This window comes from Pseudomonas sp. SL4(2022) (assembly GCF_026625725.1).
GTDB lineage: Bacteria > Pseudomonadota > Gammaproteobacteria > Pseudomonadales > Pseudomonadaceae > Aquipseudomonas.
Genome location: NZ_CP113060.1, coordinates 110235 through 338182, shown reverse-complemented (window position 1 = coordinate 338182; position 227948 = coordinate 110235). Strand labels below are relative to the sequence as shown.

Genomic DNA, 227948 nt, shown 5'->3' with positions numbered 1-227948 from the left:
AAAGAAGCGCCGGAGTTTGACGTCGATGATGAAGTGCTCCTGATGGAGCCCGCTATAGTCCTTGACGATGATTCAGACGAAGAAGCGCAACCGCCACTTCCCCGCAACAAAACAAAAGCATCCGCGACCAGCAGTAAGCAGCATAAGTATATCGATTACACCCGCGCGCTCGACGCCACTCAGCTGTACCTCAACGAAATCGGCTTTTCCCCTCTCCTGACCCCTGAAGAAGAAGTGTTCTTCGCGCGCCTGGCACAGAAAGGCGACCCTGCTGGCCGCAAGCGCATGATTGAAAGCAACCTGCGCTTGGTGGTGAAGATTGCGCGTCGTTACGTCAATCGAGGCTTGTCTCTGCTCGATCTGATTGAAGAAGGCAACCTCGGTTTGATCCGCGCGGTAGAGAAATTCGATCCTGAGCGCGGTTTCCGTTTTTCGACTTATGCCACCTGGTGGATCCGCCAGACCATCGAACGGGCGATCATGAATCAGACCCGCACAATTCGTTTACCCATACATGTGGTAAAGGAGCTAAACGTATACCTGCGTGCTGCTCGCGAATTGACCCAGAAGCTCGATCATGAGCCTTCTGCAGAGGAAATTGCCAACCTGCTGGAAAAACCGGTGGGTGAAGTCAAACGCATGCTCGGCTTGAATGAGCGGGTTTCCTCGGTCGATGTTTCACTGGGCCAGGATTCAGACAAAACCCTGCTCGATACCCTGACCGATGAGCGTCCGACCGATCCCTGCGAGTTGTTGCAGGATGACGATCTATCGCAGAGCATCGATCAATGGTTGTCTGAACTGACTGACAAGCAGCGTGAAGTGGTGATTCGCCGCTTCGGCTTGCGCGGCCATGAAAGCTGCACGTTGGAAGAAGTTGGCCAGGAAATCGGTCTGACCCGTGAGCGTGTACGGCAGATTCAGGTTGAAGCCCTCAAGCGTTTGCGGGAAATTCTGGAAAAGAACGGCCTGTCGAGCGACTCACTGTTCCAGTGAGCTTGATCTATTAACACTCAACCCGGCCTTGGCCGGGTTTTTGTGCTTGAGTTCCATGCTAGCCACTCTGGTGAGTTTCACATATTGCGCCAAAAGGTGTTCCCGGCGGGTTTTATGAGCGTTTATGTAAGTCATTGCTTACAAGGTGCGTAAGCCGTTGGTGCGTAGAGTGACCGGATAATCGCCCTGATTTGTTTTAAACCATTGTTTTTAAACAAGATTTAAATATTCTTGTGAGAGTTTGATGGCACTCGACTGGAGTTTTCATCGCTTGTTCAGAGGGTGGGAATCGCTAATATTGCATCTGTGCTCAGGGACAAGCACAGGTTGTCAGGATGACAATCAGGACATCGTAGGACGTGATTCATCAGGATGATGAGCTGGGAAATACAGGGACTAGGGACAAAAGAGTGGGCGACGTGAGTCGCCCCTTTTTTTGTCTGCGTTTTATGTGACTGATGTTTGCTTATGGCTCTGTAGGCCTAGCACCGGGGAGTTCTGGCTCCGCAGAAAAGGAAAAACCCGCGGCAAGGCGGGTTTTTGTGCAGTCAGTGACGCTAAGTACTAGCGCTCTAGGTACTGAAGCTTGTCTTTTACGCCATCCCACTCTTCAGCGTCCGGTAGGGACTCTTTTTTCTCGGTGATATTTGGCCAGACTTCAGCCAGATCGGCGTTCAGTTCGATGTATTCCTGCTGATCTTCCGGCACTTCATCTTCGGAGAAGATGGCTTGTGCAGGGCACTCAGGCTCGCAGAGTGCACAGTCGATGCACTCGTCCGGGTGAATCACCAGGAAGTTCGGGCCTTCGTAGAAGCAGTCCACCGGGCAGACTTCTACGCAGTCGGTGTATTTGCATTTGACGCAATTGTCGGTAACGACGAAGGTCATCTCTGATTCTCTCCTCGGGCGCCAGCCTGCCCCGTTCTGTGTGGGTTTCAGTAGGCTAGGGGTAATGGCCACGGCTCAGGCTTGAAGTCGGGCAGTCGTAAAAATGCGCGCGATTCTAACAGTTTGCGCGCAATAACGTTAGAAGCGTGTTTTCCATGTGTATAACAGCTCTAGCGCTTTGCGCGGAGTCAAATCATCAGGATTGATCTTCTGCAATTCCTCCAGTAGCGGGTGCGGCAGGCTGGCGAACATGTCGCTTTGCATTGGCGCAGCTGTCTGGCCAGGCTGTGTCGGTGGCAGTTCGTGGGGCAGGCTGGTGGTTTCCAGGCGCGCCAGGTGCTCGCGGGCGCGTAGGATAACCTCATTTGGCACCCCTGCCAGTTGCGCGACGGCCAGGCCATAACTCTGGCTGGCAGGACCAGGCAGCACGTGGTGGAGGAACACGATGCGCTCATTATGTTCAGTGGCATTGAGGTGCACGTTGGCTACGATCGGCTGGCTTTCCGGCAGCACGGTCAGCTCGAAATAGTGGGTGGCAAACAGGGTGTAGGCACGCAGCTTAGCCAGCTGTTCAGCGGCGGCCCAGGCCAGCGACAGGCCATCGAAGGTACTGGTGCCGCGACCCACTTCGTCCATCAGCACCAGGCTGCGTTCGCTGGCGTTGTGCAGGATATTGGCGGTCTCGCTCATCTCCACCATAAAGGTCGAGCGACCACCGGCCAGGTCGTCACTTGAGCCTATACGGGTGAAGATGCGATCAACCAGTGACAGCTCACAGCTTTTCGCTGGCACGAAGCTGCCGATATGGGCCAGCAGCACAATCAAGGCTGTTTGCCGCATATAGGTGGATTTACCGCCCATGTTCGGTCCGGTGATGATCAGCATGCGCGTGTCATCATCCAAGTTCAGATCGTTGGCCACGAACGGTGTAGTCAGCACCTGCTCAACTACCGGGTGACGGCCTTGGTCGATGCGCATGCAGGGTTCGTCAACAAAACGCGGGCGATTGAGATCCAGGTTCAGCGCGCGCTCAACCAGGTTGCTCAGTACATCCAGTTCGGCCAAGGCGGCGGCGCTGTCCTGCAGCGGGCCGAGGTGACTGATCAGGCGCTCCAGCAGTTCGTCATAGAGCATCTTTTCGCGGGCCAAGGCGCGGCTCTTGGCAGACAGCGCCTTGTCCTCAAACTCTTTGAGCTCTGGGGTGATAAAGCGCTCGGCACCTTTCAGAGTCTGACGGCGGATATAGTCGGCTGGGGCCGATTCAGCCTGCTTGCTTGGCAACTCGATAAAGTAGCCGTGCACGCGGTTATAGCCGACTTTGAGGTTGGCCAGGCCGGTGCGTGCTTTTTCGCGGGTTTCCAGATCCATCAGATACTGACCGGCGTTTTCGCTGAGCGATTGCAGCTCATCCAGTTCAGCGTCGTAACCGGTTTTCAGCACGCCGCCATCGCGGATTACGGCAGGCGGATTGTCGATAATGGCACGGGTCAGCAGCTCGGCCAGTTCCGGGTAGGTGCTTACCACGCTCGCCAGCTCAGCTAGGTGCGGCGCTTCCAGGTTGGTCATGGCCATCTGCAGCGTGGGCAGGGCGGCGAGGGCGTCGCGCAGGCGTGCCAGATCGCGCGGGCGTGCATTGCGCAGGCCGATACGGGCGAGGATGCGCTCTAGGTCGCCGATTTCTTTCAACTGCGGCTGTAGCGTCTCGAAGCGGTAGCGTTCCAGCAGGCAGGCAATCGACTCTTGGCGTGCTTCCAGAACGGCCCGATCACGCAGTGGGCGATTCAGCCAACGACTGAGCAAGCGGCTGCCCATGGCGGTCTGGCAGCGGTCTACCACCGATTGCAGGGTGTTCTCGCGCCCGCCGGCCAGGTTGATATCCAGTTCCAGATTGCGTCGGCTGGCACCGTCGAGAATGACCGTGTCGTCCAAGCGCTCATGGCGCAGGCTGCGCAGGTGGGGCAGGGCCGTGCGCTGAGTTTCCTTGGCGTAGGTGAGCAGGCAACCCGCCGCGCCGATGGCCAGGGTCAGGCTCTCGCAGCCAAAGCCTTTGAGGTCCTGAGTGCCGAACTGTTGGCACAGGCTTTTGTGTGCCGTGTCGCGTTCGAAGTCCCAGGGCGCACGACGACGCGAGCCGCGACGTTTCTCGGCGGGCAGGTCCTGCGGCCAATCATCGGGAATCAGCAGTTCAACCGGATTCAGGCGCTCAAGTTCGGCCAGCAGGTTTTCCCAGCCCTTGATCTCCAGCACGCTGAAGCGGCCGCTGGTGATGTCCAGCACGGCCAACCCAAACAGGCGTTCATCGCCCAGTACCGCAGCCAACAGGTTGTCGCGGCGCTCGTCGAGCAGCGCTTCGTCGCTGATGGTGCCGGGTGTGATGATGCGCACCACCTGACGCTCAACAGGGCCCTTGCTGGTGGCCGGGTCGCCGATCTGCTCGCAGATCACCACCGACTCGCCCAGTTTGACCAGCTTGGCCAGATACCCTTCCAGCGAGTGGAATGGAATGCCGCACATGGGGATGGCTTGGCCTGCGGACTGGCCGCGCGCAGTCAGGGTGATGTCGAGCAGTTTGGCGGCTTTTTTCGCGTCCTCGTAGAAGATCTCGTAGAAATCGCCCATGCGGTAAAACATCAGCTGCTCTGGATGCTGATTTTTCAGCTTCCAATACTGCTGCATCATGGGCGTGTGAGAACTGAGGTCGCTTTGGCTCATCGTTTTAACTGTCCGGCTGAATCGCAAAAGCGCCTAGTGTACGGTATCGGCCTGGCTGGCTTTAACCCCGGAGTGCAGATGACTGCCAATGAATATGCCCTGACCCAACTGGCGGCCGACTTGGGCGCGCAACTGCTTGCCGCCAAGGTTCAGGTGACCACCGCTGAATCCTGCACCGGTGGCGGCATTGCCGAAGCGATTACTCGAATTCCTGGCAGTTCGGCTTGGTTTGAAGCCGGCTATGTCACCTACTCCAATGCGCAGAAGACTAAGCAGCTCGATGTGCCGGCGACGTTGTTCGGTACGGTTGGTGCCGTCAGCCAGGAAGTGGTTGAGGCCATGGTGTGTGGCGCTCAGACCAATAGCGGTGCGCGTTATGCGGTAGCGGTCAGCGGTGTCGCGGGGCCGGATGGTGGTTCGGCGGAGAAACCGGTGGGCACGGTCTGGCTGGCCTGGGGCGATGGTAAACGCCTATTCAGCGTGCGCCGGCAGTTTGCCGGCGATCGCAGTGAAGTTCGCCGACAAACGGTTGAGGCCGCATTGGCTGGGCTGTTGCGCCTACTTGCGCAAGAAAATCCAAGCGCGGGGTAGGCGGACGACTTGCCCTGTGGAATAATACTGTCTACTTATACAGTTGTTGGTGGCCGCTAGCTGGCCCTTCTTGATTACGTGAGGACTTAAATGGACGAGAATAAGAAGCGCGCCTTGGCGGCAGCCCTGGGCCAGATTGAAAAGCAATTCGGCAAAGGTGCAGTGATGCGCATGGGCGATCATGATCGTCAGGCGATTCCGGCCATCTCCACCGGCTCGCTGGGTCTGGACATCGCGCTGGGCATTGGCGGTCTACCGAAAGGCCGAATCGTGGAAATCTACGGTCCTGAGTCCTCCGGTAAAACTACTCTGACCCTGTCGGTGATTGCCGAAGCGCAGAAGCTCGGCGCCACCTGCGCCTTCGTCGACGCCGAACATGCGCTCGACCCGGACTATGCCGGCAAACTCGGCGTTAATGTCGATGACCTGCTGGTGTCGCAACCGGACACCGGCGAACAGGCCCTGGAAATCACCGACATGCTGGTGCGTTCCAATGCTGTTGACGTGATCATCGTCGACTCGGTGGCTGCCCTGGTGCCTAAGGCGGAGATTGAAGGTGAGATGGGTGACATGCACGTTGGCCTCCAGGCGCGTCTGATGAGCCAGGCACTGCGCAAGATCACCGGCAACATCAAGAACGCCAACTGCTTGGTGATCTTCATCAACCAGATTCGCATGAAAATCGGTGTGATGTTCGGCAGTCCGGAAACCACCACGGGTGGTAACGCCCTGAAATTTTACGCCTCGGTGCGTCTGGATATCCGTCGCACTGGCGCGGTGAAGGAAGGCGACGAAGTGGTCGGCAGCGAAACCCGCGTCAAGGTGGTGAAGAATAAGGTGGCTCCGCCATTCCGCCAGGCCGAGTTCCAGATTCTTTACGGCAAGGGTATCTATCGCAACGGCGAGGTTATCGACCTTGGCGTGCAACTCGGCCTGTTGGAGAAATCCGGTGCCTGGTATAGCTATCAGGGCAACAAAATCGGTCAGGGCAAAGCTAACTCGGCCAAGTACCTGGAGGACAACCCGGAAGTGGCCCGCGCCATCGAAGCGTTGATCCGCGAGAAGCTGCTTGTCGCCAGCCCAACGGTCAAGGCTAACTCCACGGCTGATGATCTGGCTGACGCCGACGTCTGATCGACTGAGCTATGTCCATCGCTCTGGATAACCCCGTCGCGGTGCGGCGTGCCGCCATGGATCTGTTGGCACGGCGTGAGCATGGCCGGGTCGAGCTGACCCGCAAGCTACGCAACCGGGGTGCCAGTGATGAGCTGATCGACGGTGCCCTCGACCGCCTGGCGGAAGAGGGCTTGCTGTCGGAGGCGCGTTATCTCGAAGCGTTCGTCAGCTACCGCGCGCGTGCGGGCTATGGCCCGTTGCGCATTCGTGAGGAGTTGACCCTGCGTGGGCTGGCGCGCGGCGATGTCGAGCAGGCCTTGCGTGACAGCGGTATCGACTGGCGTGAACAGCTGCAGGAAACCTGGCAACGCAAGTTTGCGGGTGCGCTGCCCCGTGATGCCCGTGAGCGGGCTCAGCAAGGGCGCTTTCTTAGTTATCGGGGGTATCCCGCTGACCTGATTGGCCGATTGTTACGCGGCGGGATGGACGACTAACCCGCTTGTGGTTGCAGCACCGAGGCGCTCGCCAGCCTGCTCCATCGTTCACCGCCCCTCTATTTATTAAGCTCACACGCCGATACTGCAGCAGCATTGGTGTGTACTGTTGTCTGCCCAAGCACTGCCCGTAACGCGGCGCCACGCCCAGCCGTGAGCGGGCGAGCGAGATTGGCAGGCCAGTTCAGGCACCTTGTGCCCAATGCTGCGGTTGGTTGGTGAAGTCGAGCAGTTCGCGTAAGCGGCCATGGCTACGGCCGTTGAAGGCAAAGGCCAGGCGCGTCATGTGGCACAACTCGGGTTCATCCCGCTCGGAGTCACAATGCCCTTGCTGCTGGTAGTCGCCGTGTTTGCACAGGTCACGGAACTCACGGTTGAGCTGTTGTAGGGCTTCTTCACTCAGCGCATGGTTGAGGCGGATCACGTAGCGCTCGTTGAGCCAGCGGCTGGAGTGATAGTTGCGGTAGAACTGGGCAATTTCCTCGGCGGCTTCTTCGGCGCTGTGCACCAGACGCATCAGGCGCATGTCGCTGGGCAGGATATAGCCATTGTCCCGTAGCTGTTCCTGGAGGAAGGTCAGGGCGCTGGTCCAGAAGGTGCCGCCGGGCTGGTCGAGCAGTACCACCGGTACCATCGGGCTTTTGCCGGTCTGGATCAGGGTCAGCACTTCCAGCGCTTCATCCAGTGTACCGAAGCCGCCAGGGCAGAGCACCAGGCCGTCCGCTTCCTTGACGAAGAACAGCTTGCGCAGAAAGAAGAAGTGGAATGACAGCAGGTTATTGCTGCCTTGCATGGTGGCGTTGGCACTCTGTTCGAACGGTAGGGTGATGTTGAAGCCCAGGCTGTTTTCCAGACCAGCACCGGCATGGGCGGCCGCCATGATGCCGCCGCCTGCGCCCGTGATGACCATCAGGTTGTGTTTGGCCAGGGTAGCGCCAAGGTCACGGGCTAATTGGTAGACCGGATGATCGCCCGGGGTGCGGGCCGAGCCGAAGACCGTGACCTTGCGCCGCCGTTTGAACTGCCCCAACGTGCTGAAGGCATGCTCCATCTCACGCAGGGTTTGCAGCATGATCTTGGCATCCCAGCGGCTGCGGTCCGCTTGTGCCATGCGGATCACGGTGCTCAGCATTTCTTGGTAAAGCTTGAGGTTGGGGCTGCCTGGCGGGGTGACCAGGTTACTCAGTTCTTCCACTTTGCTGTTCAGATCGATGCTACTGATCTGAAAATGCCGGGACAGGTAATCGTCCGTTTCATAGGGCATACAACTTCTCCTTCTGGTTGCGGGCCGGACAGCTTGTGGCTGCGGTGGCCATGTCCTGAGTATGGCCGGCAGCAGCAGGTTTGTGCTGTTAGGCCGGCTACAGGCTCACTTGCTGTCTGGCTCAGGTCTGCATCAGAGGGCAATTTGCTCGCCAGGTTCAGGGATGTTGGCGATCCAGTTCAGGCGCCCGCGCAGGCCAGTGCAGGGTCTGCATTTTCTCCAGTTCTGCATGCGCCAGGTACAGTTCGGGGTGGTGCTCGAAGTGGCTGACCCAGTTGATCAGCAGCGATTGTCCCGCGTGTGCGGAAAAGCCGCCTAGGGTGTGAGTCTTGGGGTTCACGGCCATGCGCTGATGGAGAAGCTTAACGTGCTCGGCGCCGTCCGCCATGGCGCGACCGAGGGTGCCTTTAGCCTGGAAGCCAGGGTAGATCAGGTGGCAGTCATCACGCCACAGGTTGTGCTTGAAGTGAGGGACGATGCGTCCGTCGGTGCACATGCCGCTGCCCGCGATCATGATTGCGCCACTTTTTATCCGGGTGGTGGTCATCGACTCCTCGGCTGTTGCTGTGCAACGCAGGATCGGTAGCCAGTCCTCGATGCGCGTGCTGCCGCAGGCTTGAAACGCAGTACGGTCTTCAGCGGCAAACTGGTCCTGATAGTGGCAGTAGATAACGTTGGCGCGGATGGCCATGGGACTGTCGAGAAACACGCTCTGCTGTGGCAGACGCCCTGCGTGGTAGAAACGACTGAAGTAGTAGATCAGGTTCTGAGTGCGGCCGTTGCGATGGGGCTGTTGCAGAGTCTCCGCCAGTTCGTCCAGGGTGTCCTCACTGCAGCGGTGATCGCGATCACCATAGCTGGACTCGAGCAGCACCACATCGGCTCGCTTGAGGATGGCCGGATCATGCATGAGCGGCGAGCAGGTATTGCCTAGGTCGCCGGAGAACATCAGGCGGCGGGTCAGGTGATGGTCCGGCACTTCGATTTCGACAATCGCCGAGCCGAGGATATGCCCGGCATCGTGAAAGGTAACGTGGACGCCCTTGGCCGCTTCGCGGCTTTCGCCATACAGCAGCGGTCAGCGTTGGCTCAGCGCCTGCTCTGCGTCGGCGGTGGTGTACTGCGGGCTGATGGGCCGCTTGCCCATACGCGCGCGCCATTTGTTTTCCACTCGGCGTCTTTCTCTTGAAGAAACGCGGCGTCGAGCAGCATCAACTCCATTAGCTAACAGGTCGCATCGGTGGCAAAGATTGGCCCGCGATAGCCCGCAGCCGTGAGTTTTGGCAGCAGGCCGGTGTGGTCAATATGCGCATGAGAAATCACCGCGGCGCCCAGACTGTGCGGGTCAAAGGCAAATGGCGCGCGGTTGCCGTCTTCCTCTCGGCGGTGGCCCTGACGGATGCCGCAGTCGAACAATCCCCGCGCGTCGTCGCGGCTTTCGATCAGGTAGCAGGGACTGGTGACTTGTTGAATTGCGCCGAGGAAGTTGAGCAGGGCCTTGGCTAATCCTTGAGCAAGTTGAATGGGTGGCGCTTAAGGCTGTCCCATCAGGTAACCGGGGGGTGATTCAGGTCAGCATCTGCCTGTATCTCGCGCTCTAAGCTGAACAAAACTATCGGAGCCGCATATGACTCAGCTATTTCCCAGTGCCAGCGAGTTGGCTGAACATGCCCGGATGCAGCCGGACTTTGCGGCCTGGCAGCGCGGCTATGGCCCGTTACAGCATAGTCCGCAGACCTGTGCGGCGGTTTACCGGCTGGCCCATCAACTGGTGCAGGCGGGCCAGCAGGCCGATCTGGCGACGGTCTATCGACACTTTCATGCACTCGATCGGCTGACCGCTGCCGGCCTGTGGCTGGTGGTGCACATGACCTATGCCCTGCGTGTGCGCCTTGACGGTGAAGAGCTGGCGGCTGGGGATTTCAAGATCACCCCCGAAGGCCATACCGGGGGTGCGTTGAACATGGTGCCGGCCTACGCCGGCTATCTGGCGCTGAATAACCTGACCGGGGAAACCCGCGGCTGGTTGATGGGGCAGGGCCACTGTGTGGCGGCCATCGAGGCGCTCAATCTGCTGACAGCCAATCAGCATCCGGAGCAGGCCGCGCGTTACCCCTGTGACGAGGCGGGGATGAGTCAGCTGGTGGCGGACTTCTACAGTTATGTGCAGAACTCGGCCGGTCAGGTCAGCGCGCCGCTGGGCAGCCACGTCAACCCGCATACGGCGGGCGGAATCGCCGAAGGTGGTTACCTGGGGTTTGCCGAGTTGCAATACGCCCATCTGCCACTGCCAGGTGAGAAGCTGGTGGCTTTTCTCTCCGATGGAGCCGCTGAGGAGCAGCGTGGCAGTGACTGGATGCCGCGCTGGTGGCGGGCCGAGGATTGTGGCGTGGCCTTGCCGGTGATGATTGCCAACGGCCGGCGCATCGAGCAGCGCACGGAGCTGGCGACGCCGGCGGGACTCGACAATTTCCGCGAGCGCCTGCGCCATTGTGGGTTTGACCCGTTGAGCTTCGATGGCCGCGACCCGGCGGCGTTTGTCTGTGCCCTATGGGACATGGAACAGCGCCTGGGGCGGCGGGTACAAGAGCTGCACGATGGCGTGCTGAACTACCCACTGCCGATGCCTTACGGCATTGCCGAGACCGTCAAGGGCTTCGGCTTCTACGGGGCCGGTAGCAATGCGGCGCATAACCTGCCCTTGCCGGCCAGCCCTCACTGTGATGCCGTGGCCCGCGCACTGTTCAATCAGCATGCAGCGCAGCTGTGGGTTGCCCCGCATGAGCTCCGCGCGGCCTGCGCGCTGTTTGCTGCCCGAGGCACGCGTGCACTGGAGCGGGATAGCCCCTTGGCACAGCGCCACCCACCGTTGCCACATTTGCCAATCCTGCACTATCAGGAGCACGCCTGCTCGCCGATGCTGGCGCTGGATCGTTTCTTTGTCGATCTGGTGCAGGCCAATCCGCACTTGCGCCCCCGGGTTGGTAATCCCGATGAGTTGGCCAGCAACCGCCTGGGCGGCGTGCTCAACGCGCTCAAGCATCGTGTCACCGCGCCGGAAAGTGCTTTGGAGGCTGTGGATGGCGCGATTATCACGGCGCTCAATGAGGAGGCGGTGGTATCCGCCTGCCTGGCTAATCAGGGCGGCTTGAATCTGGTGGCCAGTTACGAAGCCTTCTGCGTGAAGATGCTCGGTGCCGTGCGCCAACGCATCATCTTTGCCCGTCAGCAGAAGGAAGTGGGGCGGCCTGCCGGCTGGCTAGGCTGGCCGCTGGTGGCGACATCGCACACCTGGGAGAACGGCAAGAATCAGCAGTCGCATCAGGACACCACGTTCTGCGAGGCCCTGCTTGGCGAGATGGGTGACATGCTGCGGGTATTGTTACCGGCTGATCACAACTCGGTACTGGCGTTGTTGCCGGGCATCTATCAGGCGCGCGGCCAGTTGGCCTGCTTGGTGATTGCCAAGCGTGAGCAGCCTTGCGTATTTAGCCCCGCACAAGCCGAACAGCTGGCCCGCGACGGAGCCCTGGTGCTGGCTGAGCACGCGGGCGAACAGCCGCTGCTGCTGATTGCCAGTGGCAGTTACCAGCTGACGGCCATGCAGCGCGCGGCTGTTCGTTTGAGCACGGCCGGTTATCCCTGGCGTCTGATTTACGTGCAGGAGCCCGGTCGTTTTCGCGCGCCGCGCGATGCCTGGGAAGAGGCCTCGGTTGCTACCGCCGCGCAGGTTGAACAGCTGTTCCCCGGCACCTGCGTGCGGCGCGTGTTGCTGACCCATATGCGCCCGGAAGTGGCGCGTGGGCACCTCTGGCCAATCCTCGGTGATGCGCGCAATAGCCGCGTGCTGGGCTACCGTAATCGGGGGGGCACGCTGGATGAGGCCGGCATGCTGTTCGCCAATCAGGCGAGTTGGGCGCATGTGCTGCAGGCTGCCTCCGCGCTGTTGGACACGCCCGTTACGGCGCTGCTCAGCACTGAGGAGCTGGCGGCTGTGCAGGGACGGGGAGATCCGCGCTGTCTGCGTTAGCCGCCGGCCATGCATGCTGGAAGGGAGGGACAGGTATGCCTGGGTTGACTCTGGATCTTGAGGTGGAGCTTTACCTCCTACTGCAACAGGCGGCTCAGAACAACCCGCTGAGCCTGGACGAGGAGTGCTTGCGTCGGTTGGAAGGGGCGGCAAGGCGTTGAGAGTACATGCACACTTTGCTTGCTGATTTGCGCGCCGATGAAGCGCCGCGCAGATCAGGAGGTTGGCTGAGGGGCGGCTTACAGGCCGCAATCAGCCTTGCTGAAGCGTTCCGTGGTGACCGGGCGATTGCTCTTGTACTCGCTGAATTCGTAACGCAGTGCTGCGCCACGGGCGAGCAACTGACGATAGCCAGGGTTGCGGCAAACGCTATTGGCCAATTGCACCCTTACCGCGTCCGGATTGCCGCGCATCTGGGCGGCATGCTCGCTGCGCACGCTGAGGTGGTTGACCAGCTCACTTCCATCCACGGTGTAGCCCTGATCGAGGATGTCTTCGTTGATGGCCCGTGGTGTGCCGACGCTGCTTTCGCGGGCAACCTTTTCCAGCATCTTGTTCAGTTCGAAGTCTTTCAGCGTGGCAGCATCGGCCAACAGGGGCAGGCTCAGCGCCAGGGTCAGGCTTATGAAGCGCAGCATGGGGTTCTCCAAAGTCGATTCGCTCCTCTGACCGGCAAGCCCTGGCAGAGGTTCAATGGCGCTATCTTACTCGCCTGCCGCTACTTGCGGCAGCTGGTCTGGGGACGCACGGTTGAATAACCGGATGCGGGCTTTGCTAGACTGCCGCGCCTGCTGACCCCTGGATGACCCATGCCTTACGTTCGTTACCCTCAGGTGAACGCCTGATGAGCCATGCTGTCGCACGTTTGCGCGCCGAGCGGATTGCTCGTAGCGCCAAACCCTTTCTTGCCCGTGGCAGCCGTGCCATACGTTGCACTGACTGCCGCCTGGCCTTGAGCCACTGCCTATGTGCCTGGCGCCCACGGCTTGAGACTCGGTCGGCCATGTGCCTGCTGATGCATGATGTCGAAGCACTCAAACCGAGTAACACCGGCTGGTTGATTGCCGATGTGGTGGCTGACACCTCGGCGTTTGGCTGGTCGCGGGTAACGGTTGACCCTGGTTTGCCAGCCTTGCTCAAAGATCCGCGGTGGCAGCCGTATCTGGTATTTCCCGGCGAATATGTGGCGGCTGAGCGCGTGGTCAGTGAGGTGATGCCGGCTGCCGGCAAACGGCCATTGTTCGTGCTGCTGGATGCGACCTGGAGCGAGGCGCGCAAGATGTTTCGCAAAAGCCCGTACCTCGACAGTCTGCCGGTGCTCAGCCTGCAGGCCGAACAGCTGTCGCGCTATAAGCTGCGCCGTTCCAAGCGCGATGATCATTTCTGCACCGCAGAAGTCGCCGCGCTGTGCCTGGAGCTGGCTGGTGATCAACGGGCCGCTGATGGGCTGAATGCCTATCTGGACGTTTTCAGTCAGCACTACCTGGCCGCCAAGGCACCGCGCGCCGTGGCCCTGGATGATCCATTGCATCAGCGGCTGCGCGAGTTTCTCTAGGCGCAAGCAGGCTGTTGAACAACGGCCTAGCTTGCAGGCGCGTCGTTAGAAGCAGGCGCAACATGCTCATTTGTAGGTTTTTTGCCTGCCTCGGCTGCGTGTTTAACAGCTTGCTAGGTGACCTTTTTGGGCCATAGCTGCGCCAGCAGCATGCCGACGAACATCAGCGCGCAGCCGAAGTAGCCGCGTAGCTCCAGTGATTCCCCCAGCAGCCAAGCCCCTGCGATGGCGGCGAATACCGCTTCCAGCGAGAGAATGATGGCCGCGTGAGAGGCGATGGCATCCTTCTGCGCCACCACCTGCAGGGTAAAGCCGACAGCCACACCAAAGATTCCGCCGTAGAGAATTGCCGGGCCAGCGGCAATAATCGAGTGCAGCTGAATCTCTTCGAAGATCACTGCCAGCACCAGACTGATGACTGCGCAGGTGATGAACTGCACCAGAGCCAGGCGCAGTGGGTCATGGCGACTGGCAAAGAATCCCACTAGCAGCACATGCACGCCCCAGACAAAAGCCCCAGCCAGCTGCAGCCAGTCGCCAGACGCCACGGTGAAGCCTTCACCGACACTCAGCAGGAACATGCCCACCACGGCCAGGCAAGCGCCTAACCAGATGCCCAGGCCGGTCTTGTGGCCGATAAACAGGCCCAGCAGCGGCACGATGATCACGTACAGCCCCGTGATAAAGCCGGAATTGGTCACGCTGGTAAACAGCAGACCGACCTGTTGCAGGTTGATCCCCAGGGCCAGAGCCAGGCCCATCAGCACGCCACCGCGCACTAGTTGTCGGTTCAATGGTGCCACCGGCGCGCTGCTGCTGCGGCCCTGCAGTAAATGCAGCACCGGCAGTAGAATCAGCGCCGCCAGGCCGAAGCGTAATCCGCTATAAAGAAAGGGACCGATGGCATCCATGCCCAGGCGCTGTGCGACAAACGCCGAGCCCCAGATCATGGCGGTCAATAGCATCAACAGATCGGCGCGCAGGGCGTGGCTTCGCATTTCTAGCTCTCGTCGGCAAAGGTGCGAACTGTGCCGCAAAGCATCGTGCTTGACCACCCCGTCAGCGCTCGGCATGCTGAGGCGCTTTTCGGCGTGGTCAGGGGTGTTGGCATGCCATTACGGCTACCGCATGCGGTGCATTACCGTGCCCTGGACACTGCCCTTTGCGGGCATCCATATAACAAAAACAGGATTCACCATGGCCGCATTTGAAATCCTCATTGCTGATGATCACCCCTTGTTTCGCAGTGCCTTGCAACAGGCGCTGACGCTTGGTCTGGGGCCGGATGTACGGCTGGTTGAGGCGGCCAGCATCGCCGAGCTGGAAGCCCGCCTGGCCGAGAAAACCGATTGGGATCTGGTCCTGCTCGACCTCAATATGCCGGGTGCCTACGGATTTTCCGGATTGGTGCTGTTGCGTGGGCAATACCCGCACGTGCCTGTAGTAATGATCTCGGCTCAGGAAGAGGCGTCCATCGTTGCCCGCTCGCGTGAGTTTGGTGCCAGTGGGTTTATCCCCAAATCCAGTGCGTTGGAAACCATTCAGCAAGCCGTGCGTCAGGTACTGGACGGTGATGTCTGGTGGCCGCAGCAGAGTCAGGAGGCGATTGCCCTGTCTGCTGAAGCCAAGGCCGCCAGTGCCGGACTGGCCAGTCTGACGCCACAGCAGTTCCGGGTGCTGACGATGGTCTGTGATGGCTTGCTGAATAAACAGATCGCCTACGAGCTGAGTGTTTCCGAGGCCACAGTAAAAGCCCATGTGACGGCAATCTTCCGTAAACTTGGCGTGCGCACTCGCACGCAGGCGGCCTTGTTGCTGCAGCAGTTGGAGTCGATTCCTGCGCCGGCGGATGTTTAAGCCGCTGGTAATTTTTGCTCGGCAGACTTGCTGCGCTGTGTTCCCCTTTCGCTGTGATGATTTTCAATGTCTCCATTCAAGGGTCAGACCGGCCTGAAGCGTATTCTCAATGCTACGGGCTATTCGCTGGCCGGCCTGCGCGCCGCTTTCGTCGGTGAGGCAGCCTTTCGCCAGCTACTGTTGATCAACGTGGTGCTGATTCCATTGGCATTCTTTCTGGACGTTAGCCGCGGCGAGCGCGCGTTGATGGTGGCGGTGTGTTTGCTGGCGCTGATCGTCGAGTTGCTCAACTCGGCGGTTGAGGCGGCGATTGACCGTATCTCTCTTGAGTTGCATCCACTGTCGAAGAACGCCAAGGATATGGGCAGTGCCGCGCAGTTCACCGCCTTGACACTGATTGCCTTGGTATGGGCGGTGATTTTGCTGGGTTAACGCTGCGAATCAGGCAATTGCCGGCAGGACGATCTGGTCGCTGCGTGTTACGCCCGCGGTGAGGGCGCGACACAGTTCGATGAACTCGCGCATGGCGGCGGTCTGGTATTTCTGTTTGTGCCAGATGAAGTAGAACTGCCGGCGCAGGTCCAGCTGCGGCGTTTCCACCGCCACCAGGCTGCCCCGGCGAAATGCATCGCGTAGCGCCAGGCGGGAAATGCAGCCAATGCCCAATCCGGACTCCACTGCGCGTTTGATCGCCTCGGTGTGCTCCAGCTCCAGGCGCACATTGAGGCTGCTGGGGTGATGGCGCATGGCCTGATCGAAGGTCAGGCGGGTTCCGGAGCCTTGCTCACGTAGAATCCAGGCCTCTCGGGTCAACTCTTCCAGGCTTGCCTCGCCGCGTTGTGCCAGCGCATGCTGTGGCGCGCAGAACACCACCAGCTCATCCTCGACCCAGGGTTGTACCTCGATATCCGGGTGCTGGCAGTCGCCCTCAATCATGCCCATGTCCAGTTCATAGTGGGCGACTTGCTGCACCACATGGGCGGTGTTGTGCACCTGCAGTTTCACCCGGCACTCCGGGTGGCGCTGCATGAAACTGCCAATCAGCAGGGTCGCCAGGTAGTTGCCCACCGTCAGCGTGGCGCCGACATTCAGCGAGCCGTAGCCGCTCTTACCACCGAGCAGGCGTTCGATTTCTTTGGCTTGGTCGAGCAGTGCTACGGCCTGCGGCAGCAGTTGCAGGCCGAGGGCGTTGAGGCTCAGGCGCTTGCCGGCACGGTCGAACAGTTGGCAATCGGATTGCCGCTCAAGTTCGCTCAGTGAGGTGCTGGTCGCCGATTGCGACAAGGCCAGGGAATCAGCTGCGCGGGAGACACTTTCCTGCTGGGCCACGGCAACAAACACCTGCAGTTGTCTAAGTGTAAATCGCATATCTATATAACCGATAACCCATATCTTGATATTCAAGTTAACAGATATTATTCAGTTCTTTACAATACCGTTCGATTGCGCGCGCCCGCGCACAGGACTTTACATTCGTCGGAGCCCCCGAGCACATGAGCAACCTCAATTCCGAGCGCATCCTCAGCGTCCATCACTGGAACGATACCCTGTTCAGTTTCAAGTGCACCCGCGACCCTGGTTTGCGCTTTGAGAATGGCCAGTTCGTGATGATCGGCCTGCAGCAGGACAACGGTCGTCCACTGATGCGTGCGTATTCGATTGCCAGCCCGAACTGGGAAGAGCACCTGGAGTTCTTCAGCATTAAGGTGCCAGATGGCCCGCTGACGTCGCAGCTGCAGCATCTCAAGGAGGGCGACGAGATCATCATCAGCAAGAAGCCCACCGGCACCCTGGTGCTGGATGACCTTAATCCGGGCAAGCATCTGTATCTGCTCAGTACGGGCACTGGTCTGGCGCCGTTCATGAGCGTGATCCAGGACCCGGAAACCTATGAGCGTTTTGAAAAGGTGATCCTGGTACACGGCGTGCGTTACGTGAACGAAGTGGCTTACCGTGAATTCATCACCGAGCATCTGCCAAAAAATGAATTCTTTGGCGATGCGTTGAAGAACAAGCTGATCTACTACCCGACCGTTACTCGCGAGCCGTTTGAGAACCAGGGCCGTCTGACCGATCTGATGCGCAGTGGCAAGCTGTTCCAGGATATCGGCCTGCCGCCGATCAACCCGCAAGATGACCGCGCGATGATCTGCGGCAGCCCGAGCATGCTCGATGAAACCAGTGAGGTGCTCAACGAGTTCGGCCTGAAAATCTCCCCGCGCATGCGTGAGCCGGGTGACTACCTGATCGAGCGCGCTTTCGTTGAGAAATAAGCGTGGCTGAATAACCAAGCCCGCTTCTGGCGGGCTTTTTCATGCCGGTCTAGTTCTGTTCAATGGCCTGCAGAAGCGTTTGCCGCCGCTCTGCCTGGTCGTGTGCAGGTGATAGCGCAGCAGCTCACCGAGGATCAGGTGTCCCTGCTGGAACAGCCTGGACAGCTCTCTGGCCGAATGTGTGGCTTCGTATATGTCGTACAACGCTGCCTGCAGGGCGTCACTGCGTTTGCGCTCGCTGACGTTGTGGGCCACGGCAATGCGCACCTGGTCATCCGCTGACCAGAAAATATGCTCGGTCTGGCCATCCTTACGCGGGTAGCGGTTCTCGAGAGTGCGGGTTGTGCTAACCAGCCTGACTGAAGCGTTGCCCGGAAACAGCGGGGTGGTAGATCGGCTGCACCTTGTTGCCGGCTGGGTCGAGCAGGTGGAAGCTGTGTGCGCCGTCACCGTGGGCAAAGGGGCGGTCAAGCAGGGGGACGCCTTGTTCCTTGAAGTAGGCATACCAGGCGTGCAGCTCATCGATGCTGTCGACGATAAAACCGTAGTGATCCACCGCCTGCTCACCGCTGCTGGGCATACAGGCGCGGCCCAGAGAGAGGTTGTCGTTGCCACAGGTCAGGTAGACCAGGTCTTCATTGGCGCGGTGTAGTACCTGCATGCCGAGAATGTCCACGTAGAAGCGTTCGCAGGCTTCCAGGTTAGGCACCAGCAGGGCGATATGGCGTAAGCCGTTAAGGTGACCGGGACGCTCGAGCATAACTTGAAGCCTATTTTGTATACATTTAGTCTTTAAATATAAAACAAAATACGTGTTCAGCCTATGCGGGCGAACGGCGCTTCAGATCAATCGGCCGGCACGACCTCCAGCACGCAGATGCTGCCAGGCTGTGGGTAGTGCCAGCGCACTTCGACATCCCAGAAGCGCACACCGTAACGGCGCTCGGGACTGGGCTGCTGATAGGCCGGGCGCGGGTCCTGGGCCAGGCACTGCTCGATCAGCTCGACCAGCGGTTCATCCAGGCGTTGTCCATGCGCATGGGCTTGGGTCAGCGCGCTGTTCTGCCAGCTGACGTCGATCAGCGCCGGCGCACTGTCGGCGATGCGGTTGTAGGCCCCGGCGACACTGTCGGCATAGGGCACGTAGGGTTTGATATCCAGCACCGGGGTACCGTCGAGCAGGTCGATGCCGGACAGCCACAGTTTGCCGGCGTCGACCCGCTCCAGCTTGACCACCGACTGGCCGATGCCGTTCGGTCGGTGGGTGGCGCGAGTGCTGAACACACCGGCCGATTGATTGCCGCCCAGGCGCGGTGGGCGCACCTTGAGCCGCGGCTTGTCTTCCAGCGCCTGGTGGAACAGAAACAGCAACCAGACATGGCTGACCTGCTCCAGCCCTTGTACGGCATCGCCGTTATCAAACGGGGCGACCAACTCCAGCACGCCACGGGCCGCCGGGGCCAGTTGCGGCTGACGGGGAATGGCGAACTTCTCCTTGAAGCAGGAGTGGACAAAACCGATGGGCGAAACCGAGTAGGACATGGCAGCGTGATCGAGTGAAGACGCGGCCATAGTACGCGATTACAGGTGGAAACCGCCGTCGATCGGGATGATCGCACCGGTTATATAAGCCCCGGCGGTGCTCGCCAGGCTGATGGCCAGAGCGGCCATTTCTTCTTCGCGGCCCCAGCGCTGCATGGGGATCAGCGCGCAGTCTTCCGCCATGGCCGCCTCATCCTGGGCAATGAACTGGGTCATCTTGCTCGGGAAGCGCCCCGGAGCGATGACGTTGACGTTGATAAATTGGCCGACCAGTTCGCGGGCGAGCATGCGTGAAAGCTGATGCAGCGCGGCCTTGCTCGGGCCGTAGGCATAGGCGTCTTCACCGTGCGAGGTGATCCCGGCCACCGAACCGATATTGATCACCCGTGCCGGATTCGCCGTACTGCCGGCCTTGCGCAGCAGCGGCAGCAATTGCTGGATGCAGCTGAACACCGAGGTCACATTGAGCTGCATGACCTTCTCCCAGCCCTTGGCCGGGTAGCTCTCCAGCGGTGCGCCCCAGGTGGTGCCGGCGTTATTCACCAGAATATCCAGGCTGCCGATTTGCCCAGCCAGTTGCTCGGCCAGCACCTGTACACCTTCCTCGCTGGCCAGGTTGGCGGCAATGCCATGACAGCTGCCGAAGGCCGACAGTTCGGCAGCGGTTTGTGCGCAGGCTTCGCCATCACGGGCGCAGACGTAGACCGTGGCGCCAGCTTCGACAAAAGCTTTGGCGATCATCTTGCCGATGCCGCGGGTGCCACCGGTAACCAGGGCGGTGCGGCCTTGCAGGCTGAAGTAGGGGTGCATGACTAATCCTTGTGGGAGGGAAGGCCATTACCCTAACGCGATGCTTGCTCGGCGGCAGGCACTATTGCCCGTGGAAATACGCGGCCATGCGGGCTGGCATGGCCGCGAGAGGACGCGACTCAGCCGCGAACGCGCAGGGTCAACCCCTTAAGGAAGTTACGCAGGAACTGATCACCGCAGGTGCGGTAGTTGCTGTGGCCGAACTTGCGAAACAGGGCGCTCATTTCCGGCTTGGACACCGGGAAGTCAACGCTCTGCATGATCGCGTGCATATCGTCTTCCTTCAGCTCGAAGGCCACCCGTAGCTTTTTCAGCACCATATTGTTGGTGATCGGCAGCTCAAACGGTTGCGCCGGGCGGCTGTCATCCTTGCCGCGCTTGAAGTACACCAGGCCATCGAGGAAGTGCGCCATCAGTTCGTCGTCGCAAGGGGTAAAGCCGTCTTCATCCTCTTTCTTGAGCATCGCTGCGAGGTCGTCGAGGGCGGTCTGCTTGCCGCTGAGCTGGATGATCTCGACCAGTTCTGCGTCGCTGATGTCGAGGGTGTAGCGCAGGCTGCGCAGGATGTCGTTGTTGAGCATGGAGATGTCCTGAAGTGCGCAGCAGCTAAGGGCTGCCGCTGGAAAAATCGTTAGAAGCGCTCTTTCGCGGCCAGGTAGCGCCACTGTCCCGGCTGGACCTTGGCCATCGGCACGCCACCGATACGGATACGCTTCATGCCCAGCACCTTGAGGTCGACGCTGTTGCACATAAAGACGATCTGGCCGGGAAGCGGGTTCTTCAAGGCGAAGCGCAAGCGGGTTTCGTTCTGCCAGCTGACTTTGCAGGGCGGCAAGGCTACGCCGTTGAAGGTCAGGCCGTGAGCCAGGCGCTTGAGTTGGCTGGCGCTCAAGGTGCCGATGACTTCGACCACGTACTCCTGTTCGAGCTTACTCAGGTCTTCCTTGAGCTTGCGCTCAATGCGCCAGTCCTGGGTCAGCACATGCAGGCCATCGGCACCGGCTTGCAGTGGAATGCAGGGCGTAAGTCGATTGAAGTGGCTTTTCAGCACGCGGACGGCTGAACCATCGTCAGCCCAGTGAGTAGCTGGGCTGATGCTTTCGGCGGCTCGCTCTGGGTTGTGTCCGCTGGGCACATGCAGCAGCAGGGTGACGGGTTCAACTGGCGTTAGAACTGCATCAGGCAGCAACTCGACACGCTGCTCGGTTACCTTGAATTGCGGTTCTTCCACCACCACGCCATCCACCGTGACCCAGCCGCCTTCGATATACAGCTCCGCCTCGCGGCGAGAGCAGCCGATCACTTCGATCAGGCGTTTGGACAGGCGAATGGGGTCGGTCATGAAAGCAGTCATCGGTAAAAAAGGGCGGCCATTGTAACTGCCCCGGGCTGGCATGCACGGAACATCGGGCGAGCGGTGCAGATAAAAGTAGCCGGGCAGGCGAGGAGGCGAGTGGCAATGAGGGGCTTGAATGAAAAAACCGCTCCGAAGAGCGGTTTTTCTCAGCCGACGATACGGATCAGCCGCCCAGGTAGGCGTCGCGCACCTTGGGGTCATTGAGCAGCTGTTCGCCGCTGCCCTGCATGACGATCCGGCCGTTTTCCAGTACGTAGCCGCGATCCGCCAGCTTGAGCGCCTGGTTGGCGTTCTGCTCGACCAGGAACACCGTCACGCCATCCTTACGCAGCTGTTCGATGATGTCGAAGATCTGCTGAATGATGATCGGTGCCAGGCCCAGCGACGGCTCGTCGAGCAGCAGCAGGGTTGGCTTGCTCATCAGTGCACGGCCGATGGCGAGCATCTGCTGTTCACCGCCGGACATGGTCCCGGCGCGTTGGGCAAAGCGTTCCTTCAGGCGCGGGAACAGGTGTAGAACCTTGTCCATCTGCTCCTGATTGTCGGCCTTGCTGCCGAAGAAGCCGCCCATCACCAGGTTTTCTTCCACGGTCAGGCGGGAGAACACCCGGCGGCCTTCCGGCACCACGGCGATGCTTTTACGCATGATTTGCGGCGTATCCAGACCGACCAGTTCTTCACCCTGGTAACGGATGCTGCCGCTGGCCGCCTGTGGGTTGCCGCACAGGGTCATCAACAGCGTCGATTTACCGGCACCGTTGGCGCCGATCAGGGTGACGATCTCGCCCTGACGGACTTCGACGTTGACGTTATGCAGCGCCTGGATCTTGCCGTAGAAGGTGGAAACGTTCTCGAAATACAGCATCACGCTTCCCCCAGGTAGGCTTTGATCACGTCCGGATTTTCGCGGATCTGCTCCGCTGTCCCGTCCGCCAGAGGCGTGCCTTGGTTAATGACGTAGATGTGGTCAGAAATGCTCATGACCAGCTTCATGTCGTGTTCAATTAGCAGCACGGTGACGTTGTGCTGATCGCGCAATACGCCAATCAGCGCCTTGAGGTCGTCGGTTTCGCGCGGGTTGAGGCCAGCGGCGGGTTCGTCGAGCATCAGGATGCGTGGCCGGGTCATCATGCAACGGGCGATTTCCAGGCGGCGCTGCTGACCATAGGCCAGGGTACCTGCCGGGCGGTTGGCGAATTCAGTCAGGTTGACCTGATCCAGCCAGTGCGCGGCATAGTCCATGGCTTCACGTTCGCTGCGGCGGAACGCCGGTGTCTTCAGCAGGCCGGAAATGAAGTTGGTGTTGAGGTGACGGTGTTGCGCCACCAGCAGGTTTTCCACCGCAGTCATGTCCTTGAACAGGCGCACGTTCTGGAAGGTGCGCACCACGCCTTTGCGGGCAATCTTGTGGCCGGGCAGGCCTTCGATACGCTCGCCATCCAGGCTGATACTGCCCGAGGTCGGCTGGTAGAAGCCGGTCAGGCAGTTGAACACGGTGGTTTTGCCGGCTCCGTTTGGGCCGATCATTGACACCACTTGTTTCTCATTGACCGACAGACCCACCCCGTTGACGGCCAGCAGGCCGCCGAAGCGCATGGACAGGCCGCTTACTTCTAAAATCGGGCGGCTCATTGTTTAAGCTCCAGGTGCGGGCGCTGCATGGGCAACAAGCCCTGCGGACGCCAAATCATCATCAGAACCATCAGGGCACCGAACATCAACATGCGGTACTCGCTGAATTCACGCATCAGCTCCGGCAGCAGAATCATCACGATGGCCGCGAGGATGATGCCCAGCTGAGAGCCCATGCCGCCGAGCACGACGATGGCGAGGATGATCGCCGACTCGATAAAGGTGAATGACTCTGGTGTGACCAGGCCCTGGCGTGCGGCGAAGAAGCTGCCGGCAAAACCGGCAAAGGCAGCGCCCAGGGTGAAAGCCGAGAGCTTGATCACGGTGGGGTTCATGCCCAGCGCACGGCAGGCGATCTCGTCTTCGCGCAGGGCTTCCCACGCGCGGCCGATCGGCATGCGCAGCAGGCGGTTGATCACGAACAGGGTCAGTAGAACCAGTAGCAGGGCGATCAGGTAGAGGAAAATCACCTTGTTGATCGAGTTGTAGGCAATGCCGAAGTACTCGTGAAAGGTCTGCATACCTTCAGCTGCGCGGCGTTCGAAGGACAAGCCAAACAGGCTGGGCTTTTCGATGTTGCTGATGCCGTTGGGGCCGCCAGTGAGTTCAGTCATGTTGCGCAGCAGGATGCGGATAATCTCGCCGAATCCCAAGGTCACAATGGCCAGGTAGTCACCGCGCAGGCGCAGCACCGGGAAACCGAGGATAAAGCCGAAAAACGCCGCCATCAGGCCGGCAATTGGCAGGCACACCCAAAAGCCCAGGCCGTAGTAGTGCGACAGCAGCGCGTAGCTGTAGGCGCCTACGGCATAGAAGCCGACATAACCCAGGTCAAGCAGTCCTGCCAGGCCCACCACGATGTTCAGGCCGAGGCCGAGCATTACGTAGATCAGGATCAGCGTGGCGATGTCTACGGCGCCGCGGCTGCCGAAGAATGGCCAGGCCAACGCGATCATGATCAGGCCGAGAATGACCCAGCGCTGTGTGGAAGGCAGGGTCAGGAAGTTACTGGCCTTGCTCGGTACGCTCGGCAGCTTGGGGGCATGCTCCCAAGCGGCGCTCAGCTGGCTGCGGAACAGCTGCCAGAAGAACATGGCGATGGCACAGCCGGCGATGGTCCACAGGATGGCCGGGCTGGCCCCGTGCACTTCGAGCTGAATGCCGACGGTGGTGAGCTTCAGGCCCAGCACCGGGTAAGCCACGGCCAGCACCAATAGGGCGCTGAAGAACGCGGTCTTGAGATTTTTTGTGATGGCAGTACTCATACTTTTTCAACCTCCGGACGGCCAAGGATGCCGGTCGGACGGAACAACAGCACCAGAATCAACAGGCTGAAGGCCACGACGTCCTTGTATTGGTCGCCGAAGATGTCGGCACCGAAGGCTTCGGCCAGGCCCAGCAGCAGACCACCCAGAACGGCGCCTGGGATGCTGCCAATGCCGCCCAGTACTGCGGCGGTAAAGGCCTTGATCCCGGCAAGGAAGCCCAGGTGCGGGTTGATCACGCCGTATTGCATGCCCAGCAATACCGCTGCAACGCCTGCAAGGGCGGCACCGATGACAAAGGTCAGGGCAATGATGTTGTTAGTGTTGATTCCCAGCAGGTTGGCCATTTTGATGTCTTCGGCACAGGCGCGGCAGGCGCGGCCCAGACGCGAGCGCGAGATAAACGCAGTCAGCGCCAGCATCACCACAAAGGTGACAACGAAGATCAGCACCTGCATGTAGGAGATCACCACGCCATTCATCGCGCTTTCGCCCAACACAAAGTTGCCAGGCAGCAGATTAGGAATGGCCTTGTCTTTCGAGTCTTGGGACAACAGGACTTCGTTTTGCAGAAAGATCGACATGCCGATTGCTGAGATCAGCGGGATCAGACGATTACCGCCGCGCAAAGGGCGGTAGGCCACCCGTTCGATACTGTAACCGTAGGCACTGGCAATAATAATGCTGCCGGCAAACGCCGCGATCATCACCAGTGGCAAGCTGTCCAGACCCATCAGGGTCAGGCCGGCGATAACGATAAAGGCTACGTATGAGCCAATCATGTAAACCTCGCCGTGGGCGAAGTTGATCATGCCGATGATGCCGTAGACCATGGTGTAGCCGATGGCAATCAAGGCATATGTACTGCCAACAGTCAGACCGTTGATCAGCTGTTGCAGGTAGTGATAAAGATCAGGCATTGCCTAACTCCTGGGTTGGCACGCAAGGCAGCGCTTGTGGCGCAGCATGCAACCGGAATTCTTCTAATAAACAAAGCCCACTGCGCAGGCAGTGGGCTTTGGGTTCAGGCGGGGAGCTTACTTGGCTTCGGTTTTGGTACCGTCCTGGTGCCAGTTGTACACCACGAAGCTGAAGTCTTTCAGGTCACCCTTGGCATCGAATGCCAGGTTGCCGGTCGGCGTATCGAAGCTGTTGGCACGCAGGGCAGCCGCCACTTTGGCAGTGTCAGTGTCGCCAGCTTTGGTGATGCCTTCAGCAATCACTTGTACTGCCGCGTATGCCGGGAATACAAACGGACCGCTCGGGTCTTCGTTCTTGGCTTTGAACGCATCAACCAGCGCCTGGTTGCGTGGGTCCTGGTCGAAGGACTTCGGCAGGGTGACCAGCAGACCTTCGGACGCCGGGCCGGCAATGGCCGAGATTTCCTTGTTGCCCACACCTTCAGGTCCCATGAACTTGACGCTCAGGCCTTTTTCCGACGTTTGGCGCAGCAGCAGACCCAGCTCTGGGTGGTAGCCGCCGTAGTAGACGAAGTCCACACCGGCTTGCTTGAGCTTGGCGATCATGGCCGAGAAGTCCTTGTCGCCAGCGTTGATGCCTTCGAACAGGACAACTTTAGTGCCTTTGCTTTCCAGGGTCTGCTTGACCGCGGTAGCAATGCCTTCACCGTACTGCTGCTTATCGTGGATCACGGCAACCGCTTTCGGTTTGACCTTGTCAGCGATGAAGTTGCCAGCGGTTGGACCTTGCAGGCTGTCCAGACCAATGGTGCGGAACACCAACTCGTAGCCGCGTGCGGTGATGTCTGGGCTGGTGGAAGCCGCGGTGATCATCAGAATGCCTTCGTCTTCGTAGATGTCGGACGCCGGCTGGGTGGAGCTGGAGCAGAGGTGACCAACAACAAACTTGACTTCGTCGTTGACGATTTTGTTGGCAACGGCAACGGCTTGCTTTGGATCACAGGCGTCGTCATAGACCACACCTTCGAGTTGTGCGCCGTTTACCCCGCCGGCCTTGTTGATCTGCTCGATGGCCATTTTGGCCCCGATGAATTGCATTTCACCGTACTGCGCGACTGCGCCGGTGACTGGGCCTGCCAGGCCAATCTTGATGGTGTCTGCCGCTACCGAGTAGCTGGCAACGCCAGCCATGGCCATGGCGGCAAACAGTTTGGACATCTGCTTAGTAGCCTTGTTCATAGTGCTCCACTCTTATTGGTTTTGATTGTTGTAGTTCTGGCGGCCAAAGCTGCAGAACCGGGATGTTCCCCCGGTCGTTCCCCCGGCAACTGTACCGGTGCAGTGTAGAGCGCGGCTTTACGGCTTGAAAAGCGGCTTGCTGGGGGCAAAACCTGAGGGTGTCGCTTTAACGCAATAAATGTATAGAAAAACGGCGTGTCTTGGTTGGCTCGGCCAGCGTCGCGAATTTGCCTGCTGGCAGCTCGACGTTATCATGCGCGTCTATCTGCTCAGTGGCCTTTTGTGACAGGACAATCCATGACTGAACAACCTAGCACCCTCTATGCCAAGCTGCTTGGAGAAACTGCGGCGATTAGTTGGCAAGAGCTGCAGCCTTTCTTTGCTCGCGGTGCCTTGTTGCTGGTCGATGGCGCTCAGGATCTGATCGAGGTGGCGCAGGCTGTGGCGCAGAATGATCAGGCGAAAGTGGCTGACTGGCTGGCCGCAGGGATCTTGAGTAAGGCCGACGACAGTCGTGCCGAAGACCTGTTAAAGCGCGATCCAGAATTGTGGGCGGTGGTGGTTGCCCCCTGGGTGCTGGCGCAGGAGCGCTGCGAGCGTCCTGCGCTGCACTGATTTAGCCCGTTTTTAGCGTCCACCATCAGCGACTATGCTGGCAGCAACATGGATCAATTCAGGAGGTTGCCAGCATGTTTGAGCCCGGTCATCTACACCGCACCAATCACGTGGCTTCGGCGGACACGCCGTTGTTCAGTGCCGATCTCTACTACGAAGTGCGTCAGGATCCCATCGAAGGCCCGATGCTGCATATGCGCCTGCAAGGCCAGGTCGGTGGCCAGGCGTTCAGCGAGGCGTTTGAACTGCACCGCGACACCGCGTTCAACTTCGCCAGTGTGGTCAGTCGTGTAGCACACAAGTATGGCCTGCCGACCAATACCAGCCTGATCATGCGTGGTCATGCTGAATATGACCTGATGTTCGAGGATATACGGCGCAAACTCGGTGCTCATAGTGGTGAGCCGGTCAATCTCGATCACCTTGAAAAAGACGGTCTGTAAACCTGCTGCATGAGTGTTGACTGGCGGGGCAGGTTTGCGCAGCGCTAGGTTAAGATGGCGGCTATCACTGCGCCGGAGTCTATCTATGTCCACCTCTCTTCCAGCCTTGGCATTTGCCGGAATCGGCCTGATGGGCCTGCCCATGAGCCAGCGCCTGCTGGCTGCCGATTATCCTCTGACGGTCTGGAATCGCTCGCCTGAAAAATGTGCGTCTTTGCAATATCAGGGCGCGCAGTTGGCTGCCAACCCATCACGGCTGTGTATGGCAGCGGATATCGTCATGCTCTGTTTGGCGAACACTGAGGTGGTGCGTGAGGTGGTGTTCGGGCCAGGCGGTATTGTGGAAACGGCAAAGCCCGGACAGTTGCTGGTGGATTTTTCCAGCCTGGAGCCTGCGGCCACCCGCCAGATGGCTGCTGAGTTGCACGCCCGTTGCGGCATGCACTGGATCGATGCCCCCGTCTCAGGCGGTACGCCGGGGGCGGTCAACGGTTCGTTGGCGATCATGGCGGGTGGCCGTAGCGAAGATATTGAGCGGGTTAGACCGATTCTCGCGCATCTGGGGCAGCGGCTGACGCGCATGGGCGACGTTGGCGCAGGCCAGGTGACCAAGGTGTGCAATCAGATGATCGTCGCCTGCAATGCGCTGGTGATCGCCGAAGTGGTGGCTCTGGCCGAGCAGGCTGGGGTTGATGCCCGCCTGATTGCGCCAGCGCTGGCCGGCGGTTTCGCCGATTCCAAACCGCTGCAGATTCTCGCGCCGCAGATGGCTGAGAGTCAGTTCGAGCCGATCAAGTGGCATGTACGAACCCTGCTCAAGGATCTCGATACGGCCGTGAAACTGTCGCAGCAGATCGGTTCGGCCACGCCCCTCAGTGGCCTGGCCGCGCAGTTGATGCGGCAACATGGCAGTCAGGGCAATCTGGAGCGTGATCCCGCCACCCTTGTGCAGTTGTACCGGGATTCTCAATCATGAAGGTTGCGGCCAATCTGTCGTTACTGTTTAACGAACTGCCGTTGATTGACCGCGTGGTGGCGGCGGCTGCGGCGGGCTTTGATGGCGTGGAAATTCAGTTCCCCTATGAGCTGCCGGCCATTCGCCTGAAAGAGGCGCTGGATGCGGCGGCCATGCCGCTGCGCCTGATCAACCTGCCGGCAGGTGATTTGATGAGCGGTGGTGCCGGTCTGGCGGCTGTGCCCATGCGTCAGGCTGAGTATGAGGTCGCTTTGCAGGCGGCGCTGAATTATGCGGCCATGGCACGGCCGGCGCTGGTCAACGTGCTGCCGGGTCGCCTGGCTGAGGGCGTTGAGCCTGAGCAGGCGTTGGTCTGCCTGATCGCCAATCTGCGCAAGACCGCCGAAGCTTTTCAGGTGTTGGGCATTGGCGTGGTGGTGGAAGCGATCAATCCGCTGGATATGCCGGGCTTTCTGATCAACACGCCGGCGCAGCTGGATGAATTGCTCAATGCTGTGGGCCACCCCAACCTGGCGGCGCAGTACGACCTCTACCACATGGCACGGCAGGGCCTGGATGTGCCGGCCGGTATCGCCTTGCTGGCAGGGCGTATCGGCCATGTGCAGTTTGCCGACTACCCTGGCCGTGGCGCGCCTGGCACCGGCGAGCTGCAGTTTGCGATGTTGCTCAAGGCGCTACGTGACAGTGGTTATCGGGGTTGGCTGGCGGCGGAATACCGACCGGGAGAGGCAGGTACCCAAGCCAGCCTGAGCTGGCTGCGTGAATGGCAAACGAGCTGGTTTGAGTATCGGCAACCCGAGTGGCCCGGGTTGCCGGTTGTGGTGCGTCAGTCGGGCTTATCGTCAGCGTACTTGTTAAGCGAGATGACCCGGGTCTTGCCGATGCGATGGCGATAGATCTCGCGCAGGTACTTGATTGCCTTCTTCACGCTTTCACGCGAGAGGCGGATATCGTTGATCGACACAAACTTGTCCTGGTCATGGATCAGTTCGCGGTACTTTTTCTCATACATCGGTTTGATCGCATACCAGTTGGTGTCGAGAATTTTTGCCGGGTTCTCAAACTCGTTAAGCATGGCGTCAACCCGAACTTCGTCGAACTCCTCGCTCATGATGAAGTCAAGAATGGCGTTGTCCAGGCTGTCGTCGAAACGGTGTGGGTCGCGCGCGAAGCAGCGTTTGATAAAGGCCACGATCAGGGTTAGGAAGTCGTCCGACAGGCACGGACTCTTGACGATCAACGTGGTCAACGACAAGTTGGCCGACGCGCCAATTACCAAGGCGTAACGTTTCAGGGTGGTGTTGGGGAACAGGCTGTTGAGGTGGGTCTTGAGCCGGTTCAGATCCATATAGGAGAGTTTGTAGTCCTTTGGCAGCGAGACGATTGACACAACCGAAGAGCAATTTTTGAAAAAGTGCAGGTCACTGAGTTTTGCTGCATCGAAATTGGACTTCTTGTACTCATCCAGCGCCGCACGGTAGCGTTTGGATTCGATGGGTAGCAGGCTGATACCCTCGATGGCCTGGGTGACCTTGTTGAAGTGTGGCAGGTCGATGGAGCGGAAAAACAGGTCATCGATATTCAGGCGCGACGGTTCTTTATCCAGCACGCGGAACTTGTCCAGTGCCGCAGTGCTTTGCTCGGGTACCACTGATTCGGCATAGGCCACTGCCACAGGGCCGGCCAGACTCATGAACAGGTCATTGGCATCCAGGCGGATGGTTTCACCGATGTCGATGCCGGCGCGACGGAAGTAGTTCTGGTCGTAGTCAGTGGTGACCGCCTGGGCGGTAAGGATGTTGAAAATCTGCTGCGAGATGTATTGGTTGGCGTGACGTTCCATGGCATTGACATCAATATTCTGGATATTGCCATCATCACTTTCTTCGGCGTAACGCATGATGTCGTTGGAAATCAGCATCATCGCGTTCCACGGGCGGATGCGGCGCATCACGCTTTCTTCGCTGTTTTCTTCATTATCGAAGTTGTAGGAAAAATCCCATTCTTCAGCGAGGTATTTGCACAAGAGTCGCCCGGCGTTGATATGCAGGGCCTCGGACATCTCGCTGCGCTGGTCGGAGATGTTCGGCAGGATACAGATGCCGCTGGTGAAAATTGGCTCGAAGACGAAGCTGTGGTCGCGATTCTCCGGGCTGTCATCAAAAATTTTGGTGTCGAAGGTCTTGCTCATGTAGGCAAATTGCTGAGCCAGGCCAAACTCCGATGCCATGCCTGAACCGGTACCGCCGCCGGCACTGAAGATGTAGAAGTAAAGCCGGGACTGGTTGGCCTTGATGCCGCAGGAGTCGATCAGATAACTGTGGATAAATTTCCAGTCTTCATTGGTGAAGCGCTGGGTATCCTTATTGAGGATGATCTTGGCCAGGTACTGGCCGAGGATCGGCGCGTTACCGGCACCGCCCGCATGGACTTCGGAGAGGTCCATGATCTTCATCTTGCTGTAGTCGCTGAGGAAGCCGCTGGTTTCACCCTTGCGTGAAAAACGGATGCGGCCCTCAATGTCCTTGTCCAGGTCGCCGAGCATCACCAGCGGCTCGATCAGAAAGACCGGCTTGCTGTCCTTGCTCGGTGCACGCAGCAAATTGCTGCGGATCCAGCGGGTAGGGCGGAAATCCTGCTCGGTGACAGTCTTCTCTTCATTATTGAATTCGCTCAGGTAGAACTGTCGCGCGTTGTAGACCAGAGAGGCGACATCCAGCGCGATGTTCGAGCCACAGCGGCCCAGACCAATCAGGCATACCGACGGGAAGTGCTGCACCCGGCGGTCGTGTTCCTCATCGTGCGGCACCGGTGGAAACACCAGGCTGCGCAAACCGTCGAGGTTGTCGAGAATGCGATCAATGTCGCGCTCGGTGAAATACATGTACTGCTCGCCGCTGTTGTCGATGCTGACCGGCACCCGTGGCGCGCTAGAAGGGCGCGGCTCAAGAGGAGGAAGTAAGGTATCTGCCAGGTCAGCCAGAGTGGCTTCGGTCGCGGGGGAGGTCACAGCGTCTTTTTTTGTTTTCATTTGGAGACAGTCCGGCGGCTAACAGGGTTAGAGGGGCAAATGGCCACATTGCGCTCGCTAGGCTTGTTTGTAGCATGAAAAATGGAAATTCTCGCGCTCTTGCATGGTTTTACTTGGTGTTCCATCGAGTTTTTACAAACACGCTGTGACGCCGCTGTCGGCGGGTGTGTCGATTACCCTGCATACACGCCACAAATAGTCACAGACAGCCCTAGCGGGAGGCTCTAGATTGCCCCCGCAGGTGCTGGATGCGGTACCGGCTTATAGCCGCTGACGTGTTTCGATAAAAACAATTAGAGATGGATCCCATGCAGCAGTCTCAACAAGCAGCGAATGCCTGGCGCATTCTGTTTCTGCTCTTTCTGGCCAATTTGTTCAATTTCTTTGATCGCACCATTCCAGCGATCATCATCGAGCCGATCCGCATGGAATGGCATCTCAGTGACCTGCAGCTGGGCTTGATCGGTACCGCCTTTACCATTGTCTATGCGATTGCCGGTGTTCCGCTGGGGCGGATGGCGGACACTGGTGCGCGGCGCAAAATCATGGGCTGGGGACTGGCGGTATGGAGTGGGTTGACGGCTGTGAATGGCCTGGCCTGGAACTTCTGGAGTTTTCTGCTGATTCGCATGGGGGTTGGCATCGGTGAGGCCAGCTATGCGCCTGCTGCCAACTCGCTGATCGGCGATCTGTTTCCGGCGCACAAGCGTGCGCGGGCTATGGGCATCTTTATGCTCGGCCTGCCGATTGGCCTGCTGCTGGCGTTCTTCACCATCGGTGCGATGGTCAAGGTGTTCGACAGCTGGCGCGCGCCCTTCTTTATTGCGGCGGTGCCGGGGCTGATCCTGGCGCTGTTTATGTTCTTTATCAAAGAGCCCAAGCGCGGTGCGGCGGAGCTGGTGCAGTCGCGCACCACGCCGGTGGAAAAACCCCTGCGTAAGGTGCTGGCGATTCGCACATTCTGGTGGTTGGTGATGGCCGGCCTGGCCTTCAACTTCGCCACCTATGCCTGCAATTCGTTCATGGTGCCGATGCTGCAACGCTACTTCCTGATGCCGCTGGAGCAGGCGGCGATGGCCACTGGGGTTATCGTCGGCTTGACGGGGCTGGTTGGTTTGACACTGGGCGGCTGGTTGGCGGACAAGATCCACCAGCGCTGGCAGGCCGGCCGCTTGCTGTTTGCGGCCCTGAGTATGCTGGTTGCAGCACTGGCTACAGGGTATGCGCTGGTGGCGGGGCGGATTGAAATTGCCTTGTTTGTTGCACTGTTCAGCATTGGCTGGCTGTTTGCCTATAACTTTTACACCTGTGTCTATACCGCGATTCAGGACGTGATTGAACCGCGTCTGCGGGCAACGGCCATGGCCTTGTTCTTCGCGGGTCTGTATCTACTTGGTGGTGGTCTGGGGCCCGTGGTCGTGGGCATGCTGTCGGACCATTACTCGCAGGCTGCAATGCTTGCCGCTGGCGCCAGTGAGATGAATGAAACCTTCAAGGCTGTAGGCCTGCACAATGCCATGTACCTGATCCCGGTGGCCTTGATGCTGACCATGCTGGCGTTGCTACAAGCCTCGCGCTGCTTTGTGGCCGATGCCGTCAGAATGCAGCAAAGCATGCAGCTGCAGCCCGCTACTTAAGTCGTTTTACCTGGCCGTTCGGCATGCGCCGGACGGCCAGGCAACGGCTAAACCCTGTGCAATACTCAGTCGCACTGCTGTCACGCAACTGCGACTGAGGACAACCATCATGGGCACTTCCCGCCTTGTGCTGGGCCACAGCAATGCGCTTGGCGAACACCCCCTGTATAACCTCCTGGTTCAGTGCCCACTGAGCTTGCAGCCGATTGATGCACCTGACCTGTTGCCGGATGAACTGGCGCTGGTGCTGCTTGACGAGCGGCTATTGGCACTCCGGCCGCTGGCCGATTGGCTGGATTGTGGCGCGATTTTGGTAGGCTGCATGGACCAGCCTGGCGTATTGCCGTTGCCGCCGCACGCCAGTGTCGAGGCGCTGGCAGCACTGCTGCGTTTTGCCGGCGAGCAGTACAGCCTGCGTCATCAGACCGAGCAGTTGGCCGCCGCCTTGGCGGGCAAACATGATGACTTGAGCAAGTTGGTCGACGTCGGCCTGGCGCTATCAGCCGAACGTGACCTGGACCGCCTGCTGGAAAAAATCCTGATTGAAGGGCGCCGCTTGTCCAACAGCGACGCCGCTTCGCTGTTTCTGGTCAGCCGCCGGCCGGATGCGCCGGCGCAGTTGATCTTCAAGCTAACGCAGAACGGCACGCTCAGCCAGAGCAGCTTTCAGGACCAGCGCATGCCGCTGAGCAAAGCCTCGATTGCCGGGTACGTTGCGCTGACCAGCACCGAGCTGAATATCGAGGACGTGTACGCGATTGCCGCCGATGCGCCGTACCGCTTCAACCGCTCTTTCGACCTGCAGATGGGCTACCGCACCATGTCGATCCTGGCGATCCCCATGCGTAACCATCGCCATGAAGTGGTCGGTGTGCTGGAGTTTATCAACCGCCAGCGTAAGGGCAGCGAGCAGCTTGAGCCTGAGCTGATTGCCTTTGATCAAGAAACCGCTGTGTCTTTGCGTGCATTGGCCAGCCAGGCGGCGGTGGCTATTGAGAATCGTCAATTGCTGGATGACATCAGCCGATTGTTCGATGGCTTTGTGCAGGCTTCGGTGTTTGCCATCGAACAGCGTGACCCGACCACCAGTGGCCATTCCTTCCGAGTGGCCGAACTGTGCCTGGCCTTGGCCAACCAGTTGCCCCACGCCCCAGATTCGCGTTTGCGCGAACAGACGCTAAGCGTCGATGGTTTGCGCGAGCTGCGTTACGCCGCCTTGCTGCATGACTTCGGCAAGGTCGGGGTGCGCGAACATGTGCTGGTAAAAGCCAAGAAGCTCGCCGAGCCGGTGCTGGAAAACCTGCGTTATCGCGTCGCCCTGGCCCAGGAAAACCTGCGCAACCAGACCCTGCGCAAGATGCTGCATGCCTACCGCCATCAGGGTGGCCTGAGCGATGAGCGGCGCCTGCAAATGGAAGCCGAGCTGGCCTATGAATGCGAGCGGCTGGAGCGTTACCTGAACAACATCATTCAGGCGAACGAGCCGAGCATGCTCAGTGAGGGAGATTTTCAGCACCTGCAGGAAGTACAGGGCGAATTAGTCAAGGCGCCCGGTAATTGCCTGGTCAGCCTGCTCAGCGAGGGCGAGTTCAATGCCCTGGCGGTGCGCAAGGGCAGCCTGACTAAGGCCGAGCGTGAAGAAATTGAGCGGCATGTGGTGCACACCCAGCAGTTTCTCAGCCTGATTCCCTGGACGCCGGATCTACAGGGTGTACCGCACATTGCCGGGGCGCATCATGAGAAGCTGGATGGCAGTGGCTATCCCAAAGGTCTGATCGGCGATGCGATTCCCTGTGCTTCACGGATCATGACCATCTGCGATATCTATGACGCCCTGACGGCTGCTGATCGGCCCTACAAACCGGCGATGCCACTCGAGCGGGCGTTGGATATTCTTAAGAGCGAAGCGCAGAGCGGTTTGCTCGACGCCGAGCTGGTGCAGCTGTTCATCAACAACCGCTGCTTTCAGGTCACGGGGCCGCCGGGTTCACATACCACAGCGCCGTTCAGTCACCATGTGTGTGATTACGAGCCTTCGTGTACCCGCGAACATCCTCACACTCACTGAGAACCTGCCTTGTCTCGCTTTAGCTCGCGAGATCCAAAACAGGTTCTGAAATGGCTACTTGCCTTTACCGCTTGCTTTTGAGCGCTTGCTGATAGCGGGTGTCGAGGCTCTGCGTCGGACCGCTGGCGGTTGTTTCGATGTACAGATACACCGGCTGCAGGCGTTGCAGGCGGTCATCAATGCCTGGATGCACCTTGAGGAAGCTGCTCAGCGCCGCATCATCCTGGCGTGTCGTGCCCAGTGTCTGCAGCACCCCAGCCAAGCCATAGGCGTCATAGCCGGCGCGGGTGGCGATCACCGCGCCCATGGCATCGGCTTCGTATTCATCACCACGGTCTAAACCGCGGCTGTAGAGGTCGCTGACGCTGCGGGTAAAACGGTCGGTCAGCTCGCCGGCCTGGCTGCCGCCCTTGTCGGCGGCGCTGGCTTGCACGGCCAGGGTGGCCAGGTCGGCCAGCAAGCCGGTTTGCGCCTGTTGCTGAATGGCCTTGAGGTGATGTTGCTGCACCACATGTGCCACTTCGTGGGCCAGTACGCCGGCCAGTTCGGCCTCGCTGTTCATCCGGGTAAGCATGCCGCTGGTGATGAATACGTAACCGCCGGGTGCTGCATAGGCGGCTACTTGTGGGCTGTCGAGCACGACGAAGCGCCAGGGCAGGTCGGGGCGTTCGCTGTGCTGGGCGACCCACAGGCCGACGCGGTTGACGTAGGCCTGTAGCGGCGGATTGTTCAGCACTGCAGCTTTGCTCAGCAGGATGGTGGCGGTGTTCTGCCCGATCACCCGCTCTTCATCGACGCTTTTCTGACCCATGTTGGTCAGGTGCTGGCCGGCGCTGGCCAATTTGCCCAGGTCGACGCCCTGAATCTGCACACCCTCCAGACCTTGGCAGGCGCTGAGGCTGACGATCAGGCCGAGCAGGCTGGCGCACTTGAGTAATGTGGCAGTTTGCATATCGCTCTCCTCGCGGCGTGCTAGCGGGCGTAGGGCAGGTTCTGGCTGCGCAGGCCGCCTTGCTGGGCGAAGCTGCGCGCTTCACTCGGGCTGGCGGCGAAGGCATCCAGGCTCTGCACGCTGGCCGAGGTCTCGGCACTGCCGCTGCGCAATTCCTCGTCGCTGATGCCGCGAATTCCGGTGGCTACGCCGCTGGCGGGGGAGGCCTGGTTGCCGAGTTTGAGCAGGCTGCCCAGGTCATTGCTGCGGCTGGCTTGCGCATCCTTGGCAAAGCGCAGGCTGAGCAATGGCAGCCAACCGCGTTGACCGCTTGGGGTTTCCACCTGATACCAACCGCCCTGGCGTTCCAGTACCAATACCTGCGCCTGCTTGCCGACCTGGCCGACACTGGCTGCCGAGGCGCTGGGGTCGGCGCGCAGGGTATTGTCCTGCAAGGTCTGCGCCTGGCGTACTTCGGCCAGCGCCGAGAATCCGTAGAAACTGAATATCAGCGCCGCAAGGGCACTGCAGAGGCCTTTATTCATCATGTCTCCTTCGCGGCTCAAAGAGCATTACGGCTTCGGCGCGACCTTTTACCTGGTGTTCGCCCCGGGGCACGAAGTCCAGATCAAGTGTGCAGGCCTCACGGGTGGCGGCAGAAATCAGCAGATGGGCGCGGCCCTTGGTCAGCCCTTCGATGCGGCTGGCCAAGTTCACCGTGTCGCCTATTGCAGTGTAGTCATAGCGCTGCTTGGCGCCGACCAGGCCGACGACCGCTGGTCCCGTGTGCAGGCCAATGCCGATGTCGAAATCCGGGCAGTTGTAGTCGCGGCGAAAGGCGTCGAGGTTATCCAGCATTTTCATCGCCGCGAGGATGGCTTGATCGGCTTGCTGCGGGTTGTCCAGCGGTGCGCCCCAGAATGCCATGATGGCGTCGCCGATAAACTTGTCGAGGGTCGCCTGGTGTTTGAACAGCACCTCGACCTGGCTGCTGAAATAGCCTTCGAGCAGGTGCACGATTTCGCTTGGCGTGTGCTGCTCGGAGAGGGTGGTAAAGCTGCGGATATCGGAAAACAGCACGGTTAGCTGGCACTCCTTGCTCGCCAGCAAGGCTTCCGGGTCGTCGCGCGATACCAGTTGGTTGACGACCACCGGGTCCATAAAGCGGCTGAACAGGCGAATGGTGTCCTGCAATTGCTGACGCCGGCGTAGGTAGAACAACGCGAGCGCGGTCGCCAGCAGCAGCCACAGACAGATCAGCCCGGGCACTACGCCGAGCAGCGTGCCCTGCAAGGCCAGCCAGTAGCTGCAGGCAACCAGTGTCAGGCTGCCTAACAGGCTCAGGGCAAAGGCCGCCGGTAGCTGCTCGCGCAGCAGCAATGCACTCAGACTGAGCAATAGCAGCAGCGGGCCGAGCACTTCCAGCCAGCTGTCGGCTTCGTGCAACTGGCTGTTGTTGAGCAGGTTGTCGATGGCTGTCATCAGGATAAATGGCGCGGGATAGAGAGTGTCCAGCGGGGTCGGGCGCAGGTCATGCAGGCCGGCGGCGGTGGTGCCGATAACGATGATGCGGTCCTTGAACTGTTCGGCTGCCAGCGGTTCGCCCTGATTGCGCGCGGCAGCCAGCACGGCGGCATAGGGCAGCCGTGGGTAGGGCAAGCGGCTGGTGCCGGGCCAGTCCAGCAGCAGGTTTTGTTGCGTCGGCAAGGCACCGGTCAGGTCATACACGATGCGTGCAGGCAGGCTGGGCAGACGCCAGTCGGCAAAATTGCGGTACAGCTCATAGCGCCGTCCGATGCCGTCGGCATCCGGGCGAAAGTTGATGCTGCCCAGGCGCCACAGCTCGCTGGGGACGGCGTTAGGCAGCAGGAGTAGGCCGCGTTGATCGTCTGCGCCGCGTTGCCCGGGTGCTTGCCAGGTGGGGGCAGGGTAGTCGCGCAGCAGTGGCGGCTGGCTGCCTGCGTCGGCTTGCTGGACCAGAGCGGCGAGGTAGACGTTGGAGCTGCGTTGCAGCACTTCGGCAAAGTAGCTGTCGGCGTCCGGGTTGAACTGGTCGGGTTCGCTGAACAGAATGTCGAAGGCTACGGCCTTGGGCTGTTGTCTGAGCAGGTATTCCAGCAGTTCGCCGTGCAGCGAGCGCGGCCAAGGCCATTTACCGGCTTCACCGGCCAGCACTTGCAGGCTCAGATCGTCGATATCTATCAGCAGCAGGCGTGGGTCGGGCGTCTGTTCGGCGGCGCGCTGGCGGATCAGCCAGTCGAGGTGGGCGTTGTTCAACCCGTTCAGGGCGGGCCACAGATGCAGCAGTGGAAGTAGGAGCAGCGCCAGCAGGCAAAGCCCGCCGAGGCTATGACGAAATCGTCGCGAGGCGGCGCGTGCAGGCACTGTGAGCTCCTGTGGGCTGGAGTGACAGAAGTAGTGTTTCTGACTCTAGCAGCCCGTGTGGAGTGCACCTCGGCGTAGGTTGGGTTGAGGAGCAGTGCGACGAAGCCCAACGACACCAGTCAAGGCCTGTTGGGCTTCGCTGCGCTCAGCGCCAACCTACCTGCGGGCGCCGGATGCTCATTTGCAACGCTTAGCCAGCAACCAAGACGCGAATGGCCTCCAGGCGCAGTGCCGCTTTGTCGAGCATGGCCAGGCCTTGCTCGCGCAGCTGGCGCAGGGCGTTGAGTTCGCTGTCGCGCACGCTCGGGTTGACCGCTTGCAGGGCGATCAGGCGGGCCAGCTCTTCGTCGGTTTCTGCAGCCAGGCGGCGCTTGGCTTCGTCGACACGGTCGCTATGGCGTGGCGCCACCTTGCTTTCGCCGGCGTTGATCAACGGGTTAAGGCTGTCGCGTTGCGCCTGGACAAACTTGTTGGCGCTGCCCCGGGGCACTGGCTCCAGCTGTTCGTTGAGTTTCTCGAAGGACACCTTGCTGGCCAGGTCATTGCCGTTGGCATCAAGCAGGCAACGCAGCGCGATGGGCGGCAAATAGCGGCCCAGTTGCAGGGCGCGCGGGGCCACCACTTCACTCACGTAGAGCAACTCCAGCAGCACGGTACCGGGTTTCAAAGCCTTGTTCTTGATCAGCGCCACGCCGGTGTTGCCCATCGAGCCGGAACGCACCAGGTCCATGCCGCCTTGCACCATGGGGTGTTCCCAGGTGAGGAACTGCATGTCCTCACGGGCCAGGGCCAGGTCGCGGTCGTAGGTGATGGTCACGCCTTCGTCGTCACCCAGGGGGAAGCTGGCATCCAGCATTTTTTCGCTGGGGCGCAGGATCAGGGCGTTGTCGGAGTGGTCTTCACTGTCAATGCCGAAGGCGTCGAACAGCTGCTCCATATAGATTGGCAAGGCGAATTGGTCGTCCTGCTCGAGAATCGCCGCGACCAACGCTTCCCCCTCACCCGCGCCGCCGGAGTTGAGCTCCAGCAGGCGATCGCGACCGGCGTGCAGTTCACCTTCCAGGTGAATGCGTTCGGCTTTGGCTTCATCCACCAGGGCTTGCCATTCTCCGTCGTCGCCACTTTCCAGCAGCGGTAGCAGGCGGCTGCCGAACTTGTGCTGCAGGGCGTTACCGGTTGGGCAGGTGGCGAGGAAGGCATTCAGCGCCTGGTGGTACCACTGGAACAGGCGTTCCTGCGGGCTGTTCTCCAGGTAGGGCACGTGCAGCTGGATACGGTGCTTCTGACCGATACGGTCGAGGCGGCCGATACGCTGTTCGAGCAGATCCGGGTGGGCCGGCAGGTCGAACAGCACCAGATGGTGGGCAAACTGGAAGTTACGACCTTCCGAGCCGATTTCCGAGCAAATCAGTACCTGGGCACCGAACTCTTCGTCGGCGAAGTAGGCGGCGGCGCGGTCGCGTTCCAGGATGCTCATGCCTTCATGGAACACTGTAGCTGGGATGCCTTTGCGTACGCGCAGGGCGTCTTCCAAATCCATGGCGGTTTCGGCGTGGGCGCAGATCACCAGTACCTTGAATTTTTTGAGCATCTTCAGGGTGTCGATCAGCCACTCGACGCGCGGGTCAAACTTCCACCAGCGCTGCTCTTCATCGACATCCGGCTGCGCCTGGTAGCTGACTTCGGGGTACAGGTCGGCATGCTCGCCCAGCGGCAGCTCCATGTATTCGTCAGGGCTGGTCAGCGGGTAGGGGTGCAGTTCGCGATCGGGGAAGCCTTTGACGGCTGCACGGGTGTTACGGAACAGCAGGCGGCCGGTGCCGTGGCGGTCGAGCAATTCACGCACCAAGCGCGCCGAGGCCTCGCTGTCACCGGCGTTGACGGCTGCCAGCAGCTCTTCACCGCCGGCGCCGAGGAAATCGTGAATGGTCTTGTGTGCCGCATCCGACAGGCGGCCCTGGTCGAGCAGTTCCTGCACGGCCTCGGCAATTGGCTTGTAATGCTCGCTTTCCGCGCGGAAGGCGGCCAGGTCATGGAAACGGTTGGGGTCGAGCAGGCGCAAACGGGCGAAGTGGCTGTCTTGGCCGAGCTGTTCCGGGGTGGCGGTGAGCAGCAGGACGCCGGGAATCACCCCAGCCAGTTGTTCAACCAGTGCGTATTCCGGGCTGGCGTGTTCCGGGTGCCAGACCAGGTGGTGCGCTTCATCGACCACCATCAGGTCCCAGTCCGCGGCAAACAGCGCGTCCTGGGCTTTTTCGTCTTCACACAGCCATTCCAGGGCCACGAGGGCCAACTGGCAGTCTTCAAACGGATTGCTGGCATCGCTTTCGATAAAGCGTTCTTCGTCGAACAGCGCGACATCCAGGTTGAAGCGCCGGCGCATTTCCACCAGCCATTGGTGCTGGAGGTTTTCTGGAACCAGAATCAGCACGCGGCTGGCACGCCCGGAGAGCAGCTGGCGATGGATCACCAGACCGGCTTCGATGGTTTTACCCAGGCCCACTTCGTCGGCCAGCAGTACGCGCGGGGCGATGCGGTCGGCGACTTCGCGGGCGATATGCAGCTGGTGCGCAATCGGTTGCGCACGCACGCCGCCCAGGCCCCAGAGGTTGGATTGCAACTGGCGGCTGGTATAGTCGAGGGTGTGGTAGCGCAGGGCGAACCAGGGCAGCGGGTCGATCTGCCCGGCGAACAGGCGATCACTGGCCAGGCGGAACTGGATAAAGTTCGACAGCTGGGTTTCCGGCAGGCTAACGCTTTCATGCTGGGCATTGAGGCCGTGATAGACCAGTAGACCGTCGATATCGTCGACTTCCTGAACGGTCAGCTTCCAGCCTTCGAAATGGGTGATTTCATCACCCGGCGAGAAGCGCACACGCGTCAAGGGTGCATTGCGCAGGGCGTACTGGCGAGTTTCGCCAGTGGCCGGGTAGAGCATGGTGAGCATGCGGCCGTCCTGCATCAGAACAGTTCCCAAACCCAGTTCTGCTTCGCTGTCACTGATCCAGCGTTGCCCCGGTTCATACTGCGCCATGCTTGTCTCCCGCGTGAAAAAGCCGACTATGTTAACGCAGCGTCGGGCCATGGCCAAAGGCGCATTGCTACGCATCGGGCACTTTGTGTAATCAGGTCGATCAAAAGTGTAGTGAGGCGAGGCTCAAGTCGCGGCTTGGCTCGCCGACAGTCTGACCAAAGGAGGACTACGAGATGCTGCCGCCGATCCCCCACAGTCTGGTTCCCGTCACCGTCCAGCAGGATGTGGTCAAGCCTCGTCCGGAAATCCCGCCGGTTACAGCGTCTGCGGAAAGCGCCAAGGAAAGTGGTGTGAGCCTGGATAAACGCCACCCTCAGGAAGCCGAAATGCTCCTGCGCGAAGAGCAGCGCCGTCGCCAGCGCCGCCACGGCTACTCCCCGGAAGAACTGGCCGAAGGTGAAGTGGCCAAGGCCGATGAGGCTGTGGTCAGTGAACTGCCTCGTCAGGGCTTGTGGGTGGATGTGGAGGTCTGATCTGGGCACACTAGGTGCTTCGCCTGTTCGAGTCTGGTTCCGTGGATCTATTTGCCGACAGCCCTTTGCATCTGGCCAACGCTGACTTGCAGCTGCATGCGCAGTGGCTGAATGCCGCAACGGCTGACCGCTGGTTGGCTGAGCTGACGGCGCAGACCCCTTGGCAGCAGCCGCAGGTGCAACTTTACGGTCGGCAACTGCCGGTGCCGCGTCTGGTGGCCTGGTATGGCGATGCCGAGGCCAGCTACCGCTACTCCGGATTGACCCATCAACCGCTGCCCTGGACGCCGCTGTTGGCGCTGATTCGCGCGCAGGTGGAGCAGGCAGTGAGGCAACCGCTGAATGGCGTGTTACTCAACTACTACCGTGATGGGCAGGACTCCATGGGCTGGCACAGCGACGATGAAGCCGAACTGGGCGCCAATCCGTTGATCGCCTCGCTGAATCTGGGCGGCACGCGGCGCTTTGATCTGCGCCGAAAAGGGCAGAGCCGCATCGAGCACTCATTGCCGCTGCAGCATGGTTCGCTGCTGGTCATGCGTGGGCCAACCCAGCATTATTGGCAGCATCAAGTGGCGAAGACGCGCAGCGCCTGCGCGCCACGCCTGAACCTGACCTTTCGTTTGATCAAGCCGAGACCATGAGCAAAGACGACAAACTGATTGATTTCGCCGCCGAGCGCGACAAGCGCATTCATGACCTGCGCGACAAAAAACTCAATGAAATGCGCGATGCCTTCGAGCAGGCCTTACCACTGCCCAAGGGTAAGAAAAAGCCCAAGGGCAAACCGAAAAAGCCTTGAAATCGCTCTGTCATGAGCCGTTTTTTTGATCTGGATCAGCTAATCAAAGCCTCATCCTGACAGCGCCCGCCGCTTGTTGACCTGGATCAATGGCGTCCCTGCTGCCCCTGCTAATTTGAAGCCATACCCACACAGGCTTCACGCAGGAGGCAATCATGTTTATTGATGTCGTAGTTCTCGCCGGTATTGGCACCGTCGGACTGATGGTCGCGTTCTGTGCCGGGGTTGGTTATTTCATCTGGAAAGACGCGCAGAAGTCCAAGCTGGGCTGAGTCTCCAGTAGCAGAGCACGCAAGGCAATTTGGGCGACTTCGGTCGCCCTTTTTTATGCCTCAATCGATAGATCGGCTTTAAGGATTTCAGGCTCTACGCTGCGTGCGCATCTTCCGGGTTGCGCGGTGATTCGATGCGCAGGTAACTGTCCAGCTTGGCTTGCTGCGCCGGGGTGGTGAACAAGCCGAGCTTGCTGCGGCGCCAGAGAATATCGTCCGCCTGCATGGCCCATTCTTCCTGGCACAGGTAGTCGACTTCACGGGTGTAGAGGCCGCCGCCCAGGTGTTCGCCCAGATCGCTGAGGTTGCTCACGCCGTTGAGCATTACCCAGCTGCGGCTGCCGTAACTGCTGGCCCAGCGCCGTGCCAGTGAGGTGGGTAGCCAGCCGAAGTGCGCGCACAGAGCTTCCACCAGCGCGCTCTGGCTGTCGAGTTGCTCAGCGCCCGGCAGCAGGCTGCTGGCCGTCCAGCTAGGACCCATTTTGGGAAAGAAGGGCGCCAGTTGTGCCAGCGCCGATTCGGCGAGCTTGCGGTAGGTGGTCAGCTTGCCGCCGAACACCGAGAGCAACGGGGCTTCTCCGGGATGAGCGGATAGCGACAGGGTGTAGTCGCGGGTGACTGCCGACGGATCATCCGACTCGTCATCACACAGCGGCCGCACGCCGGCATAGGTGTGCAGGATGTCGCTGCGCTGCAGCTGCTTCTTGAAGTGGGCGTTGACCACATTCAGCAGGTAGTTGGTTTCTTCCTCGCTGATCGCTACCTTGGCCGGGTCACCCTGGTATTCGCGGTCCGTGGTGCCGATCAGGGTGAAGCGCTCCTGATAGGGGATGGCGAAGACGATGCGGCGGTCTTCGTTCTGCAGAATGTAAGCCTGCTCGCCATCGAACAGGCGCGGCACGACGATATGGCTGCCCTGGATCAGGCGAATGCCGTAGGGCGATTCCTGTTTCAGGTCTTCGCGAATAAACCGCGCCACCCAAGGGCCGGCAGCATTCACCAGAGCGCGGGCGCGAATCGAGAACAGGCTGCCGTCGTGGCGTTCCAGGTGGATATGCCACAGGCCCTTGCTGCGTCGTGCGCTGACGCAACGGGTGCGGCTGTGCACGTGGGCGCCATGCTCGCGGGCAGCCATGGCATTGAGTACCACCAGGCGGGCGTCATCGACCCAGCAATCGGAATACTCGAAACCGCGGCTGATCTCGGCCTGCAGCGGGCTGCCGGCACCGAAGCGCAGGCCGCGTGAGCCGGCCAGCTTCTCGCGCTTGCCCAGGTGATCATAGAGAAACAGCCCGGCACGGATCATCCAGGCCGGGCGCAGGTGCGGGCGGTGCGGCAGGATAAAGCGCATGGGTTTGACAATATGCGGGGCTTTGCTCAGCAACACCTCGCGCTCGGCCAGGGCCTCACGTACCAGGCGGAATTCGTAGTGTTCCAGGTAGCGCAGGCCACCGTGGATCAGTTTGCTGCTGGCCGACGATGTGTGTTGCGCCAGATCGTCCTTTTCGCAAAGGAACACGGATAAACCGCGCCCGGCGGCATCGGCGGCAATCCCGACACCATTGATACCGCCGCCGATCACGGCAAGGTCATAGACTTCAGCGAGTGGATTGTTGCTGGCGGGACGAGTAGGCATGGCGGCACCGAAAGTCAGTATTGAACTTTGAATGTTCACTTTCGAAAATATGCTAGTCGAATATCCACGGATTCGCCACCCCGAAGTGCGCTTTCGCGCCCAGCGGTTGTGAGGAATCAGTAGCGGGATATTGGTTAAGCCGGTGCCAGGCCAGTGGTGGCGGTCTTACACCAGGTCGAGGTGTACTTTGTGCTCGGCGAGCAGGCGGTTGATGGCAGCGGACGGCGCGGCATCGGTGAACACCCGATCGACCAGGGCGACCGAGCCCAGGCGCACTACGGCGTTGCGGCCGAACTTGCTGGAGTCGACGGCCAGAAACACCTGGCGCGCATTGCTGATAATCGCCTGGGAGACCCGTACTTCCTGGTAATCGAAGTCGAGCAGGCTGCCGTCTTCATCGATGCCGCTGATGCCGACCAGGGCGAAGTCGACCTTGAACTGCTGGATAAAATCCACCGCCGCCTGGCCGACGATGCCGCCATCGCTGCGCACCGTACCGCCGGCCAGCAACACTTCGAAGTCGGCCTTGGCGCTGAGCTGGGTCGCCACATGCAGGTTGTTGGTGATGATCTTCAGGCCCTTGTGGCCAAGCAGCTCACGGGCAATGGCTTCGGTGGTGGTACCAATGTTGATGAAGAGCGAGGCGTGGTTGGGAATCTGTGCGGCAATGGCGGCAGCGATGCGCTGCTTCTCTTCACGCATCTGTCCAGCGCGCATGCTGTAGGCGGTGTTCTGCGTGCTGGAACTCTCATTGGCCGCACCGCCATGCGTGCGACGCAGCAGACCTTGTTCAGCAAGCTGATTGATGTCGCGGCGAATGGTCTGTGGGGTGACGGCAAACGCCTGAGCCAACTCGTCGATGCTGACATAGCCGCGTTCGCGGGCGAGTTCGAGAATGTCGTGTTGGCGGGGCGGCAGGGTCATGAAAACTCCTCAGAGGTGCGCGCCATTATAGGCTGTGGTCGCAGATTTTATGGTCTGCAATTTGAGCGGCCACCTTGCGGCCGCAGCCACGCGACGTTAAAGACTGCTCCCAACAGTTTTTTCGGCTAAGGTACGCCAACTTTGTCAGATTGTTTTCACATTCGAACATGACGCCTGCCATTGATCTGCTGAAAAAGGTTAAAGCTGCGCACCAGGTGCACAGTTATCACCATGACCCCAAAGCCGCTTCTTATGGCCTGGAAGCGGCGGAAAAGCTCAACCTTGAGCCGGCCCAGGTATTCAAGACGCTGCTGGCCGCCAGTGAAAAGGGCGAGTTGCTGGTGGCGGTGGTGCCAGTAGCCGGTACGCTTGACCTGAAAGCCCTGGCGCAGGCCGCCGGGGTGAAGAAAGCCGATATGGCCGACCCCGCAGCAGCACAGCGCGCTACCGGTTACCTGCTCGGCGGTATCAGTCCCCTGGGGCAGAAGAAGCGCCTGCGTACCTTTATTGACGAATCGGCGCAGCACTTCCCGAATATCTATGTCAGCGCCGGACGGCGCGGCCTGGAGGTGCAGCTGGAGGCCAGCGTGCTGGCGCAGCTGACTCAGGCGTTGTTTGCACCTATTGGTCGCGGCTAGCAGCCGCTCTACAACCTATAAAAACAAGGAAATCTGCATGTCTCATTACCTGCTTGCCATCGACCAGGGCACCACCAGCAGTCGGGCGATTGTCTTCAGTGCTCAAGGGTTGCCCGTTGCGCGCGCGCAGCAGGAGTTCAAACAGTACTTCCCGCAGGATGGCTGGGTTGAGCATGATGGCGAAGAGCTGTGGCTGAGCACTCTTAAGGTCTGCCGTGAGGCGCTTAAACAGAGTGGTCTGAGTGCCAGTGAGGTGGCGGCTATCGGCATTACCAATCAGCGTGAAACCACTCTGGTGTGGGATGCGCAGACCGGTACGCCGATTCATCCAGCGATTGTCTGGCAGGATCGGCGCACCGCCGACTATTGCGCTGAGCTGAAAGAAGCGGGGCATGAAGCGGCGGTCGCGGCCAAGACCGGCTTGTTGATCGACCCGTATTTTTCAGCCACCAAGCTGCGCTGGATTCTACAAAAGGTGCCGGGCGCCCGTGAGCGTGCCGAACGTGGCGAGCTGCGCTTTGGCACCGTGGATTCCTTTTTGCTGTGGCGCCTGACCGGTGGCAAGTCGCACAAGACTGACGCCAGCAACGCCTCACGCACCCTGCTGTTCAATATCCACACCCAGCAGTGGGATGAAGAGCTGCTCAAGCTGTTCGAGATTCCCGCCAGCCTGCTGCCGGAGGTGCTTGATTGCGCGGCCGATTTTGGCTGTACAGAGGCGAGCCTGCTCGGTGCTGCGATTCCGGTGCTGGGCATGGCCGGTGATCAGCAGGCGGCCCTGATCGGCCAGGCCTGCTTCGAGCCAGGTATGGTCAAAAGCACCTATGGCACCGGCTGCTTTATGATCCAGAACACCGGCAGTACGCCGGTCACCTCGAAAAATCGCCTGCTCACTACGGTCGGTTACCGTCTGAATGGCCAGGTCACCTATGCGGTGGAAGGCAGCATCTTCGTCGCTGGCGCCGCTGTGCAGTGGTTGCGCGACGGCATCAAGCTGATCAGCCATGCCCGCGATACCGAAGCCATGGCCGAGCAGACCGGCGATGCTTGCGGTGTTTACCTGGTGCCAGCTTTCACCGGCCTGGGCGCACCGTACTGGGACCCGAAAGCCCGTGGCGCGATTTTCGGCCTGACTCGCGACACCGGGATCAAGGAAATCGTCACCGCCGGCCTGCAGTCTGTGTGCTACCAGACCCGTGACCTGCTCGAAGCCATGCGCCAGGACGGCGCCGCTGAGCCCAGCGCACTGCGGGTCGATGGCGGCATGGTGGAAAACAACTGGGTCATGCAATTTCTCGCCGACATCCTTGGGGTGCCGGTGGAGCGTCCGGAAGTCACCGAGACTACAGCGCTCGGTGTGGCCTATCTGGCCGGCCTGCAAGCCGGGCTGTACAAGGATTTGGCGAGCATCGCGCGGCATTGGCATCGTCAGCAACGATTCGAGCCGCGTATGGCTGACAGTCATCGCAATAAACTCTACGGTGGTTGGCTGGATGCGGTGAAAAGAGTGCGCAGCGAAGGCTGAGGGTGGTAAAACTGCCAGTAATCCGGTCTTTCGTGGGGCTTTGGATGTCGAAATGCCGCTGGCTGGTTGTGCGTGGGTGTGTGCTGGTACTGCTCGGCTGTGCCGGTTGTTTGCGGGCTGAGACGCTGGTGATTGCCGGCGATATCTGGTGTCCGGTGAATTGTCAGCCTGGATCCGAGCGGCCGGGTATCTTCGTTGAGCTGGCGCGAGAGATCTTTGCCGAGGCGGGCATTGAGGTGCAGTACAAGGCCCTGAACTGGGCGCGTACCTTACAAATGGTGCGGCGTGGCGAGTTGAATGCGGCCGTCGGTGCTGGCGTTGAAGATGCACCGGACTTTCTTTTTGGTGCTACGCCTGTGGCATCGTCGCGGAACTGCTTTTTCACCCGGCAGGCGTCCTACTGGCGTTTTACCGGTATTGCCTCGCTCGCCGGGCAACGCCTCGGGGTGATCAATGACTACAGTTATGGCGATCAATTGAATGCCTACATTGCGTTGCATCATGGTGATAGTGAACGCATTCAGATTGCCGCTGGCGACACTGCGCTGACGTTGAACATCAGCAAGCTCACCCATGGCCGTGTCGATGTGGTGTTGGAAAACGCCTGGGTCATGCAAGCCATGTTGGCCAGCCTGGGGCACACTGGCGAGTTGCGCGAGGCCGGTTGCCGCGTGCCGGATGTGCCGATCTACCTGGCATTTTCGCCAGTGCTGGCGTCCAGCCCACGCTATGTTGCGCTCTTCGAGCAGGGTGTGCAGCGCTATCGCGCTAATGGCCGTTTGCAGGCCTTACTGGATGCTTATGGGGTGCAGGGGCCCTGACTGTTGGACGGCTGTCGTGAGGCTCGGTGTTAATGGCCTGCTGTATGGCTGTAATTGGCCGCTGCTGTAGTGGGCAGACGGAGCCTGTTTTCGGCATGCTTTAACGTGCGAAGAATCCGGAGTGCGCCCCATGCAGCTTGAATTCCACCAGGTCGATGCCTTTGCTACACAACCATTTACCGGCAACCCGGCGATGGTTTATCGCCTGGACAGCTGGCTTGACGATGCCTTGATGCAGCAGATTGCCGCCGAGCACAACTTGGCGGAAACCGCCTTTGTGGTGAAGGAAGGCGCAGCTTGGCATATCCGCTGGTTTACCCCAACGGCAGAGGTGCCGCTGTGTGGCCATGCCACCCTGGCCACTGCTCATGTGCTGTTCGAGGTCTACGGTGAGTCGGGCGATGTGCTTGATTTTACCTGTCTCTCCGGCGCACTGCGGGTCAGTCGTGCTGGCGCCAAGCGGGTACTGGATTTCCCCGTGCGCCGCGCGCAATCGTGCGACTTACACGCAGACGTTGAGCGGGCGCTGGGCTTGCCGGTAGATAGCGTGTTGGCATTGCATGAGGGGCAGGGAATCCAGGAGTTGCTGGCGATTCTACCGAGCGAGGCTGTAGTGCGGGCTTTGCAGCCTGATCTGGCAGCTGTAGCCACGTTGCCGGGGTTGGGCTTGCTGGTCAGCGCCCCCGGTGAGCAGCATGATTTCGTCTCGCGTTACTTCGCGCCGTCTATCGGTATCAATGAAGATCCGGTAACCGGTTCGACCCACTGCATCCTTACCCCCTACTGGGCGCAGCGTTTGGGCAAGACCCGGCTCGGTGCGTTCCAGTGTTCTGCGCGTGGCGGCGAGTTGCACTGTGAGTTGGTTGGCGAGCGGGTGAGGATTGCCGGCCAGGCGCTGTTGATTGCCAGTGGCCGGTTGCTGTTGGGGTGAGTCAGCTGTCGCTGCTGTAGCGACGCACGCCCGACTCACCCAGGTTGACCTGGGCGGCGATGCTGCCGGGTGCGGCAAACACCACCAGATGGTCGGCGGCCACACGAATGCCGACCTGCTGGCCGGGCAAGTGATCGGCGTGGCTGGGGAAGATTGATTCCAGTTGGCTACCGGTTGGTAATTGCAGGCGATACAAGGTCGCTGCGCCGAGGAAAGTCTTGCCGACGATCAGCGCCTTTTGCGTGCTGTCCGGGTCATAGACGATATCGTCTGGACGTAGTAGTACGTCGACCGCGCTGCCGGTTGGCCAGTTATAGGCACGGTTGCCACGAATCATGCCCAGTTCGGTCTGTACAGAGTCCGGGCTGAGCAACTGGCCACGAATAAAGTAGCCTTGGCCGATAAAGCTGGCGACAAACGGGGTCAGTGGTTCGTGGTAGAGATTGAAGGGCGTGTCCCACTGTTCAAGTTTGCCTTCCTTGAACACGCCGACGTGATCGCTGACGGCGAAGGCTTCCTCTTGGTCGTGGGTCACCAGAATTGCGCTGGTGCCGCGCGCCTTGAGGATGTCGCGTACCTCATGGCTCAAGCGCCGGCGCAGTTCGCCATCCAGGTTGGAGAACGGCTCATCAAGCAGCAGCAATTGTGGTTCCGGTGCCAGCGCACGTGCCAGTGCCACGCGTTGCTGCTGGCCGCCGGACAGCTCATGCGGGTAGCGCTTGCCGAGATGGTCGAGTTTGACCAATTCCATCAGTTCCTGAGTAACCCGCTCGCGGTTGGGTTGCTTGCGGATGCCGAAGCCGATGTTTTCGGCCACGCTCAGGTGCGGGAACAGTGCGTAATCCTGGAATACCATGCCGATCCGGCGTTTCTCCGGGGCCAGGGTAAAACCGGCTTTCGAGATGACCTGGTCGGCCAGCTGGATCTCGCCTTCCAGCACCGGTTCAAAGCCGGCAATGGCGCGCAATGTGGTGGTCTTGCCGCAGCCTGATGGGCCGAGCAGGCAGCCGATATCGCCGGCATTCAGGTGCAGGTTGAGGCTCTGCACCACCTTGTGTCCGGGGTAGCCGCAGCTCAGCTCGCGCAGGTTTAGCAGAGGTTGGCTCATGCGTGGTGGTACGCCGGCTCAACCAGAAATTCGAGCAGCGCTTTCTGCACATGCAGGCGATTTTCTGCTTGGTCCCAGGCTGCCGAGCGCGGGTCGTCGAGCAGATCCTCGCTGATTTCCTCGCCGCGGTGAGCCGGTAGGCAATGCAGGAACAGCACGTCTTCGGCGGCGGCATCCAGCAGGGCGCGGTTGACCTGGTAGGGCTGGAACAGCTTGAGGCGCTCGGCGGCTTCGTCTTCCTGGCCCATCGAAGCCCACACATCGGTGCTCACCAGGTGTGCGCCGGCAACGGCGGCAAGCGGGTCACGCAGAATCTGTACGCGCTCGCCGGCGGCAGCGAGGAACGTGGCGTTCGGCTCATAGCCCTCGGGGCAAGCGACGCGCAGTTGGAAGTCAAACTGCATGGCCGCTTCTATATAGGAATTACACATGTTGTTGCCGTCACCGATCCAGGCCACGGTTTTGCCTTTGATGCTGCCGCGATGCTCCTGATAGGTTTGCATGTCGGCCAGCAGCTGGCAGGGGTGCAGGTCATCGGACAGGCCGTTGATCACCGGCACGCGCGAGTTGGCGGCGAATTCGGTCAGGGTGCTGTGGGCGAAGGTGCGGATCATCACCGCATCGAGCATGCGCGACATGACGATGGCTGCATCGCCAATCGGTTCGCCACGGCCCAGTTGCGTGTCACGCGGCGACAGGAAGATGGCCTGACCGCCGAGCTGGATCATGCCGGCTTCGAACGACAGGCGGGTGCGGGTCGAGGCCTTCTCGAAGATCATGCCCAGTACGCGATTCTTCAGCGGCTCGAACAATACGCTGCGGTTACGCAAGTCCTTAAGCTCCATGCCGCGTCGGATCAGCCCCACCAGTTCGTCCGGTGTGCAATCCATCAGCGAGAGAAAGTGTCTTGCGCTCATCATCAACTACCTTTTGACAGCAGGGCGCAGGTTCAATGGCCTGGTGGAATGCAAGAAACGGCAGAACCTGCGGCTGGGTGGCCGCACAATGCGACGAAACGGGGAAGTCGCGATCTTATAAGCAAACGCCGATCAGGCGCAAATTGCCTGCATGAGCCCGTTGAGCGGGGCAGTCGCCGAGACGTAGCTATCGGTCGACCTGATGCTGTGCAATTCACGCAGCGAACCCTGCTGGTGCAGTCTCCGAACTGTCGCCATAGTCATGCTTTGCGGTGCTGCGTACATCGAATCAAAACAAGAGGCTCGGCCATGACCAAAACCCTTCATCATCGTGCATGCCATTTGTGCGAAGCCATCTGTGGCCTGAGCATTGAAACCGAAGTGCAGGACGACGGTTCCACGCAGATCCGTTCGATCAAGGGCGATGCTCTGGACAGTTTCAGTCGCGGCCATATATGTCCCAAGGCCGTAGCCTTACAGGACATTCAGAATGATCCTGACCGCTTGCGTCAGCCGATGCGCCGGGTGGGGGATGAATGGCAGGCCATTGGCTGGGAGGACGCTTTCGTGCTGGTGGCCGAGCGTTTGAGTGCGATTCAGGCCGAGCATGGGCAGAACGCCGTAGCGGTGTATCAGGGCAACCCCAGTGTGCACAACTACGGCCTGATGACCCACAGCAACTACTTCCTTGGCCTGCTGAAAACCCGTAACCGTTATTCGGCTACCTCGGTTGATCAGCTGCCGCATCACTTGACCAGCCACCTGATGTACGGCCATGGCTTGCTGATTCCGATTCCAGATATCGATCACACCGACTTTATGTTGATCCTCGGCGGCAACCCGCTGGCATCCAACGGCAGCATCATGACCGTGCCGGATGTGGAAAAGCGCCTGAAGGCTATCCAGAAACGCGGTGGCAAACTGGTGGTAGTGGATCCACGGCGCAGCGAAACCGCCGCGATTGCCGACCAGCATGTGTTCGTTCGTCCGGGGCAGGACGCTGCCCTGCTGTTTGGCCTGCTCAATACTCTGTTCGAAGAAAACCTCGGCCGCGCCAGTCACCTGGCCGTTGATGGCCTGGATGACGTGCGTCAGGCGATTGCCGGTTTCACCGCCGAAAGCATGAGCGCCCAATGCGGCGTGCCGGCGCCAACGATTCGCCAGTTGGCGCGCGACTTTGCCGCTGCCGAATCGGCGGTGTGTTACGGGCGCATGGGTGTCTCCACTCAGGCGTTTGGTACGCTGTGTCAGTGGCTGGTGCAGCTGATCAATCTGGTCACCGGCAATCTGGATCGCGTCGGCGGTGTGCTCTGCACCGAACCCGCATTGGACCTGGTGGCTTCAACCTCTGGCGGGCACTTCAATCGCTGGCAGAGCCGGGTGTCCGGCTTGCCGGAGTACGGCGGTGAATTGCCGGTGTCGGCCCTGGCCGAGGAGATGCTCACGGCCGGCGAAGGGCAGGTGCGCGCGCTGGTGACGATAGCCGGTAACCCGGTGCTGTCCACGCCCAATGGCCGGCAGCTGGAGCAGGCGCTCGATGGTCTGGAATTCATGCTCAGCATCGACTTCTACATCAATGAAACCACCCGTTATGCCGACCTGATCCTGCCGCCGACTGGGCCGCTGGAGCATGATCACTACGACACCACGTTCAATATGTTCGCGGTGCGCAATGTCACTCGCTTCAATGAAGCTGTGCTGGCCAAACCTGTAGGCGCGCTGCATGACTGGGAAATCTTCGTCGGTCTGGCCAAAGCCTTTGCCGCCAAAACGGGCGTGGAGCTGAAACCGACCATGGCCCCCGAGCAGATGATCGACATGGGTCTGCGGTTTGGTAGTTACGGCGACAAGTCAGAACATAAACTGTCGTTGGTTGCGCTGCGTGAGCACCCGCATGGGCTCGACCTAGGGGCGCTTAAACCCAACCTGAGCGGTCGTCTGAAAACCGCCAATAAGCAGATTCAAGCGGCACCTGCGGTGATCATGGCTGATCTGCAGCGCTTTGCCGCGCAGCCAGCTGCCAAGGCGGATGAGCTGCTGCTGATTGGTCGCCGGCATGTGCGCAGTAATAATTCCTGGATGCATAACTACCACCGCTTGGTTAAAGGTAAGCCGCGCCATCAGCTGCTGATGCACCCAGCGGACTTGAGTCAGCGCGGGCTCACCGATGGCCAATTGGTGCGCGTGCGTTCGCGGATCGGGGTCATCGAAGTGGAAGTGGCTGCCAGTGAGGACATGATGGCCGGTGTGGTCAGCCTGCCACATGGTTGGGGGCATGCCCGGCCAGGCGTAAAGATGGCGATTGCCAGCGAGCAACCGGGGGCCAGCGCCAATGACCTGACTGATGAGCGGCAGCTCGATGCCCTGTCCGGCAATGCGGCGTTGAACGGCGTTCCGGTACAGGTTGAGGCTGCTTGACCGGCTGACATTCGGCGCAAGGAATGTGGCAGGGAAGGCCGAGCATTGCGCTCGGCTTTTCGCTACAATGCCGCCACCGTGCCGACCCGTGAGTCGGGAAGTTAAGTCCTGAGGTGCCCAATGGATATCATCGAAACTATCAAAGAACAGATCGGTAATAACACCGTTCTGCTGTACATGAAAGGCTCGCCGAACGCTCCGCAGTGCGGCTTTTCCTCCAAGGCAGCGCAGGTTGTGATGGCCTGTGGCGAAAAATTCGCTTATGTCGACATTCTGCAGAACCCGGAAATTCGCGCCAATCTGCCGAAGTATGCCAACTGGCCAACGTTCCCGCAGCTGTGGGTCGGTGGTGAACTGGTCGGCGGCAGTGACATCCTGGTGGAAATGTTCGAGAAGGGTGAGCTGCAAACCCTGATCAAGGACGCTGTGCAGAAAGCCGACGCCTAAATCGGTCGTGCATAAACAACAAACCCCGCCAAGTGCGGGGTTTGTTGTTTATGGCGTAAACGTTTGGCTTATTCGTCCATCTGCGACTGCAGGTAGTTCTGCAGGCCCACGGCTTCGATCAGGCTGAGCTGGGTTTCCAGCCAGTCGATGTGGTCTTCCTCAGAGCAGAGGATTTCTTCAAGCAGTTCGCGGCTGGCGTAGTCGCCGATGCTTTCGCAGTAGGCAATCGCTGCTTTCAGATCAATGTGCGCCTTGTGTTCGATCTTCAGGTCGCACTCAAGCATTTCCTTGGTGTTTTCACCGATCAGGATTTTGCCGAGGTCTTGTAGGTTGGGCAGGCCTTCAAGGAACAGGATGCGCTTGATCAGCTTGTCCGCGTGCTTCATCTCATCGATGGACTCGTGATACTCGTGCTCGCCGAGTTTTTTCAGGCCCCAGTCTTCGTACATGCGCGCGTGCAGGAAGTACTGGTTGATCGCGACCAGCTCGTTACCGAGGATCTTGTTCAGATGCTGGATGACTTTCTTGTCGCCTTTCATGTCTGCGTCTGCCTTGCAAGGGAGTTGGCTTTAAATTCTGGGCTGATGATTTTCGACTGTCAAACCTAAGTATTTGAATTCAAAGCTAAAATTAATATAAATACGAATGTTTAAGTTATGCATTTGGGCGCTAAGGTATTGAATTTAAGGCATAAAAAAACCGGACACTTGGTCCGGCTCTCTTTGTGCGCGATGTGCTAGTCAATCATGCCGCAACAAAATTTGCTGGGTAAGCACGTGCTGCCTGACTGCTCTGGACTTCGCTGAGGGTTTCACGCACTACCTGTTTGGCCAGGCAAGCACACTTGCCGCACTGGCTGGCGACACCCAGGGTGGCCCGCACGTCACGGTAGCTGCAGCAGCCTTCGTAAATGGCTTCGCGAATCTGACCGTCAGTTACACCTTCACAGAGACAGACGTACATGATTGATGCTCGTGGCTGGGTGGTGAGATGCGAAAGATACTAATGTTAATGAGAATGCTTGTCAAAGCTGAATGTGATTGTCTGATGAATGGTGTCTGTGTACGTGAGGGGCGTTGGGGTTGCTGAACTGTTCTGAGTCGTGTGACTGATCCTCGCTTAGCGGTTTATCTGTGGCGCTTGCATCTCCCATGCGCACGGTTCGGCGTGATGGCGGCAGGCTGAAGGTTGCCGCTCTGTTTGCCAGTAGGCGGAAAGGCTTTGCCGCTTTCCCTCGGATTTACCTGCAGTGTCCGATTAAGTGATTGAAATATTTGAATAAAATTTAGTGGCACAAGCTTTGCTTATGGTCTTGCACGGAAAACAGCAACGCCATCAGGCAAAGGTTTCTGACCATGAGCATCAGTTTTGACCGGGCACTCGGCATTCATGAACAGGCTCTCGGCTTTCGCGCCCAGCGTGCCGAAGTGCTGGCCAACAACATCGCCAACGCGGATACGCCGCATTACAAGGCGCGCGATCTTGAGTTCGCCAGTGTGCTGGCTGAGCAAAGCGCCAAAAGTCAGCGTGGTCAGATCAGCTTGAACCGTACCAACAGCCAGCATATTCCTGCTGAGGGGCTGGTGTCGGCCGATGCCAGTCTGGCTTACCGCACGCCGCTGCATCCTTCAATTGACCAGAACACGGTCGACCTGCAACTGGAACAATCCAATTACGCTGAAAACTCGGTGCAGTTCCAGGCCAGCTTTACCTTCCTCAACAGTAAGTTCAAAGGGCTGGTCAATGCCCTTCGCGGCGAATAACAGGAGCCTGATGCCATGTCACTTGCCAGTGTTTTCAATATCGCCGGGATGGGAATGAGCGCGCAGAGCACTCGTCTCAATACCATTTCCAGCAACATTGCCAATGCCGAGACGGTCTCCTCAAGCATTGATCAGACCTATCGCGCCCGCCATCCGGTATTTGCCACGGTTTTTGAGTCTGCCCAGGGCGGCGACCGCGGCTCGCTGTTTGCTGATCAGGATAATGCCGGGGTTGGGGTTCAGGTGCTGGGGGTGGTTGAAGATCAGAGCAGCCTGATGCCGCGTTATGAGCCCAATCATCCCTCGGCAGATGAAAAAGGCTACGTGTACTACCCCAATGTCAACGTGGTGGAGGAGATGGCCGACATGATTTCTGCCAGCCGGGCCTTCCAGACCAACACTGAAATGATGAACACCGCCAAGCAGATGATGCAGCGCGTACTGACCCTGGGTCAGTAAGCCCGTGAATAAAAGGAGCACATACCCATGAGTACGGTTGGCGATGTGAGTGCTTCGGCGCTCGATAAGTATCAGATCAAGAATGAAACCAAGACCAACAAGGAGCTGGGCAAGAATGAGTTCCTTAACTTGTTGGTGGCGCAGTTGAACAACCAAAACCCTCTTGAGCCGCAAGGCAATGGTGAGTTTATCGCTCAGCTGGCCCAGTTCAGTCAGGTGGAGGGTATTGAAAAGCTCAATACCAGCATGAGTTCGCTGCTCAGTGGTTATCAGTCTTCGCAGGCCCTGCAGGCGTCATCCCTGGTCGGGCGCAAGGTCATCATTCCCAGTGAAAAGGCGGTTGTGGATACCAGCCAAAGCTTCAAGGCCAGTCTGGTGCTGCCGGCAACCAGCAGTAACGTGTATGTCAACGTTTATGACAGTGCGGGTGCTGCGGTCAGTCGAGTCAATCTGGGGCAGCAGGCGGCTGGAAATGTCAGCTTTATATGGGATGGCAAGGATGCGAGCGGCAAGGTGTTGCCGCCGGGCACCTACAAATTTGAAGCGCAGGCCACTTACGCCGATGGCACCAAGGGCCTTTACACCATGTTGCCGGCCAACGTTGACAGCGTCACGTTGGGGGGCAAGGAACTGATGCTTAATCTGGCCGGGCTGGGAGCTGTTCCGCTCTCCAAGGTCCAGGTCATCGGCCAGTAATTCAGCGATTTTAATGGCCGGGAGTTCCGGCAAAGGAGATATCCATGTCCTTCAATATCGGTTTGAGTGGGCTGCGTGCGGCAACCAGTGATCTCAATGTGACGGGCAACAATATTGCCAACGCGGGCACGGCGGGCTTCAAACAGTCACGTGCCGAATTTGCCGATGTATATGCGGCCTCTGTATTGGGTACAGGCTCAAACCCGCAGGGTAGCGGCGTTTTGCTGGCTAACGTTTCGCAACTGTTTAACCAGGGCAATATCAACTACACGCAGAACGCCCTGGATCTGGCGATCAACGGCAATGGTTTCTTCCAAACCAGCAACAATGGTGATGTCAGCTACACCCGTGCCGGTTACTTCGGTACGGATCGTGATGGCTTCATGGTCAACAATTTCGGTTACCGCCTGCAGGGCTATACGGTGGATGCGGCCGGTAACCTGCAAAACGGTATTGTCGGCGATTTGCAGATTGAAACAGCGAGCCAGGAACCGCGGGCGACTGAGAGTCTGGAGCAGGTCTACAACCTGAACTCCACCAATTTGGTACCGACCACCGTGCCGTTTAACCCGGCAGACCCCACGTCGTATAACTCGTCGACTTCGACCAATATCTATGACAGTCAGGGTAACGCCCACGTATTCACCCAGTATTTCCTCAAAACGGGGCCTAATACCTGGAACATGAACGTGCTGATTGATGGGCGCAACCCAACCAACCCGACGCTTACGACGCCATCGACAGTGCCTTTGACCTACACCGCGTCGGGTCAACTGAATGTGCCGGCCCTGATTGCCTCTACGCCGACAGGTTTTACCGTGGATGCCAATGGCGTGATCCAGTTGAGCACCTGGGTGCCGGCGGCGCCTAACACGGCTGTACCGCCGGTGTGGGGGCCCAACGGTGCGAGCGCCAGTGCCACTGGTATTGGCATCGATATTCGCAAGTCGACACAGTTTGCCAGCAGTTTTGCGGTTAACCGGGTGAGTCAGGACGGTTATACGACGGGCCAGCTTTCCGGCTTGGAAATTGACGACACCGGGGTGATCTTCGCGCGCTACACCAATGGCCAGTCGAAGGTGCAAGGGCAGGTGGTGTTGGCCAACTTTGCCAACGTGCAAGGATTGACGCCGGTGGGCAAGACCGCCTGGGTGCAGTCATTCGAATCGGGTGAGCCGGTACGAGGCACGCCGCGCAGTGGCACTCTGGGGGCATTGCAATCGGGGGCTCTGGAGGACTCCAACGTGGAGTTGTCGGATCAGTTGGTCAACCTGATCGTTGCTCAGCGTAACTACCAGGCCAACGCCAAGACCATTGAAACCAACAGTGCGGTCACCCAGACCATCATTAACCTGCGCTGATAGGTGTATAGGTCTGTCATGAGCGGCAAAAGCACGCCGCTTTGACGCTGAGAGGGCTCCTGATGGAGCCCTTTCTTTTTTTTAAAAGCTTTATTAATCAGTAGCTTGTGGTTTTTTTCGAATGCTGGCACAGCCATTGCTTTATCACCTGCATAGAGCAGCGGGCGGTAAGCCCAACTCGGAGAATAACCATGGACAAGATGCTGTACGTCTCCATGACGGGGGCCCACAACAACACCCTGGCCCAGCGAGCCCACGCCAACAACCTGGCAAACATTTCCACCAGCGGTTTTCGACGGGATTTTGAACAGGCCCGCTCAATGCCGATTTTTGGTGACAGTTATCCGGCACGCGCTTATGCCATGAGCGAGCGTCCGGGGACTGACTTTACGCCAGGCTCCTTGCAGGAGACGGGGCGTGATCTCGATGTGGCTGTGGGTGGTAAAGGCTGGCTGGCGGTTCAGGCACCCGATGGCGGTGAAGCCTACGTCCGCACTGCCAGTCTGAATGTCGATGCATTGGGCATGTTGCGCACCGGCAATGGTTTGCCGGTGATGGGCAATGCCGGGCCGATTGCCGTGCCGCCTGAGCAGAAAATCGAGATTGGCAAGGATGGCACCATCAGTATTCGTGCGCTTGGTGAGGCGCCCAGTGTACTGGCCGAGGTGGACCGTCTGAAGCTGGTGAACCCGGATTTGAAGCAGATGGAGAAGGGCACCGATGGCCTGATTCGCTTCAAGGGGCAAGAGCCGGTGCTGGCTGATGCGACCATGGAAATCACCTCTGGATTTCTTGAATCGAGCAACGTCAATGCGGTGGAAGAGATGACTGCGATTCTCTCCCTGTCCCGTCAATTCGAACTGCAAGTCAAGATGATGCGCACCGCCGAAGACAATTCGGCGGCTATGGCTCGCGTCTTGCAAATGACCTAATTATCAGCACGCGGCGCCGTTAAAACGACGCCCGAGGAGAATCGATATGCTTCCGGCACTGTGGGTCAGCAAGACCGGTCTGTCCGCTCAGGACATGAACCTGACCACCATTTCCAACAACCTGGCCAACGTTTCGACCACCGGCTTCAAACGCGATCGCGCCGAATTCGAAGATCTGCTGTACCAGATCCGTCGCCAGCCGGGCGGTCAGTCCAGTCAGGACAGTCAGCTGCCATCGGGTCTGCAGTTGGGTACCGGGGTGCGCGTGGTCGGCACGCAGAAGATTTTCACCGCCGGCAGCTTACAGACCACCGAGCAGCCTCTGGACCTGGCCATCAACGGACGTGGTTTCTTCCAGATTCTGTTGCCTGACGGCACGGTGTCCTACACCCGCGATGGTAGTTTCCACCTCAATTCCGATGGCCAGATGGTGACCTCCAATGGCTACGCCCTGGAGCCGGCCATTGTCCTGCCCAATGAGGTGCGTAGCTTTACCGTTGGTGAAGACGGCACCGTTTCGGTGACCACCACCGGTAACCCGCAGCCTCAGGTGGTGGGCAACTTGCAGACGGCGGACTTTATCAACCCGGCGGGTCTGGAAGCGATCGGCAACAACCTGTTTCTGGAAACCGCATCCAGCGGTGCGCCGCAAGTCGGCACCCCAGGCCTCAACGGTTTGGGTACCACGCTGCAGAACACCCTGGAAAACTCCAACGTCAGTGTTGTCGAAGAGTTGGTGAACATGATCACCACGCAGCGCGCCTACGAGATGAACTCCAAGGTCATTTCTACCGCTGACCAGATGCTCGGCTTTATTTCGCAAAATCTTTGATAGGTAAAGCGGGTTAGTCGCTCAGCGACAGGCTCGGCTTTGGATACGGCAAGGAATCGCTTGAACGGGTACTGGTGGCTCAGGTTGTACACCATCCCAGGCAACGCATGAGGTAATAGAGATGAACCGGCTGATAATCATAAGTGCACTGCTTGGCCCACTGGCCTTGAGCGGCTGTATGGCACCTGCAGCCAAGCCGGATGATCCCTATTACGCTCCGGTGATGCCGCGTACGCCGCTTCCGGCTGCGCAGAACAACGGTTCGATCTACCAGGCTGGTTTCGAAAACGGCCTGTTCGGTGATCGCAAGGCCTATCGGGTGGGCGACATCATCACCATCACCCTGAACGAGCGCACCCAGGCGAGCAAGAACACCAGCAGTAAGATCAGCAAGGACAGTTCTGCCAACCTGGGCGTGCCTAATCTGTTTGGCATGACGGTAGCGCCAAAGAATCCGCTGGCCTCTATTGGTGCTCTGGGTATGACCAACGACACCCTGGGCCTGGATGCCAGTTTTGATGCGACCCGCTCAGCGGATGGTTCCGGTCAGGCCGGACAGAGCAACAGCCTGAATGGTTCGATTACCGTATCGGTGGCCGAGGTCATGCCCAACGGCATTCTGCTGGTGCGTGGCGAGAAGTGGATGACCCTCAATACCGGCGATGAGCTGGTGCGGATTGCCGGCCTGGTGCGGGCCGATGACATCGCCACCGACAACACGGTGTCTTCGACCCGGATTGCCGATGCGCGTATCACCTACTCGGGTACCGGCGCATTTGCCGATGCCTCACAGCCGGGCTGGATGAGCCGGTTCTTTCTTAGCCCAATGTGGCCATTCTGAAGGTGGTCAACATGATGCTTAACAAATACCTGTGCGCCGCTTTTGCCTTGTTGCTGGCCACTGTTGCCCAGGCCGAGCGGCTCAAGGACCTGGCCAGCATTCAGGGCGTGCGCAGTAACCAACTGATCGGTTACGGCCTGGTGGTGGGGCTCAATGGCAGTGGTGACCAGACCACGCAGACGCCGTTCACCGTACAAACCTTCAACAACATGATGGCGCAGTTCGGCATCAAGGTGCCGCAGGGCGGCAACGTACAGCTGAAGAACGTGGCAGCCGTCTCGGTGCATGCGGACCTGCCACCCTTCGCCAAACCCGGACAAACCATCGATATCACCATTTCCTCGATTGGTAACGCCAAGAGCCTGCGTGGCGGCAGCTTGCTGATGACCCCGCTCAAGGGCATTGATGGCAATGTCTACGCCATTGCCCAGGGCAATCTGGTGGTGGGTGGTTTTGATGCCGGCGGTGCGGACGGTTCGCGGATCACGGTCAACGTGCCTTCGGCAGGTCGTATTCCGGGCGGGGCAACCGTTGAACGACCGGTGCCAAGTGGTTTCGATCAAGGCAACAGCCTGACCCTCAATCTCAATCGGCCAGACTTCACCACCGCCAAGAACATCGTCGATCACATTAATGAGTTGCTCGGCCCAGGCGTTGCGCAGGCTCTTGATGGCGGTTCGGTCCGGGTGAGTGCCCCGCTCGATCCGGGGCAGCGTGTTGATTACCTGTCGATTCTGGAAAATCTTGAAGTCGAGATCGGCCAGGCCGTTGCCAAGGTCATCATCAACTCGCGCACCGGCACCATTGTCATTGGCCAGAACGTGCGTGTGCAACCAGCTGCGGTTACCCACGGCAGTCTGACGGTGACCATTACCGAAGACCCCATCGTCAGCCAGCCAGACCCCTTGTCGGGTGGGCAAACCGCTGTTGTTCCGCGCTCGAAGGTCAATGCGGATGAAGAAGCCAAGCCGATGTTCAAGTTTGGTCCTGGGACCACGCTGGATGAAATCGTGCGTGCGGTAAATCAGGTGGGCGCATCGCCTTCCGACCTTATGGCCATCCTGGAGGCGCTGAAACAAGCTGGCGCGCTGCAGGCTGATTTGATCGTGATTTAAGGGAGCGCACGCTATGGACTCTCGTCTTTCAGCCGGTTTGCTCGGCGGCACCGCCAACGTCGACACGGGCGCGTACAACGATCTCAATCGCCTTAATCAGTTCAAGGTCGGCGGCGACAGCGAAAAGAACATCAAGAAGGTGGCTCAGGAGTTCGAGTCGCTGTTTCTCAATGAAATGCTCAAGGCCATGCGCTCGGCCAACGAAGTGTTCGGTGAAGGCAACTTCATGAACAGCAACGAGAGCAAAACCTACCAGGACATGCACGACCAGCAACTGTCGGTGACCCTGTCCAATCACCAGAATGGCCTCGGCCTTGCCGATGTGCTGGTGCGGCAGATGTCGAAGATGAAGGATGCCAGCAGCCGACCGAATCCTTTTGCTCAGGTCAATGAACCCGTGCCGAGTGCTCCTAGCAAGCCCATGGCCAAGCTTGAGAGTGGCCGTGATGATGTGGCGCTGATCAATCAGCGCCGTCTGGCCTTGCCCGGCAAACTGACGGATCGCCTGCTGGCGGGCATTGTGCCTTCCGCCACGGCCGCCGAAGGGCAGGCGCTGGCGCAGAATGACTGGATTCCTGCCAAGTCTTTTGCGGCACCCACAGACAGCGCGCTGGCGCTCAATGGCGCGGATGCCATCACCGGTCGGCGTATTGCTCAGCCACCGCTGGCCCCGGGCAAGGCGGCTTTTGGCTCCAAGGATGAGTTTATTGCGGCCATGTTGCCGATGGCCGAGAAGGCCGCCGACAAGATTGGCGTCGACCCTCGTTATCTGGTGGCCCAGGCCGCACTGGAAACGGGCTGGGGCAAGTCGATCATTCGTCAGCAGGATGGCAGCAGCAGTCACAACCTGTTTGGTATCAAAACCCATGACAGCTGGGACGGTGAGTCGGCGCGTGTCTTGACCACAGAGTTCCAGGGCGGCAAGGCGGTTAAAGAAGCCGCGTCCTTTCGCGCCTATGAGTCCTATGCGCACAGCTTCGAAGACTATGTGAGTTTCCTGCAGGGCAATGGCCGCTACGAGAAAGCCCTGGCCGTGACGGATAAGCCCGAGCAGTTCGCGCGTGAGCTGCAGAAAGCCGGTTATGCCACCGATCCGCAGTATGCCCGCAAGATTGCTCAAATCGCGCGGCAGATGCAGACCTATCAAACAGTTGCGGCAGTCAGTACGCCGTCCATCAGCGGATGATGAATCATGGCTGACTTACTCAATATTGGCCTTTCGGGTCTGGCTGCCAACAAGACGGCACTGTCGGTTACCGGTCACAACATCACCAACGTCAACACCCCCGGCTTTTCACGGCAAGAGTCGGTGCAGGCTACGCGCACTCCGCAATTCAGTGGCGCAGGCTACATTGGCTCGGGCACCACGTTGGTGGATGTGCGGCGTATCTATAACGAGTTTCTGACGACGCAGGTGCGCAGCAGCACGGCGCTCAACAGTGATGTGCAGTCTTACCTGAGTCAGATTAACCAGCTCGACTCCTTGCTGGCAGGCAGTACCACGGGTGTCAGCCCGGCGCTGAAAAAGGTCTTTGCTGCCCTGCAGACGGCCGCCGAAGACCCCGCCAATATTCCAGCCCGGCAACTGGCATTGTCCGAGGCCGAAGGGTTGGCCAAACGCTTTAATACGGTCTATGACCGTCTCTACGAGCAGAACGCTTTTATCAACAAGCAGTTGTCGGCGGTGACTGACCAGGTCAATCAGCTGGCGACCTCGATTGCCGGTTACAACGATGCGATTGCCGTGGCTGCAGCGAACGGCAAAGAGCCCAATGACCTGCTTGATGCCCGTGAGGAAGCGGTACGCAAGCTGGCAACTTTTATTGGCGTGACAGTGGTTGAGCAGGATAACAACAGTTACAACCTGTTCATCGGTTCCGGCCAGCCGCTGGTTGTGGGTAGTCAGGCCTCGCGGCTGGACGTGGTGCCGGGCTTGTCGGACCCGCTACGCAGCGAAGTTGAGTTTGTCAGTGGTAACTCACGCCAGGGCATCACCTCGCTGATCACCGGTGGTGAGATGGGTGGTCTGATTCGTTACCGCGAAGATGTACTGGATACCACGCTCAACGCGGTTGGGCGTCTGGCGCTGTCCGTGACTGACCAGGTCAACCGCCAGTTGGGGCAGGGGCTGGACCTTAACGGGCAATTCGGCAATGGCCTGTTTCGTGATCTGAACGACACTACGCTGATCGGGCAGCGCAGCCTGGCCCGGCTGGGCAACAGCAACAGTACAGCCAACCTCAATGTTTTTATCCGAGACACCACTCAGCTGACCACCAGTGACTATGAGGTGGAGTTCACCAGCGCGACGAATTACACCGTACGCCGGATCAGTGACGGCACCGGTTTCGGTCCGTTCGATATCACGGTCGTTCCGGCGCCCGAGTTTGATGGTGTGTCGCTGAGTGTGGCCAGCGGGACCTTCGCGGCCGGCGACCGCTTTCGCATTATGCCTACCCGCAATGCCGGTCAGGATATTCGTGCCGACATGAAACGGCCTGAAGAGCTGGCGTTTGCTGCACCCCTCAAGGCTCAGACCAGCCCGGCCAACAAGGGCACCGGGGTGATCACTCAGCCGACGCTGGTCACTGCAATAAACATCTATGACCCTGTCGCGCAAAGCAATCTGGAAACCAGCCTGCGCAATGCGCCGCCGCTGCGCATTGTGATGGGTGCCGGTGGCGGTGCGACGCAGAACTACAGTGTGGTCGATATCAACGGCAACACCATTGATACCGGTGTCATCGTACCGGGACAAAACAACAAGCTGACCATCACCGTGCCCGCGACTGCCGGGCCGCCCGCCGTACCTGTGCCGTTTGACTATGAAGTGTCGATCAGTGGTCGGCCGCAGGCCGGTGACAACTTCTCGGTGTCGTTTAACACCAACGGCGTTTCGGATAACCGCAACGCCCTGAAGTTGATCGATCTGCAGAATCGCACCACGATTGGTATCAACCCGTTGGCGCCAACCACCACCGGCTCCAGTTTTACCGATGCCTATGGTGACCTGGTTGAGCGTGTGGGCACCTTGACCAGTCAGTCCCGTGTTGATGGCGAAGCCACCAACGCTATTCTCAAGCAGGCCACCGATAACCGCGACTCGGTTTCGGCGGTCAACCTGGATGAAGAGGCGGCCAAGCTGATTCAGTTCGAGCAGTACTACCAGGCCTCGGCGCAGATCATTCAAGTTGCCCGTAACCTGTTCGATACTCTGATTAATGCGTTCTGAGGCGCGGTTTGGCGTGCTGAGAGAACCTTGAGGTTAGCTTTATGGTCATGCGCATTTCTTCGATCCAGGCGTTCAATAACGGTGTTAATGGTCTTGGGCGCAACTATTCCAATGTGATCCGCACGCAAGAGCAGATCAGCAGCGGTAATCGCATCCTGACGCCGGCCGACGATCCGGTGGCCTCCGTGCGCCTGCTGCAGCTTGAGCAGCAGCAAGCCGTGCTGGGGCAGTACAAGGAAAACCTCACTGCCGCGAAAAATAGCCTGACCCAGGAGGAAACCACGATCAACTCAGTGGTGACCGTGCTGCAACGGATCCGTGAGTTGGCCGTTCAATCCGGGGGCGGCGCGCTGTCGGCCGAAGACCGTAAATCCCTGGCCAAGGAGTTGAGCGAGCGTGAAGGCGAATTGCTGAACCTGATGAACAGTCGCAACGCCCGTGGCGAGTACCTGTTCAGTGGTTTTATCGGCAAGACCGAGCCGTTCCTGCGTAACCCCGACGGCACTTACTCCTACCAGGGTGACGAAGGGCAGCGCAGCTTGCAGGTGGCGACATCCAGTAATGTGGCCATCAACGACAACGGCAAGCGCCTGTTCGAGGATGTCAGCAATGCCAACCGGGTGTTGAAAACCCTGGGCATCAATAACCCAGCGCTGCCGACACCGCCGTTGCCAGCCACCAACATTCCGGCCCTGCCTGCGGCAGATCAGCGGATGTTCATGTCACCCGGACTGGTGCAGGACAGTCAGGCGTTCAATGCCAGCTTCCGCACGGGCGAGCCGTATTCGATGGCGTTTGTCAGCGGCAAGGAATTTCGCATCTATGACAACACCGGTGCTGATGTCACCTCAGAGGTGCCAGGCGGTGGTTTGATTGATCCGCTGGTCAATAGCGGCAATACCATCAACTTTCGCGGTATGCGGTTTCAGCTGGATGTGGTGCTGAAGCCCGGCGACAACCCCCTGGATCTCGATAATCTGCTGGCCGATACCGCAACCCCGGGTGCGCCGGGGATCAACACCCACACCTTTACCCTGCGGTCGTCACCGACCGAGTTTGCCGTAAATCGCTCATCGACCAACAATTCGGCGGCGATTGTTGCGCCGTCTGGTATCAGCAACCAGGCGACTTTTGACAGCCAGTTTCCGACCTCGGGGGTTGTCCTGCGGTTTACCAACGCCACCAACTACGAGGTTTATGCGCAGCCTGTCGGCCCTGGAAGCCCCGTGCTTGCAACCGGCACAGCTGCGGGTCCTTACCCCTCTACCTTTACTGTCTTCGGTGCTGACTTCACGGTCTCTGCGCCGGCTGCGGCGGGTGGCGGCGATGAATTTGGCGTGCAGCCGCAGTTTCAGGAACAACGCAGTATTCTGAATACGATCAGCCGCCTGCGTCAGGCGCTTGAGTCGGCCCCTTCTTCTGCGGCCGGCAATCTGGGTGTGCGCGATGAAGTCGCCATTGCCTTGACCAACCTCGACAATGGTTTGGGCAAGGTCCTGGAGGTGCAGACCGAGATTGGCGCCCGGATGAACCTGATCGAAACCACCCAGATCGATAACGAGGACGTCACGTTGGTAAACAAGTCTGTCCAGGCCGATCTGCGCGAGCTGGACTACGCCGAGGCGCTTTCGCGTCTGTCCTTCCAGACGGTGGTGCTGGAGGCGGCACAGCAGAGCTATGTGAAGATTGCCGGGCTGAATTTGTTTAACCGTCTGTAATCAGGTCAGCCGCCGCGCTCTGGACGGAATGTTCTGCCGCTGTACTACCCTGCATGAATGCTTGGCTGGTTATTTGCATTAGCCGGAGAAGCGTGGACATTCGCGTCAGAATCCATTTCTCCTGGTAACAGTAAGGCTAGGCATGAATAAGGGCACAGAGCGCCGCGTGGCGTTTTCCAGCAAGGCACGAACGCTTGATGGCCTTAGAGGCCTGCTGAGCTGTGCCAGTCTGTTGTCTCAGCATGTGTTCTCGGTGGGTGAATGGCGACAGGCGCCGGATAGTTGCCTTAGACGGATTATTGACGCGGGCTGGGCCTCTATGGCGGTGCGGAGCTCAAGCGTGCGTGAAGACGCCGCTAATGCGTCAGCAGCCGGACAGTTCGAGTCCTGTTTGGCTGTGGCGCCAGCCGGCTTGCAGGACGCCATCTATGCGGTCATTGCCTCCATGGGAGGCGAGCACGCCAGCGCTGCCGACGAAGTTTTCGTCCAGCCCATGCTTGAAAATGTCAGGACTGCCGGTGTGGCGTTCGGTGTGGAGCCGAGTTCGGCCGCGCCGTATTTCGTCATTAATTACGACTCCAGCAGTGGCCGTACTGACAGCGTGACGTCAGGCGATTCCAATGAGCTGCATAACTTTTATGCACACCACAGTGCCGAGCAAATTCCGCAACCGCTGCAGCCGGTAGTGGCCATGTTGCGTGAGCTTCAGTGCCTGTTCGGGAGCACTGCGCTGGATGTTGAGTTCGCTGTCGATGCACAGGGCATCTTGTATTTGCTGCAAGTGCGTCCGCTCGTGCTTCAGGTGCCTGAAGTCGATGTGGCGACGCACACCCAGCTAGTGTCGCTGATCCGTGAGCGAATCCGTATCGGCCAGCGGCCACAGCTGTTTCTGCATGGCGAGCGTACGGTCTACGGCGTGATGCCGGATTGGAATCCTGCGGAAATTATTGGTGTACGTCCTAAGCCGCTGGCGCTGTCGCTGTACCGTGAATTGGTCACGGACATGATTTGGGCTTACCAGCGCAATAATTACGGTTACCGTAATTTGCGCAGCTTTCCGTTGATGCTGCATTTTCACGGGCTGCCTTATATCGATGTTCGTGTGAGCTTCAACTCGTTCGTGCCGCGCGATCTGGATGGAGCCCTGGCCGACAAGCTGGTCAATTACTACATCGAGCGGCTGGTGTCGGCGCCCAGCCTGCATGACAAGGTTGAGTTTGAAATCGTTTTCTCCTGCTACACGCTCGATCTGCCGCAGCGCCTTGAGCGCCTACGGGAGGCCGGGTTCAGTGAGGCGGAGTGCGCACAGCTGGCCGCTAGCCTGCGTGAGTTGACCAATCGCATCGTTGATAACAACACCGGGCTGTGGCGTTCGGACGAGGCCAAGCTGAAGGTCTTGCTGGCGCGCCGGGAAGAAATCCTCAGCGCCGACACTGATCCGGTGTCTCGCATCTACTGGCTGCTGGAAGATTGCAGTCGCTATGGCACCCTGCCATTCGCGGGTTTGGCCCGGGCAGGCTTTATTGCGGTGCAGCTGCTGCGCTCACTGGTTGCGGTGGGGGTGCTGGATGTTGAGGATTACAACGCTTTCCTCAATGGGCTGAACACGGTCAGTGGGCAGATGACGCGGGACTGGCAACAACTGGATCGCACCACATTCCTCAGTCGATACGGGCATTTGCGTCCGGGCACTTACGACATCCTCTCGCCGCGTTACGACGAGGCGCCTGAGCTCTATTTCGATTGGCAATCAAGCGGCCAGGAAACGGCGCATCAGAGTACGCCACGTTTTGCACTGTCGCTGGAGCAGATGCGTTCAATCAGTCGTCTGCTGGCTGAGCACGGGCTTGCCCATGACGTGGTTGGACTGTTCGACTTTCTCCAGGCCGGGATCGAGTTGCGTGAGTACGCCAAGTTCGTGTTCACCCGCAACCTTTCCGATGCACTGTCCCTATTTCGCGACTTTGGACGCAGCCTCGGCTTCAGTGAGGATGACATGGCATTCGCCAATATTCAGGTGATCAAGGAATTGCACGCCGCCAGTGCAGATCCTCACGAGTTGCTGGCAAGCAGCATTGCTGATGGTCGTCGCCGTTACGCGGAGACCTGCCAATTGATGCTGCCGCCGCTGATCACTGCGCCTGAGGATGCCTTGGTCTTTCACCTGCCGCAGAGTGAGCCTAATTTCATTACCCATGGCCAGGCCACTGGCAACGTAGTTTCGCATCATCAGCGTGATGAGCTGGTTGGTGCCATTGTCATGATTCCCAGTGCCGATCCGGGGTTTGATTGGCTGTTTTCGCACCGCATTGCCGGTTTTGTTACGGCCTATGGTGGTGTCAATTCGCACATGGCCATCCGTGCCAACGAGCTAGGTCTTCCGGCCGTGATCGGCGCCGGTGAGGCGCTCTACAACCGATGGGTGGCCGCGCGCGTCTTGAAGCTCGATTGTGCTGCGCGCCGTGTGGACATTCTGCGATGAAACCGGTGCTGCTCAGCCAGCGAGTTGAGTGCTTGCCTGCGCGTGGCGAGCGTCGTGACGCGCTTGACCAGCGGTTGGTGCACTGGTTGGCCGAGATGGGTGTGTTGGCAGTGCCTGTACCCAATAATCCTGCGCTGGTGGCGCACTATTGGGCGCAGGTTAAACCGGTGGCTGTTGTACTGTCCGGAGGCAATGATCTGGCCTGTTTGGGAGGCGATGCCCCCGAGCGCGATGCGACCGAGCTTGCACTGGTCAATCAGGCCCTGGCAGAGGGCTTACCGCTTTTGGGGCTGTGCCGGGGTATGCAGTTTCTGATCCGTTATTTCGGCGGCGAGCTGCAAGCGATTGAGGGGCATGTGGGTACGCGTCATCAGCTACAGATCGGCAACGCCTGGCATGATGTGAACAGTTACCATGGCTGGGGGGCTTATGCATTGCCTGATCCCCTGTGCGCCCTGGCGTATGCCGAAGATGGCTGTGTGGAAGCCATGCGTCACTCGAGCCTGCCGGTGCTTGGCCTGATGTGGCATCCGGAGCGTGAAACACCTTACAACCCGCAGGATGTCGCCCGGGTAAGCGATTTTCTGATGCAGCGCAGGTATATGGAATGAGAGGGCGCGGTTAAATGCGAGGTTTGATCCTGGCTGCTGGTCGAGGCAGTCGAATGAAAGCGCTGACCGACCATCAGCCCAAGTGTTTTGCCGTCCTGCATGGCCGGCGTTTGCTTGATTGGCAAGTGTCAGCATTACACGGCGCGGGTATTGAACACGTCGCTCTGGTGCGTGGGTATTGTGGTGAGGCTTTTGACCTTGATCTGCACTATCTGGAGAACCCGTTGTGGGCTAGCAGCAACATGGTGCGCACGCTGCTGGCGGCTGACGAATGGCTGTCTGGCGACGATTGCATCGTCAGTTACAGCGATATTGTCTACACCGCCAATACGGTGATGTCGCTCGCCGCTAACCCTGCGGCGCTGGCCATCGCCTATGACCCCAACTGGTTAACCTTATGGTCGCAGCGCTTCACTGATCCGCTGGCCGATGCGGAAAGTTTTTCCCTTGATCAGCAAGGTGACTTGGCGACGATTGGGGAGCGTTGCACATCCGTCGCGCAGATACAGGGCCAGTACATGGGCCTGCTGAAATTTACCCCGGCCGCCTGGGCACGCATCAGGCAATGGTTGTTGAGCCTGGAGGCGAGCGACGTTGATCGGCTGGATATGACGACTCTGCTGCGGCGGCTGTTGGCCACGGGCGAGCGTATAGCCGTGTCGCCAGTGGTGGGCCCCTGGGGCGAAGTGGACGCCTGTGAGGACCTTGAGCTCTATCACCGCCTGCTATCAGCCCAGGCCCTGGCCGGTGGCCCCCAATGAGCCGCGTGATCTGGATTACCGGATTGTCCGGTGCCGGCAAAAGTACGCTGGCGCGCGCGCTGACTGAACACCTGCGTGAGGGCGGGGATGCCGTCGTATTGCTGGACGGAGATGAGCTGCGCGAAGTGTTTGGGGCTGTAGCCAATAGTCAGGCCAATCACGGTCGTGAAGGGCGTCTTGGCTTGGCCATGCAATATGCGCATTTATGCCAGGTACTGGCCCGGCAGGGGCTCACTGTAGTCATCGCGACCATTTCGCTGTTCCGTGAAGTGCATGCCTGGAACCGTGAGCATCTGCCCGGTTATCGCGAGGTCTACTTGAAGGTACCGCTTGATGAGCTTCGTCGTCGCGATCCTAAAGGCCTTTACCAACGTTTCGATGCAGGTGAGATTCGGCATGTGGCCGGTCTGGATCTGCCTATCGATGAACCGCTGAGCGCAGATCTGATACTGGATTATCAGCCCGGCCTGTCGGTTGATCTCATGCTCCAAGCCCTTGTGAAACTAGCCGAACAAGAGATGCCAAGATGAAAACAGAATGGGACTATACCTCGCTCGCTGATGCCTATCTCAAGCGACCGGACTACGCGGATGCGGCAATTGATGCCATGTTGGCAATCGCCGGTTTAACGCAGGGGCGCATCTGCGATGTGGGTGCCGGTGTCGCGCATTTGACGCTGATGCTTGCCGCCCGCCAGTTTCAGGTGACGGCCGTTGAACCCAACGATGCGATGCGTGCCAATGGCATCAAACGCACCGCCAGCTTTGCCAACGTCAATTGGTTTGAAGGCACCGGCGAGCAGACCGGACAGCAGGATGGCCAGTTTGACATGGTCACTTTCGGTAGCTCGTTCAATGTGTGCGACCGCCCCAAGGCACTGCTGGAAACCGTGCGCATCCTCAAACCTGCTGGCTGGTTCGCGTGCATGTGGAACCATCGTCGTCTGGACGATCCGATCCAGAACGAAATCGAAAACATCATCAAGGCCGAGGTGTCAGGCTACGGCTATGGCACCCGCCGTGAAGACCAGACGGCCATCATCGATGGCAGCGGTCTGTTCGGCCCGGTGGTGCATCTGGATGCCAATGTGATGCATGAACAGTCCATCGAAGAGTGCGTTGAGGCATGGCGCTCTCACGCCACCCTGCAGCGTCAGGCTGGCGATCGTTTCTTGGCGGTGGTTGATGCCATTGAGCACTACCTTGCCAGCCTCAAGACTTCGCATATCCAGATCCCGTATTCGACTAACGTGTGGGTGGCTCAGCGTCGCTGAGCTACCAGTAGGTAACCCTATGCTGCCGATCAACGACCTGCACCGTCACAACCAGCCGTTGCTTGATGACTTGCAACGCGCAATGGAACGAGTCTTGCGGCGTGGTTACTACATCCTGGGGCCGGAAGGTCAGGCCTTTGAGCATGCGTTTGCCAACTATCTCGAGGTCGTGGATGCCGTGGCTGTGGGTAACGGTACCGATGCCCTGGAGTTGGCACTGCGCGCCCTGAAAGTTGGCTCTGGCGATGAGGTGATTACGGTCGCGAACGCTGGTATGTATGCCAGCAGTGCTATTCGGGCCGTGGGGGCAGAGCCGCGTTATGTGGACATCGAACCGGTGCACCTATTGATGGATGTCTCATTGGTTGCGCAGCTGATCGGGCCGCGTACGCGTGCAGTCATTGCCACTCACCTTTATGGTCGAATGGCGGATGTAGGGCGTTTGCGTGCGTTGTGTGATGGTGCCGGTATCGCGCTGATCGAAGATTGTGCTCAGGCCCATGGCGCTCGGCGTGATGGGCGAGCAGCCGGTGCCTGGGGGCACCTTTCAACGTTCAGTTTCTACCCAACCAAAAACCTGGGTGCGCTCGGCGATGGTGGCCTTGTTTCCGGTACGGATCATGATGCCTTGGGCCGCGTGCGTCAGCTGCGTCAGTATGGCTGGGGCAGCAAGTATCAGGTGGTTGTTGGCGGCGGCCGCAATAGTCGTCTTGATGAGTTGCAAGCGGCCGTTCTCCTGGAGAAGTTGCCTCATCTAGACCGCTGGAATGAGCAGCGCAGGGACGTTGCCCGGGCATACCGCGCAGGGCTATCCAATCTCGGTTGGGTGTTGCCGGGTGAGCCTCATGACGATGATGTGTGCCATCTCTTTGTCGTGCAGTTGCCGGCGCGTGATGAGGTACGCAAACGCCTCGCCGAGGCTGGTGTCGGCAGTGATGTTCATTACCCCATTGCGGATCATCTGCAGGGCGGTGGACAGGCTGAGGCCGTGTCTTTGCCTGTAACCGTAGCTGTTACGCCGCGCTTGATGAGCCTGCCATGTTTCCCCGAGCTGACTGAAACCGAGATATCGACAGTCATTGCTGCATGTCAGCAGGCTGTAAAAGGAGTCGCCTAATGAGTGGCTTTATGGTGCATCCTCAAGGGCTTTGTGAAACCGCTCATGTGGGCGAGGGAACTCGGATATGGGCGTTTTCCCATGTGTTACCGGGCGCCAGCCTGGGGCGTGACTGCAATATCTGTGACCATGTGTTCATCGAAAATGATGTTGTCCTTGGTGATCGCGTCACGGTTAAGTGTGGCGTACAGCTGTGGGACGGTTTGCGTATCGAGGACGATGTATTTATCGGTCCGAATGCCACGTTCACCAACGATCGCTTTCCCCGCAGCAAGCAATATCCCGAGCGGTTTTTGGCGACTAAGGTCGAACGAGGGGCGTCGATCGGGGCGAACGCCACCGTCCTTCCGGGGTTGACCATTGGCCGCTATGCCATGGTGGGTGCTGGCGCTGTGGTGACTCATTCAGTGCCGCCCTATGCAATTGTGGTAGGTAATCCTGCCCGCATCGTGGGGTATTCCACTACGGTTCCAGCGCAGGCGGATGCTGTGGCACCGACTCAGACTGATCAGCGATACGCGTCGCGCGTGAGTGGGGTCGTGCTCCAGCATTTCGCTCTTCATGAGGACATGCGTGGTGCATTAACCGTGGGTAGTTTTTCCAGTGAGATTCCTTTCGAACCGAAGCGCTACTTCATGGTGTTCAACGTTCCCAGCAAAGATGTACGAGGCGAACATGCACATAAAGTGTGTGAGCAGTTCTTGATTTGTACTCAGGGCACTGTTCGCGTGATGGCGGATGACGGCCATGCGCGAGAGGAGTTCCTCTTGGATAAAAACAATAAAGGGTTGTATCTGCCTGCCGGTATTTGGGCCAGCCAATATGCATATAGTGCGGACGCTGTTTTGCTGGTTTTTGCATCACACGATTACGACTCGCAGGACTACCTGCGCGATTACAGCGAGTTTCTGAACTGGATCGGTTCGCAGGGAGTGGGTGAATGAATCGAGAAGTTATCTGCTATTGCCTCCATACCTCGCACGTTCTCAACCTGGGGGGCATTCCAGAGCTGTTAGCCAAGCAGGGTTGGCGAGTGCGCTGTTACAACGCGTTTGCCCAAGCCGCGTTCCCTGGCGAGCTGCAAAAAGGCGTCGAATATCATTTTGAAACGTCCCAGCAGCAACTTGCTGCTGAGCAGGCAGATTTGTATTTGACGCCTCTTGTTGGGCAGTCCAGTCATTTCCCGCGTGGCGCCAAGCGGGTGCACTTTCTGGTGTCTCTTACCAGTTTGGAAGGTGTGTACGACGAGTCCATGTTCGATCACTTCGATGCGATTGTCTGTGCGGGTCGCCACCACATGGAAGAGTTTGCTGCGTTAGGTCAGCGCCGCGGCTGGGGTGGCAAGGTGCTGTTGCCAGTGGGGTATCCCAAGCTGGATGGCCAGCGTTGTGCCTTGGCGGCATCCAGCGATCATCCGCGCGAGGGCGCCACGACGGTGGTGTTTGCACCTACGCATGCCTATTACGTGAATCAGAGCTATTCGGTGCTGGGGCGCTATGGCGAACAGCTGATTGAAAAGGTCCTGGGCGCAGGCATGAGGCTGATTTTCAGGCCGCATATGGAATCCTGGCGGGATCAGGATAAACCGGTGGTCGAGCATATTGTGGCGCGTTTCTCAGGCGTTGAAGGGTTTGAGCTGGACCGTTCGGCCAACTACTTCTCCAGCTATGCACGCAGCGACATGATGTTGACTGATGTTTCGGGTACTGGCTTCACCTTTGCTTTCACATTTGGCCGTCCTGCTCTGTTTTTTGCGCCGCAGGCTGAGGTGGAAGAGGGCAAAAGCGGTATCCAGTTCGAATGCCGGGACAACATTGGTTTAGTCGTGCGCGACGTTGATCATTTGGTTGAACGACTCCAGTTGACCAAGCGCCATGAGCAGTTTTTGCAAGTGCGAATTGAAGAGTTGCGGGATTACCTGTTGTTCAATCCAATGACCAGCGAGCGCTATTTCGTTGAGCATGTCGACGCCCTGGTGAATGGGCGTTATCCATCCGATTGGCGGGTGGTCTGATGCGAGGGGGCTGTGTGACCAATATTCGACCCGATGTCACGGTCGCCGTGATGTCCTACAACAACAGTGCCTACATCGCGCAGACGATAGAGTCAGTGCTGGCCCAAGAGGGTGTCAGCCTGGAGCTGTTTGTATTTGATGACTGTTCGACAGATCAGACTCTCGATGTGCTGCAACGCTACACGAGTGATGCGCGTTTTTCATATGAGGTTAATCAGAACAACCTCGGCATGATGGGTAACTACAACCGCTGTTTGCGAGCGGGTACAGGGCGTTTCGTCGTTGTCCTGGGTTCGGATGATCTTCTTTACCCTGGTCATTTAGCAAACCAGGTGGCGGCTTTGGAGTTACATCCGGAGTCCGACCTGGTCTACACCCAGTGCCAGTGGATTGATGAAACAGGTGCGGCGACTCAACAGCCAGTCCACCCCGGGCATCGCCTTTGTTCGTATTTTGGTCGACGTGATGAAGTTGTCGACCTGCTGAGTTTCGATAACTACATCACCCCATCTGCCGTTATGTTCCGACGTGCTGTTTTTGCGCATGTGCAACTTGTTGATGGGAATGTGCACCGCCCTGATCTGGTGGCGGGGGATTGGGAACTCTGGACGCGGATCGCTCGGCATAATCCAGACTTTGTATTTCTGCGCCAGCGCACTGTCGGCTACCGCGTGCACGGCGGGCAAATTTCCCAGAGTTTCTACTCGTCCTCAAAACCGCTGTTAGAACATACGGAGATTCTGGAGCTCAACCTGGCTTGCCCTGAGGTTTTGCCGCGTTTACGGGCAAAAGCCAGTCTGATATGGGATCTCTATCAGCGCCGGCAGAGCCAGTATTCTCAAGAGGTGAGGGCGCAGATTGCTGATCGCGTCGCAGCTATTCACCGCGCGTTGTTTGCCTCTGAGCGTGCAGAAGATACATCGGCGCCCATGTTTTCGATCATTCTCACGACCTACAACCGCCCCGGGTTGTTGATCGATGCCTTACACAGTGTTCAGAACCAGGCGTGGCAGGACTACGAGCTGATCGTGATCAATGACGCAGGCGAGCCTGTGGAGCACGTGCTGGCTCAGGTTGATATGCCGGTGACCTACGTGCGTCAGGGGCGTAACCAGGGGTTGTCGGCTGCGCGAAATGCCGGTTTGAAATTGGCGCGGGGACGTTACATCGTCTATCTGGACGACGATGACATCTATCTGCCTAATCATCTTGCTGTATTGGCCGAAGCCTTCGTGCGCGATCCAGGCAGCGTCATCTACACCGGTGTCGAATACGTCAGTGAGCGGCTTGAAGGCGAGCAGCGAATTGAGCTGGCGCGCAGCCAACCCTACTGCCATGAGGTTTTTGATCGGGATCGGCTGTTCACCCAGAATTACATACCGGTCAATACCTGGGCGCACCCGCGCGAGATGTTGAATGTGGTGGGTGAATTCGACACTGGATTGGCGGCGTTTGAAGACTGGGACATGCTCCTGCGTCTCGCCACGCATTATCCCTTTGTCCATGTGCCGCTGGTGACGACCGAAGTCCACACTCGTCAACAGAGTGCTGCGGGCGAACATATGCTGGGGCGAGAGAGAAAGAATTTTCCCGCGCTCTATCAGATGCTTTATCAACGTTACCCAGGATCGCAAGCGGGGCCGCTACAGCGCGCCCGCGAAGACATGCTGCAACGTCTGGGTGTGTCGTCGGGAGCCTCGCGCGAGGCCTACACCTTGCAGCATTGGTTGGCGCAGCGTTTACCCACCCAAGCAGAAAATCGTCTGATTAACCAGCACCTGCAGGAGCAGGGTGGTGGTCCGTTAATCGGCATCATGGTGCTGGATGTTGAGGGGCAGTCAGCCCCCTTGATGAAAACGCTAAAGAGCTTGATTGGTGAGCATTGTTTGTATGCCACCCTGAAAATTGTCGTGCTGACAAGCAGCCGTGATACGCCAGCCACGTCGGCGCAAGACAAGCTGCACTTTGTCCATATGACGGATGAAGATTTGGCATCGCAGCTCAATCGGCTGTTGGCTGACAGTGAGGTCTCCTGGTTTATGTTGGCCCGAGCGGGGGATGAATTTACTTCCAGCGGCTTGATGATTGCGGGGCTCGAGTTGGCGGCGAACCCGGGTTGCCGTGCGGTATACGGTGATCAGTTGCAGCGTCTTCCAGATGGTGCTTTGGGGGGGGCATTTCTCCCGGCATTCAACCTGGATATGTTGCTCAGTTTCCCCTTGGTTATGGCGCGTTACTGGTTGTTTCGTCGTGACATTGTGCTGGATCTGGGTGGTTTTGATGCGCAGTTTTCCGATGCGCTTGAATTTGACCTGATCGCTCGACTCATTGAAGCCCAGGGCTTGGTGGGGCTGGGTCATATTGATGAGCCGCTGGTCATCATTGATGCACCGGTATTGCGTGATAACCCCGATGAGTGCCGCGTGATTGAGCGTCATTTGTTGCAGCGTGGTTATCAGGCGCAGGTTATTCCCGGATTACCGGCGCGCTACCGCATCAATTACGGCCAGATGGACACACCTATGGTGTCCATTGTTATTGCGCTAGAGGCATCCCTGGCCAGCCTGCAGCGCTGTGTGGACAGCCTGCTTGAGAAGACTCGCTATACGAATTACGAAGTTCTCCTGGCAGCACATGATCAGCTGGATGCTTCGACCCAGGCTTGGTTACAGGGCATTAGCGGTTTGGCGGATCCCAAGCTGCAAGTGATTTCAGCCGATACAGCTATGCAGGCGCAGAACACGGCTGCTCTGCATGCGCAGGGTGACTACCTGCTGCTCTTGTCCGCTGAATCAGTTGTGGTCTCTGAAATATGGCTGGATGAGTTGCTGAACCATGCACAACGACCTGAAGTCGGGGTGGTGGGGGGCAAACTGCTGCGCAGTGATGGGCATGTCGATCAGGCTGGTTTGTTGTTGGGGCTTCGCGGACCTGCGTCGCGCGCTTTTGCCGGTGAGGCAATTGACAGCGCAGGGTATATGCAGCGGCTGCAGGTTGATCAGAATTACACGGCTGTCGGCGAGGCTTGCCTGATGGTACGCACCGACATCTTCCGCCAATTGGGCGGATTGGATGTCACGTTGAGTGCATATCGCGATGTGGATTTCTGTTTGCGCGTGCGTGCCGCCGGTTATCTGACTGTATGGGCGGCCCATGCGCTGCTTATGCACGAGCAAGAGTACAGAGAGCCGGATGTTGCTGAGCAGGATGCATTTTATGAGCGTCACTTGTCAGCGATTGCGCATGATCCGGCTTATAACCGAAACCTGGCATTGAGCGGGCGTGGTTTTGATCTGGAAGTCGATGCCGGTCTGACATGGCGCCCTCTTACGTGGCGGCCTCTGCCAGTGGTGCTGACTCACCCTGCTGATCCTTATGGTTGTGGGCACTATCGTGTAATCAAGCCATTTTCAGCGCTGAAAGATGCTGGGCTGGTCGATGGCATGATGTCCTTTGGGTTGCTTCAGGTGCCTGATCTGGAACGCTTGAAGCCCGATGTGATTGTGTTGCAGCGCCAGATCGGCGATGACCGACTGGAGGCGATGCGCAGGATCAAGAAGTTCTCCCGAGCATTCACCATTTATGAGCTGGATGACTACCTGCCTAACCTCCCAATCAAGAGTGTTCACCGAGCGCAAATGCCTAAAGATGTTTTCAAGTCTTTGCGCCGAGGGCTGAGCTTTGTGGATCGCTTTACGGTGTCTACCGAGCCGTTGGCGGAAGCTTTTTCCGGTTTACATGATGATATTCGAGTCATAGAGAACCGCTTGCCGCTCGATTGGTGGAGCGATCTCTCTGCGGCTCGGCGTCGTGGGGCCAAACCTCGCGTTGGTTGGGCTGGTGGTATCAGTCACACCGGTGACCTGGAATTGATTTTCGATGTAGTCAGAGAGCTGGCTGGAGAGGTTGAGTGGGTCTTTATGGGTATGTGCCCGGACAAAATCCGCCCTTATGTGCATGAGGTGCATGCGGGAGTTGATATCGAGCGTTACCCGGCGGCTTTGGCCAAGCTGGATTTGGATCTGGCGTTGGCTCCGGTTGAGCAGAACCTGTTCAACGAGTGCAAAAGCAACCTGCGTCTTCTGGAATACGGTGCCTGTGGTTTTCCGGTGATTTGCAGTGATCTGGTTTGTTACCGGGGGGCTTTGCCTGTTACCCGAGTCAAGAATCGATTCAAGGATTGGGTCGACGCCATCCGTATGCACATCAATGATCTGGATGCGAGTGCCAGCATGGGCGACGAGCTGCGCAGGCAGGTGCGTGAGGGCTGGATGCTGGAAGGCGCTAACCTTGATGCCTGGCGCGCCTCATGGTTGCCCAACTGATGCCGATACAGTGACGGGCATCGGGGTAGTGGCTTGTTCAGGAACCTGGTAATAGCTGTCGAATTATCGGCAGATGCCAGGTTTCTCCCGCCTTTGATGCATAAGTACTTGTTCTGCTGGCGGAAAAAAAAACAGAGTCAGATGCTAAAGCTACTCTTGAAACCGCCGATACAAAGATCGAATGCGAACTTTATGGGGCGTCTGAGCAAAGCAGGCCCAGAGCTCGCAGGCTCAGACAAACTCAGTAGCACGGTCCTTTGGAGGCAAACACCATGGCCCTTACAGTCAACACAAACGTAGCGTCGCTCAATACTCAGCGTAACCTCAATACCTCATCCAAAGGCCTGGACACCTCGCTGCAGCGCCTGTCCACCGGCTTCCGTATCAACAGTGCCAAGGATGATGCCGCAGGCCTGCAGATCTCCAACCGTCTGACCAGTCAGATCAACGGTTTGAACGTTGCGACCCGTAACTCCAACGACGGTATCTCCCTGGCGCAAACCGCTGAAGGTGCCCTGCAGCAGTCGACTGGTATTCTCCAGCGCATGCGCGACTTGGCTCTGCAGTCTGCCAACGGTTCCAACGGTGCTTCTGAGCGCGCGGCCCTACAGGGTGAAGTGTCCCAGCTCCAGCAAGAGCTGAACCGTATTGCCGATACCACAAGCTTTGGTGGTCGCAAGATTCTTGACGGTTCTTTCGGTTCGCAAAGCTTCCAGGTAGGCGCCAACGCCTATGAAAATATCAACGTATCCATCGGTTCTGCTGCGACTGACCGCATTGGTGTGAACCGTTACACCACCTCTGGCGGTGGTGCGTTCGCCACCAGTGGTGCATTCAGCGCAACCAGCGGCAGCGTCTACAGCTCCTCCGGCTTCAGCATTGACTCCAAGCTGAACAGCTCTGCCACTGCAGTAACTTTTGCTGCCAGTGGTTCGGCCGGTGAGATTGCCTCGGCGGTCAACTCGAAGAGCGACGAAACCGGCGTAACCGCCAACGCCCGTACTGTTGCGCGTCTGGGTACCGTGTCTGCTTCTGGTTCCATCGCGTTCTCTCTGTATGGCGCTAACAGCAAAACAACCTCTACCGAGAACGCGAATATCTCGGCACTGGTCACCGATACTGCTGACCTCTCTTCTCTGGCTGAGGCGATCAACAAGGAAAGCGGTAAGACCGGTATTTCTGCTGTATCGAAAGGCAGCTTCATTGAGCTGGTCAGTGATCGCGGCGATGCGATCAAGATCGAGAACTTCTCCATCAGTGGTACCGCAACCGCATCGTTGGAAGCACGTAACTTTGACGGTTCGGCAATTGTTGGCGCGGCTGTCAGCCTTACCAGCGGTACAACCAACGATGCCCGCGTGGATGGCCAGGTTATCTTTGAAGCACCTGATGCCTTCCAGGTAACCGGTATGGGTGCCGGTGTGGCCAGCGCAGCAGGTGCCAGCAGCTTCAGTACTCTGGACTCGGTGAAGGACATCGATATCAGCACTTCTACTGGCGCTCAGGATGCTCTTGGGATCATCAACGGTGCGATATCCAACATTGACAGTCAGCGTGCCCAGCTCGGTGCTGTGCAGAACCGCTTCGAGAACACCATCTCGAACCTGCAGAACATCTCTGAGAACGCCTCGGCTGCACGTAGCCGGATTCGTGACACCGACTTTGCTGCTGAAACCTCGGAACTGACCAAGAACCAGATCCTGCAACAGGCCGGTACTGCGATCTTGGCCCAGGCCAATCAGCTGCCACAGGCTGTGCTCAGCCTGCTCGGCTAAGGGTAAAGGCGCTAGACTACGGGGAGAAGGGCTTAGCTCTTCTCCCCGTTCCCTCATTCTGAGGAGAGAGTTATGGACATTAGTTCGATTCAGGTTACGTCCGCCCCGAACGTCGTTGCTTCAAAAGCAGAGCGAGCGCCAAGCTCATCTGCAAAAGTTACGACTGATGCTGTTGAGCGTAAGCAGGCTGAAGAGGCTGCAGTGGCCACCGCCACTAAAGCTGAGAGCAGTCCTGCAGCTTCTCGCGAAGAAGTTGAAGCCGCTGTTGCGACAATTCAGGATTTCGTTCAATCGGTCCGGCGCAGTCTCAATTTCTCCCTGGAGGAGGGGAGTGGTCGAGTTGTAGTCAAGGTGACGGATGCAGGTTCGGGTGATGTGATTCGGCAAATTCCTTCAGAAGAAGCGCTGCAGCTTGCAGAAAATCTTTCGGAGGTTCGTAGTCTGTTATTCAAAGCCGAGGCCTGATTCCATTCAATTGGCACGGCTTTTGACTACTTACACCTGTTAGGTGTTTATAGTCATTTTATTGGCGAGGTGAAGCATGGCCGGGATTACGGGCATTGGCTCAGGGATCAAGATCGACGAAATTGTCGCGGCGATGGTCAATGCCGAAAAGGCACCCAAGACCAATCAGCTGGATCGTCTTGAAAAAACCACGGTCTCGCGCATCTCGGCAATGGGTTCGCTAACCAGTGCGCTCAATACATTTAAAACCGCTGTCGATTCGTTGAATAAAACGGCTCTGTTTGAGTCGAGAACAGCCAGTTCATCGAACACCAGTGCGCTCAAGGTAACCGCCACCACAACGGCGCCTGCCGGCAACTACAATGTTCAGGTCAAACAGCTGGCGACCAGTAGCAAGGTTGCATTGCAGTCTGTGTCCGGCGGCAGTGCGGCCACCTTCAATAGCGGTACGCTGAATATTTCCACCGGTAGTTCCAGTTTCGGCGTGGCTATCACGGCGAGCAACAACACCTTGGCCGGTATGCGCGATGCAATCAATGAAGCTGGTAAAGCAACGGGTGTAAGCGCCACCATCATTACCGATGACTCTGGTTCACGTTTGGTATTGAACTCCACCAAGAACGGTGCGGGTAACGATATTCAGGTGGCTGTAACCGAAAACGGTGTGACCACAGGAGCCAATACGCTGACATCCCAGGCGTTTACTCCCACGGTCGCTCCTGGCAACCCCAATGCATTCGTTCCACCAAACTCTACGACGGGTGCTGGTGGTGTCATCACCAAAGCTCAGTCATCGAAAATATCAGTCGATGGCCTGGAGTTGGTGCGTAATACCAACAGTATTACTGATGCGCTTGAGGGGGTGACGCTTGATCTGAGCGCAGCGCAGAGCGCCACTGATCTTGCCGATGGCAAGACTATTAGCGTGACTGTTGGGGTCGACAAAAGCAGTGTGAAGAACAACCTGCAAAAGTTTGTCGATGCTTACAACGCATTGATCAGTACAACATCCCAATTGACCGCCGTGGTTCCTGTCGACGGTGGCAATCCCGTGACCGGCCCTCTACTGGGTGATTCGTCGATCCGCAACGTATTGTCTGGTTTACGCAATGAAATGGTGAAGATGTCGGGCGAAGGCGGTGTGCGTGCATTGGCCGAGCTGGGGATTGCCACTGAAAAGGACGGCAAGCTCAAACTTGATGACACCAAGTTGACCAAGGCACTCAACAATAACTTCGACCAGGTTGCCGGGTATCTGGCGGGTGAGGGTGGCCTGATGGGGCGCTTGTCTAAATCGGTCGGTGCCTACGTTGGCACAGAAGGTGTACTCAAGCAGCGAACTGATGCCCTGCAGGCTACCAAAGTCAGTGTCGATGAGCAGCGCAAAGCCTTGGCCATAAGGGTTGAGAGCTTGAAGACACGGCTCTATGCCCAATACAACGCGATGGATTCCTTGGTAGGACGCTTGCAGAAAACCAGTGAAAGCCTGGCCAATCAGCTTGCCAAGCTGCCAGGTGTTGTGAAAAAGGATTAGTAATGAGCAAGAAGCCGATAGATACCTATAAACAGGTCAATACGAGTCACGATGTCTCGCCTTATCGTACGGTGCAACTGCTGCTTGAGGGCGCGGTACAGCGAGTGATGTTGGCTAAGCATGCGCAAGCTGAAGGGGATGCAGAGGTTCGTGGTTTGGCTGTTGGCAGCACCATCACCATCCTGGGTGTGCTCCAAGCCAGTCTCGACAAGAGTCTGGGAGGGGAAATTGCCGAGAATCTTGATGCTTTGTATGACTACATGACCCGTCGTCTTGCCGGTGTAGCGCTTGACTCTACACCGCGTACGCTGGATGAAGTTCAAGTTCTACTTGAGCAGATCAAAAGTGCCTGGGACGCAATTGGTCCCGAAGTAGAGCCTGCTGCAGTTAGTTGATTTGATTGTTAAAGCTTTGCGCTGGAAAGCCGATATCCAAGGTATCAGGTCAGCAAGAAGCGAGAACAACGATGAACGCTATGGCGGCTCTCAAGCAGTATCAAACCGTCAATACCCAGGCGCAAGCTGTAGAAGCCAGCCCGCATCGCCTGATACAGATGCTGATGGAAGGTGGGCTTACGCGTTTGGCACAAGCGCGCGGGGCAATGGAGCGCGGCCAGGTAGCCCTCAAAGGTGAATTGATCGGGAAGGCGATCGGCATTATCGGTGGCCTGCGTGAAGGGCTTAATCTCGAACAGGGCGGTGAAGTAGCCGAAAATCTGGATCGTTTGTATGAGTACATGACGATGCGCCTGTTAGATGCCAATGTGCAAAACGAAATCGCGCCTCTTGATGAAGTCACTCACCTGTTGCGCAATGTCAAAGCTGGCTGGGACGCCATTGCCGAATGAGGCGTTCCCATCCGAGGAAGTGTTTATGAGTTCATCCGTGAAGCGACTTGAAGAAACCGGTAGTGCCTTGCGGGTAGCCCTGGCGACTCAAGATTGGGCCGCAATCGGTGAGCTGGACCTGCAGTGTCGTCAAGCTGTTGACGAGGCAATGGTTGATTCTGCCGGTGATGAGGACACCCTGCGTGCGCGAATGCAGGAGTTGCTTGATTTGTATCGTGAGCTGGTTCTTGTTTGTCAGAGGGAGCAGCAGCGCTTGTCCCATGAGTTGGTGCAGCTTAACCAGTCTCAGCACGGTGCAAGGGTCTATCAGCTGTTCGGTTGATTGCCTCTCTCTTGCCGATTTCAATCGATGTCGGCCCTGTTACCCCTCTTCTTTTTTGTTACAGCGGCTTAGCTGGCTTTTTGAGCAGCATAAAAGTCACGCCATAAAATTGACTGCGAACAGAAAATTGACTTAACTAGTGCCAATTGTCGGCACTGGCCTGGGCCTTGGGCAGCAGACCGTACTCCCTTCACTCCAGGATCAGTAAATACATATGTGGCGTGAAACCAAGATTCTTCTGATTGACGACAACAGTGAGCGTCGGCGTGACCTGACGGTGATCCTGAACTTTCTGGGTGAAGAGCATCTGGCCTGCGACAGTCAGAGCTGGCGACAGTGTGTGGCTGAACTGTCGTCGAACCGTGAGGTGCTCAGTGTTCTGTTGGGCGAAGTGAGCGCCAAAGGTGGTGTTTTGGAATTGCTCAAGCAACTGGCTGCCTGGGATGAATTTCTGCCGACCTTGCTGATCAATGAGCAGGTGGCGGCGGAGTGGCCGGAAGAACAGCGTCGCAGTGTGCTGGCCTGCTTGGAAATGCCTTTGAGCTACAACAAACTGCTCGACTCGCTGCACCGTGCGCAGGTCTATCGAGAAATGTACGACCAAGCTCGTGAGCGTGGTCGGCAGCGTGAAACCAACCTGTTCCGCAGCCTGGTGGGCACCAGTCGGGCCATTCAGCAGGTGCGGCAGATGATGCAGCAGGTGGCCGATACCGAGGCCAGCGTGCTGATCCTTGGTGAGTCGGGCACGGGTAAGGAAGTGGTCGCGCGTAACTTGCATTACCACTCCAAGCGTCGGGAAGCGCCTTTTGTTCCGGTCAACTGCGGTGCGATTCCTGCCGAGTTGCTTGAGAGCGAGTTGTTCGGCCACGAGAAGGGTGCCTTTACCGGTGCGATCACCAGCCGGGCTGGGCGTTTTGAACTGGCCAATGGCGGCACCCTGTTCCTCGATGAAATCGGCGACATGCCGCTACCGATGCAGGTGAAATTGCTACGCGTACTGCAGGAACGCACCTTCGAACGGGTGGGCAGCAACAAGACCCAGAGCGCTGATGTGCGGATCATTGCTGCAACGCACAAGAACCTCGAAAAGATGATCGAAGACGGCAGCTTCCGTGAGGATCTGTATTACCGTCTCAACGTTTTCCCGATCGAGATGGCCCCGCTGCGTGAGCGCATCGAGGATATTCCGCTGTTAATGAATGAGCTGATCTCGCGCATGGAGTTCGAAAAGCGTGGCTCCATTCGTTTCAACTCGGCAGCGATCATGTCGCTGTGCCAGCATGACTGGGCAGGCAACGTGCGTGAATTGGCCAACCTGGTCGAGCGTATGGCGATCATGCATCCCTATGGTGTGATTGGTGTCGGTGAGCTGCCGAAGAAATTTCGCCATGTCGATGACGAAGACGAGCACATGGTGGCGACTCTGCGTGATGAGTTGGATGAGCGTGCCACCATCATGGCCGGTTTGCCTGGCGTGGATTCGATGGCCATGCTGCCGCCGGAAGGTTTGGATCTGAAGGACTATCTGGGCAATCTTGAGCAGGGCTTGATCCAGCAGGCACTCGACGATGCTAGTGGCGTCGTCGCGCGTGCCGCCGAACGGCTGCGAATTCGCCGCACCACCCTGGTTGAAAAAATGCGTAAGTACGGTATGAATCGGCGTGATGATGAGGAGCTGGACGACTGATCTTTGTTTGTCAGGCAATCGTCAGTGACTTGGCGCTTGCTCCTTCAATAAAGCCGAAGGTTTGACGAAGCCTTCGGCTTTATTTTTATGGCTTTGATTTTAAAAGGATATTTTTTCAGGCACGGGTATTGCTAACTCTCTCGCAACTGACTGTCTTATGACGGCTCGCTGCGCGAGAGAGAACCATGAACGCTAACGTCCAACGCCCTGAAGAATCCGAAGCGCCCGCTCCCGTAGAGCAGGCCAGCCGTGCCGGGCTCGAACAGGCCTTTGCCCTCTTCAACCAGATGTCGACCCAGCTCAGTGCCTCATACAGCATGCTGGAGGCCCGAGTGACTGAACTCAAGGGCCAGTTGGCGTTGGTCAGTGCCCAGCGTATGCAGGAGCTGGCCGAGAAGGAGCGCTTGGCTCACCGTCTGCAGAGTCTGCTGGATCTGCTGCCGGGCGGAGTGATCGTGATTGATGGCCAGGGCGTGGTGCGCGAGGCCAACCCGGTGGCGCGTAATCTGCTGGGCTTACCTCTGGTGGGTATGCTCTGGCGTCAGGTGATTGCCCGTAATTTTGCGCCACGTGAAGACGATGGCCATGAAATCTCCTTGAAGGACGGTCGGCGTTTGTCGATTGCCACTCGTTCTTTACACGCCGAACCAGGCCAGCTGGTGCTGTTGACCGATCTGACAGAAACCCGGCGCTTGCAGGATCAATTGTCCCGGCATGAACGCTTGTCGGCTCTCGGGCGTATGGTGGCGTCTCTGGCTCATCAGATCCGCACACCGCTTTCCGCTGCTCTTTTGTATGCCAGTCATCTGACGGAGCAGGTACTGCCGGCTGAGCAGCAGCAGCGTTTTGCGGGGCGTCTGAAAGAGCGCCTGCATGAGCTGGAGCATCAGGTGCGTGACATGCTGATCTTTGCTCGCGGTGAACTGCCACTGCCAGATCGTCTGGCTCCAGTCGCTTTGTTTGATGCGCTACGCGGTGCTGCCGAGCCGCACGTTCTAGGGATGCAGGTGCGCTGGCAATGCGATAGCCGGATGGGCGAGTTGCTGTGCAACCGCGACACCCTGGTAGGCAGCGTACTCAATCTGGTTAACAACGCGATTCAGGCCGGTGGCCGCGAGGCGCGCCTGAAAATTCATCTGTATCAGCGCGGTGAAACAGTGCGCCTGTGTATCAGCGATAACGGCCCGGGCATCGACAGCGTGACGCTGGCGCGGCTTGGCGAGCCTTTCTTTACCACCAAAACCACCGGCACCGGGCTTGGCCTGGCCGTGGTCAAGGCAGTGGCGCGCGCCCATCAGGGGGATGTGCAACTGCGTTCGCGGCCGGGACGTGGCACATGCGCCATTCTCACCTTGCCGCTGCTTGGTGCTTCGCACCCTTTGATTCAGGAGTAACCAGCCATGGCGAGCAAAATTCTTTTGGTCGAAGATGATCGCGCGCTGCGCGAGGCGCTGGGCGATACCCTGGCGCTGGGTGGGCATGATTACCGGGCGGTGGAGTGCGCCGAAGCGGCGCTGTTGGCGATTGCCGAAGAGCCGTTTGGCCTGGTGGTCAGTGACGTGAACATGCCTGGCATGGATGGCCATCAGTTACTGGCGCAGATTCGCCAGCGTCAGCCGCAATTGCCGGTGCTGCTTATGACGGCTTTCGGTGCCGTGGAACGGGCGGTGGATGCCATGCGCCAGGGCGCGGCGGATTACCTGGTCAAGCCATTTGAACCGAAGGCCTTGCTGACGCTGGTTGATCGGCATGCATTGGGTCGGGTTTCTGTTAGCGAGCAGGACGGCCCGGTTGCCGAAGAACCCGCCAGCGTGCAGCTGTTGGCTTTGGCCACGCGGGTGGCGCAGAGCGATTCCACGGTATTGATTACGGGCGAGTCTGGTACCGGTAAAGAGGTGCTGGCGCGCTTTATCCACCAGCAGTCGCCGCGTGGCAGCAAACCCTTTATCGCCATCAACTGTGCGGCGATTCCGGACAACATGCTCGAGGCCACACTGTTCGGCCACGAGAAGGGCGCATTCACCGGGGCAATTGCCAGTACGCCGGGCAAATTCGAGCTGGCCGAAGGTGGCACCATTCTGCTCGACGAAATTTCTGAAATGCCACTGGGGTTGCAGGCCAAGCTGCTGCGCGTACTGCAAGAACGTGAGGTGGAACGGGTTGGCGCGCGCAAGCCGATTATTCTAGATATCCGCGTGCTGGCCACCAGTAACCGTGACTTGGCCGCAGAAGTGGCGGCGGGGCGCTTCCGTGAAGACCTTTACTATCGTCTGTCGGTGTTCCCACTGGCCTGGCGACCGCTGCGTGAGCGCCCGGCGGACATCGTGCCTTTGGCCGAACGCTTGTTGGCCAAATATGTGAAAAAAATGAATCACGCGCCGATTCGGCTTTCCCCGCAGGCGCAGATGAGCCTGATGAGCCATAGCTGGCCGGGCAATGTGCGCGAGCTGGATAACGCTATTCAGCGCGCATTGATCCTGCAGCAGGGCGGGCTGATTCAGCCCCAGGATCTTTGCCTGCTGGCACCTATTGGTTCGGCGGTTACGCCGCCTGCGCCGTCGCCGCTGTTGGCTGTGGTGGTCAATAGCACGCCTGCGCCGCAGGACGCCTCGCCGGCTGAAGCTGGCGCGTTGGGCGATGATCTGCGTCGGCATGAGTTCCAGATGATCATCGATACACTGCGCGCCGAGCGTGGTCGTCGCAAGGAAGCCGCCGAGCGCCTGGGTATTAGCCCGCGCACCTTGCGCTACAAGCTGGCGCAGATGCGTGATGCCGGGATGGATGTGGAAGGTTATCTGTTTGCCAGCTGAACCGCTGTGGATGGGCTCTAAGCGCTGTACTTGAATCGGGGTAGGCTGTACAGCGGACTACCCCGTTTGCGTTGGCGGATCAGTCTTTCCACGGTTCTGGCGCGCCCAGTAGGCGGCCCATTGCACCATATAGCCCCAGCTCCTTGAGCACTGCCAGCTCGCCCTCGGTTTCCACCATTTCCGCAATCAATGGCAGGTCGATGCTATTGGTGGCGCGGAACACTGCCTCGATAAACATGCGCTTGTCGCCTTCCTGGTCGATGGCGCGGATATAGGTGCCGTCGAGTTTCAGGTAGGCCAGGCCCAGGTGGGTCAGGTTGCCGATCAGGCTGAAACGTCCACCAAAGTGTTGCAGGCCCAGGCTGAAACCGGTATCGCGGATGCTCTGGCTAAGGGCTTCCAGCTCCGCGGCCGGTGGCAGGTGGCGTTCGTCCACTTCCAGCGTCAGCAGGTTGGCCTGCTGTGGGTGCTGGCGAAGAATGTCGAACATGCGTTTGAGCGTTTCGCTGTCGCGCAGGGTGGCCGCCGATAAGCTGAGTGCCAGCGGCGCCGCATGCTGGCTGAGATGGGCCAGGCAGTGTTCGAGCATGGCCAGGTCAAAGCGCGCAGTCCAGCCCAGGCGCTCAATCCAGGGCAGGAAGCGGCCGGCAGCAATGGCTTCGCCCTGTGGATCAAGCAGGCGCGCCAGCACTTTGAGGTGGAGTGTCTGTTGACGATCAGCACACCGCGTGACCGGTTGGAAATACAGTTGCAGCTTGCGCTTGTTCAGCGCGTCGTCGATCCAGGTACGCCATTCGTGCAGGCCCTGAGCCGGTTGTGTGTGGTAATCATCCAGACGTACCCAGTCGCGGCTCGGATCATTCTGCGCTTGTGCCAGGGCCTGATCCGCGCGGCTGATAACGTGGCCGGGTTCTTCGCCTGGACGGAAGGCGGCAATGCCCATATGGGCGACTGGCGTACAATCGCTGGCGCCCGTCTGGCGTAGACTTTCCAGGCCGCTGTGCAACTCACCGGCAAGCAGGTCAGCTTCTTCGCTGCCAATCCCAGGGGCCAGCAGGCTAAATTCGCCGCCGCGGCTGCGTGAGGCCAACCAGCTGGCGCGCTGGGTTTTATTGAGCAGGCGCTTGAGCAGTTCGCCAATAGCGGCAATCAAGGCGTCGGTCTGTTGGCCGCCCAGGCGCTGGTTCAGCCCGCCGAGATCGTTAACCCTTAATAGAATCAGGTAGCCATCGGCATTTTGTTCGTTGATAACCAGTTGGTGAGCCAGGCGAATATCGAACAAGCGGCGGTTGGCCAAACCTGTGATGCTGTCCTGATAGGCCTCTTCGCGCAGTTTTTCGCTGCGCGCGGCCTCTTCAGCGAACAGGGTTTTCAGCTTTTCCACCATCTGGTTCATGGCGGTTACCACGCGCTTGAGTTCAGGGGTGCGCGGCACTTTGGGCAGGGTAAGAAACTCACGGCGAGAAATGGCCTGGGCCTGCTGCACCATGTTATCCAGGGGGCGCAGTTGGGTGCGCAGCAGCCAGCCGCCGAGTACGGCGCTGACCAGCCCGCAGAGCAGCAGCCAGAGCAGGCTGCCGATGGCGCTGTCCCAGAGTTTGGCCAGGGCGAATTGCGGGTGGCTGAGCACCTCGACCCGCGCGGCCTGTTCCCAGCCGCGCATGATCAGCGCATCGCCGCCCTGGGGCTGCAGGTTCACCAACTCGCTGAACCAGGCGGGGACGGTTTCGGCGCTGGCATCGTCGCTGCGTCGTTCGACTATCACTTGGTCATTGGGGATGTGCACCACACGGATGCTGGTGAAATAGCCGCTGTCGAAGATCGAGCTGACCATCAGTTCGATCATTGCCGGATCATCCACGTGCGGTGTCATCGACAGGCCCAGTGCGGTTGCGGCGTCCTGCGCGTGGGAGCGCAGCTGGCTGAGCAGTTGTTCGCGGGAGCTTTCCACTCCGGCGATAAAACTCCCAGTAAAGGCCACGACCAGGAACAGGCAGATGGCGAGAAATAGCTGCTTGAGTAGAGACATAGGTTCCTCCTAGCCTTCGCCGATGGCGAAGCCCTCCGTGCGCATTTTTTTCAAGATGTCCTGCCAGCGCGAGAGCTTTTTGGAATCGCTCTTTTTGCTATTGGAGCCTGCGAGATAGAGCCCTTCGGCATTGAATGCATAGACCGGCAGCAGGTCTTTGCGCTGCGAGGCGGGTTTTATTTCATTGATCAGGTTGTCCAGCACCAGTGGTTCGGCACCGGGGCTGGCGTAGTAGGTCAGCACCATATGCGCCTGGTTGTAATTGAGTGCCTTGACGTAAGTGATGCGCAGCTTGTCGCTGGGAATGCCGAGGCGGCGCAGGGTGAAATACTTGGCGATGGAATAGTCTTCGCAGTCGCCGGCACCCTTGACCAGCATCTCGATGGGGGTGGCCCAGTAGTCGTTCTGTTTCCACAGACGAATATCATCGGTGAAGCGTATTTGCCGGTTGAAGAAGCGATTGACCTCGCTGAGTTTGTCTCTTTCGCTGCTGCTGCCACTGGCCTTGATTTGTGCTTCCCAGGCCAGGATGCGCTGTTTGGCGGCGCCGAGGCTGCCGTAGCGGCTTTCGGCATTTTTCAGGATCACGCCGAAGTCCCAGTTGGCCAGCGCGCTGGCCAGACCCAGCAGGAGTGCACTGCAGCCCAACGCGGCGCGCTTGAGCGATATTGAATTAAGGCTGCAGTACTGACGGGCTGGCATTTAAAACGCCTCGACCAGAGATCGAGCAAGTCTAGGTGCTGCCTATGCATTTTGCCGTATTTCGGCTGTGAATCCGCACCGGCCACCCCCCCGACGAGGGCGGCGTGCGCCGCTAGGATTTGATCAGGGTCTTCTGCCTGAGGATATACAGGCTGACCAGCACCGCGCTGGTCAACATAAAGGCTCGTGCCCAGAACAGTGGCACCAGGTAGCACGACAGGCCGATGCTCAGCCACATCAGGCTGATGGCGTAGACCTTGCCCTTGAGCGGAATGCCCTGGCCTTCGAGGTAGTCGACGATCCATGGGCCAAGCTGGCGGTGATTGACCAGCCACAGGTAGAAGCGCTTCGAGCTGCGCATAAAACAGGCGGCCGCCAGCAGTAGAAAAGGCGTGGTAGGCAGGACTGGGAGGAAAATACCAACCACTCCCAGCGCCACGCTCAGCCAGCCGATGGCCAGCAGAGCATAGCGAAGGGCAGGGTTACGCTGCTCCTGAATCTCACGCGCCATGGCGCGTGCTTAGTGGTGGCGCGGTTTCAGAAGGGCCGGTTTTTCTTCCGGCGCATTGCACAGCAGGAACAGGGCGGTCAGCAGCTCGGGAATCTGATCAATCATGCTGTCGACCAGATCGCGGTCGCGGGCGATTTCAGCGAACTCGGGTTGCTCGTCGAACAGGCCGGAGCCGACCATGATCGGCAGCAGCAACTCGCTGACTTCATCTTCGGCATCGTCGAACCACACCGCCTCACGCAGAAACACGCCTTCCATGAAACCGATGCACCAGCCGCGCAGGTCGGAGTCGTCGGGCTCATCACCCAAGTCGAGCTCACACGGTACTTCCGGCTCATCATCGCTGGCCAGTTGGCGGGCGATATGGTTTTGCAGCTGAATCAGGGTCGCTTCGATCTCTTCACGTTCGGCATCACTGCGGTAATGCGGCGGTTCGGAGAACAGCGCGTCGATCCACTCGCGCTCGGGGACCTTTTCCGGGCAGATCGACAGGGCTGTCAGGTAGCCATGGGCGGCGATGTAGTCCAGTGCCTCTTCATGCAGCTCATCGGCATCGAGGAAGGCTTGCAGGCGGGAGAGTTGCTCGGCGAAGGACATCGGGGGCTACCTTGAGGGAGTAAACGAGGCTGAATTCTAGTCTAGAGCGGCCACAGCGGCCATAGCCGCAGGCCATGGTGGGTGAAATTCGGATCAAACTCCACCAGGCCTGCGCGTGCTCAAGTGGCACTTGCGTATAATGCGCGGCTTGTTTCGGAGACCTTTCATGCTCGAACACGCGCAACGCATCCTCAAAGACGTCTTCGGCTACGACAGCTTTCGTGGCCGTCAGGGGGCGATTATCGAGCGTGTGGCCAGTGGTGGCGATGCCCTGGTGCTGATGCCCACTGGCGGTGGCAAATCGCTGTGCTTTCAGGTGCCAGCGCTGCTGCGTGATGGCCTGGCCGTGGTGGTATCGCCGCTGATTGCGCTGATGGATGATCAGGTCGCCACCCTTGATGAGCTGGGCGTGGCCGCGGTGGCGCTGAACTCGACCTTGAGCGCCGATGAGCAGCGCGAGATCGCCGAGCGAATAAAGCGCGGCGAAATCAAGATGCTCTACCTGGCCCCTGAACGGCTGGTGCAGCCGCGCATGCTGGCGTTTCTGGAGAATCTGCAGATTGCCCTGTTCGCCATTGACGAGGCGCACTGCGTGTCGCAGTGGGGGCATGATTTCCGCCCGGAGTATTTGCAGCTGGGGCAACTGGCCGAGCTGTTCCCCAATGTGCCGCGTATTGCCCTGACTGCCACGGCGGACATGCGCACCCGCGAGGAAATCGTCCAGCGCCTGCATCTGCAGAATGCCGAGCGTTTTCTGTCGAGCTTCGATCGACCAAACATCTTCTACCGCATCGTGCCCAAGGAACAGCCGCGCAAGCAGTTGCTGAGCTTCCTCACGGCACGCAAGGGCGATGCTGGCATCGTCTACTGCCTGTCGCGCAAGAAGGTCGAGGAGGTCGCTTCCTTCCTGTCCGAGCAGGGTTTCCCGGCTTTGCCCTATCACGCTGGCCTGGCCAATGAGCTGCGTGCTTATCACCAGAGGCGCTTTCTCAACGAGGAAGGGCTGATCATGGTGGCGACCATTGCCTTCGGCATGGGCATCGACAAGCCCAACGTGCGGTTTGTCGCCCATCTCGATCTGCCGAAATCCCTGGAAGCCTATTACCAGGAAACCGGACGTGCCGGGCGCGATGGTCTGCCGGCGGACGCCTGGATGGCCTACGGCCTGCAGGATGTGATTTTCCTCAAACAGATGCTCAATAACTCCGAGGGTGACGAGCGGCACAAGCGCGTTGAGCAGCACAAACTCGATGCCATGCTGGCGCTCTGTGAGGAGACCCGCTGCCGACGCCAGGCGTTGCTTGCCTACTTCGACGAAGACATGCCGCAGCCCTGCGGGCATTGCGACAACTGCATCGATGGCGTGCAGACCTGGGATGCCACCGAGCCGGCGCGTCAGGCGCTGTCGGCGATTTACCGGACCGGCCAGCGCTATGGGGTGGGGCATCTGGTTGATGTCCTGCTCGGGCGCGATAACGAGAAAATCCGCGCTGTGGGGCATCAACACCTGGCGGTGTTCGGCATTGGCAAGGCACTGGTCGAAGGGGAGTGGCGCTCGTTATTCCGTCAGCTGGTGGCGCGTGGCTTGGCGGATGTTGATCTGGAAGGCTTTGGGGGGCTGCGTCTCTCTGACAGTTGCCGGCCTTTGCTCAAAGGTGAGGTCAGCCTGCAGCTGCGTCGGGATCTGAAACCGCAACAAAGTGCCAAGGCCTCCAGCAGTGCCGCCAGCCAACTGGTGCGTGGAGAGGAGCGTGGTCAGTGGGAAGCGCTGCGTGCCTTGCGGCGCAAACTGGCGGAAGAGCATGGTGTGCCGCCTTATGTAATCTTCCCCGATGCCACCTTGCTGGAGATGTTGCGCAGCCAGCCCAGTACCCTGGCTGAGATGGCGCGGGTCAGTGGGGTTGGTGCGCGCAAGCTTGAGCGCTATGGCGAGGCATTCCTTGAGGTGCTCGGCGCGGCTGATGAGGCGCCGCGCGCGGTGCTTGATCTGCGTCACGAACTGGTCAGTCTGGCCCGTGCCGGTATGACCCCGGCGCAGATTGCCGGACAGCTCAACTGCAGTGAAAAGAATGTCTACGGTCTGCTGGCCGAAGCCATCGCGAGGCAGCAGTTGTCGCTGGAGCAGGCGCTGGATGTGCCCGAGGCTTTACTGGGTGAAATACAGGACGCTTTCCTCGATGGCGAGGGTGAACTGCCGCCGGTGGCGGCGATCAGCGAGCAGTTTGCCGGACGGGTTGAGCTGGGCATCCTGCACTGCGTGCGTGCGGCCTTGCAGGCGGAATTTGAGGCCTGATTGTTGCCTGCTGCGTCACCCGGCATCAAAGAGGCTCGCGCTTGTGGGCCTGGGTTTGAGCGGCTAAGGTGGGGTTAGCCATCCTGCTGCAGAGGTTCCGGTGTCACTCCCCCATGCCTGGCTAGATGATGTCCGCCCCAACCCATATGCCGATCAATTGGCATCGGGGTTTCGTTTGTTGCGTTTTTCTCGACCGCTTGAGCAGGAGTATCGCGATTACCTGCGCGATGACACTTATGAGCTCAAGCGCATTGCGCTGACGGTAGGCATTCTGGTCTGGCTGGCTTTCGCGGCATTTGATTTTGCCCTGATCAAAACGTCCGAAGTCTGGTGGATGCTGGCCATCCGCATGTCGGTATTCCTGCTGCTCTGTGTCTTTGGCGGATTATTGATTCAGCGCAAGTACATTCATTTGCTGCAACCGCTGAGTCTGGTCTGTGTGCTGGCACTCGGGGTCTCCGCGGCGCTGGTGGTGGGGATTGCGCACCGTGTGGATCCGGATTACCCCTACGAGGGGCTGCTGCTGATCTGTATGGCCGCCTATTTTCTGGTTGGCCTACGCCTGGCCGAAGCTCTGTATTGTTCATTGCTGGTGATGCTGATCTATGTGCTGGTGGAGGTGGTCATGGATGGCATTGACCTGCCCCGGTTGATCAACAACACCTTGTTTCTGGTGTTCGGCAACTTGATTGGTGCGGTGGGTTGCTACCTGCTGGAGTTCAAGTCGCGTGAGCATTTCCTGATTAGTCGGCTGATGCGGGTGTGGGCTGATCATGACAGCCTGACCGGCTTGCACAATCGGCGTAGCTTTAATCGTCAGTTCGAGCGGCTGTGGCGGCAGGCCAAGCGTGAGGAGCGCTGTCTGGCATTGCTGCTGTGTGATGTCGACCATTTCAAAGCGTATAACGATCGCTATGGCCACCAGGCCGGCGACAACGTGCTGCAGCGCATCGGCAGTCTCTTGCAGGACGCTGCACGGCGGCCCTTGGACATGGCCGTGCGCCTGGGCGGTGAAGAGTTCGCCGTGTTGCTGTATGACATCAGCGAGGCCGAGGCACGCAATCACGCCGAGGCTTTGCGTCTGACCCTGCAGGCCCTGAGCATCGAGCACACGGCTTCCGACACGGCGAATGTGTTGACCATGTCGATTGGTATTGCCTGCATTCAACCGGGCGAAGGTGGGGCGCTGGCGCAGTTGTATGAGCATGCCGATCGCGCGCTGTATGAAGCCAAGGCGTTTGGCCGCAATCAGGTGGTGGCCTGAGGCCGTGCTGCGTTGCGTGCCGGGTGGCCGATTTTGCCGCTGTGCTTGGCGCGTGCGGTGAATGCTGGCGTATGAGTCCCGGTGCTAGCATCCACGGCAGTTTCCTTTAGTGAAGTGCATCCATGGACCGACTGATTCAAGCCAACGGCCAGCCGCATTACGGCATTTTCCCCGCCGCTCCAGCGCTGATCAATTACCGTGATTTCGACTTCCGCTCGCCCATGGGGCGCAAGCTGGGTGCGCTAGCTAAATGGCGGCGTTTTCATCAGTTTCAGTATTTTGGCCTGATCAGTGACGAGCTGATTGGTGGCTGTGCTCTGGCCAATCTCAGCCTGCTGGGCGTGGGGTTTGTCTATCTGTTCCACCCGGCAAGTGGGCGCATGATTGAGCGGCAGTTCAAGCTGCCGCTGGGCTTTGGCAGTCAGTTCTCCCAGACCCCGAATCAGGGCGTGTGCGAGGTGCATTTTGGGCGTAACGTGCTGCGTTTGGAAAACAGCGCCTCTTCGCGGGAAAAGCGTTTGCTGGTGGAGCTGGATGATGGCACGCGTATCGATGCCTGTTTCTCCGAGGCAGAGCCTGCTTTTCAGCCGATGTGCATCAACACGCCTACGGCAGTCAATGGGTGGGTCTATGCGCAGAAAGTCGCGGGAGTCCGTTGCTCGGGCCAGGTACGCAGTGCGTTGGGGGATTTCGATCTGGCGCAAATCGGCGCCTTTGCTCACCACGACTGGTCGGCCGGCTACATGCGCCCCGAAACGCATTGGAACTGGGCGTGTCTGTCCGGTCTGGCGGGCGAGCAGCGGGTGGGACTGAACCTGTCCTGCGGAGTCAATGAAACCAGCTTTACCGAGAACTGCTTCTGGCTGGATGGTGAGCTGCTCAAGGTGGATACGGTACGCTTTGTCTTCGACCGTGATCTGCCACTGCAGCCCTGGACGATCACCTCCCATGATGGCCAGGTAGAGTTGCAGTTTGAGGGCCGTGGTCTGCACAAGGAGCGGCTGAATGTCGGGCTGTTGGCGAGTAATTTCAAACAGATTTTCGGTCAATTCAACGGCGTGTTGCGTCCATTCGGCCGGCCTTCGGTGCCGATCGACAACCTCTGGGGGTTTGTCGAAGACCAGTATGTTAAGTGGTGAAACACGTGTTAGAGGTGGTTCTAGTCCTTTGCAGACTTGCCTCGGTAAAGAGGTTATGGTTAGCTGGCTAATAATTAGTTTTTTATAGTTAAGAGCCGTTGTCCATGTCGCACACCGATCAACACCGTTTTGCCATGCAAGTCGCCCAATTGTCACGCGCCTGGCGCGCCGAACTGGACCGTCGCCTGGTCGGCCTGGGCTTGTCGCAGGCGCGCTGGCTGGTGCTGTTGCACCTGGGACGTTTTGCTGAACTGCCAACCCAGCGTGAACTGGCGCAGAGTGTTGGCGTCGAGGGCCCGACCCTGGCGCGTCTGCTCGACAGTCTGGAGGCCCAGGGGCTGGTCAGCCGTCAGGCTGTACCGGAAGACCGCCGCGCCAAGAAGATCGCCCTTAGCCCGCAGGCACGTCCGCTGATTGAAAAGATCGAAGCGATCTCCGCACAGCTGCGTAAGGAGGTCTTCGCGGGCATCGACGAAGACGAGCTACGGCGTTGCCAGAAGGTCCATGCCCAGGTGTTGAGTAACCTGGAAAAACACTGATGGGCGATGACCTGCAGACGCTGCAACAGCGCTTCGGTCCGCGTTATCCGCAGTGGCTGCTGGCGTTGTTGATGGTCGGCAGCATGGCCATGGTGCTGGCCTCTACCAGCATCAATGTCGCCTTGCCGGCGATCATGGCGGACTTTGCCATCGGTCGGCCGCTGGCGCAGTGGTTGTCCACCGGTTTTCTCGCGTCCATGACGGCGGGTCTGTTATTGGCCGCTTGGGCCCATGCGCGTTTTGGTGCGCGGCGTACGGCGCAGTTCGGCCTGTTGCTGTTTATCCTCAGTTCACTGCTGGCGCTGTTAAGCCATGCGGCCTGGCAACTGATCACGCTGCGTATCGTGCAGGGGCTGTGTGCCGGGATTGTTCAGCCACTGGCCATGGTGCTGATTTTCCGTGTATTTGCTGAAGGTGGCCGCGGTATGGCGCTCGGCCTGTATGGCCTGGGCGTGATGCTGGCCCCGTCGTTGGGGCCGGCCATTGGCGGCTATCTGGTCGATCATTTCGGCTGGGCTGCAATATTCTGGATGCCTTTGCCGATGTGCATGCTGGCGCTGCTGACCGGACAATGGCTGTTGCCGAGTGCCCGAGCGCGCAGCGCCCAGCGCCTCGATCTGCTGGCCTTTATCTGCTTGTGCGTATTCATCTTTGCGGCCCTGGGTTTTTTGGCTGAAGCCCAGCGTTTTACCTGGAGTGCACCGCGTGTTTGGCTACCGGGTGCGCTAGCGCTGATGGCCGTGCTGCTGTTTGTGCAGCGCAGTCGAGGGGCTTCACAGCCGCTCTTGCCTCTGGCGTTGTGGCGGCATCCCGGGTTTCGCAGTGCCAGCTGGGTGGCTCTGACCCTGGGATTGGGCCTGTACGGTTCGACTTACCTTATTCCGCTTTACCTGCAGACCGTGGACGGTTTCAGTGCCGGACAGGCTGGCATGCTGTTGTTGCCAGCTGGATTGCTGATGGGGATGGCGTCCTTTCTCGGCGGCTGGCTCAGTGATCGGTTGTCGGCGGCTGTGCTGCTGAGCACCGGGCTGCTGATTTTTGCGCTGTCGGCTGCCGGGTTGGCCTGGGTCGAGCAGGGTGCGTCCTTTCTGCTGCTGTGCTTCTGGACTTGTGTCGGGCGCATCGGTCTGGGCATCCTGCTGCCGGCCTTGAGCACGGGTTCGCTGGATATTCTCAGTGCCGATGAGCTGGCTCAGGGGGCCGGAGCCATCACCTTCGTACGCCAGTTGGGCGGTGCTTTTGGGGTCAATCTGCTGACCTTCTTTCTGGAGTGGCGGCACAGCGCCGAGGGCGGTGATCAGTGGGCTGAACTGCTGGCTTTCAAGCAGAGTTTCTGGCTGGTAGCGGGCGTGTTCGCACTGACTGTTTTTGCCGCCTGGGGGGTAAGGTCAAAGCAACGCTGATTGTCTGGGGTGTCACTCTAGGTGTTTGTGCGCCGCGACTCGTCGAGACTCAGCCGGAGGGTGGCGAGCCTGTCCATCCGAGGCTGTTATATCGCTCATGCTCTGCAATGAGTGTGCAGTCGAACCCCTTGCAAGGTTTAGCGTCCCGGCGTTGAAGTATCGTGCGTACTGTGGCGTATGATCGTCCCACCTGTTCTGAGACGTGCCCATGTCCAGCCATAAAGTCGAAGTAATCATCACCTATTGCACTCAGTGCCAGTGGCTGCTGCGCGCCGCTTGGCTGGCTCAGGAACTGCTCTCGACGTTCACCGATGACCTGGCCCGAGTCAGCCTGGAGCCCGGCACCGGTGGTGTGTTTCGTATCACCTGCGATGGGGTGCAGCTCTGGGAACGCAAGGTCGATGGTGGCTTTCCGGAAGCCAAAGTACTGAAACAGCGCTTGCGCGATCAGATCGATCCGGCGCGGGATCTGGGTCACAACGACCGCAGCCATTGATCACTTGGCCATTCGCGCCGACAGAAAGATCGCGCTGACAATCAGCAGCCCGCCCGCCAGCATGCGCAGGGTTGGCACCTCACTGAACAGCAGCCAGGCGAAGGCAATACCATAGATCGGCTCCAGGGCGAAAATCACTGCTGTGGTGCGTGCTGTGAGTACCCGCAGGCTGGCGACGAACAGGCTGTGCGCCAGGCCCGTGCAGAAGATCCCAAGCATGGCCATCCACAACCAGTCCTGAGCCTGCACGCTGGGCAGCGTCGGCCAGGCCAGCGGCAGGAATACCAGCAGCACGGTGAGGTTCTGGTACAGCGCCGCCTGGACTGGATCTATACCACGGGTGCTGGCGCGGTTGAGCAGCGACAGCAGGGCGAATAGCAGGCCGGAAAGTACTGCCCAGAGCAGGCCGTTGGTGGCCTGGCTGCTCAGGTCGAAATGCGGGGTGACCAGCACCAGACCCAGACAGACCAGCGCCACCATGGCGTATTCGACTGGTCGCGTGCGTTCTTTGAACAGCAAACCCTCCAGCAGCACGGTAAAGGCTGGAAAACTGGCAAAGCCGAGGGTGGCGATGGCCACGCCAGAGATATGCACAGACTCGAAAAAACTCCACCAGTGACCGCCAAGCAGTAAGCCGCCGAGGGCCAGCAGGCTGGCCTGGCGCAGACCAAGGCGGACCAGGCGCGCGTTACTGATCAGCTTGGCGAACAGCAGCAAAGCGGCCACGGCGAATACTGCGCGGCCGGCGGAGATCATCTGCGGGGTGGTGCTGGCCAGTTTGCCGAAGATGCCGGACAGGCCAAACAGCAGGGCGCCCAGATGGATCGCCCACAGTGCATTTCGTTGCTTCATGCCAGGCGTGCACCGTTCGGAACAGGATGCTCAAAGCTCGCCAGCACCACCTTGTTGTCGGCGTCGTACACGCCGGTTACCAGTATTTCCGAGCGCACCCCGGCCACCCGCTTGACCGCAAAATTGCACACGCAAAGGACCTGACGGCCGACCAGATGGGCGCATGGGTAGTGGGCCGTAAGCTGTGCGCTGGACTGCTTGATGCCCAGCTGGCCAAGATCGACTTGCAGCACGTAGGCCGGTTTATTGGCGTTCACATTGACCTCGGCCGACAGCACGGTGCCAACGCGCAGCTCGACCCGTTGAAAGTCTTCCCATTGGATTTGTTGCATTGCAGCGCTCCTCGGACTGATGGCAGCAGTCTAGGGCGCGATCAGGCAGAAGTCTGTCGCAGGACTTGCGGCGTTTGTCGCGTTACTCGCGGTGCAGGCGCAAGGCACGGGCGGAGCAGCCGAACTGCCGGGTCAACGCTGCGGTAAAGGCGCTTTGCGAGCTGTAGCCCACGCGTGCGGCGATTTCGCCAATCGCCAGGTTGCTGTTCTGCAGCAGTTGCCGCGCCAGCTGCAGGCGACGGCGGCGGACATAGTCCATGGGGGTTTGCCCGGTTTCGCTGAGGAAGTGCACATGAAAGCGTGCTGCTGACAGTCCGGCCAGGCGCGCTAAATCGTCGACCTGCAGTGGATAAGCCGCGTGCTGATCGATATGTACATCCAGCGCTGCCAGCGGCAGGCGATTGACTGTCTGGGCTGGCGTCTCGCCATTGGCCAGGCTGGCTAAAAGCAAAGCAGCGCCTTGTTGGGCAATCACCGGGTCATTGATTGGGCTGGCGGCCAGCCAACTGACCAACTGGCTCTGCGCAGGGGTGAGGCTGACGGCGGTGGGTTTATCCAACAGGCGGCGGGTGGCATCCAGATGCCGGCCCAGCTGTTGCTGCAGCCAGCGCTCGTCCGGTACATCGAGCACCAGGCAATGGCTGCCGTCTTTGCTGCCGCAGGCGTGCTGAGCATCACTGGGCACCACGGCCAGGGTCTGACGGGTGATCTGGCTGCCCTGACCGGCCACTTCAAACTCCAGCAAGCCGCTCAGGCCGAAGACCAGCTGCGCATGGTCATGGCTGTGGCTGAGCAGTTCATGGCTGTAGTGACGCAGCGAAAGCAGCGAGTGCATGGTGGGCTCCTTGATCGGTTGGCCAGTTTATACCCTTTGATGCATGTCACCGAATTGCCACGGCCTTGTCATGGGCGCTTCACCACGCCTGCGCAGACTCGAGCAAACCCAGCCGGAGGTCGTCCATGACCAGCGCCCAGCTCGCCAAGCCCAGCCGCAAGCAACGTGTCCGTACCCTGTGGATTTCCGATGTGCACCTGGGCACCCGGGATTGTCAGGCCGAGCATCTGGCGGCGTTTCTCAAACGCTACCAGACCGACAAGATCTACCTGGTCGGTGACATCATCGACGGCTGGAAGCTGCGCAGCGGGGTGTACTGGCCGCAGTCACACAGTAACGTGATCCGCCGCCTGCTGACCATGAGCAAGCGCGGCACTGAGGTGATCTACGTCACCGGCAACCATGATGAATTTCTGCGCCGCTATTCCAGCCTGATGCTCGGCAATATCCAGTTGGTCGACGAGGCGGAGCACTTCACTGCCGATGGCCGCCGACTGTTGGTGATTCATGGTGATCAGTTTGATGTGATCACCCGTTATCACCGCTGGCTGGCCTTTCTTGGCGACTCGGCCTACGAGTTCACCCTGACACTCAACCGTTGGCTGAATTACTGGCGTAGCCGCTATGGCTATGGCTACTGGTCGCTGTCGGCCTACCTCAAGCACAAGGTCAAGACGGCGGTGAACTTTATCAGCGACTTTGAAGAGGCCATCGTCCACGAATGCGCCAAGCGCGGTTTCAACGGCGTGATCTGCGGACATATCCACCACGCCGAGATTCGTCCGATGGGCGAGGTCGAGTACATGAATTGCGGCGACTGGGTGGAATCCTGTACGGCGCTGATTGAGCACCTGGATGGCAGCATCGAACTGTATCGCCTGGCTGATGATCAGGTGCGCCAGCTGCAAGCTGCTCCCGTTGCCGCTGCCGAGCCGGCCCTGTGAGGATTCTCATCGTCTCCGACGCCTGGTCGCCGCAGGTCAATGGTGTGGTCACCAGCCTGCAGGCGCTGATCAGTGAGCTGCGCGGCCTCGGCCATCAGGTCAAGTTGCTGTCGCCGGCGGACTTTCGCGCGTTGCCATGTCCCAGTTACCCGGAAATTCCCCTGGTATGGAACCTCTGGCGGGTTGGTGCGGCGATTCGCGGGTTTCGCCCAGACTGCGTACACCTGGCCACCGAGGGGCCCTTGGGCTGGGCTGCGCGGCGTTGGCTGAGTAAGCGTGGCCTGGCATTTTCCAGCGCGATTCATACGCGCTTTCCCGAATACGTGCACACCCGCTGGCCCTGGATTGCATTGCGTTGGGGTTATGCCTTTCTGCGCGCCTTTCATCGGCCGAGTCAGGCGGTACTGGTGACCACCGAACGCATGCGCGAGGAGTTTGCTGGCTGGGGTTTCAAGCGTTTGGTGCTGTGGCGCAAGGGCGTCGATACGCGCCTGTTCCGTCCGCCGGTGACGCCGACAACTCTGGCTGAGCCGGTGTTTCTGTATGTCGGGCGGATCGCGCCGGAGAAGAACATCGAAGCGTTTCTTGCCCTCGATCTTCCGGGGCAGAAGCAGGTGGTCGGTGATGGCCCGCAGCGCGAGGCATTGCAGGCCGCGTATCCGCAGGTGCGCTTTCTCGGCTATCAGCATGGTCCGGCACTGGTCGAGTCGTTTCAGAGTGCCAGTGTGCTGGTCTTCCCCTCGCGCACCGATACCTATGGTCTGGTGATGCTCGAAGCTCTGGCCTGTGGTACGCCAGTGGCGGCGTTTCCGGTAGCCGGGCCGCTGGATGTGCTGCAGGCGGACGTTAGCGGGGTTATGCATGAGGATCTGCGCACGGCTTGCCTAGAAGCGCTGAAACTGGATCGCCAGCGCTGTGCCGAGTTGGCCGCGCGGCAATCCTGGCGGACGTCGGCGTTGGAGTTTCTGGCGCAGCAGCCGCTGCTCGATGGTGAGCTGTGCATGCCGGCGCCCCCGCCGCTACCTACGTCCGAGTCCGTTCAGCTGCTTACATGATGATTTTGTCACGCAGCTTGTCGGCGGCCTGATTGAGGGCCTGGATGACTTTTTCCTTGTCGAAGTTCTGGATGCCGTTGGTATCCAGGTACATGGAGAAGCCCGGCAGTTCGTGTTCGACATAGCTCGAGGTGGCGCCCAGGTCGCGGCGGAAATCCACCACCTGGTAGATCTGCACCGGGCGGGTGAAGCCCTTGACGGTGATCTGCCCTTTGTCGCGGCACATGATCACGTCCTTGATCAGCGAATAGGTTTCGTGGGAAATCAGGATTTCCCCTGACTCGGCAGCGCTTTCCAGGCGACTGGCGAGGTTCACGTCGCGGCCGATGATGGTGTAATCCATGCGCGTGTCGGCCCCGAAGTTGCCCACTGTGCAGTAACCAGTGTTCAGCCCCATGCGGATTTCCAGCGGCTTGGTGATGCCTTGGGCACGCCATTGCTGGCGTAGCACCTTCATGTGTTTGCGCATGGCGATGGCCATGGACACGGCATTTACGGCATCCTTTTTGGCGCCTTTGCTGCTGGGGTCGCCGAAAAACACCATCACGCAATCGCCGACGAACTTGTCGATGGTGCCGCCATATTTCAGGCAAATTTTCGACATTTCGTTGAGGTAGGTGTTGAGCAGGTCGGTCAGGGCTTCGGCTTCCAGTTCCTCGGACAGCTCGGTAAAGCCCTTGATGTCGGAGAAGAACACCGTGAGTTTTTTGCGCTGCGTTTCCAGGCGCACGCTCTTCTTGCCGGTGAAGATCGATTCCCACACTTGCGGCGACAGGTATTTGGCCAGGTTGCGCGCCAGGCGTGCGGCTTTTTCCTGTTCACGGCTGATTTCACTGCGCACCTGGGCCAGGCGCAGACCCTGCTGGTGCACGAAGTAGGCTGTGATGCAGATATACAGGGTGGTAAAGGCAATGCTGACCAGTGCCACCAGCGCGGGTGTGTGTACGTTGGGTTTCACTTCGATCAGGGCGAGCATAAAAACGGCGCCGCTCAGGGCAATCAGAGCGGACAGCCCCAAGTAGCGCAGGCCGCCGATGACCAGCGCGCTGAACGCCATGATCAGCAGCGCCATCAGGCTTGGGACTACCGAAAAGCCTAATAGGGCGATGGCGCCGCCGCAGTGCACGGCATCAATAAACAACAGGCTGAGGGCGGTGCGCTGGGGGTGTTCACGCTTGAAGCGCAGGCTCAGATGATGTGCCAAGTGTGGATAGAGCAGGGCGTAGGGCACCATCCAGAGAATGTCATAGCTGAAATGTTTGGTGTAGGTGCCAGCGGCGATGCTGGCGGCGATGGCAATGTAGGCCAGGGTGCGGGAGTAATACTCGCGCAGCGGCGGCGCCGGCAATGCAGGAAGTCGGGGGGCGCTTTTGACATTCATCCGTTGGGGCTATCCCTACTGCGTTCTCATGCACCTCTACCGGGTGCCTGGGTTGCACGCCATGGCTGGCGTGCAAAATAGCAAGGGATCATAACCAAGCCCACCACGGCCGCCAAGCGTTGCAGCCGAACGGCAGTGTGGCCTGGCTGCGTTGCAGCATTGGGCTCTAGAACTTGATGCGGCCGGTAAAGGCATCCTTGAGCATCACCCAGTCGCCCATCAGCGAGTAAAGCGGGTAGTCGAAGGTGGCCGGACGGTTCTTTTCGAAGACGAAATGACCGATCCAGGCAAAGCCGTAGCCAATCAACGGGATGCTCAGCAGCCACAGCCACTGCTGCGTCCCCAGGGCGTAGGCCAGCATACAGAGCACCAGCAGGCTGCCGACATAATGCAGGCGTCGGCAGGTGGCGTTACTGTGCTCCTGCAGGTAGTAGGGGTAGAACTCGGCGAAGCTGCTGTAGCGCTCGCGGGTTTCGCTGCTCATCTGGGCCTCCTCTTATTGTTTTGCACGCCGCCAGGGTTGCAGCCGCGGCGGCTTACTTGCAGTCTAGGTCGACTGACGCACTGGGCCACTGACATTCAGTGCCAGTTTAGTATCCTTCTGTCGCCCTTCAGAATAAGAACAGAACACGTCATGAGCGAACGTACCACTTCATCCAGTTGGGCCTCGGGGATTGTCGCGGCACTGGAGTTGGGCGGAGTTGATTGCCGCCGTTTGTTTGTCCAGCTGGGCCTCGACTATGCCGCATTGACCAATCCCGATGCACGCTTCGCCCAGGATGCCATGACTCGGCTCTGGCATCTGGCAGTGGAAGCCTCTGGTAACCCGGCCATTGGTTTGAATATGGCAAAAATCCTGCGGCCATCCTCATTCAATGTGGTGGGATATGCGGTGATGAGCAGCCGCAACCTGCAGGAGGGTTTTGCTCGTCTGGTGCGTTATCAGCGGATTATTGGGGAGGGCGCCGACCTCAGTTTCCACCCCACAGCCGACGGCTATGAAATGCTCCTGGCGATTCACGGTGATCGCCTGCCCTCGGCGCGGCAAAGTGCCGAGGCATCGTTGGCGTACTCGCTGGCATTCTGCCGCTGGCTGACCGGCAGACCGCTGCGCCCACGCCTGGTCAGTCTGATGGGGCCTGCGCCGGACGACCTGGCCCCGTATGAGGCGGTATTCCAGTGCCCGCTGAAATTCAATGCCGAGCACTATGCTCTGTTGTTCGAACGCACTGACCTGGATGCACCGTTACCGTCGGCGAATGAGGCGCTGGCGCAGTTGCATGACCGTTTTGCCGGTGACTACCTGGCGCGGTTTTCTGGCTCACGGGTGACCCATCAGGTGCGTCAGGTGCTTTGTCGTTTGCTGCCCCAGGGTGAGCCCAAACGTGAAGTTGTGGCGCAGACGCTGTTGTTGTCCGAGCGCACCTTGCAGCGACGCCTGCAGGATGAAGGGACCAGCTATCAGCAGTTACTCGATGACACCCGCCGTGAGCTGGCAGGGCAGTACCTGGGCCAGGCTAACCTCACACTGCTGGAAATTTCCTACCTGTTGGGGTTTTCCGATCCGAGCAATTTCTTCCGCGCTTTCCGCCGCTGGTTTGACAGCACACCGGGTGAGTACCGCGCGCGTCTGTAGCTATGCATCGTGGTGTTCAGAATCTGTTTACGATCTTGCGAGCTAGAGCCGGGCGAGGCGCTACAGTAATAACCGCCTCTGGCTGGTCAAAACGGCGAGGAAGCGGAGTGTGTTCTTGGACATGAGCATTTCGAGACGCCACATCCCGCTCTGTTTTTAACGCGGCAGGGCCGGCGCGCAGCAGATCGTAAATAGATTCTTAGTGTCGCCAGAAAGCCGGCAGCATAAGCACCAGCACGGTAAGAATTTCCAGGCGACCGAGCAGCATGCCGAATGTCAGCAGCCATTTTGCAGTGTCGGGCAAGCTGGAAAAGTTACCCGCCGGGCCAATGATCGGACCCATGCCGGGGCCGACGCCGGAGACGGTGCTGGCGGCTCCGCTGAGCGCGGTGATCCAGTCCAGACCGCAGAGGGTCAGAGCCAGGGCCAGTAGGGCAATGGTGATGGTGAAGAAGAATGAGAAGGTCAGAATCGAACGAACGATGTCTTCATCCAGGTTATGCCGGTTGTACTGCTGCTTGATCACCGCACGCGGGTGGACCAACTGCATCAGGTTGGCCTTGAGCAACACATAAGCCACTTGGAAGCGGAAGATTTTCAACCCCCCCGCCGTCGAACCCGAGCAGCCGCCGATAAAGCCCAGATAGAAGAACAGCATGCCGGCAAAACCGCCCCATAGGGTGTAATCGCCCAGGGCAAAGCCGGTGGTGGTCATGATCGAGGTGGTGTTGAAGGCCACATGGCGGATGGCTTCCAGCCAGTGCAGCTCGGTGCTCAGGCAGTACCAGGTGCCCAAGACCAGCCAAATACTCAACAGAATCGCCAGAAAGCCCCGCACTTGCTGGTCCCTGATCAGGGCCATGTAGTTGCCGCGCAGCATGGACGCCAACAGCACAAAGGGTACGCTGCCGAGGATCATCAGCACGATGATGACCCAGTGCACGGCCGGCTCGGCCCACTTGCCCACCGATTGATCTGACGTGGAAAACCCGCCCGTGGAGATGGCCGACATGGTGTGGTTGATCGCATCAAAGCCACCCATGCCGGCGCTCCACAGGGCCAGGAAGCCGATGATGCTGATGCCGACGTAGGCCGCGACCATGTATTTGGCGACCATGTGCGAGCGCGGCATGATCTTCTCGGAGCGGTCCGAGGATTCGGTCTGGAACAGGCGCATGCCGCCGATGCGCAGCATCGGCAGAATGGCCACGGCCATGGCGATAAAGCCAATACCGCCCAGCCAATGCAGCAATGAACGCCAGATCAAAATGCCCGGCGACATGCTGTCCAGCCCCACCAGCACGGTGGCGCCTGTTGCAGTGATGCCAGATATGCTCTCAAACACAGCGTCGGTCAGCCCCAGGTGCTGGGAGAACATAAACGGCAGGGCGGCGAACAGCCCCACCAATATCCAGCTCGATACCGTCAGCAGGTACATGTCGCGCGGACGCAGCTGTAGATCCTTGGGTCGGCCCTGAACAATCATCGCCATGCCGGCGATAAAGGTGATCAGGCTTGACCAGAGAAAGGCGTTGAGCTCATGCGCTCGGCCAAACAGCACCAGGGTCAGCATCGGGATGGTCATGCTGATGGCCAGCGTCAGCAGAAAGATGCCGTTGATGAACGTGATGATCCGTAAGGTCGGCCAAGCCATCTACGTGGTTCCATGTCTGTAGACCAGAGGTCTAGGTACGAGTCAGGGCATGCCGTTTGCCCTAGCGTTCAGTGAGCATCAATGCCGCCAGAATGCGCGGGTGAACAGTACCAGTACGGTGAGAATCTCCAAGCGGCCCAGCAGCATGCCGACTGTCAGCAGCCACTTGGCAGAGTCAGGCAGCGTCGAGAAGTTACCCGCAGGGCCAATGATCGGACCCAGCCCCGGGCCCACGTTACACACCGCTGTCGCTGCACCGGTAAGGGCGGTGACCCAGTCAAGACCAATCAGCGCCAAGCCCAGCGCGATGACGCCGATGGTGATGGCGAAGAAGAACGAGAACGTAATCAGCGAGCGAACAATCTCTTCATCGAGGGTGTGGTTGTTGTACTGCTGCTTGATCACCGCGCGTGGGTGCACCAGTTGCTGCAGGTTGGCCTTGAGCAGCACATAAGCCACCTGGAAGCGGAAGATCTTCAGCCCGCCGGCGGTGGAGCCCGAACAGCCGCCTACGAAGGTCAGGTAGAAGAACAGCAGTACGGCGAAACTGCCCCAGGTGGTGTAGTCGCCCAATGCAACCCCCGTGGTTGTGACCACTGAGGTAACGTTCACCGCAACGATGCGGAACGCATCCAGCCAACTGTTATCCGAGTGCAGCCACAGCCAGGTGCCGAACACCAGCCAGGTGACCACGAGAAAGCCGAGAAAGCCGCGTACCTGATGGTCCTTGAACAGTGCTCGACGATGGCCGCGTAGGGTTGCCACATACAGGGTAAAGGGCAGACTACCGAAGATCATGACCACCACCGCGACCCAGTGCACGGCCGGTTGGGGCCAGTTGGCCAGCGACAAGTCCGAGGTCGAAAAGCCGCCAGTTGAGATAAGCGACATCGCATGATTTATGGCTTCAAAGGGCGTCATGCCGGCGATCCAGAACGCCAAAAAACCGAGCAAGGTAAGAGCGCTGTAGATCAGCAGAATGTACTTGGCTGCCATATGTGAGCGCGGCATGACTTTCTCACCCCAGTCGGAGGATTCGGTCTGGAACAGGCGCATACCGCCGACTCGCAGCAGTGGCAGGATGGCCACGGCCATGCCGATAAAGCCGATGCCGCCTAGCCAGTGCAGCATCGAACGCCAGATCAGCAGGCCGGGGGAGGCCTTGTCCAGCCCGACCAGGATGGTGGAGCCGGTCGTGGTCACCCCGGACATGGTTTCGAAAAAGGCATCGGTGTAGCTGATATGGTGAATCAGCACCATCGGCAGCGCGGCGAAGACGCACACCACCAACCAGCTGCAGGTGGTCAGCAGGTACATGTCGCGTGGGCGCAGCTGTGCTTCCTTGGGGCGCCCGGGAAGGATCATGGCAATCCCGGCGACGGCGGTTACCAGGCTCGACCAGAGAAAGGCGTCCAGGTCATCCGTGCGCGAATAGAGCAGCAGCGTCAGCATGGGAATCAACATGCTGACGGCCAGGGTGATCAGGAAAATGCCGAGGATGAAAGCGATGATGCGCAGTGTCGGCAATGACATGGAGGCGAACTCGGGCTATGGGGCAAAGGGGCGTCATTCTACGCGGGCTGAAGCCGCTGTACAGCTGCTGCATTGCGCGCTTTACAAGCGCTTGGCACTGCATAGAATAGCCGCCAGGTGCCGGCCCTTGCCGGTTTCTGAGCCTTCCATCATGTCTGATAGCAATCCTTGTTTGAATTGTGGCGCCTGCTGCGCCTATTTTCGTGTGTCGTTCTTTTGGGGTGAGTGCCAATCGGCCGGCGGACTGATGCCGGATGATCAGGTGGTGCTGATCACCCCGCACCGTGTCGCCATGCGTGGCACTGAAGGTAAGCCGCCACGTTGCAACGCATTGATGGGCGAAGTAGGGCAGGGTGTGCGCTGCACCCTGTATGAGCAGCGTTCGAGTACTTGCCGCGAGTTTGAAGCGTCATGGGCCAACGGCGAACATAATCCGCACTGCGATGCCGCGCGCCAGGCTCATGGTCTGCCGCCGCTGACGCCACCGATCATGCCCTGTGTCTCGCCGGACCGGGTCGCCTGAGCCTGCGGATACCCGCCAGCCTCGCTCAAGCACTAGAATGCTCACCTGTATAAATCGTTGAGGTGGCTGATGGACGCTCTTGATGCGCTGCTTAACCGTGTTTCCGCGCCGCGCCTGATCGCGCCGGCACCTGATGCTGCTCAGCGTGAACTGTTGTTTCGCGCTGCCTTGCGCGCACCCGACCACGGGCAAATGCGCCCCTGGCGTTTTCTCACCGTGGAAGGCGAGGCGCTGAATCAGCTCGGCGAGCTGTTTGCCAGCGCTTTACCCGCCGACGCCAGCCCTGAAGCCTTGACCAAAGCGCGCGCCATGCCGCTACGGGCACCGTTGCTGGTGCTGGTGATTGCGCGGGTGCAGGCCAGTGTGAAGGTGCCGGCGCAGGAGCAGGTGCTGGCGGCTGGCTGTGCAGCGCATGCGATCCTGCTGGCGGCCCATGCCCAGGGTATCGGCGCGGTTTGGCGTACCGGTGATATGGCTTATAACCCACAGGTGGCTGCCGGTCTGGGCCTGGCGGCCGATGAACAGCTGATTGCCTACCTCTACCTGGGCACCCCGGAGCGCGAATTGCGCGCGGTGCCCCAGGTGCAGGTCAGTGACTTTGTCAGGGCCTGGCCTGTGGCTGAGTAAGCGGTAGACGCAAGGTGGCGATGAAGCCGCCTTGCGCATGATTTTCCAGCTCAAGCTGACCCCCATGCCGTTCGGCAGCGCGGCGGGCGATGGCCAGCCCCAGGCCATGACCGCTGCTGGTTTGTCCGGGTGCGCGGAAGAAGGGTTCGCCAAGATGGGCCAGCTGTTCGAGGGCCACACCGGGGCCGTGATCGCGCACACTCAGGCACAGCATTTCGCCCTCGCGGCGAGCGCATATTTCGATCGGCTGATCTGTCGGGTTGAAACGCAGTGCGTTGCGCAGCAGGTTATCCAATGCGCGTTGCAGCATATCCGGCCAGCCGCTGAGCGTTAGGTCTTGGTCTAGCTGTATGGTGAGTGGCTGGTCTGGTGCATCCAGTTGAGCATCGTCTTGCAGCTTGCGCAGCAGATCGTCGAGTTGGACCGGCTGAGCTGCACCAAGGTCGGCATCAAGGCGTGCAAGGGCGAGAATTTCGCTGATCAGCGCTTCCAGGCGGTCGCATTCCTGATTCAGACGTGGCCAGTATTTCTCACGTTCGGTTGCGTCGGCGCGCTCGGTCAGGGCCAAGGCAATACGCAGGCGCGCGAGCGGCGAGCGCAGTTCGTGGGAGACGTCACGCAGCAGTTGGCGTTGGCTGCTGATCAAACCCTGCACGCGCTCGCCCATGCGGTTGAAGTCAGCCGCCAGTACCCCCAGTTCATCACGCCGTTCGGCCAGCCGTGCCAGGCTGTTCTGCTGGTAAGCCGTTTGTCCCAAGTCGTGTACGGCGCCGCGCAGGCGGTTCAGCGGGCGGGTAATCGACAGCGTCAGCCAGAGGCTGAACAGGGTCAATACCAGCATGGCGATACCCAAGGCGCTGAGCGGCCATAGCAGGCTGTCGCGTTGCCAGGCGGCAATCTCCGGCAGCGGTATACGGTAGATCAGCAGGTAGGTTTCGCCGCTTTGCGGGCTGGTGTACTCGGCGCTCAGGCGGCGCCAGGGCAGGCGTTTTTCATTGCGGTGACGCGCTTCGAATGCCGCCGCTCGTGGTGGAAAGGTGCCTTCGACCAGTGGCTGGCCACTGTCATCAAGCACCTGCACGTCGATGCGAAACTTGCGTTTGCGTTGCTCCAGTAGGGCCTGGGCTGCATGCGGGCCCTCGCTCTCGTAACGCTGTGTCCACTTTTCGGCAAAGTGTTCCAAGGCCGGGTGCTGGCTGAGCAGCCAGGCGTCCTGATTGATCATGCGCCCAAGCAGCATGGACAGCCCCGCAACCAGGGCGATCGCCAGCCAGAAACTGGCAAAGATGCGCCAGAACAGTGAACGCACGGCTATTCCTCATGCAAAAAACCGCCGAGCCCGGTGGCTCGGCGGTGGTGGGATGGCTTCAGGCTTAGTTGGCCTGTTTGTCCTTCTCGGCTTTCCAGGCCTGGAACTCGGCCATTTCTGCACGGCGTTCGCTCATTTTCAGCTGGTGTTCGTCAAAGGCTTTCTGTTGCTCGGGCTTGAGCAGCGCGCGGATGGCCGTGTGTTGCTTTCCCTCGGCCGCTTTCAGCTCATCCTGCATGGCTTTCTGTTCAGCCGTTGGCAGTTTGCTCAGGTAGCGTTGGGTGATCTCGTGGCGACCTTTCATCTGCTCGCCCATCAGTTTGCGGATTTCGCGGTGTTGCTCTTTGCTCAGGTCGAGCTCTTTAAACAGACGGGAGCCGTGCTCGCCGCCGTGGCGTGGGCCGCCCTCGGGCATTGCCATGGCCAGGGCTGGCAGGGTCATGGCGAGCAGTACAGCAGTCAGGGTCTTGCGCATGGTGTGTCTCCTTGTCTGAAACCGGTAAGTACCGGATGAGCCCAGTCTAGGGCGGTCAAGGTCAAGGGCAGTCAGGGCAAGGTAAAGCTTCGGTAAAGAGCGGGGCGCGGTGGATTTAGCCAAGCAGTGCTCAGGCACTGTAGTAATAGCCGCGACTGCGCAGCGCCAGGATGCGCTGGCGCCCATCGGCGTGCGGGCCGAGTTTCTTGCGCAGGTTGCTGACGTGCATATCCAGGCTGCGGTCATACAGGGTCAGCTTGCGGCCGAGGGCCAGTTGCGCCAGTACTTGTTTATCCACCGGTTCGCCTGGATGTTGCAGCAACGCTTCGAGGATGCGGCTTTCCGAGAGGGTCAGTAGTACGTCCTGCTCGCCCAGGGTCACGGTGCCGCGTATCTGGCTGTAATGCAGGTCGCCGAGATCTAGCGGGCTGCTGGAACTGGTCGGCAGGCTGCGGCGCAACACGGCGCGCAGTCGGGCGGTGAGTTCGCGGGGGTCGCAGGGTTTGGCCAGGTAGTCGTCAGCCCCCAGCTCCAGGCCGAGAATCCGATCCAGCGGCTCGCCACGGGCCGACAACATCAGCACCGGCAGTTCAGGGTGGTCGCTGCGCAGTTGCTTGAGCAATTCCAGGCCGCTGCCGTCAGGCAGCATGACATCCAGTACGACGGCGTCCGGGCTGGATATGTCCAGCGCCTGGCGGGCGCTGCTGCCGTCGTGGCAGGCGCTGACCTGGAAGCCTTCCTGGGTCAGCCAATTGGCCAGCAGTTCGCAGAGTTCGACGTCGTCGTCGATCAGTAGCAGGCGGCTCATGGGTCAGTTAAGCCACTCGCTGTGCGAGCGGCGCCCGCGGCGCAGCAGGGCTCCGATGAGCACCCCGAGCAGGGTAGAGCCGGCACCGATGGCGTACCACATCTGCTGTTCGCTGATCAGGGGTGGCGGGGCGCTGGCTTGAAGTTTTTTCAGTTGTAGCTTGAGGCGCTGATTTTCCTGGCGCAGACGCTGCAGTTGCAGGGTCTCGCGCTCATCTGTCGTGCTTTGCAGTTCTGCGCTGAGGGCTTCACGCTGCTCTTCACTCAGTGCCAGGCGCTGTTCCAGATCATCGATTTGCGCCTGTACCGACGTGGCTTCTGCCAGTGGTTGCGGCGGAATTTCCTCGGCCTGGATGGTGGCCGGCAAGCACAGGGTCAAGAGCAGAAACAGCGGGCCTGGACGCATCGGAACTCCTATCTTCTAGTTGTTATCGGGTGGTTCAACGAAGGAATGGCTTCAAGGCAGGACCAGTTTGAAAGGTTTCACCACGACGCTGGCATACACCCCGGCGGCCCGGTAGGGGTCGGCATCAGCCCATTGCTGCGCGGCCAGCAGTGATTCGAACTCGGCGACGATCAGGCTGCCGGAAAACCCTGCTGGGCCTGGGTCATTGCTGTCGACGGCTGGGTGCGGCCCGGCGAGAATCAGGCGGCCCTCCGTTTTCAGTTGTTCCAGGCGCGCCAAGTGCGCCGGGCGGGCGCTCAGACGGTTGTCCAGGGAGTCTTGCACATCGGTGGCAATGATCGCGTAGAGCATCTCAGTCCTTAAAAACGTGTTGGGTACAGGTCGCCGCCAAGGGAGAAAAGCAGCCTGTCCGGGCAAAGTCGAGTAAATCTTGGTGCAAGCCAGCAAGAATCCACATCTGCCGGCATAATAACAAACATAAATGACTCGGAAAGTGCCCCCTATGGACGTTGATTTGCATTGTCACAGCACCGCTTCGGATGGCGCCCTGGCGCCCGCTGTGGTGGTGGCGCGGGCATTCGAACGGGGTGTGCGTCTGCTGGCGTTGACCGATCACGACACCCTCGACGGATTGGACGAGGCAGCGCTGGCGGCGCAAGCGCTGGGTATACAGCTGGTCAATGGCATCGAGCTGTCCTGCACCTGGGGTGGTGCGACCATCCATGTGCTGGGGTATGCCTTCAACCGCGAGGCGCCAGCCCTGCAGCAGGCCATTGCAGATCTACACGAGGGGCGCTGGTTGCGCGCGGCAGAAATTGCCAGGCGTCTGGAAGCCAAGGGCATGCCAGGGGCATTAGAGGGCGCACGGGCCTTGCAGCAGGAATTGGGCGACAGTGGCAATGCGCCGGCGCGGCCGCATTTTGCGGACTTTCTGGTGCTCAACGGTTACGTCAAGGATCGCGCCGAAGCATTCCGCAAGTGGCTCGGTTCGGGCAAGCTGGGTGACGTCAAACAGCACTGGCCGGAACTGGCGCAAGCTGTGGATACGCTGCGCCGTGCAGGCGCCTGGGTCAGCCTGGCGCATCCCTGGCAGTACGACTTTACGCGTACCAAGCGGCGCAAGTTGATTGCCGACTTTGTTGGCGCAGGCGGGCATTCGCTGGAAGTGGTCAATGGTATGCAGCCGGCCGAACAGGTTGGCAGTCTGGCGATTCTGGCGCGGGAATTCGGTATGTTCGTCAGCGCAGGCAGTGATTTTCACGCGCCCGGCCAGTGGTCTGAGCTGGGTGTCTATCGCCCGGTGCCCGAGGATCTACCGCCCTTGTGGGCACGGTTTCAACATGTCCAGCAGCCTACTGCACTTTGACCAGGGACCAAGCGTGAGCCAATTCTTCCAGATTCATCCGGAAAACCCGCAAGCGCGCCTGATCAAGCAGGCCGTGGAGATCATCCGCAACGGCGGCGTGGTGATCTATCCGACTGACTCCTCCTATGCCGTGGGCTGCCATATCGGTGACAAGAGCGCGGTAGAGCGTATTCGCCGCCTGCGCCAACTGGACGACAAGCACAACTTCACCCTGGTCTGCCGCGACCTGTCGCAGCTCGGCACCTTTGCCAAGGTCGATACTGCCGCCTTCCGCCTACTCAAAAGTCATACACCAGGGCCTTACACCTTCATTCTCAATGCCACCCGTGAGGTGCCGCGTATGCTGCTGCATGCCAAGCGCCGCACCATCGGTCTGCGCGTGCCCAGTCATCCGATTGCCATGGCCTTGCTGGCCGAGCTGGATGAGCCGCTGATGAGCGTCAGCCTGATCCTGCCGGGTGAAACGCTGCCGATGAGCGACCCTTATGAAATGCGCCAGATCCTGGAGCACCAGGTCGATCTGATCATCGATGGCGGTTTCGGTGGGCTGGAGGCCTCCACCGTGGTCAGCCTGACCGACGATGAGCCTGAGGTGTTTCGGGTGGGGTGCGGTGATCCGTCGCCTTTTACGGATGACCTTTGAGCCTGGCTATATATAATCGGGCTCTTTCGATTATTCAGGTAGTCCGTTTTGAGTCTTGTTGACGCTGAACGCCGCGTGCTGTCTGGGATGCGTCCGAGTGGTCTGCTGCACTTGGGGCATTATCAGGGCGTGCTGAAGAACTGGGTGAAGCTGCAACACACCTATGAATGCTTTTTCTGCATCGTCGATTTACACGCGCTGACCACCGATTACGACGATGTCGGCCCGCTGTCCCAGCGGGTCATGGACATGGCCGCGGATTGGTTGGCGGCCGGCGTCAGCCCCAGCTCGGCGACGTTGTTTATCCAGTCGCAAGTCCCTGAACACGCCGAATTGCACCTGCTGCTGTCGATGATCTGTCCGCTCAGCTGGCTGGAGCGCGTGCCCTCCTACAAAGAACAGCAGGAGCAGCTGCACGGCAAAGACCTGAGCACCTTCGGCTTTCTCGGTTACCCCTTGCTGCAGGCCGCTGACATCCTGCTGTACCGCGCTGGCGTGGTGCCGGTGGGCGGTGACCAGTTGGCACATATCGAGTTTGCTCGGGATGTGGCGCGGCGCTTCAACCATTTGTATGGCCGCGAGCCAGGCTTTGAGGAAAAGGCCGAGGCGGCGATCATCAAGCTGGGCAAGAAAACCGCGACGCTCTACAACCACCTGCGCCGGGCTTATCAGGAGCAGGGCGACGCTGAGGCGCTGGAAACCGCGCGTGCGCTGCTCAAGGATCAGCAGAGCATCACCCTGGGTGACCGTGAGCGTCTGTATGGCTATCTGGAAGGTGGCGGCAAGATTCTCCTGGTTGAGCCGCAGGCCATGCTCGGCGAGTCGCCCAAACTGCTCGGGCTTGATGGCGGCAAGATGTCCAAGTCCAACAATAATGCGATCTTCCTGCGTGACAGCGGTTCGGCGATCGAGGAGAAGATCCGCCGCATGCCGACTGATCCGGTGCGGGTGCATCGTGATGATCCCGGCAATCCGCAACACTGTCCGGTGTGGCCGTTGCACCAGCTCTACTCGTCCGATGCCACCTGCGAGTGGGTGCAGCAAGGTTGCCGCAGCGCCGGCATCGGCTGCCTGGAGTGCAAGGCACCTCTGGTCGAGGCGCTGCAGCAGGAGTTGCAGCCGCTGCAGGCGCGTGCTGCGGATTATCAGGATAATCCTGATCTGGTCCGGCAGATTCTCGCCGATGGCGCCGATCGCGCGCGTTCCGAGGCGCGGGAAACCCTCAGTGAAGTGCGCCTGGCCCTTGGCCTGAATTACCGCTGAACCTACCTTCGAGAGTGACCATGTCCAGCGTGCCAGCCCAGGAACATCCCGAGAGCCATCCCCAGGATCAGGCCAATGCCCAGCAGGAGCTGCCATTTGCCCTGGTGTATGGCCAGGCGGTCACTGAAATGCCGCTCGATCTGTACATCCCGCCGGATGCCCTGGAGGTGTTTCTCGAAGCCTTCGAAGGCCCGCTGGACCTGCTGCTCTACCTGATCCGCAAACAGAACATTGATGTGCTGGATATCCCGGTGGCGGAAATCACCCGTCAGTATATGGGCTATGTCGAGCTGATGCAGGCGGTGCGCCTGGAACTGGCGGCCGAGTACCTGGTGATGGCGGCCATGCTCGCCGAGATCAAATCGCGCATGCTGTTGCCGCGCTCCAGTGAGGTCGAAGCCGAGGAAGACGACCCGCGCGCCGAACTGATCCGCCGTCTGCAGGAATACGAGCGTTACAAGGCCGCTGCAGAAGGTATCGATGGCCTTAGCCGGGTCGGTCGTGACCTTACTGTGCCGCGTCTGGACGCGCCCGAAGCGCGGGCGCGCAAGCTGTTGCCGGATGTCAGTCTGGAGGAGGTTTTGCTGTCGATGGCTGAGGTGCTGCGCCGCGCCGATATGTTTGAAAGCCACCAGGTCACCCGTGAGGCGCTGTCGACCCGCGAGCGCATGAGCGAAGTGCTCGAACGCCTCAAGGGTGGCGCGTTTGTGCCCTTTGTCAGCCTGTTCAGCGCCGAAGAAGGCAAACTAGGCGTGGTGGTGACCTTTATGGCGGTGCTTGAGTTGATCAAGGAATCCCTGGTTGAGCTGGTGCAGAATGAGGCCTTTGGGCCAATCCATGTGCGTGCGCGGGCTGAATAAGCATGAATCTTAATGAACCTCGTGAGCTGGCCAGCCTGCTCGAAGCCTTTCTGCTGGCCTCCGGCAAACCGCAATCGCTGGAGCGCCTGTTCGAGCTTTTTGAAGAAGCCGAGCGGCCGGAACCGGCGGTTTTCAAAAAGGCGCTGGCGCATCTGGGCAAGTCCTGCGAAGGGCGTGCCTTCGAGCTGGTCGAGGTGGCGTCCGGCTACCGCCTGCAAGTGCGCGAGAAATTTGCGCCTTGGGTGGGTCGCCTATGGGAAGAGCGGCCGCAGCGCTATTCGCGCGCCATGCTGGAAACCCTGGCGCTGATTGCTTATCGCCAGCCGATTACCCGTGGCGAAATCGAAGATGTGCGCGGTGTGGCGGTGAACAGTCATATCGTCAAAACCTTGCTGGAGCGCGAGTGGATTCGCGTGGTGGGGTATCGCGATGTGCCGGGCAAGCCGGCGATGTTCGCCACCACCAAGGCCTTTCTCGATCACTTCAACCTGAAAAGCCTCGACGAATTACCGCCCCTGGCCGCCCTGCGCGAACTGGAACCCGAGCCTGTGCTGGCTTTTGAAGATGATCTGGAGGCACCGCAAAGCCTGCAGGCGCGTGCCGACCTGGCCCTGGCCGATGAGCCTGCGGTGGAAGCGAGCGAGGAAACCAGCTTCAGCAGCCTGCTGGCTGAACTCGATTCGATGGAGCAGGGGCTGAAAACCGACTTCGATGATTTACCCGAGCAGGACGATGAGCGTGATGATGCCGAAGAGCCTCGCGCAACCCTGGATAAAGAACAGCTGCCTGACTAACAAGCAGGTCGTATCAGTTAAGGCGTCAGTGCGGTGAAAGATCCCTGCATCAGACTGTGCAAGTTCGAGCGCGCTATCTGCCTCGGTTGCGGGCGCAGCAAGGCCGAGATCAAAGGCTGGAAGAAGCTCGGCAAGGCTGCCCGGCGTGCTGTTTTGGCCGAAGCCGATATGCGTTTGCTGAGCTTGGCGACCATCGGTCGGCGTAAAGGCTGACGGCCTCCGATCAGGCGGCTAGCCTCAACCCGTGCGTCCGCGCCGTGTTTCGCGTATGCTCCGCGCCCCTTTGACGAATAGGCTTGGCCTGAATCGTCCTAATCACTAAAGAAAACACCGGGAGGTGCCCAGATGAGTGAAGAAATCGAAGAATACAGCCCCGCAGGCGAAAAACTGCAGAAAGTCATGGCGCGCATGGGCTTGGCTTCACGCCGTGAAATCGAAGCCTGGATTACTGCTGGCCGCGTCAAGGTCAACGGCGCAGTCGCCAGCCTCGGTGCACGCGTTGACCTGCACGATGCGATTGCCGTCGATGGCAAGGTGATCCGCCGTGAAGAAGCTGCCGAAAGCGTGCGCCGCGTCATCATCTACAACAAACCTGAAGGTGAGATTTGCACCCGTGACGACCCGGAAGGTCGTCCGACGGTATTTGACCGTCTGCCACGGCCGAAAGATGGCCGCTGGATCAATATCGGTCGCCTCGACATCAACACCACCGGTTTGCTGATGTTTACCACCGACGGTGAGCTGGCCAACCGCCTGATGCACCCGTCCTACCAGATGGACCGCGAGTACGCCGTGCGCGTACGTGGCGAAGTTGACGAAGAGATGATCGAGCGCCTGAAAACCGGCGTGATGCTTGAAGATGGCCCGGCCAAGTTCACCGACATCAAGGAAGCGCCGGGTGGCGAAGGCTTCAACCACTGGTATCACTGCGTGGTGATGGAAGGTCGCAACCGCGAAGTGCGTCGCCTGTGGGAGTCCCAGGGGCTGGTGGTCAGCCGCTTGAAGCGCGTGCGTTTCGGCCCGGTGTTTATCACCTCGGACCTGACCATGGGCCGCTGGCGTGAAATGAGCCAGCGCGAAGTCGATATTCTCAGCGAGGAGGTCGGCCTCAAGCCGGTCGCTCTGCCGGAGATGAAAGAGAAAACCCGCGACAAACTCGACCGTTTGCAGCGCAAATCGGCCAAGCCGGTGGGTCGTGCTGCGCGTCCGGAGCGTACTTTGCGTCCGGCTCACGGTGCGCCAGCAACCGCAGGTGATCAAGGCCGTTCGCGTCCTGCCCGTGGTGACGGTGCTGAGCGTCCGGCGCGCAGCCCACGTGCCGATCAAGGCAAGGGCACGCCGGTCGCTGAGCGCCCGAGTGACGTTAACAAGAAGCGTCCGGCCAAACCGGGGGCACAGCGTCCTGGCGTTGAGCTGGCTGATCGCCCGTCGCGCAAGCCGGCAGGTGCACCGGTTAAACGTCGCAGCCAACCTGGTCGTGATGGCCAGCGTCCAGGCTTTGGCCGTGATCGCAAGCCCGAATAAGGCATTCTGAGTGACAATAAAAAGGCGACCCGAGGGTCGCCTTTTTTATTGTCTGCGTTGGCGTTAGCCGGCCATCGACAGGCGGTTGCGGCCTTCACGTTTGGATACGTACAGCGCACTGTCGGCGCGGCGCAGCAGGCTGTCCATGGACTCGCCCGGTAGCAAGGTGGCGCAGCCCAGGCTAACCGACAGTTCAATGGCGCGGTTTTCCACCAGGTACTGAATGCCCAGTACCGCCAGGCGCAGACGCTCACCAATCATCGAAGCCGCCTCGCGGCTGGTGTTGGAGAGCAGCACCATGAATTCTTCGCCACCGTAGCGGAACACCATGTCGACATTGCGCAGGCTGTCTTTCAGGGCGCTGGCGACGGCCTTGAGGGCTTGGTCGCCCACGATGTGGCCGTGGCTGTCATTGATCCGCTTGAAGTGGTCGATGTCGACCATCAGTACTGAAAGCGGCTGAAGATTGCGCCGGGCAATATCCACTTCACGTTTGAGGGTCTGCTCCATGGCAATGCGGTTGCCGGTTTCGGTCAGCGGATCGCGCAGTGCTGTTTGCAGAGCTGCGCGGTAAAGCAGGGCGTTGCGCAGAGGGAAGAGCAGGCTGGCGAGCAGTGATTCGAGTTGGCCGAGTTCATCCTCGCTGAAGCGCTGGTTACGGCGGAAGGTCAGCTCGCCGAGGAATTCGCCATCGTGGTTCAGGCGGTAGCCAGCTGAGTGACTGGCACGCTCGCCCAGTTCCAGGCGCAGGTCGCAGGAGGCCAGCTGATAGCTGAGGGCGCTGAGGGGCACCAGGCGCTGCACTTCGGTATAGAACAGCTCGAGGATGCGTTCGGCTTCCAGCGAGGTCTGCAGGCGCAGGCTCAATTGCTGACGCAGCTGCGCCAGGCTAACTGGCCTCAGGCTTTTTTGCAGGCGACTGGCATAACCGAGACGTTGCAGTTTGGCGGCGTCGAAATCAATGGTGTTGGACTGGTTGTGCGGGGCCATGAAGCTTTACCTCTAGCGCTATACGCGGCGATAGCGAGGCTTCAGCGAAATCCATGCCAGCTTTTTATAATTCCTAAAAGCTCTTTATTTTCAGTGGCTTGTGATTATTTTTAGAGGCGGGGTGGCAAGTTCTTGCCGGTTAACTGACGGTGCTGCTGGCAATCTGATGTCGGTTAATTCAAGGTCCGCCGGAAAACCGGCGGACTCAGCGAATCCTTACTGTGCGTCAAATGCCTGGCCATTCACTCCCGTGCTGTCCGGCCCCATCAGGTACAGGTACACCGGCATGATGGCTTCTGGCAGCGGATTGTTGGCCGGGTTTTCCCCAGGGTAGGCCTGGGCGCGCATGTCGGTGCGGGTCGCTCCAGGGTTGACGCTGTTGGCGCGGACACTGGCGATGCCGTCGATTTCATCTGCCAGAACCTGCATCAGGCCTTCGGTGGCGAACTTCGAGACGGCATAGGCGCCCCAGTATGCGCGGCCTTTGCGGCCAACGCTGCTGGAGGTGAATACCACCGAGGCGTCAGTCGAGAGCTTGAGCAGCGGCAGCAGCGTGCTGGTGAGTATAAACATGGCGTTGACGTTGACCTGCATGACACGCATGAAGTTGTCGCCGGACAGCTGCTCCAGCGGTGTGCGTGGGCCAATGATCGAGGCGTTGTGCAGCAGGCCGTCGAGTTTGCCGAATTCGGCTTCGATCATCGCCGCCAATTCGTCGTACTGGTGCGGCAGGGCGGTCTCCAGGTTGAACGGGATGACGGCAGCCTGCGGGTGGCCAGCGGCTTCGATAGCGTCATAGACGCGGCTGAGGTTGTCTTCGGTTTTGCCCAGCAGCAGTACGGTTGCGCCGTGGGCGGCGAAAGTCTTGGCGGCGGTTGCGCCAATGCCACGGCCGGCGCCGGTTACCAGAATCACGCGGCCCTTGAGCAGGTCGGGGCGAGCGGAATAGTTACGCATGGGTAAAGCCTCGTGTTTTCAGGTGTGGCCGGTTTGACAGTGGGCCAGCCTGGATTGATCAGTGAACACTATCAGCAGCGGCACACGGCCCGTTCAAGTACGGCGCGCAGTTCCAGTGGATGGTCCACAACGGCATCGGCACCCCAGTTGCGTGGGTTGTCCTGCGGGTGGATATAACCGTAGGTGACGGCGGCGGTCTTGCAGCCGGCGGCGCGGCCGGCTTCTATATCGCGCTCGTCATCGCCGATAAACAGGGTGGCGGCAGGTTCCACGCCCATCTTCGCGCATGCCAGCAGGATCATCTCCGGGTCCGGTTTGCTGCGGCTGACGTGATCCGGGCAGACCAATACCGCCGAGCGCTGCGCCAGGCCGAGCTGTTGCATGATCGGTTCGGCGTAGCGCACCGGTTTGTTGGTGGCCACGCCCCAGACAAGCTTGGCGTGTTCGATATCATCGAGCAGCTCATGCATGCCATCGAAGGGGCGGGTCAGCACTGCACAATGGCTCTGATAGCGTTCGAGGAACTCCAGGCGCAGCGCCTCGAAACCGTCAGCCTCGGGGTCCGTGGCGAAGTTGGCGGCGACCATGGCGCGCGCGCCGCCGGACACCTGGTCACGGATCAGCTTGTCGGCAATCGGCGGCAGGCCACGCTCGGCGCGCATCGCCTGGCTGATGGCGATAAAGTCTGGCGCGCTGTCGAGCAGGGTGCCGTCCATATCGAAAAGAACTGCGCGCAGGCGCATCAGGCCTCCTTGAGGGTCTGGATCATGTAGTTGACGTCGACATCGGCTTCCAGCTTGTAGCGTTTGCTCAGCGGGTTGTAGGTCAGGCCGATGATGTCCTTGACCTGCAGACCGGCGTCACGGCTCCAGGCACCCAGCTCGGAGGGGCGAATAAACTTCTTGAAATCATGGGTGCCGCGCGGCAGCAGGCGCATCAGGTACTCGGCGCCGATGATGGCGAACAGGTAAGCCTTGGGGTTGCGGTTGATGGTCGAGAAAAACACCTGGCCGCCTGGTTTGACCAAGGTGTAGCAGGCGCGGATGACCGAGGATGGATCGGGTACGTGCTCCAGCATTTCCAGGCAGGTGACCACGTCGAACTGGCCGGGCATTTCGGCAGCCAGGGCTTCAGCGGTGATCTGCCGGTACTCGACGCTGACCCCTGATTCCAGTTGGTGCAGCTGGGCTACCGCCAGCGGGGCTTCACCCATGTCGATGCCGGTGACGCTGGCGCCGCGCTGGGCCATGGACTCGCTGAGAATGCCACCGCCGCAGCCAACATCCAGGACCTTTTTACCGGCCAGGCCGACACGCTCGTCGATCCAGTTGACGCGCAGCGGGTTGATGTCATGCAGCGGCTTGAATTCGCTTTCGCGGTCCCACCAGCGATGGGCGAGGGCTTCGAATTTGGCGATTTCGGCGTGGTCGACGTTGCTCATATAAATCCCTGAATCAGGCTGCGGCGAGAGTGGGAGCGCAAGGTGCTCATGTTGCCAGTTTCGCCGGGTGGATTGGACGCCTGTTGTGCGACCAATGTATGTCAGTTTGTCGCAGTGCTCACATTTCCGGGTTTGCCGCTATTGGCCGGCAATTTTGGTCCCCCAGGCCTGGGCGTTGGCGATGATCCGTTGTTCGTCCAGGCGTGTCAGTTGGCCGCCGTCGAGCAACTGCTTGCCGCCGACCCAGAGGTGCTCAACGCAGGCGCGGCCGCCGGCATAAAGCAGCTGCGATACCGGGTCGTAGACCGGTTGCTGGGCCAGGCCGGAGAGGTTGAATACAGTCATATCAGCGGCCTTGCCCAGTTCCAGTGAGCCGATCTGCTCATCCAGGCCAAGGGCGCGAGCGCCGTTGAGGGTGGCCATGCGCAGTGCGCGGTGGGCATCCAGGGCGGTGGCCGAGCCGGCAACTGCCTTGGCTAAGAGGGCGGCGGTGCGAGTTTCGCCGAGCAGGTCGAGATCGTTATTGCTGGCTGCGCCATCCGTGCCGATGGCCACGTTGACGCCGGCCTGCCAGAGTTTTTCCACCGGGCAGAAGCCGCTTGCCAGCTTGAGGTTGGATTCCGGGCAGTGGATCACGCTGCTGTTGCTGGCCACCAGCAAGGCCAGGTCAGCGTCATCAATTTGCGTCATGTGCACGGCCTGAAAGCGTGGGCCGAGCAGGTCAAGGCGGGCCAGACGCGCCAGTGGACGCTCGCCGCGCTGTTCCAGGCTCTGCTGCACTTCGAAGGCGGTTTCGTGCACGTGCATGTGAATGCCAGCATCCAGCTCTTCGGCGAGCATGCGGATGTTCTCCAGCTTGTCGTCGCTGACCGTGTAGGGTGCATGCGGTCCAAACGCTACGCTCAGGCGCGGGTGGTGTTTGAGATCATCGAACAGCGCCAGGCCCTTGCGCAGCGATTCGTCTGCATCGCGCGCGCCGGGAATCGGGAAATCCAGTACCGGAATGGTGATCTGCGCGCGAATGCCGCTGCTGTGCACCCGCTGGCTGGCGGTTTCCGGAAAGAAATACATGTCGGAGAAGCAGGTGATGCCGCCCTTGAGCTGTTCGGCGATGGCCAGCTCGGTGCCGTCCTCAACGAACTGCTCGCTGACCCACTTGGCCTCGGCCGGCCAGATGTGTTTTTCCAGCCAGGTCATCAGTGGCAGGTCATCGGCCAGGCCGCGGAACAGGGTCATTGCCGCATGCCCGTGGGCATTCACCAGCCCTGGTGTGAGCAGCCTGCCAGGTAGTTCAAGTACCTGCTGTGCGCTGTGCTTGAGGGCTTCGGCGCGCGGGGCGATCAGGGTGATACGCCCGTCACGGATACCCAGGCCATGTTCCAGCAGGATCACGCCAGCAGGTTCGACCGGGACCAGCCAGGTGGGCAGGAGCAGCAAGTCGAGCGGTGCTTGGGGCATGGTGGCGCTTCCGGCGGACATTAAAGTGGCGAGTTTATAGGGGAACGCCCTAGGCTTGAAGCTGCATGGCCTGATCTAACCCGACAGCTTTCGCGCTGTGCGTATAATGGTCGGCTTTTTCCGGCGGAGGTGTGTGATGCGCGAGCAATTGCTAGCGGCAGAGAAGGTGACGGCCATTGACTGGCGTGATGGCGCTCTGCACCTGCTCGACCAGCGCGCGCTGCCCTTTGCGCAAACCTGGCTCAGCTATCACTCGGCCGTCGATGTCGCTGAGGCCATTCGCAGTATGGTGGTGCGTGGCGCGCCGGCCATTGGTATTGCCGCCGCCTATGCTGTGGTGCTGGCGTTGCGTGCCCGTTTGCAGGAGGGTGGCGATTGGCGCTCTGCCTTGCAGGCGGATTTTGACCTGCTGGCGGCGTCGCGGCCGACGGCGGTCAATCTGTTCTGGGCGCTCAATCGCATGCGTGAGCGCCTGGATCGGCTCAAGGGCGGCGATGACCTGGTCGCTCAACTCGAAGCTGAAGCCATCGGCATTCACCAGAGTGACCGTGAGGCCAATCTGACTATGGCTCAGCTCGGTGCCGAACTGATTCGCAAGCATCAGGGCAATGCACAGAACCTGCTGACCCACTGCAATGCCGGCGCCCTGGCCACTGGTGGCTTCGGTACGGCGTTGGGGGTGATTCGCGCAGTCTTTCATGATGGGTTGCTGGAGCGGGTTTATGCCGATGAAACCCGGCCCTGGCTGCAGGGCTCGCGCTTGACTGCCTGGGAGTTGGCAGAAGATGGCATCCCGGTGACGGTGAATGCCGATTCGGCCGCCGCGCACCTGATGAAGACTCGTGGCATCACCTGGGTCATCGTTGGTGCCGACCGGATTGCGGCCAACGGTGACGTGGCCAACAAGATTGGCACCTACCAGTTGGCCGTGAATGCCATGCATCACGGCGTGCGCTTTATGGTGGTCGCGCCCAGTTCGACCATCGATATGGCCATGGAGCACGGTGATGACATCATCCTCGAAGAGCGTGCCGCCAGTGAGTTGCTGGAACTGGGTGGAATGCCGATTGCTCGCGGCGTGGCGGCGTTCAATCCGGTGTTTGATGTGACTCCGGCCGACCTGATCGATTTTATCGTCACCGAAAAGGGCGTGGTCGATCGTCCGGATGCGGAAAAGATGGCGCAATTGATGTGCCGCAAGCGCTTGCATTGAGTTTTCCTGCGTGCCGGCGCACCTAGTCGTGCCGCTGGTGCTGGGGATAGGTGCGCCGCAGTGATTGTGGTAAGCTCCGGCGGTTTTCAGGGGTGCCTGTTATGGGCCTCTTACCTGCGCAGATACATGGCATAACTTATTGATTTGTCGTGAGTCGCTGTAAGCCTTGAGGCGCAGCGACAGGCTCCACCTCGTTCAGGACGAATGGCGCGGAGTTTCACCAGAAAAAGGAACCAGGCTACTCATGGGCGAACTGGCCAAAGAAATCCTCCCGGTCAATATTGAAGACGAACTCAAGCAGTCCTACCTCGATTACGCGATGAGCGTAATTGTCGGTCGCGCACTGCCGGATGCGCGTGATGGCTTGAAGCCCGTGCACCGCCGTGTGCTGTTTGCCATGAGCGAGTTGGGTAACGACTGGAACAAGGCATACAAGAAGTCCGCCCGTGTGGTCGGTGACGTCATCGGTAAATACCACCCGCACGGTGATACCGCGGTATACGACACCATCGTGCGGATGGCGCAGCCATTCTCCCTGCGTTACCTGCTGGTCGACGGCCAGGGCAACTTCGGCTCGGTGGACGGCGACAACGCCGCCGCCATGCGATACACCGAAGTGCGCATGACCAAGCTGGCCCATGAGCTGCTGGCTGACCTGCACAAGGAAACCGTGGACTGGGTGCCGAACTACGACGGTACGGAAATGATCCCGGCGGTCATGCCGACCAAGATCCCCAACCTGCTGGTCAACGGTTCCAGCGGTATTGCCGTGGGGATGGCTACCAACATTCCGCCGCACAACCTCACGGAAGTGATTAACGGCTGCCTGGCCCTGATCGACAACGGCGACCTGACGGTCGATGACCTGATGCAGTTCATCCCAGGGCCGGATTTCCCGACTGCCGGCATCATCAATGGTCGTGCCGGCATCATCGAAGCCTATCGCACCGGTCGTGGGCGCATTTACATGCGTGCCCGCGCTGAAATTGAAGACATCGACAAGGTCGGCGGTCGTCAGCAGATCGTCGTCACCGAGCTGCCGTATCAGCTGAACAAGGCACGATTGATCGAGAAGATCGCCGAGCTGGTCAAAGAGAAGAAGCTCGAAGGCATCACTGAGCTGCGCGATGAGTCCGACAAGGACGGCATGCGTGTGGTCATCGAGCTTCGCCGTGGTGAAGTGCCGGAAGTGGTGCTGAACAACCTCTACGCCCAGACCCAGATGCAGAGTGTGTTCGGCATCAACGTGGTGGCGCTGATCGACGGTCAGCCGAAAGTCCTCAACCTCAAGGACATGCTTGAAGCCTTCATCCTGCACCGTCGTGAAGTGGTCACCCGGCGTACTGTGTTCGAACTGCGTAAAGCGCGCGAACGTGGTCATATTCTCGAGGGGCAGGCGGTTGCCCTGTCCAACATCGATCCGGTGATTGCCCTGATCAAGGCCTCGCCAACTCCGGCCGAAGCCAAGCAAGCGCTGATTTCCACAGCTTGGGAATCCAGCGCTGTAGAGGCCATGGTCGAGCGCGCAGGTGCCGATGCCTGCCGTCCGGAAGACCTTGAGCCGCAGTACGGCTTGCGCGATGGCAAGTACTTCCTCTCGCCGGATCAGGCTCAGGCCATTCTTGAGCTGCGCCTGCACCGCCTGACTGGCCTTGAGCATGAAAAACTGCTGGCCGAGTACCAGGAAATCCTTACCCAGATCGGTGAGCTGATCCGCATCCTCACCAGTGCCGTGCGTCTGATGGAAGTGATCCGCGAAGAGCTGGAAGCGGTCAAGGCCGAGTTCGGCGATGCCCGTCGCACCGAGATTGTTGCCTCGCGCATGGACCTGACCATGGCCGATCTGATCACCGAAGAAGAGCGGGTCGTGACCATCTCCCACGGTGGTTATGCCAAGAGCCAGCCGCTGCATGCCTACCAGGCGCAGCGTCGCGGTGGTCGCGGCAAGTCCGCCACCGGGGTCAAGGATGAGGACTACATCGAACACCTGCTGGTAGCCAACAGCCACGCCACGCTGTTGCTGTTCTCCAGCAAGGGCAAGGTGTATTGGCTGAAGACCTACGAAATTCCCGAAGCGTCCCGTGCCGCCCGTGGCCGTCCGCTGGTCAACCTGCTGCCGCTGGATGAAGGCGAGCGCATCACCGCCATGCTTCAGGTCGATCTGGAAGCCTTGCAGCAGAGCGCGGGTGATGAAGAACTGGATGACAGCGAAGGCGTGGTGCTGGAAGGTGAAGTGATCGAAGCCGATGTGGCTGAAGATGGCGACGCCGATGTGGCCGACGACGAGCAGGATGAGCCGACCGGTGCCTACATCTTTATGGCAACCGCCTTCGGTACCGTGAAGAAGACCCCGCTGGTGCAGTTCAGCCGTCCGCGCACCAGTGGCCTGATTGCCCTGAAGCTGGAAGAGGGTGACACCTTGATCGCGGCAGCCATCACCGATGGTGCCCGTGAAGTGATGATGTTCTCCGATGGCGGCAAGGTCATCCGCTTCAAGGAAAAACACGTGCGCACCATGGGTCGTACCGCCCGCGGTGTACGCGGCATGCGTCTGCCAGAGGGGCAGAACATCATCTCCATGCTGATCCCGGAGCGCGATGCGCAGATTCTCACCGCGTCCGAGCGTGGTTACGGCAAGCGCACGGCGATGGCCGAGTTCCCGCGTCGCGGTCGTGGTGGTCAGGGCGTGATCGCCATGGTCAGCAACGAGCGTAACGGTAAGCTGGTCGGTGCCGTGCAGGTGTTGGAGGGCGAGGAAATCATGCTGATTTCTGACCAAGGCACCCTGGTGCGTACTCGCGTCAGTGAAGTCTCCAGCCTCGGTCGCAACACCCAGGGCGTGACTCTGATCAAGCTGGCCAAGGATGAAACCCTGGTGGGCCTTGAGCGTGTGCAGGAGCCTTCGGCGGAAGACGACGAAGAGCTGCTGGAAGGCGAGGAGGGTGTTGACGGTGCTATCGAGGATGCAGGCGATGCACCTGAGGCTGCTGACGAAAGCCCGATCAGCGAAGAGTGATCTGTCGGGGCGAGTGCGCTCGCCTCTGACAGCGTAGGATTTGGCGGCTGCTGGCACGCACCAGCCCGCCCACTATTTTGAGCGAGAGTGGATGTGAGCAAGCGAGCCTTTAACTTCTGCGCCGGCCCGGCCGCGCTTCCTGAAGCTGTTCTGCAACGCGCCCAGGCGGAGCTTCTTGATTGGCAAGGCAAAGGCCTGTCGGTCATGGAAATGAGCCACCGCAGCGATGAGTACACCGCCATCGCGGAAAAGGCCGAGCAGGACCTGCGCGACCTGATGGATATTCCATCCGATTACAAGGTGCTGTTTCTGCAGGGCGGGGCCAGCCAGCAGTTCGCTGAAATCCCGCTCAACCTGCTACCGGAAGACGGCGTTGCCGACTATATCGATACCGGTATCTGGTCGAAGAAAAGCATCGAAGAAGCCAGCCGCTACGGCAACATCAATGTTGCTGCCAGCGCCAAGGCTTATGACTACTTCGCCATTCCTGGACAGAACGAGTGGCAGCTGTCGAAAGGCGCCGCCTACCTGCACTACGCCAGCAATGAAACCATCGGCGGCCTGCAGTTCGACTGGATTCCCGAAGTCGGTGACGTGCCGCTGGTGGCGGATATGTCTTCCGACATCCTTTCGCGCCCGATCGATGTGTCGAAGTTCGGCCTGATCTACGCTGGCGCGCAGAAGAACATCGGCCCCAGCGGCCTGGTCGTGACCATCGTGCGTGAAGACCTCCTCGGCCGTGCCCGCAGCGTCTGTCCGACCATGCTCAATTACAAGATCGCCGCTGATAACGGCTCGATGTACAACACCCCGGCGACCTTCTCCTGGTACCTCTCTGGCCTGGTGTTCGAGTGGCTGAAAGAGCAGGGTGGGGTGGCCGCCATGGAGCGTCAGAACCGCGCCAAGAAAGACCTGCTCTACAAAGCCATCGATACCAGCGATTTCTACAGCAACCCGATTGCTCACAACGCCCGCTCCTGGATGAACGTACCGTTCCGTCTGGCTGACGAGAAACTGGACAAGCCGTTCCTCGCTGGTGCCGATGCGCGCGGCCTGCTCAATCTGAAAGGCCATCGTTCGGTCGGTGGTATGCGCGCCTCTATTTATAATGCTGTGGGGCTGGATGCCGTCGAGGCGCTGGTCGCCTATATGGCCGAGTTCGAGAAGGAGCATGGCTGATATGTCCGAACAGGAACTGCAAGCCCTGCGCCTGCGCATCGACAACCTCGATGAGCGCATCCTTGAGCTGATCAGCGACCGTGCCCGCTGCGCCGAAGAAGTCGCGCGAGTGAAGATGAAGGCGCTGCCGGAAGGCGAGTCCCCGGTGTTCTACCGCCCTGAGCGTGAAGCCCAAGTGCTCAAGCGCATCATGGAACGCAACCAGGGCCCGCTGGGCAACGAGGAAATGGCGCGACTGTTCCGCGAAATCATGTCCTCCTGTCTGGCCCTGGAAAATCCGCTCAAGGTGGCTTACCTCGGCCCGGAAGGCACGTTCTCCCAAGCGGCGGCGATGAAGCACTTCGGTCACGCGGTAATCAGTGTGCCGATGGCGGCGATCGATGAAGTGTTCCGTGAAGTGGCCGCTGGTGCGGTGAACTTCGGTGTGGTGCCGGTGGAGAACTCCACCGAAGGTGCGATCAACCACACCCTCGACAGCTTCCTTGAACACGACATGGTCATCTGTGGCGAAGTCGAGCTGCGCATTCACCACCACCTGCTGGTCGGTGAAACCACCAAGACCGACAAGATCACCCGCATCTATTCCCACGCCCAGTCCCTGGCCCAGTGCCGCAAGTGGTTGGACGCGCATTACCCCAACGTCGAGCGCGTGGCAGTATCGAGCAACGCCGATGCGGCCAAACGGGTGAAAAGCGAGTGGAACAGTGCCGCGATTGCCGGTGATATGGCCGCCAGTCTGTATGGCTTGACCAAGCTGGCGGAGAAGATCGAAGACCGTCCGGACAACTCCACGCGCTTCCTGATCATCGGCAGCCAGGAAGTTCCGCCAACCGGCGACGACAAGACTTCGGTGATCATCTCTATGCGCAACAAGCCGGGTGCGTTGCACGAGCTGCTGGTGCCGTTCCACAACAACGGCATCGACCTGACGCGCATCGAAACCCGCCCGTCGCGCAGCGGCAAGTGGACCTACGTGTTCTTTATCGACTTCGTCGGTCACCACCGCGATCCGCTGATCAAAGACGTGCTGGAAAAAATCAATCAGGAAGCCGTGGCGCTCAAGGTGCTGGGCTCCTATCCCAAAGCGGTACTTTAAAACTGCTGCGGCACGCCTCAGGTCTCAAGCTACACGCGCATCGACGCCGGGCTGTACTTGGGGCTTGCGGCTTTAAGCGTGAGGCATTGCTATGACCGATTTCCTCGCCCTGGCCCAGCCAGGTGTACAGCAGCTGTCGCCCTATGTGCCGGGCAAACCGGTGGATGAGCTGGCCCGTGAGCTGGATCTGGACCCGGCCAGCATTGTCAAGCTGGCCAGCAACGAGAATCCGCTAGGTCCAAGCCCAAAGGCGCTGGAAGCGATTCGCAGCGAGTTGGCCGAGCTGACCCGTTACCCCGATGGCAATGGTTTCGAGCTGAAAAGCCGTCTGGCCAAATGCTGTGGCGTACAGATCAATCAGGTCACCCTGGGTAATGGTTCCAACGATATTCTCGATCTGGTTGCCCGTGCTTATCTGGCACCTGGCCTTAATGCGGTGTTCAGCCAGTACGCCTTTGCCGTTTACCCCATCTCGACCCAGGCCGTAGGTGCTCAGGGCAAAGTGGTGCCGGCCAAGGACTACGGTCACGACCTGGAAGCCATGCTCGCGGCCATCGATGAAAACACCCGCGTGGTGTTTATCGCCAACCCGAACAACCCGACTGGCACCTGGTTCGGCCCCGACGCGCTGGAGCGCTTTCTCGCTCGCGTACCCGGCAACGTGCTGGTGGTGCTGGATGAGGCCTACATCGAGTTCGCCGAAGGTGATGAGCTGCCGGACGGTCTCACGTACCTGGCGCGCTACGACAACCTGCTGGTCTCGCGCACCTTCTCCAAGGCCTATGGTTTGGCGGCGCTGCGTGTTGGCTATGCGCTCAGCTCGGCACAGATCGCTGATGTGCTGAACCGTGTGCGTCAGCCATTCAACGTCAACAGCCTGGCCTTGGCGGCCGCCTGTGCGGCGCTGGATGATGCCGATTACCTGGCGCAAAGCCGTCAGCTCAATGATGCCGGCATGGTGCAACTGGAAGCTGGCTTGCGTGAGTTGGGCCTGAGCTGGATTCCGTCGAAAGGCAATTTTATTGCCGTCGATTTTGGTCGCGATACGGCTGCGATCAATCAGGCGCTGCTGCGCGCCGGGGTGATCGTGCGCCCGGTGGCTGGGTACGGTATGCCGAATTTCCTGCGTGTATCGATTGGCTTGCCGGCCGAGAATGCGCGCTTCCTTGAAGCTTTGGGCAGGGTGCTGAGCGCGTGAGTGAGGCCAAATCTGCTGTCACTCAGATGCCATCTGTTGCCCCTAAGCTCGGCCGCCTGGTGGTTATCGGCCTGGGGTTGATTGGCGGCTCCTTCGCCAAAGGCTTGCGTGAGCGCGGCCTGTTTCGCGAAGTGATCGGTGTCGATCTCGACCCGGAATCGCGTCGGTTGGCCGTCGAGTTGGGGGTGGTCGATCGCTGCGAAGTTGATCTGCTTGCCGCCTGTCAGGGGGCTGATGTGATCCAGCTGGCGGTGCCTATCCTGGCCATGGAGAAGCTGCTAGCCGAACTGGCCAAGCTTGAGCTGGGCGCGGCGGTGCTCACCGATGTGGGCAGCGCTAAAGGCAATGTAGTGCGTGCGGCGCGTTTGGCCTTTGTCGGCAAGACGGTGCGCTTTGTGCCCGGGCATCCGATTGCCGGTTCCGAGCAGAGTGGGGTGGAGGCCTCCAATGCGCAGCTGTTCCGCCGGCACAAGGTCATTCTCACGCCCTGCGAGCAGAGTGATGAGTCCGCCCTGGCGCAGGTCGATGCGCTGTGGCGCGAGCTGGGCGCGGATGTTGAGCATATGGAGGTCGAGCATCACGATCAGGTGCTGGCTGCGACCAGTCATCTGCCGCATTTGCTGGCCTTTACCCTGGTTGACTCGCTGGCCAAGCGCAGTGAGAACCTGGAGATCTTTCGTTACGCTGCTGGTGGTTTCCGTGATTTCACGCGAATTGCCGGCAGTGATCCGGTCATGTGGCACGACATCTTCCTCGCCAACCGCGAGGCGGTACTGCGCACGCTGGAGGTATTTCGCGACGACCTCGACGCCTTGCGCGACGCGGTTGACGCAGGGGATGGGCATCAGTTGCTGGGCGTATTCACTCGCGCCCGCGTGGCCCGTGAGCATTTCGGCAAAATTTTGGCCCGCAGGGCCTATGTGGATGCTATGCACTCGAACGATCTGGTTTTTCTGGCTAATCCTGGCGGCAAACTTTCCGGACGTATCCGCGTTCCCGGTGACAAGTCCATTTCTCACCGTTCGATCATGCTCGGCTCGCTGGGTGAAGGCACTACGCATGTCGAAGGCTTCCTGGAAGGTGAAGACGCCCTGGCGACGCTGCAGGCGTTCCGCGATATGGGGGTGGTCATCGAAGGTCCGCATCATGGTCGCGTGACCATTCACGGTGTGGGCCTGAATGGTCTGAAGGCGCCGGCCGGTCCCCTTTACATGGGCAACTCTGGCACCTCGATGCGCTTGCTCTCGGGTTTGTTGGCGGCACAACCGTTCGATACCACGCTGACTGGTGATGCGTCGCTGTCCAAACGTCCGATGAACCGTGTCGCCAAGCCGCTGCGCGAAATGGGCGCAGTGATCGAGACCGGCCCGGAAGGTCGCCCACCGCTGATGATCAAGGGCGGTCAGCGCCTGACCGGTATGGATTACGAAATGCCCATGGCCAGTGCTCAGGTTAAATCCTGCCTGCTTCTTGCTGGGCTTTACGCCGCCGGAACCACCTCAGTGACCGAGCCTGCGCCGACCCGCGACCACACTGAGCGCATGCTGCGCGGCTTCGGTTATCCGGTAACAGTGGATGGCAGCACCGCCCGTGTCGAGTCGGGCCATAAGCTGATCGCGACCCATATCGAAGTGCCTGCGGATATCTCCTCGGCGGCGTTTTTCCTGGTCGCCGGCAGCATTGCTGAAGATTCAGAATTGGTGCTGGAGCACGTCGGCATCAATCCGACCCGTACCGGTGTCATCGATATCCTCAAGCTGATGGGCGGCGACATCACCCTGGAAAACCAGCGTGAAGTCGGCGGCGAGACTGTGGCTGATATTCGTGTACGCAGCGCCAAGCTGAAGGGCATCGATATTCCGGAAGATCTGGTGCCGCTGGCCATCGATGAGTTTCCGGTGCTGTTTGTCGCTGCCTCGGTGGCGGAAGGCCGCACTGTGTTGCGTGGTGCCGAAGAGCTGCGGGTCAAGGAGTCCGACCGGATTCAGGTGATGGCTGATGGTTTGATTGCGCTGGGCGTCAAGGCCGAGCCAACGCCGGACGGCATCATCATCGAAGGCGGCAGCATCGGTGGTGGCGAAGTCTGGGCGCACGGCGACCACCGCATTGCCATGTCGTTCAGCGTGGCCTCGTTGCGCGCTACGGCGCCGATCCGCATTCATGACTGCGCCAACGTCGCCACGTCGTTCCCCAATTTTCTCGCGTTGTCGGCTCAGGTCGGTATTCGTGTGGCCGAGGAGGGCAAGGCATGATCGTCGCGCCGGTTATTACCATCGACGGGCCGAGTGGCTCGGGCAAAGGCACAATTGCCGGCTTGCTGGCTAAACAGCTGGGCTGGAATCTGTTGGATTCGGGTGCGTTGTATCGTCTGCTGGCCTTTGCTGCGGGCAATCACGGCGTCGATCTGACCAACGAAGAAGCGATGAAGCTGCTCGCCGCTCATCTGGATGTGCAATTTATTGCTGCCGGTGATGGTCATGGCCAGCGCATCATTCTTGAAGGAGAGGAGGTCACTGATCTGATCCGTAATGAGCAGGTTGGTGCTGGTGCCTCGCAGGTGGCTTCGCTGTCTGCCGTGCGTGAGGCTCTGCTGCAGCGTCAGCAGGCCTTTCAGGAAATGCCGGGGCTGGTTGCCGACGGTCGTGACATGGGCACGGTGGTATTTCCCGATGCGCCGCTGAAGGTGTTCCTCACCGCCAGCGCCGAGGAGCGAGCCCGCCGCCGCTACTTGCAGTTGAAGGCCAAGGGCGATGATGTTAATATCGCGAGTCTTCTTGATGAGATTCGGGCGCGCGATGAGCGCGATACCCAGCGTGCAGTGGCGCCGCTCAAGCCGGCAGCCGATGCGATACAGCTGGATTCTACTGAGCTCTCCATCGAACAAGTGCTTGAACGAATTCTCAGTGAAGTCGCCATTCGCGACCTCGCTGGATGACCAGAGCTACAGCTGCTTTAAGCTGACCAGCTCGCCAAGGAAACGCTCGGGAACCCAGTCCTTGTCCCGACTGTTTCTTTCTACATAAACGTACCCACATTGTCTGGAGTGTGGTTTGGGCGGATCCCCTGCCCTGAATCAACAGGAATTAAAATGAGCGAAAGCTTTGCTGAACTGTTTGAAGAAAGCCTAAAAACCCTGAATCTTCAGGCTGGCTCGATCATCACCGCTATCATCGTCGACATCGATTACCAAGCTGGTTGGGTAACCGTTCACGCTGGTTTGAAGTCCGAAGGCCTCATCCCGCTTGAGCAGTTCCACAACGACGCTGGCGAGCTGACCATCAAGGTCGGTGACGAAGTTCACGTTGCCCTGGACGCGGTTGAAGATGGCTTTGGTGAAACCAAGCTGTCCCGCGAAAAAGCCAAACGTGCCGAGTGCTGGATCGTTCTGGAAGCAGCTTTCGCCGCTGAGGAAGTGGTTACGGGCGTTATCAACGGTAAGGTTAAGGGCGGCTTCACTGTCGACGTTAACGGCATCCGTGCGTTCCTCCCAGGTTCCTTGGTGGATGTCCGTCCGGTGCGTGATACCACTCACCTGGAAGGCAAAGAGCTCGAATTCAAAGTCATCAAGCTGGACCAGAAGCGCAACAACGTTGTCGTTTCCCGCCGCAGCGTGCTGGAAGCCGAGAACAGCGCCGAGCGCGAAGCTCTGCTGGAATCCCTGCAGGAAGGTCAGCAAGTCAAAGGTATCGTCAAGAACCTCACCGACTACGGCGCGTTCGTGGATCTGGGTGGCGTCGATGGCCTGCTGCACATCACCGACATGGCGTGGAAGCGCATCAAGCATCCTTCTGAAATCGTCAACGTTGGCGATGAAATCGACGTTAAGATCCTCAAGTACGATCGCGAGCGCAACCGTGTTTCCCTCGGCCTTAAGCAGCTGGGCGAAGATCCGTGGGTTGCCATCAAAGCGCGTTACCCGCAGGACACCCGTGTTACTGCGCGCGTAACCAACCTGACCGACTACGGCTGCTTCGCAGAGCTGGAAGAAGGCGTGGAAGGCTTGGTGCACGTATCCGAAATGGATTGGACCAACAAAAACATCCATCCTTCGAAAGTCGTTAACGTCGGCGACGAAGTGGAAGTTATGGTTCTGGATATCGACGAAGAGCGTCGTCGTATCTCCCTGGGTATCAAGCAGTGCAAAACTAACCCGTGGGAAGATTTCTCCGGTCAGTTCAACAAGGGCGACAAAATCTCCGGCACCATCAAGTCGATCACTGATTTCGGTATCTTCATTGGTCTGGATGGCGGCATCGACGGCCTCGTTCACCTGTCCGACATCTCCTGGAACGAAGTAGGCGAAGAAGCTGTACGCCGCTTCAAGAAAGGCGACGAGCTGGAAACCGTTATCCTCTCCGTTGATCCGGAGCGTGAGCGCATTTCCCTCGGCATCAAGCAACTGGAAGAAGATCCGTTCTCCGACTACGTTGCAGTCAATGACAAAGGCACTATCGTTCGCGGTACTGTGAAAGAAGTTGACGCCAAGGGCGCTGTAATCACCCTGGCTGATGGCATCGAAGCTACCCTGAAAGCCTCCGAAATCAGCCGTGACCGCGTTGAAGACGCGCGCAACGTGCTGAAAGAAGGCGAAGAAGTAGAAGCCAAGATCATCAGCGTTGATCGTAAGAGCCGCGTAATCAGCTTGTCGGTCAAGTCGAAAGACGTTGAAGACGAAAAAGAAGCCATCAAAGAAATGCGTACTAAGCAGGACGAAGTTGCTTCTGCTGGTCCGACCACCATTGGTGATCTGATCCGTGCGCAAATGGAAAACCAGAACTAAGTTCAGGTGATCCAGAAAAGGGGCGACTACGGTCGCCCTTTTTTGTACCTAAAAATCGCTAAGGTGTTGTTTTATAGGCTGTTCAAATCTGGCTCGGCGTGCTAAAACCTTTTTATCTAGTGATCTAGCCGCTTGAAAAAGAAGGGAAAACCATGACCAAGTCGGAGTTGATCGAGCGCATCGTCACCCATCAGGGGCAGCTCTCGTCCAAGGATGTTGAGTTAGCGATCAAGACCATGCTTGAGCAAATGTCGCAGGCGTTGTCCACTGGCGATCGGATTGAGATCCGTGGTTTTGGCAGTTTTTCGCTGCATTACCGCGCGCCGCGGGTTGGGCGTAATCCCAAGACCGGTGACTCGGTCACATTAGATGGTAAGTTTGTTCCGCATTTCAAGCCAGGAAAGGAGTTGCGGGATCGGGTGAATGAGGACGAGTAGCGAGCTAGGCAGGCCAAAACTCAGCTCTTCACCCGAGTTAATGCCTTTGAATAACGCTATTTGATGTCAGTTGCGTAGGCTGATTCCGGGTTTTTTCATTGCGTAATACCTTCTCTTTTATGCCCGCATTCAGTGGGTCTCTGCTGCTTGCTATTGATCGGTTATGGATGTTGCCGCTCTGAGTTAATGGGTCAGCCGACGTGTTTCTTCCCTTTTCGTTTATCTTGTCATTGAGCTGTGCCCGGTGTGCAGGCAGTGTCATGGCTGCTTGTAAGTTCTGGCGGCAGTGTGTTGATCGATTGCGGGTATTAAATTCATTATCTTCGCCCTGGCAAGGGCGACAGACTCAGGCAGGCTCACTGTTGAGCTTGCCTTGTTTTGTATTTTTTGAGCTTGTGCGTGCTGGTGACCGCCATGACCTGCTGTTCGTGGGTTAATCGGGGTGTGGGTTGTGTTGCCGTTAAGTCCAGCACTGTATTCGTAGGGGAGATTTAAGGAAATTGACGGGCAGCGCTATGTGATTTTTGTTCGAGTGCTTACCATATGCGGCTACACGACCCATTTCGACTAGAGCGGGTTGGTAAGCTTTGCGGTCGGGTAGGCATAACAAACTGCGATTCGTGTCATTCACAGGTGATTCTGCGGTCAAGCATGAGTTAGCTAATGTTTTTTGCAAGCATTATAGCGACAGCATAGCCGTTCTTTGGAAAGCGTCTTTTTAAGTATTGAAAATGGAGTGTGATTGTGATAGCTGATTCGCTGCAGGCGTGTATCGATAAATTCAAAAGCAGAGAAGCAGTTATTGGGATCGTTGGTCTCGGTTATGTTGGTCTGCCGTTGATGCTGCGTTTCAACGCGATTGGCTTTCGAGTATTGGGGATCGACATTGATACTAGTAAGGTCGATAAACTCAACTCTGGCCTTAGCTATATCGAGCACATAGCCTGTGAACACGTTGCCAGGGCACGCAACTCTGGCTTTGAAGCGACTTGCGATTTTCGTCGTGTCAGCGAATGTGATGCCCTGATCCTGTGCGTCCCTACACCGCTAAACAAATATCGCGAGCCGGACATGAGCTTCGTGATCGATACTACGAATGCCATTAAGCCATACCTGCGTGTTGGTCAGATTGTGTCGCTGGAAAGTACTACTTATCCCGGCACTACCGAGGAAGAGCTGCTGCCGCGCGTGCAGGAAAGTGGTCTAGTAGTGGGCGAAAGTATCTACTTAGTCTATTCGCCAGAGCGTGAAGATCCGGGCAATCCGGATTTCGAGACTCGTACTATTCCCAAAGTCATTGGCGGGCATACTGCAAATTGCCTACAGGCAGGCATCGCGCTCTATGAGCAGGCGATAGATCATGTTGTGCCGGTTAGCTCTACCAAGGCCGCAGAGATGACCAAGCTGTTGGAGAACATTCATCGAGCGGTGAACATCGGTCTGGTCAACGAAATGAAAGTTGTCGCTGACCGAATGGGTATCGACATCTTTGAGGTGGTAGATGCCGCGGCGACTAAGCCATTCGGCTTCACCGCCTACTATCCCGGTCCAGGCCTGGGTGGTCACTGCATCCCGATCGATCCCTTCTACCTGACCTGGAAGGCTCGGGAGTACGGTTTGCACACCCGCTTCATCGAGCTATCTGGCGAGGTCAATAAGGCCATGCCCGAATACGTGGTGGGCAAGCTGATGGACGGGCTCAATGATCGCAGCCTGGCGCTCAAGGGTAGCCGCGTACTGGTGCTTGGTATTGCGTATAAGAAGAACGTCGACGACATGCGCGAATCTCCCTCTGTGGAAATTATGGAGTTGATTGAGGCCAAGGGCGGCATTGTTGCCTACAGTGATCCGCACGTACCGGTTTTCCCCAAGATGCGCGAACATCATTTCGAACTCTCCAGCGAGCCTCTTACCGCAGAGAATTTGGTCTCGTTCGATGCGGTGGTACTTGCTACTGATCATGACAAGTTCGACTACTCGCTGATCCAGGCTCACGCGCGCTTGCTGGTCGATAGTCGGGGTAAGTATCGAGCGGCTCAGACGAACGTCATCAAGGCCTGAGTGTTTTTGCGCGTGCCACACGCGAGACGCAGGTCGTTCTGTGCGTTGATGGCTCGCTCCCACCGTTTGCGAGAGACAGCATGAAAAGATTCGCCCTTATCGGCGCTGCCGGCTATATCGCCCCGCGCCACATGCGTGCCATAAAGGACACCGGCAACGAGCTCGCTTGTGCCTACGACATCAATGATTCGGTTGGTATTATCGACAGCCTTTCGCCGCAGAGTGAGTTCTTCACCGAGTTCGAGCGTTTCTACGACCACGTCTGGCGACTTAAGCGCGATCCGTTGACTGCGCTGGATATCGTTTCGATATGCTCGCCCAACTACTTGCACCACCCGCATATCACTGCTGGCCTGCGTTTAGGTTGCGATGTGATCTGCGAGAAGCCACTGGTGCCCAGCGCAGCAATGCTCGATGACCTGCTCCTAACTGAAAAGGAAACTGGTCGTCGTTTGTGGAATATCCTGCAGTTGCGCCACCATCAGGCGATCATTGATCTTAAAAATCGGGTTGAATCGGGTAAGCAAGACCACAAGCACGATGTCGAGCTGACCTACATCACCAGTCGCGGTAAGTGGTACATGGAAAGCTGGAAGGGCGACCCGCGCAAATCCTTCGGCGTAGCCACCAATATTGGTGTGCATTTTTACGACATGCTGCACTTCATCTTCGGCAAACTGCAGCGCAACGTCGTGCACTACGTCAACGAGTTCAAGGCTGCGGGCTATCTGGAATACGAGAACGCACGGGTGCGTTGGTTCCTCTCCATCGACGCCAACGACCTGCCGGACTCAGTCAAGGGCAAGAAGCCAACTTATCGCTCGATCACCTGCGACGGCGCCGAGATCGAGTTTTCCGAAGGGTTTACCGATCTGCACACCGTCAGCTACCAGGCCATTCTCGATGGCAAGGGCTACGGCATCGAGGATGCTCGGCACTGCGTGGAAACCGTCGAAACTATCCGCAGCCTGGCGCCCAGTCGCGCCGAGGATGGCGAAGGTCACCCGTTTCTTGCACGCCTGCTGGGTTGAACCATGAGCCATTACCAGCATCCCAGCGCCATCGTCGATGACGGCGCACAAATTGGCGAAGGCTCGCGCGTCTGGCATTTCGTGCATGTCTGTGGCGGTGCACGTATTGGTCAGGGCGTGTCCCTGGGGCAGAACGTCTTCGTCGGCAACAAGGTCGTCATCGGTGACAACTGCAAGATCCAGAATAACGTCTCGGTCTATGACGGCGTCACTCTGGAGGAAGGCGTGTTCTGCGGTCCGAGTATGGTCTTCACCAACGTCTACAACCCGCGCTCGTTGATCGAGCGCAAGAGCGAGTATCGTGACACCTTTGTGAAGAAAGGCGCAACGCTCGGTGCCAATTGCACAATTGTCTGTGGTGTATCCATCGGCGAGTTCGCCTTTGTCGGTGCCGGCGCTGTAATTAACAATGATGTACCTGCTTATGCTCTGATGGTTGGCGTACCGGCGCGGCAGATTGGCTGGATGAGCGAGTTTGGCGAACAACTTGAGCTACCTCTCAAGGGAGACGGTAGTGCGCCTTGTATTCATACCGGTGCGTGTTACGTGCTGCGTGGCAATGTATTGAGCAAGGAGGAAGTGGCGTGATCGAGTTTATCGACCTCAAGGCTCAGCAGGCGCTGATAAAGGAAAAAATCGACGCTGGCATCCAGCGCGTGCTGGGGCACGGTCAATACATCCTCGGCCCGGAAGTCAGCGAGTTGGAAGAAAAGCTCGCGGCCTTTGTCGGTGCGAAATACTGCATCAGCGTAGCTAATGGCACTGATGCCCTGCAGATTGCTCAGATGGCGCTCGGCATCGGGCCCGGCGACGAGGTCATCACACCGGGCTTCACCTATATTGCCACCGCAGAGACCGTCGCTTTGCTCGGTGCCAAGCCGGTGTACGTGGATGTGGATCCGCGTACTTACAACCTCGATCCGGCGTTGCTCGAAGCCGCCATCACTCCGCGTACAAAGGCTATCATCCCGGTCTCGCTGTATGGCCAGTGCGCTGATTTCGATGTCATCAACGCCATTGCCGAGCGACACGGCATCCCGGTCATCGAGGACGCCGCGCAGAGCTTCGGTGCCACCTACAAGGGCAAGCGTTCGTGCAACCTGACAACCATCGCCTGCACCAGTTTCTTCCCCAGCAAGCCGTTGGGTTGTTATGGCGATGGCGGCGCGATCTTCACCAACGATGAAGAATTGGCCAAGGTTCTGCGCCAGATCGCCCGGCACGGGCAGGACCGCCGTTACCACCACATCCGTGTTGGCGTTAACAGTCGCCTAGATACACTGCAGGCCGCCATCCTGCTGCCCAAGCTGGAAATTTTCCCGCGCGAGCTGGAGCTGCGTGAGCAGGTTGCGCAGCGTTACTCGCATTTGCTGGGTGAGGCCGGCATCGCAGCACCCTTCATCGAAGACTACAACCGCAGCGCCTGGGCTCAATACACGGTGCAGGTCGAAGTGCGTGATCAGGTGCAGGAGCACCTCAAGGCCGCAGGCGTACCCACGGCCGTGCATTATCCCATTCCTCTCAACCGTCAGCCGGCGGTGAAGGATGACGGGGCAAGTCTGCAGGTAGGCGATGCGATTGCGCATAAGGTCATGAGTCTGCCGATGCACCCATATTTGATACCGGAACAGCAAGCTCATGTCGCTCATAAACTCAGAGTTGTCTATTTTGATATCCGGAAAGCGATTTAATATTTTAGTGAGGTCATCATGATGGTTGTTGAGAAGAAAGATGTTCAGTGTCTATATGGTCTGCCTAGCGAGATAAAATTTTGTGTGAAGTGCACTGTTTCTAATCAGCGGCCACGCATAACTTTTAATAAGGAAGGTGTGTGCTCTGCGTGTCAGTTTGCTGAGTTCAAGCGCACTAAGATTGATTGGAGTGCAAGAGAGAATGAGCTTAAAGAGTTGTGCGATAAGCACAGGAAGGGAAATGGTGAGTATGACGTTATCGTCCCGTGTAGTGGGGGTAAAGACGGTAGCTTTGTAGCGCATGTTCTAAAATACAAATACGGTATGAATCCCCTGACAGTAACATGGGCTCCTCTTCTTGCAACTGATATTGGTCGTAATAATCTTGATAGTTTTATCAGGGTTGGGGGGTTTGACAATGTTTTGGGTACGCCTAATGGCGTTGTAACTCGCAAGTTGACACGATTGTCCTTCCAGTATCTAGGTGATCCATTTCAACCATTTATCTATGGGCAGACTAACTACCCTATGCATGCTGCTATTAGGCATAACGTATCTCTGATTATGTACGGGGAGAATGGGGAGGTAGAGTATGGTGGAGATATGAAAAATGCTTTCCGCCCAACGCGTGATATTCAGGATCATGATAAACACTATTTTTCGGGTATGCCGCCATCTTTTTGGCTGAATCATGGAGTTTCTGAAGCGGATTTAAAGCCTTTTATGGCTCCTCGCTATGAAGATATTTTGGCCAACAAGACAGAAATACATTTTCTTGGATACTATCATTTTTGGGATCCGCAGGAGAATTTTTATTACTGTCAAGAGCATACTGGTTTTACCGCTAATGCGGAGCGCTCAGAAGGTACTTATTCCAAATATGCAAGCCTTGATGACCGCCTGGATGGGTATCACTATTATTTGGGTTTTGTAAAATTCGGTATCGGGCGTGCAACTTCTGATACGGCGCATGAGATACGTGACTCTAAAATTTCTCGGGAAGAGGGTGTTGCGCTGGTGCGTCGCTTTGATGGTGAATTTCCGCAAAAATATTACTCGGATTTTCTTTCTTATTGTGGAATTACTGATCAAGAATTTCATGCAGTAGTTGATAGTTGGCGCTCTGATCACATATGGAGTCTTACAGATGAAGGATGGGTATTGCGGAGCCCGATCTGGAACGAGGAAATTTAATGTCCCGGTTTCGGATTATTCCTCGTTTAGATATTAAGGGGACGAATCTCATCAAAAGCGTGCAGCTCGAGGGTTTACGGGTTGTAGGTAATCCACATGAGTTTGCTATGCGATATTACGAGCAAGGTGCCGATGAAATTATATATATGGATTCGGTGGCAAGTTTGTACGGTCGAAATAGTCTCGCTGATCTAGTGAGCGCAACTGCGAAGGATATCTTTATTCCATTGACTGTGGGGGGGTATAAGGACTGTTGAGGATGCGGCAACCCTGCTGAGGTGTGGTGCTGATAAGGTGGCGATTAACACTGCGGCGGTCGGTTCTCCCCAGCTTTTACGTGAATTAGCTTTGCGGTTTGGCTCTCAGGCGGTGGTGCTTTCGGTAGAGGCTAAGAGGGTGTCCGATGATAAGTGGGATGTTTTTACTGATAATGGCCGTGAGCGCACTGGTCTGGACGTTAAGGATTGGATTCTGCAGGCGCTTGAACTTGGTATTGGAGAAATTCTTCTCACGTCGATAGATCGAGAGGGAACACGTAAAGGCTTAGATATGCCGCTCCTAGAAATGGTTACCGCGATCTCGACTGTGCCGGTAATTGCCAGTGGTGGTGTTGGCTCAATGAGTGATATTGAACAGGCTTACTGCAAAGCGGGCGCAGATGCGGTGGCGTTGGCTGATATAATTCACTATAACCGATTCGAGCTGAAAGAAATTAAGCGTTTGGCTCTGTCTATGAAGCTTCCGGTGCGAGAATAATGAGGCTTGGTATTGTTGATTATGGCATGTGTAACATTCTCAATGTTGCTCGTGCGTTTGAGTTTTGTGGTGCTGCACCTGAAGTTTTGAGCTCTCCGCAACAGATTTTAGAGATGGATGCTGTTGTGCTTCCTGGGGTGGGTGCCTTTAATGGGGCAATGATTGAATTGCATCGGCGTGGGTTCGTTGAGGCGTTGCAGGCTTCAGTGGCTAACGGTCGCCCTCTGCTAGGAATATGTTTAGGTATGCAACTGCTGTTGGACAGAAGTGAGGAGTTTGTTGTTAGTGATGGACTTGGTTTCATCTCTGGAAGTGTCCAGCGTATTCCAAGTCAAGTAGAAAAGTCCTTCAAGGTTCCCCATACTGGTTGGGGCGAGTTGCAGGTGCGTCCCGCTGGTAATGTTGGATTGAATTTGGAAGGCAGTTTTTATTTTGTTCATTCCTACATGGCTGTGTTGGAAGATGATTCAAATTGTCTTGCATCATGTCAGTATGGTGAGATTGATATAGTGTCTGTGGTTAGAAGCGCTAATGTTACTGGATTTCAGTTTCACCCTGAAAAAAGTGGTGTGTCTGGGTTGGATTTAATAAAGTCATATATGGAAAGCATATGAAAGCTCTCGTTACTGGCGCTGATGGTTTTATCGGGTCTCACTTGGTCGAACTGCTGGTTCGAGAAGGTTATTCAGTCCGGGCGTTGTCGCAGTACAACTCCTTCAATAACTGGGGATGGCTGGAAGACATCGACTGCTTGGCGAAGATTGAGGTAGTCAGCGGTGATGTGCGCGACCCGCACTTCTGCAAGTACATAACTAAAGACATTGATTTGGTCTTTCACCTCGCTGCGTTGATCGCCATTCCCTATTCCTATGTAGCCCCTGACAGCTATGTGGATACCAACGTCAAGGGCACTCTGAACATTTGTCAGGCGGCCAAGGAAAACGGTGTCAAGCAGGTCATCCATACCTCAACCAGTGAAGTCTACGGTACTGCCCAGTATGTGCCGATCGATGAGAAGCATCCACTTCAGGCGCAATCGCCTTACAGCGCTTCAAAGATCGGTGCAGATGCCATGGCCATCAGCTTCTTCAACGCATTTGACCTGCCTGTGACCATCGCACGGCCGTTCAATACCTATGGACCGCGCCAGTCTGCTCGAGCGGTCATTCCTACTATCATCACGCAGATAGCTAGTGGTCAGAAGCAGATCAAACTAGGCGATGTATCTCCGACACGCGATTTCAATTACGTGGCAGACACCTGTCGTGGCTTCCTCGAACTGGCTCGCAGCGAGAAGGCAGTCGGCGAGACCGTGAACATTGGTTCTAACTTCGAGATATCTGTGGGCGATACGCTTAATCTCATCAAGGACATCATGGGCAGTGATGTAGAGTTTTTGACCGATGATCAACGTCTGCGTCCTGAAAAGTCTGAAGTGTTCCGGCTTTGGTGTGACAACACAAAGATAAATGGCATGACGGGTTTCAAGCCTGCATACAGCATCCGTGAGGGGTTGGAGAAAACCATCGAGTGGATGGTTCGCCCTAAAAACCTGAGCAAGTACAAGGCTGACATCTACAACGTCTGAGTGAGGCTCCATGTTTGATGCCCTAGTGCAGTTCGTGCGTGAGCAATACCGAACCCTGGAGTTCATCCCCTTACATGCTCCGGTTTTCCAAGGGCATGAGTCGGGATACGTTCAGGAAACCATCAGTTCGACTTTTGTTTCCAGTGTTGGTCCTTTCGTCGACCGCTTTGAGCGTGATACCGCTGCATACACCGGTGCAGTAAGGGCGGTAGCCACCGTAAACGGTACGGCCGCGTTGCACGCGGCTCTGCTGTTGGCGGGTACTGAGCGTGGAGACCTGGTAATTACCCAGGCACTGACGTTCGTCGCAACTTGCAATGCAATTGCGTATTGCGGGGCGGAACCGGTATTTGTTGACGTTGACCGATATACTTTGGGCCTGTCTCCGGTTGCCCTGCAGGCTTGGCTTGAGAGTAATGCTCGTCTCGACGACGATGGCACTTGCCGTGATAAATCCAGCGATCGCCGAATTGCTGCCTGCGTTCCCATGCACACATTTGGACACCCTGTTGATCTGGATGGACTGTTGGCTGTCTGTGGTCGCTGGAATCTGCCGATGGTGGAAGACGCAGCCGAAAGTCTTGGGAGCCTCTACCGAGGCAAGCATACCGGTGTCTTTGGACTGTTAGGCACCTTAAGCTTCAACGGCAACAAGATCATCACCACTGGCGGTGGCGGGATGATCCTGGCCAACGAAGAGCTGGGCATACGTGCCAAGCACCTCACCACTACCGCGAAGCGTCCGCATCCGTTCGAGTATGTCCACGATGAGCTGGGCTTCAATTACCGTCTGCCCAATCTCAATGCTGCGCTGGGGTGTGCCCAGCTTGAACAGTTAGAGTTGTTCATAGCCTCCAAGCGAGAGTTGGCTACGCGTTACGCTGATCACTTTGCAGATAGTGACTTCGAGTTCTTCCGTGAACCTGAGCATTGTCGCTCCAACTATTGGCTTAATGCTGTCATTTGTCCGGATCGCACACAGCGTGACGGCCTGCTTAATGCCAGCAACCAAGCAGGGGTCATGACTCGGCCTATCTGGCAACTGATGTGTGACCTGCCGATATATGCGCATTGTCGTCACGATGGTCTTGCCCAATCGCGCTGGCTTTCCGAGCGGATTGTCAACCTGCCGAGCAGTGTATTGCCGGAGCATCTTTCATGAAACGAAAGGTAGCGGTCTTCTCCGCTACGCGCGCGGAGTACGGACTGCTGTTCTGGCTGATGAAGGACATTCAGGCAAATCCAACGCTGGAGTTGCAGGTGTTAGTCAGTGGTATGCACTTGTCGCCTGAGTTTGGCGAGACTTGGAAAGGTATCATTAATGACGGCTTTATCATTGATGCCAAGGTGGAGATGCTGCTTTCATCCGACACGGCGGTTGGCGTAGCCAAATCCATGGGATTGGGCATACTCGGTTTTGCCGATGCGCTAGCTCGGTTGGCACCGGATATTTTGGTCGTTTTGGGCGACCGTTACGAGGCTCTTGCGGTAGTACAGACTGCCACGGTGATGTGTATTCCGGTGGCCCACTTACATGGTGGGGAAATCACCGAAGGTGCTTACGATGATGCATTCCGCCATGCCATCAGTAAACTGTCTTACCTGCATTTTGTTGCTGCAGAGCCTTACAGGCAGCGTGTGATCCAGTTGGGAGAAGCGCCCGAGCGGGTGTTTAATGTCGGGGCGTTCGGTTTGGATCATGTGTTGCGTACCCCCCGTATGGATCGGCAGGCGCTGGGCGAGAGTCTTGGCTTCGTTCTCGACAAACCGTTCTTCGTGGTGACCTATCACCCTGAAACCGCAGTGCAAAATGATGCCTCGCACGCTTTTCAGGAGCTGCTAAAAGCGCTGGATATGTTCCCTGACCATCAAGTCATACTCACCTATCCCAACGCGGATAATGGTGGCAGAGCTATCATCCCATTACTTGAAACTTATGCAGCAGGAAACCCTAAACGCGTGCTCGCAATACCTTCGCTGGGTTTTAAGCGATACCTCAGTGCTGTGGCCTTGTCGTCGGCGGTTGTCGGTAACTCCTCCAGTGGGATCATTGAAGTTCCTGCTTTCGGTGTTCCGAGTGTGAACATCGGCGTCAGGCAGCAGGGGCGTTTGGCTGCTGATTCTGTCTTGCACTGCAAAGCTCGCGCCGACTCGATCAGTGAAGCACTATTGATGGCTCTGGACAATGCATTCGCCGAGCGTTGCCGGCATACATACAACCCCTACGGGCAAGGCCGTGCTGCGGCTGATACTGTGGCTGTACTGGAGCGGTTCGTTGGCGCCACCCACAAAACTTTTCATGACCTGGTTTGAGCAATGAATTATTTCGAACGTGATAGTGTATACATCATTGCCGAGGCAGGTGTTAACCACAATGGCGACTATGATAAGGCAATGGCATTAGTCGAAGCTGCTGCCCAGGCCGGTGCCGATGCCGTCAAGTTTCAAACCTTCAATGCGCGTTTGTTGGCTTTATCCAGTGCACCGAAGGCTGCTTATCAGAAACGCACTACGGGCGAGGACGATAGCCAACTGGAAATGCTCCTCAAACTTGAGTTGCCACATGTCTGGCATTACCCACTACAGGCGCGTGCCCGCGAATTGGGGCTGGATTTCCTGTCTACCGCCTTCGACCATGAAAGTCTGGCATTTCTCGATCAGCTTAACCTTCCTGTCTACAAGATTCCTTCCGGTGAAATCACCAATGGCCCGCTGCTGTGGAGTATTGCACGGAGTGGGCGTCCAATGATTCTTTCTACCGGAATGGCAACGTTGGGAGAAATCGACCAGGCGCTGGCGGTCCTAGCCCATGGTCTGGAGTTTGAGACACCACCGCAAGGCCTCGAAGAAGTATGGCTTAATTGGACTCGCCCTGAGGCAAGATCGTGGGTGGCGACGCGAGTGGCCTTGCTGCATTGCACCTCGCAATACCCAGCGCGGCCAGCGGAGGTCAACTTGCGTGCCATGGATGTGTTGATGAACACGTTCGGGCTGCCTGTGGGTTATTCGGATCATACTGAGGGTGTCCTTGCGTCTGTCGCAGCAGTAGCCCGCAATGCCTCCATAGTGGAAAAACACTTTACCTTGGATCGCACTTTGCCGGGGCCGGATCATGCTGCATCACTGGTACCGGACGAGCTCAAGGAAATGGTTGATCAGATTCGACTCGTTGAGCAAATGATGGGGCTTGCTGCAAAAGTGCCCCAAGCGAGTGAATGGGATACCCGTAAGGCTGCCCGCCAAAGCTTGACCTTCGTGCGAGACGTATCTCAAAACCAGGTGATTGTGGCAGGTGATCTTGGCGCCGCCCGCCAGGGCTGTGGCACCTCACCAATGTGTGCCTGGGACTTCATTGGGAATCGAGCATCCCGAGATTTCAAAGCGGGGGACCCGGCGTGAGCAGCGAGAGACCTGTAGTTCTGATGGGCGCCGGTGGGCATGCGCGTGTGGTATTGGACGTTCTTCGACTACGCGGATATCAACTCCGGGGCGTTTGTGCGCCTGAGTTACCGGCAGGCAGTCAGTGGCACGGCGTAGATGTGCTTGGAGACGACGCGGTGCTTGACGAGTTGGGCTGTGATGATGTTTGGCTGGCGAATGGAGTAGGCCTTGCTCTGAAACGCATGGTTCGCCGGCGGATTCAAGAGGCATATTTAGCGCGCGGTTACTCTTGGTTGACACTGGAGCATCCGTCGAGTCTGTGTGCTTCGGATACCAGGCTGGCTTATGGCGTCCAGCTGATGGCCGGTGCCGTGGTACAGCCAGGCTGTCGGTTGGAAGCAGGTGTTGTGATCAATACGCGCGCGACAGTAGATCATGATTGTCAATTGGGCGAACATGTATTCGTCGGGCCGGGCGCAGTGCTTTGTGGCACCGTTAAGGTTGATCGTGGAGCCTTCATTGGTGCAGGTGCCATTATTTTACCGGGCATTCACCTAGGTGAGGATGCGATAATCGGGGCTGGCGCAGTCGTCATGCGCTCAGTCGAAGCAGGATGCACGGCCGTAGGAAATCCGGCCCGAACCGTTAAGTAGATTATGAAAAACTGGAAAGATATAGTCGTTTCGCCGGAGATTAGCCTGCGCGAAGCGATCAGGCGTATTGATGCTTCCGGCATTCAGATGGCCTTAGTGGCCGATGCCGACATGCGCCTTCGCGGCGTGTTAAGCGATGGTGATGTGCGCCGGTCCATCCTTAACGGTATCGACCTTGATGGGCCAGTTTTACGGGCTATGAATTCATATCCGAAAACCGGATCCGTCCACACGCCTCGCGCTGAAGTGCTGGCCATGATGCGCCGCTTTACGTTCCACCATCTGCCTTTGATCGATGACGATGGCCGTTTGGGTGGACTGGCTATGCTCGATGATTTTATGGGCGTGGTGGAGCGTGAAAATTGGGTGGTTTTGATGGTGGGTGGGCTGGGTTCGCGGTTGCGCCCCCTTACTGATGCCTGCCCAAAGCCGATGTTGCGTATCGGTGGCAAACCGATTCTGGAAAGTATTCTGGAAAGCTTTATGGAGCAGGGCTTTCGCCGCTTTTTCTTGTCGGTCAATTACATGGCCGAGGTGATCAAGGATTACTTTGGCGACGGGGCAAAATGGGGCGCGCGTATCGAATACCTGCATGAAACGGAGCGCCTGGGAACTGCAGGGGCCCTGTCCCTACTACCTGAGAAACCCGTGGCACCCCTAGTGGTGATGAATGGCGACCTTATTACCAAGGCCAACTTCGCGGCAATGCTTGAATTTCATGAGGAACATCAGGCAGCGGCCACAATGGCTGTGCGGGAGTATGATCTGCAGGTGCCATACGGCGTGGTTAAGGTTGATGGAGTAAGGATTGCGTCGATAGAGGAAAAACCGATTCATCGCTTCTTTGTCAACGGTGGCATTTACGTTCTTGGCCGCGATGTTCTTGATGTTATCCCGCCCAGCACCTTCTTCGACATGCCAAGCCTGTTTCAGGATCTCGCATCCAAGGGCTGCAAGGCAGCCGCATACCCGTTGCGAGAGTACTGGCTGGATATTGGCCGGCTGGAAGAGTACGAGCGTGCTCAAAGGGAGTGGAGTTAACCCGTGTATCAGGGTAAGCGCATCCTCGGTCTTATAACCGCCCGTGGCGGCTCTAAAGGCATACCACGCAAAAACCTTGTTCAGGTGGGAGATAAGCCGCTGATCGCGTGGACTATCGAGGCGGCTCGGAACTCGGAGTTGCTGGATCGCCTTGTGCTGTCTACCGATGACGAAGAAATCGCTGCGGTAGCACATGACTTTGGGTGTGAAGTTCCTTTTATGCGTCCGCCGGAGCTGGCGGCGGATGTGTCTGGTAGTGCGGAGGTGGTACTGGACTGCTTGAAGCGTTTACCAGGGTACGACTACCTAGTGCTGTTACAACCGACTTCTCCATTGCGCGCCGTTGAAGACATCGATGGCGCCATTCGCACCTGCCTCGACGGCGATGCGCCAGCATGTGTCTCCGTATGTGACGTCGAGGAAAGTCCGTTCTGGATGTACACGCTGGAACCGAATGGCAGTCTTAAGCCGATTTTGGCGAACCGCTATGCGCGACGGCAGGAACTGCCTCCGGTATATGTGCTCAATGGGGCAGTTTATATTGCGGATACCCACTGGTTTGCAACTAACCGGGGCTTCCTAGGGGATGGAACGGTAGCTTACGTCATGCCCCGTAGCCGCTCGCTAGACATAGATACGCCGGCCGATCTGCAAGCATTTCGTCAGCGACTGGATGCTAACGAGTGAGAAAGCAGCAAGGCTTGGGTGCTAGCGCCGCAATCTATTTCGCCAGCAATATCGCTAATGCCATGGTGCCCTTTGCGTTGCTACCGATACTCACAAGAGTTTTGGGTCCGCAGGAGTATGGCTATGTCACGCTCTTTACGATTTTCTGCGCATGCACTACGGCGATTATCGGTCTTGGCATTGGCGGTGCCTTTACTCGGCAGTACTACTATCTCGACAAGCAACAGTTCGGCGTTTTTGCCGGTACCAGCGTCTTGCTGATTGTATTAGTTACCGTGGCCGCCATTACATTGTTCCAGCCTATTGCGCTGTTTTATGGTGATTGGTTGCCGCTGCCTGTGTCGTGGATCAACCAAGCGATCCTTTCGGCGGGGGCACTGGCAGTATGCAATGCATGGCTGGCATGTACGCAAGTTCGTTCGCGGCCCTTGCATTATGGGTTATTCCAAGTATCCATGACCCTTCTTAATGTAGGTGTTTCGCTGCTGCTGGTCGTCTTACTTGACATGCGGGGCCTGGGGCGGGTGTTGGGGCAGACGTTTGCTTTCGCTGTCTTCGCCATGATCGCCGTATATAGCCTTTGGCGTAGCGGCTGGTTGGTGTTTCGCCTCGATCGCGGCTATTTACGCTGGCTGCTGCTGTTCGGTTTGCCGATCATTCCCCATTCAATTAGCGGCGTGATTATTTCTATGTCGGATCGAATGGTCATGGCTCATCTTGAAAGTGCCGCAGTTCTAGGTATCTACGCCGTTGCTGCTCAAGTAGCGATGATTATGGCCATTGCGGTGGACTCTTTGAATAAAGCATACGTACCTTGGCTGTATTCACGCCTGGCGTTGGATCAGGCATCGGTCCGATCGAGTTTAGTCGGATTTTCCTACCTGTATTTCGCGCTGGTGCTGCTGGCCGCAGTCGTCTTGTCTGTTCTAGTACCACCTTTCATTGTACTTCTTGCTGGTCCGGAGTACGCCGCGGCAAAAAATTATGTTCCTTGGCTACTATTCGCAGGGGCTTTTACGGGCATGTATTACATGGTCGGGTTGTACATCAACTACGCCGCCAAGAACAAATTCCTCTCATATGCATCCGGGGCGACGGCCATCTTCATGCCGGTCTCATGCTATGTACTGATCCAAGTAAACGGGCCTCTGGGTGCAGCACAAGGTGCATTGTTGGGGCAGGTCACTCTCTTTGTGCTTACTTGGTTTTTCTCCGCACGGGCTTACTCAATGCCATGGTTCGGTAAATGAAACGCAAGATTCTGATCCTGTCGGACAGCTTGGCGCTTGCTCGGGTGACCCCTGAATCTTTACTGCTGGAGGAATCGTGGGCATATCGTCTGCGTGAGCTAGCTGACGCTGAATGGGTACAGTGCTCCATAGGGGGCGCGACTTCCAGCGATCTGCTCGCGCAGGCGGAATATTGGCTGCATTCGGCGCGGAGTGCTGACTGGCTGATCATCCAGGCGGGCATCGTTGACTGGGCACCTCGGGCCTTCAGTCGCAACGAAGTCATCCCGCAAAAGGCGCTGGCATTGTTCACGCGTCTGTTTCCCTGGTTGGGGCGGGAGATATTCGAACGCCTGCGGCGCTGGCGTAGGATTTCCTATGTGGAACCGCAGCGATTTCGTCAAAATGTGCAGGCTTTTCGTCGACAAACCCAAAACCAGGGTACGCGCCTCCTCTGGATTCCCGTAATGGGGTCAAGCTCGTATGAAAAAATTCTACCCGGCATTACCGAAAAGATAGCTCAGGCGAACGGCATCCTTCGCGAAGAGCTAGGTAGCGCCTTGATGCAGATCAAGTTCGCAGATGAGCTGTTCATGAGCGACGGTCACCATTTTCGAGCAACCGGACATGAGCACTTGGCACAACAGATTTTTAAGCATATTAGCGAGGGGCGATAACAATGAAGTTCGCAATTATCGGGCTGGGCCGCATGGGCCGTCGGCATGTGCAGGTTGCTCTCAATTTGGGTTTTGAAGTCGTTGGTGTTTACGATCTGTCACAAGTGGCTATCGATGAGACTCTGAAGGAGTTTCCGGCGCTGGCCGACAAAGTTTTCAGCAGCGCAGAGGACCTTCTGGAACACTCGGGCGCGCAGTTACTGACCGTTTCCACCACCGCGCCGAGCCATGCCGTGTTCGTTTGCAAAGCTGCCGAAACTGGTTTTCGCTACATCCTCTGCGAAAAGCCACTGGCAGTTTCCTTAGCCGAGGCCGATGCCATGGTCGCTGCCTGCGCAAAGCACGGCGTTCAGCTGGCGGTAAACCACCAGATGCAGTTTATGGAACAGTACACAAAGATTCGGGAAATGATCGGCGGCGGTGAGTTTGGCCCACTGCGGAGCATTACCGTGCATGCTTCCAACTTCGGATTGGCGATGAACGCCGTGCATTACTTTGAGATGTTTCGCTATGTGACCGGTGAAACTCTCGCGAGTGTACAGTGCTGGATTGACAACGAGAAGGTTCCCAATCCGCGGGGGCCGGAGTATTCGGATTATTCTGGTCAGTTGCGCGGTCTCAGTGCAAGCGGTGTTCGTTTTAACCTGGAGGCCGGCGGTGATCTCGGCCACGGTATCCAGGTGATCTATGGCTGCCGCAATGGGCAGATCATTGTCGATGAGTTGGCAGGCTGCGTAAGGGCGATCCGTCGCAACGCGGAGTTTGCCGATCTGCCGACCACGCGCTATGGCATGCCAGTCGACGTTGAGAGCTTCTCGATAGCACCCGCCGATGTTCTGGAGCCTACGGCTTGTGTGTTGCGCGCGATGCTGGCTGGTGAACCTTTCCCTGATGGGCAAGTTGGCCGTCATGCGCTGGCGGTGCTGGTGGCTGCATACCTCTCCGGTGAAGCCGGTGCAGTGCTTACACCTGTCGATGATGCGCTACCGAAACAGAAAACCTTTAGTTGGGCATGATAATGAGCAAGAAATTAAAAGTAGCGATTGTCGGTGCTGGATACATGGCATCCGAGCATCTGAAGGCTTTTATGGCGATTAGCGATGCCGAGGTTGTTGGCATCACTTCCAGAGCCCGCGCACGAGCGGAGGAGTTGGTTGCCGACTTTCCGAACGTAGTCGTTTACGACAGTCTGGAAGAAATGTATCAGCACACCTTGGCCGATATTGTGGTGGTTACCGTCACCGAGCTGTACATGGCGGATATTGCCAAGCGCTGTTTCCAGTTTCCCTGGCTGGTTCTTCTCGAGAAACCCGCAGGTTACAACTTGGCTGATGCTGCCAGTATTCACGCAGCTGCCATGGAGCATCAGGCGCGCGTCTATGTCGCCCTGAATCGCCGTGCTTATTCGAGTACCCGCCAGGCCTTGCAGCGCCTTGTCTGCAATGGAGGTCCGCGCTTCATCAAGGTGCTCGATCAGCAGGACCAGTATGCGGCTTTGACCATCCATAAGAATCCACCGCTTATGGTTGAGAACTATATGTTCGCCAACTCGATTCACCTGATTGATTATTTCCGGGTATTGGGCCGTGGGGATGTCGTTTCTGTAGAAAACATTTGCCGCTGGGATCCGCAAAACCCAGGCGTGGTGCTGGCACTTGTGACATTTTCCAGTGGTGACAAGGGACTTTATGAGGGCATCTGGAACGGTCCTGGTCCCTGGGTCGTGACAGTCAATACTCCCCAGGAACGACTGGAAATGCGCCCTCTGGAACAGGTGTCCGTGCAGCTCTATGGCGAACGTCGAAGCGAGTCGCTGGATATCGATCCAGTTGATACCCAGTACAAGCCTGGTCTGCTATTCCAGGCGCAGCAGACGATCCGTGCTTGTCGGGGAGAGCCAGCCGAACTGGCAGATCTGGATGATGCCCTGAAGTCGATGGAACTGGTTGCCCGCATCTTCAACATGGGAGCCTGAACCTGTCGTGCTGACGGAAAAAGAAGTGGCACAGCAGCTTGCCGATGCGGAGGCATCCCAGAGTCTGTTCTCTTTTGCGCTCGGTGGAGTGTCTTTATGGAGGTTGCTGCGTGCAGCCGTTGGACATTCCTTGCAGGGGCTGGGCTTGCAGTCCCGGGGACATGGTGGTTGGTTTCAGCTTGCGAAGCGTGGTATGCGTTCGCTGCTGGGAGTCTGCCGCGCTCTGCTTGGCAGTCGCAGGCTGTATATCGTCAAGACATACAGCTCTGCATTGCGCACCCGGCGGCTTTACGGATACTCCGATGTTTATTTTGACGAGTTTCTAGAGCAGGTTCCAGGAGGCAGCAAATGGTCCTTTTGCAATAGTTCGGCCTTTGCAGCGCGCGAGCGACAAGCGAGTATCCGGATCGATCTGGACACCACCTTCATCCAAATCGCTGCAGCCGTTCTAGCCAAATTTTTCCCGTTTTACCGGTCCGCCAGCGAGTATGCGCAGTTGGCTTCAGCAGCAAACCGGGCCTTCGGTGATGGAACCCTAGAAAATAGACAGGTCCGAAGAGCCTACGCCAAATTTCGCTGGCAAGTTTGGTTCTATTCGTTGCTGCTCGAACGTTTGCAGCCGACGGCGATTTTTGTAGCTGATACCGGCGAATACGCGTTGATGCGTGCGGCGCAGTTGAAGGGCATCCGCTTTGTGGAGCTTCAACACGGTATCTTTTCACCGGATCATCCTGACGCCTTGCCTGCTGCGGCGCTGACTCAGGCTGGTGGGGACTTGTTGCTTCCGGATGTGCTCGCAGTTTATGGGCGGTACTGGCGAGATTGTCTGTCGACTAGCGCACTGTCAAACCTCGAACGGATCGTGCCTTGCGGTTGTGCCGCAATTGAGGAGTACCGGATCCTGCGTGCCGCGGTGCATGCCGGAGGCCTATCCGTACGTCCCCTGCGGGTATTGCTCACAGCGCAGGGCTTCGCGGTGTCTGAACTAGTGGGCTTCATTCAGGAGGTCCTGTTTCGTCTGATGCGACCGATCGAGCTCAATATCAAGCTGCATCCAATTTATGATGATGCGAAGTCGTATGCGATTCTGGCCAGCGATGAAAGGGTTCACATTCTGGATTCGGCTCATAGCACGCCCACACACCAGCTCATTGCTGAAAGCGACATCCATCTCAGTATTTCTTCAGCCTGTCACTACGACGCTTTGGCTCTTGGAGTACCAACGATCGTGCTCGGCTTACCCGGCCATGAGCTGATGCGGCCGTTGGTAGCCATGGGCGCTGCTCGGTTTGCAGATTTGCCAACCACACTGGCTGCTCAGCTTGAGGCGTTTGAGGCTGGGCCAAGCGGTGATGAGACAGAACTTTTCTGTACTCACGGCTTTGTCGAGAATCTCAGCCGTGCGGCCGGTTTCAGTAGTGCCAATGCCTCAAGTCAAGGATCCTGAAGGATGTTCAAGGCCATATCTGTCATCGACTATGGGTGCGGCAATCTTGCGTCCGTTGTCAACATGATCCAGCACGTGGGGGGCGAGGCGCGCATTATCCGTTCGCCCGCCGAGTTGGACAGCGCCGCTAAGCTCATTCTGCCGGGCGTGGGTGCATTCGATCACGGTATCGGCAGCTTGCGCAAAGGAGGCTGGATCAAGCCGCTGGAAGAAACCGTTCACTTGCGTCAGGTACCCATCATGGGCATCTGTTTGGGCATGCAGTTGCTTACGCTTGGTAGTGAGGAAGGCCAGGAGCCGGGGTTGGGCTGGGTCGATGCTCAGGCAAGACTCTTTCGGCCAAAGGACCCTCGCCTCAAAGTGCCGCACATGGGCTGGAACGAGGTAAGCCAAGCGCGTGCTGACGAGCTTTTGCCGGAGTCAACCACCCTGCGCCGTTTCTACTTTGTGCATGCCTACCGGGTCGAATGCGCTGACCCAGCTGATGTGCTGCTTGAATGCGAATACGGTGAGACTTTTGTAGCGGCCTTTCGCCGTGCGAACATTTGGGGCTTCCAGTTTCATCCGGAGAAGAGTCATCGATTCGGCATGGAACTCTTTCGCCACTTTCTGGAGGTATGAGGTGCTCAAGCATCGTGTGATACCGGCCCTGTTGTTGCGCGACGGTGGCCTGGTAAAAACCCAGAAGTTCGGCAAGCATAAATACATCGGCGATCCGATCAATGCCATTCGTATCTTCAATGAGAAGGAAGTGGATGAACTGGTATTGCTCGATATCGATGCAAGCCGGCAGGGTCGTGAGCCGGATTATGCGCTGATTGAGAGCATCGCTGCCGAATGCTTCATGCCACTTGGCTATGGCGGTGGAATATCTACTATTGAGCAAGCGCGGCGAATCTTCTCTTCTGGAGTGGAGAAGATTGTGCTGCAAACTATGGCATTGCAAAAGCCGGAACTGGTCACGGAGATCGCCCAGCGCTTCGGTAGCCAAAGTGTTGTCGTTTCCGTAGATGTCAAGCGCGACTGGCTTGGCCGTTATCGGCTTTGGTCGTCCTCTTCTCGCAAAACGCTGTCTACTGACTGGTTGAGTGCGCTCCGATCGATTGTTGCTGCCGGAGCTGGCGAGGTCCTGCTGAATTCTGTGGATCGTGACGGAATGCAGCAGGGGTATGATCTGCGTTTGATCAAGACAGCTGCCGATGCAGTTGGTGTGCCGCTGATCGCCTTGGGCGGCGCCGCAGATTTGGAGCATTTAGCCAGTGCGATTGAAGCCGGCGCTTCAGCGGTGGCCGCCGGTAGTCTGTTCGTGTTGCAGGGGCCACATCGTGCAGTACTCATCAGCTATCCCAATTATTCAGAACTCGAGTCGCTTTTCAGAGGTAAAGATGTTTCCTAAAGAGCACAGGATTTGTTCGCGGTGCGTGATGGACGACAGCGCATCCGAAATAACTTTCGACGACGCGGGTGTTTGCAACTACTGCACGTACTTCCAGCAACGTGTAAATAGCGTGGTCTTCGCCCCTGAACTCGAGCGTGCCGAACAGCGCAAGGATTTTTTGGCGAAGGTGAAGACTGCCGGAAAGGGCAAGAAGTATGACTGTATCATCGGTCTCTCCGGTGGTGTGGACAGTTCCTATGTGCTGCATTTGGCCCTGAGCGAAGGCTTGCGTCCGCTTGCTGTTCATATGGATAACAATTGGAATTCTGAGCTTGCGGTTAACAATATCAAGAATCTGGTGACTAACCTGGGCGTCGATCTGTACACCCATGTCATCGATTGGCCTGAATACAAAGGGTTGATGCAGGCCTTCTTTGATGCTGATGTGATCGACGTTGAACTGCTCTATGACAACGCGATGCTGGCGGTGAACTATGAGCAGGCGCGGCGCTACGGTATTAAGTACATTCTTTCGGGAAGCAATTCCGCGACAGAAGGAATGCCGATGCCGGAGGGCTGGAACTGGCGCAAATGGGATAAGCGCAACATCAAGGCAATTGCTCGGCTCAATTCGGTGAAAATCAGATCCTTCCCGATAATGGGCACGTTCGGTTATGTATATAACCGCGTCTTGCGTGGAATTCACTGGGCGTCATTTCTCGATCTCTACGACTACCAGAAAGAAGCGGCGCTCGAGTTGCTTGAACAGAAGTATGCGTATAAGCGTTATCCCTATAAGCACTATGAGTCTGTGTTCACTCGTTTTTATCAGGGCTACATCCTTCCCAATAAATTTGATGTGGATAAACGCAAGTTGCATTTGTCGACACTTGTGATGAGCGGGCAGATGACTCGTGAGCAGGCGGTCTCGCACCTTCAAGATTCGCCTTATGCCACACCTGGGGAGCTTGACCGAGACCGCAAGTATTTCCTGAAGAAGATGGGGTGGTCCGAGAGTCAGCTCGAGGATTACCTGCGTCGCCCAGCTAAGCCGCACGATACATACCCAAGTGAGCGCTTCGCTTGGGATTTGATTCGAAAGATCTATCAGATGAAGCGCGCCACTTAAGCTCAGTTTGACAGGGACCACAGTAAGGGGTCTTCCCATTTGAATATTCTGTTTCTGCATCCTGCTGCTGCATTCGGTGGTGCATCCAAAAGCCTTATCGAGCTCTATATGGTGCTACATGCGGGGGGGGTTCGAGGTACTGTTCTCACTCCTGCCGGAGCCGTTTGCCAGTCATTCGAAAAGGCGGGCATGCGAGTTTGTTCTGTCAAGGGGCTTAGCCAGTTCGACAATACCCGCTATGGCTACTATCGCAAGGTTCGCTGGCTGATTCTGCTGCGTGAGCTCTTCTTGCTGCCGTTCGCACTTGCCGGACTTTGGCGCTTGCGCCGCGAGCCTTTCGACCTAGTCCACATCAACGAGATCACGCTTCTGCCGTTGGGGATCCTTGCGAAGTGGTTGCTGCGTGTGCCGATGGTGGTACATGTTCGCTCGCTTCAGCGTAAGCCGGGCTCTGGCATGCGTACTCGCTGGGTAAATGCGTTACTTCGGCGATATGCCGATGCGGTGGTTGCGATTGATTACACCGTGGCTGCCACGCTGGAGGCGGATCTGCCACTGAGGATCATCCATAACGGGCTCGATGTAGCTGGCCAGTCAGTTGATTTTGGCTCTGCTCTCAACGGTGGGCCTGTCAAGGTTGGGTTTTTAGGAGTGCTGATTCCTCTCAAGGGTATTTTCGAATTGGTAGAGGCGATGCATCTACTTAAGTTGCGAGGCATTAATATCGAGTGTTTGATCGCGGGCGAAAATGCACGACGGCTTTCTGGCGTAAAAGCGTGGCTGTTAGGAAAGTTTGGATTTGCAAGAGACGTACAAACTGAAATTGAGGCGTTGATCCAGCGTGACAATTTACAGGCGCATGTTAAGTTACTTGGTTTTGTTAGCGACGTTCGAGAGCTCTATCCGCAGCTAGACATCCTTTGCTTCCCTTCACACCTAGATGCGGCAGGCCGCCCTGTTTTTGAAGCTGCTTTCTATGGAGTTCCGAGTGTTGTGGCAATAGCAAACCCAGTACCAGACGCCATTTTGCATGAGGTCACAGGTTTGGCTATTCCGGAATCGAAGCCTGTATTAATTGCTGATGCCTTACAGCGTTTGGTGGAGGATCCAGTTTTGCGTCGTCAACTTGGCAAACAAGCAAAAACTTGGGCAGAGAAAACATTTTCGATAAATGTTAATGCGAGTCATATGCTCGATCTATATAAGATCTTAGTGTCTTCTGAGCAGGCTTTCTGAGTTATGCGTATTCTCGTGCTATCCCAGTATTTTTGGCCAGAAAACTTTATCATTAATGATATTGTTCAGACATTAAGTGAGCAAGGACATAGCGTTGTAGTTGCAACAGGAAAACCTAATTATCCTGATGGCGAAGTTTATGATGGGTATCGTGCGGGTGGGACCTTGCGCGAGCTTTATCAGAATGATATCGATGTGGTTCGTGTACCGCTATGGCCTAGAGGGCAAGGTGGTAGTGTAAACTTGATTATCAATTATCTATCTTTTGTGATGTCGGGTTTATTTTACTTGCCTTGGATGTTGAAAGGGCGCAGGTTTGACGCGATTCTAGTGTTTGCTCCTTCGCCGATCACTCAGGCCATACCTGCTATCCTCCTTAAATGGCTAAAAAAAGCTAAGTTGGTATTGTGGGTGCAGGATCTATGGCCGGAAAGCCTGTCTGCAACGGGTTTCATAAAAAAACCATATTTGCTCAATATAGTAGGTTGTATTGTACGGGTTATCTATTTTTGTTGTGATAAGCTTTTAGTACAGTCGCGTGCTTTTGTTGAACCTATGTTGCGATATGCCTGTCGTGATAAGATTTTTTATTATCCTAATTCTATACGTGTCAGTGAAAGTAAGGCTGATATTACAATACCGCAAGATTTGAGTGAACTGCTTGAGCAATACTTTTGTGTAGTATTTGCAGGTAATCTCGGAACTGCGCAGGCGCTGGATACCGTAATTCAGGCTGCACGACTGTTACGTGATGATGCGGAAATTCGGTTGGTTTTGGTTGGTAGCGGTAGTCGTTTGTCATGGCTCAAGGCTCAGTGTAAGGAGCTGGGTTTGAGTAATTTGGTGCTGCCAGGGCGTTTTCCTCTGGAGCTGATGCCTGCGATATTTGAGCGTTCCTCTGCGCTGCTTGTTTCGCTTAATGATGAAGAGATATTTGCTCAGACAATACCTAGCAAAATTCAGGCATATTTAGCTGCAGGGCGACCAATTATCGCAAGTATCAATGGTGAGGGTGCTCGAGTTGTTCTTGAGGCCGGTGCTGGGCTTGTCTCGGCGGCAGAGCAAGTTATGCCATTAGTGGATAATATTCGTTGCTTAAAGAGGCTTGATTCTGTTGAGCGTAATGCTTTAGGGAAGTCTGGAAAAGAGTATTTCTATAAGAATTTTGAAATGGGTGTTCGAGTGAAAGATCTTGTTCAGATATTAGCTGATTAATATCTGTGTTGTTGAGTTTTAATTTTTAAATCGGCATGATTAGTGCTTTGAGGGAATATGTGCGGAATTCTAGGGGGGCGTTGGGGCAGTGGTAAAGCACGCTCCAGAAAAGCTGTTGAAGACGGCTTGAATGCAATGAGTTACAGAGGGCCGGACGGTGCAGGGATTCTAATAGAGTCTGTAGGGCGTAGTGAAGTATGCTTAGCGCACAATCGATTGGCTATTCTAGATCTTACCGATAATGCTCTTCAGCCAATGCACAGTTGTGATGGCAGCTTAAGCATAGTTTTCAATGGGGAAATTTATAACTATGTTGAGTTGAGGGAGGAACTTCTATTATATGGTTTTAAATTTTCAACCGACAGCGATACAGAAGTTCTCTTGTGTGCATGGCGTCACTGGGGGCATGCGTGCTTGGAAAAGCTTACGGGCATGTTTGCTTTTGCTGTGTTGGATCGAAAAAGCTCTAAACTGACATGTGTGCGTGATGCCTTTGGGGTGAAGCCCCTATTTTACAAGTGTGTAGGCGAGGAGTTTATTTTTGCCTCCGAGATAGGGGCCCTCAGAAAATTATCCGGTCAATCAGACTCGTTGAATGTTCAGCGTGCCTATGATTATTTGGTCCATGGTGATTACGACAGCGGTGATCAGACATTCTTCACCGATATTCTTTCGCTGAAACCTGGACATCTACTGAGTCTAAGCCTGCGTGATGGCGTGGTTTCTGAGCCAGAGTTTTGGTGGCGACCATCGATCATCGAGCGTCCGTCAGTTACGTTTGCGGATGCAGCAGATGAGTTGAGAGAGCTATTTCTAAAAAGCGTGCGCTTGCACATGCGTAGTGATGTACCTATCGCAGCGGCATTATCTGGTGGGATAGATTCTTCAGCAATTGTTTGTGCTATGCGTCATGTCGCACCCGATCGATCTATTAGCAGCTTCAGCTACATCGCTGAGGGCCATGTTAGTTCCGAGGAACAGTGGGTTGATCAAGTCAATTCATATGTCGGGGCTATTCCCAACAAGATTGTTGCTAATGCACAAGAGCTTCTTCGCGATTTGCCCGATATGATTTCAGCGCAGGGAGAGCCTTTTGGCAGTAGTAGTATTTATGCCCAGTACCGTGTCTGCCAACATGCGGGTTCTAATGGATTCAAAGTGCTTCTGGAAGGGCAAGGTGCTGATGAGATGCTTGGGGGATATATAGGTTACCCAGGTCAGCGATTACGCAGTTTGCTTGAAAAAGGTGAGTATGCTCGCGCTTGGGAGTTTTTGGGCTCATGGGCTCAATGGCCTAATCGCAGCCGATGGGGTGCAATACAGCGATTTGTGGCAGAAGTCGCCCCGGATTTTTTATATGACAAGTTGAGAAGTCTTAATGGCATGCAAAACAACCCTGTCTGGATGAGAGGAAATATTTTGTCCGAAATGGGTGTGCGCTGTCTCTACCCACGTATGCGTCGAACCGACGATGCAACAGGCCGGCGTCTCATGGCCGAACTGGCGACTTCATTAAGTGAACGCGGTCTATCTGCACTTTTGCGTCACGGTGATCGTAACTCTATGCGGTTTTCTGTGGAGAGTAGGGTGCCATTCTTAACTCTAGATCTCGTCAATTATTCTTTAGGGTTGCCTGAACACTATCTAGTGTCGAACCTAGGGGAAACTAAGTCTATATTTAGGGCTGCGATGCGTGGGATAGTGCCTTCAAAAATTTTAGAGCGTAGAGACAAGGTTGGCTTTGCAACTCCGGAGCAAAGTTGGTTGAATGACATTGCGGGCGATGTGCGTGAGCTTATAAGTCAAGATGTTGCGCTGCCTTTTTTTGATCAAAAGCGAGTTGTTATTGAGTTTGATCAGATGCTAAGTAATAAAAAAACTTTCTCTTGGCAAGCTTGGCGATGGATTAACTTTATAATTTGGTATCGTCAGGCGGGTGTTTGATTCGCTCCGGATTAGCGCCTACGGCAAGAAAACTATATGATTTTTTGTGGTGCGTGTTATTTATTTATCTTGTTTTTAAGTTTCACTTGAGTGCTAATTGTTAATGAATACTTTAAATTTTTTACGTTATATTCCAATTTTCCTTGTTTTGGCGGTTTATCTTCCTGCGTCTATATTAGGTATTTTTGCATTTCAAGATAGGTATGCGTTAAATTTATTGTTAATTCTATTTCTATTTTTGGCTATATATTTAATTGGTTATCGATGGGCCGCTATTGCTACAGATGCCATTAGAAGTATCCTGTCGAGGGGGAGGGTACTTAATTTTGGTTTGTTTTTAGCCTTTGTGTCACTTGTCTATTTAATTGTTACTGCTTATGCGATAGTTACTGCTGACGCGGTGCCACTAATTGTTGCGTTTTCCGGTGGTTCGGAAATGGATATTGCCAACGCCCGCGCAAGTTACCTTTCTTCACGGGAAGGGTATGAGAGCATTATTCGCTATGTTTCATTTATTGCAAGTAGGGCTATTATTCCTATGGTTGTTCTGTATTTGTTTTTTTGGCGGAACGAGCTGCGTTTTTTCTTCTTGATTGCAGTGATGTTTATTTATTCTCTGACTCTTGAGAAGGTTGTTCCGGTCTTTGCGATGCTTCCGCTGTTTGTTTTTTATTTTTTAAGTAGGCAGTTTTTGGCTTGTTTTTATGTTTTTTTATCTATTTTTTCTTTGATTTTTCTTTTGTCCTGGATCTCATATGGAGGTCTGCATGAAGGACAAGTAATTGAGGACTCTAGAAACCAGTCAGTTAGTTCTTCGCTGCAGTTTCCCGAGGGTGTTCTGATTAAGGGGCCTGTTGAAAATTCAGAGCGACTTTATCTTAAATGTGTTGTGCCTCTGATGTTTTTGAATAAAGAAGATTTTGACTGCTTTGATAGTGCATACACTCTCGATTTAGTCCTTGTCGATAGAGTTTTGTGGGTGCCGTATATAACTGCTTATGATTGGCTGGTTTTTCAGGATGTAGGTCTCAAAGGTAGGCTGACAATGGGGCGCTCAGTAAGTCTTGTGCATCGTTTATTTGGTGAGCCTAAAATGCAGCTTGAGAAAATTATCTATGCTTACCAACGAGGTGCTTCACCGGGGGGGGCTGGTACTGCCAATACGCTATTTTTGATTGACGCAAAGCTAGCCTTCGGATGGCTTGGGGTTGTCATATACTCGTTTGTTCTGGTTTTCTGTGCTGCAATTATTTTTTCATCGTCTAATCTCGTATTAAAGCTGGCGAGTATAAATTCATTTCTTGTGGTCGTGGTAAGCCCACTTACAGCTACGCTGCTTAGTGGTGGCTTGGCTATTTTTGTAATACTTGCCCTATTTCTCCCGTCTGATGACTCCGCTTCAAATGATGAAATTGCGGTGCGCCTTTGAGCAGCGGCATGATTTCTTCAACCCTGCGATCAGCTCTAGGGCAGCTAGCAGGGCTTATATTTGGTGCGATTACATTAAAAATTTTAGCGATTATGACCGGCCCTTCAGGAGTTGGTTTGTTTTCTCTTTTTCGTCATTTACAACAATCACTATCGCTGGTTGCTTCTTTGGGTGGTCAAGCTGCAATTATTCAAGGGTTGAGTAGTCGTGAGGAAGAGCAACGAGAAGTGTTTCAGCGCCATGTTTGTGCGGTCTTTGTTGTCCTTGGTTTGCTGCTTGCTATTTTCATGTTGTGTTCTGCATCTTTAATTTCTGAGTGGATGTTCGAAGGTGGCTACACATCTTCGTTGCGCTGGTTGACGATTTCCGTGCTTGCAGGCAGTGGGCTGTTTTTCTTAAGGGGGATTTTAAACGCTCATTTGAAATTTAACGAAATTGCATTGATCAATGCAATTTCAGGTTTTGGGGGGTGCTTTTAGTATTTCCTGCGGGCTATTTATATAATCAGGGCTCTTATAGTGGGCTTGTTATGTTGGTCACTGCAACCCCGGTGGCTGGGTTTTTGACTGGTTGGTTTTTTTTCTGTCAACAACGAGTAAGTAAGACTGTTTATTTTTCTTGGTCATTAATGCAGCTTTCTGAGCTTCGTGCATTCGTGGAATTGGCATTTCCTACATTGCTTTCTGTTTTTTTTACAATGGGTAGTTTATTAATTGTCAGAGGCTTGATTGTTAATCAGGAGGGGTTGGAAGGAGTTGGTATATTCGACGCTGCTTGGAGTATCAGTGCTTTATATTTAGGGGTTTTTCTTGCTTCTCTGCAAAGTTATTTGCTACCCGTATTTGCTCGAGGCTCTTCTGGGCAAGATTTAAAATCCTCCTTGGCACGAGCTTTTCGGTTTGCATTAATTGCATGTTTTCCTATGATAATAGGTTTAATTTTATTCAAGCCTTTTGTGATTTTTTTATTGTATAGCGATGGATTTTTTGCTGCTTTGGAGATTTTGCGCTGGACACTTTTGGGTGACTGCGTAAAAGTATTTGGTTGGGTCATAGCAAGTACTCTAATGGCTCGAGCGGACATGAAAGGTTTTATGCTTGCTGAGCTTGTCTGGAGTGCTATTTTTTTGATGCTTTCTATCTGCTTTCTTGAACAAGGTTTAGCGTGGGTGGGCATGGCATATTTTATTGCCTATATAGGGTATGCATTATTTCTTTTTCTGCGGCTATACTTAGTCCACAACTTGCTGGTTCCTTTTGATGTTCTCTTTCAGTGGTTTGCTGGGTTCTTGTTGGTTTTCTTGGTTAGTTTAATTGCTTGGGATTTAATGATTTTCAAGTGGCTAAATATGCTGCTATTTTTTCCAGTTTTTATTTTCTTGTTTTTGATTGTGCCAGTTCAAGATAGAGTTTTTGCTCTGCGTATTGCCAGAGAAAAGATTGCGCGCTGGCTAAAATATTAATTTTTGCGAGTTTATTAAAAATATGAAAGTTATGATCCTAGGTGCTAGCGGTATGTTGGGTAGTACTGTTTTTCGTATGTTTGATTTGCATTCAGAGTACGAAGCATGGGGTACGCTGCGTAGACGCGAAGCATTGCGATACTTTCCAGAGTCAAGCTGTGCACGTCTCCTGACAGGTATCGATGTACTCGACCAAGACATACTGGTTTCAGTGATGGTCAGAGTTAAGCCAGATATCGTGATCAACTGCGTTGGGCTAATTAAGCAACTTGACGATGCCAAGGATCCGCTAACGGCGCTGCCAATCAATGCCATGCTGCCACACCGGTTGGCCCGCCTATGCGAGTTGGCTGGTGCAAGGCTCATCCATATCAGTACTGACTGCGTGTTCTCCGGGCGCAAGGGTTTGTACCTGGAGAGTGATTTGTCGGACGCCGAAGACCTCTACGGTAAGTCCAAGTACATTGGTGAACTGCATGATCTACCACATGCGATTACTCTGCGTACCTCAATCATCGGCCACGAGCTGGGCTCTAACTATGCTCTGGTGGATTGGTTCCTGTCCCAGGAGGAGGGCGTTAAAGGTTTTACCAAGGCGATCTTCTCTGGTCTACCCACGGTCGAACTAGCGCGGGTGATAAAGGACTTCGTTGTTTCGCACCCGCAGCTCAATGGCCTGTATCATGTCGCCGCTAAGCCGATCGACAAGTTCCGGCTGCTCAGTCTGGTGGCTGCGCAGTATGGCAAGGCTATCGATATCCGGCCTGAAGATGCGCTGGTGATCGACCGTTCTTTGGACGGTTCGCGTTTCCGCGAAGCGACCGGCTATGTGGCACCCGAGTGGCCGGAGCTGATCCGGCGTATGTACGAGCAGCGCCGGTAATCACTCCGGTTTGCTGGTGAAAAGGAAACCACGCAGCCTCCGGGCTGCGTTCACGTTCTGGAAGGTTATATGTTTGATAACAAGGTATTGATGATCACCGGTGGCACCGGTTCCTTTGGCCATACGGTGTTGCGGCGTTTCCTCGATACCAATGTGCGCGAGATCCGCATCTTCTCCCGTGACGAGAAGAAGCAGGAGGATATGCGCATCGCTCTGGCCAACGACAAGGTCAAGTTCTACATCGGTGATGTACGTGACTACGACAGCCTCAAGCAGGCTATGGTTGGCGTCGATTACATCTTCCACGCAGCGGCGCTCAAACAGGTGCCTTCGTGTGAGTTCTACCCGATGGAGGCCGTGCGCACCAACGTCAATGGCACAGAGAACGTACTCAATGCTGCCATTGCCAGTGGCGTGAAACGCGTGGTGGTGCTCTCTACTGATAAAGCGGTGTATCCAATCAACGCCATGGGCATCTCCAAGGCTATGTCCGAGAAGTTGATGGTGGCCAAGTCGAGGATGATTCCGGCCGGCGGCACCGTGGTTTGTGCCACTCGCTATGGCAACGTGATGGCATCGCGCGGTTCGGTGATCCCGTTGTTCATCGAGCAACTACGCAGCGGCGAGCCGCTGACCGTCACTGATCCCAATATGACGCGTTTCCTGATGTCGTTGGAAGACTCGGTTGACCTGGTGCTGCACGCTTTCGAGCATGGTGAGCAGGGGGATCTTTTCGTGCAGAAGGCGCCAGCCTCAACCGTTGGTGATCTGGCCCTGGCGCTCAAGGCGTTGTTCGGTCGCGAGAACCCGGTGCGGGTGATCGGCACTCGTCATGGCGAGAAGCTTTACGAGTCGTTGGTTTCACGCGAAGAGATGGCTAAAGCCGAGGACATGGGCCGTTACTACCGCATTCCTGCGGACAACCGCGATCTCAACTACAAGAAGTACTTCGTTGAGGGCGAGGAGAAGATCGCCGAGTTCGATGATTACACCTCGCACAACACCGAGCGCCTGGACATCGAGGGCATCAAGCAACTGCTGCTCAAGCTCGACTACATCAAGGAGCAACTCGATGCTTAAGGTTATGACTCTGGTCGGGACGCGTCCTGAGCTGATCAAAATGAGTCGGGTGATTGCCGAACTCGACCGCCAGGTTAATCACGTGCTGGTGCACTCCGGTCAGAATTACGACTATGAGCTGAACCAGGTTTTCTTCGATGACCTGGAAATCCGCAAACCGGATCACTTTCTTGGCGCTGCCGGTGAGACTGCTGCACAAACTATCGCTGAGGTAATCGCCAAGGCCGATGCGGTGTTCGAGTTAGAAAAGCCTGATGCGTTGTTGCTTTACGGCGACACCAATACTTGTCTTGCGGTCATTGCGGCCAAACGGCGCAAGATTCCGGTGTTCCATATGGAGGCGGGTAACCGCTGCTTTGACCAGCGGGTGCCGGAGGAGCTCAACCGCAAAGTGCTCGATCACCTCTCCGATATCAATATGGTGCTTACCGAACATGCACGTCGATACTTGATTGCTGAGGGCATTCGCCCTGAGACCATCATCAAGAGCGGTTCGCACATGCATGAAGTACTGGATTACTACCGGCCAAAGATCGAGGCCTCTGACGTGCTTGCGCGCGAGGGGCTGGGGGCTAGAAAGTTCTTTATTGTCAGTGCCCATCGTGAGGAGAACGTCGATACCCCTGACAATCTGCGCGATCTGCTAGCCACTCTCCGTGCGTTGGCCGACGAGTATGGTTTCCCGCTGATCGTGTCGACTCATCCGCGCACACGTAAACGCCTGGAGGCGCTGGGTGAGTCGCTGGAGCATCCGCTGATCCGCTTCTCTAAGCCGTTTGGCCTACTCGACTACATCAAGCTGCAGATGAATGCGTTCTGCGTGCTCTCCGACAGCGGCACCATCACCGAGGAAGCTTCGTTGCTGAATCTGCCAGCAGTGACGCTTCGCAACGCTCATGAGCGTCCGGAAGGCATGGATCAGGGCACTCTGATAATGAGTGGATTAAAGAAGGATTCGGTGTTGGAGGCGGTCAAGGTCATTACGAGTCAGCATCAACCCGGCTCGCGCCGTATTCCGCTGGTTCCTGATTATGAAGGTGGCCCGGTTTCGTTGCAGGTCGTGCGAGTCGTGCTCAGCTACACGGACTATGTAAATCGTACTGTCTGGCACAAGGGCTAAAATCATGCGTGTTTTGCTTACGGGTGCCAGCGGTTTCGTTGGGCGCGCAGTGCAGGCACGCCTGCTAGTTGATGGTGCACATGAATTGCGCTGCGCCATGCGTCAGCTGCCGCCGACTTCCTCGGTTAATTGCGAAGTTTGCCTGTCTCCAGAGTTGTCTCCGGATGCGGATTGGTCGACGGCATTGGCCAATGTTGATGCTGTCATCCATTGTGCTGCTCGGGTGCATGTGATGAACGAGCAATCCATTGACCCGCTTGCCGAGTTTCGTCAGGTCAATGTTGAGGGCACGCTGCGGCTGGCTCGTCAGGCCGTGGAGGCTGGTGTGCGCCGCTTTATCTTCGTCAGCTCAATCAAGGTCAATGGTGAGCAGACTTTGCCGGGGCATTCCTACAGTGCTGATGACTTGCCTGAGGCCGTAGACCCATATGGCATATCCAAACATGAGGCCGAAGAAGGGTTGAAGGCATTGGCTGCCGAGAGTGGGCTGGAGGTGGTTATTGTTCGTCCACCACTGATCTATGGCCCGGGGGTGAAGGCTAATTTCCACAGCATGCTGCGTTGGCTGCATCGCGGCATACCACTTCCCTTGGGTGCCATCAATAATCATCGTAGTTTTGTGGCGCTGGATAATCTGGTGGATTTACTGGTGTTATGTCTTACACATCCGGCGGCAATTGGGCAGCGTTTTCTTGTGAGCGATGGTGAGGATCTGTCCACTACTGAGTTGTTGCGCCGCTTGAGTAGTGCCTTGGGGCGCCCGGCCAGGCTAGTTGCTGTCCCTCAGTCTTGGATTGAGTATGGTGCGGTGTTATTGGGGCAGCGCGCACTGAGCCAGAGATTATGTGGCTCCTTACAGGTGAATATAGATAAAACTCGCGAGTGTCTAGGCTGGGCGCCACCACTTACAGTGGAGCAGGCGTTGGCCAAAACCGTTGCACACTTTCTAGAAGACGCCCATTCATGACTGTTCTGATCTTTAGCTGTTTAGTGGCTGCCTTGTCGTGGATATTGACCGCTTGGTTACGGCGCTATGCGTTGTCCCGCAGCTTGATGGATGTTCCTAATGCACGTAGTTCCCATAGCCAACCCACGCCGCGGGGCGGTGGGATGGCGATTGTTGTGGCATTTCTGTTTGCGTTGTTTATAGCTTTCTCCATGGGCATGGGAGTTCAAACTGAGTACTTTTATGCATTGAGCGGTGCTGGTGCGCTTATCGCAGTGCTTGGATTTCTTGATGATCATGGGCATATCGCAGCCCGCTGGCGTTTGCTTGGGCATTTCACGGCTGCTGCTTGGGTGCTGTTCTGGCTCAATGGTTTGCCACCTGTACAAGTACTCGACCATGTGATTGACCTGGGTTGGTTCGGTTATTTGTTGGCCTCCCTCTATTTGGTATGGCTGCTCAATCTTTATAACTTTATGGATGGTATTGACGGTATTGCCAGTGTCGAGGCTATCTGTGTTTGCCTTGGTGGCGCGTTGATGTACGGCTTTCTCGGGCATTTAAATATGCTGCTCTTGCCGTTGTTGTTGGCTGCGGCGGTTGCGGGCTTTTTGATTTGGAACTTTCCTCCCGCGCGTATTTTTATGGGGGATGCAGGAAGTGGTTTCCTCGGCGTCGTATTGGGCATTCTCTCTCTGCAAGCCGCCTGGACCGACGCATCATTACTTTGGGGGTGGTTGATTCTGCTGGGGGTCTTTATTGTCGATGCAACCTTTACTCTTTTCCGGCGGTTGTTGCGTGGAGATAAGGTTTATGAAGCCCACCGTAGTCATGCCTATCAATATGCCTCACGTTACTTCGGGCGCCATTTACCGGTGACTTTGGCAGTCCTTGTGATCAATTTTTTATGGCTATTACCAATTGCGCTCTGGGTTGTGTCAGGCGGTGAAGGCTTGTTTGGACTGTTGTTGGCCTATACACCTCTAGTGATATTGGCTATCAGGTTTCGAGCTGGAGCGCTGGAGTGAGTATGAGCCAGTTACGAACATTGTTAGTGCTAGGCGCAGGCGGACATGGCCAGGCTGTTGCGGAAGCGGCACTGCTAGCTGGTGAGTGGCAACGCGTCTGTTTTCTCGATGACCGCAATTAGAGGCGGCCTTTGGAATAGACGTGATTGGTAATCTCTACAGTTTGCTGGAGCCAGGCTGCTAGGGGCCGCTGCGGGTAAAAACTCTTTGCGTGAAGCGTGGTGCCGGTATCGAGTTGGTCAGCATCGTGCATCCGCGCGCATGGGTTAGTCCGTCGGCTCACATCGGGCAGGGATCTGCTGTACTTGCGATGGCGGTGATTGGAACTAAGGCGAGGCTGGGGCAAGGTGCAATTGTAAATGCCGGTGCTGTGGTGGATCACGATGTGTGCATCGGTGACTTTGGCCCGCTCGGAGTCGGTGTCAATTTGGCTGGTGGTGTTCAGGTGGGCGCTTCAGCATGGCTTCAGGCCGGTTGTAATGCAGGCTATGGTGTTAGCGTGTCATCAGGTGATGTGGTTGCTCCTGGCACCGTATTGCAAGCCAATTATTAAGGGATAAATATGGTTCGCCAGTGGGTAGACGCTTTACGTCAGAACCTCTTGCAATTATCGCGTCGAAAGAAACGTTTCTTGCAGGTAGTCACTGATATTGCACTAATCTGGCTGGCGCTCTGGCTTTCATTTGCTTTGCGTTTGGGGGAGTGGGATGCAGCCCAGCCGTTTGACGGTCATGGTTGGCTATTCCTCTTGGCACCTATTATTGCTTTGCCAATTTTTATCCGTTTGGGTATGTATCGTGCGGTGATGCGTTATGTGGGTAATGATGCACTGATCGCTATTGCCAAGGCTGTTACGGTATCTGCCCTGGTGTTGGCTTTGGCAGTCTACTGGTATCGGGGGCCTACGGCTCTGGTACCACGTTCGATGGTATTCAATTATTGGTGGTTGAGCCTTTTACTTTTAGGCGGTTTGCGTCTCGCCATGCGCCAGTATTTTGCAGGTAATTGGTTTGAGTTAAATCCAAGACGAACAGCAGCATTAGCTCCGCTCTTGCCTAGGGTTGCTGTTTACGGTGCTGGTTCCGCTGGAAATCAATTGGTTGCTGCTTTGCGTATGGGGCGTGCCATGCGTCCTGTGGCTTTTATTGATGATGAGCCAAGTATTGCCAATCGCACTATTGCTGGATTGCGCGTATACACCCCTAAGCACATTTCGCAAATGATTGATGAAACAGGCGCTGATGAAATTCTATTGGCCATGCCTTCTGCTTCTCGTGGACGGCGACGTGAAATTCTTGAAACGCTGGAGAAATTTCCTCTGCATGTGCGCAGCATCCCGGGCTTTATGGATTTGGCCAGTGGTCGCGTAAAAGTCGAGGATGTGCAGGAAGTCGATATTGCTGATTTGCTGGGCCGTGATGCAGTACCGCCGCAGCAAGCATTGTTTGAGCGTTGCATTCGTAATCAGGTGGTCATGGTTACCGGTGCCGGTGGCTCGATTGGCTCGGAACTGTGCCGCCAGATTCTGCTGACAGGTCCAGCAACACTGCTGCTGTTTGAGCATAGTGAGTTCAACCTGTACAGCATTCACAGTGAGCTTGAAGCGCGGGTCAAGCGCGAGTCTTTACCACTTCGCCTGGTACCTATTCTCGGTTCTATTCGCAATGCATCACGTTTGTTTGATGTGATGCGCACTTGGAAAGTCGACACGGTTTACCATGCGGCGGCTTATAAGCATGTACCTATGGTCGAGCACAATATTGCCGAAGGTGTGCTCAATAATCTAATGGGCACGCTTAATACCGCGCAGGCAGCGATCAAGTCAGGTGTGACTAGTTTTGTTCTGATTTCCACTGACAAGGCCGTACGTCCGACTAATGTCATGGGTAGTACCAAGCGTTTGGCTGAGATGGTACTCCAGGCGCTCAGTCGTGAGTCTGCGCCGGTGTTGTTTGCTGATGATGACACTGTGCATCAACTCAACAAAACGCGTTTTACCATGGTGCGTTTTGGCAATGTCCTGGGCTCATCTGGCTCCGTTATCCCACTGTTCCATGAGCAGATTCGCAAGGGCGGGCCGGTGACGGTTACTCATCCGAATATTACACGTTACTTTATGACCATCCCTGAGGCGGCACAGTTGGTTATCCAGGCCGGAGCCATGGGGGAGGGCGGTGACGTATTTGTGCTGGATATGGGCCAGCCGGTGAAAATTGCTGTACTGGCCGAGAAGATGATTCATCTCAGCGGATTAAGTGTGCGCTCCGACAAGACGCCCCAGGGTGATATAGCAATAGAGTTCACCGGTTTAAGACCGGGTGAAAAGCTTTATGAAGAGCTGCTGATCGGTGACAACGTAAGCCCGACCGAGCATCCGATGATCATGCGAGCCAGTGAAGAACATCTGCCTTGGGAGACGTTCAAGGGCATGCTTCAACAGTTATTGTTGGCAGTGGACAAGGATGACTATGAGCGCGTTCGACAGTTGTTGCGCGAGACGGTGAGCGGTTATAAACCTGAGGGTGAGATTGTTGACTGGCTTCACCTGCAGCGCCGTAGTGAGTAACAGGGTTTATCCGCTGAAATTTGCTACTGGTTGTTTGACAGTGCTGCTGCAGCGTCTAGGTTTGAGTTAGGTGTGGAGATGGATGTCCCATGCCTCGATAAAAACCAACGTAAGGATACGAATGATGCTGAAATCAACGTTTAACGCCCTTCTGTTCGCTGTTATTACCTCGCTTTCGCTGACTGTTAGTGCCGCTGAAGTTGCGCCATCCGCAGAAACCACTGCCCAGTCAGCTGAAGTCGCTGTTACCAACAAGGTCAATCTCAACACCGCTGATGCCGTCACTTTGCAGCGCGAGCTGATAGGTATTGGTGAGGTCAAGGCGCAGGCGATTGTTGCTTATCGTGATGAGCACGGCGACTTTGCGTCGGTGGATGAATTGCTGGAGGTCAAGGGCATTGGTGAGGCGACGCTGGAGAAAAATCGCGACAAGTTGAGTATCAACTGACGCATTGAGTTGTTGTGTTGAATAAGGCCGGTTATCAACCGGCCTTTTTGTTTTCTGCATCAACTGCAAGGAGCTAACAGCGAGGCGCTTATGGTGTGGTCTGCAGTCGCGGCCGATGCGGTGCTGGTATTTCATCTGCTGTTTATTCTGTTTGCATTGCTGGGCGGCCTGTTGGTGTGGCGATGGCGCGGCTTGGTCTGCTTGCATGTACCTGCGGCTGTGTGGGGTGTGCTGGTTGAGTTGATGCACTGGCCCTGTCCGCTCACGCCGCTGGAGCAGCGTTTGCGGCTTACTGCCGGGCAGGCGGGGTATCGCGATAGTTTTGTCGAACACTACGTGTTGCCGATTATCTATCCAGCGGGTTTGACGCCGCAGATTCAGGTGCTGTTAGGGCTGATCGTACTGCTGCTCAATGGCCTGATTTATGGGGTGTTGCTTTGGCAGCGTTGGCGGCGGTCGTGAGTGGGGCTTAGGCTGGCTTATTCAGATGAATGATGGTGTACAGGCTAGATAATATCCCCGGCTACACTGGCCTTATCAACCACGGCATCAGAAGGCAGCTTTCCTATGCAAAATCGCATGATGATCACTGGCGCAGGTTCAGGTTTAGGGCGTGAAATTGCGTTGCGCTGGGCGCGAGAGGGCTGGCAGTTGGCGCTCTCGGATGTCAATGAACCAGGCCTTGCGGAGACACTGCAACTGGTGCGTGAGGCGGGCGGTGATGGTTTTACCCAGCGCTGCGATGTGCGTGATTACAGCCAGCTGACGGCGTTTGCCCAGGCCTGTGAAGAGAAGTTGGGTGGCATTGATGTGATCGTCAACAACGCCGGTGTGGCTTCTGGTGGGTTCTTCAGTGAGCTGTCACTGGAAGATTGGGATTGGCAGATCGCGATCAACCTGATGGGCGTGGTCAAGGGCTGCAAGGCCTTCCTGCCACTGCTGGAAAAAAGCAAAGGCAAAATCGTCAATATTGCCTCCATGGCGGCCCTGATGCAGGGGCCGGCGATGAGTAACTACAACGTGGCCAAGGCTGGTGTCGTAGCGTTGTCGGAAAGTCTGTTGATTGAATTGAAACTGCATGAAATCAGCGTGCATGTCGTGTGTCCATCGTTCTTCCAGACCAACCTGCTGGACTCTTTCCGCGGTCCGACCCCGGCGATGAAGGCCCAGGTTGGCAAATTGCTGGAAAGCTCGCCGATCAGTGCTGCGGATATTGCAGATTACATTTACCAGGAAGTCGGCAAAGGTGAATTCATGATTCTGCCTCATGAACAGGGCCGAATGGCCTGGGCCGTGAAGCAGAAAAACCCACAGCTGCTGTACAACGAAATGACTGCCATGGCTGACAAGATGCGTGCCCCGCGCAACAGGTGATGGGGCCTACGATCGATTTTGTTGATCGCACGATCAGCTTAATCGGTCGGCGGACTTGCCTGGGCCTGGCTCGGGCGTTAGGGTTTGCGGCCATGTCGGCATGGCCGCGAAACTGATGGTATTTCTGTGAAACCTTTCCCGCGGGCCTTGCTGTTGCTGGCCCTTGTTCTGGCTGCAATCAATCTGCGCCCTGGTATCACCTCCCTGGCACCGCTGATCGAGCGGATTGCTGAAGAATTAGCCTTGAGCCGCGGTTTGATCAGTCTGACCACCGCTTTGCCGGTACTGTGCATGGGGTTACTCGCACCGTTTGCGCCGCGCTTGGCTCTGCGTCTGGGGCTTGAACGGACTATCGCCCTGTGCATGGCCTTGATTGCCGTTGCGTTGCTGGTTCGTCTGTTTGGACATGCCAGCAGCATCTTGATTGGCAGTGCGGTGCTGCTGGGGGCAGCCATCGCGGTTGCCGGGCCCTTGCTCTCTGGGTTTATCAAGCGCCATTTCGCGGGACGCATGGGCAGCGTTGTGGGCTGGTATTCGCTGAGCATGGCAATTGGCGGAGCCGGTGGCGCAGTGCTGACAGTGCCGGCTACCCAGTGGCTGGATGATGACTGGACTCATGGTCTGGCCGTATGGGCCCTGCCGGCGTTGGTGGGGGGGCTGCTCTGGCTGTGCTTGCCCAATCGAGCTGAGTGTGAGGCGGATGCTGCAGGCGCGGGCTTGCCTTGGCGCAACCCGCGGGCTTGGCTGATCAGTGCATTTTTTGCCATTCAGGCTGGGCTGTTCTATGCCTTGGCTACCTGGGCGGTGGCGCGCTATCACGAGGCCGGGCTGAGTTTACTGCACAGTAACAGCTTGTTCAGCGTGTCGATGTTGATGGGCTTGCCCAGTTCATTCCTACTGCCTTGGCTGGCGCAGCGATTGCATAATCGCTATGTGCTGCTTATGGGCTGTGGCTTGCTGACCTCGATCAGCCTGATGATGATCACGTTCCAGCCGACCCTGCTGCCTGAGCTCTGGGCGGTCACCATTGGCTTTGGCCTCGGTGGCTCGTTTGCCTTGTCGCTGGTGTTGCCATTGTATGAAGCAGGCTCGCCGCTGGCGGTTAGTCGCTGGACGGCGATGATGCTGTGCATGGGCTACAGCCTGGCGTGCCTGACCCCAGTGCTGACCGGTCTGGCGCGTGATCTGGCGGGCAGTTATCAGCTGCCATTCATGGTTCTCACGGCGTTGGCGTTGCTGATGACGCTGTTGGCCTGGCTGATGCGCCGTGGCCCATTACGCCACCCTGCCTGATAGGCAGTTAAATCCTCATAGCGCTTATTTGGCAGCAGTTCCTTCCTTGGCCTTGGAGGCTGTGATAGAAGGCAGCCTTGATTTGCTGGAGTGCCTGCGTGGAGTCCGAATCCATCGTTTATGGTTGCATCCGTGACTGGCCGTCGGACAGTCCGGCGGAAAGCCGTCTGCGTCGTGAAATCAATCGGCAAGTGCTTGATGAACTGCCGACGGGCGATGCTTGGAGCTTTCTCGGTCGGGAGATGTTTGCCTGTTGCGAGCAGCCGGGCGATGGCCTGTACCAGACCCAGGTGATCCACTTCGGTGCCAGCTATCGTACGGTGGAGTACGAGTGGGGCCTGTGGATCAAGCAATTCGAGGCGTTGCTCAAACGTCTGTACTGGGCCAGCGCGGTGGTGCATCTGGAAACCGAGCTGAACGGTACGCACACCTTTCGCTGGGAGTCGGATAGTGGCTTTCACAGTCCGCAGGAGGGCGAGCTGCGTGTGCGTTGTGCGTGGGAGCGCGAGGGGGGGCTGCGCGGCTAGGTTGGGTTGAGGCGCGCAGCGACGAAGCCCAACGAGCATGCCGCTTTGTTGGGCTTCGCTGTGCTCAGCACCAACCTATGAGGATGAGGTTGCCTTTACGGTGTTTATTCCTCAAGCGCATTCAGCCACTCTTTCGGCACATCGCGCTTCAGCGCCAGCTGGCACTGCTGGCTCTCCGCATCAAACACAATCACCGCCTGGCCTTTGCTCAGGGCGTGGCGTACCCGTTCGATCCGCGTCTCCAGCGGGGTTTCATCGCCGTTATCGGTGCCGTCACGGGTGACGAAGTCTTCGATCAGGCGGGTCAGGGTGTCAGCTTCGAGCAGGTGATAGGGGATCAGCACAGTATTGCCTCCAGAGCGCAGCCCGGATGCTAACGCGCATGGCGCTGCCTGGCCATGGCTGCCGTGCTGTTACTGGGCGGACGGTTCTGCTGGTCGCAGGTAGATTTCCAGGGTGCTGTACAGCTTGGCACTGTCCAGGGGCTTGCCGATGAAATCATTCATTCCAGACTCGACCCCGTGCTGGCGGTGCTCATCGAGGATGTGTGCGGTCAGGGCGATGATCGGCACGGCCGGCAGGTTGTGCAGGCGTTCAAGGCGGCGGATCTGCCGGGTGGCTTCGAAGCCATCCATCTCCGGCATTTCGCAGTCCATCAGGATCAGTTGCGTAGCGCTCGGGTCGCGCTGGTATTCGTTGAGGGCGGCCAGGCCGTTGGTTACCAGGCGCACGTTGTAGCCGCGTTTTTTCAGAAAGCCTTGTACGACCAGCTGATTCACCGGGTTGTCTTCCGCCACCAGGATGCAGGGCGTGCTGCCTATATTGGTATGAGTGTTGGGTTGTGTTTTGATTTCCACGATACGCGGTTCTTCGTACAGTTCGAGTAGGGCGCTGCGCAGGGCGTTGATCGCCAGCGGCTGGGGCAGGCCGAGCAGGCGCAGGCCGGCGGCGTTGGGCAGCTGTTGGCATTGTTCCGGTGCGCAGAGTAGCAGTACCCGTTGCCCGGGTTGCAGCAGCGGGCGCAGCGAATCCAGCCAGTGCTGAATGCTGCCCGGCCAGGGCGCCATCAGTACCAGCAGCGGCGGTGCGGCGAAGTCTTCCAGGTAGCCGTGCAGGGTCTCCGGGTTCTGACAGCGTTCGGTGTGCATGCCCCAGCGCCCCAGCAGGCGGCTCAAGGCATCCAGGCCCAGGCCATCGAGTGAGGTGAGCAGCGCGGTACGGCCCTTGAGCAGCTCGTGCAGCGGGTCGACGGACAGCGGTTCATCCTCCTGCGGAATATCGAAGGCGAAGCGCGTGCCTTGGCCCGGCGTGCTTTGCACTTCAATACGGCCGCCCATCATTTCCACCAGCTCCTTGCTGATCGCCAGGCCCAGGCCGCTGCCGCCGTAACGGCGGGTCGTGCTGGAGTCGCCCTGGGCAAAAGATTCAAACAGCTGGGTCAGGGCCTGGTCACTGATGCCGATTCCGCTGTCGCTGATGGCGAACACCAGATGCGGTTTGCCCTGGGAGTCATTGCGCAGGCAGACATTCAGCGCCACGTGACCTTCGGCGGTGAATTTCAGGGCGTTGCTGAGCAGGTTCATCAGCACCTGCTTTAGCCGCGTCGGATCGCCCATAGCGCGGCGCGGTACGCCGCTTTCCAGGCTGACGTAGAGGCGCAGGCGTTTGTCCAGAGCTTGCCCGGTAAACAGGCTGAGGGTGTCGGAAATCAGCTCTTCCAGATCGAACTCGATATGTTCCAGGCTGAGCTTGCCGGACTCGATGCGCGCGTAATCGAGGATGTCGTTGATCACCGCCATTAGCGAGCTGCCGGAGCTGGAAATGGTGTCGACGTAGAAGCGCTGGCTGCGGTCCAGTGGGGTTTCTTTGAGCAGCTGCAGCATGCCCAGTACGCCGTTGAGTGGCGTGCGGATTTCGTGGCTCATCTTGGCCAGAAAGCGGCTCTTGGCCTGGTTTTCGATTTCCGCCTGCTCGGCGGCGCGGCGTGACTGGAAGCCTTCTTCCTTGAGCAGGTTGATGCGGTCGGCCAGACCGATGGACAGGGTAATCAGCTCGATGGTCACGCCGATTTTCACGGCCGTGGCGCCGAATACCCCAAAGACTTCCACGCCCAGCGAACCCGTGGTGGCCTGGATAAAGGCGAACAGCAAGATGGCCCAGGCCAGGGTGTAGTAAGAGCCGTAACGTACACCCCGGCGCCAGATATACAGGCCGGTGAGCAGCAGGGTCAGCGAGACCAGCGAAACGGTGACACTGGCAAGGATATTCCAGGCGTTGAAGCCAATCAGAGGTAGCGACAGCAGGCAGCCGGCGCAGGCCAGCATCAACAGGCGCAGGCCGGTATCCAGGCGTGGAAAGTACTGCGGGGCATGCAGGAAGTGGCGGCTGAACTGAATGGCGGTCAGGCAGTGCAGGTACATCAGGATGTAGATGCTCACCGACTGGAACGCCACATGCTCGGGCAGCAGTTTGAACAGCATGCCGTCGAAACAGGCGGCTAGCAGGCCGACGTTGAGGTTGTAGGCCAGGTACCAGAGGTAGGCGGATTCGCGTAGTGAGATAAACAGGAACAGGTTGTAGCAGAACATCGCAAACAGCACGCCGTAGAACGCGCCATTGAAACCCATGAGGGTTTCCTGAGCGGCGGCGCTGGCCTGGTAGGTGCTGAAGAACAGCGGCATAAAGATCGTGCTGGTGGTCTCGACCCGCACCAGCAGGGTGCTTTCACCGGGTGTCAGCTCAAGTGGAAACCAGAAGTTGCGTACCTGCACCGGGCGCTGGGAGAAGGCATAGCGATCACCGCTTTCCTGCATCTGCCACTGGCCATTGGCGCTGGCCAGAAACACCTGCAGATGGTCGAGCAGGGGGTAGTTAACCTCCAGGTATCCGGCCAGATTTTGCGTCAGGCTGTTGTTCAGACGGACCTTGAACCACCAGACAGAATCATTCTTGCCGAGGTTGGCATGTTCGCCCAAGGCGGGTGTAAAGCGCTCATCGGCCAGGGCTCCGACCTGTTCGACGTTCAGTTCGCCCAGCGGGTCTTCAAGGTAGGCCATAGACGGGCCGAGTGACAGACGCAGGTCGGTGTTGTTCAGCGTTGCAGGCAGCAGCGCCCACGCCGGCCCGCACAGCCAGAACAGCACCACCGCCAGACAAATCCGAGGCATTCACCGACCTCAATATTATTATCTGAGGCCTGATCCGGCCCCGCGTCATGCCGTCACTTTGCCCGGATGCGCGCGCCCCTTCAAGCGTCCTGATCGAAGGGGCGCAGCAGTCTGACCGCTGCGTTGTGACGTGCAGCGCAGCAGTGTGGGGCAATGGAGTAAAACGCCGCGCCTTGGGAGTAGGCGCGGCCTGGCGTTGCCGCTGTTTAGCCGCCGCTGTTTTAGCGTTGGGCGCTGAGCTTAGGCTGCTTGTACAAATCGATCAGCACCTGATCGAGAATCGACGAGGCACCCCAAGGGCGTGGATCGTTGAGGATCGCCACCACGGCCCAGCTGTTGCCGTTGCTGTCGCGGCTGAAGCCGGCGATGGCGCGCACGTTGTTCAGCGTACCGGTCTTGATCCGCGCCTCGCCTACCAGTGGCGTACGGTGCAGGCGTTTGCGCATGGTGCCGTCCATGGCTACCAACGGCAGTGAAGCCATGAATTCGGCGGAGTAAGGACTCTTCCAGGCGGCCTGCAGCAGGGTCGCCATTTCCCGCGCGCTGACCCGCTCGGCACGTGACAGCCCGGAGCCGTTCTCCATCACCAGGTGCGGTGCGGTGATGCCTTTACGTGCCAGCCAGCTGCGGATCACCCGTTGTGCTGCCTTGCTGTCGTCCTGGTCGGCGGAGGTGCGAAACTCTGCGCCGAGGCTGAGGAACAGCTGCCGGGCCATGGTGTTGTTACTGTACTTGTTGATGTCGCGGATGATCTCGGTCAGGTCCGGGGAGTAGGCGCGGGCCAGCAGGCGGGCTTTCTCTGGAACTGGAGCGAGTCGGTCCTTGCCCATGATGCTGCCGCCCAGTTCCTGCCAGATGGCGCGGATGGCGCCGGCAGCGTAGCTCGGGTGATCCAGCAGCGACAGGTAGGTCTGCGAGCTGCAGCCTTCGGCCAGCTTGCCGGTGACGATGACCGTGGTGCCGTCGAATTCGGTGACCGGGTTGTAGCGCACATCCGGCCAGCCCGGGCATTTGGCTGCCGGCAGGGCTTTGACGCGGTTGTCGATGCGGATATTGGCAATCGGCGGCTCGGCGGCGATATGCACCTTGCCACCTTCGGTGCGGGCGATAAAGCGCAGTGCCTTGAGGTTGACCAGCAGCGAGTCGGGGGCGACCAGGAACGGCTTGTTGGCGTCGCCGCCGTCGTCATTGAAGCTGGGCAGCTGCGGCTGTACGAAGTGGCTGCGGTCGAGCACCAGGTCGCCTGTCACTTGCAGCACGCCGTTGGCACGCAGGTCGCGCATCATCAGCCAGAGCTTTTCCATGTTCAGCTTGGGGTCGCCGCCGCCCTTGAGGTACAGATTGCCGTTGAGCACGCCATTCTTCAGTTGGCCATCGGTGAAGAATTCGGTTTTCCACTGGTGGGTCGGGCCGAGCAGTTCAAGTGCTGCGTAGGTGGTGACCAGCTTCATGGTGGAGGCCGGGTTGACCGAGATGTCGGCATTGAAAAAGGTGCTGCTGCCGGGGCCGTTGAGCGGCACGGTGACCACCGACAGCGACTGGCTGCTGATCTTGTTGGCTTTCAGCGATTGTTGAACCTTGTTCGACAGGCCGCCATTCGCGGCGGCCAGCGGCAGGCAAATAGGCAGCAACAGGCTGGCAATGGCCAGGCGACGCAGGGATGTGATCATGGGCGGCAACCCTCCAGCTGAGGGACAACAACGATGGGGCGAGGCATGAATTGAGAGCTCGTCGCGGCTTGGAATGATGGGCGTGATTATGCCCCATTCCAGTGCTGGCGGCGTGTCTGCCGGTGCCTTTGGTGGGGTATTTGCGGAAGGGGGCGGCTACCTGCCGTCTTTTGAAGCAGGCACGTAGGCCGCGAAACTGCTAGAGTGCCGCGCGATATCACTTTTGAGGATTGTTCCATGGCTACTAACCGTTCCCGCCGTCTGCGCAAAAAACTCTGCGTGGATGAATTCCAGGAGCTGGGTTTTGAGCTGAACCTGAATTTCAAGGAAGACCTGGCTGATGCAGCCATCGATACCTTCCTGGAAGACTTTCTGCGTGACGCCATGACCGCCAATGGCCTGGGTTATGTCGGCGGCGACGACTTCGGCCTGGTGTGCCTGGGCAAGCGTGGCTCGGTCAGCGAAGAGCAGCGCGCTGCCGTTGAAGCCTGGCTTAAAGGCCGTAACGAGCTGGTGGATTTCACTGCTAGCCCGCTGATCGACGTCTGGTACCCGGACAACACGATCAATCAGGCTTAAAACCTGTAAGCAGGGCATGCATCGCGCATGCCCTGCTGCTTTTCCCTTCTGTAATTTCTCGTCAGTCGCTCAGGCCAGCCTTGGCCAGCAGCGCAGCGTTATCGACCTGATCAATCTGCTCGCGACGTAGAAAGCGTTCGGCGTAGCTGAGGTAGATCTTTTCCCGCACAAACAGCCCGAACAGTTCAGGGTCGATATGCGCGCCTCTGCACATACCCGCCATGATGTTGAGTGATTCGGACAATAGCTTGCCTTTTTTGTAGGGGCGGTCCACGGCGGTCAACGCTTCGAAGATATCGGCAATCGCCATCATCCTGGCCGGCAGGCTCATGTCCTCGCGCTTCAGGCGTTTCGGGTAGCCAGTGCCGTCCATCTTTTCATGGTGGCCGCCGGCAATCTCGGCGACGTTGGCCAGGTGCGGCGGGAAGGGCAGGTGGCTGAGCATGCGGATGGTCTGCACCATATGGCCGTTGATGATAAAGCGCTCTTCGTTGGTCAGGGTGCCGCGGGTAATGCCCAGGTTGTACAGCTCGCCACGGTTGTGTTTGTAGCGTGGCACATCGAGCTTGAAGCCCCAGGGGTTGTCTTCGGCGATCAGCTCGCTTTCGGGACGTTCAATCAGGTGTTCGGCTTTGTCGCTGAGCAGTGTTTCCTGCACCGGCAACGGTTGTGTCGGGGTGCGCGACTGGCGCAGGTTCTCCTCCCAGGAAACTCCCAGGCGATCGTCCAGGGTGCGTGTCCAGGTGCGCGCAGCAATGCTGCGCAGGCGTTCGAGGTCAGCTTCGGCCATGGCCTCGCCACCCAGATTGCAACGGGCGATAAAGGCGAACTCATCATCCAGGGTGGCGAGCAGTTCGTCACGTAGCTGGCCGAGGCTACTGGCGTCGCCGCCCTGGCTGAGATGTTCCCAGTAACTGATCCAGGCGTCGCGCTTGAGCACCTCGAAGCGCATGCGTACTTCATGGATGCGGTCGCAGAGGGTTTCCAGCTTGGTGGCCTTGTCCACCACGTATTCGGGCACGGTGACCTTGCCGCAGTCATGCAGCCAGGCAGCGATATGCAAAGCCTCCCATTCTTCCTCGCTGGGCTGGTAGGTGTTGAATGCAGGGTCTTCGCTGTCGGCCGCAGCGCGGGCCAGCATCAGGGTCAGTTCAGGCACGCGCTGGCAGTGGCCACCGGTGTAGGGGCTCTTGGCGTCAATGGCGCCAGCGATCAGTTGGATAAAGGCATCCAGCAGTTTCTTCTGCTGGTCGAGCAGGCGCTGGCTTTCAATACACAGCGCCGCTACGCCGGAAACTGCTTCGACAAAAGCAATCCGCTCTGGACGCAGCATGGCCAGTTCGGTGTCATCTGAGTTGTCACGGTGCAGCAATAGCAAGACACCCAAGGTCTGTCCCTGGCGGTTGTGCAGGCCGGTGCAGACCAGGTGCACATGTGGGCTGCCGAGGGTGTGCAGCAGGCTTTGAAAACCCAGCGCCTGCTCAAAACCAAGCGCTACGGTGATGCTGTTACCGCCTTCAGCAGTCTGTACCAGCCAGTGAGGCGTGTTGGGGTCAGTGCGGTCGAAACTGGGGATGCGGTGCTCTTCCAGATTGTGCTCTTGTTCGTTGATAAACAGGCCGTGAGGCTCCAGGCGCCCGCTGTTGACATCGCGCAGATAGAGTAAGCCGCCACTGGCTTCGCTGAGGTCGACGGTTTCCCGCAGTACCCGTCGCAGCAGGGCATCAAAGCGGGTTTCTGCCGATAAGCTGGCGGCGATGTCGAGAAAGCTGGCGATCGTGTCTTTCATGTGTTGCATCGACACGGCTAACTGGTCGACTTCCATGACGAAAGAGCGCCCGCTGGCCGGGTAGTCGAAGTTGAAACTACGGATGGCCTCGGCTTCTGCAACCAGCAGGCGCAGTGGCTTCACCAGGATGTTGGAAAGCAGCCAGCCGATTGGAATACACAACAGCAGGATACTCAGGGTCAGCACTGCACCTTGCCAGCGAATACGATAAGCATCGGCCAGCAGCTCATGCTCCGGGGCCATTACGGCCAAATACAGACCTTCCGGGCCGCCTTCATTGAGCCGGGTGTAGGAAACCTGCCAGCGCTGCTGATTGAGCATGACTGCACCCTGGCGATCCTTTTCCAGACCCAGGTCGAGAAAACTGGCCAGCACCGGACTCAGCGTTCTGACCTGCGCCAGTTGCAGGGTTTTACCGGGAATCACCAGGCGCGAGCTATCCGGGTACGCCACGGCACTGCCATCGGGGCTGTATAGAACCAACTCTGTGGTAGGGGTCAGGCGATGATTTGCCAGGGTGGCGGAGAGATCATCAAGGGTCAGATCGGCGGCCACCACGGTGGCTTCCGCACTTTTGCGAGCAATTGTGGTGCCGATTTCGCCAGTGGAAAAAAATGCATAGGGCGCTGTGGTGAAGTGCTCCAGGCTCTGCTGAGCGCCGCGGTACCAGGGACGCTTGCGTGGGTCGTAGGTCTCTTTGAGGTTCTGCCGGCGGCTGATGGGCTTCAGGTGGGTATCGAAGAACAGGTATTCCGAGTCCAGGCGCTGACCACTGATGCGGTCGATGCTCCAGACCTGATAGGCGGCGTTGTCCGGGGCAAAAAAGATTTGTCGCAGCTTCATGCTGCGCAGTGGGCGCACCATAAAGAAACTGCCATCGCCATAACCCACATATATCGAGGCGAGCTTGGGGTTGTCGCGCAGGGCCTGGGCGAAGATTGGCAACATCACCATGCGTTCGTGGCGGTCACGGCCGTTGATCTGCTCGTTACGTGCCAGCAGGTTGATCATGTAGCGAATCGGTTGGTAGGTATTACGCAGATCCGCCTGCACGTCCTTGCGCATTTGGGTGAAAAGCTGGTCGCTGCTACTCAGAATGATGTTGCTGGTCTGCTGATAGTTGAATAGGCCCAGCACGATGCCTGAGCCGAGCAGTAACAGGGTAAACAGCACACTGATGTGGATATGAAGCGGAAAACGCCGTTCGCTTGATCCAGATTTCTGCTGCATTGCGCCCTTCCTTAAGTGCTCTGACCTAGCGCCAAGCATAGTGAAGCCTGAATCGCTTTGCCCGGGCGCATAAGCGCTTTTTCACGACCTCGGTGCGTCTGCCAAGGGCTTTGTGGGGGAGGTGGGTTGTGTACAGCTGAGTGTTCAGGCTGGTGTGTCAGAACGAGGCATGTGGCGTGTCGAGGGCGGATTTCGCCTTTGCAGCCAGCGCTCCAGGCCATGCACCAGCAGTGCCACCAGCAAGGCCAGGGCGACGCCTATGAGGCTGTTGAAGAGGCGTACCTGGGGCAACTGCCAATCATGCGCCAGGCTTTCGGCGAGGAGTACGAAACACACGGTGGTCTGCAGCACAAAAAGCCCATAGTGGTTGGCCTGCAAGGCGCGACTCAGGGCAATCAATGGCAGCAGCGTGGCGACCATCAGTGCCGGGTTCTGCAGGCTGTGGCCGAGCAGGATCAGCAGTGCTGCAGCACCCAGGCTGGCGAGCACTGACTGCACCGCACGCACCAGGCTGCCCTGAAAATCCAGCTGCAAGGTGGTCACGACTGTCAGCGTCAACCAGTAGCCGCGGTGAAGTTCGGCCAGATTGACAATCAGTCCGGAGAGGGCGAATGCCAAGGTGCAGCCCAGCGCATGCAGCCGCCACTTCTGCTGCGGCAGGCGCTTGGCGTGATGCCTGAGCACCTTGAAGATGCTGATAAAGCGCGGCATGTACGGCCACATGCGCAGGCCATGCATGCCTCGTAGGCCGAAGGCCAGCAGCATCACCCAGAGTCCACCGAGGATAAACAGCATGGCGATGGCGTAGGGGTTGTTCAGTGAACCCAGGCCTTGCTGGCCTTGGCCCAGGCACAGGCAGATGGCCAGGCCGATACCCAGTTTGCCGGCTTCGCTGCCAAAGCGCTGCAACCAGGCCAGTAGAAAACCGAACAGGGCAAAGATCAACAAGCTGGCATAGGGATGGCTGGCCGACCAGAAGCCCAGTCCAGCGCTGCAGGCGCCCAGGCCGCATAGCATCAGCATGCGCAACATGCCCAGGCGGTGCAGTGGATTGGCCTGGGCAGCCTGGAAGGCGCCCGCCGAGGCCCAGAGAAAACCGGGGTGGGCACTGAACAAGCCGAGGAGCAAAGGCAGGGCACAGCCCAGGCCAGCGACCATGGCCGGGCCCCAGGCAGGAGGCCCGGCATGCCAGCTGAAGGTTTGTCGCAGCACGCTACTCATGACTTACACCGGACTCGAGCGGCCCGTCATTTCACGGGCCATTTCAGTAGCGTAGCTGTCGGTCATGCCTGCGATAAAGTCGATCATGCGCAGGAATGAGCGGTACAGCGGCCAGTTTGGATCAGGTGCGTTGTTGCCGAGCAAGTCGAGAATACGCCGGTTCTTGAAGGATGGCGTGCGCCCACCATGCTGCTCCAGTGCAGCGCCACAGAAGGCGTTGAGCAGAATTTCCAGGGTGGTGTAGGCGCCGATTTCGTGCAGGGTTTTGCGCTTGTCCTGGAAGATTTTCTGCCGGGCCATGTCCTTTGCGCTCTGCACGCAACGCTTGGCGGTGCCGTGCATATGTTCGACCAAATCCCCCTGCAAGGTGCCGGCAAGCAGGGCGTCCTGCTGCTCGACAAAGGCCTCGGCGGCGGCATTGGTCAGGTGTTCGATGGCCTTGCCGCGCAGGATCGCCAGTTTGCGCCGCTTGGAGTCGTCCGGGCCAAGCTGGCGGTAGGTTTCCGGCAGGTCATCGCCGACCAGATCGAGCAACAGCGCCTCGACTTCGCTGTAATCGAGCAGCTCCATTTCCAGGCCGTCTTCCAGGTCGATCAGGCCGTAGCAGATGTCGTCTGCCGCCTCCATCAGATAGACCAGCGGATGGCGCGCCCAGCGTTGTTCTTCCAGTTGCGGTAGACCGAGTTTGCTGGCGATCTGCTCAAGCAGCGGCAACTCACTCTGGTAGCAGCCGAATTTATGCTTCTTGTAGCCCAGCGCCTCGGCGTGGCGTGCGGTCCAGGGGTACTTGAGGTAGGTGCCGAGGGTTGCGTAGGTCAGTCGGGTACCGCCGTCGAACTGGTGGTATTCCAGCTGGGTGAGTACACGAAAGCCTTGGGCATTGCCCTCGAAACTGAGAAAGTCACCGCGCTCGGCCGCGCTCATCGAGTCCAGCCAGCCGCGTCCGGCGGCCTGCTGGAACCAGTGGCGGATGGCGTCTTCGCCAGAGTGGCCAAAGGGCGGATTACCAATGTCGTGGGCCAGGCAGGCGGACTGCACGACCATGCCCAGGTCGCTCGGCTCGCACCAGTCCGGCAGGGCATCGCGAATCATCTCGCCAACGCGCATACCCAGCGAACGGCCCACGCAGCTGACTTCCAGCGAGTGGGTCAGGCGGGTGTGGATATGGTCGTTGCTGGAGACCGGGTGCACCTGGGTCTTACGGCCTAGGCGGCGGAAGGCGCCGGAGAAGATGATGCGGTCATGGTCTTTGTGAAACGGGGTGCGGCCCAGTTCGGCGACGCTGTGCGTCGGCTTGCCGAGTCGTTCACGGTTGAGCAGGGTTTGCCAATCCAAGATAGATCCTCGCCGTTACCTGGCTGTGGCAGCTAGCTTCGGGGTTCTATGCCGATGATGCAAGGCGAGGTGGTGCTAAAAACCGGCAGCGTCGATGTCAATCAGCAACAAGCGTTTACCGTTGTCGATGAATTGTCCGGCCGTCATGCAGTACTGGTTGGTGGTGGCATCACGGTAGGTGCTGGAGAGAATCAGCCGGCGTTCCTCCCAGCCCTCGGCCAGCAGTTGATAGAAGTACGGCCGCCAGGACCAGTTATGCCCGACGTAACGCGCATCGCTGTGCCAGCTGTGCTCGCGCCACTCCAGGTTGGCGGTCAGTTGGGTGCCGTGGCGGTCGCATTGGTAGATGCGCAGCAGCCAGGGGGAGGTGTGCGGTTGCGGTAGCTGATCAGGCTCTGAGCCGCTTTCGATCCAGGTCTTGAAACTGTTCATCAGCTCACCGAGCTGCTGGCGCAGGGTCATCAGTCGTGCGCGTTCGGCGAGTTTTTGCTGCACATAGTGGTCGCGCAGCTGGGCAAAACGTTTGACGAATGCGCTGCTGCTGAAAAAGGCCTCTTCGGGTTTGGCAAACAGATAGCCCTGCACATAACGCGCGCCGCACTCCAGGGCGAAATCCAGCTCGGCCTCAGTCTCCACGCCTTCGGCAATGATCCAGCAGCCGGTCTTTTCCGCCATCTGCGCCAGCGCCTTGACGATCTCGCTGCTCGGGCCGCCGCGTGCGGCCTGCTGAAACAGGCGCATGTCCAGCTTGAGGATGTCCGGCTGCAGGGCCAGCACGCGGTCTAGTTGCGAGTAGCCGGCACCGAAGTCGTCGATGGCGATGCGTGCGCCGGCTTCTCGATAGCGTTCCACCACACCCGGTAGGCGTGAGCTGGCGCCGCCCAGTTCGGTGATTTCAAAGACGATACGTGCAGGGTCGATGCCACTGCGTTGCAACTGTTTGAGGCTGGGCAAGGCTTGTTCGGGGCGCAGCCGACTTATCCAGCGTGGCGAGATATTCAGGCTGAGAAACCAGTCTTGCGGGGCTTCATGAAAGCGCGTCAGGGCTTGTTCGCGCACTGCGCGGTCGAGGCGGCGCAGGGCCGTCGGTGGGGTTTTCGGGTCACTGAACAGCGGGCCTGCCGAGTGCAGCCGGCCATCAGCGCTGCGCAGGCGCGCGAGTGCCTCGACACCGGCAATGCGTCCGGTGGCGGTATCAATAAAAGGTTGGAAAACAGCAAGCGGTTGACCGTTGAACACTGCGCAGTTCCTTAGCCAGGCAGACGCCCCGGTGGGCGGCGTAGCCGGGTGACTAAGCAAGATCGTGGCCAGTTTAATCCCCTGCGCGGGTATCTTTAGTCGTGTCGGGAGATGGCTCCGGGGGGCGTCGTGGCGGATTGCGCCGCAGCAGCGGGAAGGCGATCAGGGCGATGCGCAGCCAGCGGCGCCAGTGGCCACGGCGGATGCCGATGGTGGCGAGCAGCAGTGCGCCGCCAGCGACCCAAAGTGGGGCGTTGCTGTTGCCCAGTTCTTCACGCCAGTGGTGGCGCCAGTACTGTGCCTGCCGCAGTGGCTGCAGCATGACCAGGGTTTCGTGGCGCAACTCCTGGCGGTGCATTTGCAAACGCATGCGCAGCAGGGTTTTACGCAGCTCGCGGCGCGAGGCCTTGGCGGGTAGCTCGGGCATCGTCATGGCAGTAGTTGCTCACGGTCGCGGGCCAGTTCTTCAAGGCTGGCGCTGAAAGGCGCAGGGGCATTGCGTACACGCTGCAACAGCGTGATCAGGGCGCCCAGCAGGCCCAATGCATAGAAGGCGCACAGAGCGCTGATAACCAGTAGACGATGCGTCTCCCAGAAGGCAATCAGAAGCGCAGCCGACAGGCCGATGATCAGCAGCAGACCGAACAGCACGCTCAGACTGGTCAGAACCAGCAGGCTGAGGGTGTGGCTTTGCTGCTCTTTAAGCTCTTCGCCAAACAGCGCGATATGGCCCTGCAATAACCCCAGCAAGGCGCTGGCAAATCGCCGTGGCGAACTGCCCCGACTTGGCGGGGTGGGCGGTGTTGCATCCATTAAGGTTTCTCTTTAGCGCCGAGTAATCAGCATGCCCAATAGCAGGCCAATGGCGGCAGCAATACCGAGGGTCTGCCATGGGTGAGTCTGCACATAGCCCTCGGTGGCTTCAAGAGCCGCCTTGCCGCGAGCATGCAGTGCGTCTTCGGCGTTGTGCAGGGTGCTGCGCGCGCGGCCAAGGCTGCTGCGGATCTGCTCGCGCAGCTCCTCGGCCTGCTCGCCGGCGAGGCTGGCGGAATGCTGCAACAAGCTTTCGGTGTCGCGCACCAGCGCTTGGAATTCGTCGAGTAACTGATCCGAACTGGACGATACGGGGGTCTTACGAGCCATGGTGTCTCTCCTTATGACGGGGCAGTGTAGGGGGTTCGAGTCTTCTGCGGGGCAGTGGTTCCTTTTTTCTTCGGTGCAGGACGGGTGCTGCCGACTGATCGGCTGGTACAGCGCTTGCATTGTGCTGGTGCGCGCCCTTGCAGATGCGCTCCTTTATGGGGCTGCGAGGGTTCTGGCCAGGACGCCGTGGTGCACCAATAACTTATTAATAACTATGGAATAAGTACTTCGAGGTAAGGTTCAGTCAGCACCGGCTTGGTGCTGTACAGGCTTAACCTCGGCAAGCTGGATCATGATGAATGCCGCCATATGGTGCGTCTTTATTGGCTTGTGATCCGCTTTGGTGCTTTTTCCCCGCGACGGAGTTTTCTTCGCAGATGGAAAACATCAACAGTGCTGTGGAAACCCTGATTCACGGCTCCAATACCTTGTTTATCCTGCTCGGCGCCGTGATGGTGCTGGCCATGCATGCCGGCTTTGCCTTTCTCGAGGTGGGGACGGTCAGGCAGAAGAACCAGGTCAACGCCTTGTCGAAGATCATCTCCGACTTTGCCGTGTCGGCCCTGGCGTATTTCTTTGTTGGCTACTGGATTGCCTACGGCGTGACCTTCCTAGAGCCCGCCAGTGTGCTGACGGAAGGCAACGGCTATGCGCTGGTGAAGTTCTTCTTTCTGCTGACCTTTGCGGCGGCCATCCCGGCGATTATTTCCGGTGGTATCGCCGAGCGCGCCAAGTTCGGCCCGCAGTTGTGCGCCACGGTGCTGATCGTAGCCTTCGTCTACCCCTTCTTCGAAGGCATGATCTGGAACGGCAACTACGGCGTGCAGGCCTGGCTGGAGGCGCAGTTTGGCGCAACCTTCCATGACTTCGCCGGTTCCGTTGTGGTGCATGCGATGGGTGGCTGGCTGGCCTTTGGCGCGGTGATCCTGCTGGGGCGCCGTAACGGGCGTTACCGTGATGGCCGCTTGGTTGCTTTTGCCCCGTCAAATATTCCGTTCCTGGCGCTGGGTTCGTGGATTCTGATCATCGGCTGGTTCGGCTTCAACGTGATGAGCGCACAGACCCTGGGCAGTGTCAGTGGTCTGGTGGCGGTCAACACCCTGATGGCGATGGTCGGCGGAACAGTAGCGGCGTTGCTTGTTGGCCGTAACGACCCAGGCTTCCTGCACAACGGTCCGCTGGCTGGCCTGGTGGCGGTGTGTGCCGGGTCTGACTTGATGCACCCTGTCGGCGCTCTGGTTACAGGCGCGATTGCCGGTGCGTTGTTCGTCTGGGCGTTTACCGCGACCCAGGTGAAATGGCAGATCGACGACGTGCTCGGTGTTTGGCCGCTGCACGGTCTGTGCGGCGTGTGGGGCGGTATTGCCTGCGGCATCTTCGGCCAAGAGATGTTGGGCGGCCTGGGCGGCGTCAGCCTGGCCAGCCAGTTTGTCGGCACCGCGCTGGGCGTGGTGGTGGCCTTGATTGGCGGTGTTCTGGTTTATGGTGTGCTGAAGGCTACCGTGGGTATTCGCCTGAGCCAGGAGGAGGAGTACTACGGTGCTGACCTCTCGGTGCACAAGATTGGCGCCGTCAGCCAGGATTGATCGCATTAGCGTTAATGCAAAAGGCCCGGACAGTGTCCGGGCCTTTTTTATGACAACCGCTTAAGTGTTGAGGCTTAAAACAGCGGCAGGGTGTAGCTGACGATCAGGCGGTTTTCATCGAGGTCGTTGGCAACGTTCGAGCGAACGCCCAGATTTTTCAAGGCGCCTTCTTGGAACACATACATCAGCTCGGTGTTGCGTCCCCACTCTTTGCCTTCGGAGCGGTTGGCGGCCAGTTCGACGTTGTCACCAGTCAGGTAACGGGTCATAAACGTCAGCCCCGGAATGCCGACGCCGGCGGAGTTGAAGTCATACCGCACCTGCCAGGACTTTTCGTTCTTGTTGGCAAAGTCGCTGATCTGCACATAGTTGATCAGGAACGGGTCGGTGCTGTTGATGTAGGCAAAGCCGGTGTCACCGCTCATTTTCTGGTAGCCCAGGTCAAAGCTGTGGCCCTGAATGCCTTAGGTGACCATCGGCCCAAACGCTTTGATATCGATGTTGCTGCGGCTTTCATCGGTTGAAGTAGGCGTTACGCGCTTCGACTGTGGCTTTACTGTCCTTGATAAATTCTGCTTGGGCCAGCGATGGCAGGGTGAGGCAGGTACCCAGTGTGTGTGGCGAGCGCCGCAGCACGGGCGAGGGGAGATTGAGTCATGATTGTTAGCTCCTCGTGTGTGCGGGTCGGCTTTATGGCCGATCTGTTACGGCGAGGCGCAATAAAACATGGGGTGACAGCCCGTGGCTCTTAGGCTTTGCTCGGCCCGTCGGCCGATATCTCAGCGAGAGCAGCGCAGGCGCGTGTGAGCAACCGCTCTAGTAGGCGAACTATGCCGTTGATCGGTTGGGTGAGGCTGGCGCTAAAGTTTCCCCCTTGGCGGCCGCCAACCAGTCAGATACACCGCCCAGGTACTTTGCCATGAATCCGCTGGCCTCGCTTTCATCCTCCCCATCCCGTTCTGCTGCGGCCACTGCCCAGCCGTCCGTTCGCAATTCGGCTGCCGATGCACAGGCCACCTTGGCCAATCGTCTTGCCGAACGCCTTGGTCTTGAACCCGGCGCCCTGGCGGGTAAAGCCAATGACTACACCCCGGAGAAAGTTGCCGGGCGGATTCTCGGCTTTATCGAGCAGCGCTTGCAGAGTGAACAAGCGGCTGGAGCGGATCCGAGCAAGCTGCAGGGTTTGCTGGAGCAGGCGCGCAGTGGTGTGGAAAAGGGCTTTGCCGAAGCCCGCAAGATTCTCGACGGCATGGGTGTGCTGCAAGGCAAGGTGGCGAGCGATATCGACGACACCTACCAGAAAATCCAGGATGGTTTCAGTGCCCTGGATAACCGCTTCAAACCGTCCACGCCCGCCGGCTCTGGCACTGTTGCTGCGGCCGCTTACCGCGAGCGCTTTGCTGCGCAGGCAGAAACCTTCGATATGGAGGTGACGACTCGTGACGGTGATCGTTTGCGTATATCCATTGCCCAGGCTTCAGCCAATTGGTCGCAGAGTGCAGTGGCCGCTAGTAGCAATGGCGCGAGCAGTGCACTGGTCGCCAGCAGCCAGTCCGGCAGCCTGCAGATCGGTGCCTGGCAGGTCAGTGTGGAAGGCGAGTTGGACGATGAGGAGCGCGGTGCACTGGAAAAACTGTTCGGTCAGGTGCAGGAACTCTCCGACAAATTCTACGCTGGCGATTTGTCAGGTGCCTTTGATCGTGCGATGGCACTGGACATGGATGGCGAACAGCTGGCATCGATGTCCTTACGCCTGACTCAAACCACAGTGCGCCAGGCCACTGATGCATACAGTGCGGTGGCTCAGGATGGCGGTCAGGCGGCCAGCGCAGTCAATGCTTCACTGATGGATTACGCCCAGGGTCTGCTTGAAGCGTTGCGCAGTGCCAGTCAGTTGACCGAAGAAGGTGGTGCCAAAGGCAGTTTGCTCGATCTGCTCAAAGGCGGTTTCTCGCTGGATGAACGCTTCGACAGCGGTCGTCTTGATAAGGCTGAGCAGCTCAACAGCCGTTTGTTGGATGGCCTGCAAAACCTTCTCCCCCAGGCATTGGATGGCAGCAAGTCACTGAGTGCCTAGCCCGAGGCAATGTTAGACTGCCCTTCCGATCATGATTGGAGGGAGGCAGATGCTTCCGGAATGTCAGTTACTCGGCACACTCGGCTGCCATCTCTGTGAAGTGGCTGAGGCGCTGCTGATGCCCTTTGTCGAACAGGGGCTGCTGGTCGAGCTGATCGATATTGCTGATAAGGAGCACTGGGTTGCTGACTACGGTCTGCGCATCCCTGTGTTGCGCCGCGTTGATACGGGTGCCGAGCTCAGTTGGCCATTTGAGGCTGAGCAGATTGTCGATTTTTTGCGTGTTTTCTGAACGCTGGACGCAGTCTTTCTGGAGTAGGTGCAGGTCGTAACGTGTTTTCTGATACGCATAAAAAAACCCGCTTTAAAGCGGGTTTTTTTATGCGGTTTGGTCGGAGAGACAGGATTCGAACCTGCGACCTTCTCGTCCCGAACGAGACGCGCTACCAAGCTGCGCTACACTCCGAATGCGTCGAGATTGTACTGAAAAAGTTTTACTGCACAAGGGGTTAGCGCTTAATTTTTCTATCGAAATGCCGTCTGGAGAGGCCGTGATAGACCCAGACGCCACTTGTGCAAGCGTCTGGGAGCTGAGCTTAGAGTTCCTTGACGGTACGTACCTGGTCTTTGTTGACCTTGGCGCGTTTACCATCAAGTTGTTCGAATTCGTAGAAGCCCGAATGCTTGTCGAAATGCGGCTCGTCGATGGTCTGGATTTCGCGGCCGTCATTGAGGGTTATGACCGCTGGTGATGCGCAGCCTGTCAGCGCGAGCAGGCCCAGGGTTAGCAGCAATGCCGGAATAATCCGCTGAGTCATAGGGTTCTCCTTGATTGATAGAATTTTTACCCTGCGTGTGACGAAACTTTTCCAGCCAAGTTCCCTGGCGGTGGCTGATCAGCCGCTGCAAGCAGCTCCGGGGTGTTCAGATTGGCCAGGCGCTGATCACCGGGTAGGCAGTCGATGGTCAGGGGGGCCAGGCTGCGCAACCAGCGTTGCGGGCTGCGTTCTCCGGCCTGCCAGGCGCGCTCCAGATCCGCTCGCAACGTACAGGGGATGATGCTGAACAGCGGCTCGAGAAACTCGCCCTGGCGGATCACCACCGCGCGCTCACCGGCCTGGCTCAGCAGGGCCTGAAGCAGTGCGTTGTCCAGCTGTGGCGCATCGCACGGCAGGATCAGCAGGTTGGCATGTCGGGCCACACGCAGACCAGCACGAATGCCTGCCAACGGGCCTTGATAATCCGCGGCCTCATCACTGACCAGACGATCAGCAAAGGGCGCATAACGCTCGGCGTTGCGGTTGCAGGAGATAAGCAGGTCGTCGGTCAACGGCCGTACTCGCTCATGCAGCCAGGCAATCAGTGGGCGGCCCTGCCAGTCGAGCAAACCCTTGTCGGCACCGCCCATGCGTTGGCCGCGACCACCCGCCAGGAGCAATACGGAACAGCCGGGCAGGTTATCGGGGGCGGGCATGGCGGAGCCTCCAGCGGCGGGCCTGTGATATAACGGCGGGCATTATCGCCCATAACCGGAAGCCTGCCATGAACCACAAGGCCGAGGCACATTTCGTGCCCTTGAATATTGCGGTGTTGACCGTCAGTGACACCCGCAGCCTAGAGACTGACACCTCCGGCCAGCTGTTTGTTGATCGCCTGCAGGCGGCCGGCCATCAGCTCGCCGCTCGGGTTTTGCTCAAGGATGATCTTTACAAGATTCGCGCCCAGGTCGCCACCTGGATTGCCGAGGATCAGGTGCAGGTGGTGCTGATTACCGGCGGTACCGGCTTTACCGGCCGCGACAGCACCCCGGAAGCGGTGAGCTGTTTGCTGGACAAACAGGTCGATGGTTTTGGTGAGCTGTTCCGGCAGATTTCCGTGCCTGATATCGGCACTTCCACGATTCAATCCCGCGCTCTGGCCGGCCTGGCCAACGGCACGCTGGTGTGCTGCCTGCCTGGTTCGACCAACGCCTGCCGCACCGCCTGGGACGGTATTCTTGGCGAACAGCTGGATAACCGTCATCGCCCGTGCAATTTCGTTCCGCACCTCAAGTCGGTGGCCGCCTGCGAGAGCCGTGGATGAGCTGCTGTGACAAACCCGGATTGATGCCCGTCGAGGCGGCGCTGGCGCGTTTGCTGGCGCAGGCCGAGGCCAGTGCGATTGTTGAGACCGAACCAGTTGCCTTGAGCGATGCCGCGGGCAGGGTTTTGGCTGCGCCGCTGGTGGCCGGCTTGGCTCTGCCGCCTTGGGACAACAGCGCCATGGACGGTTACGCCCTGCGCCTGGCCGATTGGAAGGGTGAGCCGCTGGTCGTCAGCCAGCGCATTCAGGCCGGCATTGCGCCGCAGCCGTTGCTGCCCGGCACCTGTGCGCGGATCTTTACCGGCGCGCCGCTGCCAGCCGGCGCTGATACGGTGGAAATGCAGGAAAACGCCGTGCTCGGTGAAGATGGCCGAGTCGCCTTTAGCGAGCCGCTTAAGCGCGGGCAGAACGTGCGTGCCCAGGGTCAGGAAACCCGTCTTGGCGATTCCGTCTTGCCGGCCGGTACTCGTTTAGGCCCGATCGAACTGGGCTTGGCGGCTTCCCTGGGTTGCGCCGAATTGACGGTGCGCCGGCGGCCGCGGGTGGCTGTGTTGTCCACCGGCGATGAGCTGGTCGAGCCTGGTCAGTCGCTGGGGCCAGGACAGATCTACAACAGTAACCGCCGTTTACTGATCGCCTGGCTACAGCGTCTGGGCTGTGAGGTGGTGGATGGCGGCATTCTGCTTGATGACCTGCAACAGACCCGTGCGGCGCTGGCTGCGTTGAGTGATGTTGACCTGATTCTCTCCACTGGTGGCGTGTCTGTGGGCGAGGCGGATTTCCTCGGTATGGCCCTGCGTGAAGAGGGTGAGCTGGCGCTGTGGAAGCTGGCGATCAAACCGGGCAAGCCGCTGACCTGTGGGCAATTTCGCGGTGTGCCAGTGATCGGTCTGCCGGGCAATCCGGCCTCGACCCTGGTGACGTTCGGCCTGCTGGCGCGGCCTTATCTGTTGCGCCGTCTAGGTGTGCAGCGGGTCGAACCGTTGGGCTTTCCGATGCCCGCGGGTTTCACCTGGAGCAAACCGGGCAACCGCCGTGAATACCTGCGCGCGCGCCTGGAAAATGGCCGGGTGGTGCCTTACCCGAACCAGAGCTCCGGGGTGCTGCGCAGCGCGGCCTGGGCTGAGGGGCTTGCCGAAGTGTTGGAAAATACCACCTTGGCCGAGGGCGATAGTCTGCGCTTTATTCCGTTGAGTGAAATCCTCGGGTAGGGCGGCGCACCTGCTGTCTCCTTGTGGTGGATGAAAACAGCGTCATCCACCCTACGCTTGGCGCGTGGCACTGAGCTGGATGGCGTTTCAACCATCAACCAAGCGGGTTAACCCGTACGCCGGCTTTCGCGAAACTCGCCCGGCGTCTGCCCCGTCCAAGTCTTGAAGCTGCGGTGGAAGGAGCGTGATTCGGTAAAGCCCAGGTAGCTGGCGATGTCCTGTATCGCCAGGTCGCTGCGCAGCAGGTAGTGCTCGGCCAGTTCCTGGCGCAATTCATCGAGAATCTGCTGGTAACTGGTGCCGGCCAGTTGCAGGTGGCGCTGCAGGGTGCGCACCGTCATGTTGAATTTCTCTGCCACCCGTTCCTTGCGCGGCAATCCATGCTTGAGCAGGAGGCGCAGGGCGTTCTTTACCCGGTGTGGCAGCGGCTCGTTGTCGTCCAGCCCGGCCATCAGCGTGAGGGCATGTTCTTCCAAGGTGCGCAGCAAGTTGGCATCGGCCTGGCGCAGCGGCACGGCGAGGTATTCCAGCGGCACGATCAGCGCATTGCAGCTTTGCTCGAAGCGGATCGGGCAGCCGAAAATCGCTTGATACTCCGCCAAATCCGCCCCCTCAGGCAGGGCGTGCTCGAACCACACCTCCCGCGGCGAGCTGTCTGAGTCGGAGATCCAGCGCGCATAGAGTAGCCAGGAGGCCAGTACGTTCTCCACCATGTGCCGGCGAATTGGCTCAGCCTGATGACGACAGGTCCAGATCAGGCGAACGTGATCTGTGCCGGCTTCGACTCGGCTGACCCCCATATCGCCCACCAGTTTCTCGTAAGGCACGATGCGGCTCATGGCCTCACCGAGGGTGGCGCAGTTCATGGTGATATAGCCCAACACACTCCATGAGCCTGGCTGCACAAAGCGCGCGCAGTGCAGGCCAAACAGCGGGTCATCGGAGACCTGCAACAGGTGGCCGAGCAGGCGCTCGTGGGTTTCACTGGGGAGGCGCTTGCTGTTGTCGGTCAACTCGTCGGCCTTGATACCGGCGGCGGCCAAGGCTTGGTCGATGTCCACACCCAATTGCTCGGCATGGCGCAGGTATTTGAGCAGGGAGGGGACGGAGGTATAGCCGAGGTTTTCCATGAGCTGTTCTTATTCTGAGTTCCTAGAGCCTGTTTCGGATCGCGCGAGCTAGAGCGAGACAAGGAAAAATGGCCGAGGAAGCGGAGTTTACGAGCTGTAAATGAGCATTACTCGTTTCACTCGCTCCTTCGAAGCCGCACTAAAGTGCGTTAGCCGCTAGCGGCTTCCGAGGTCATTTTTAACGCAGTATCGCCGACGCGCAGCAGATCCGAGACAGGTTCTTATTTTGATTGTCTTGATTGGCGATAACGCCTGGCTCGATCAGACAGTGACGCCCTGCAACGGCTCGCTAGTATAGGCAGCCATCAAGGGTGACTGAAATATCCGGGAGACACAGATGCGACGTTGGAATGGCTGGGGTGATGAAGCAACCGTGGTGGAGCTGCCGGCTCATGGCGAGGCATTTCTGGCCGAACTGGTCGGACCGGGCCAGGTGCTTGCTGATGCTAGCCTGGAACAGGTGCTGGCGCAGGTGCCGGCCTCGCGTCTGCAGGCCCATCCGCTGATCAGCCTGAATGCCGAAGACCGTGTGCGTCACGCCCGTGGCCAGAGCCTGCCGGACTGGCTGGCGATGCGTTCCGGCGATTTCGGGGTGTTCCCCGATGGCGTAGCCTATCCGGAAAGCGCCGCGCAGATCCGCGAGTTGCTGGCCTGGGCCAGCCAGCATGACCTGATCGTGATTCCCTACGGCGGCGGTACCTCGGTGGCCGGCCATATCAACCCGCAGGCCGGCAGCAAACCGGTGCTGACCCTGTCGCTGGCACGCATGAGCAAGCTGATCGAGATCGACCACGACAGCCTAATCGCCACCTTCGGCCCTGGCGCCAATGGTCCGCAAGTGGAAAGCCAGCTGCGCGCGCAGGGCTATACACTCGGCCATTTCCCGCAGTCGTGGGAGCTGTCGACTTTGGGTGGCTGGGTCGCCAGCCGTTCCAGTGGCCAGCAGTCGCTGCGCTACGGGCGCATCGAGCAATTGTTTGCCGGCGGCAAGGTCGAGACCTTTGCCGGCACCCTGGAGATTCCAACCTTCCCGGCCTCAGCCGCCGGCCCGGACCTGCGCGAAATCCTCATGGGCTCCGAAGGGCGCTTCGGCATCATCTCCGAGGTCAAGGTGCGCATCACCCGCCTGGCCGAGCAGGAGAATTTCTACGCGGTGTTTTTGCCCGACTGGCAGCAAGCGCTGAGCGCCATTCGCAGCTTGGCTCAGGCGCGGGTGCCGCTGTCGATGCTGCGCCTGTCCAACGCCATCGAGACTAAAACTCAACTTGCATTGGCCGGTCATCCGCAGCAGATCGCCTGGTTGGAGAAATACCTGGCACTGCGCGGCGCGCGTGAGGGCAAGTGCATGCTGACCTTCGGCGTAACCGGTAGCCGCACACAGAACGCCGCCTCGCTGAAGCAGGCGAAGACGTTGCTGAAGCGCTTTGACGGCGTGTTTACCGGCACCTTGCTGGGCAAAAAATGGGCAGAAAACCGCTTCCGTTTCCCCTACCTGCGCCATGGCCTGTGGGCCGCTGGCTATGCGGTGGACACCCTGGAAACCGCCACCGACTGGAGCAATGTCGACAACCTGCTGAACAAGGTCGAAACCAGCCTGCGCAACGGCTTGAGCGAAGAGGGCGAGCAGGTGCATGTGTTTACCCACCTGTCCCACGTCTACAACGAAGGCTCGAGCATCTACACCACCTACGTGTTCCGCCCGGGTGCGAACTACGCCGAGGCCATGGCGCGCTGGCAGAAGCTCAAGCATGCCGCCAGCCTGACCATCGCCGAGAACCGCGGCACCATCAGTCATCAGCATGGTGTCGGCCGCGATCACGCGCCTTACCTGCCGGTGGAGAAGGGCGAGCTGGGTATGGCCACGCTCAAGGCATTGGCCGGGCACTTCGACCCCGAGCAGCGCCTGGCACCTGGCGTGTTGCTGCAGGATTGATGATGAGCCAGTGGAACGCCGCCTGGCGTGAACAGGCACTGCCTGAGCTGGCTGCACGCGACTGGGACCTGATCGTCGTCGGTGGCGGCATCAGCGGTGCCGGGATTCTGCGTGAAGCGGCGCGGCGCGGCTGGAAATGCCTGCTGCTGGAACAGCGCGACTTTGCCTGGGGCACGTCCAGTCGCTCCTCGAAGATGGTGCATGGCGGGTTGCGTTATATCGCCAAGGGCCAGTTCGGCCTGACCCGCGATTCGGTTCGCGAGCGCCAGCGCTTGTTGCAGGAAGCGCCGGGCTTGGTCGATCCCTTGAGTTTTATCATGGCCCACTACCAGGGCGGCTTTCCCGGCCCCAAGGTATTCGGCGGCCTGCTGGCGGTGTATGACGCCTTGGCCGGTAAGCGCAATCATCTGTACTACCCGCTGCAGCAATTGCGCTACCTGGCACCTGGCATCAAGGAAGACGGCCTGCTCGGCGGTACGCGCTTTTTCGATGCGGTGACCGACGATGCACGGCTGGTGCAGCGCGTGCTGGGCGAGGCCCGTACCGAGGGCGGTGAAGCGCTCAACGGCATGCGCGTGGTCGAGTTGCTGCGCGAAGACGGACGCGTCACCGGCCTGCTCGCCGAAGACAGTGAGACGGGGTTGCGCCATGGCTTCAAGACCCGCGCGGTGGCGCAGGCCACAGGTGCTTGGGCCGATCAGCTGCGGCAGAAGACCGGGCTGGAACATATCCGTCCGCTGCGCGGCAGCCACCTGCTGGTGCCGGCCTGGCGCCTTCCGGTGGCCCATGCGTTCAGCTTTATGCATGCGGCGGACAAGCGCCCGGTGTTTGTCTTCCCGTGGGAAGGCGCAACGGTAATTGGCACCACTGATCTGGATCACCCGGCGCCATTGGCCGAAGAAGCGCGAATCAGCCCGGATGAAGTCGATTACCTGTTGGCCGCCTGTGCCCAGCAGTTTCCAGTGGCCGAGATTACGGCGGCGGATGTGCTCTCGACCTGGGCCGGGGTACGCCCGGTGGTCAGCGATGGCGCGTCGGAGCGCAAACCCTCGGATGAAAAGCGTGAGCATGCGCTCTGGGTGGAACCCGGTTGCGTAACCCTGGCGGGCGGCAAGCTGACCACCTTCCGCTTGCTGGCGTTGGAAGTGTTGCAGGCCTGTGCACCGATGGTCGGGCGCAGTGTGGATGATCAAGGTGCAGCGACCTTTGCCGTTGTACCCCAGCAGCCGATGCCGCAGTTAAGCCCTGCTCAGCAGAAACGCCTGATCGGTCGTTATGGCCGTGCGCTGCCGCAGGTGCTGGCGTTGGTCGATGAGCTGGGTGTCGAGCTGGTGGCCGGCACGGATACGCTGTGGGCCGAACTGGCTTGGGCAGCCGAACAGGAGCTGGTGCTGCATCTGGATGACCTGTTGCTGCGCCGTACCCGTTTGGGTCTGCTGTTGGCACGCGGTGCGGCCGACGAACTGCCACGTATTCGCGCGTTGTGTCAGCACCGTCTGGGGTGGGATGACGCGCGCTGGCAGCAGGAAGAGCAGGCTTATCGGCAACTCTGGCAGCGCTGCTACAGCCTGCCGGCAGAAGATGGATCACGAGGAAGGACGGCGTCTTGAGCGAGAACAGTTATCTGCTGGCCATCGACAATGGCACCCAGAGCATTCGGGCGCTGCTGTTTGATCTTCAGGGCAACCTGCTTGGCAAGGGCAAGGTGGAACTTGAGGCCTATTACTCCAAGCAACCCGGCTGGGCCGAGCAGGACCCGGAATACTACTGGACCAGCCTCGGTGAAGCCTGCGCGCAGTTGTGGCAGCAGGTGGATATCGACCGCAGCCTGATCACGGGGGTGGCGCTGACTACCCAGCGTGGCACCCTGATCAATGTTGACTCGCAAGGCCAGCCGCTGAGACCCGCGATGCTCTGGCTCGATCAGCGTCAGGCCAAGGTCGAAGGACGGATCACCGGTCCCTGGGGCTGGCTGTTCAAGATCGCTGGGGTACAAGCCACGGTCGACTATTTTCGCGCCCAGGCTGAGGTCAACTGGGTCGCCCAGAACCAGCCTGACATCTGGGCCAAGACGCACAAGGTGCTGCTGCTCTCGGGCTTTCTTACTCACCGCCTGTGCGGCCAGTTTGTCGACTCGCTGACCAGCTGCGTGGCTTACCTGCCGTTCGACTACAAACGCTTGCAGTGGGCCAAGCCCGGCGACTGGAAATGGCAGGCCATGCCGGTGCGGCGCGAACAACTGCCGGAGCTGCGCAAGCCCGGCGAATTGCTTGGGCATATCAGCGCAGCGGCCAGCCGCCATACCGGGATTCCCGAAGGTCTGCCGCTGATTGCGGCGGGCGCTGACAAGGCCTGTGAGGTGCTGGGTGCCGGAGGCGTGGAGCCGAGCATGGCGTGCCTCTCCTATGGCACCACGGCGACCATCAACACCACGCGTAGTCAGTACTTGGAAACCATCCCGCTGATTCCTCCATACCCGTCGGCGATTCCCGATCACTTCAACACCGAGGTGATGATCTATCGCGGCTTCTGGATGGTCAGTTGGTTTAAACAGGAATTCGGTCTGCGCGAAATGCAGCGGGCCAAGGCGCTGGGCGTTGAGCCCGAGGCGCTGTTCGATGAGCTGGTCAACAGCGTACCGGCCGGCTCCATGGGCCTGATGCTGCAGCCCTACTGGTCGCCGGGTATCCGCGAACCGGGGTTGGAGGCCAAGGGTTCGATCATCGGTTTTGGTGACGTACACACCCGCGCACACATCTACCGGGCGATTCTGGAAGGGCTGGCCTACGCACTGCGTCAAGGCAAGGAAAAGATCGAGAAGCGTTCGGGCACGCGAATCACCCGCCTGCGGGTTTCCGGAGGTGGCTCGCAGAGTGATGCGGCCATGCAACTGACGGCCGATATTTTCGGCCTGCCGGCCGAGCGTCCGCATCTGTATGAAACCAGCGGCCTGGGCGCGGCGATCAATTGTGCGGTCGGGCTGGGTTTGTACCCGGACTACCCAACAGCCATTGCTGCGATGACCCGGGTGGGTCAGGTATTCGAGCCTAATGCGGAGGCACAGCGCACTTATCAGCAGCTGTACACGCAGGTTTATCAGCGCATGTACAAGCAGCTGAAGCCGCTGTATCAGACGATTCGCAAAATCACCGGCTATCCAGCGTAAAAGGCTGCTGCGCGTCGGCCCTGCTGCGTTAAAACAGGCTCGGAATGCTCATGTACAACTCGTACACTCCGCTTCCTCGCCTGTTTTGACCAGCCGGAGGCTGTTACTAACGTAGCGCCTTGCAGGGCTCTAGCGCGAGCCTTTGGACAGGTTCCGCAGTGATGGGTCAGGCCACATCCACCAGGATGATTTCGCTGTCTTCGACAGCGGTCACCCGGATCACTTCTACATCGCTGACCGCCACACCATCACGGGCTTGGGCGCTGACGCCGTTGACCTCAATGCTGCCGCTGGCGGCCACCAGATACGCCTTGCGAGAAGCACCAATCGGATACTCGGTGCTTTGGCCCGCTTGCAGGGTGGCCGCGGCCATCCGCGCATGGGTGCGGATCGACAGGGCGTCCTGGTCTTCGGCAAAGCCGCTGGCCAGGGTGACGAAGGTACCGGCACGTTCACCTTTAGGGAACGGCTTGGTGCCCCAGGACGGTGGCAGGCCCCACTGGTTGGGTTGAATCCAGATCTGGAAGATCTTGGTGGTGGTGTCCTCCTGGTTGTATTCGCTGTGGGCAATTCCGGTGCCGGCGCTCATCACCTGCACATCACCAGCTTCGGTACGGCCATGGTTACCCAGGTTGTCCTTATGGGTGATGGCCCCTTGGCGTACATAGGTGATGATTTCCATGTCGCGGTGCGGGTGGGTTGGAAAGCCGGTGTGCGGTGCAATTTCATCATCGTTCCAGACCCGCAGCGGCCCCCAGTTCATGCGCGCCGGGTCATAGTATTCGGCAAAGGAAAAGTGATGACGGGCATTCAGCCAGCCGTGATGGGCACCGCCGAGCTCGGCGAAGGGGCGTACTTCGATCATCTGCATATCCTCATTTAAGGAACACCGGCTTTCAGCAGCGGTGTTCATTGGCGATGAAAGGATGATCCAATAAATCGATGCGATTGAAAATGCGTAAATATTGAGAATATTAATCTAATTATTAGATGTATATCGTCGTTTGCAGGCTGGCGCAGCCTCAGTCCTGCTGCTGAATCTTTATCTTGACGCGTGAAGGGATGTCTTGAGTGCAATAACGTAAAGCGCTGCTGATTCTGCATGGCAGTAAGTTTTTTATGCCGAGGTACGCGCTGCCGTACAGGCGCGCCGTGAGTAGGGCTGGCAGCTGGATGTGCGGGTGACCTTGGAGGGCGGCGATGTGCAGTATCTGGTTAAGGAGGCCTTGCAGGTAGGTTATCCGCCCCCGATTGCGGGTGATGGCACGCCGCGCGAAGTGGCTGAAGCCATGGCGCTGTTGCCATTGGGCGCGGCCCATGATTTGCCCGTGCTGCCGGTATACCGCTTGAGCCATGGGCTGCCTTGGCTTTGTTGGACAGACCAACCGACTCGATAGATCTGGACGAAGTTGAAGACAAGATTTTTAAACAGGGCTACTGGCGGTTTTGGCTCGAATGTCCGCGTCAACACGCCGGAAGCGCTTAAGCGACTGTTTGGCGGCGCGGCATATTTCCTCACCGGACTGGCTCGTTTGGCCTAGGTACGCTCCTCCTTTGGCGGGTTCACAGGGCCTTTCTTTCACTTGAACGATGATTTTCTTGCCCGCGGTATTGGTAATGGCCGTCAGGTCGGTGTTAGGCATATGTTGTGCACTCAGGGCAGGTCAGCGATGGTTTGCCGGATACCTGCATTGTGCCGGTTGCTGCTGATGTGGTCGGCACCCTGGGTACCTTGCTGTCGGCTGGCATCAATGGTTTGCACAGCGTGTCCATTAGTGCTCGGCTGCCTTGGTTGGACGTGGACGCACCGGAAGGTCTTGACCTCAATCTCGACGGCGAATCCATGGAAAGTCGTAAGCTACGCCTTGTGGTCTTGCCCGCGGCGTTAGTCATGCATTTGCCTGTGCATTCTCCTCTGGTTGAGGGTTAGGCGGTGTGGCATGGGGCTGGCGAGCGCAGTGCGCTGTGCTTGACGCATGATGGTGCTGCGTTATCCGCCTTCAGATATGCGGTATCTGGTCGATACACCGCTCATGGCTATTTGAGCTAGGCTAGATCAATAAGTAAACAGGAGCGCATGATGGCCGGCATTCTCGACTCAGTGAACCAACGCACCCAGCTGGTGGGCGAGAACCGCCTGGAAATTCTGATGTTTCGCCTCACCGGCCGGCAGCTGTTTGCGATCAACGTGTTCAAAGTGCAGGAAGTCCTGCAGATGCCCAAATTGACCCTGATGCCGCAGCGCCATCGGTTTGTCTGCGGGGTGGTCAACCTGCGCGGGCAGACCTTGCCGGTGATCGACTTATCCCAGGCCATCGGTATGCGCCCAATCGTGCCGGATGAGCGCAGCACCATCATCGTCACCGAATACAACCGCTCGGTGCAGGCCTTTCTGGTGGGTGGAGTTGAGCGCATCCTCAACCTCAACTGGGAATCCATCCTGCCGCCACCGGGCGGAGCAGGGCGGCAGCATTACTTGACCGCGATCACTAAGGTCGAGGATCAGATCGTTGAAGTCATTGACGTGGAGAAGGTGCTGGCGGAAATCAGTCCGATGAGCACCAAGGTGTCCCCTGAAAAACTCGCTGATCCGCTGCTTGAGCATGCACGCGGACGTGAGGTGCTGCTGGTGGATGACTCTAACGTGGCGATGAGCCAACTCAAGGGCACCATGGCGCAACTGGATATCCGTTGCCATGCCGCTAGCGATGGTCTGCGCGCCCTCAACCTGCTGAAAAGTTGGGCTGACGCCGGAGTGGATGTGCACGAGAAGCTGCTGATGGTGATCACCGATGCGGAAATGCCCGAGATGGATGGCTACCGCCTGACTACAGAAATCCGCAATGACTCACGTCTCAAGGACTTGTATGTGGTGCTGCATACCTCGCTGTCCGGCAGTTTCAACGAGGCCATGGTGAAGAAAGTCGGTTGCGACAGCTTTCTGTCGAAGTTCCAGCCGGACAAACTGGTAGATGTGGTGCACGAGCGCTTGGCGCTGATCCACCCGCAGAAGTAACTCTGGTCAGTGCTGTGCTATTCGCTCAGGCGCTGGCGCAGGTGTTCAATGCGTTCGCGGTTGACCTCAAAATCCTTGTAGCCCAGGCGTGACGCAGAGCGTACATCGACAGCTGTTGCGCCGATATTGAACTCCACATCATCGACAAATCTCATCAATCTGCTGCTGAACTCGGCGCGCAGATATCCCGGCGCTTCCTCCACCACACGTACCCGTGGCTCGCTGTCAAGTACGCTCTTTAACTGCGCCTGTGTCTGCTCAGGCGTGCCCTTCAAAGGCAGTGGCGCAATGGCGTGGCGTGGGTCGTTGGCCTGGCTGTTGACGCAGTTCGGTGAGTCCGGGCAGGCAGCCAGACGGCCATTGTGTAGCCCCAGATTTTCAGGGGGTGTGCCGCTGCAGGCGCTCAGCACCACCAGGAGCGGTAAGGTTAAGGCAGGCTTGTGAGCACGGCGGGTTACTCGTATAAGTGCTTTTTGCCAAAGGGAAGCTGGGTTCATGTTGCATCTCTCCGGGTTGTACCGTTATCCACTGAAATCAGCAGCGGGTGAAGCGCTGCATGAAACGATGCTGGACGCATTGGGCGTGCAGGGTGATCGTCGCTGGATGGTAGTCGATGCAGAAACAGGACGCTTCTTTACTCAGCGTCTGCTGGCACAGATGACCCAGTTGCAGGCGCGCTGGCTGGACAGTACGCACCTGCAGCTGAGTGCGCCCGGTATGACTGATCTGCCGGTGGCGATGCCGGACGCCCAGGCACCGCTGCGCGGGGTGACCATATGGCGTGACAGCCTGCAGGTTCCGGATGCCGGTGATCAGGCGGCTCAGTGGTTGAGCCGGTTTCTCGGTCGCGCCTGCCGCCTGGTGCAGGTCTCGGAGCCGCGCGCGCGGCAGGTCGATACGGCCTATGCCGAAGTGGGCGAGAAGGTAGCGTTCGCTGATGGTTTCCCGCTGCTGCTGATCGGTCAGGCTTCGTTGGATGATCTCTCGGCGCGCGTGGGCAGACCATTGCCGATGCTGCGTTTCCGTCCGAATCTGGTGGTCAGTGGTGCAGCGCCCTATGCCGAAGACAGCTGGACGCGCATCCGTATCGGTGAGCTGGAGTTTCGAGTGGTCAAGGGCTGCTCGCGCTGCATCATGACCACCCTCGACCCGCAGACAGGGGAGCGCAGCGCCGATCGCGAACCGCTGATCACCCTGAAAACCTACCGTGAGCGTGATGGTGAGGTGTATTTCGGGCAGAACCTGATCGCCTGTGGCGAAGGGCCACTGACGCTGGGTATGCCGGTAGAAGTGCTGGCCTAGAAAGGGCGGCTCAACCTCTGCGGTTGAGCCGTATCGGCTTACTGGTCGAAGTAACGCTCGTGCCAGGCCACCAGGGGCTGCGGCGCGTTGAGCTTCTCGCCGTAGATCACCGAGTAGGACAGCACGTTCTGTACATACTGGCGGGTTTCATCAAACGGAATGTTCTCGATCCACACGTCATACGACAGATGGTCCGCCCCCCGCAGCCACTGACGCACACGGCCTGGGCCGGCGTTGTAGGCAGCGGAGGCGAGCACGCGGTTGCCATTGAACTGGCCATAGATCTGGCTCAGGTAAGCGGCGCCCAGCTGGATATTGATTTCCGGGCGGTACGCCAGTTGCGGCGATGACAGCGGAATGCCGAAGCGCTTGGCGGTTTCCTGGGCGGTGGCCGGCATCAACTGCATCAAGCCCATGGCGCCGACATGGGATTTGGCGTCGGCCATAAAGGCGCTTTCCTGGCGGGTAATGGCGAAGACCCAGCTGGAGTGAATGTCGCGGTTACGGGCTTCACGCACCAGTTGGTCGCGGTGGGCCATGGGGAAACGCACATCCAGATCGTCCCAGTACTGCGCCTGGCTGATGGTACGGATGGCCGGGAAGTACCAGCCCATCTCATAGGCCAGGCGCGCTTGGGCGACCATCTCATCACGGCTAAACAGGCGGCTGACGTTGTACCACTCGCGCCGACCATCGGCGACCTGGCCACGGGCGTGGAACTCCAGGGCGCGGCGAATGGCTGCCGAGTTACGCACTTTCTGGATAGTTTGCGGGCTCAGGGCCAGTGGCTTGTTATTCAGCTGATAGGGCGCTTGCACCTGGTCGGCAGCCATAAAGCCATAGAAGTCGCGTTCCTTGGCCAGCGCCTGATACAGGGCCTTGGGTTCCTGGCTGTTGGGCTGTGCCAGTTGCAGGCTGCGCGCCTGCCAATAGCGCCAGCGGTTGGTATTGCCCAGCTCGGCCGGCATTTTGCGGGTCAGCTGATTGGCTTCTTCCCAGCGGCCCAGGCGCAGTAGCAGGCGGGCGCGCCATTCACTGACGGTGTTGTCACGCAGTTCGGGGTCGTACTTGGCCATGACTGGCAGGGCACGAGCATCGAAACGCTTGGCCAGGGTCAGGCCGATCTCGCGTGCTATCGCGACCTGTTCCTCGCTGGAAAATTTCATGCGCTGGGCATAACCGTCCAGCAATTTCAATGCGTTTTCCGGATCCTGGCGGGCCAGGCGGCGTAGGCCGAGGCCTACTACATCGGCCATGGCCGGGTCTGTTTGGGTGAAGCGTGCGGTCTGTTTCAGCAACTCTGGCTTCTGTGCCACCTCCAGCAGGCTTTTGCCGTGGTTGCCCAAGGTGGGCATGGTCTTGATCAGGTGGGTGACCAGGCCATAGTTGCGCGCTTCGGCTGCCAGCTTGGCGCGTTGCCAGCGCTTTTGTTCGGTGAGCTGACCGGTAGCGGCCCAGCGCTCGAACAGCGGATCACAGGCATTGGGCTGGGATTTACCCACCAGCCAGAGTTTCTCCGCGGTCGCGCTGCCTTCTTTCTGCATACCGTGGGTGAGCTGGTATTGGCCATACAGGCAATCGAGTTCGGTGAAGTTCAAGGCCGGGTTGTAGTAGTTGATAAAAGTCTGCCATTCGCCGCGCTCGGCCAGCCAGCGCAACCAGCGCAACTTCATCCAGCTGATCTGCGGCAGGTCGCCATGTTCGGCCAGAAATTTCTCGATTTCGTCATTGCTTGCCCACTTCAGGCGCGCAGTCAGCTCGTCATAGGCCAGATAGGGCTCCAGTGGGTAGTCACGCAAGGCGCTGGCATAGCGCTGATAAGGTCCCTTGTCGCCTTTGGCCAGCGCGGCTTTGGCCTGATCGTAATATTGACGTTGTTGCGCCAGGGTCGCGGCATGCGCCGCCGAAAAACTCAGAGAGGAAACCAGCAGACAGGACAACAGGCTGAACAAAGGACCGCGCATGATACTTCCAGGCAAATAGTGCATATCGCTCTAGCTTAGTCCTTTGCCTGTAGGCGGTGAAGGCTCATCGCGCATTGTCCGAAGAGCCGCTCCTGATAGCAGGCATCGCTGAGTCACTAGGGGATAGGTGCGTTGATGGGGGTTAACGCCGGGAATGGGTGAAATTAGTGGGCCTGGCGCTGAAATTGCCTGCTCGGCCTGTATGCTTCTCGGTTAGAATGCGCGCCCTGTTTTGTAGGTGCTGCGGCATCCACAAATGATTATCTAGGTGTTTCAGCGGTCGCTGCAGACCTCAGGCGATATTCAATTGCCTGGCTACGGCATTGTGTGAACCCCTGCTGCTTTGTTGAGGCGTGCCATGACCCTGCTCAAATTCACCGAAATTTCCCTGGCCTATGGCGCGATGCCGCTATTGGATAAGGTGTCGTGGCAGATCGCTCGGGGCGAGCGGGTGTGCATCATCGGCCGCAATGGCACGGGCAAATCGAGCATGATGAAGCTGGTCAAGGGGGATCAGAAGGCCGATGACGGCACCGTATGGCGTGCGCCAGGTCTCAAGATCGGCGAGTTGCCGCAGGAATTGCCGGTAGCCGATGACCGTACGGTGTTTGATGTTGTGGCCGAAGGTCTGGATGGTGTGGGGGCGCTGCTGGCTGAGTACCATCACCTTAGTCAGAACATTCACAGCGATGCCGATCTGGACAAGTTGATGCATGTGCAGCAGGACCTCGAGGCACGTGATGGTTGGCGTTTGCAGCAGCTGGTCGACAGCACCCTGAGTCGCCTGCAGTTGCCGGCCGACAAGACCCTGGCCGAGTTGTCTGGCGGCTGGCGGCGGCGTGTACTGTTGGCTCAAGCACTGGTCTCCGAGCCGGATTTGCTGCTGCTCGACGAGCCGACCAACCACCTGGATATTGGCGCTATTGCCTGGTTGGAAGAAGCCTTGGCCGATTTTCAGGGCGCAGTCCTGTTTATTACCCACGACCGTTCTTTTCTGCAAAATCTGGCCACGCGCATCCTCGAACTGGATCGTGGCGGCTTGATCGACTGGAATGGCGACTACGCCAGCTTCCTGGTGCACAAGGAAGCCATGCTCGCGGCGGAAGAAACTGCCAATGCTCTGTTTGATAAGAAATTGGCCCAGGAAGAAGTGTGGATCCGGCAGGGCATCAAGGCTCGTCGTACCCGTAACGAAGGGCGTGTACGCGCTCTGAAAGCCTTGCGTGTTGAACGCAGTGAGCGCCGCGAACGCACCGGCAAGGCCAATATCCAGCTGGATACTGCAGAAAAGTCTGGCAAGCAGGTCATGGTGCTGGAAAACGTCAGTTTTGCGCATCCGGGTGGGCCGTTCCTGATCAGGGACTTCTCCATGGTGTTGCAGCGCGGCGACCGCATCGGTCTGCTTGGCGCCAATGGCACCGGCAAGACCACGCTGCTCAAGCTGATGCTCGGCGGACTGCAGCCTACCCAAGGCACGGTGACCGAGGGTACGCGTATCGATGTGGCGTATTTTGACCAATTGCGGCATCAGCTCGATCTGGAAAAAACTGTGATCGACAACGTCGCAGAAGGTCGTGACTTTATCGAGATCGATGGGCAGAACCGCCATGTGCTGAGCTACCTGGGCGACTTCCTGTTCAGCCCGCAGCGTGCGCGCACGCCGGTCAAGGCGCTGTCCGGTGGTGAGCGAGCACGCCTCTTGCTGGCCAAGCTGTTCAGCAAGCCAGCCAACCTGCTGGTGCTGGATGAACCCACCAACGACCTTGACGTGGAAACTCTGGAGTTGCTTGAGGAGGTGCTGCTGACTTTTCCGGGCACTGTGCTGATGGTCAGCCACGACCGGGCTTTCCTCGACAACGTGGTGACCAGCACGCTGGTGTTTGAAGGTGAAGGTCAGGTGCGTGAGTATGTTGGTGGCTATCAGGACTGGCTGCGTCAGGGTGGTTCGCCGCGCCTGCTTGGGGTGGGTGAGAGCAAAGCCGGCAAGCCTGAACTAGCCTCAGCTGTGGTGCCTACACCGGTGGTTGCCGAACCCGTAGTGGCCGCCGTCGCAAACAAGAAAAAACTCAGCTACAAACTGCAGCGTGAACTGGAAGCCATTCCTGGGCATATCGATGCTCTGGAAGTGCGGGTAGCTGAGCTGCAGGAACAGATTGCTGCACCAACCTTTTATCAGCAGTCGGCAGACAAGACGGCTGAAGTGTTGGCGGCTTTGCAGTTGGCTCAGCAGGGGCTTGATCAGTTGGTCGAGCGTTGGGCTGAGCTGGAAGGTTAAGCAATATCCTCAAACAGGACTTTGAGATTTCTGCCGGAGACCGTTATGGCCATCGAGTACCGCATCACTCTCGACGACGATCATCAGTTCAGCTACCGGATTGAGCTGGATCGCGTTTATGACGTTGAGGTGGCGCAGCGCGCACCGGCCTGGACACGGTTGGACTACCAGCAGTGCAGTAATTGCCCGTTGAGCAAAGATAACTTTAGTCACTGTCCTGCAGCAGTTGATCTGCATCGAGTGATTGAGGACTTTCAGGGGTTGCCGGCTTTCAAGAAAGTGTCTGTGTGGGTACGAACCCCTGAGCGCGAGTACACCAAATTGCTCGGCTTAGAAGAGGGCTTGCGTGCACTGCTTGGGGTGATCATGGCCACCAGCGCCTGCCCTGTCTTAGGCAAGTTAAAGCCTATGGCGCAGCACCATCTTCCCTTTGCCAATACTCAGGAATTCACTCTGCGCACAGTGTCGCTGTACCTGACCCAGCAGTATTTCAATTTGCGCGAAGGGCGCGCGGCAGATTGGGAGCTCAAGGGGCTGGTACGTATGTTCCAGCAGTTACAGCTGGTCAATCAGGCTTTCTGGCAGCGCATTCATGCTACTTGTGATGGGGATTCGAACCTTAAGGCGTTTCTGACCTTCTTCTCCATGGCTTCTAGCATGACTTATTCGCTGGAAACCCAGCTGCAGAAGATCCGGCCTCTGGTCATGAGTTCTGGTGATGCCGGCGATTGAGTTTTTGGTGGTGCGCCGGCAGCGAGCCTCAGTCAGTTTTTTTTAGGCGTACAGCAAGCACATCGCAGGGGGCGCCATGCAGCACGTCGTTGGCGGTGGAGCCCAGTAATAAGGCCAATCCATGACGGCCATGGCTGCCAACGATGATCAAGTCACACTGCTGTTCGGTAGCCAGGCGGTGGATTTCCTGGCGGGGTTGGCCGTAGGCTAGGTGGCGATGGTCACTGCTCACATCGGGGTATTTGCCTGCGAACCTGTCCAGGCGTTCGCGGGCCTGGTCGAATTGCTGCTGCTGCAGCATCGACAGGTCCATCGGCACGTCGCCGCCAAAGGCCATGGCCATAGGTTCGACAATGTGCACTACGGATAATGTGGCTCCGCTGCTGGCGGCCAATTTCTGCGCGCGGTGCATGACCGGGTCGCACTCTTCAGTAAGGTCGACAGCGACCAGTATGTGCTGGTAGGGCATGGGGTGACTCTCCGTGCAAGTGGTTCAATGACCTTAGTATGGTCGTCCTGAGCGTTGATGACAGGTTTTGCCTGCGAGATAACGATATGAGTCCCTGGTTTTTGCTGTTACTCCTGGCTTTTCTGCTCAGTCCTCTGGCTTGGCTGGTGCCTTCGCGCCATCAGCGTGGGCAGATGGATGTGCGCCTGCAAGCCCGGCAGATGGGAGTGGCAATGCAGTTATCGCACCAAGAATGGCCGCATTGGTTGTTGCGCCAACCGCCAGGCTCATGCCCGCAATATCACCGGGCGCGCCGACGTGGGCAGATTGATAGTTGGTGTTATTGGCAGTTGGGGCCAGGGCAGTGGGTCAATAGGTGGCGTGAACCCTGCTCGGATGATGCCTTGCTGGCGCAGTTGCAAGACTTGCCCGTAGATGTCTACAAGGTCGAGGCGACCACGCAGATGCTTTCTGTGTGCTGGGGTGAGCGTGGTGCGCGCGAGGCGCTGGAGAGAATAGTAAGTTTTCTCAAGGCTAACGCCTGACGCGTCGGTCTTCTGTTGGTTTCTGGTGGTGGATCTGCGCTGGTGCAGCCAATAAAAGAAAGCCCAATGCGAACACTGGGCTGGAGTGCGGCCAGGCAGGCCGGTTAAGTAAGCCGTTGCTTAGAGGTTGGCGGTCGAGTACTGACCTGCAATCTGTTCAATGCCCTGAATGATAGTGTTGGAATACTTGTTGACTAGGAATGGCACGCTGTTCTCGTTGTAATTGATCAGCGATTTTTCGATATAGCGCCACTTGGTACCTACCCCATCCCAGGCTTGTTTGAGTTGTGGGGTGTTTTTCGGATTTTCTTCCAGTGCTGCCATTTTGTTGGCGAACTCGCTGACTAAATCCTCCATGGGGCGCGCATCTCCGCCGCCCATGAATGTAGCGCCCACTGAAGCGCTACGGGACGCGTAATCGACCGCAATGCCCTGCATCAGCAAGCTTTGCTCGCGGCTGAGTTGGGTCAGCGCGGGCACGCTGTAGCTGCTCTCCTGTTGAATCTTGTTGTACAGCTCCTGGCTCATGTTCATCAGTTGTTGATTGCGCGTGGCCAGGTCGGCTACCGGCTGTAGATCCGTGTAGCCCTGGTTCTTCAGTGCGTTGGTCAGGTTATTCAGGTCACCCTGATAACCCTTCCATTGTTGATCCAGTTGTGCGCGAAGCGCCTTTGAACCTTCTCCCGGCATGTCACCCAGGGCGCTCAAGTGATTATTGGCCTCAGTGAGTGACTCGTTGATCATGCGCGCATAACGTTGATCACCCTCCATGCCGTTGAACATGTAGAAGTCACCCAGGGTTTTTTGCGCAGCCAGACGCAGTTGGTGCAGTTTCAGCAGGTTGGTGGCGGCATCTGCAGCTTGAGTGGTAGCACTGAACAGGGGGAGGGTGAGTAGGGTGCTCAAGACGATGGCAAGCATGCGGCTCGACATGGCGAAACTCCGTGCGCCCTTGATTGGGCTCTAATTGTTTTTGTTTTGATTACGGTCGGTCTAAAACGGCCGTATTGAGACGACTGTACCTGTAGCGAAATCATTTTGCTAGGTATGCGAACTGTCACACTTTGGATGGTTGACTGCTCCTTGTCGGCATATATCGCTGCGGATGTGCGCTCGTTCAAGGCACCGTTGTTAGCGGCGAGTTGTGGGCCCGAACGTAAATTTTTGTACGGCCTACGAGTCACTACAGGCCAATTGACAAGTTCGGGCTTTTCCTTGAAGGTGTGCACACCCAAATCAAACGGGCGTATGAATTGAGCGTTTGCCTTCAGAGGCGCCGCCTTTACAGCCCGATTATCGCGTCGGTGGGTGTGCCAGGCTGATTGGGGCTACTCTTAGACGGCTATGCCGTGGAGTAGCTTGCTGGTTGGCTCCGATGTGTACTGTTCAGCTTCCATACCGTGGAGATCAGTTGATGATTTACGAAGGTAAAGCCATCACGGTTAAGGCTCTTGAGAGTGGCATCGTCGAATTGAATTTCGACCTCAAGGGTGAATCCGTCAACAAATTCAACCGTCTTACCCTCAATGAACTGCGTCAATCCGTTGATGCAATCAAGGCTGATGGTTCGATCAAGGGCGTGATTGTCACCAGTGGCAAAGACGTATTTATCGTCGGTGCCGACATCACCGAGTTCGTCGACAACTTCAAGTTGCCGGACGAAGAGCTGGTGGCTGGCAACCTCGAAGCCAACAAGATCTTCAGTGATTTTGAAGACCTCAATGTTCCGACTGTTGTCGCGATCAATGGCATCGCCCTGGGCGGTGGTTTTGAAATGTGCCTGGCTGCGGATTACCGCGTCATGGCTGACAGTGCCAAGGTTGGTCTGCCAGAAGTCAAATTGGGTATCTACCCAGGCTTCGGCGGCACCGTGCGTTTGCCACGTGTTATCGGTACCGATAACGCCGTTGAGTGGATTGCCGGTGGTAAGGAAAACAAAGCAGCTGAGGCCCTCAAGGCAGGCGCCGTTGATGCTGTAGTGACTGCTGACAAGCTGCAAGCAGCAGCCCTGGACCTGATCAAGCGCGCCATCTCCGGTGAGCTGGACTACAAGGCCAAGCGTCAGCCGAAACTGGAAAAACTCAAGCTCAACGCCATTGAGCAGATGATGTGCTTTGAAACCGCCAAAGGTTTCGTTGCAGGCCAGGCTGGCCCGAATTATCCGGCTCCGGTTGAAGCCATCAAGACCATCCAGAAAGCCGCCAATATGGCGCGCGATAAAGCCCTGGAAGTTGAAGCGGCAGGTTTCGTCAAACTGGCCAAGACTCCGGTTGCTGCCAGCCTGATCGGCCTGTTCCTGAACGACCAGGAACTGAAGAAGAAAGCTAAACAGTACGACGAAATCGCCAAAGACGTGAAACTGGCTGCCGTACTCGGTGCAGGCATCATGGGTGGCGGTATCGCCTACCAGTCCGCTTCCAAGGGCACCCCGATCCTGATGAAGGATATCCGTGAAGAGGGTATTCAGATGGGGCTGGCCGAGGCGTCCAAGCTGCTCGGCGGTCGCGTTGCCAAAGGTCGTATGACCCCGGCGAAGATGGCTGAAGCCCTTACTGCGATTCGTCCAACCATGTCCTACGGCGACTTCGGCGCTGTTGATATCGTGGTTGAAGCCGTGGTTGAGAACCCCAAGGTCAAGCAGATCGTGCTGGCTGAAGTGGAAGGCGTAGTTAAAGAAGACGCCATTCTCGCGTCGAACACCTCGACTATTTCCATCAACTTGCTGGCCAAGGCCCTCAAACGTCCGGAAAACTTCGTCGGCATGCACTTCTTCAACCCGGTGCATATGATGCCGCTGGTTGAAGTGATTCGTGGCGAGAAGTCCAGCGACGTAGCCGTGGCTACCACCGTTGCTTACGCCAAGAAAATGGGCAAGACCCCGGTTGTGGTCAACGACTGCCCAGGCTTCCTGGTTAACCGCGTGCTGTTCCCGTACTTCGGTGGCTTCTCCAAGCTGCTGAGCTTTGGTGTCGACTTCGTGCGTATCGACAAGGTCATGGAGAAGTTCGGCTGGCCGATGGGCCCGGCGTACCTGTCCGACGTGGTCGGTATCGACACCGGTCACCACGGCCGTGACGTCATGGCTGAAGGCTTCCCGGATCGCATGGCGGTTGAAGGTCGTACCGCGGTTGACGTGATGTATGAAGCGGATCGCCTGGGCCAGAAGAACGGCAAAGGCTTCTACGCCTACGAAATGGACAAGCGCGGCAAGCCGAAAAAGGTTTCCGACCCGGTTGCCTACGATCTGCTGAAGTCCATCGTGACTGAGCAGCGTGAAGTGACTGATGAAGACATCATCAACTTCATGATGATTCCTCTGTGCATGGAAACCGTGCGTTGTCTGGAAGACGGCATCGTGGATACCGCAGCTGAGGCCGATATGGGCCTGATCTACGGCATCGGCTTCCCTCCGTTCCGCGGTGGTGCACTGCGTTACATCGATAGCATCGGTGTAGCCGAGTTCGTTGCCCTGGCCGACAAATATGCCGAGCTGGGCGCGCTGTACACCCCGACTGCCAAGCTTCGCGAAATGGCCGCCAAGGGCCAGAAGTTTTTCGGTTAATCGCGCAACGACTAGAGCGAGAGTGAATTTATGAGCCTGAATCCTAGAGATGCAGTCATCGTCGACTTCGGTCGTACCCCGATGGGTCGTTCCAAGGGCGGCATGCATCGCAACACCCGTGCCGAAACCATGTCGGCCAACCTGATCAGTGGCGTACTGGCACGTAACACCAAGGTCGATCCGGCCGAGGTGGAAGACGTGATCTGGGGCTGCGTCAACCAGACCCTGGAGCAGGGCTGGAACATCGCGCGCATGGCGTCGCTGATGACCCAGATCCCGCACACCAGTGCCGGCCAGACCGTGAGCCGCCTGTGCGGTTCGTCCATGAGCGCTCTGCACACTGCTGTGCAGGCGATCCAGACTGGCAACGGTGACGTGTTCGTCATCGGCGGTGTGGAGCATATGGGCCACGTAGGAATGATGCACGGCGTTGATCCAAACCCGCACCTGTCGCTTTACGCGGCCAAGGCCTCGGGCATGATGGGTCTGACTGCTGAAATGCTCGGCAAGATGCATGGCATTAGCCGTGAGCAGCAGGATGCATTCGGTGAGCGTTCGCACCGTCTGGCCCACAAAGCTACCGTCGAAGGCAAGTTCAAGGATGAAATCATCCCGATGCAAGGCTACGACGAGAACGGCTTCCTGAAGGTGTTCGACTACGACGAAACCATTCGCCCGGAAACCACCTTGGCAAGCCTGGCTGCACTGAAGCCTGCGTTCAACCCGAAAGGCGGCACCGTGACTGCAGGTACGTCCTCGCAGATCACTGACGGCGCTTCCTGCATGATCGTCATGAGTGCCCAGCGCGCCCAAGACCTCGGCATTCAGCCCATGGCCGTGGTTCGCGCCATGGCCGTGGCCGGTGTTGATCCGGCGATCATGGGTTACGGTCCTGTACCGTCAACTCAGAAAGCGCTCAAGCGTGCCGGTCTGACCATCAATGACATCGACTTCTTCGAGCTTAACGAAGCCTTCGCGGCCCAGGCCCTGCCTGTGCTGAAGGATCTGAAAGTGCTCGACAAAATGGAAGAGAAGGTCAACCTGCATGGCGGCGCGATCGCTCTGGGTCACCCGTTCGGTTGTTCCGGTGCGCGTATCTCCGGTACCCTGCTGAACGTGATGAAGCAGAACGGTGGCACCTTCGGTGTTTCGACCATGTGTGTAGGTCTCGGCCAAGGCATCACCACCGTCTTCGAACGCCTCTAAGCTTCACTGGCGTCAGAGATGGAAGAACCGGGGCCAAGTGCCCCGGTTTTTGTTTATCAGTTTAAAATCTTCAAGGAATTTACCGATGCAGTTGCAGCCCGGCCTCTATCGTCACTACAAAGGCCCTGAATACCGCGTGTTTGGCGTTGCCCAGCATTCCGAAACGGAGCAGGCGATGGTGGTCTATCAGGCGCTGTACGGCGAGTTTGGCGTGTGGGTGCGACCGTTGGAGATGTTTTGCGAAAGCGTTGAAGTGGACGGCGAGACGGTTCCACGCTTTGCTTTGATTCAGGCTGAAACCGCACTGTTTACTCGGCCTTGAGCTGACATCGGGCCACTGCTGCGCTTGACCTCTGCCGGACCACCACTATATATAGCGGTGCCGCGCTAGCAGGCAGTACAGCGTCTTCCGCATTTTTTTATCGAATTTCAGGAATTTTCCAATCCATGGGCAAATCGCTGGTCATCGTGGAATCCCCGGCCAAGGCCAAGACGATCAACAAGTACTTGGGCAACGAGTACGTGGTGAAGTCGAGCATCGGCCACATCCGTGACCTACCCACCAGTGGTTCGGCAAGTACCGCCAAAGAACCGGTCAAGCGTGGTAAAGCCGCTGCAGGTGAAGTACCGGCGCTGTCGCCCAAGGAAAAAGCCAAGCGTCAGCTATTTGCACGCATGGGGGTTGATCCCGAGCACGGCTGGAAAGCCAAGTACGAGATCCTTCCAGGCAAGGAGAAGGTGGTCGAGGAATTGCGCCGTTTGGCCAAGGACGCCGACACCATCTATCTCGCAACCGACTTGGATCGCGAGGGGGAAGCCATTGCTTGGCACCTGCGTGAATCCATTGGTGGCGATGACAGCCGCTACAAGCGCGTGGTGTTCAACGAAATTACCAAGAAGGCCATCCAGGAAGCGTTTTCCAAGCCTGGCGAACTGGATATCAATCGAGTCAACGCCCAGCAAGCGCGGCGCTTCCTCGACCGTGTAGTGGGTTACATGGTTTCGCCGCTGCTGTGGGCCAAGATCGCCCGTGGCCTGTCGGCTGGTCGTGTGCAGTCGGTAGCCGTGAAGCTGGTGGTCGAGCGTGAAAAAGAGATCCGCGCGTTTGTTCCGGAAGAATACTGGGAAGTGCACGCCGACCTGGGCACCGCCAAAGGCGCCAATGTGCGCTTTGAAGTGGCACGCGAGAACGGCAATGCCTTCAAGCCGCTGAACGAGGCCCAGGCCATGGCGGCTCTGGCTACGCTGAAAGCGTCTAGCTACAGCATCACCAAGCGCGAAGACAAACCGACCAGCAGCAAGCCTTCGGCACCGTTCATTACCTCCACCCTTCAGCAGGCCGCGAGTAACCGCCTGGGCTTTGGGGTGAAAAAGACCATGATGATGGCCCAGCGCTTGTATGAGGCCGGTTACATCACCTATATGCGTACCGACTCGACCAATCTCTCGGCCGATGCCGTGAGCATGGTGCGGGGCTTTATTGAAAATGAGTTTGGCAAGACGTACCTGCCGGCCAGCCCAATTGCTTACAGCAGTAAAGAAGGCGCGCAGGAAGCGCACGAGGCGATTCGTCCTTCCGACGTCAACCTCAAGCCGACTCAGCTGTCGGGCATGGAGCGTGACGCTGAGCGGCTGTACGAGCTGATCTGGCGCCAATTTGTCGCCTGCCAGATGCCGCCGGCTGAATACCTGTCGACCACTGTGACTGTCACGGCGGCGCAGTTCGAGTTGCGTGCCAAGGGCCGTATCCTCAAGTTCGACGGCTATACCCGCGTGTTGCCGCAGCTGAGCAAGCCTGGTGATGACGACGTGTTGCCGGAAATGACTCAGGGCGAAGTACTTAAACTGGTCAAGCTCGACCCCAGCCAGCACTTTACCAAGCCACCAGCGCGTTACTCGGAAGCTAGCCTCGTCAAGGAAATGGAGAAGCGCGGTATCGGTCGTCCATCTACCTATGCGGCGATTATCGGCACCATCCAAGATCGCGGCTACGTGGCGCTGCACAACCGCCGTTTCTACTCGGAGAAGATGGGCGACATCGTCACCGAGCGTCTGGCAGAAAGCTTCTCCAACCTGATGGACTACGGCTTTACCGCCGGCATGGAAGAGCATCTGGACGATGTAGCTCAGGGCGAACGCGAGTGGAAGCACGTGCTGGATGAGTTCTATGGTGACTTCAAGAAGAAGCTTGAAGCTGCGGAAGCAGGCGAGGGCGGCATGCGTGCCAATCAGCCAACGTTGACCGATATCGCCTGCCGTGATTGTGGTCGGCCGATGACCATTCGAACTGCCTCCACTGGCGTATTCCTTGGCTGTTCTGGCTATGCCCTACCGCCGAAAGAGCGCTGTAAGGCCACCGTCAATCTGGTGCCGGGCGATGAAATCGCTGCGGACGATGAGGGTGAGTCGGAGTCGCGCGTGTTGCTCGGCAAGCACCGCTGTCCGATCTGCTCGACCGCGATGGACGCCTACCTGCTCGACGAAACCCGCAAGTTGCATATCTGTGGCAACAATCCGGATTGCAGCGGTTATGAAGTCGAGCAGGGCCAGTACCGCATCAAGGGCTATGAAGGCCCGAGTCTCGATTGCGACAAGTGCGGCAGTCAGATGCAGTTGAAGACAGGCCGTTTTGGCAAGTTCTTCGGCTGCACCAACAGCGAGTGTAAGAACACCCGCAAACTGCTCAAAAGCGGTGAAGCGGCGCCGCCGAAGATGGATCCGGTGAAGATGCCGGAACTCAAATGCGAGAAGGTCAACGACACCTATATTTTGCGCGACGGTGCTTCGGGTCTGTTTCTCGCTGCCAGTCAATTCCCGAAAAACCGAGAGACGCGCGCGCCGTTGGTGGTCGAGTTGATTCCGCACCGTGATGAGATCGACCCCAAGTACCACTTCCTCTGCGATGCGCCTCAGAAGGACCCGCAAGGGCGCGCCGCCGTGGTGCGTTACAGCCGCAAGACCAAAGAGCAGTACGTACAGACTGAGGTTGATGGCAAGCCTACAGGATGGCGTGCGTTTTTTGATGGCGGCAAGTGGAAAGTCGAAGACAAGAGCTGATCTAGCGGAGCGCGTGTCGGCCATTGACTGGCACGCGTATGCTTATCCAATCCGCTGTGGAGGGTGCCGCAATGGCCAATGAACTCTATACCCGCACCAACCAGAAAATCTTCTATGCCGGTCTGGCGCTGGAGTCCTGGCGTAAGGCTGAACAAAGTCAGAGCATGAATGCCTTGGCTTTGATCCAGGCTGAGCGTGAGGCTGCGTTGTTTCATCTCTATGGTGCCCTGCTCGGTCTGTGCCATGAGATTGCCGGTTACTACCGTTTGCCGGACAGCACTTCGCCACGTGCAGAGCGCTTTCTCACGGAGGACGTGCTGCAGGCGGCGCCAAGCCAGGAGTTGGGCGAGCTGGTTGAACTGGCGCAGTCAGCCGATAGTTGGGTCGCGCAACTGCTCAAAGGCTATGCCGAGTTGTTTCAGCCACCGCAGGCTGGAAAGAAGGCTAAGGTCGATCCCACTACACCGTTGATTACCGCGGTCAGCCTAGATGAAGAAGTCATGCCGTTAACGCAGGAAACGCTGGAGACGTGGCGTCAGCAGCTGAAGGCTCTGGCGCAGCGGTTTCGAGAAACCTTGATCGAGTGGTAAGGCGCTGATTGGACCGGCGGACTAGGGCGAGCCCGAGTCGGCTGTTACACTGTCGGCCTATTGTGGAGAGCTAAGCCAATGCCTACATCATTCTTGGAAATTGTAGAATTGCCCGACGGGCGTATTGCCCTGCGTCGTGCAGAGGATGAGGAGTCGCTGGTGGTGCTGGATTTCTCTGCCGATGCCAAGGCCTTTCTGCAGGGGCAGCATGTTGAGGTGGCCAAAGCCATGCTCAATGTGGGTGTGCAGATGGCAGGGCGATTGGCTGAAAATAATTTTCAGCAGGAAGAAGGCCCTCGAGTTCTGCATTGATTACAGAGTTCTTGCGGTCTGAAATTACAACGATCTGCTAGCGTTGTTGTTTTGTTGTCTAGGCTTCTTTCGGCTAATCCGCACTGTCCTTGTGCGCGGCTTTCGGCCAATTATCCAAGGCTGATATTCAAGCTTTGCGCCTTGCCCTGGTGGGCCGCTTGCTCAAGCTGTTGCCGCGCTTGACGTTCCAGTGGGTGCAGCCAGCTGACTACAGTATGGCTACGACCCAGTGTCAGGGCCTGTTGTGCCAGCTCCAGCGCGCTTTGTGCCCCGCGTGGGTGCAGCAGCAGAATGCGTTCGCGGTTCAGGCCCGCTTTGCGTAGCCAAGTTTGGGTAAGGCTCGACGGCGGCGCAATCAGGGTTAGCCAGCGCTCATCGTGGTTATCGCTAAGCTCACGCAGAATTGGTGCTAGAAGGTTCAGGCAGTGCCCGGCCGCGCCACGCAGCGACAGTTCACTGAACTTCTCTGTCTCATTATCCTGCCAGGGTAGCTCAGCGCTATCGGCAAGTAATGGCGTCACCGTCGATGCCAGAAATGCATCGAACAAAGGTAGTTGTGTACGGTTCAGTGAATGTGGGAACTGCATAGATCCTCCACTATCAGGTAGTTGAAAACTACCTGTGTTGTCGATACTGCGTTAAAAATGTCTCGCCTGCCTCGCCTACGTTTTCAACGTCCTGCTAGCGGCGGATAACGCCGACGCTCAAACCTTCAATAATCAGATCCTGTTCTTCCAGGTTTACTTCGATCGGCGCGAACTCCGGATTTTCTGCAATCAGCCAGACCTTGTTGCCTTCACGCTTGAAACGTTTGACTGTAACTTCATCGTCCAGGCGCGCCACCACCACTTGCCCGTTACGGGCTTCACGGGTGGTGTGAACGGCCAGCAGATCACCATCGAAGATGCCGATGTCTTTCATGCTCATACCGCTTACACGTAGCAAGTAATCAGCCTTGGGGTGGAAGAAATCAGGGTTGATCTTGCAGGAGTCTTCGACATGCTGCTGCGCCAGAATCGGCGCACCTGCAGCGACGCGCCCAATCACCGGTAAGCCGTCCTCTTCTTCGGCGTTGGGCTCGAAGCCTGGGATGCGAATACCGCGCGACGCCCCGGGAGTCATTTCGATGGCCCCCTTGCGAGCCAGTGCCTTGAGGTGTTCTTCCGCTGCGTTGGGGGATTTGAAACCCAGTTTCAAGGCGATTTCCGCTCGTGTAGGCGGGTAGCCATTGTCTTCAAGGCATTGCTTGATGAAAGCGAGAATTTCAGCTTGTCGCGGCGTCAGTTTTAGCATGGTCGGCTCTGTTTTTTTGTACAGTGACTGGAATTATATACAGTGATCGGCGATTGGCAATCCTTGTGTTGTGAACTCTACTCAATTGACCTTTACATCGTCTGTTCAGTGCACTGTTACTCAGGCCGTTTATGGGGCGTCTAGCTAGGGTTGACCTGTGCCTTTGCCGGATGTCTGTGACCACCCGGCCACAAGATGGTTTGCTCGGCTTGACAAGGCGGGCAGCTGAAACGTATGTTTCAAACAAGTGTTTGTTCAGATGAAAAGAGTCATGGCCCAGTCGGAAACCGTTGAACGCATTCTCGATGCGGCAGAGCAGCTTTTTGCGGAGAAAGGTTTCGCAGAAACTTCTCTGCGTTTGATCACCAGCAAGGCAGGGGTGAACCTGGCGGCGGTGAATTATCACTTCGGCTCGAAAAAGGCCCTGATTCAGGCGGTGTTCTCGCGCTTTCTCGGGCCTTTCTGCGTAAGCCTGGAGCGTGAACTGGATCGTCGTCAGGCCAAGCCGGAAACCAAGGCCAGTCTCGAGGAGCTGCTGGAGTTACTGGTCGAGCAGGCGCTGGCAGTAAAGCCGCGCAGTGGTAACGACCTGTCAATCTTTATGCGTTTGCTGGGCCTGGCTTTTAGTCAGAGCCAGGGACACCTGCGTAAGTACCTCGAAGAGGTGTACGGCAAGGTGTTCCGCCGTTACATGCAGCTGGTGCATGAGGCCGCTCCGCGTATTCCGCCACTGGAACTGTTCTGGCGTGTGCACTTTATGCTCGGCGCTGCGGCGTTCAGCATGTCCGGGATCAAGGCTCTGCGCGCGATGTCGGAAACCGATTTCGGCGTTAATACCTCGATTGAGCAGGTGATGCGCCTGATGGTGCCATTTCTGGCTGCCGGCATGCGTTCGGAAACCGGCCTGACCGATGAAACCCTGGCCAGCGCACAGCTCAAACCACGCACCAAGATGCCAGCCATCCCTAGCAAAGTTTGACCTTGGCGGGTGGGCTTGGTGGATTTGATCCGCTAAGCTAGCCGCCCATGGTTACTCTCGATTTTCTGCATATTTCCCTCGCCGATCAGTGCCTGTATGGTTTTGCCAATGGGCAGTTGCGGCTGCGCCTGAGTGTTTCCACCGCGCTGAATGGTGCCGGTGAGCGTAATGGTTCCGGCTGTACGCCGCGTGGCTTGCACAAGGTGCGGGCGAAGATTGGTGAGGGCTTGCCGAGCGCTGCCGTGCTCCGCGGTAGGCGCTGGACCGGCGAAGTCTGGTCGCCCGAGTTGCATGCGCAATTTCCCGGGCGCGACTGGATTCTTACGCGCATTCTCTGGTTGAGTGGTTGTGAGCCTGGGCGCAATCGTCTGGGCGCTGTTGATACCTTTCGCCGCTATATCTACATACACGGTACGCCGGACAGCGAGCCTATGGGCGTGGCGCTGTCACATGGCTGTGTGCGCCTTCGCAACAGCGACCTGCTGGAACTCTTTGCGCGTGTCCCGGTTCAATGTGCGGTACAAATTGACGAGGCCGC

The 227948-nt window shown here is 58.1% G+C and carries 213 protein-coding genes, 1 tRNA gene and 5 pseudogenes (2 of these 219 cut by a window edge); 147 read left to right on the top strand and 72 right to left on the bottom strand.

The window, feature by feature from the left end; all coding sequences use genetic code 11:
- Positions 1 to 996, top strand: the 3' portion of a protein-coding gene (rpoS, locus tag OU997_RS01655; RefSeq protein ID WP_108487700.1) for an RNA polymerase sigma factor RpoS. The gene continues 15 nt to the left of window position 1, outside the view; the window shows 996 of its 1011 coding nt (coding positions 16-1011); its start codon lies beyond the left edge, outside the window; it ends in the stop codon at positions 994 to 996.
- A gap of 564 nt (positions 997 to 1560) precedes the next feature.
- On the opposite strand, the gene fdxA is transcribed toward rpoS, so the two are convergent.
- Together fdxA and mutS are read right to left on the bottom strand one after the other, a co-directional pair.
- Complete coding sequence (gene fdxA / locus OU997_RS01650) at positions 1561 to 1884, bottom strand: ferredoxin FdxA (RefSeq protein WP_090248347.1); 324 nt, start codon at positions 1882 to 1884, stop codon at positions 1561 to 1563.
- 138 nt (positions 1885 to 2022) lie between these two features.
- A complete protein-coding gene (gene mutS / locus OU997_RS01645) occupies positions 2023 to 4596 on the bottom strand; it encodes a DNA mismatch repair protein MutS (RefSeq protein WP_267808664.1) in 2574 nt (857 codons plus the stop codon).
- Between the two features lie 78 nt (positions 4597 to 4674).
- Here mutS and OU997_RS01640 point away from each other — a divergent pair, with 78 nt between their 5' ends.
- From OU997_RS01640 to recX, 3 genes are all read left to right on the top strand, one after another.
- Entirely contained in the window at positions 4675 to 5187 is a 513-nt protein-coding gene (locus OU997_RS01640; RefSeq protein WP_267808663.1) for a CinA family protein, read from the top strand.
- 90 nt (positions 5188 to 5277) lie between these two features.
- Positions 5278 to 6321 (top strand): recombinase RecA, encoded by a 1044-nt coding sequence (gene recA / locus OU997_RS01635; protein ID WP_108487706.1) that lies wholly within the window; start codon positions 5278 to 5280, stop codon positions 6319 to 6321.
- Positions 6322 to 6332: 11 nt separating this feature from the next.
- A complete protein-coding gene (recX, locus tag OU997_RS01630) occupies positions 6333 to 6797 on the top strand; it encodes a recombination regulator RecX (RefSeq protein WP_267808662.1) in 465 nt (154 codons plus the stop codon).
- 184 nt (positions 6798 to 6981) lie between these two features.
- Here the strand turns inward: recX and OU997_RS01625 are convergent, their stop codons facing one another.
- On the bottom strand, positions 6982 to 8061 hold the full coding sequence (locus tag OU997_RS01625; protein ID WP_108538073.1) for an LOG family protein: 1080 nt from the start codon (positions 8059 to 8061) through the stop codon (positions 6982 to 6984).
- 132 nt (positions 8062 to 8193) lie between these two features.
- Positions 8194 to 9462 (bottom strand): annotated as a pseudogene (locus tag OU997_RS01620) (MBL fold metallo-hydrolase RNA specificity domain-containing protein).
- On the opposite strand from OU997_RS01620, the gene OU997_RS20835 reads away from it, so the two are divergent.
- From OU997_RS20835 to OU997_RS01610, 3 genes are all read left to right on the top strand, one after another.
- Positions 9367 to 9567, top strand: a complete 201-nt coding sequence (locus tag OU997_RS20835; protein ID WP_324288947.1) for a hypothetical protein — start codon at positions 9367 to 9369, stop codon at positions 9565 to 9567. The pseudogene OU997_RS01620 and the gene OU997_RS20835 sit on opposite strands and share 96 nt — an antisense overlap.
- 121 nt (positions 9568 to 9688) lie before the next feature.
- Entirely contained in the window at positions 9689 to 12091 is a 2403-nt protein-coding gene (locus OU997_RS01615; protein ID WP_267808661.1) for a xylulose 5-phosphate 3-epimerase, read from the top strand.
- 35 nt (positions 12092 to 12126) lie between these two features.
- Positions 12127 to 12252 (top strand): hypothetical protein, encoded by a 126-nt coding sequence (locus tag OU997_RS01610; RefSeq protein WP_267809940.1) that lies wholly within the window; start codon positions 12127 to 12129, stop codon positions 12250 to 12252.
- Between the two features lie 78 nt (positions 12253 to 12330).
- Here the strand turns inward: OU997_RS01610 and OU997_RS01605 are convergent, their stop codons facing one another.
- On the bottom strand, positions 12331 to 12729 hold the full coding sequence (locus OU997_RS01605) for a quorum-sensing-regulated virulence factor family protein (RefSeq protein ID WP_108489992.1): 399 nt from the start codon (positions 12727 to 12729) through the stop codon (positions 12331 to 12333).
- A 206-nt stretch (positions 12730 to 12935) separates the two neighbouring features.
- On the opposite strand from OU997_RS01605, the gene OU997_RS01600 reads away from it, so the two are divergent.
- Positions 12936 to 13646 carry a tRNA-uridine aminocarboxypropyltransferase gene (locus tag OU997_RS01600; protein ID WP_267808660.1) on the top strand — a complete coding sequence of 237 codons (711 nt, stop codon included), beginning with the start codon at positions 12936 to 12938 and terminating at the stop codon, positions 13644 to 13646.
- Between the two features lie 113 nt (positions 13647 to 13759).
- Here the strand turns inward: OU997_RS01600 and OU997_RS01595 are convergent, their stop codons facing one another.
- Positions 13760 to 14644, bottom strand: a complete 885-nt coding sequence (locus tag OU997_RS01595) for a DMT family transporter (protein ID WP_108487289.1) — start codon at positions 14642 to 14644, stop codon at positions 13760 to 13762.
- 199 nt (positions 14645 to 14843) lie between these two features.
- Between OU997_RS01595 and erdR the strand changes: the two genes are divergently transcribed.
- Both erdR and OU997_RS01585 read left to right on the top strand, forming a co-directional pair.
- Positions 14844 to 15503, top strand: coding sequence for a response regulator transcription factor ErdR (erdR, locus tag OU997_RS01590; protein WP_267808659.1), 660 nt, complete (start codon positions 14844 to 14846; stop codon positions 15501 to 15503).
- A 66-nt stretch (positions 15504 to 15569) separates the two neighbouring features.
- Entirely contained in the window at positions 15570 to 15935 is a 366-nt protein-coding gene (locus tag OU997_RS01585) for a diacylglycerol kinase (RefSeq protein WP_108487287.1), read from the top strand.
- A 9-nt stretch (positions 15936 to 15944) separates the two neighbouring features.
- Here the strand turns inward: OU997_RS01585 and OU997_RS01580 are convergent, their stop codons facing one another.
- Positions 15945 to 16871: a LysR family transcriptional regulator gene (locus OU997_RS01580; RefSeq protein WP_108487286.1), complete on the bottom strand. Its 927-nt coding sequence runs from the start codon at positions 16869 to 16871 to the stop codon at positions 15945 to 15947.
- A gap of 125 nt (positions 16872 to 16996) precedes the next feature.
- Here OU997_RS01580 and fpr point away from each other — a divergent pair, with 125 nt between their 5' ends.
- A complete protein-coding gene (gene fpr / locus OU997_RS01575) occupies positions 16997 to 17776 on the top strand; it encodes a ferredoxin-NADP reductase (protein ID WP_108487285.1) in 780 nt (259 codons plus the stop codon).
- 39 nt (positions 17777 to 17815) lie between these two features.
- Here fpr and OU997_RS01570 read toward each other — a convergent pair whose 3' ends face one another.
- From OU997_RS01570 to OU997_RS01520, 11 genes are all read right to left on the bottom strand, one after another.
- Positions 17816 to 18043, bottom strand: coding sequence for a hypothetical protein (locus OU997_RS01570; RefSeq protein WP_267808658.1), 228 nt, complete (start codon positions 18041 to 18043; stop codon positions 17816 to 17818).
- Positions 18044 to 18122: 79 nt separating this feature from the next.
- Positions 18123 to 18536, bottom strand: coding sequence for a VOC family protein (locus tag OU997_RS01565; RefSeq protein ID WP_108487283.1), 414 nt, complete (start codon positions 18534 to 18536; stop codon positions 18123 to 18125).
- A gap of 86 nt (positions 18537 to 18622) precedes the next feature.
- Positions 18623 to 19318 carry a tRNA (N6-threonylcarbamoyladenosine(37)-N6)-methyltransferase TrmO gene (tsaA, locus tag OU997_RS01560; RefSeq protein ID WP_267808657.1) on the bottom strand — a complete coding sequence of 232 codons (696 nt, stop codon included), beginning with the start codon at positions 19316 to 19318 and terminating at the stop codon, positions 18623 to 18625.
- Positions 19319 to 19357: 39 nt separating this feature from the next.
- Positions 19358 to 20128, bottom strand: a complete 771-nt coding sequence (locus OU997_RS01555; RefSeq protein ID WP_108487281.1) for an SDR family oxidoreductase — start codon at positions 20126 to 20128, stop codon at positions 19358 to 19360.
- Positions 20129 to 20247: 119 nt separating this feature from the next.
- A complete protein-coding gene (locus OU997_RS01550) occupies positions 20248 to 20709 on the bottom strand; it encodes a DUF1456 family protein (protein ID WP_108487280.1) in 462 nt (153 codons plus the stop codon).
- A gap of 50 nt (positions 20710 to 20759) precedes the next feature.
- Positions 20760 to 21470, bottom strand: a complete 711-nt coding sequence (locus OU997_RS01545) for an rRNA pseudouridine synthase (protein WP_267808656.1) — start codon at positions 21468 to 21470, stop codon at positions 20760 to 20762.
- 178 nt (positions 21471 to 21648) lie between these two features.
- Positions 21649 to 22350 (bottom strand): ABC transporter ATP-binding protein, encoded by a 702-nt coding sequence (locus tag OU997_RS01540; RefSeq protein WP_108487278.1) that lies wholly within the window; start codon positions 22348 to 22350, stop codon positions 21649 to 21651.
- Positions 22350 to 23117 (bottom strand): high-affinity branched-chain amino acid ABC transporter ATP-binding protein LivG, encoded by a 768-nt coding sequence (gene livG / locus OU997_RS01535; protein ID WP_108487277.1) that lies wholly within the window; start codon positions 23115 to 23117, stop codon positions 22350 to 22352. The genes OU997_RS01540 and livG overlap by 1 nt, the downstream gene beginning before the upstream one ends.
- Positions 23114 to 24382 carry a high-affinity branched-chain amino acid ABC transporter permease LivM gene (locus OU997_RS01530; protein ID WP_371920660.1) on the bottom strand — a complete coding sequence of 423 codons (1269 nt, stop codon included), beginning with the start codon at positions 24380 to 24382 and terminating at the stop codon, positions 23114 to 23116. Before OU997_RS01530 ends, livG begins: the two co-directional genes overlap by 4 nt.
- Positions 24379 to 25302 carry a high-affinity branched-chain amino acid ABC transporter permease LivH gene (gene livH / locus OU997_RS01525; RefSeq protein ID WP_108487276.1) on the bottom strand — a complete coding sequence of 308 codons (924 nt, stop codon included), beginning with the start codon at positions 25300 to 25302 and terminating at the stop codon, positions 24379 to 24381. Before livH ends, OU997_RS01530 begins: the two co-directional genes overlap by 4 nt.
- Before the next feature lie 117 nt (positions 25303 to 25419).
- A complete protein-coding gene (locus OU997_RS01520; protein ID WP_108487275.1) occupies positions 25420 to 26541 on the bottom strand; it encodes a branched-chain amino acid ABC transporter substrate-binding protein in 1122 nt (373 codons plus the stop codon).
- Between the two features lie 297 nt (positions 26542 to 26838).
- On the opposite strand from OU997_RS01520, the gene OU997_RS01515 reads away from it, so the two are divergent.
- The 4 genes from OU997_RS01515 (at position 26839) to OU997_RS01500 (ending at position 29471) form a co-directional block, all read left to right on the top strand.
- Positions 26839 to 27156 carry a DUF2288 domain-containing protein gene (locus OU997_RS01515; RefSeq protein ID WP_108487274.1) on the top strand — a complete coding sequence of 106 codons (318 nt, stop codon included), beginning with the start codon at positions 26839 to 26841 and terminating at the stop codon, positions 27154 to 27156.
- Positions 27157 to 27230: 74 nt separating this feature from the next.
- Complete coding sequence (locus tag OU997_RS01510; RefSeq protein ID WP_108487273.1) at positions 27231 to 27599, top strand: DUF5064 family protein; 369 nt, start codon at positions 27231 to 27233, stop codon at positions 27597 to 27599.
- An 85-nt stretch (positions 27600 to 27684) separates the two neighbouring features.
- Positions 27685 to 28575: an NAD(P)-dependent oxidoreductase gene (locus OU997_RS01505; protein ID WP_267808655.1), complete on the top strand. Its 891-nt coding sequence runs from the start codon at positions 27685 to 27687 to the stop codon at positions 28573 to 28575.
- Complete coding sequence (locus tag OU997_RS01500; RefSeq protein ID WP_267808654.1) at positions 28572 to 29471, top strand: hydroxypyruvate isomerase family protein; 900 nt, start codon at positions 28572 to 28574, stop codon at positions 29469 to 29471. The genes OU997_RS01505 and OU997_RS01500 overlap by 4 nt, the downstream gene beginning before the upstream one ends.
- Here the strand turns inward: OU997_RS01500 and OU997_RS01495 are convergent.
- Entirely contained in the window at positions 29402 to 31585 is a 2184-nt protein-coding gene (locus OU997_RS01495; RefSeq protein ID WP_371920667.1) for a hypothetical protein, read from the bottom strand. The two genes, OU997_RS01500 and OU997_RS01495, sit on opposite strands and share 70 nt — an antisense overlap.
- Before the next feature lie 329 nt (positions 31586 to 31914).
- Here OU997_RS01495 and OU997_RS01490 point away from each other — a divergent pair, with 329 nt between their 5' ends.
- Positions 31915 to 33243: a spinster family MFS transporter gene (locus tag OU997_RS01490; protein WP_267808653.1), complete on the top strand. Its 1329-nt coding sequence runs from the start codon at positions 31915 to 31917 to the stop codon at positions 33241 to 33243.
- 109 nt (positions 33244 to 33352) lie between these two features.
- Entirely contained in the window at positions 33353 to 35311 is a 1959-nt protein-coding gene (locus tag OU997_RS01485) for an HD domain-containing phosphohydrolase (protein ID WP_267808652.1), read from the top strand.
- A gap of 64 nt (positions 35312 to 35375) precedes the next feature.
- Here OU997_RS01485 and OU997_RS01480 read toward each other — a convergent pair whose 3' ends face one another.
- The 4 genes from OU997_RS01480 to rapA form a co-directional block, all read right to left on the bottom strand.
- Entirely contained in the window at positions 35376 to 36263 is an 888-nt protein-coding gene (locus OU997_RS01480) for a M48 family metalloprotease (protein ID WP_108487268.1), read from the bottom strand.
- A 20-nt stretch (positions 36264 to 36283) separates the two neighbouring features.
- Complete coding sequence (locus OU997_RS01475; RefSeq protein WP_158271572.1) at positions 36284 to 36787, bottom strand: SH3 domain-containing protein; 504 nt, start codon at positions 36785 to 36787, stop codon at positions 36284 to 36286.
- Complete coding sequence (locus tag OU997_RS01470) at positions 36780 to 38627, bottom strand: CHASE2 domain-containing protein (protein WP_108487266.1); 1848 nt, start codon at positions 38625 to 38627, stop codon at positions 36780 to 36782. The genes OU997_RS01475 and OU997_RS01470 overlap by 8 nt, the downstream gene beginning before the upstream one ends.
- A 190-nt stretch (positions 38628 to 38817) precedes the next feature.
- Complete coding sequence (gene rapA / locus OU997_RS01465) at positions 38818 to 41661, bottom strand: RNA polymerase-associated protein RapA (RefSeq protein ID WP_108487265.1); 2844 nt, start codon at positions 41659 to 41661, stop codon at positions 38818 to 38820.
- Between the two features lie 173 nt (positions 41662 to 41834).
- Here rapA and OU997_RS01460 point away from each other — a divergent pair, with 173 nt between their 5' ends.
- The 4 genes from OU997_RS01460 (at position 41835) to ccoM (ending at position 43208) form a co-directional block, all read left to right on the top strand.
- Complete coding sequence (locus OU997_RS01460) at positions 41835 to 42134, top strand: aspartate-semialdehyde dehydrogenase (protein WP_267808649.1); 300 nt, start codon at positions 41835 to 41837, stop codon at positions 42132 to 42134.
- A 41-nt stretch (positions 42135 to 42175) separates the two neighbouring features.
- Positions 42176 to 42778: an alpha-ketoglutarate-dependent dioxygenase AlkB family protein gene (locus OU997_RS01455; protein ID WP_267809847.1), complete on the top strand. Its 603-nt coding sequence runs from the start codon at positions 42176 to 42178 to the stop codon at positions 42776 to 42778.
- Positions 42775 to 42936 (top strand): hypothetical protein, encoded by a 162-nt coding sequence (locus tag OU997_RS01450; protein WP_090248299.1) that lies wholly within the window; start codon positions 42775 to 42777, stop codon positions 42934 to 42936. The genes OU997_RS01455 and OU997_RS01450 overlap by 4 nt, the downstream gene beginning before the upstream one ends.
- 155 nt (positions 42937 to 43091) lie before the next feature.
- A complete protein-coding gene (gene ccoM / locus OU997_RS20830) occupies positions 43092 to 43208 on the top strand; it encodes a cytochrome c oxidase subunit CcoM (protein WP_305888788.1) in 117 nt (38 codons plus the stop codon).
- A 94-nt stretch (positions 43209 to 43302) separates the two neighbouring features.
- Here ccoM and glpD read toward each other — a convergent pair whose 3' ends face one another.
- Both glpD and OU997_RS01440 read right to left on the bottom strand, forming a co-directional pair.
- On the bottom strand, positions 43303 to 44844 hold the full coding sequence (gene glpD / locus OU997_RS01445) for a glycerol-3-phosphate dehydrogenase (RefSeq protein WP_267808647.1): 1542 nt from the start codon (positions 44842 to 44844) through the stop codon (positions 43303 to 43305).
- Between the two features lie 165 nt (positions 44845 to 45009).
- Entirely contained in the window at positions 45010 to 45768 is a 759-nt protein-coding gene (locus OU997_RS01440) for a DeoR family transcriptional regulator (protein WP_267808646.1), read from the bottom strand.
- A gap of 167 nt (positions 45769 to 45935) precedes the next feature.
- Here OU997_RS01440 and ybaK point away from each other — a divergent pair, with 167 nt between their 5' ends.
- The 4 genes from ybaK to OU997_RS01420 all read left to right on the top strand — a co-directional run bounded on the left by ybaK (position 45936) and on the right by OU997_RS01420 (position 49683).
- A complete protein-coding gene (ybaK, locus tag OU997_RS01435) occupies positions 45936 to 46406 on the top strand; it encodes a Cys-tRNA(Pro) deacylase (protein WP_267808644.1) in 471 nt (156 codons plus the stop codon).
- A 37-nt stretch (positions 46407 to 46443) separates the two neighbouring features.
- A complete protein-coding gene (gene glpK, locus OU997_RS01430) occupies positions 46444 to 47931 on the top strand; it encodes a glycerol kinase GlpK (protein ID WP_108487297.1) in 1488 nt (495 codons plus the stop codon).
- Positions 47932 to 47975: 44 nt separating this feature from the next.
- The gene (locus OU997_RS01425; protein ID WP_267808642.1) at positions 47976 to 48752 is read left to right on the top strand and encodes a substrate-binding periplasmic protein; all 777 of its coding nucleotides are present in this window, start codon (positions 47976 to 47978) and stop codon (positions 48750 to 48752) included.
- 130 nt (positions 48753 to 48882) lie between these two features.
- The gene (locus OU997_RS01420) at positions 48883 to 49683 is read left to right on the top strand and encodes a PhzF family phenazine biosynthesis protein (protein ID WP_108487299.1); all 801 of its coding nucleotides are present in this window, start codon (positions 48883 to 48885) and stop codon (positions 49681 to 49683) included.
- Position 49684: 1 nt separating this feature from the next.
- On the opposite strand, the gene OU997_RS01415 is transcribed toward OU997_RS01420, so the two are convergent.
- Together OU997_RS01415 and argF are read right to left on the bottom strand one after the other, a co-directional pair.
- A complete protein-coding gene (locus OU997_RS01415; RefSeq protein WP_108487300.1) occupies positions 49685 to 50791 on the bottom strand; it encodes an ABC transporter ATP-binding protein in 1107 nt (368 codons plus the stop codon).
- Complete coding sequence (gene argF, locus OU997_RS01410) at positions 50788 to 51708, bottom strand: ornithine carbamoyltransferase (RefSeq protein WP_108487301.1); 921 nt, start codon at positions 51706 to 51708, stop codon at positions 50788 to 50790. Before argF ends, OU997_RS01415 begins: the two co-directional genes overlap by 4 nt.
- Positions 51709 to 52017: 309 nt before the next feature.
- Between argF and OU997_RS01405 the strand changes: the two genes are divergently transcribed.
- Both OU997_RS01405 and grxD read left to right on the top strand, forming a co-directional pair.
- A complete protein-coding gene (locus OU997_RS01405; protein ID WP_267808639.1) occupies positions 52018 to 54126 on the top strand; it encodes a molybdopterin oxidoreductase family protein in 2109 nt (702 codons plus the stop codon).
- Positions 54127 to 54246: 120 nt separating this feature from the next.
- Positions 54247 to 54573: a Grx4 family monothiol glutaredoxin gene (gene grxD, locus OU997_RS01400; RefSeq protein ID WP_267808637.1), complete on the top strand. Its 327-nt coding sequence runs from the start codon at positions 54247 to 54249 to the stop codon at positions 54571 to 54573.
- A 68-nt stretch (positions 54574 to 54641) separates the two neighbouring features.
- On the opposite strand, the gene bfr is transcribed toward grxD, so the two are convergent.
- Entirely contained in the window at positions 54642 to 55112 is a 471-nt protein-coding gene (gene bfr / locus OU997_RS01395) for a bacterioferritin (RefSeq protein WP_090248283.1), read from the bottom strand.
- A gap of 205 nt (positions 55113 to 55317) precedes the next feature.
- Complete coding sequence (locus tag OU997_RS01390; RefSeq protein WP_108487304.1) at positions 55318 to 55536, bottom strand: bacterioferritin-associated ferredoxin; 219 nt, start codon at positions 55534 to 55536, stop codon at positions 55318 to 55320.
- Between the two features lie 392 nt (positions 55537 to 55928).
- Between OU997_RS01390 and flgB the strand changes: the two genes are divergently transcribed.
- From flgB to OU997_RS01240, 29 genes are all read left to right on the top strand, one after another.
- Positions 55929 to 56336: a flagellar basal body rod protein FlgB gene (gene flgB, locus OU997_RS01385; RefSeq protein WP_108487305.1), complete on the top strand. Its 408-nt coding sequence runs from the start codon at positions 55929 to 55931 to the stop codon at positions 56334 to 56336.
- A 15-nt stretch (positions 56337 to 56351) separates the two neighbouring features.
- A complete protein-coding gene (flgC, locus tag OU997_RS01380; protein ID WP_108487306.1) occupies positions 56352 to 56795 on the top strand; it encodes a flagellar basal body rod protein FlgC in 444 nt (147 codons plus the stop codon).
- Positions 56796 to 56822: 27 nt separating this feature from the next.
- The gene (flgD, locus tag OU997_RS01375; RefSeq protein ID WP_267808634.1) at positions 56823 to 57491 is read left to right on the top strand and encodes a flagellar hook assembly protein FlgD; all 669 of its coding nucleotides are present in this window, start codon (positions 56823 to 56825) and stop codon (positions 57489 to 57491) included.
- Between the two features lie 44 nt (positions 57492 to 57535).
- Positions 57536 to 58852 (top strand): flagellar hook protein FlgE, encoded by a 1317-nt coding sequence (gene flgE / locus OU997_RS01370; protein WP_108487308.1) that lies wholly within the window; start codon positions 57536 to 57538, stop codon positions 58850 to 58852.
- A gap of 191 nt (positions 58853 to 59043) precedes the next feature.
- Positions 59044 to 59784 (top strand): flagellar basal body rod protein FlgF, encoded by a 741-nt coding sequence (locus OU997_RS01365; RefSeq protein WP_108487309.1) that lies wholly within the window; start codon positions 59044 to 59046, stop codon positions 59782 to 59784.
- Between the two features lie 46 nt (positions 59785 to 59830).
- Entirely contained in the window at positions 59831 to 60616 is a 786-nt protein-coding gene (gene flgG, locus OU997_RS01360; protein WP_108487310.1) for a flagellar basal-body rod protein FlgG, read from the top strand.
- 121 nt (positions 60617 to 60737) lie between these two features.
- Positions 60738 to 61457 carry a flagellar basal body L-ring protein FlgH gene (gene flgH, locus OU997_RS01355; protein WP_108487311.1) on the top strand — a complete coding sequence of 240 codons (720 nt, stop codon included), beginning with the start codon at positions 60738 to 60740 and terminating at the stop codon, positions 61455 to 61457.
- Positions 61458 to 61468: 11 nt separating this feature from the next.
- On the top strand, positions 61469 to 62572 hold the full coding sequence (locus OU997_RS01350) for a flagellar basal body P-ring protein FlgI (protein ID WP_177479994.1): 1104 nt from the start codon (positions 61469 to 61471) through the stop codon (positions 62570 to 62572).
- 13 nt (positions 62573 to 62585) lie between these two features.
- The gene (gene flgJ / locus OU997_RS01345; protein ID WP_108487312.1) at positions 62586 to 63758 is read left to right on the top strand and encodes a flagellar assembly peptidoglycan hydrolase FlgJ; all 1173 of its coding nucleotides are present in this window, start codon (positions 62586 to 62588) and stop codon (positions 63756 to 63758) included.
- A 6-nt stretch (positions 63759 to 63764) separates the two neighbouring features.
- Positions 63765 to 65804, top strand: coding sequence for a flagellar hook-associated protein FlgK (gene flgK, locus OU997_RS01340; protein ID WP_108487313.1), 2040 nt, complete (start codon positions 63765 to 63767; stop codon positions 65802 to 65804).
- Between the two features lie 41 nt (positions 65805 to 65845).
- Complete coding sequence (locus tag OU997_RS01335; RefSeq protein WP_108487314.1) at positions 65846 to 67522, top strand: flagellar hook-associated protein 3; 1677 nt, start codon at positions 65846 to 65848, stop codon at positions 67520 to 67522.
- 142 nt (positions 67523 to 67664) lie between these two features.
- Complete coding sequence (locus OU997_RS01330) at positions 67665 to 70004, top strand: PEP-utilizing enzyme (RefSeq protein ID WP_267808630.1); 2340 nt, start codon at positions 67665 to 67667, stop codon at positions 70002 to 70004.
- The gene (locus OU997_RS01325) at positions 70001 to 70615 is read left to right on the top strand and encodes a gamma-glutamyl-gamma-aminobutyrate hydrolase family protein (RefSeq protein ID WP_108487316.1); all 615 of its coding nucleotides are present in this window, start codon (positions 70001 to 70003) and stop codon (positions 70613 to 70615) included. The genes OU997_RS01330 and OU997_RS01325 overlap by 4 nt, the downstream gene beginning before the upstream one ends.
- Positions 70616 to 70629: 14 nt before the next feature.
- Positions 70630 to 71376, top strand: coding sequence for a phosphocholine cytidylyltransferase family protein (locus tag OU997_RS01320; RefSeq protein ID WP_108487317.1), 747 nt, complete (start codon positions 70630 to 70632; stop codon positions 71374 to 71376).
- Complete coding sequence (locus tag OU997_RS01315) at positions 71373 to 71906, top strand: adenylyl-sulfate kinase (protein WP_108487318.1); 534 nt, start codon at positions 71373 to 71375, stop codon at positions 71904 to 71906. Before OU997_RS01320 ends, OU997_RS01315 begins: the two co-directional genes overlap by 4 nt.
- A complete protein-coding gene (locus OU997_RS01310; protein ID WP_108487319.1) occupies positions 71903 to 72649 on the top strand; it encodes a class I SAM-dependent methyltransferase in 747 nt (248 codons plus the stop codon). The genes OU997_RS01315 and OU997_RS01310 overlap by 4 nt, the downstream gene beginning before the upstream one ends.
- Before the next feature lie 19 nt (positions 72650 to 72668).
- Positions 72669 to 73766 carry a DegT/DnrJ/EryC1/StrS family aminotransferase gene (locus OU997_RS01305; protein WP_267808629.1) on the top strand — a complete coding sequence of 366 codons (1098 nt, stop codon included), beginning with the start codon at positions 72669 to 72671 and terminating at the stop codon, positions 73764 to 73766.
- A complete protein-coding gene (locus tag OU997_RS20825; protein WP_108487321.1) occupies positions 73766 to 74710 on the top strand; it encodes a WxcM-like domain-containing protein in 945 nt (314 codons plus the stop codon). The genes OU997_RS01305 and OU997_RS20825 overlap by 1 nt, the downstream gene beginning before the upstream one ends.
- Complete coding sequence (locus OU997_RS01290) at positions 74707 to 75780, top strand: CDP-glycerol glycerophosphotransferase family protein (protein WP_108487322.1); 1074 nt, start codon at positions 74707 to 74709, stop codon at positions 75778 to 75780. The genes OU997_RS20825 and OU997_RS01290 overlap by 4 nt, the downstream gene beginning before the upstream one ends.
- 14 nt (positions 75781 to 75794) lie before the next feature.
- A complete protein-coding gene (locus OU997_RS01285; RefSeq protein WP_267808628.1) occupies positions 75795 to 80105 on the top strand; it encodes a glycosyltransferase in 4311 nt (1436 codons plus the stop codon).
- Between the two features lie 272 nt (positions 80106 to 80377).
- A complete protein-coding gene (locus OU997_RS01280) occupies positions 80378 to 81880 on the top strand; it encodes a flagellin (protein WP_108487324.1) in 1503 nt (500 codons plus the stop codon).
- 72 nt (positions 81881 to 81952) lie between these two features.
- Positions 81953 to 82345, top strand: a complete 393-nt coding sequence (locus OU997_RS01275; protein ID WP_108487325.1) for a flagellar protein FlaG — start codon at positions 81953 to 81955, stop codon at positions 82343 to 82345.
- Positions 82346 to 82421: 76 nt separating this feature from the next.
- Positions 82422 to 83879 (top strand): flagellar filament capping protein FliD, encoded by a 1458-nt coding sequence (fliD, locus tag OU997_RS01270; RefSeq protein ID WP_108487326.1) that lies wholly within the window; start codon positions 82422 to 82424, stop codon positions 83877 to 83879.
- Between the two features lie 2 nt (positions 83880 to 83881).
- Entirely contained in the window at positions 83882 to 84274 is a 393-nt protein-coding gene (gene fliS / locus OU997_RS01265; RefSeq protein WP_108487327.1) for a flagellar export chaperone FliS, read from the top strand.
- A 71-nt stretch (positions 84275 to 84345) separates the two neighbouring features.
- Positions 84346 to 84726, top strand: coding sequence for a flagellar export chaperone FliS (gene fliS / locus OU997_RS01260; protein ID WP_108487328.1), 381 nt, complete (start codon positions 84346 to 84348; stop codon positions 84724 to 84726).
- Positions 84727 to 84751: 25 nt separating this feature from the next.
- Positions 84752 to 85048, top strand: a complete 297-nt coding sequence (locus OU997_RS01255) for a flagellar protein FliT (RefSeq protein WP_108487329.1) — start codon at positions 84752 to 84754, stop codon at positions 85046 to 85048.
- A gap of 214 nt (positions 85049 to 85262) precedes the next feature.
- The gene (locus OU997_RS01250; protein WP_108487330.1) at positions 85263 to 86735 is read left to right on the top strand and encodes a sigma-54 dependent transcriptional regulator; all 1473 of its coding nucleotides are present in this window, start codon (positions 85263 to 85265) and stop codon (positions 86733 to 86735) included.
- 185 nt (positions 86736 to 86920) lie between these two features.
- Positions 86921 to 88129, top strand: coding sequence for a sensor histidine kinase (locus OU997_RS01245; RefSeq protein ID WP_267808627.1), 1209 nt, complete (start codon positions 86921 to 86923; stop codon positions 88127 to 88129).
- A gap of 6 nt (positions 88130 to 88135) precedes the next feature.
- The gene (locus OU997_RS01240) at positions 88136 to 89545 is read left to right on the top strand and encodes a sigma-54-dependent transcriptional regulator (RefSeq protein WP_267808626.1); all 1410 of its coding nucleotides are present in this window, start codon (positions 88136 to 88138) and stop codon (positions 89543 to 89545) included.
- A 79-nt stretch (positions 89546 to 89624) separates the two neighbouring features.
- On the opposite strand, the gene lapD is transcribed toward OU997_RS01240, so the two are convergent.
- The 4 genes from lapD to OU997_RS01220 all read right to left on the bottom strand — a co-directional run bounded on the left by lapD (position 89625) and on the right by OU997_RS01220 (position 93384).
- On the bottom strand, positions 89625 to 91574 hold the full coding sequence (lapD, locus tag OU997_RS01235) for a cyclic di-GMP receptor LapD (RefSeq protein ID WP_108487333.1): 1950 nt from the start codon (positions 91572 to 91574) through the stop codon (positions 89625 to 89627).
- A gap of 9 nt (positions 91575 to 91583) precedes the next feature.
- On the bottom strand, positions 91584 to 92276 hold the full coding sequence (gene lapG, locus OU997_RS01230) for a cysteine protease LapG (RefSeq protein WP_108487334.1): 693 nt from the start codon (positions 92274 to 92276) through the stop codon (positions 91584 to 91586).
- Positions 92277 to 92388: 112 nt separating this feature from the next.
- The gene (locus OU997_RS01225) at positions 92389 to 92787 is read right to left on the bottom strand and encodes a YbaN family protein (RefSeq protein ID WP_108487335.1); all 399 of its coding nucleotides are present in this window, start codon (positions 92785 to 92787) and stop codon (positions 92389 to 92391) included.
- 9 nt (positions 92788 to 92796) lie between these two features.
- Positions 92797 to 93384, bottom strand: coding sequence for a YecA family protein (locus OU997_RS01220; RefSeq protein WP_267808625.1), 588 nt, complete (start codon positions 93382 to 93384; stop codon positions 92797 to 92799).
- Positions 93385 to 93550: 166 nt separating this feature from the next.
- Between OU997_RS01220 and recQ the strand changes: the two genes are divergently transcribed.
- From recQ to OU997_RS01190, 6 genes are all read left to right on the top strand, one after another.
- Positions 93551 to 95677, top strand: a complete 2127-nt coding sequence (recQ, locus tag OU997_RS01215) for a DNA helicase RecQ (protein WP_108487337.1) — start codon at positions 93551 to 93553, stop codon at positions 95675 to 95677.
- A 100-nt stretch (positions 95678 to 95777) separates the two neighbouring features.
- Positions 95778 to 96941 (top strand): diguanylate cyclase, encoded by a 1164-nt coding sequence (locus OU997_RS01210; RefSeq protein ID WP_108487338.1) that lies wholly within the window; start codon positions 95778 to 95780, stop codon positions 96939 to 96941.
- A gap of 122 nt (positions 96942 to 97063) precedes the next feature.
- Positions 97064 to 98080, top strand: coding sequence for a DUF2804 domain-containing protein (locus tag OU997_RS01205; protein WP_108487339.1), 1017 nt, complete (start codon positions 97064 to 97066; stop codon positions 98078 to 98080).
- 104 nt (positions 98081 to 98184) lie between these two features.
- Complete coding sequence (locus OU997_RS01200; RefSeq protein WP_108487340.1) at positions 98185 to 98619, top strand: MarR family transcriptional regulator; 435 nt, start codon at positions 98185 to 98187, stop codon at positions 98617 to 98619.
- The gene (locus OU997_RS01195) at positions 98619 to 100022 is read left to right on the top strand and encodes a DHA2 family efflux MFS transporter permease subunit (RefSeq protein WP_267808624.1); all 1404 of its coding nucleotides are present in this window, start codon (positions 98619 to 98621) and stop codon (positions 100020 to 100022) included. The genes OU997_RS01200 and OU997_RS01195 overlap by 1 nt, the downstream gene beginning before the upstream one ends.
- Positions 100023 to 100230: 208 nt before the next feature.
- Entirely contained in the window at positions 100231 to 100518 is a 288-nt protein-coding gene (locus OU997_RS01190; RefSeq protein ID WP_108487342.1) for a SelT/SelW/SelH family protein, read from the top strand.
- Here OU997_RS01190 and OU997_RS01185 read toward each other — a convergent pair whose 3' ends face one another.
- The 3 genes from OU997_RS01185 to OU997_RS01175 all read right to left on the bottom strand — a co-directional run bounded on the left by OU997_RS01185 (position 100519) and on the right by OU997_RS01175 (position 102537).
- Positions 100519 to 101370, bottom strand: coding sequence for a DMT family transporter (locus tag OU997_RS01185; RefSeq protein WP_108487343.1), 852 nt, complete (start codon positions 101368 to 101370; stop codon positions 100519 to 100521).
- Entirely contained in the window at positions 101367 to 101702 is a 336-nt protein-coding gene (locus tag OU997_RS01180) for a tRNA-binding protein (RefSeq protein WP_108487344.1), read from the bottom strand. The genes OU997_RS01185 and OU997_RS01180 overlap by 4 nt, the downstream gene beginning before the upstream one ends.
- Positions 101703 to 101784: 82 nt before the next feature.
- Positions 101785 to 102537, bottom strand: coding sequence for an AraC family transcriptional regulator (locus OU997_RS01175; RefSeq protein ID WP_267808623.1), 753 nt, complete (start codon positions 102535 to 102537; stop codon positions 101785 to 101787).
- A gap of 125 nt (positions 102538 to 102662) precedes the next feature.
- On the opposite strand from OU997_RS01175, the gene OU997_RS01170 reads away from it, so the two are divergent.
- Together OU997_RS01170 and OU997_RS01165 are read left to right on the top strand one after the other, a co-directional pair.
- Positions 102663 to 103481: a UDP-2,3-diacylglucosamine diphosphatase gene (locus OU997_RS01170; RefSeq protein ID WP_267808621.1), complete on the top strand. Its 819-nt coding sequence runs from the start codon at positions 102663 to 102665 to the stop codon at positions 103479 to 103481.
- The gene (locus tag OU997_RS01165; protein WP_108487347.1) at positions 103478 to 104536 is read left to right on the top strand and encodes a glycosyltransferase family 4 protein; all 1059 of its coding nucleotides are present in this window, start codon (positions 103478 to 103480) and stop codon (positions 104534 to 104536) included. Before OU997_RS01170 ends, OU997_RS01165 begins: the two co-directional genes overlap by 4 nt.
- Here OU997_RS01165 and OU997_RS01160 read toward each other — a convergent pair.
- Together OU997_RS01160 and OU997_RS01155 are read right to left on the bottom strand one after the other, a co-directional pair.
- Positions 104529 to 105917 (bottom strand): adenylate/guanylate cyclase domain-containing protein, encoded by a 1389-nt coding sequence (locus tag OU997_RS01160; RefSeq protein WP_108487348.1) that lies wholly within the window; start codon positions 105915 to 105917, stop codon positions 104529 to 104531. The genes OU997_RS01165 and OU997_RS01160 overlap by 8 nt on opposite strands.
- 166 nt (positions 105918 to 106083) lie before the next feature.
- Positions 106084 to 106401: an Mpo1-like protein gene (locus tag OU997_RS01155; RefSeq protein ID WP_108487349.1), complete on the bottom strand. Its 318-nt coding sequence runs from the start codon at positions 106399 to 106401 to the stop codon at positions 106084 to 106086.
- A gap of 150 nt (positions 106402 to 106551) precedes the next feature.
- On the opposite strand from OU997_RS01155, the gene OU997_RS01150 reads away from it, so the two are divergent.
- The gene (locus OU997_RS01150; protein WP_267808618.1) at positions 106552 to 107553 is read left to right on the top strand and encodes an AraC family transcriptional regulator; all 1002 of its coding nucleotides are present in this window, start codon (positions 106552 to 106554) and stop codon (positions 107551 to 107553) included.
- 199 nt (positions 107554 to 107752) lie between these two features.
- Here the strand turns inward: OU997_RS01150 and OU997_RS01145 are convergent, their stop codons facing one another.
- Together OU997_RS01145 and OU997_RS01140 are read right to left on the bottom strand one after the other, a co-directional pair.
- Positions 107753 to 109207, bottom strand: coding sequence for a TrkH family potassium uptake protein (locus OU997_RS01145; protein WP_108487351.1), 1455 nt, complete (start codon positions 109205 to 109207; stop codon positions 107753 to 107755).
- 78 nt (positions 109208 to 109285) lie between these two features.
- A complete protein-coding gene (locus OU997_RS01140; protein ID WP_108487352.1) occupies positions 109286 to 110740 on the bottom strand; it encodes a TrkH family potassium uptake protein in 1455 nt (484 codons plus the stop codon).
- Positions 110741 to 110891: 151 nt separating this feature from the next.
- On the opposite strand from OU997_RS01140, the gene OU997_RS01135 reads away from it, so the two are divergent.
- Both OU997_RS01135 and OU997_RS01130 read left to right on the top strand, forming a co-directional pair.
- Positions 110892 to 111263 (top strand): YkgJ family cysteine cluster protein, encoded by a 372-nt coding sequence (locus OU997_RS01135; protein WP_108487353.1) that lies wholly within the window; start codon positions 110892 to 110894, stop codon positions 111261 to 111263.
- Between the two features lie 69 nt (positions 111264 to 111332).
- On the top strand, positions 111333 to 111890 hold the full coding sequence (locus OU997_RS01130) for a nitroreductase family protein (protein ID WP_108487354.1): 558 nt from the start codon (positions 111333 to 111335) through the stop codon (positions 111888 to 111890).
- Here the strand turns inward: OU997_RS01130 and OU997_RS01125 are convergent.
- From OU997_RS01125 to OU997_RS01105, 5 genes are all read right to left on the bottom strand, one after another.
- A complete protein-coding gene (locus OU997_RS01125; RefSeq protein WP_108487355.1) occupies positions 111865 to 113199 on the bottom strand; it encodes a sensor histidine kinase in 1335 nt (444 codons plus the stop codon). The genes OU997_RS01130 and OU997_RS01125 overlap by 26 nt on opposite strands.
- A gap of 64 nt (positions 113200 to 113263) precedes the next feature.
- Positions 113264 to 113674: a Spy/CpxP family protein refolding chaperone gene (locus OU997_RS01120; RefSeq protein ID WP_267808614.1), complete on the bottom strand. Its 411-nt coding sequence runs from the start codon at positions 113672 to 113674 to the stop codon at positions 113264 to 113266.
- 130 nt (positions 113675 to 113804) lie between these two features.
- Positions 113805 to 114482 (bottom strand): response regulator transcription factor, encoded by a 678-nt coding sequence (locus OU997_RS01115; RefSeq protein ID WP_267808612.1) that lies wholly within the window; start codon positions 114480 to 114482, stop codon positions 113805 to 113807.
- A gap of 3 nt (positions 114483 to 114485) precedes the next feature.
- Positions 114486 to 114887, bottom strand: coding sequence for a translation initiation factor 2 (locus OU997_RS01110; protein ID WP_108487358.1), 402 nt, complete (start codon positions 114885 to 114887; stop codon positions 114486 to 114488).
- Positions 114888 to 114938: 51 nt separating this feature from the next.
- The gene (locus tag OU997_RS01105; RefSeq protein WP_108487359.1) at positions 114939 to 115238 is read right to left on the bottom strand and encodes a YciI family protein; all 300 of its coding nucleotides are present in this window, start codon (positions 115236 to 115238) and stop codon (positions 114939 to 114941) included.
- Between the two features lie 151 nt (positions 115239 to 115389).
- Between OU997_RS01105 and OU997_RS01100 the strand changes: the two genes are divergently transcribed.
- The 7 genes and pseudogenes from OU997_RS01100 (at position 115390) to rluB (ending at position 121337) form a co-directional block, all read left to right on the top strand.
- Positions 115390 to 116253, top strand: coding sequence for a PHP domain-containing protein (locus tag OU997_RS01100; RefSeq protein ID WP_108487360.1), 864 nt, complete (start codon positions 115390 to 115392; stop codon positions 116251 to 116253).
- Between the two features lie 13 nt (positions 116254 to 116266).
- Entirely contained in the window at positions 116267 to 116896 is a 630-nt protein-coding gene (locus OU997_RS01095) for an L-threonylcarbamoyladenylate synthase (protein WP_108487434.1), read from the top strand.
- Between the two features lie 48 nt (positions 116897 to 116944).
- Entirely contained in the window at positions 116945 to 118159 is a 1215-nt protein-coding gene (locus OU997_RS01090) for a tryptophan--tRNA ligase (protein ID WP_267808609.1), read from the top strand.
- A gap of 161 nt (positions 118160 to 118320) precedes the next feature.
- Positions 118321 to 119019, top strand: coding sequence for a segregation and condensation protein A (locus OU997_RS01085; RefSeq protein ID WP_267809846.1), 699 nt, complete (start codon positions 118321 to 118323; stop codon positions 119017 to 119019).
- Positions 119020 to 119021: 2 nt separating this feature from the next.
- Positions 119022 to 119774, top strand: a pseudogene (gene scpB, locus OU997_RS01080) (SMC-Scp complex subunit ScpB); the annotation flags it as partial.
- 72 nt (positions 119775 to 119846) lie between these two features.
- The gene (locus tag OU997_RS01075; RefSeq protein WP_108487364.1) at positions 119847 to 120026 is read left to right on the top strand and encodes a DUF1289 domain-containing protein; all 180 of its coding nucleotides are present in this window, start codon (positions 119847 to 119849) and stop codon (positions 120024 to 120026) included.
- A gap of 132 nt (positions 120027 to 120158) precedes the next feature.
- Positions 120159 to 121337: a 23S rRNA pseudouridine(2605) synthase RluB gene (gene rluB / locus OU997_RS01070; protein WP_108487365.1), complete on the top strand. Its 1179-nt coding sequence runs from the start codon at positions 120159 to 120161 to the stop codon at positions 121335 to 121337.
- Positions 121338 to 121400: 63 nt separating this feature from the next.
- On the opposite strand, the gene OU997_RS01065 is transcribed toward rluB, so the two are convergent.
- The 5 genes from OU997_RS01065 to OU997_RS01045 form a co-directional block, all read right to left on the bottom strand.
- Positions 121401 to 122327 (bottom strand): GGDEF domain-containing protein, encoded by a 927-nt coding sequence (locus OU997_RS01065; protein WP_108487366.1) that lies wholly within the window; start codon positions 122325 to 122327, stop codon positions 121401 to 121403.
- Positions 122328 to 122543: 216 nt separating this feature from the next.
- Complete coding sequence (locus OU997_RS01060) at positions 122544 to 123284, bottom strand: YciK family oxidoreductase (protein ID WP_267808606.1); 741 nt, start codon at positions 123282 to 123284, stop codon at positions 122544 to 122546.
- A gap of 71 nt (positions 123285 to 123355) precedes the next feature.
- On the bottom strand, positions 123356 to 124027 hold the full coding sequence (gene mupP, locus OU997_RS01055) for an N-acetylmuramic acid 6-phosphate phosphatase MupP (protein ID WP_108487368.1): 672 nt from the start codon (positions 124025 to 124027) through the stop codon (positions 123356 to 123358).
- Positions 124027 to 124725, bottom strand: a complete 699-nt coding sequence (gene ubiG, locus OU997_RS01050; RefSeq protein WP_108487369.1) for a bifunctional 2-polyprenyl-6-hydroxyphenol methylase/3-demethylubiquinol 3-O-methyltransferase UbiG — start codon at positions 124723 to 124725, stop codon at positions 124027 to 124029. The genes mupP and ubiG overlap by 1 nt, the downstream gene beginning before the upstream one ends.
- A 138-nt stretch (positions 124726 to 124863) precedes the next feature.
- Positions 124864 to 126183 (bottom strand): TRZ/ATZ family hydrolase, encoded by a 1320-nt coding sequence (locus OU997_RS01045; RefSeq protein WP_267808605.1) that lies wholly within the window; start codon positions 126181 to 126183, stop codon positions 124864 to 124866.
- Positions 126184 to 126319: 136 nt separating this feature from the next.
- Here OU997_RS01045 and mtnA point away from each other — a divergent pair, with 136 nt between their 5' ends.
- The 50 genes and pseudogenes from mtnA (at position 126320) to OU997_RS00805 (ending at position 179571) form a co-directional block, all read left to right on the top strand.
- On the top strand, positions 126320 to 127396 hold the full coding sequence (gene mtnA / locus OU997_RS01040; RefSeq protein WP_108487371.1) for an S-methyl-5-thioribose-1-phosphate isomerase: 1077 nt from the start codon (positions 126320 to 126322) through the stop codon (positions 127394 to 127396).
- Between the two features lie 244 nt (positions 127397 to 127640).
- Positions 127641 to 130412 carry a DNA gyrase subunit A gene (gene gyrA, locus OU997_RS01035; protein ID WP_267808603.1) on the top strand — a complete coding sequence of 924 codons (2772 nt, stop codon included), beginning with the start codon at positions 127641 to 127643 and terminating at the stop codon, positions 130410 to 130412.
- Between the two features lie 93 nt (positions 130413 to 130505).
- Positions 130506 to 131591, top strand: a complete 1086-nt coding sequence (serC, locus tag OU997_RS01030) for a 3-phosphoserine/phosphohydroxythreonine transaminase (protein WP_108487435.1) — start codon at positions 130506 to 130508, stop codon at positions 131589 to 131591.
- A gap of 1 nt (position 131592) precedes the next feature.
- Positions 131593 to 132687, top strand: coding sequence for a prephenate dehydratase (pheA, locus tag OU997_RS01025; protein ID WP_108487373.1), 1095 nt, complete (start codon positions 131593 to 131595; stop codon positions 132685 to 132687).
- A gap of 91 nt (positions 132688 to 132778) precedes the next feature.
- Positions 132779 to 133885 (top strand): histidinol-phosphate transaminase, encoded by a 1107-nt coding sequence (gene hisC, locus OU997_RS01020; RefSeq protein WP_267808601.1) that lies wholly within the window; start codon positions 132779 to 132781, stop codon positions 133883 to 133885.
- 26 nt (positions 133886 to 133911) lie between these two features.
- Complete coding sequence (locus OU997_RS01015) at positions 133912 to 136137, top strand: bifunctional prephenate dehydrogenase/3-phosphoshikimate 1-carboxyvinyltransferase (protein ID WP_267809845.1); 2226 nt, start codon at positions 133912 to 133914, stop codon at positions 136135 to 136137.
- Positions 136134 to 136820 carry a (d)CMP kinase gene (gene cmk, locus OU997_RS01010; protein ID WP_267808599.1) on the top strand — a complete coding sequence of 229 codons (687 nt, stop codon included), beginning with the start codon at positions 136134 to 136136 and terminating at the stop codon, positions 136818 to 136820. Before OU997_RS01015 ends, cmk begins: the two co-directional genes overlap by 4 nt.
- Before the next feature lie 153 nt (positions 136821 to 136973).
- The gene (gene rpsA / locus OU997_RS01005) at positions 136974 to 138665 is read left to right on the top strand and encodes a 30S ribosomal protein S1 (protein WP_108487376.1); all 1692 of its coding nucleotides are present in this window, start codon (positions 136974 to 136976) and stop codon (positions 138663 to 138665) included.
- A 152-nt stretch (positions 138666 to 138817) separates the two neighbouring features.
- On the top strand, positions 138818 to 139102 hold the full coding sequence (ihfB, locus tag OU997_RS01000) for an integration host factor subunit beta (protein WP_160085002.1): 285 nt from the start codon (positions 138818 to 138820) through the stop codon (positions 139100 to 139102).
- Between the two features lie 759 nt (positions 139103 to 139861).
- Positions 139862 to 141163, top strand: a complete 1302-nt coding sequence (gene wbpA, locus OU997_RS00995; RefSeq protein WP_267809844.1) for a UDP-N-acetyl-D-glucosamine 6-dehydrogenase — start codon at positions 139862 to 139864, stop codon at positions 141161 to 141163.
- 80 nt (positions 141164 to 141243) lie between these two features.
- Positions 141244 to 142194: a Gfo/Idh/MocA family protein gene (locus OU997_RS00990; RefSeq protein WP_267808597.1), complete on the top strand. Its 951-nt coding sequence runs from the start codon at positions 141244 to 141246 to the stop codon at positions 142192 to 142194.
- A 3-nt stretch (positions 142195 to 142197) separates the two neighbouring features.
- On the top strand, positions 142198 to 142782 hold the full coding sequence (wbpD, locus tag OU997_RS00985; protein ID WP_267808595.1) for a UDP-2-acetamido-3-amino-2,3-dideoxy-D-glucuronate N-acetyltransferase: 585 nt from the start codon (positions 142198 to 142200) through the stop codon (positions 142780 to 142782).
- Positions 142779 to 143885, top strand: a complete 1107-nt coding sequence (locus tag OU997_RS00980; protein ID WP_267808594.1) for a DegT/DnrJ/EryC1/StrS family aminotransferase — start codon at positions 142779 to 142781, stop codon at positions 143883 to 143885. Before wbpD ends, OU997_RS00980 begins: the two co-directional genes overlap by 4 nt.
- 18 nt (positions 143886 to 143903) lie before the next feature.
- Positions 143904 to 145079 carry an N-acetyl sugar amidotransferase gene (locus tag OU997_RS00975; RefSeq protein WP_267808592.1) on the top strand — a complete coding sequence of 392 codons (1176 nt, stop codon included), beginning with the start codon at positions 143904 to 143906 and terminating at the stop codon, positions 145077 to 145079.
- Positions 145040 to 145835 (top strand): annotated as a pseudogene (gene hisF, locus OU997_RS20910) (imidazole glycerol phosphate synthase subunit HisF). The gene OU997_RS00975 and the pseudogene hisF overlap by 40 nt, the downstream one beginning before the upstream one ends.
- A complete protein-coding gene (gene hisH, locus OU997_RS00965) occupies positions 145835 to 146449 on the top strand; it encodes an imidazole glycerol phosphate synthase subunit HisH (RefSeq protein ID WP_267808589.1) in 615 nt (204 codons plus the stop codon). Before hisF ends, hisH (OU997_RS00965) begins: the two are co-directional and overlap by 1 nt.
- A complete protein-coding gene (locus OU997_RS00960; protein WP_267808587.1) occupies positions 146446 to 147423 on the top strand; it encodes an NAD-dependent 4,6-dehydratase LegB in 978 nt (325 codons plus the stop codon). The genes hisH (OU997_RS00965) and OU997_RS00960 overlap by 4 nt, the downstream gene beginning before the upstream one ends.
- Positions 147424 to 147433: 10 nt before the next feature.
- The gene (locus tag OU997_RS00955; RefSeq protein ID WP_267808585.1) at positions 147434 to 148585 is read left to right on the top strand and encodes a LegC family aminotransferase; all 1152 of its coding nucleotides are present in this window, start codon (positions 147434 to 147436) and stop codon (positions 148583 to 148585) included.
- On the top strand, positions 148582 to 149736 hold the full coding sequence (gene neuC, locus OU997_RS00950; protein WP_267808583.1) for a UDP-N-acetylglucosamine 2-epimerase: 1155 nt from the start codon (positions 148582 to 148584) through the stop codon (positions 149734 to 149736). The genes OU997_RS00955 and neuC overlap by 4 nt, the downstream gene beginning before the upstream one ends.
- 3 nt (positions 149737 to 149739) lie before the next feature.
- The gene (gene neuB, locus OU997_RS00945; RefSeq protein ID WP_267808582.1) at positions 149740 to 150822 is read left to right on the top strand and encodes an N-acetylneuraminate synthase; all 1083 of its coding nucleotides are present in this window, start codon (positions 149740 to 149742) and stop codon (positions 150820 to 150822) included.
- A gap of 23 nt (positions 150823 to 150845) precedes the next feature.
- Positions 150846 to 151457, top strand: coding sequence for an acetyltransferase (locus OU997_RS20905; RefSeq protein WP_420713267.1), 612 nt, complete (start codon positions 150846 to 150848; stop codon positions 151455 to 151457).
- 3 nt (positions 151458 to 151460) lie between these two features.
- Entirely contained in the window at positions 151461 to 152498 is a 1038-nt protein-coding gene (locus OU997_RS00940) for a nucleotidyltransferase family protein (protein ID WP_267808580.1), read from the top strand.
- A 3-nt stretch (positions 152499 to 152501) separates the two neighbouring features.
- A complete protein-coding gene (locus tag OU997_RS00935) occupies positions 152502 to 153185 on the top strand; it encodes a cytidylyltransferase domain-containing protein (RefSeq protein WP_267808579.1) in 684 nt (227 codons plus the stop codon).
- Positions 153182 to 154435, top strand: a complete 1254-nt coding sequence (locus OU997_RS00930; RefSeq protein ID WP_267808577.1) for a lipopolysaccharide biosynthesis protein — start codon at positions 153182 to 153184, stop codon at positions 154433 to 154435. Before OU997_RS00935 ends, OU997_RS00930 begins: the two co-directional genes overlap by 4 nt.
- On the top strand, positions 154432 to 155091 hold the full coding sequence (locus tag OU997_RS00925) for an SGNH/GDSL hydrolase family protein (protein WP_267808576.1): 660 nt from the start codon (positions 154432 to 154434) through the stop codon (positions 155089 to 155091). The genes OU997_RS00930 and OU997_RS00925 overlap by 4 nt, the downstream gene beginning before the upstream one ends.
- Before the next feature lie 2 nt (positions 155092 to 155093).
- On the top strand, positions 155094 to 156107 hold the full coding sequence (locus OU997_RS00920; protein ID WP_267808575.1) for a Gfo/Idh/MocA family protein: 1014 nt from the start codon (positions 155094 to 155096) through the stop codon (positions 156105 to 156107).
- Between the two features lie 2 nt (positions 156108 to 156109).
- A complete protein-coding gene (locus OU997_RS00915; RefSeq protein ID WP_267808574.1) occupies positions 156110 to 157066 on the top strand; it encodes a Gfo/Idh/MocA family protein in 957 nt (318 codons plus the stop codon).
- 7 nt (positions 157067 to 157073) lie between these two features.
- Positions 157074 to 158513 carry a hypothetical protein gene (locus tag OU997_RS00910; RefSeq protein ID WP_267808573.1) on the top strand — a complete coding sequence of 480 codons (1440 nt, stop codon included), beginning with the start codon at positions 157074 to 157076 and terminating at the stop codon, positions 158511 to 158513.
- A gap of 3 nt (positions 158514 to 158516) precedes the next feature.
- Complete coding sequence (hisH, locus tag OU997_RS00905; protein WP_267808572.1) at positions 158517 to 159134, top strand: imidazole glycerol phosphate synthase subunit HisH; 618 nt, start codon at positions 158517 to 158519, stop codon at positions 159132 to 159134.
- Position 159135: 1 nt separating this feature from the next.
- Positions 159136 to 159909 (top strand): AglZ/HisF2 family acetamidino modification protein, encoded by a 774-nt coding sequence (locus tag OU997_RS00900; protein ID WP_267808571.1) that lies wholly within the window; start codon positions 159136 to 159138, stop codon positions 159907 to 159909.
- Positions 159899 to 161020 (top strand): N-acetyl sugar amidotransferase, encoded by a 1122-nt coding sequence (locus OU997_RS00895; protein WP_267808570.1) that lies wholly within the window; start codon positions 159899 to 159901, stop codon positions 161018 to 161020. Before OU997_RS00900 ends, OU997_RS00895 begins: the two co-directional genes overlap by 11 nt.
- Before the next feature lie 39 nt (positions 161021 to 161059).
- Entirely contained in the window at positions 161060 to 162256 is a 1197-nt protein-coding gene (locus OU997_RS00890; protein WP_267808569.1) for a glycosyltransferase family 4 protein, read from the top strand.
- Between the two features lie 3 nt (positions 162257 to 162259).
- Positions 162260 to 163471, top strand: a complete 1212-nt coding sequence (locus OU997_RS00885; RefSeq protein WP_267808568.1) for a glycosyltransferase family 4 protein — start codon at positions 162260 to 162262, stop codon at positions 163469 to 163471.
- A gap of 57 nt (positions 163472 to 163528) precedes the next feature.
- On the top strand, positions 163529 to 165415 hold the full coding sequence (gene asnB, locus OU997_RS00880) for an asparagine synthase (glutamine-hydrolyzing) (RefSeq protein WP_267808567.1): 1887 nt from the start codon (positions 163529 to 163531) through the stop codon (positions 165413 to 165415).
- A 103-nt stretch (positions 165416 to 165518) separates the two neighbouring features.
- Complete coding sequence (locus tag OU997_RS00875) at positions 165519 to 166844, top strand: hypothetical protein (RefSeq protein WP_267808566.1); 1326 nt, start codon at positions 165519 to 165521, stop codon at positions 166842 to 166844.
- 8 nt (positions 166845 to 166852) lie between these two features.
- Complete coding sequence (locus tag OU997_RS00870; protein WP_267808565.1) at positions 166853 to 167323, top strand: lipopolysaccharide biosynthesis protein; 471 nt, start codon at positions 166853 to 166855, stop codon at positions 167321 to 167323.
- Positions 167314 to 168306, top strand: a complete 993-nt coding sequence (locus OU997_RS00865; protein WP_267808564.1) for a hypothetical protein — start codon at positions 167314 to 167316, stop codon at positions 168304 to 168306. Before OU997_RS00870 ends, OU997_RS00865 begins: the two co-directional genes overlap by 10 nt.
- Before the next feature lie 22 nt (positions 168307 to 168328).
- Positions 168329 to 169189 carry a dTDP-4-dehydrorhamnose reductase family protein gene (locus OU997_RS00860; protein WP_267808563.1) on the top strand — a complete coding sequence of 287 codons (861 nt, stop codon included), beginning with the start codon at positions 168329 to 168331 and terminating at the stop codon, positions 169187 to 169189.
- A 69-nt stretch (positions 169190 to 169258) separates the two neighbouring features.
- Positions 169259 to 170269 (top strand): polysaccharide biosynthesis protein, encoded by a 1011-nt coding sequence (locus OU997_RS00855; RefSeq protein ID WP_267808562.1) that lies wholly within the window; start codon positions 169259 to 169261, stop codon positions 170267 to 170269.
- Entirely contained in the window at positions 170262 to 171389 is a 1128-nt protein-coding gene (gene wecB / locus OU997_RS00850; RefSeq protein WP_267808560.1) for a non-hydrolyzing UDP-N-acetylglucosamine 2-epimerase, read from the top strand. Before OU997_RS00855 ends, wecB begins: the two co-directional genes overlap by 8 nt.
- A gap of 4 nt (positions 171390 to 171393) precedes the next feature.
- The gene (locus OU997_RS00845) at positions 171394 to 172356 is read left to right on the top strand and encodes a UDP-glucose 4-epimerase family protein (RefSeq protein ID WP_108487403.1); all 963 of its coding nucleotides are present in this window, start codon (positions 171394 to 171396) and stop codon (positions 172354 to 172356) included.
- Complete coding sequence (locus OU997_RS00840; protein WP_267808559.1) at positions 172353 to 173363, top strand: MraY family glycosyltransferase; 1011 nt, start codon at positions 172353 to 172355, stop codon at positions 173361 to 173363. Before OU997_RS00845 ends, OU997_RS00840 begins: the two co-directional genes overlap by 4 nt.
- 2 nt (positions 173364 to 173365) lie before the next feature.
- Entirely contained in the window at positions 173366 to 173485 is a 120-nt protein-coding gene (locus OU997_RS20900) for a hypothetical protein (protein WP_158271568.1), read from the top strand.
- Positions 173486 to 173574: 89 nt separating this feature from the next.
- The gene (locus OU997_RS00835) at positions 173575 to 173916 is read left to right on the top strand and encodes a hypothetical protein (protein WP_267808558.1); all 342 of its coding nucleotides are present in this window, start codon (positions 173575 to 173577) and stop codon (positions 173914 to 173916) included.
- Between the two features lie 9 nt (positions 173917 to 173925).
- A complete protein-coding gene (locus tag OU997_RS00830; RefSeq protein ID WP_108487405.1) occupies positions 173926 to 175929 on the top strand; it encodes a polysaccharide biosynthesis protein in 2004 nt (667 codons plus the stop codon).
- A gap of 124 nt (positions 175930 to 176053) precedes the next feature.
- Positions 176054 to 176377, top strand: a complete 324-nt coding sequence (locus tag OU997_RS00825; RefSeq protein WP_267808557.1) for a ComEA family DNA-binding protein — start codon at positions 176054 to 176056, stop codon at positions 176375 to 176377.
- A 90-nt stretch (positions 176378 to 176467) separates the two neighbouring features.
- Positions 176468 to 176839, top strand: a complete 372-nt coding sequence (locus tag OU997_RS00820) for a DUF2784 domain-containing protein (protein WP_267808556.1) — start codon at positions 176468 to 176470, stop codon at positions 176837 to 176839.
- A gap of 105 nt (positions 176840 to 176944) precedes the next feature.
- Positions 176945 to 177751, top strand: a complete 807-nt coding sequence (locus OU997_RS00815; protein WP_267808555.1) for an SDR family oxidoreductase — start codon at positions 176945 to 176947, stop codon at positions 177749 to 177751.
- 126 nt (positions 177752 to 177877) lie between these two features.
- Positions 177878 to 179044: a CynX/NimT family MFS transporter gene (locus tag OU997_RS00810; RefSeq protein ID WP_267808554.1), complete on the top strand. Its 1167-nt coding sequence runs from the start codon at positions 177878 to 177880 to the stop codon at positions 179042 to 179044.
- 98 nt (positions 179045 to 179142) lie between these two features.
- Positions 179143 to 179571: a hypothetical protein gene (locus OU997_RS00805; RefSeq protein ID WP_108487410.1), complete on the top strand. Its 429-nt coding sequence runs from the start codon at positions 179143 to 179145 to the stop codon at positions 179569 to 179571.
- A gap of 104 nt (positions 179572 to 179675) precedes the next feature.
- On the opposite strand, the gene OU997_RS00800 is transcribed toward OU997_RS00805, so the two are convergent.
- The 3 genes from OU997_RS00800 to dacB all read right to left on the bottom strand — a co-directional run bounded on the left by OU997_RS00800 (position 179676) and on the right by dacB (position 184408).
- On the bottom strand, positions 179676 to 179915 hold the full coding sequence (locus OU997_RS00800; RefSeq protein ID WP_267808553.1) for a YheU family protein: 240 nt from the start codon (positions 179913 to 179915) through the stop codon (positions 179676 to 179678).
- A gap of 69 nt (positions 179916 to 179984) precedes the next feature.
- Positions 179985 to 182738 (bottom strand): hybrid sensor histidine kinase/response regulator, encoded by a 2754-nt coding sequence (locus tag OU997_RS00795; RefSeq protein ID WP_267808552.1) that lies wholly within the window; start codon positions 182736 to 182738, stop codon positions 179985 to 179987.
- Between the two features lie 221 nt (positions 182739 to 182959).
- Positions 182960 to 184408 carry a D-alanyl-D-alanine carboxypeptidase/D-alanyl-D-alanine-endopeptidase gene (gene dacB, locus OU997_RS00790; protein WP_108487413.1) on the bottom strand — a complete coding sequence of 483 codons (1449 nt, stop codon included), beginning with the start codon at positions 184406 to 184408 and terminating at the stop codon, positions 182960 to 182962.
- 237 nt (positions 184409 to 184645) lie between these two features.
- Here dacB and OU997_RS00785 point away from each other — a divergent pair, with 237 nt between their 5' ends.
- Positions 184646 to 184987: a YggL family protein gene (locus OU997_RS00785; RefSeq protein WP_267808551.1), complete on the top strand. Its 342-nt coding sequence runs from the start codon at positions 184646 to 184648 to the stop codon at positions 184985 to 184987.
- A gap of 61 nt (positions 184988 to 185048) precedes the next feature.
- Here the strand turns inward: OU997_RS00785 and OU997_RS00780 are convergent, their stop codons facing one another.
- The 7 genes from OU997_RS00780 to OU997_RS00750 all read right to left on the bottom strand — a co-directional run bounded on the left by OU997_RS00780 (position 185049) and on the right by OU997_RS00750 (position 192944).
- Positions 185049 to 188006, bottom strand: coding sequence for an HD domain-containing phosphohydrolase (locus OU997_RS00780; RefSeq protein ID WP_267808550.1), 2958 nt, complete (start codon positions 188004 to 188006; stop codon positions 185049 to 185051).
- 144 nt (positions 188007 to 188150) lie between these two features.
- Positions 188151 to 189227, bottom strand: a complete 1077-nt coding sequence (locus OU997_RS00775) for an FUSC family protein (protein ID WP_108487416.1) — start codon at positions 189225 to 189227, stop codon at positions 188151 to 188153.
- 3 nt (positions 189228 to 189230) lie between these two features.
- On the bottom strand, positions 189231 to 190562 hold the full coding sequence (locus tag OU997_RS00770) for a deoxyguanosinetriphosphate triphosphohydrolase (RefSeq protein WP_267808549.1): 1332 nt from the start codon (positions 190560 to 190562) through the stop codon (positions 189231 to 189233).
- A gap of 75 nt (positions 190563 to 190637) precedes the next feature.
- Entirely contained in the window at positions 190638 to 191801 is a 1164-nt protein-coding gene (locus OU997_RS00765) for an EAL domain-containing protein (RefSeq protein ID WP_108487418.1), read from the bottom strand.
- 73 nt (positions 191802 to 191874) lie between these two features.
- Positions 191875 to 192234: a hypothetical protein gene (locus OU997_RS00760; protein ID WP_108487419.1), complete on the bottom strand. Its 360-nt coding sequence runs from the start codon at positions 192232 to 192234 to the stop codon at positions 191875 to 191877.
- On the bottom strand, positions 192231 to 192614 hold the full coding sequence (locus OU997_RS00755) for a phage holin family protein (protein ID WP_108487420.1): 384 nt from the start codon (positions 192612 to 192614) through the stop codon (positions 192231 to 192233). Before OU997_RS00755 ends, OU997_RS00760 begins: the two co-directional genes overlap by 4 nt.
- Before the next feature lie 12 nt (positions 192615 to 192626).
- On the bottom strand, positions 192627 to 192944 hold the full coding sequence (locus tag OU997_RS00750) for a DUF883 family protein (RefSeq protein WP_267808548.1): 318 nt from the start codon (positions 192942 to 192944) through the stop codon (positions 192627 to 192629).
- Between the two features lie 377 nt (positions 192945 to 193321).
- Here OU997_RS00750 and OU997_RS00745 point away from each other — a divergent pair, with 377 nt between their 5' ends.
- A complete protein-coding gene (locus tag OU997_RS00745; RefSeq protein WP_267808547.1) occupies positions 193322 to 194530 on the top strand; it encodes an ammonium transporter in 1209 nt (402 codons plus the stop codon).
- Between the two features lie 74 nt (positions 194531 to 194604).
- On the opposite strand, the pseudogene OU997_RS00740 reads toward OU997_RS00745, so the two are convergent.
- Positions 194605 to 195054, bottom strand: a pseudogene (locus OU997_RS00740) (OprD family outer membrane porin); the annotation flags it as partial.
- Between the two features lie 395 nt (positions 195055 to 195449).
- Here OU997_RS00740 and OU997_RS00735 point away from each other — a divergent pair.
- Together OU997_RS00735 and OU997_RS00730 are read left to right on the top strand one after the other, a co-directional pair.
- Positions 195450 to 196607 (top strand): DUF5610 domain-containing protein, encoded by a 1158-nt coding sequence (locus OU997_RS00735; protein ID WP_108487424.1) that lies wholly within the window; start codon positions 195450 to 195452, stop codon positions 196605 to 196607.
- A gap of 49 nt (positions 196608 to 196656) precedes the next feature.
- Positions 196657 to 196899, top strand: coding sequence for a glutaredoxin family protein (locus tag OU997_RS00730; RefSeq protein WP_108487425.1), 243 nt, complete (start codon positions 196657 to 196659; stop codon positions 196897 to 196899).
- A gap of 97 nt (positions 196900 to 196996) precedes the next feature.
- Here the strand turns inward: OU997_RS00730 and OU997_RS00725 are convergent.
- From OU997_RS00725 to mobA, 3 genes are all read right to left on the bottom strand, one after another.
- Positions 196997 to 197073, bottom strand: a tRNA-Pro gene (locus OU997_RS00725).
- A 130-nt stretch (positions 197074 to 197203) separates the two neighbouring features.
- Positions 197204 to 197425: a YgdI/YgdR family lipoprotein gene (locus OU997_RS00720; RefSeq protein WP_108487426.1), complete on the bottom strand. Its 222-nt coding sequence runs from the start codon at positions 197423 to 197425 to the stop codon at positions 197204 to 197206.
- 26 nt (positions 197426 to 197451) lie between these two features.
- Complete coding sequence (gene mobA / locus OU997_RS00715) at positions 197452 to 198081, bottom strand: molybdenum cofactor guanylyltransferase MobA (protein WP_108487427.1); 630 nt, start codon at positions 198079 to 198081, stop codon at positions 197452 to 197454.
- 68 nt (positions 198082 to 198149) lie between these two features.
- Here mobA and moaB point away from each other — a divergent pair, with 68 nt between their 5' ends.
- Together moaB and glp are read left to right on the top strand one after the other, a co-directional pair.
- Positions 198150 to 198689, top strand: a complete 540-nt coding sequence (moaB, locus tag OU997_RS00710) for a molybdenum cofactor biosynthesis protein B (protein ID WP_090248092.1) — start codon at positions 198150 to 198152, stop codon at positions 198687 to 198689.
- The gene (gene glp / locus OU997_RS00705; RefSeq protein WP_267808546.1) at positions 198686 to 199900 is read left to right on the top strand and encodes a gephyrin-like molybdotransferase Glp; all 1215 of its coding nucleotides are present in this window, start codon (positions 198686 to 198688) and stop codon (positions 199898 to 199900) included. Before moaB ends, glp begins: the two co-directional genes overlap by 4 nt.
- 107 nt (positions 199901 to 200007) lie before the next feature.
- Here the strand turns inward: glp and OU997_RS00700 are convergent, their stop codons facing one another.
- Positions 200008 to 201030, bottom strand: a complete 1023-nt coding sequence (locus OU997_RS00700) for an AraC family transcriptional regulator (RefSeq protein WP_108487429.1) — start codon at positions 201028 to 201030, stop codon at positions 200008 to 200010.
- Positions 201031 to 201367: 337 nt separating this feature from the next.
- Between OU997_RS00700 and OU997_RS00695 the strand changes: the two genes are divergently transcribed.
- From OU997_RS00695 to OU997_RS00685, 3 genes are read left to right on the top strand one after another with little or no spacing between them, the layout of a single operon-like run.
- Positions 201368 to 202963, top strand: coding sequence for an FAD-binding oxidoreductase (locus OU997_RS00695; protein WP_267808545.1), 1596 nt, complete (start codon positions 201368 to 201370; stop codon positions 202961 to 202963).
- 2 nt (positions 202964 to 202965) lie between these two features.
- A complete protein-coding gene (locus tag OU997_RS00690; protein WP_267808544.1) occupies positions 202966 to 204573 on the top strand; it encodes a glycerol-3-phosphate dehydrogenase/oxidase in 1608 nt (535 codons plus the stop codon).
- Positions 204570 to 206129 carry an FGGY-family carbohydrate kinase gene (locus tag OU997_RS00685; RefSeq protein ID WP_267808543.1) on the top strand — a complete coding sequence of 520 codons (1560 nt, stop codon included), beginning with the start codon at positions 204570 to 204572 and terminating at the stop codon, positions 206127 to 206129. Before OU997_RS00690 ends, OU997_RS00685 begins: the two co-directional genes overlap by 4 nt.
- A 166-nt stretch (positions 206130 to 206295) precedes the next feature.
- Here OU997_RS00685 and OU997_RS00680 read toward each other — a convergent pair whose 3' ends face one another.
- Positions 206296 to 206994: a pirin family protein gene (locus OU997_RS00680; RefSeq protein WP_267808542.1), complete on the bottom strand. Its 699-nt coding sequence runs from the start codon at positions 206992 to 206994 to the stop codon at positions 206296 to 206298.
- 224 nt (positions 206995 to 207218) lie between these two features.
- Between OU997_RS00680 and OU997_RS00675 the strand changes: the two are divergent.
- Both OU997_RS00675 and OU997_RS00670 read left to right on the top strand, forming a co-directional pair.
- Positions 207219 to 208059: pseudogene (locus tag OU997_RS00675) on the top strand (diacylglycerol kinase family protein).
- A gap of 150 nt (positions 208060 to 208209) precedes the next feature.
- Entirely contained in the window at positions 208210 to 209145 is a 936-nt protein-coding gene (locus OU997_RS00670; RefSeq protein WP_108487842.1) for a chemotaxis protein CheV, read from the top strand.
- A 17-nt stretch (positions 209146 to 209162) separates the two neighbouring features.
- Here OU997_RS00670 and OU997_RS00665 read toward each other — a convergent pair whose 3' ends face one another.
- Positions 209163 to 209642, bottom strand: a complete 480-nt coding sequence (locus OU997_RS00665) for a DUF1499 domain-containing protein (RefSeq protein WP_267808541.1) — start codon at positions 209640 to 209642, stop codon at positions 209163 to 209165.
- Between OU997_RS00665 and OU997_RS00660 the strand changes: the two genes are divergently transcribed.
- On the top strand, positions 209641 to 210447 hold the full coding sequence (locus OU997_RS00660; RefSeq protein ID WP_267808540.1) for an MOSC domain-containing protein: 807 nt from the start codon (positions 209641 to 209643) through the stop codon (positions 210445 to 210447). The two genes, OU997_RS00665 and OU997_RS00660, sit on opposite strands and share 2 nt — an antisense overlap.
- Positions 210448 to 210485: 38 nt before the next feature.
- Here the strand turns inward: OU997_RS00660 and OU997_RS00655 are convergent, their stop codons facing one another.
- Complete coding sequence (locus OU997_RS00655; protein ID WP_267808539.1) at positions 210486 to 212411, bottom strand: transglycosylase SLT domain-containing protein; 1926 nt, start codon at positions 212409 to 212411, stop codon at positions 210486 to 210488.
- Positions 212412 to 212769: 358 nt separating this feature from the next.
- Between OU997_RS00655 and OU997_RS00650 the strand changes: the two genes are divergently transcribed.
- Positions 212770 to 214686, top strand: a complete 1917-nt coding sequence (locus OU997_RS00650) for an ATP-binding cassette domain-containing protein (RefSeq protein WP_267808538.1) — start codon at positions 212770 to 212772, stop codon at positions 214684 to 214686.
- A gap of 45 nt (positions 214687 to 214731) precedes the next feature.
- The gene (locus OU997_RS00645) at positions 214732 to 215418 is read left to right on the top strand and encodes a DUF6901 family protein (RefSeq protein ID WP_108487847.1); all 687 of its coding nucleotides are present in this window, start codon (positions 214732 to 214734) and stop codon (positions 215416 to 215418) included.
- 28 nt (positions 215419 to 215446) lie between these two features.
- Here the strand turns inward: OU997_RS00645 and OU997_RS00640 are convergent, their stop codons facing one another.
- Positions 215447 to 215887, bottom strand: a complete 441-nt coding sequence (locus OU997_RS00640; RefSeq protein WP_108487848.1) for a universal stress protein — start codon at positions 215885 to 215887, stop codon at positions 215447 to 215449.
- 86 nt (positions 215888 to 215973) lie between these two features.
- Between OU997_RS00640 and OU997_RS00635 the strand changes: the two genes are divergently transcribed.
- Complete coding sequence (locus OU997_RS00635) at positions 215974 to 216411, top strand: hypothetical protein (protein WP_108487886.1); 438 nt, start codon at positions 215974 to 215976, stop codon at positions 216409 to 216411.
- 120 nt (positions 216412 to 216531) lie between these two features.
- Here the strand turns inward: OU997_RS00635 and OU997_RS00630 are convergent, their stop codons facing one another.
- Positions 216532 to 217344 carry a hypothetical protein gene (locus OU997_RS00630; protein ID WP_108487849.1) on the bottom strand — a complete coding sequence of 271 codons (813 nt, stop codon included), beginning with the start codon at positions 217342 to 217344 and terminating at the stop codon, positions 216532 to 216534.
- Positions 217345 to 217825: 481 nt separating this feature from the next.
- Between OU997_RS00630 and fadB the strand changes: the two genes are divergently transcribed.
- The 6 genes from fadB to OU997_RS00600 all read left to right on the top strand — a co-directional run bounded on the left by fadB (position 217826) and on the right by OU997_RS00600 (position 225138).
- Positions 217826 to 219973, top strand: a complete 2148-nt coding sequence (gene fadB / locus OU997_RS00625; RefSeq protein WP_267808537.1) for a fatty acid oxidation complex subunit alpha FadB — start codon at positions 217826 to 217828, stop codon at positions 219971 to 219973.
- 30 nt (positions 219974 to 220003) lie between these two features.
- Entirely contained in the window at positions 220004 to 221179 is a 1176-nt protein-coding gene (gene fadA / locus OU997_RS00620; protein ID WP_108487851.1) for an acetyl-CoA C-acyltransferase FadA, read from the top strand.
- A gap of 85 nt (positions 221180 to 221264) precedes the next feature.
- The gene (locus tag OU997_RS00615) at positions 221265 to 221501 is read left to right on the top strand and encodes a DUF1653 domain-containing protein (protein ID WP_108487852.1); all 237 of its coding nucleotides are present in this window, start codon (positions 221265 to 221267) and stop codon (positions 221499 to 221501) included.
- Positions 221502 to 221626: 125 nt separating this feature from the next.
- Complete coding sequence (gene topA, locus OU997_RS00610; RefSeq protein ID WP_267808536.1) at positions 221627 to 224236, top strand: type I DNA topoisomerase; 2610 nt, start codon at positions 221627 to 221629, stop codon at positions 224234 to 224236.
- Between the two features lie 71 nt (positions 224237 to 224307).
- The gene (locus tag OU997_RS00605; RefSeq protein ID WP_108487854.1) at positions 224308 to 224826 is read left to right on the top strand and encodes a DUF6586 family protein; all 519 of its coding nucleotides are present in this window, start codon (positions 224308 to 224310) and stop codon (positions 224824 to 224826) included.
- Between the two features lie 78 nt (positions 224827 to 224904).
- Positions 224905 to 225138, top strand: coding sequence for a hypothetical protein (locus OU997_RS00600; RefSeq protein ID WP_090248059.1), 234 nt, complete (start codon positions 224905 to 224907; stop codon positions 225136 to 225138).
- A gap of 110 nt (positions 225139 to 225248) precedes the next feature.
- Here the strand turns inward: OU997_RS00600 and sulA are convergent, their stop codons facing one another.
- Both sulA and lexA read right to left on the bottom strand, forming a co-directional pair.
- Positions 225249 to 225725 (bottom strand): SOS-induced cell division inhibitor SulA, encoded by a 477-nt coding sequence (gene sulA / locus OU997_RS00595; RefSeq protein ID WP_267808535.1) that lies wholly within the window; start codon positions 225723 to 225725, stop codon positions 225249 to 225251.
- 94 nt (positions 225726 to 225819) lie between these two features.
- Positions 225820 to 226431 (bottom strand): transcriptional repressor LexA, encoded by a 612-nt coding sequence (lexA, locus tag OU997_RS00590; RefSeq protein ID WP_108487857.1) that lies wholly within the window; start codon positions 226429 to 226431, stop codon positions 225820 to 225822.
- Positions 226432 to 226702: 271 nt separating this feature from the next.
- On the opposite strand from lexA, the gene OU997_RS00585 reads away from it, so the two are divergent.
- Together OU997_RS00585 and OU997_RS00580 are read left to right on the top strand one after the other, a co-directional pair.
- Entirely contained in the window at positions 226703 to 227410 is a 708-nt protein-coding gene (locus OU997_RS00585) for a TetR/AcrR family transcriptional regulator (RefSeq protein WP_108487858.1), read from the top strand.
- 47 nt (positions 227411 to 227457) lie between these two features.
- A protein-coding gene (locus tag OU997_RS00580) for a L,D-transpeptidase (protein WP_108487859.1) crosses the window boundary here: on the top strand, positions 227458 to 227948 show its 5' portion. The gene runs 34 nt beyond the window's last position; 491 of the gene's 525 nt are visible here — the first part of the coding sequence; its start codon is at positions 227458 to 227460; its stop codon lies beyond the right edge, outside the window.

Bases quoted from the DNA above. Each gene is read 5' to 3' on its own strand.
- fpr (WP_108487285.1), top strand. From the start codon at position 16,997: ATGAGCAACCTCAATTCCGAGCGCATCCTCAGCGTCCATCACTGGAAC.
- lapG (WP_108487334.1), bottom strand. From the start codon at position 92,276: ATGCCAGCCCGTCAGTACTGCAGCCTTAATTCAATATCGCTCAAGCGC.
- OU997_RS01425 (WP_267808642.1), top strand. From the start codon at position 47,976: ATGTCGAAATGCCGCTGGCTGGTTGTGCGTGGGTGTGTGCTGGTACTG.
- OU997_RS01105 (WP_108487359.1), bottom strand. From the start codon at position 115,238: ATGCTCTACGCGATCATTGCCACCGATGTGCAAGACTCCCTGGACAAC.
- flgD (WP_267808634.1), top strand. From the start codon at position 56,823: ATGAGTACGGTTGGCGATGTGAGTGCTTCGGCGCTCGATAAGTATCAG.
- OU997_RS01595 (WP_108487289.1), bottom strand. From the start codon at position 14,644: ATGCGAAGCCACGCCCTGCGCGCCGATCTGTTGATGCTATTGACCGCC.
- OU997_RS01195 (WP_267808624.1), top strand. From the start codon at position 98,619: ATGGGCGATGACCTGCAGACGCTGCAACAGCGCTTCGGTCCGCGTTAT.
- OU997_RS20900 (WP_158271568.1), top strand. From the start codon at position 173,366: ATGAGCCAGTTACGAACATTGTTAGTGCTAGGCGCAGGCGGACATGGC.
- flgE (WP_108487308.1), top strand. From the start codon at position 57,536: ATGTCCTTCAATATCGGTTTGAGTGGGCTGCGTGCGGCAACCAGTGAT.
- recA (WP_108487706.1), top strand. From the start codon at position 5,278: ATGGACGAGAATAAGAAGCGCGCCTTGGCGGCAGCCCTGGGCCAGATT.
- OU997_RS01475 (WP_158271572.1), bottom strand. From the start codon at position 36,787: ATGAATAAAGGCCTCTGCAGTGCCCTTGCGGCGCTGATATTCAGTTTC.
- bfr (WP_090248283.1), bottom strand. From the start codon at position 55,112: ATGAAAGGCGACAAGAAAGTCATCCAGCATCTGAACAAGATCCTCGGT.
- OU997_RS01510 (WP_108487273.1), top strand. From the start codon at position 27,231: ATGTTTGAGCCCGGTCATCTACACCGCACCAATCACGTGGCTTCGGCG.
- OU997_RS00730 (WP_108487425.1), top strand. From the start codon at position 196,657: ATGCTTCCGGAATGTCAGTTACTCGGCACACTCGGCTGCCATCTCTGT.
- OU997_RS01045 (WP_267808605.1), bottom strand. From the start codon at position 126,183: ATGCCCCAAGCACCGCTCGACTTGCTGCTCCTGCCCACCTGGCTGGTC.
- OU997_RS00795 (WP_267808552.1), bottom strand. From the start codon at position 182,738: ATGCCTCGGATTTGTCTGGCGGTGGTGCTGTTCTGGCTGTGCGGGCCG.
- OU997_RS00600 (WP_090248059.1), top strand. From the start codon at position 224,905: ATGCCTACATCATTCTTGGAAATTGTAGAATTGCCCGACGGGCGTATT.
- OU997_RS01500 (WP_267808654.1), top strand. From the start codon at position 28,572: ATGAAGGTTGCGGCCAATCTGTCGTTACTGTTTAACGAACTGCCGTTG.
- OU997_RS00755 (WP_108487420.1), bottom strand. From the start codon at position 192,614: ATGGATGCAACACCGCCCACCCCGCCAAGTCGGGGCAGTTCGCCACGG.
- OU997_RS01060 (WP_267808606.1), bottom strand. From the start codon at position 123,284: ATGCGTAACTATTCCGCTCGCCCCGACCTGCTCAAGGGCCGCGTGATT.
- rpsA (WP_108487376.1), top strand. From the start codon at position 136,974: ATGAGCGAAAGCTTTGCTGAACTGTTTGAAGAAAGCCTAAAAACCCTG.
- mtnA (WP_108487371.1), top strand. From the start codon at position 126,320: ATGCGCGAGCAATTGCTAGCGGCAGAGAAGGTGACGGCCATTGACTGG.
- OU997_RS00670 (WP_108487842.1), top strand. From the start codon at position 208,210: ATGGCCGGCATTCTCGACTCAGTGAACCAACGCACCCAGCTGGTGGGC.
- OU997_RS01610 (WP_267809940.1), top strand. From the start codon at position 12,127: ATGCCTGGGTTGACTCTGGATCTTGAGGTGGAGCTTTACCTCCTACTG.
- OU997_RS20835 (WP_324288947.1), top strand. From the start codon at position 9,367: ATGCGCATGAGAAATCACCGCGGCGCCCAGACTGTGCGGGTCAAAGGC.
- OU997_RS01330 (WP_267808630.1), top strand. From the start codon at position 67,665: ATGAATAAGGGCACAGAGCGCCGCGTGGCGTTTTCCAGCAAGGCACGA.
- OU997_RS01065 (WP_108487366.1), bottom strand. From the start codon at position 122,327: ATGGCCCCGCACAACCAGTCCAACACCATTGATTTCGACGCCGCCAAA.
- asnB (WP_267808567.1), top strand. From the start codon at position 163,529: ATGTGCGGAATTCTAGGGGGGCGTTGGGGCAGTGGTAAAGCACGCTCC.
- OU997_RS01240 (WP_267808626.1), top strand. From the start codon at position 88,136: ATGGCGAGCAAAATTCTTTTGGTCGAAGATGATCGCGCGCTGCGCGAG.
- OU997_RS00695 (WP_267808545.1), top strand. From the start codon at position 201,368: ATGCGACGTTGGAATGGCTGGGGTGATGAAGCAACCGTGGTGGAGCTG.
- OU997_RS00830 (WP_108487405.1), top strand. From the start codon at position 173,926: ATGGTTCGCCAGTGGGTAGACGCTTTACGTCAGAACCTCTTGCAATTA.
- OU997_RS01490 (WP_267808653.1), top strand. From the start codon at position 31,915: ATGCAGCAGTCTCAACAAGCAGCGAATGCCTGGCGCATTCTGTTTCTG.
- OU997_RS01135 (WP_108487353.1), top strand. From the start codon at position 110,892: ATGTCTGATAGCAATCCTTGTTTGAATTGTGGCGCCTGCTGCGCCTAT.
- OU997_RS01320 (WP_108487317.1), top strand. From the start codon at position 70,630: ATGCGAGGTTTGATCCTGGCTGCTGGTCGAGGCAGTCGAATGAAAGCG.
- OU997_RS00825 (WP_267808557.1), top strand. From the start codon at position 176,054: ATGCTGAAATCAACGTTTAACGCCCTTCTGTTCGCTGTTATTACCTCG.
- OU997_RS01150 (WP_267808618.1), top strand. From the start codon at position 106,552: ATGAGCGAACGTACCACTTCATCCAGTTGGGCCTCGGGGATTGTCGCG.
- OU997_RS00940 (WP_267808580.1), top strand. From the start codon at position 151,461: ATGAAAAACTGGAAAGATATAGTCGTTTCGCCGGAGATTAGCCTGCGC.
- OU997_RS00585 (WP_108487858.1), top strand. From the start codon at position 226,703: ATGGCCCAGTCGGAAACCGTTGAACGCATTCTCGATGCGGCAGAGCAG.
- OU997_RS01520 (WP_108487275.1), bottom strand. From the start codon at position 26,541: ATGAACAAGGCTACTAAGCAGATGTCCAAACTGTTTGCCGCCATGGCC.
- fadB (WP_267808537.1), top strand. From the start codon at position 217,826: ATGATTTACGAAGGTAAAGCCATCACGGTTAAGGCTCTTGAGAGTGGC.
- ccoM (WP_305888788.1), top strand. From the start codon at position 43,092: ATGTTTATTGATGTCGTAGTTCTCGCCGGTATTGGCACCGTCGGACTG.
- OU997_RS01245 (WP_267808627.1), top strand. From the start codon at position 86,921: ATGAACGCTAACGTCCAACGCCCTGAAGAATCCGAAGCGCCCGCTCCC.
- flgB (WP_108487305.1), top strand. From the start codon at position 55,929: ATGAGCATCAGTTTTGACCGGGCACTCGGCATTCATGAACAGGCTCTC.
- OU997_RS00680 (WP_267808542.1), bottom strand. From the start codon at position 206,994: ATGATCGAAGTACGCCCCTTCGCCGAGCTCGGCGGTGCCCATCACGGC.
- livG (WP_108487277.1), bottom strand. From the start codon at position 23,117: ATGAGCCGCCCGATTTTAGAAGTAAGCGGCCTGTCCATGCGCTTCGGC.
- flgK (WP_108487313.1), top strand. From the start codon at position 63,765: ATGGCTGACTTACTCAATATTGGCCTTTCGGGTCTGGCTGCCAACAAG.
- hisH (WP_267808572.1), top strand. From the start codon at position 158,517: ATGTTCAAGGCCATATCTGTCATCGACTATGGGTGCGGCAATCTTGCG.
- OU997_RS00745 (WP_267808547.1), top strand. From the start codon at position 193,322: ATGGAAAACATCAACAGTGCTGTGGAAACCCTGATTCACGGCTCCAAT.
- OU997_RS01220 (WP_267808625.1), bottom strand. From the start codon at position 93,384: ATGTCCTTCGCCGAGCAACTCTCCCGCCTGCAAGCCTTCCTCGATGCC.
- flgC (WP_108487306.1), top strand. From the start codon at position 56,352: ATGTCACTTGCCAGTGTTTTCAATATCGCCGGGATGGGAATGAGCGCG.
- cmk (WP_267808599.1), top strand. From the start codon at position 136,134: ATGATCGTCGCGCCGGTTATTACCATCGACGGGCCGAGTGGCTCGGGC.
- OU997_RS00700 (WP_108487429.1), bottom strand. From the start codon at position 201,030: ATGGAAAACCTCGGCTATACCTCCGTCCCCTCCCTGCTCAAATACCTG.
- OU997_RS01485 (WP_267808652.1), top strand. From the start codon at position 33,353: ATGGGCACTTCCCGCCTTGTGCTGGGCCACAGCAATGCGCTTGGCGAA.
- OU997_RS01140 (WP_108487352.1), bottom strand. From the start codon at position 110,740: ATGTCATTGCCGACACTGCGCATCATCGCTTTCATCCTCGGCATTTTC.
- OU997_RS01585 (WP_108487287.1), top strand. From the start codon at position 15,570: ATGTCTCCATTCAAGGGTCAGACCGGCCTGAAGCGTATTCTCAATGCT.
- tsaA (WP_267808657.1), bottom strand. From the start codon at position 19,318: ATGTCCTACTCGGTTTCGCCCATCGGTTTTGTCCACTCCTGCTTCAAG.
- OU997_RS01365 (WP_108487309.1), top strand. From the start codon at position 59,044: ATGGACAAGATGCTGTACGTCTCCATGACGGGGGCCCACAACAACACC.
- flgJ (WP_108487312.1), top strand. From the start codon at position 62,586: ATGGACTCTCGTCTTTCAGCCGGTTTGCTCGGCGGCACCGCCAACGTC.
- flgH (WP_108487311.1), top strand. From the start codon at position 60,738: ATGAACCGGCTGATAATCATAAGTGCACTGCTTGGCCCACTGGCCTTG.
- OU997_RS00870 (WP_267808565.1), top strand. From the start codon at position 166,853: ATGATTTCTTCAACCCTGCGATCAGCTCTAGGGCAGCTAGCAGGGCTT.
- hisH (WP_267808589.1), top strand. From the start codon at position 145,835: ATGAGGCTTGGTATTGTTGATTATGGCATGTGTAACATTCTCAATGTT.
- OU997_RS00750 (WP_267808548.1), bottom strand. From the start codon at position 192,944: ATGGCTCGTAAGACCCCCGTATCGTCCAGTTCGGATCAGTTACTCGAC.
- OU997_RS00635 (WP_108487886.1), top strand. From the start codon at position 215,974: ATGAGTCCCTGGTTTTTGCTGTTACTCCTGGCTTTTCTGCTCAGTCCT.
- moaB (WP_090248092.1), top strand. From the start codon at position 198,150: ATGAACCACAAGGCCGAGGCACATTTCGTGCCCTTGAATATTGCGGTG.
- lapD (WP_108487333.1), bottom strand. From the start codon at position 91,574: ATGTCTCTACTCAAGCAGCTATTTCTCGCCATCTGCCTGTTCCTGGTC.
- OU997_RS01205 (WP_108487339.1), top strand. From the start codon at position 97,064: ATGGACCGACTGATTCAAGCCAACGGCCAGCCGCATTACGGCATTTTC.
- OU997_RS00630 (WP_108487849.1), bottom strand. From the start codon at position 217,344: ATGTCGAGCCGCATGCTTGCCATCGTCTTGAGCACCCTACTCACCCTC.
- OU997_RS00665 (WP_267808541.1), bottom strand. From the start codon at position 209,642: ATGAACCCAGCTTCCCTTTGGCAAAAAGCACTTATACGAGTAACCCGC.
- OU997_RS01605 (WP_108489992.1), bottom strand. From the start codon at position 12,729: ATGCTGCGCTTCATAAGCCTGACCCTGGCGCTGAGCCTGCCCCTGTTG.
- OU997_RS00920 (WP_267808575.1), top strand. From the start codon at position 155,094: ATGAAGTTCGCAATTATCGGGCTGGGCCGCATGGGCCGTCGGCATGTG.
- fliS (WP_108487327.1), top strand. From the start codon at position 83,882: ATGAGCAAGAAGCCGATAGATACCTATAAACAGGTCAATACGAGTCAC.
- OU997_RS01515 (WP_108487274.1), top strand. From the start codon at position 26,839: ATGACTGAACAACCTAGCACCCTCTATGCCAAGCTGCTTGGAGAAACT.
- OU997_RS00720 (WP_108487426.1), bottom strand. From the start codon at position 197,425: ATGACTCAGCGGATTATTCCGGCATTGCTGCTAACCCTGGGCCTGCTC.
- OU997_RS01255 (WP_108487329.1), top strand. From the start codon at position 84,752: ATGAGTTCATCCGTGAAGCGACTTGAAGAAACCGGTAGTGCCTTGCGG.
- OU997_RS01275 (WP_108487325.1), top strand. From the start codon at position 81,953: ATGGACATTAGTTCGATTCAGGTTACGTCCGCCCCGAACGTCGTTGCT.
- OU997_RS20905 (WP_420713267.1), top strand. From the start codon at position 150,846: ATGGGCGCCGGTGGGCATGCGCGTGTGGTATTGGACGTTCTTCGACTA.
- OU997_RS01185 (WP_108487343.1), bottom strand. From the start codon at position 101,370: ATGAAGCAACGAAATGCACTGTGGGCGATCCATCTGGGCGCCCTGCTG.
- OU997_RS00960 (WP_267808587.1), top strand. From the start codon at position 146,446: ATGAAAGCTCTCGTTACTGGCGCTGATGGTTTTATCGGGTCTCACTTG.
- lexA (WP_108487857.1), bottom strand. From the start codon at position 226,431: ATGCTAAAACTGACGCCGCGACAAGCTGAAATTCTCGCTTTCATCAAG.
- OU997_RS01555 (WP_108487281.1), bottom strand. From the start codon at position 20,128: ATGCACCCCTACTTCAGCCTGCAAGGCCGCACCGCCCTGGTTACCGGT.
- OU997_RS20825 (WP_108487321.1), top strand. From the start codon at position 73,766: ATGAGTGGCTTTATGGTGCATCCTCAAGGGCTTTGTGAAACCGCTCAT.
- recQ (WP_108487337.1), top strand. From the start codon at position 93,551: ATGCTCGAACACGCGCAACGCATCCTCAAAGACGTCTTCGGCTACGAC.
- OU997_RS01390 (WP_108487304.1), bottom strand. From the start codon at position 55,536: ATGTACGTCTGTCTCTGTGAAGGTGTAACTGACGGTCAGATTCGCGAA.
- OU997_RS00615 (WP_108487852.1), top strand. From the start codon at position 221,265: ATGCAGTTGCAGCCCGGCCTCTATCGTCACTACAAAGGCCCTGAATAC.
- OU997_RS01305 (WP_267808629.1), top strand. From the start codon at position 72,669: ATGCTGCCGATCAACGACCTGCACCGTCACAACCAGCCGTTGCTTGAT.
- OU997_RS00655 (WP_267808539.1), bottom strand. From the start codon at position 212,411: ATGCGCGGTCCTTTGTTCAGCCTGTTGTCCTGTCTGCTGGTTTCCTCT.
- OU997_RS01190 (WP_108487342.1), top strand. From the start codon at position 100,231: ATGTCCAGCCATAAAGTCGAAGTAATCATCACCTATTGCACTCAGTGC.
- ubiG (WP_108487369.1), bottom strand. From the start codon at position 124,725: ATGAGCAACGTCGACCACGCCGAAATCGCCAAATTCGAAGCCCTCGCC.
- neuB (WP_267808582.1), top strand. From the start codon at position 149,740: ATGAATTATTTCGAACGTGATAGTGTATACATCATTGCCGAGGCAGGT.
- OU997_RS01350 (WP_177479994.1), top strand. From the start codon at position 61,469: ATGATGCTTAACAAATACCTGTGCGCCGCTTTTGCCTTGTTGCTGGCC.
- OU997_RS00885 (WP_267808568.1), top strand. From the start codon at position 162,260: ATGCGTATTCTCGTGCTATCCCAGTATTTTTGGCCAGAAAACTTTATC.
- OU997_RS01440 (WP_267808646.1), bottom strand. From the start codon at position 45,768: ATGACCCTGCCGCCCCGCCAACACGACATTCTCGAACTCGCCCGCGAA.
- OU997_RS01480 (WP_108487268.1), bottom strand. From the start codon at position 36,263: ATGCAAACTGCCACATTACTCAAGTGCGCCAGCCTGCTCGGCCTGATC.
- mupP (WP_108487368.1), bottom strand. From the start codon at position 124,027: ATGCGCCTGCGCGCAGTTCTTTTCGATATGGACGGCACCCTGCTCGAC.
- OU997_RS01600 (WP_267808660.1), top strand. From the start codon at position 12,936: ATGAGCCATGCTGTCGCACGTTTGCGCGCCGAGCGGATTGCTCGTAGC.
- OU997_RS00955 (WP_267808585.1), top strand. From the start codon at position 147,434: ATGTTTGATGCCCTAGTGCAGTTCGTGCGTGAGCAATACCGAACCCTG.
- OU997_RS00895 (WP_267808570.1), top strand. From the start codon at position 159,899: ATGTTTCCTAAAGAGCACAGGATTTGTTCGCGGTGCGTGATGGACGAC.
- OU997_RS00785 (WP_267808551.1), top strand. From the start codon at position 184,646: ATGGCTACTAACCGTTCCCGCCGTCTGCGCAAAAAACTCTGCGTGGAT.
- OU997_RS01145 (WP_108487351.1), bottom strand. From the start codon at position 109,207: ATGGCTTGGCCGACCTTACGGATCATCACGTTCATCAACGGCATCTTT.
- OU997_RS01290 (WP_108487322.1), top strand. From the start codon at position 74,707: ATGAATCGAGAAGTTATCTGCTATTGCCTCCATACCTCGCACGTTCTC.
- OU997_RS01325 (WP_108487316.1), top strand. From the start codon at position 70,001: ATGAAACCGGTGCTGCTCAGCCAGCGAGTTGAGTGCTTGCCTGCGCGT.
- OU997_RS01100 (WP_108487360.1), top strand. From the start codon at position 115,390: ATGGACGTTGATTTGCATTGTCACAGCACCGCTTCGGATGGCGCCCTG.
- grxD (WP_267808637.1), top strand. From the start codon at position 54,247: ATGGATATCATCGAAACTATCAAAGAACAGATCGGTAATAACACCGTT.
- OU997_RS01540 (WP_108487278.1), bottom strand. From the start codon at position 22,350: ATGCTGTATTTCGAGAACGTTTCCACCTTCTACGGCAAGATCCAGGCG.
- OU997_RS00990 (WP_267808597.1), top strand. From the start codon at position 141,244: ATGAAAAGATTCGCCCTTATCGGCGCTGCCGGCTATATCGCCCCGCGC.
- wbpD (WP_267808595.1), top strand. From the start codon at position 142,198: ATGAGCCATTACCAGCATCCCAGCGCCATCGTCGATGACGGCGCACAA.
- OU997_RS01405 (WP_267808639.1), top strand. From the start codon at position 52,018: ATGACCAAAACCCTTCATCATCGTGCATGCCATTTGTGCGAAGCCATC.
- OU997_RS00605 (WP_108487854.1), top strand. From the start codon at position 224,308: ATGGCCAATGAACTCTATACCCGCACCAACCAGAAAATCTTCTATGCC.
- neuC (WP_267808583.1), top strand. From the start codon at position 148,582: ATGAAACGAAAGGTAGCGGTCTTCTCCGCTACGCGCGCGGAGTACGGA.
- OU997_RS01640 (WP_267808663.1), top strand. From the start codon at position 4,675: ATGACTGCCAATGAATATGCCCTGACCCAACTGGCGGCCGACTTGGGC.
- OU997_RS01415 (WP_108487300.1), bottom strand. From the start codon at position 50,791: ATGAGCCAACCTCTGCTAAACCTGCGCGAGCTGAGCTGCGGCTACCCC.
- OU997_RS01505 (WP_267808655.1), top strand. From the start codon at position 27,685: ATGTCCACCTCTCTTCCAGCCTTGGCATTTGCCGGAATCGGCCTGATG.
- OU997_RS00760 (WP_108487419.1), bottom strand. From the start codon at position 192,234: ATGACGATGCCCGAGCTACCCGCCAAGGCCTCGCGCCGCGAGCTGCGT.
- fdxA (WP_090248347.1), bottom strand. From the start codon at position 1,884: ATGACCTTCGTCGTTACCGACAATTGCGTCAAATGCAAATACACCGAC.
- dacB (WP_108487413.1), bottom strand. From the start codon at position 184,408: ATGATCACATCCCTGCGTCGCCTGGCCATTGCCAGCCTGTTGCTGCCT.
- glpD (WP_267808647.1), bottom strand. From the start codon at position 44,844: ATGCCTACTCGTCCCGCCAGCAACAATCCACTCGCTGAAGTCTATGAC.
- glpK (WP_108487297.1), top strand. From the start codon at position 46,444: ATGTCTCATTACCTGCTTGCCATCGACCAGGGCACCACCAGCAGTCGG.
- OU997_RS01130 (WP_108487354.1), top strand. From the start codon at position 111,333: ATGGACGCTCTTGATGCGCTGCTTAACCGTGTTTCCGCGCCGCGCCTG.
- fliD (WP_108487326.1), top strand. From the start codon at position 82,422: ATGGCCGGGATTACGGGCATTGGCTCAGGGATCAAGATCGACGAAATT.
- OU997_RS01530 (WP_371920660.1), bottom strand. From the start codon at position 24,382: ATGAGTACTGCCATCACAAAAAATCTCAAGACCGCGTTCTTCAGCGCC.
- OU997_RS00860 (WP_267808563.1), top strand. From the start codon at position 168,329: ATGAAAGTTATGATCCTAGGTGCTAGCGGTATGTTGGGTAGTACTGTT.
- OU997_RS00915 (WP_267808574.1), top strand. From the start codon at position 156,110: ATGAGCAAGAAATTAAAAGTAGCGATTGTCGGTGCTGGATACATGGCA.
- OU997_RS00820 (WP_267808556.1), top strand. From the start codon at position 176,468: ATGGTGTGGTCTGCAGTCGCGGCCGATGCGGTGCTGGTATTTCATCTG.
- OU997_RS01175 (WP_267808623.1), bottom strand. From the start codon at position 102,537: ATGCACTCGCTGCTTTCGCTGCGTCACTACAGCCATGAACTGCTCAGC.
- rapA (WP_108487265.1), bottom strand. From the start codon at position 41,661: ATGGCGCAGTATGAACCGGGGCAACGCTGGATCAGTGACAGCGAAGCA.
- mutS (WP_267808664.1), bottom strand. From the start codon at position 4,596: ATGAGCCAAAGCGACCTCAGTTCTCACACGCCCATGATGCAGCAGTAT.
- fadA (WP_108487851.1), top strand. From the start codon at position 220,004: ATGAGCCTGAATCCTAGAGATGCAGTCATCGTCGACTTCGGTCGTACC.
- ihfB (WP_160085002.1), top strand. From the start codon at position 138,818: ATGACCAAGTCGGAGTTGATCGAGCGCATCGTCACCCATCAGGGGCAG.
- rluB (WP_108487365.1), top strand. From the start codon at position 120,159: ATGAGTGAAGAAATCGAAGAATACAGCCCCGCAGGCGAAAAACTGCAG.
- OU997_RS00650 (WP_267808538.1), top strand. From the start codon at position 212,770: ATGACCCTGCTCAAATTCACCGAAATTTCCCTGGCCTATGGCGCGATG.
- OU997_RS00840 (WP_267808559.1), top strand. From the start codon at position 172,353: ATGACTGTTCTGATCTTTAGCTGTTTAGTGGCTGCCTTGTCGTGGATA.
- hisC (WP_267808601.1), top strand. From the start codon at position 132,779: ATGACCGATTTCCTCGCCCTGGCCCAGCCAGGTGTACAGCAGCTGTCG.
- ybaK (WP_267808644.1), top strand. From the start codon at position 45,936: ATGACGCCTGCCATTGATCTGCTGAAAAAGGTTAAAGCTGCGCACCAG.
- OU997_RS01580 (WP_108487286.1), bottom strand. From the start codon at position 16,871: ATGCGATTTACACTTAGACAACTGCAGGTGTTTGTTGCCGTGGCCCAG.
- OU997_RS01550 (WP_108487280.1), bottom strand. From the start codon at position 20,709: ATGCTCAACAACGACATCCTGCGCAGCCTGCGCTACACCCTCGACATC.
- flgG (WP_108487310.1), top strand. From the start codon at position 59,831: ATGCTTCCGGCACTGTGGGTCAGCAAGACCGGTCTGTCCGCTCAGGAC.
- OU997_RS00975 (WP_267808592.1), top strand. From the start codon at position 143,904: ATGATGGTTGTTGAGAAGAAAGATGTTCAGTGTCTATATGGTCTGCCT.
- OU997_RS00735 (WP_108487424.1), top strand. From the start codon at position 195,450: ATGAATCCGCTGGCCTCGCTTTCATCCTCCCCATCCCGTTCTGCTGCG.
- OU997_RS01545 (WP_267808656.1), bottom strand. From the start codon at position 21,470: ATGACCGACCCCATTCGCCTGTCCAAACGCCTGATCGAAGTGATCGGC.
- OU997_RS01625 (WP_108538073.1), bottom strand. From the start codon at position 8,061: ATGCCCTATGAAACGGACGATTACCTGTCCCGGCATTTTCAGATCAGT.
- erdR (WP_267808659.1), top strand. From the start codon at position 14,844: ATGGCCGCATTTGAAATCCTCATTGCTGATGATCACCCCTTGTTTCGC.
- OU997_RS00925 (WP_267808576.1), top strand. From the start codon at position 154,432: ATGAAACGCAAGATTCTGATCCTGTCGGACAGCTTGGCGCTTGCTCGG.
- OU997_RS01015 (WP_267809845.1), top strand. From the start codon at position 133,912: ATGCCATCTGTTGCCCCTAAGCTCGGCCGCCTGGTGGTTATCGGCCTG.
- OU997_RS01250 (WP_108487330.1), top strand. From the start codon at position 85,263: ATGTGGCGTGAAACCAAGATTCTTCTGATTGACGACAACAGTGAGCGT.
- OU997_RS00845 (WP_108487403.1), top strand. From the start codon at position 171,394: ATGCGTGTTTTGCTTACGGGTGCCAGCGGTTTCGTTGGGCGCGCAGTG.
- pheA (WP_108487373.1), top strand. From the start codon at position 131,593: ATGTCCGAACAGGAACTGCAAGCCCTGCGCCTGCGCATCGACAACCTC.
- OU997_RS00780 (WP_267808550.1), bottom strand. From the start codon at position 188,006: ATGCAGCAGAAATCTGGATCAAGCGAACGGCGTTTTCCGCTTCATATC.
- glp (WP_267808546.1), top strand. From the start codon at position 198,686: ATGAGCTGCTGTGACAAACCCGGATTGATGCCCGTCGAGGCGGCGCTG.
- OU997_RS00775 (WP_108487416.1), bottom strand. From the start codon at position 189,227: ATGAGTAGCGTGCTGCGACAAACCTTCAGCTGGCATGCCGGGCCTCCT.
- OU997_RS01460 (WP_267808649.1), top strand. From the start codon at position 41,835: ATGCTGCCGCCGATCCCCCACAGTCTGGTTCCCGTCACCGTCCAGCAG.
- OU997_RS01160 (WP_108487348.1), bottom strand. From the start codon at position 105,917: ATGAATGTCAAAAGCGCCCCCCGACTTCCTGCATTGCCGGCGCCGCCG.
- fliS (WP_108487328.1), top strand. From the start codon at position 84,346: ATGAACGCTATGGCGGCTCTCAAGCAGTATCAAACCGTCAATACCCAG.
- OU997_RS00645 (WP_108487847.1), top strand. From the start codon at position 214,732: ATGGCCATCGAGTACCGCATCACTCTCGACGACGATCATCAGTTCAGC.
- OU997_RS01450 (WP_090248299.1), top strand. From the start codon at position 42,775: ATGAGCAAAGACGACAAACTGATTGATTTCGCCGCCGAGCGCGACAAG.
- OU997_RS01170 (WP_267808621.1), top strand. From the start codon at position 102,663: ATGACCAGCGCCCAGCTCGCCAAGCCCAGCCGCAAGCAACGTGTCCGT.
- OU997_RS01310 (WP_108487319.1), top strand. From the start codon at position 71,903: ATGAAAACAGAATGGGACTATACCTCGCTCGCTGATGCCTATCTCAAG.
- OU997_RS00875 (WP_267808566.1), top strand. From the start codon at position 165,519: ATGAATACTTTAAATTTTTTACGTTATATTCCAATTTTCCTTGTTTTG.
- OU997_RS01335 (WP_108487314.1), top strand. From the start codon at position 65,846: ATGGTCATGCGCATTTCTTCGATCCAGGCGTTCAATAACGGTGTTAAT.
- OU997_RS00855 (WP_267808562.1), top strand. From the start codon at position 169,259: ATGTTTGATAACAAGGTATTGATGATCACCGGTGGCACCGGTTCCTTT.
- OU997_RS01315 (WP_108487318.1), top strand. From the start codon at position 71,373: ATGAGCCGCGTGATCTGGATTACCGGATTGTCCGGTGCCGGCAAAAGT.
- OU997_RS00815 (WP_267808555.1), top strand. From the start codon at position 176,945: ATGCAAAATCGCATGATGATCACTGGCGCAGGTTCAGGTTTAGGGCGT.
- OU997_RS01615 (WP_267808661.1), top strand. From the start codon at position 9,689: ATGACTCAGCTATTTCCCAGTGCCAGCGAGTTGGCTGAACATGCCCGG.
- OU997_RS01225 (WP_108487335.1), bottom strand. From the start codon at position 92,787: ATGGCGCGTGAGATTCAGGAGCAGCGTAACCCTGCCCTTCGCTATGCT.
- OU997_RS01155 (WP_108487349.1), bottom strand. From the start codon at position 106,401: ATGAGCAGCGAAACCCGCGAGCGCTACAGCAGCTTCGCCGAGTTCTAC.
- OU997_RS00660 (WP_267808540.1), top strand. From the start codon at position 209,641: ATGTTGCATCTCTCCGGGTTGTACCGTTATCCACTGAAATCAGCAGCG.
- OU997_RS01180 (WP_108487344.1), bottom strand. From the start codon at position 101,702: ATGCAACAAATCCAATGGGAAGACTTTCAACGGGTCGAGCTGCGCGTT.
- sulA (WP_267808535.1), bottom strand. From the start codon at position 225,725: ATGCAGTTCCCACATTCACTGAACCGTACACAACTACCTTTGTTCGAT.
- OU997_RS00690 (WP_267808544.1), top strand. From the start codon at position 202,966: ATGAGCCAGTGGAACGCCGCCTGGCGTGAACAGGCACTGCCTGAGCTG.
- OU997_RS01110 (WP_108487358.1), bottom strand. From the start codon at position 114,887: ATGCGTCCAGGCCCGCTGTTTCTGCTCTTGACCCTGTGCTTGCCGGCC.
- OU997_RS01115 (WP_267808612.1), bottom strand. From the start codon at position 114,482: ATGAGCCGCCTGCTACTGATCGACGACGACGTCGAACTCTGCGAACTG.
- topA (WP_267808536.1), top strand. From the start codon at position 221,627: ATGGGCAAATCGCTGGTCATCGTGGAATCCCCGGCCAAGGCCAAGACG.
- OU997_RS01200 (WP_108487340.1), top strand. From the start codon at position 98,185: ATGTCGCACACCGATCAACACCGTTTTGCCATGCAAGTCGCCCAATTG.
- recX (WP_267808662.1), top strand. From the start codon at position 6,333: ATGTCCATCGCTCTGGATAACCCCGTCGCGGTGCGGCGTGCCGCCATG.
- OU997_RS00640 (WP_108487848.1), bottom strand. From the start codon at position 215,887: ATGCCCTACCAGCACATACTGGTCGCTGTCGACCTTACTGAAGAGTGC.
- mobA (WP_108487427.1), bottom strand. From the start codon at position 198,081: ATGCCCGCCCCCGATAACCTGCCCGGCTGTTCCGTATTGCTCCTGGCG.
- OU997_RS01565 (WP_108487283.1), bottom strand. From the start codon at position 18,536: ATGCTCGAGCGTCCCGGTCACCTTAACGGCTTACGCCATATCGCCCTG.
- argF (WP_108487301.1), bottom strand. From the start codon at position 51,708: ATGAGCGCAAGACACTTTCTCTCGCTGATGGATTGCACACCGGACGAA.
- OU997_RS01280 (WP_108487324.1), top strand. From the start codon at position 80,378: ATGGCCCTTACAGTCAACACAAACGTAGCGTCGCTCAATACTCAGCGT.
- livH (WP_108487276.1), bottom strand. From the start codon at position 25,302: ATGCCTGATCTTTATCACTACCTGCAACAGCTGATCAACGGTCTGACT.
- wecB (WP_267808560.1), top strand. From the start codon at position 170,262: ATGCTTAAGGTTATGACTCTGGTCGGGACGCGTCCTGAGCTGATCAAA.
- gyrA (WP_267808603.1), top strand. From the start codon at position 127,641: ATGGGCGAACTGGCCAAAGAAATCCTCCCGGTCAATATTGAAGACGAA.
- OU997_RS01120 (WP_267808614.1), bottom strand. From the start codon at position 113,674: ATGCGCAAGACCCTGACTGCTGTACTGCTCGCCATGACCCTGCCAGCC.
- OU997_RS01420 (WP_108487299.1), top strand. From the start codon at position 48,883: ATGCAGCTTGAATTCCACCAGGTCGATGCCTTTGCTACACAACCATTT.